The sequence below is a fragment of the Brevundimonas sp. 374 genome, assembly GCF_900102995.1.
Taxonomy (GTDB): domain Bacteria; phylum Pseudomonadota; class Alphaproteobacteria; order Caulobacterales; family Caulobacteraceae; genus Brevundimonas; species Brevundimonas vesicularis_C.
Genome location: NZ_FNKT01000001.1, coordinates 1,116,293 through 1,342,879, shown reverse-complemented (window position 1 = coordinate 1,342,879; position 226,587 = coordinate 1,116,293). Strand labels below are relative to the sequence as shown.

218 protein-coding genes, 1 tRNA gene, 3 pseudogenes and 2 riboswitches (2 of these 224 only partly in view) are annotated in these 226,587 nt (G+C 66.8%); of the genes and pseudogenes, 129 read left to right on the top strand and 93 right to left on the bottom strand.

Features of this window, described 5'->3' with window-relative positions; translation table 11 throughout:
- The 3 genes from nhaA to BLR19_RS06610 all read left to right on the top strand — a co-directional run.
- Positions 1–99: the final stretch of a Na+/H+ antiporter NhaA gene (nhaA, locus tag BLR19_RS06620; RefSeq protein ID WP_091749180.1), read on the top strand. 1,146 nt of this gene lie to the left of the window's left edge; the window shows 99 of its 1,245 coding nt (coding positions 1,147–1,245); its start codon lies beyond the left edge, outside the window; the stop codon is at positions 97–99.
- 203 nt (positions 100–302) lie between these two features.
- Positions 303–2,942: a TonB-dependent receptor gene (locus BLR19_RS06615; RefSeq protein ID WP_091748586.1), complete on the top strand. Its 2,640-nt coding sequence runs from the start codon at positions 303–305 to the stop codon at positions 2,940–2,942.
- 227 nt (positions 2,943–3,169) lie between these two features.
- A complete protein-coding gene (locus BLR19_RS06610; RefSeq protein ID WP_091748583.1) occupies positions 3,170–4,153 on the top strand; it encodes a sensor histidine kinase in 984 nt (327 codons plus the stop codon).
- 233 nt (positions 4,154–4,386) lie between these two features.
- Here BLR19_RS06610 and BLR19_RS06605 read toward each other — a convergent pair whose 3' ends face one another.
- Positions 4,387–7,479, bottom strand: coding sequence for an efflux RND transporter permease subunit (locus BLR19_RS06605; protein WP_091748580.1), 3,093 nt, complete (start codon positions 7,477–7,479; stop codon positions 4,387–4,389).
- A gap of 10 nt (positions 7,480–7,489) precedes the next feature.
- Positions 7,490–8,629 carry an efflux RND transporter periplasmic adaptor subunit gene (locus BLR19_RS06600; RefSeq protein ID WP_091748577.1) on the bottom strand — a complete coding sequence of 380 codons (1,140 nt, stop codon included), beginning with the start codon at positions 8,627–8,629 and terminating at the stop codon, positions 7,490–7,492.
- A 195-nt stretch (positions 8,630–8,824) separates the two neighbouring features.
- Here BLR19_RS06600 and lepA point away from each other — a divergent pair, with 195 nt between their 5' ends.
- Positions 8,825–10,633 (top strand): translation elongation factor 4, encoded by a 1,809-nt coding sequence (lepA, locus tag BLR19_RS06595; protein ID WP_091748574.1) that lies wholly within the window; start codon positions 8,825–8,827, stop codon positions 10,631–10,633.
- A gap of 27 nt (positions 10,634–10,660) precedes the next feature.
- Here lepA and BLR19_RS06590 read toward each other — a convergent pair whose 3' ends face one another.
- On the bottom strand, positions 10,661–11,404 hold the full coding sequence (locus BLR19_RS06590; RefSeq protein WP_091748571.1) for a glutaredoxin family protein: 744 nt from the start codon (positions 11,402–11,404) through the stop codon (positions 10,661–10,663).
- 152 nt (positions 11,405–11,556) lie between these two features.
- Positions 11,557–12,309, bottom strand: a complete 753-nt coding sequence (locus BLR19_RS06585; RefSeq protein ID WP_091749177.1) for an SDR family oxidoreductase — start codon at positions 12,307–12,309, stop codon at positions 11,557–11,559.
- Between the two features lie 109 nt (positions 12,310–12,418).
- On the opposite strand from BLR19_RS06585, the gene BLR19_RS06580 reads away from it, so the two are divergent.
- Positions 12,419–12,823 carry a winged helix-turn-helix transcriptional regulator gene (locus BLR19_RS06580; protein ID WP_255366476.1) on the top strand — a complete coding sequence of 135 codons (405 nt, stop codon included), beginning with the start codon at positions 12,419–12,421 and terminating at the stop codon, positions 12,821–12,823.
- Between the two features lie 26 nt (positions 12,824–12,849).
- Here the strand turns inward: BLR19_RS06580 and BLR19_RS06575 are convergent, their stop codons facing one another.
- Positions 12,850–13,179 (bottom strand): DUF1491 family protein, encoded by a 330-nt coding sequence (locus tag BLR19_RS06575; RefSeq protein WP_091748565.1) that lies wholly within the window; start codon positions 13,177–13,179, stop codon positions 12,850–12,852.
- A 55-nt stretch (positions 13,180–13,234) separates the two neighbouring features.
- On the opposite strand from BLR19_RS06575, the gene BLR19_RS06570 reads away from it, so the two are divergent.
- Positions 13,235–14,095, top strand: a complete 861-nt coding sequence (locus BLR19_RS06570) for a hypothetical protein (protein ID WP_176758281.1) — start codon at positions 13,235–13,237, stop codon at positions 14,093–14,095.
- A 19-nt stretch (positions 14,096–14,114) separates the two neighbouring features.
- Here the strand turns inward: BLR19_RS06570 and BLR19_RS14610 are convergent, their stop codons facing one another.
- Both BLR19_RS14610 and BLR19_RS06565 read right to left on the bottom strand, forming a co-directional pair.
- Positions 14,115–14,801, bottom strand: a complete 687-nt coding sequence (locus BLR19_RS14610) for a hypothetical protein (protein ID WP_143007340.1) — start codon at positions 14,799–14,801, stop codon at positions 14,115–14,117.
- A gap of 116 nt (positions 14,802–14,917) precedes the next feature.
- Complete coding sequence (locus tag BLR19_RS06565; protein WP_091748559.1) at positions 14,918–16,609, bottom strand: sensor histidine kinase; 1,692 nt, start codon at positions 16,607–16,609, stop codon at positions 14,918–14,920.
- Between the two features lie 164 nt (positions 16,610–16,773).
- Here BLR19_RS06565 and BLR19_RS06560 point away from each other — a divergent pair, with 164 nt between their 5' ends.
- The 3 genes from BLR19_RS06560 to BLR19_RS14605 all read left to right on the top strand — a co-directional run bounded on the left by BLR19_RS06560 (position 16,774) and on the right by BLR19_RS14605 (position 18,461).
- Positions 16,774–17,211: a SufE family protein gene (locus BLR19_RS06560; protein WP_091748556.1), complete on the top strand. Its 438-nt coding sequence runs from the start codon at positions 16,774–16,776 to the stop codon at positions 17,209–17,211.
- A gap of 61 nt (positions 17,212–17,272) precedes the next feature.
- Entirely contained in the window at positions 17,273–17,941 is a 669-nt protein-coding gene (locus BLR19_RS06555) for a hypothetical protein (protein ID WP_091748553.1), read from the top strand.
- 142 nt (positions 17,942–18,083) lie between these two features.
- Positions 18,084–18,461: a hypothetical protein gene (locus tag BLR19_RS14605; protein ID WP_143007339.1), complete on the top strand. Its 378-nt coding sequence runs from the start codon at positions 18,084–18,086 to the stop codon at positions 18,459–18,461.
- A gap of 22 nt (positions 18,462–18,483) precedes the next feature.
- Here the strand turns inward: BLR19_RS14605 and BLR19_RS14600 are convergent, their stop codons facing one another.
- The 3 genes from BLR19_RS14600 to BLR19_RS06545 form a co-directional block, all read right to left on the bottom strand.
- The gene (locus BLR19_RS14600) at positions 18,484–18,786 is read right to left on the bottom strand and encodes a hypothetical protein (protein WP_143007338.1); all 303 of its coding nucleotides are present in this window, start codon (positions 18,784–18,786) and stop codon (positions 18,484–18,486) included.
- A gap of 98 nt (positions 18,787–18,884) precedes the next feature.
- Positions 18,885–19,595 carry a DUF6456 domain-containing protein gene (locus BLR19_RS06550; RefSeq protein ID WP_091748551.1) on the bottom strand — a complete coding sequence of 237 codons (711 nt, stop codon included), beginning with the start codon at positions 19,593–19,595 and terminating at the stop codon, positions 18,885–18,887.
- A complete protein-coding gene (locus BLR19_RS06545) occupies positions 19,592–19,966 on the bottom strand; it encodes a chromosomal replication initiator DnaA (RefSeq protein ID WP_255366473.1) in 375 nt (124 codons plus the stop codon). The genes BLR19_RS06550 and BLR19_RS06545 overlap by 4 nt, the downstream gene beginning before the upstream one ends.
- A gap of 361 nt (positions 19,967–20,327) precedes the next feature.
- On the opposite strand from BLR19_RS06545, the gene ctrA reads away from it, so the two are divergent.
- Positions 20,328–21,029: a response regulator transcription factor CtrA gene (gene ctrA / locus BLR19_RS06540; protein ID WP_017505852.1), complete on the top strand. Its 702-nt coding sequence runs from the start codon at positions 20,328–20,330 to the stop codon at positions 21,027–21,029.
- A gap of 63 nt (positions 21,030–21,092) precedes the next feature.
- Here the strand turns inward: ctrA and BLR19_RS06535 are convergent, their stop codons facing one another.
- The 3 genes from BLR19_RS06535 to BLR19_RS06525 all read right to left on the bottom strand — a co-directional run bounded on the left by BLR19_RS06535 (position 21,093) and on the right by BLR19_RS06525 (position 24,576).
- Positions 21,093–22,472 (bottom strand): serine hydrolase, encoded by a 1,380-nt coding sequence (locus tag BLR19_RS06535; protein ID WP_091748545.1) that lies wholly within the window; start codon positions 22,470–22,472, stop codon positions 21,093–21,095.
- Positions 22,473–22,558: 86 nt separating this feature from the next.
- On the bottom strand, positions 22,559–23,872 hold the full coding sequence (locus tag BLR19_RS06530) for a sensor histidine kinase (protein ID WP_091748542.1): 1,314 nt from the start codon (positions 23,870–23,872) through the stop codon (positions 22,559–22,561).
- Positions 23,860–24,576 (bottom strand): response regulator, encoded by a 717-nt coding sequence (locus BLR19_RS06525; RefSeq protein WP_091748539.1) that lies wholly within the window; start codon positions 24,574–24,576, stop codon positions 23,860–23,862. Before BLR19_RS06525 ends, BLR19_RS06530 begins: the two co-directional genes overlap by 13 nt.
- 195 nt (positions 24,577–24,771) lie before the next feature.
- Here BLR19_RS06525 and BLR19_RS06520 point away from each other — a divergent pair, with 195 nt between their 5' ends.
- Complete coding sequence (locus tag BLR19_RS06520; RefSeq protein WP_091748537.1) at positions 24,772–24,966, top strand: hypothetical protein; 195 nt, start codon at positions 24,772–24,774, stop codon at positions 24,964–24,966.
- Between the two features lie 91 nt (positions 24,967–25,057).
- A complete protein-coding gene (locus BLR19_RS06515; RefSeq protein WP_091748534.1) occupies positions 25,058–25,303 on the top strand; it encodes a hypothetical protein in 246 nt (81 codons plus the stop codon).
- A gap of 81 nt (positions 25,304–25,384) precedes the next feature.
- Here the strand turns inward: BLR19_RS06515 and BLR19_RS06510 are convergent, their stop codons facing one another.
- From BLR19_RS06510 to fliI, 3 genes are all read right to left on the bottom strand, one after another.
- A complete protein-coding gene (locus tag BLR19_RS06510; protein ID WP_091748531.1) occupies positions 25,385–26,545 on the bottom strand; it encodes an endo-1,4-beta-xylanase in 1,161 nt (386 codons plus the stop codon).
- A gap of 85 nt (positions 26,546–26,630) precedes the next feature.
- Positions 26,631–27,041, bottom strand: a complete 411-nt coding sequence (locus tag BLR19_RS06505) for a flagellar export protein FliJ (protein ID WP_055803572.1) — start codon at positions 27,039–27,041, stop codon at positions 26,631–26,633.
- A gap of 8 nt (positions 27,042–27,049) precedes the next feature.
- Positions 27,050–28,393, bottom strand: coding sequence for a flagellar protein export ATPase FliI (fliI, locus tag BLR19_RS06500; RefSeq protein ID WP_055753010.1), 1,344 nt, complete (start codon positions 28,391–28,393; stop codon positions 27,050–27,052).
- Between the two features lie 203 nt (positions 28,394–28,596).
- On the opposite strand from fliI, the gene BLR19_RS06495 reads away from it, so the two are divergent.
- The gene (locus tag BLR19_RS06495; protein ID WP_255366471.1) at positions 28,597–30,096 is read left to right on the top strand and encodes a methyl-accepting chemotaxis protein; all 1,500 of its coding nucleotides are present in this window, start codon (positions 28,597–28,599) and stop codon (positions 30,094–30,096) included.
- Here BLR19_RS06495 and BLR19_RS06490 read toward each other — a convergent pair.
- Positions 30,093–31,001: an EamA family transporter gene (locus BLR19_RS06490; RefSeq protein ID WP_091748527.1), complete on the bottom strand. Its 909-nt coding sequence runs from the start codon at positions 30,999–31,001 to the stop codon at positions 30,093–30,095. The two genes, BLR19_RS06495 and BLR19_RS06490, sit on opposite strands and share 4 nt — an antisense overlap.
- 84 nt (positions 31,002–31,085) lie before the next feature.
- On the opposite strand from BLR19_RS06490, the gene BLR19_RS06485 reads away from it, so the two are divergent.
- Positions 31,086–31,568, top strand: coding sequence for an Lrp/AsnC family transcriptional regulator (locus BLR19_RS06485; RefSeq protein WP_066629457.1), 483 nt, complete (start codon positions 31,086–31,088; stop codon positions 31,566–31,568).
- Here BLR19_RS06485 and BLR19_RS06480 read toward each other — a convergent pair.
- Both BLR19_RS06480 and BLR19_RS06475 read right to left on the bottom strand, forming a co-directional pair.
- Positions 31,565–32,854 (bottom strand): sensor histidine kinase, encoded by a 1,290-nt coding sequence (locus BLR19_RS06480; protein ID WP_255366470.1) that lies wholly within the window; start codon positions 32,852–32,854, stop codon positions 31,565–31,567. The two genes, BLR19_RS06485 and BLR19_RS06480, sit on opposite strands and share 4 nt — an antisense overlap.
- Before the next feature lie 153 nt (positions 32,855–33,007).
- On the bottom strand, positions 33,008–33,997 hold the full coding sequence (locus tag BLR19_RS06475) for an alpha/beta hydrolase family protein (protein WP_091748524.1): 990 nt from the start codon (positions 33,995–33,997) through the stop codon (positions 33,008–33,010).
- Between the two features lie 136 nt (positions 33,998–34,133).
- On the opposite strand from BLR19_RS06475, the gene BLR19_RS06470 reads away from it, so the two are divergent.
- From BLR19_RS06470 to BLR19_RS06440, 7 genes are all read left to right on the top strand, one after another.
- Positions 34,134–34,895, top strand: a complete 762-nt coding sequence (locus BLR19_RS06470; RefSeq protein ID WP_176758280.1) for a LytTR family DNA-binding domain-containing protein — start codon at positions 34,134–34,136, stop codon at positions 34,893–34,895.
- Between the two features lie 106 nt (positions 34,896–35,001).
- Positions 35,002–35,982, top strand: a complete 981-nt coding sequence (gene cysK / locus BLR19_RS06465) for a cysteine synthase A (protein WP_091748518.1) — start codon at positions 35,002–35,004, stop codon at positions 35,980–35,982.
- A gap of 170 nt (positions 35,983–36,152) precedes the next feature.
- Complete coding sequence (locus BLR19_RS06460) at positions 36,153–36,731, top strand: hypothetical protein (RefSeq protein ID WP_143007337.1); 579 nt, start codon at positions 36,153–36,155, stop codon at positions 36,729–36,731.
- Positions 36,728–37,375, top strand: coding sequence for an OmpA family protein (locus BLR19_RS06455; protein WP_091748512.1), 648 nt, complete (start codon positions 36,728–36,730; stop codon positions 37,373–37,375). Before BLR19_RS06460 ends, BLR19_RS06455 begins: the two co-directional genes overlap by 4 nt.
- Before the next feature lie 2 nt (positions 37,376–37,377).
- Positions 37,378–37,635 carry a zinc-ribbon domain-containing protein gene (locus BLR19_RS06450; protein WP_091748509.1) on the top strand — a complete coding sequence of 86 codons (258 nt, stop codon included), beginning with the start codon at positions 37,378–37,380 and terminating at the stop codon, positions 37,633–37,635.
- Positions 37,636–37,678: 43 nt separating this feature from the next.
- Entirely contained in the window at positions 37,679–38,896 is a 1,218-nt protein-coding gene (locus tag BLR19_RS06445; RefSeq protein WP_091748506.1) for a DUF2336 domain-containing protein, read from the top strand.
- Positions 38,897–39,046: 150 nt separating this feature from the next.
- Entirely contained in the window at positions 39,047–39,481 is a 435-nt protein-coding gene (locus tag BLR19_RS06440) for a Ros/MucR family transcriptional regulator (RefSeq protein WP_055753018.1), read from the top strand.
- Positions 39,482–39,738: 257 nt separating this feature from the next.
- On the opposite strand, the gene BLR19_RS06435 is transcribed toward BLR19_RS06440, so the two are convergent.
- The 3 genes from BLR19_RS06435 to BLR19_RS06425 all read right to left on the bottom strand — a co-directional run bounded on the left by BLR19_RS06435 (position 39,739) and on the right by BLR19_RS06425 (position 42,886).
- The gene (locus tag BLR19_RS06435) at positions 39,739–40,854 is read right to left on the bottom strand and encodes a DUF2336 domain-containing protein (RefSeq protein ID WP_039244673.1); all 1,116 of its coding nucleotides are present in this window, start codon (positions 40,852–40,854) and stop codon (positions 39,739–39,741) included.
- Complete coding sequence (locus BLR19_RS06430; protein ID WP_091748503.1) at positions 40,851–41,750, bottom strand: hypothetical protein; 900 nt, start codon at positions 41,748–41,750, stop codon at positions 40,851–40,853. The genes BLR19_RS06435 and BLR19_RS06430 overlap by 4 nt, the downstream gene beginning before the upstream one ends.
- A gap of 95 nt (positions 41,751–41,845) precedes the next feature.
- Positions 41,846–42,886: an ABC transporter substrate-binding protein gene (locus BLR19_RS06425; RefSeq protein ID WP_091748500.1), complete on the bottom strand. Its 1,041-nt coding sequence runs from the start codon at positions 42,884–42,886 to the stop codon at positions 41,846–41,848.
- A 728-nt stretch (positions 42,887–43,614) separates the two neighbouring features.
- On the opposite strand from BLR19_RS06425, the gene BLR19_RS06420 reads away from it, so the two are divergent.
- A complete protein-coding gene (locus BLR19_RS06420) occupies positions 43,615–46,485 on the top strand; it encodes a PAS domain S-box protein (RefSeq protein WP_218119328.1) in 2,871 nt (956 codons plus the stop codon).
- Here BLR19_RS06420 and BLR19_RS06415 read toward each other — a convergent pair.
- A complete protein-coding gene (locus tag BLR19_RS06415; RefSeq protein WP_091748497.1) occupies positions 46,482–47,450 on the bottom strand; it encodes an alpha/beta hydrolase in 969 nt (322 codons plus the stop codon). The two genes, BLR19_RS06420 and BLR19_RS06415, sit on opposite strands and share 4 nt — an antisense overlap.
- Positions 47,451–47,542: 92 nt before the next feature.
- Here BLR19_RS06415 and BLR19_RS14800 point away from each other — a divergent pair, with 92 nt between their 5' ends.
- Positions 47,543–47,716: a hypothetical protein gene (locus tag BLR19_RS14800; RefSeq protein ID WP_176758279.1), complete on the top strand. Its 174-nt coding sequence runs from the start codon at positions 47,543–47,545 to the stop codon at positions 47,714–47,716.
- Positions 47,717–47,758: 42 nt separating this feature from the next.
- Here BLR19_RS14800 and BLR19_RS06405 read toward each other — a convergent pair whose 3' ends face one another.
- Entirely contained in the window at positions 47,759–49,576 is a 1,818-nt protein-coding gene (locus BLR19_RS06405) for an ABC-F family ATP-binding cassette domain-containing protein (RefSeq protein ID WP_091748492.1), read from the bottom strand.
- A 175-nt stretch (positions 49,577–49,751) separates the two neighbouring features.
- Here BLR19_RS06405 and BLR19_RS06400 point away from each other — a divergent pair, with 175 nt between their 5' ends.
- The 10 genes from BLR19_RS06400 (at position 49,752) to BLR19_RS06355 (ending at position 56,845) form a co-directional block, all read left to right on the top strand.
- Positions 49,752–50,090, top strand: a complete 339-nt coding sequence (locus BLR19_RS06400; protein ID WP_091748489.1) for a DMT family transporter — start codon at positions 49,752–49,754, stop codon at positions 50,088–50,090.
- 40 nt (positions 50,091–50,130) lie between these two features.
- The gene (locus tag BLR19_RS06395) at positions 50,131–50,592 is read left to right on the top strand and encodes a YcgN family cysteine cluster protein (RefSeq protein WP_091749164.1); all 462 of its coding nucleotides are present in this window, start codon (positions 50,131–50,133) and stop codon (positions 50,590–50,592) included.
- 116 nt (positions 50,593–50,708) lie between these two features.
- Complete coding sequence (locus BLR19_RS06390; protein ID WP_091748486.1) at positions 50,709–51,149, top strand: hypothetical protein; 441 nt, start codon at positions 50,709–50,711, stop codon at positions 51,147–51,149.
- Positions 51,043–52,293: a DNA-packaging protein gene (locus BLR19_RS06385; protein ID WP_255366467.1), complete on the top strand. Its 1,251-nt coding sequence runs from the start codon at positions 51,043–51,045 to the stop codon at positions 52,291–52,293. The genes BLR19_RS06390 and BLR19_RS06385 overlap by 107 nt, the downstream gene beginning before the upstream one ends.
- 32 nt (positions 52,294–52,325) lie before the next feature.
- The gene (locus tag BLR19_RS06380; protein ID WP_091748483.1) at positions 52,326–52,613 is read left to right on the top strand and encodes a spike base protein, RCAP_Rcc01079 family; all 288 of its coding nucleotides are present in this window, start codon (positions 52,326–52,328) and stop codon (positions 52,611–52,613) included.
- On the top strand, positions 52,613–53,740 hold the full coding sequence (locus BLR19_RS06375; RefSeq protein WP_091748481.1) for an SGNH/GDSL hydrolase family protein: 1,128 nt from the start codon (positions 52,613–52,615) through the stop codon (positions 53,738–53,740). Before BLR19_RS06380 ends, BLR19_RS06375 begins: the two co-directional genes overlap by 1 nt.
- Before the next feature lie 38 nt (positions 53,741–53,778).
- A complete protein-coding gene (locus tag BLR19_RS06370; protein WP_091748468.1) occupies positions 53,779–54,855 on the top strand; it encodes an acyltransferase family protein in 1,077 nt (358 codons plus the stop codon).
- 126 nt (positions 54,856–54,981) lie between these two features.
- Positions 54,982–56,154 (top strand): phage portal protein, encoded by a 1,173-nt coding sequence (locus BLR19_RS06365; protein ID WP_091748464.1) that lies wholly within the window; start codon positions 54,982–54,984, stop codon positions 56,152–56,154.
- Positions 56,151–56,384 (top strand): hypothetical protein, encoded by a 234-nt coding sequence (locus BLR19_RS06360; protein WP_091748461.1) that lies wholly within the window; start codon positions 56,151–56,153, stop codon positions 56,382–56,384. The genes BLR19_RS06365 and BLR19_RS06360 overlap by 4 nt, the downstream gene beginning before the upstream one ends.
- A gap of 17 nt (positions 56,385–56,401) precedes the next feature.
- Positions 56,402–56,845 (top strand): HK97 family phage prohead protease, encoded by a 444-nt coding sequence (locus tag BLR19_RS06355; RefSeq protein ID WP_176758278.1) that lies wholly within the window; start codon positions 56,402–56,404, stop codon positions 56,843–56,845.
- Here the strand turns inward: BLR19_RS06355 and BLR19_RS06350 are convergent.
- Genes BLR19_RS06350 through BLR19_RS06340 form a run of 4 tightly spaced genes read right to left on the bottom strand, consistent with a single transcriptional unit; the run spans position 56,832 to position 58,963 of the window.
- Positions 56,832–57,650, bottom strand: coding sequence for a hypothetical protein (locus BLR19_RS06350; RefSeq protein WP_091748458.1), 819 nt, complete (start codon positions 57,648–57,650; stop codon positions 56,832–56,834). The genes BLR19_RS06355 and BLR19_RS06350 overlap by 14 nt on opposite strands.
- 10 nt (positions 57,651–57,660) lie before the next feature.
- Positions 57,661–58,299: a hypothetical protein gene (locus BLR19_RS06345; protein ID WP_091748455.1), complete on the bottom strand. Its 639-nt coding sequence runs from the start codon at positions 58,297–58,299 to the stop codon at positions 57,661–57,663.
- Positions 58,296–58,508, bottom strand: coding sequence for a hypothetical protein (locus BLR19_RS14595; RefSeq protein WP_143007336.1), 213 nt, complete (start codon positions 58,506–58,508; stop codon positions 58,296–58,298). Before BLR19_RS14595 ends, BLR19_RS06345 begins: the two co-directional genes overlap by 4 nt.
- Positions 58,505–58,963 carry a hypothetical protein gene (locus tag BLR19_RS06340; protein ID WP_091748452.1) on the bottom strand — a complete coding sequence of 153 codons (459 nt, stop codon included), beginning with the start codon at positions 58,961–58,963 and terminating at the stop codon, positions 58,505–58,507. Before BLR19_RS06340 ends, BLR19_RS14595 begins: the two co-directional genes overlap by 4 nt.
- A gap of 147 nt (positions 58,964–59,110) precedes the next feature.
- Between BLR19_RS06340 and BLR19_RS06335 the strand changes: the two are divergent.
- Positions 59,111–59,793, top strand: a pseudogene (locus BLR19_RS06335) (phage major capsid protein); the annotation flags it as partial.
- Here BLR19_RS06335 and BLR19_RS06330 read toward each other — a convergent pair.
- Positions 59,787–60,488 carry a DUF805 domain-containing protein gene (locus tag BLR19_RS06330; protein WP_218119326.1) on the bottom strand — a complete coding sequence of 234 codons (702 nt, stop codon included), beginning with the start codon at positions 60,486–60,488 and terminating at the stop codon, positions 59,787–59,789. The pseudogene BLR19_RS06335 and the gene BLR19_RS06330 overlap by 7 nt on opposite strands.
- A 78-nt stretch (positions 60,489–60,566) precedes the next feature.
- Positions 60,567–61,214, bottom strand: a complete 648-nt coding sequence (locus tag BLR19_RS06325; protein ID WP_176758277.1) for a DUF805 domain-containing protein — start codon at positions 61,212–61,214, stop codon at positions 60,567–60,569.
- 84 nt (positions 61,215–61,298) lie between these two features.
- Here BLR19_RS06325 and BLR19_RS14795 point away from each other — a divergent pair.
- The 5 genes and pseudogenes from BLR19_RS14795 to BLR19_RS06300 form a co-directional block, all read left to right on the top strand.
- A pseudogene (locus BLR19_RS14795) lies at positions 61,299–61,736 on the top strand (TIGR02217 family protein); the annotation flags it as partial.
- 699 nt (positions 61,737–62,435) lie between these two features.
- Positions 62,436–63,362 carry a DnaJ C-terminal domain-containing protein gene (locus BLR19_RS06315; RefSeq protein ID WP_091748440.1) on the top strand — a complete coding sequence of 309 codons (927 nt, stop codon included), beginning with the start codon at positions 62,436–62,438 and terminating at the stop codon, positions 63,360–63,362.
- 46 nt (positions 63,363–63,408) lie between these two features.
- Positions 63,409–64,569 (top strand): phosphoserine transaminase, encoded by a 1,161-nt coding sequence (locus BLR19_RS06310; RefSeq protein ID WP_091748437.1) that lies wholly within the window; start codon positions 63,409–63,411, stop codon positions 64,567–64,569.
- A gap of 75 nt (positions 64,570–64,644) precedes the next feature.
- Positions 64,645–65,940, top strand: coding sequence for an adenylosuccinate synthase (locus BLR19_RS06305; RefSeq protein ID WP_091748434.1), 1,296 nt, complete (start codon positions 64,645–64,647; stop codon positions 65,938–65,940).
- Between the two features lie 107 nt (positions 65,941–66,047).
- The gene (locus BLR19_RS06300) at positions 66,048–66,860 is read left to right on the top strand and encodes a response regulator (protein ID WP_091748431.1); all 813 of its coding nucleotides are present in this window, start codon (positions 66,048–66,050) and stop codon (positions 66,858–66,860) included.
- A 47-nt stretch (positions 66,861–66,907) separates the two neighbouring features.
- On the opposite strand, the gene rpoH is transcribed toward BLR19_RS06300, so the two are convergent.
- Positions 66,908–67,795 (bottom strand): RNA polymerase sigma factor RpoH, encoded by an 888-nt coding sequence (rpoH, locus tag BLR19_RS06295; RefSeq protein WP_026108409.1) that lies wholly within the window; start codon positions 67,793–67,795, stop codon positions 66,908–66,910.
- A gap of 230 nt (positions 67,796–68,025) precedes the next feature.
- Positions 68,026–69,045, bottom strand: a complete 1,020-nt coding sequence (locus BLR19_RS06290) for an RluA family pseudouridine synthase (RefSeq protein WP_091748428.1) — start codon at positions 69,043–69,045, stop codon at positions 68,026–68,028.
- 83 nt (positions 69,046–69,128) lie between these two features.
- Here BLR19_RS06290 and BLR19_RS06285 point away from each other — a divergent pair, with 83 nt between their 5' ends.
- Positions 69,129–69,764, top strand: coding sequence for a DUF2799 domain-containing protein (locus BLR19_RS06285; RefSeq protein WP_091748424.1), 636 nt, complete (start codon positions 69,129–69,131; stop codon positions 69,762–69,764).
- Between the two features lie 9 nt (positions 69,765–69,773).
- Here the strand turns inward: BLR19_RS06285 and fba are convergent, their stop codons facing one another.
- The 3 genes from fba to gap form a co-directional block, all read right to left on the bottom strand.
- Positions 69,774–70,859: a class II fructose-bisphosphate aldolase gene (gene fba / locus BLR19_RS06280; RefSeq protein WP_055803694.1), complete on the bottom strand. Its 1,086-nt coding sequence runs from the start codon at positions 70,857–70,859 to the stop codon at positions 69,774–69,776.
- A gap of 144 nt (positions 70,860–71,003) precedes the next feature.
- On the bottom strand, positions 71,004–72,212 hold the full coding sequence (gene pgk, locus BLR19_RS06275) for a phosphoglycerate kinase (RefSeq protein ID WP_091749158.1): 1,209 nt from the start codon (positions 72,210–72,212) through the stop codon (positions 71,004–71,006).
- A gap of 153 nt (positions 72,213–72,365) precedes the next feature.
- On the bottom strand, positions 72,366–73,373 hold the full coding sequence (gene gap, locus BLR19_RS06270) for a type I glyceraldehyde-3-phosphate dehydrogenase (RefSeq protein ID WP_091748421.1): 1,008 nt from the start codon (positions 73,371–73,373) through the stop codon (positions 72,366–72,368).
- Between the two features lie 259 nt (positions 73,374–73,632).
- On the opposite strand from gap, the gene BLR19_RS14785 reads away from it, so the two are divergent.
- The 11 genes from BLR19_RS14785 (at position 73,633) to BLR19_RS06215 (ending at position 85,285) form a co-directional block, all read left to right on the top strand.
- Positions 73,633–73,785 (top strand): hypothetical protein, encoded by a 153-nt coding sequence (locus BLR19_RS14785; protein ID WP_156494693.1) that lies wholly within the window; start codon positions 73,633–73,635, stop codon positions 73,783–73,785.
- A 91-nt stretch (positions 73,786–73,876) separates the two neighbouring features.
- On the top strand, positions 73,877–75,616 hold the full coding sequence (locus BLR19_RS06260; RefSeq protein ID WP_091748418.1) for a dihydroxy-acid dehydratase: 1,740 nt from the start codon (positions 73,877–73,879) through the stop codon (positions 75,614–75,616).
- A 3-nt stretch (positions 75,617–75,619) separates the two neighbouring features.
- Positions 75,620–76,633 carry a ketol-acid reductoisomerase gene (ilvC, locus tag BLR19_RS06255; RefSeq protein WP_091748415.1) on the top strand — a complete coding sequence of 338 codons (1,014 nt, stop codon included), beginning with the start codon at positions 75,620–75,622 and terminating at the stop codon, positions 76,631–76,633.
- 19 nt (positions 76,634–76,652) lie between these two features.
- A complete protein-coding gene (gene ilvG, locus BLR19_RS06250) occupies positions 76,653–78,365 on the top strand; it encodes an acetolactate synthase 2 catalytic subunit (RefSeq protein ID WP_091748412.1) in 1,713 nt (570 codons plus the stop codon).
- A gap of 1 nt (position 78,366) precedes the next feature.
- Positions 78,367–78,618, top strand: a complete 252-nt coding sequence (locus tag BLR19_RS06245) for an ACT domain-containing protein (protein WP_039244600.1) — start codon at positions 78,367–78,369, stop codon at positions 78,616–78,618.
- The gene (locus tag BLR19_RS06240) at positions 78,618–79,868 is read left to right on the top strand and encodes a 2-isopropylmalate synthase (RefSeq protein WP_091748409.1); all 1,251 of its coding nucleotides are present in this window, start codon (positions 78,618–78,620) and stop codon (positions 79,866–79,868) included. The genes BLR19_RS06245 and BLR19_RS06240 overlap by 1 nt, the downstream gene beginning before the upstream one ends.
- Positions 79,861–81,273 (top strand): 3-isopropylmalate dehydratase large subunit, encoded by a 1,413-nt coding sequence (gene leuC / locus BLR19_RS06235; RefSeq protein ID WP_091748406.1) that lies wholly within the window; start codon positions 79,861–79,863, stop codon positions 81,271–81,273. The genes BLR19_RS06240 and leuC overlap by 8 nt, the downstream gene beginning before the upstream one ends.
- Positions 81,266–81,853 carry a 3-isopropylmalate dehydratase small subunit gene (leuD, locus tag BLR19_RS06230; protein WP_017505141.1) on the top strand — a complete coding sequence of 196 codons (588 nt, stop codon included), beginning with the start codon at positions 81,266–81,268 and terminating at the stop codon, positions 81,851–81,853. The genes leuC and leuD overlap by 8 nt, the downstream gene beginning before the upstream one ends.
- A complete protein-coding gene (leuB, locus tag BLR19_RS06225; protein ID WP_091748404.1) occupies positions 81,850–82,956 on the top strand; it encodes a 3-isopropylmalate dehydrogenase in 1,107 nt (368 codons plus the stop codon). The genes leuD and leuB overlap by 4 nt, the downstream gene beginning before the upstream one ends.
- 280 nt (positions 82,957–83,236) lie before the next feature.
- A complete protein-coding gene (locus BLR19_RS06220; RefSeq protein WP_091748401.1) occupies positions 83,237–84,517 on the top strand; it encodes an ammonium transporter in 1,281 nt (426 codons plus the stop codon).
- A gap of 72 nt (positions 84,518–84,589) precedes the next feature.
- On the top strand, positions 84,590–85,285 hold the full coding sequence (locus tag BLR19_RS06215; RefSeq protein ID WP_091748398.1) for a TorF family putative porin: 696 nt from the start codon (positions 84,590–84,592) through the stop codon (positions 85,283–85,285).
- A 58-nt stretch (positions 85,286–85,343) separates the two neighbouring features.
- On the opposite strand, the gene BLR19_RS06210 is transcribed toward BLR19_RS06215, so the two are convergent.
- From BLR19_RS06210 to BLR19_RS06195, 4 genes are read right to left on the bottom strand one after another with little or no spacing between them, the layout of a single operon-like run.
- A complete protein-coding gene (locus BLR19_RS06210) occupies positions 85,344–87,716 on the bottom strand; it encodes a glucan 1,4-alpha-glucosidase (protein WP_091748395.1) in 2,373 nt (790 codons plus the stop codon).
- 8 nt (positions 87,717–87,724) lie between these two features.
- Positions 87,725–88,666 carry an alpha/beta hydrolase gene (locus tag BLR19_RS06205; protein WP_091748392.1) on the bottom strand — a complete coding sequence of 314 codons (942 nt, stop codon included), beginning with the start codon at positions 88,664–88,666 and terminating at the stop codon, positions 87,725–87,727.
- Positions 88,663–90,174 carry an MFS transporter gene (locus BLR19_RS06200; protein ID WP_091748388.1) on the bottom strand — a complete coding sequence of 504 codons (1,512 nt, stop codon included), beginning with the start codon at positions 90,172–90,174 and terminating at the stop codon, positions 88,663–88,665. Before BLR19_RS06200 ends, BLR19_RS06205 begins: the two co-directional genes overlap by 4 nt.
- Entirely contained in the window at positions 90,171–92,234 is a 2,064-nt protein-coding gene (locus tag BLR19_RS06195; RefSeq protein WP_255366463.1) for a glycoside hydrolase family 97 protein, read from the bottom strand. The genes BLR19_RS06200 and BLR19_RS06195 overlap by 4 nt, the downstream gene beginning before the upstream one ends.
- A gap of 106 nt (positions 92,235–92,340) precedes the next feature.
- On the opposite strand from BLR19_RS06195, the gene BLR19_RS06190 reads away from it, so the two are divergent.
- Positions 92,341–93,354 carry a LacI family DNA-binding transcriptional regulator gene (locus tag BLR19_RS06190; protein WP_017505134.1) on the top strand — a complete coding sequence of 338 codons (1,014 nt, stop codon included), beginning with the start codon at positions 92,341–92,343 and terminating at the stop codon, positions 93,352–93,354.
- A 5-nt stretch (positions 93,355–93,359) separates the two neighbouring features.
- Here BLR19_RS06190 and BLR19_RS06185 read toward each other — a convergent pair whose 3' ends face one another.
- A complete protein-coding gene (locus BLR19_RS06185) occupies positions 93,360–95,003 on the bottom strand; it encodes an alpha-glucosidase (protein ID WP_255366462.1) in 1,644 nt (547 codons plus the stop codon).
- Positions 95,000–96,817, bottom strand: coding sequence for an alpha-amylase family glycosyl hydrolase (locus tag BLR19_RS06180; protein WP_218119325.1), 1,818 nt, complete (start codon positions 96,815–96,817; stop codon positions 95,000–95,002). The genes BLR19_RS06185 and BLR19_RS06180 overlap by 4 nt, the downstream gene beginning before the upstream one ends.
- A gap of 289 nt (positions 96,818–97,106) precedes the next feature.
- Between BLR19_RS06180 and BLR19_RS06175 the strand changes: the two genes are divergently transcribed.
- Positions 97,107–99,908: a TonB-dependent receptor gene (locus BLR19_RS06175; protein ID WP_218119324.1), complete on the top strand. Its 2,802-nt coding sequence runs from the start codon at positions 97,107–97,109 to the stop codon at positions 99,906–99,908.
- A 199-nt stretch (positions 99,909–100,107) separates the two neighbouring features.
- Positions 100,108–101,382, top strand: a complete 1,275-nt coding sequence (locus tag BLR19_RS06170; RefSeq protein WP_091748371.1) for a sugar MFS transporter — start codon at positions 100,108–100,110, stop codon at positions 101,380–101,382.
- A gap of 69 nt (positions 101,383–101,451) precedes the next feature.
- Here the strand turns inward: BLR19_RS06170 and BLR19_RS06165 are convergent, their stop codons facing one another.
- Positions 101,452–102,057 (bottom strand): TetR/AcrR family transcriptional regulator, encoded by a 606-nt coding sequence (locus tag BLR19_RS06165; protein ID WP_255366461.1) that lies wholly within the window; start codon positions 102,055–102,057, stop codon positions 101,452–101,454.
- 132 nt (positions 102,058–102,189) lie between these two features.
- On the opposite strand from BLR19_RS06165, the gene BLR19_RS06160 reads away from it, so the two are divergent.
- Genes BLR19_RS06160 through BLR19_RS06150 form a run of 3 tightly spaced genes read left to right on the top strand, consistent with a single transcriptional unit; the run spans position 102,190 to position 108,107 of the window.
- A complete protein-coding gene (locus tag BLR19_RS06160) occupies positions 102,190–103,392 on the top strand; it encodes an efflux RND transporter periplasmic adaptor subunit (RefSeq protein WP_039244573.1) in 1,203 nt (400 codons plus the stop codon).
- Positions 103,393–103,395: 3 nt separating this feature from the next.
- Positions 103,396–106,674 carry an efflux RND transporter permease subunit gene (locus tag BLR19_RS06155; protein ID WP_091748369.1) on the top strand — a complete coding sequence of 1,093 codons (3,279 nt, stop codon included), beginning with the start codon at positions 103,396–103,398 and terminating at the stop codon, positions 106,672–106,674.
- Entirely contained in the window at positions 106,674–108,107 is a 1,434-nt protein-coding gene (locus BLR19_RS06150) for an efflux transporter outer membrane subunit (protein ID WP_091748366.1), read from the top strand. The genes BLR19_RS06155 and BLR19_RS06150 overlap by 1 nt, the downstream gene beginning before the upstream one ends.
- Before the next feature lie 78 nt (positions 108,108–108,185).
- Here the strand turns inward: BLR19_RS06150 and BLR19_RS06145 are convergent, their stop codons facing one another.
- Entirely contained in the window at positions 108,186–110,273 is a 2,088-nt protein-coding gene (locus BLR19_RS06145; RefSeq protein ID WP_091748363.1) for a catalase, read from the bottom strand.
- A gap of 182 nt (positions 110,274–110,455) precedes the next feature.
- Here BLR19_RS06145 and murC point away from each other — a divergent pair, with 182 nt between their 5' ends.
- From murC to lpxC, 8 genes are all read left to right on the top strand, one after another.
- Positions 110,456–111,868, top strand: a complete 1,413-nt coding sequence (gene murC / locus BLR19_RS06140; protein ID WP_091748360.1) for a UDP-N-acetylmuramate--L-alanine ligase — start codon at positions 110,456–110,458, stop codon at positions 111,866–111,868.
- Positions 111,865–112,767, top strand: a complete 903-nt coding sequence (gene murB / locus BLR19_RS06135; RefSeq protein WP_091748358.1) for a UDP-N-acetylmuramate dehydrogenase — start codon at positions 111,865–111,867, stop codon at positions 112,765–112,767. Before murC ends, murB begins: the two co-directional genes overlap by 4 nt.
- 78 nt (positions 112,768–112,845) lie before the next feature.
- Positions 112,846–113,787: a D-alanine--D-alanine ligase gene (locus BLR19_RS06130; protein WP_091748355.1), complete on the top strand. Its 942-nt coding sequence runs from the start codon at positions 112,846–112,848 to the stop codon at positions 113,785–113,787.
- Complete coding sequence (locus BLR19_RS06125; RefSeq protein ID WP_218119323.1) at positions 113,775–114,662, top strand: cell division protein FtsQ/DivIB; 888 nt, start codon at positions 113,775–113,777, stop codon at positions 114,660–114,662. The genes BLR19_RS06130 and BLR19_RS06125 overlap by 13 nt, the downstream gene beginning before the upstream one ends.
- Before the next feature lie 55 nt (positions 114,663–114,717).
- Positions 114,718–116,010, top strand: coding sequence for a cell division protein FtsA (gene ftsA, locus BLR19_RS06120; protein ID WP_039247066.1), 1,293 nt, complete (start codon positions 114,718–114,720; stop codon positions 116,008–116,010).
- Between the two features lie 240 nt (positions 116,011–116,250).
- Complete coding sequence (locus BLR19_RS06115) at positions 116,251–119,553, top strand: TonB-dependent receptor domain-containing protein (RefSeq protein ID WP_091748347.1); 3,303 nt, start codon at positions 116,251–116,253, stop codon at positions 119,551–119,553.
- 235 nt (positions 119,554–119,788) lie between these two features.
- Positions 119,789–121,375: a cell division protein FtsZ gene (ftsZ, locus tag BLR19_RS06110; protein WP_091748344.1), complete on the top strand. Its 1,587-nt coding sequence runs from the start codon at positions 119,789–119,791 to the stop codon at positions 121,373–121,375.
- Between the two features lie 186 nt (positions 121,376–121,561).
- Entirely contained in the window at positions 121,562–122,461 is a 900-nt protein-coding gene (gene lpxC / locus BLR19_RS06105) for a UDP-3-O-acyl-N-acetylglucosamine deacetylase (RefSeq protein WP_091748341.1), read from the top strand.
- Here lpxC and pgeF read toward each other — a convergent pair.
- The 3 genes from pgeF to lgt are packed head-to-tail and all read right to left on the bottom strand — an operon-like array spanning position 122,458 to position 125,199.
- On the bottom strand, positions 122,458–123,228 hold the full coding sequence (pgeF, locus tag BLR19_RS06100; RefSeq protein ID WP_091748339.1) for a peptidoglycan editing factor PgeF: 771 nt from the start codon (positions 123,226–123,228) through the stop codon (positions 122,458–122,460). The genes lpxC and pgeF overlap by 4 nt on opposite strands.
- Before the next feature lie 13 nt (positions 123,229–123,241).
- Positions 123,242–124,327 carry a class I SAM-dependent methyltransferase gene (locus BLR19_RS06095; protein WP_218119322.1) on the bottom strand — a complete coding sequence of 362 codons (1,086 nt, stop codon included), beginning with the start codon at positions 124,325–124,327 and terminating at the stop codon, positions 123,242–123,244.
- Positions 124,324–125,199 (bottom strand): prolipoprotein diacylglyceryl transferase, encoded by an 876-nt coding sequence (lgt, locus tag BLR19_RS06090; protein ID WP_091748333.1) that lies wholly within the window; start codon positions 125,197–125,199, stop codon positions 124,324–124,326. The genes BLR19_RS06095 and lgt overlap by 4 nt, the downstream gene beginning before the upstream one ends.
- A gap of 173 nt (positions 125,200–125,372) precedes the next feature.
- Here lgt and BLR19_RS06085 point away from each other — a divergent pair, with 173 nt between their 5' ends.
- The 3 genes from BLR19_RS06085 to BLR19_RS06075 all read left to right on the top strand — a co-directional run bounded on the left by BLR19_RS06085 (position 125,373) and on the right by BLR19_RS06075 (position 127,046).
- Positions 125,373–125,660 (top strand): accessory factor UbiK family protein, encoded by a 288-nt coding sequence (locus BLR19_RS06085; RefSeq protein WP_091748329.1) that lies wholly within the window; start codon positions 125,373–125,375, stop codon positions 125,658–125,660.
- Positions 125,661–125,736: 76 nt separating this feature from the next.
- Positions 125,737–126,240 carry a type III secretion system chaperone family protein gene (locus tag BLR19_RS06080; RefSeq protein ID WP_017504503.1) on the top strand — a complete coding sequence of 168 codons (504 nt, stop codon included), beginning with the start codon at positions 125,737–125,739 and terminating at the stop codon, positions 126,238–126,240.
- A 17-nt stretch (positions 126,241–126,257) separates the two neighbouring features.
- Positions 126,258–127,046, top strand: a complete 789-nt coding sequence (locus BLR19_RS06075) for a pyrroline-5-carboxylate reductase family protein (protein WP_255366459.1) — start codon at positions 126,258–126,260, stop codon at positions 127,044–127,046.
- Here BLR19_RS06075 and BLR19_RS06070 read toward each other — a convergent pair.
- The 3 genes from BLR19_RS06070 to BLR19_RS06060 all read right to left on the bottom strand — a co-directional run bounded on the left by BLR19_RS06070 (position 127,043) and on the right by BLR19_RS06060 (position 129,708).
- Positions 127,043–127,519, bottom strand: coding sequence for a hypothetical protein (locus BLR19_RS06070; RefSeq protein ID WP_066555023.1), 477 nt, complete (start codon positions 127,517–127,519; stop codon positions 127,043–127,045). The two genes, BLR19_RS06075 and BLR19_RS06070, sit on opposite strands and share 4 nt — an antisense overlap.
- Before the next feature lie 85 nt (positions 127,520–127,604).
- Positions 127,605–128,972 (bottom strand): sensor histidine kinase, encoded by a 1,368-nt coding sequence (locus BLR19_RS06065; RefSeq protein WP_091748323.1) that lies wholly within the window; start codon positions 128,970–128,972, stop codon positions 127,605–127,607.
- Between the two features lie 4 nt (positions 128,973–128,976).
- Positions 128,977–129,708: a response regulator gene (locus tag BLR19_RS06060; RefSeq protein ID WP_369814635.1), complete on the bottom strand. Its 732-nt coding sequence runs from the start codon at positions 129,706–129,708 to the stop codon at positions 128,977–128,979.
- Positions 129,709–129,796: 88 nt separating this feature from the next.
- Here BLR19_RS06060 and BLR19_RS06055 point away from each other — a divergent pair, with 88 nt between their 5' ends.
- Positions 129,797–130,675, top strand: a complete 879-nt coding sequence (locus tag BLR19_RS06055; RefSeq protein ID WP_045810405.1) for a branched-chain amino acid aminotransferase — start codon at positions 129,797–129,799, stop codon at positions 130,673–130,675.
- A 134-nt stretch (positions 130,676–130,809) separates the two neighbouring features.
- Entirely contained in the window at positions 130,810–132,081 is a 1,272-nt protein-coding gene (locus BLR19_RS06050) for a NupC/NupG family nucleoside CNT transporter (protein ID WP_055803812.1), read from the top strand.
- A gap of 7 nt (positions 132,082–132,088) precedes the next feature.
- On the opposite strand, the gene BLR19_RS06045 is transcribed toward BLR19_RS06050, so the two are convergent.
- Positions 132,089–132,520 (bottom strand): PaaI family thioesterase, encoded by a 432-nt coding sequence (locus BLR19_RS06045; RefSeq protein ID WP_039246907.1) that lies wholly within the window; start codon positions 132,518–132,520, stop codon positions 132,089–132,091.
- A 47-nt stretch (positions 132,521–132,567) separates the two neighbouring features.
- Between BLR19_RS06045 and BLR19_RS06040 the strand changes: the two genes are divergently transcribed.
- From BLR19_RS06040 to BLR19_RS05970, 15 genes are all read left to right on the top strand, one after another.
- The gene (locus tag BLR19_RS06040) at positions 132,568–132,870 is read left to right on the top strand and encodes a DUF3253 domain-containing protein (protein WP_017504494.1); all 303 of its coding nucleotides are present in this window, start codon (positions 132,568–132,570) and stop codon (positions 132,868–132,870) included.
- Entirely contained in the window at positions 132,860–133,501 is a 642-nt protein-coding gene (locus BLR19_RS06035; protein ID WP_066552298.1) for a uracil-DNA glycosylase family protein, read from the top strand. Before BLR19_RS06040 ends, BLR19_RS06035 begins: the two co-directional genes overlap by 11 nt.
- 22 nt (positions 133,502–133,523) lie before the next feature.
- Positions 133,524–134,543: an alpha/beta fold hydrolase gene (locus tag BLR19_RS06030; RefSeq protein WP_255366458.1), complete on the top strand. Its 1,020-nt coding sequence runs from the start codon at positions 133,524–133,526 to the stop codon at positions 134,541–134,543.
- 88 nt (positions 134,544–134,631) lie between these two features.
- Positions 134,632–136,272 carry a flagellar basal-body MS-ring/collar protein FliF gene (fliF, locus tag BLR19_RS06025; RefSeq protein ID WP_066552295.1) on the top strand — a complete coding sequence of 547 codons (1,641 nt, stop codon included), beginning with the start codon at positions 134,632–134,634 and terminating at the stop codon, positions 136,270–136,272.
- Positions 136,272–137,306, top strand: coding sequence for a flagellar motor switch protein FliG (gene fliG, locus BLR19_RS06020; protein WP_039246914.1), 1,035 nt, complete (start codon positions 136,272–136,274; stop codon positions 137,304–137,306). The genes fliF and fliG overlap by 1 nt, the downstream gene beginning before the upstream one ends.
- Position 137,307: 1 nt before the next feature.
- Positions 137,308–137,970 carry a FliH/SctL family protein gene (locus BLR19_RS06015; protein WP_091748317.1) on the top strand — a complete coding sequence of 221 codons (663 nt, stop codon included), beginning with the start codon at positions 137,308–137,310 and terminating at the stop codon, positions 137,968–137,970.
- Entirely contained in the window at positions 137,970–138,302 is a 333-nt protein-coding gene (fliN, locus tag BLR19_RS06010) for a flagellar motor switch protein FliN (RefSeq protein WP_039246916.1), read from the top strand. Before BLR19_RS06015 ends, fliN begins: the two co-directional genes overlap by 1 nt.
- A 36-nt stretch (positions 138,303–138,338) precedes the next feature.
- Positions 138,339–139,751 carry a sigma-54-dependent transcriptional regulator FlbD gene (locus BLR19_RS06005; RefSeq protein WP_091748314.1) on the top strand — a complete coding sequence of 471 codons (1,413 nt, stop codon included), beginning with the start codon at positions 138,339–138,341 and terminating at the stop codon, positions 139,749–139,751.
- A 4-nt stretch (positions 139,752–139,755) separates the two neighbouring features.
- Entirely contained in the window at positions 139,756–140,661 is a 906-nt protein-coding gene (gene bla / locus BLR19_RS06000; protein WP_091748311.1) for a class A beta-lactamase, read from the top strand.
- A 10-nt stretch (positions 140,662–140,671) separates the two neighbouring features.
- Entirely contained in the window at positions 140,672–142,771 is a 2,100-nt protein-coding gene (gene flhA / locus BLR19_RS05995; RefSeq protein ID WP_091748308.1) for a flagellar biosynthesis protein FlhA, read from the top strand.
- 134 nt (positions 142,772–142,905) lie between these two features.
- On the top strand, positions 142,906–144,360 hold the full coding sequence (locus tag BLR19_RS05990; RefSeq protein WP_091748305.1) for a sensor histidine kinase: 1,455 nt from the start codon (positions 142,906–142,908) through the stop codon (positions 144,358–144,360).
- Positions 144,357–144,779 (top strand): response regulator, encoded by a 423-nt coding sequence (locus BLR19_RS05985; protein ID WP_231868686.1) that lies wholly within the window; start codon positions 144,357–144,359, stop codon positions 144,777–144,779. Before BLR19_RS05990 ends, BLR19_RS05985 begins: the two co-directional genes overlap by 4 nt.
- On the top strand, positions 144,776–145,819 hold the full coding sequence (locus tag BLR19_RS05980; protein ID WP_369818844.1) for a sensor histidine kinase: 1,044 nt from the start codon (positions 144,776–144,778) through the stop codon (positions 145,817–145,819). The genes BLR19_RS05985 and BLR19_RS05980 overlap by 4 nt, the downstream gene beginning before the upstream one ends.
- 14 nt (positions 145,820–145,833) lie before the next feature.
- Positions 145,834–146,277, top strand: a complete 444-nt coding sequence (locus tag BLR19_RS05975) for an NUDIX domain-containing protein (RefSeq protein WP_091748299.1) — start codon at positions 145,834–145,836, stop codon at positions 146,275–146,277.
- An 84-nt stretch (positions 146,278–146,361) separates the two neighbouring features.
- Positions 146,362–146,541, top strand: a complete 180-nt coding sequence (locus BLR19_RS05970) for a CsbD family protein (protein WP_091748297.1) — start codon at positions 146,362–146,364, stop codon at positions 146,539–146,541.
- A gap of 66 nt (positions 146,542–146,607) precedes the next feature.
- Here BLR19_RS05970 and BLR19_RS05965 read toward each other — a convergent pair whose 3' ends face one another.
- The 3 genes from BLR19_RS05965 to BLR19_RS05955 are packed head-to-tail and all read right to left on the bottom strand — an operon-like array spanning position 146,608 to position 148,876.
- Positions 146,608–147,105, bottom strand: a complete 498-nt coding sequence (locus BLR19_RS05965) for a hypothetical protein (RefSeq protein WP_091748294.1) — start codon at positions 147,103–147,105, stop codon at positions 146,608–146,610.
- A 44-nt stretch (positions 147,106–147,149) separates the two neighbouring features.
- Positions 147,150–148,328: a vWA domain-containing protein gene (locus BLR19_RS05960; RefSeq protein ID WP_091748291.1), complete on the bottom strand. Its 1,179-nt coding sequence runs from the start codon at positions 148,326–148,328 to the stop codon at positions 147,150–147,152.
- Positions 148,329–148,348: 20 nt separating this feature from the next.
- Entirely contained in the window at positions 148,349–148,876 is a 528-nt protein-coding gene (locus tag BLR19_RS05955) for a GNAT family N-acetyltransferase (protein ID WP_091748288.1), read from the bottom strand.
- A gap of 73 nt (positions 148,877–148,949) precedes the next feature.
- Between BLR19_RS05955 and BLR19_RS05950 the strand changes: the two genes are divergently transcribed.
- From BLR19_RS05950 to dxs, 5 genes are all read left to right on the top strand, one after another.
- The gene (locus BLR19_RS05950) at positions 148,950–149,870 is read left to right on the top strand and encodes a histone deacetylase family protein (protein ID WP_091748285.1); all 921 of its coding nucleotides are present in this window, start codon (positions 148,950–148,952) and stop codon (positions 149,868–149,870) included.
- Positions 149,871–149,911: 41 nt separating this feature from the next.
- Positions 149,912–150,574: a histidine phosphatase family protein gene (locus tag BLR19_RS05945; protein ID WP_091748282.1), complete on the top strand. Its 663-nt coding sequence runs from the start codon at positions 149,912–149,914 to the stop codon at positions 150,572–150,574.
- A gap of 48 nt (positions 150,575–150,622) precedes the next feature.
- Entirely contained in the window at positions 150,623–150,874 is a 252-nt protein-coding gene (locus BLR19_RS05940; RefSeq protein ID WP_017504472.1) for an exodeoxyribonuclease VII small subunit, read from the top strand.
- Between the two features lie 79 nt (positions 150,875–150,953).
- Entirely contained in the window at positions 150,954–151,829 is an 876-nt protein-coding gene (locus BLR19_RS05935; RefSeq protein ID WP_038293630.1) for a polyprenyl synthetase family protein, read from the top strand.
- 57 nt (positions 151,830–151,886) lie between these two features.
- Positions 151,887–153,800: a 1-deoxy-D-xylulose-5-phosphate synthase gene (gene dxs / locus BLR19_RS05930; RefSeq protein WP_091748279.1), complete on the top strand. Its 1,914-nt coding sequence runs from the start codon at positions 151,887–151,889 to the stop codon at positions 153,798–153,800.
- Between the two features lies 1 nt (position 153,801).
- Here the strand turns inward: dxs and BLR19_RS05925 are convergent, their stop codons facing one another.
- Positions 153,802–154,533 (bottom strand): NYN domain-containing protein, encoded by a 732-nt coding sequence (locus tag BLR19_RS05925; RefSeq protein ID WP_091748276.1) that lies wholly within the window; start codon positions 154,531–154,533, stop codon positions 153,802–153,804.
- Between the two features lie 45 nt (positions 154,534–154,578).
- Positions 154,579–155,508, bottom strand: a complete 930-nt coding sequence (gene gcvA, locus BLR19_RS05920) for a transcriptional regulator GcvA (RefSeq protein ID WP_091748273.1) — start codon at positions 155,506–155,508, stop codon at positions 154,579–154,581.
- 124 nt (positions 155,509–155,632) lie between these two features.
- Here gcvA and cysG point away from each other — a divergent pair, with 124 nt between their 5' ends.
- The 5 genes from cysG to BLR19_RS05895 are packed head-to-tail and all read left to right on the top strand — an operon-like array spanning position 155,633 to position 161,053.
- Complete coding sequence (gene cysG, locus BLR19_RS05915) at positions 155,633–157,015, top strand: siroheme synthase CysG (RefSeq protein ID WP_091748270.1); 1,383 nt, start codon at positions 155,633–155,635, stop codon at positions 157,013–157,015.
- Positions 157,012–157,287: a DUF2849 domain-containing protein gene (locus BLR19_RS05910; RefSeq protein WP_091748267.1), complete on the top strand. Its 276-nt coding sequence runs from the start codon at positions 157,012–157,014 to the stop codon at positions 157,285–157,287. The genes cysG and BLR19_RS05910 overlap by 4 nt, the downstream gene beginning before the upstream one ends.
- On the top strand, positions 157,287–158,954 hold the full coding sequence (locus tag BLR19_RS05905) for a nitrite/sulfite reductase (RefSeq protein ID WP_091748265.1): 1,668 nt from the start codon (positions 157,287–157,289) through the stop codon (positions 158,952–158,954). The genes BLR19_RS05910 and BLR19_RS05905 overlap by 1 nt, the downstream gene beginning before the upstream one ends.
- Positions 158,941–160,017, top strand: coding sequence for a phosphoadenylyl-sulfate reductase (locus tag BLR19_RS05900; RefSeq protein ID WP_091748262.1), 1,077 nt, complete (start codon positions 158,941–158,943; stop codon positions 160,015–160,017). Before BLR19_RS05905 ends, BLR19_RS05900 begins: the two co-directional genes overlap by 14 nt.
- Before the next feature lie 37 nt (positions 160,018–160,054).
- Complete coding sequence (locus BLR19_RS05895; protein WP_091748259.1) at positions 160,055–161,053, top strand: cysteine synthase A; 999 nt, start codon at positions 160,055–160,057, stop codon at positions 161,051–161,053.
- A gap of 10 nt (positions 161,054–161,063) precedes the next feature.
- On the opposite strand, the gene BLR19_RS05890 is transcribed toward BLR19_RS05895, so the two are convergent.
- The 7 genes from BLR19_RS05890 to flgF form a co-directional block, all read right to left on the bottom strand.
- Complete coding sequence (locus tag BLR19_RS05890; protein WP_176758275.1) at positions 161,064–162,851, bottom strand: DUF885 domain-containing protein; 1,788 nt, start codon at positions 162,849–162,851, stop codon at positions 161,064–161,066.
- Positions 162,852–162,900: 49 nt separating this feature from the next.
- Positions 162,901–163,401, bottom strand: coding sequence for a hypothetical protein (locus BLR19_RS05885; RefSeq protein ID WP_218119320.1), 501 nt, complete (start codon positions 163,399–163,401; stop codon positions 162,901–162,903).
- Positions 163,402–163,412: 11 nt separating this feature from the next.
- Positions 163,413–163,841 carry a hypothetical protein gene (locus tag BLR19_RS05880; protein WP_091748256.1) on the bottom strand — a complete coding sequence of 143 codons (429 nt, stop codon included), beginning with the start codon at positions 163,839–163,841 and terminating at the stop codon, positions 163,413–163,415.
- A 142-nt stretch (positions 163,842–163,983) separates the two neighbouring features.
- A complete protein-coding gene (flgH, locus tag BLR19_RS05875; RefSeq protein ID WP_055803887.1) occupies positions 163,984–164,706 on the bottom strand; it encodes a flagellar basal body L-ring protein FlgH in 723 nt (240 codons plus the stop codon).
- Between the two features lie 12 nt (positions 164,707–164,718).
- Positions 164,719–165,327, bottom strand: a complete 609-nt coding sequence (locus tag BLR19_RS05870) for a flagella basal body P-ring formation protein FlgA (RefSeq protein ID WP_205678522.1) — start codon at positions 165,325–165,327, stop codon at positions 164,719–164,721.
- A 10-nt stretch (positions 165,328–165,337) separates the two neighbouring features.
- Entirely contained in the window at positions 165,338–166,126 is a 789-nt protein-coding gene (flgG, locus tag BLR19_RS05865; RefSeq protein ID WP_055754135.1) for a flagellar basal-body rod protein FlgG, read from the bottom strand.
- Positions 166,127–166,140: 14 nt separating this feature from the next.
- Positions 166,141–166,881: a flagellar basal-body rod protein FlgF gene (gene flgF / locus BLR19_RS05860; RefSeq protein ID WP_055754136.1), complete on the bottom strand. Its 741-nt coding sequence runs from the start codon at positions 166,879–166,881 to the stop codon at positions 166,141–166,143.
- Positions 166,882–167,061: 180 nt separating this feature from the next.
- On the opposite strand from flgF, the gene BLR19_RS05855 reads away from it, so the two are divergent.
- From BLR19_RS05855 to BLR19_RS05825, 7 genes are all read left to right on the top strand, one after another.
- Entirely contained in the window at positions 167,062–167,736 is a 675-nt protein-coding gene (locus tag BLR19_RS05855) for a flagellar basal body-associated FliL family protein (RefSeq protein WP_091748254.1), read from the top strand.
- A gap of 2 nt (positions 167,737–167,738) precedes the next feature.
- Entirely contained in the window at positions 167,739–168,782 is a 1,044-nt protein-coding gene (fliM, locus tag BLR19_RS05850; RefSeq protein ID WP_017504455.1) for a flagellar motor switch protein FliM, read from the top strand.
- Entirely contained in the window at positions 168,782–169,363 is a 582-nt protein-coding gene (locus BLR19_RS05845) for a DUF6468 domain-containing protein (RefSeq protein ID WP_055803905.1), read from the top strand. Before fliM ends, BLR19_RS05845 begins: the two co-directional genes overlap by 1 nt.
- 17 nt (positions 169,364–169,380) lie before the next feature.
- Entirely contained in the window at positions 169,381–170,301 is a 921-nt protein-coding gene (locus BLR19_RS05840) for a MotE family protein (protein ID WP_091748251.1), read from the top strand.
- Between the two features lie 311 nt (positions 170,302–170,612).
- On the top strand, positions 170,613–170,852 hold the full coding sequence (locus tag BLR19_RS05835) for a DUF3297 family protein (protein WP_045810378.1): 240 nt from the start codon (positions 170,613–170,615) through the stop codon (positions 170,850–170,852).
- Between the two features lie 43 nt (positions 170,853–170,895).
- Positions 170,896–172,341 (top strand): M20/M25/M40 family metallo-hydrolase, encoded by a 1,446-nt coding sequence (locus BLR19_RS05830; protein WP_091748248.1) that lies wholly within the window; start codon positions 170,896–170,898, stop codon positions 172,339–172,341.
- Positions 172,342–172,399: 58 nt separating this feature from the next.
- Positions 172,400–172,486: transfer RNA gene (locus BLR19_RS05825), tRNA-Leu, on the top strand.
- Between the two features lie 17 nt (positions 172,487–172,503).
- Here the strand turns inward: BLR19_RS05825 and BLR19_RS05820 are convergent.
- The gene (locus BLR19_RS05820; protein ID WP_091749145.1) at positions 172,504–173,913 is read right to left on the bottom strand and encodes an SLC13 family permease; all 1,410 of its coding nucleotides are present in this window, start codon (positions 173,911–173,913) and stop codon (positions 172,504–172,506) included.
- Between the two features lie 88 nt (positions 173,914–174,001).
- Here BLR19_RS05820 and BLR19_RS05815 point away from each other — a divergent pair, with 88 nt between their 5' ends.
- Entirely contained in the window at positions 174,002–174,820 is an 819-nt protein-coding gene (locus BLR19_RS05815) for a hypothetical protein (RefSeq protein WP_091748245.1), read from the top strand.
- A 2-nt stretch (positions 174,821–174,822) separates the two neighbouring features.
- On the opposite strand, the gene BLR19_RS05810 is transcribed toward BLR19_RS05815, so the two are convergent.
- From BLR19_RS05810 to BLR19_RS05785, 6 genes are read right to left on the bottom strand one after another with little or no spacing between them, the layout of a single operon-like run.
- The gene (locus BLR19_RS05810) at positions 174,823–175,452 is read right to left on the bottom strand and encodes a methyltransferase family protein (RefSeq protein WP_066552241.1); all 630 of its coding nucleotides are present in this window, start codon (positions 175,450–175,452) and stop codon (positions 174,823–174,825) included.
- 11 nt (positions 175,453–175,463) lie between these two features.
- The gene (locus BLR19_RS05805; protein ID WP_091748242.1) at positions 175,464–176,111 is read right to left on the bottom strand and encodes a tetratricopeptide repeat protein; all 648 of its coding nucleotides are present in this window, start codon (positions 176,109–176,111) and stop codon (positions 175,464–175,466) included.
- A 27-nt stretch (positions 176,112–176,138) separates the two neighbouring features.
- Positions 176,139–176,891 carry an SDR family NAD(P)-dependent oxidoreductase gene (locus BLR19_RS05800; RefSeq protein WP_091748239.1) on the bottom strand — a complete coding sequence of 251 codons (753 nt, stop codon included), beginning with the start codon at positions 176,889–176,891 and terminating at the stop codon, positions 176,139–176,141.
- On the bottom strand, positions 176,881–177,558 hold the full coding sequence (locus BLR19_RS05795; RefSeq protein WP_091748235.1) for a TenA family transcriptional regulator: 678 nt from the start codon (positions 177,556–177,558) through the stop codon (positions 176,881–176,883). Before BLR19_RS05795 ends, BLR19_RS05800 begins: the two co-directional genes overlap by 11 nt.
- 8 nt (positions 177,559–177,566) lie before the next feature.
- Positions 177,567–178,991 carry an AMP-binding protein gene (locus BLR19_RS05790; RefSeq protein WP_091748233.1) on the bottom strand — a complete coding sequence of 475 codons (1,425 nt, stop codon included), beginning with the start codon at positions 178,989–178,991 and terminating at the stop codon, positions 177,567–177,569.
- The gene (locus BLR19_RS05785; protein WP_091748230.1) at positions 178,988–179,674 is read right to left on the bottom strand and encodes a thermostable hemolysin; all 687 of its coding nucleotides are present in this window, start codon (positions 179,672–179,674) and stop codon (positions 178,988–178,990) included. Before BLR19_RS05785 ends, BLR19_RS05790 begins: the two co-directional genes overlap by 4 nt.
- Before the next feature lie 122 nt (positions 179,675–179,796).
- Here BLR19_RS05785 and BLR19_RS05780 point away from each other — a divergent pair, with 122 nt between their 5' ends.
- From BLR19_RS05780 to BLR19_RS05770, 3 genes are all read left to right on the top strand, one after another.
- Complete coding sequence (locus BLR19_RS05780; RefSeq protein WP_255366456.1) at positions 179,797–180,360, top strand: RNA polymerase sigma factor; 564 nt, start codon at positions 179,797–179,799, stop codon at positions 180,358–180,360.
- 85 nt (positions 180,361–180,445) lie between these two features.
- Positions 180,446–181,417, top strand: coding sequence for a FecR family protein (locus tag BLR19_RS05775; protein WP_091748222.1), 972 nt, complete (start codon positions 180,446–180,448; stop codon positions 181,415–181,417).
- Between the two features lie 21 nt (positions 181,418–181,438).
- Positions 181,439–183,814, top strand: a complete 2,376-nt coding sequence (locus tag BLR19_RS05770) for a TonB-dependent receptor (RefSeq protein ID WP_143007335.1) — start codon at positions 181,439–181,441, stop codon at positions 183,812–183,814.
- Here BLR19_RS05770 and BLR19_RS05765 read toward each other — a convergent pair whose 3' ends face one another.
- Positions 183,815–184,504, bottom strand: coding sequence for a VIT1/CCC1 transporter family protein (locus tag BLR19_RS05765; protein WP_091748216.1), 690 nt, complete (start codon positions 184,502–184,504; stop codon positions 183,815–183,817).
- A 141-nt stretch (positions 184,505–184,645) separates the two neighbouring features.
- Between BLR19_RS05765 and BLR19_RS05760 the strand changes: the two genes are divergently transcribed.
- Positions 184,646–185,683, top strand: a complete 1,038-nt coding sequence (locus BLR19_RS05760; protein ID WP_091748212.1) for a DNA adenine methylase — start codon at positions 184,646–184,648, stop codon at positions 185,681–185,683.
- Positions 185,684–185,745: 62 nt separating this feature from the next.
- Positions 185,746–186,024, top strand: a complete 279-nt coding sequence (locus BLR19_RS05755; protein ID WP_091748209.1) for a hypothetical protein — start codon at positions 185,746–185,748, stop codon at positions 186,022–186,024.
- 7 nt (positions 186,025–186,031) lie between these two features.
- Here BLR19_RS05755 and BLR19_RS05750 read toward each other — a convergent pair whose 3' ends face one another.
- From BLR19_RS05750 to BLR19_RS05720, 7 genes are all read right to left on the bottom strand, one after another.
- Positions 186,032–186,673, bottom strand: coding sequence for a ribonuclease HII (locus BLR19_RS05750; protein ID WP_091748207.1), 642 nt, complete (start codon positions 186,671–186,673; stop codon positions 186,032–186,034).
- A complete protein-coding gene (locus tag BLR19_RS05745) occupies positions 186,666–187,274 on the bottom strand; it encodes a DNA-3-methyladenine glycosylase I (protein ID WP_091748204.1) in 609 nt (202 codons plus the stop codon). The genes BLR19_RS05750 and BLR19_RS05745 overlap by 8 nt, the downstream gene beginning before the upstream one ends.
- Before the next feature lie 494 nt (positions 187,275–187,768).
- Positions 187,769–188,527 carry a 3-oxoacyl-ACP reductase gene (locus BLR19_RS05740; RefSeq protein ID WP_091748201.1) on the bottom strand — a complete coding sequence of 253 codons (759 nt, stop codon included), beginning with the start codon at positions 188,525–188,527 and terminating at the stop codon, positions 187,769–187,771.
- An 8-nt stretch (positions 188,528–188,535) separates the two neighbouring features.
- On the bottom strand, positions 188,536–189,339 hold the full coding sequence (locus BLR19_RS05735; RefSeq protein ID WP_091748198.1) for a CAF17-like 4Fe-4S cluster assembly/insertion protein YgfZ: 804 nt from the start codon (positions 189,337–189,339) through the stop codon (positions 188,536–188,538).
- A gap of 51 nt (positions 189,340–189,390) precedes the next feature.
- The gene (locus tag BLR19_RS15050) at positions 189,391–190,779 is read right to left on the bottom strand and encodes a response regulator (RefSeq protein WP_091748195.1); all 1,389 of its coding nucleotides are present in this window, start codon (positions 190,777–190,779) and stop codon (positions 189,391–189,393) included.
- Between the two features lie 68 nt (positions 190,780–190,847).
- Positions 190,848–191,414 carry a hypothetical protein gene (locus BLR19_RS05725; protein WP_091748190.1) on the bottom strand — a complete coding sequence of 189 codons (567 nt, stop codon included), beginning with the start codon at positions 191,412–191,414 and terminating at the stop codon, positions 190,848–190,850.
- Entirely contained in the window at positions 191,411–191,629 is a 219-nt protein-coding gene (locus BLR19_RS05720) for a hypothetical protein (protein ID WP_039245466.1), read from the bottom strand. The genes BLR19_RS05725 and BLR19_RS05720 overlap by 4 nt, the downstream gene beginning before the upstream one ends.
- An 86-nt stretch (positions 191,630–191,715) precedes the next feature.
- Between BLR19_RS05720 and BLR19_RS05715 the strand changes: the two genes are divergently transcribed.
- From BLR19_RS05715 to BLR19_RS05700, 4 genes are all read left to right on the top strand, one after another.
- On the top strand, positions 191,716–192,681 hold the full coding sequence (locus BLR19_RS05715) for a glycosyltransferase family 9 protein (RefSeq protein WP_091748187.1): 966 nt from the start codon (positions 191,716–191,718) through the stop codon (positions 192,679–192,681).
- Positions 192,682–192,767: 86 nt separating this feature from the next.
- Entirely contained in the window at positions 192,768–194,099 is a 1,332-nt protein-coding gene (locus tag BLR19_RS05710; protein ID WP_091748184.1) for a dihydroorotase, read from the top strand.
- The gene (locus BLR19_RS05705) at positions 194,096–194,824 is read left to right on the top strand and encodes a prephenate dehydrogenase/arogenate dehydrogenase family protein (RefSeq protein ID WP_091748181.1); all 729 of its coding nucleotides are present in this window, start codon (positions 194,096–194,098) and stop codon (positions 194,822–194,824) included. The genes BLR19_RS05710 and BLR19_RS05705 overlap by 4 nt, the downstream gene beginning before the upstream one ends.
- Positions 194,825–194,865: 41 nt before the next feature.
- On the top strand, positions 194,866–195,423 hold the full coding sequence (locus BLR19_RS05700) for a dihydrofolate reductase family protein (RefSeq protein ID WP_091748179.1): 558 nt from the start codon (positions 194,866–194,868) through the stop codon (positions 195,421–195,423).
- A gap of 77 nt (positions 195,424–195,500) precedes the next feature.
- Here BLR19_RS05700 and BLR19_RS05695 read toward each other — a convergent pair whose 3' ends face one another.
- Entirely contained in the window at positions 195,501–196,442 is a 942-nt protein-coding gene (locus tag BLR19_RS05695; RefSeq protein ID WP_091748176.1) for an alpha/beta hydrolase, read from the bottom strand.
- Positions 196,443–196,623: 181 nt separating this feature from the next.
- Between BLR19_RS05695 and BLR19_RS05690 the strand changes: the two genes are divergently transcribed.
- The 3 genes and pseudogenes from BLR19_RS05690 to BLR19_RS05680 all read left to right on the top strand — a co-directional run bounded on the left by BLR19_RS05690 (position 196,624) and on the right by BLR19_RS05680 (position 200,109).
- Positions 196,624–198,813, top strand: coding sequence for a TonB-dependent receptor (locus BLR19_RS05690; protein WP_369818837.1), 2,190 nt, complete (start codon positions 196,624–196,626; stop codon positions 198,811–198,813).
- Positions 198,723–199,915 (top strand): annotated as a pseudogene (locus BLR19_RS05685) (PepSY-associated TM helix domain-containing protein). Before BLR19_RS05690 ends, BLR19_RS05685 begins: the two are co-directional and overlap by 91 nt.
- Positions 199,912–200,109, top strand: a complete 198-nt coding sequence (locus BLR19_RS05680; RefSeq protein WP_218119319.1) for a hypothetical protein — start codon at positions 199,912–199,914, stop codon at positions 200,107–200,109. Before BLR19_RS05685 ends, BLR19_RS05680 begins: the two are co-directional and overlap by 4 nt.
- Here BLR19_RS05680 and erpA read toward each other — a convergent pair.
- Entirely contained in the window at positions 200,093–200,410 is a 318-nt protein-coding gene (gene erpA / locus BLR19_RS05675) for an iron-sulfur cluster insertion protein ErpA (RefSeq protein WP_255366504.1), read from the bottom strand. The two genes, BLR19_RS05680 and erpA, sit on opposite strands and share 17 nt — an antisense overlap.
- Positions 200,411–200,550: 140 nt before the next feature.
- Here erpA and BLR19_RS05670 point away from each other — a divergent pair, with 140 nt between their 5' ends.
- The 6 genes from BLR19_RS05670 to BLR19_RS05645 all read left to right on the top strand — a co-directional run bounded on the left by BLR19_RS05670 (position 200,551) and on the right by BLR19_RS05645 (position 206,801).
- Positions 200,551–201,741, top strand: coding sequence for a deoxyguanosinetriphosphate triphosphohydrolase (locus tag BLR19_RS05670; RefSeq protein WP_091748164.1), 1,191 nt, complete (start codon positions 200,551–200,553; stop codon positions 201,739–201,741).
- Positions 201,742–201,817: 76 nt separating this feature from the next.
- Entirely contained in the window at positions 201,818–202,594 is a 777-nt protein-coding gene (locus BLR19_RS05665; RefSeq protein ID WP_066552184.1) for an SPOR domain-containing protein, read from the top strand.
- Complete coding sequence (gene nagZ, locus BLR19_RS05660) at positions 202,591–203,640, top strand: beta-N-acetylhexosaminidase (RefSeq protein ID WP_091748161.1); 1,050 nt, start codon at positions 202,591–202,593, stop codon at positions 203,638–203,640. Before BLR19_RS05665 ends, nagZ begins: the two co-directional genes overlap by 4 nt.
- Positions 203,641–203,646: 6 nt before the next feature.
- Entirely contained in the window at positions 203,647–204,465 is an 819-nt protein-coding gene (locus BLR19_RS05655; protein ID WP_091748159.1) for a segregation and condensation protein A, read from the top strand.
- Positions 204,462–205,133: an SMC-Scp complex subunit ScpB gene (gene scpB, locus BLR19_RS05650; RefSeq protein WP_091748156.1), complete on the top strand. Its 672-nt coding sequence runs from the start codon at positions 204,462–204,464 to the stop codon at positions 205,131–205,133. The genes BLR19_RS05655 and scpB overlap by 4 nt, the downstream gene beginning before the upstream one ends.
- Before the next feature lie 108 nt (positions 205,134–205,241).
- Positions 205,242–206,801: a sensor histidine kinase gene (locus tag BLR19_RS05645; RefSeq protein WP_176758274.1), complete on the top strand. Its 1,560-nt coding sequence runs from the start codon at positions 205,242–205,244 to the stop codon at positions 206,799–206,801.
- Here BLR19_RS05645 and ispH read toward each other — a convergent pair.
- A complete protein-coding gene (gene ispH, locus BLR19_RS05640) occupies positions 206,798–207,769 on the bottom strand; it encodes a 4-hydroxy-3-methylbut-2-enyl diphosphate reductase (protein ID WP_091748150.1) in 972 nt (323 codons plus the stop codon). The genes BLR19_RS05645 and ispH overlap by 4 nt on opposite strands.
- A gap of 251 nt (positions 207,770–208,020) precedes the next feature.
- Here ispH and BLR19_RS05635 point away from each other — a divergent pair, with 251 nt between their 5' ends.
- The 5 genes from BLR19_RS05635 to BLR19_RS05615 all read left to right on the top strand — a co-directional run bounded on the left by BLR19_RS05635 (position 208,021) and on the right by BLR19_RS05615 (position 210,611).
- Positions 208,021–208,380, top strand: coding sequence for an AtpZ/AtpI family protein (locus tag BLR19_RS05635; protein WP_017505296.1), 360 nt, complete (start codon positions 208,021–208,023; stop codon positions 208,378–208,380).
- Between the two features lie 6 nt (positions 208,381–208,386).
- Entirely contained in the window at positions 208,387–209,172 is a 786-nt protein-coding gene (locus BLR19_RS05630; RefSeq protein WP_017505297.1) for a F0F1 ATP synthase subunit A, read from the top strand.
- Positions 209,173–209,230: 58 nt separating this feature from the next.
- A complete protein-coding gene (locus BLR19_RS05625) occupies positions 209,231–209,455 on the top strand; it encodes a F0F1 ATP synthase subunit C (RefSeq protein ID WP_017505298.1) in 225 nt (74 codons plus the stop codon).
- 68 nt (positions 209,456–209,523) lie between these two features.
- Positions 209,524–210,096, top strand: a complete 573-nt coding sequence (locus BLR19_RS05620) for a F0F1 ATP synthase subunit B family protein (protein WP_084140311.1) — start codon at positions 209,524–209,526, stop codon at positions 210,094–210,096.
- Positions 210,096–210,611 (top strand): F0F1 ATP synthase subunit B, encoded by a 516-nt coding sequence (locus BLR19_RS05615; protein WP_091748147.1) that lies wholly within the window; start codon positions 210,096–210,098, stop codon positions 210,609–210,611. Before BLR19_RS05620 ends, BLR19_RS05615 begins: the two co-directional genes overlap by 1 nt.
- 76 nt (positions 210,612–210,687) lie before the next feature.
- On the opposite strand, the gene BLR19_RS05610 is transcribed toward BLR19_RS05615, so the two are convergent.
- From BLR19_RS05610 to gcvT, 7 genes are all read right to left on the bottom strand, one after another.
- Positions 210,688–211,158, bottom strand: coding sequence for a DUF6789 family protein (locus BLR19_RS05610; protein ID WP_091748144.1), 471 nt, complete (start codon positions 211,156–211,158; stop codon positions 210,688–210,690).
- Positions 211,159–211,290: 132 nt separating this feature from the next.
- Positions 211,291–211,725, bottom strand: a complete 435-nt coding sequence (locus tag BLR19_RS05605; RefSeq protein WP_255366453.1) for a hypothetical protein — start codon at positions 211,723–211,725, stop codon at positions 211,291–211,293.
- A 180-nt stretch (positions 211,726–211,905) separates the two neighbouring features.
- A complete protein-coding gene (locus BLR19_RS05600; RefSeq protein ID WP_176758273.1) occupies positions 211,906–212,823 on the bottom strand; it encodes an SDR family oxidoreductase in 918 nt (305 codons plus the stop codon).
- Between the two features lie 66 nt (positions 212,824–212,889).
- Positions 212,890–214,458, bottom strand: coding sequence for an aminomethyl-transferring glycine dehydrogenase subunit GcvPB (gcvPB, locus tag BLR19_RS05595; RefSeq protein WP_176758272.1), 1,569 nt, complete (start codon positions 214,456–214,458; stop codon positions 212,890–212,892).
- A gap of 12 nt (positions 214,459–214,470) precedes the next feature.
- On the bottom strand, positions 214,471–215,817 hold the full coding sequence (gene gcvPA / locus BLR19_RS05590; RefSeq protein ID WP_091748133.1) for an aminomethyl-transferring glycine dehydrogenase subunit GcvPA: 1,347 nt from the start codon (positions 215,815–215,817) through the stop codon (positions 214,471–214,473).
- Between the two features lie 135 nt (positions 215,818–215,952).
- Entirely contained in the window at positions 215,953–216,318 is a 366-nt protein-coding gene (gcvH, locus tag BLR19_RS05585) for a glycine cleavage system protein GcvH (protein WP_017505306.1), read from the bottom strand.
- Between the two features lie 11 nt (positions 216,319–216,329).
- Positions 216,330–217,442, bottom strand: a complete 1,113-nt coding sequence (gcvT, locus tag BLR19_RS05580; protein ID WP_091748130.1) for a glycine cleavage system aminomethyltransferase GcvT — start codon at positions 217,440–217,442, stop codon at positions 216,330–216,332.
- A 55-nt stretch (positions 217,443–217,497) separates the two neighbouring features.
- A riboswitch (glycine riboswitch) is annotated at positions 217,498–217,582 on the bottom strand.
- Between the two features lie 3 nt (positions 217,583–217,585).
- Positions 217,586–217,683: riboswitch (glycine riboswitch) on the bottom strand.
- 105 nt (positions 217,684–217,788) lie between these two features.
- Here gcvT and BLR19_RS05575 point away from each other — a divergent pair.
- The 3 genes from BLR19_RS05575 (at position 217,789) to pncA (ending at position 220,543) form a co-directional block, all read left to right on the top strand.
- Entirely contained in the window at positions 217,789–218,826 is a 1,038-nt protein-coding gene (locus BLR19_RS05575; RefSeq protein ID WP_091748126.1) for an alpha/beta hydrolase, read from the top strand.
- A gap of 131 nt (positions 218,827–218,957) precedes the next feature.
- Positions 218,958–219,923: a class 1 fructose-bisphosphatase gene (locus BLR19_RS05570; RefSeq protein ID WP_091748123.1), complete on the top strand. Its 966-nt coding sequence runs from the start codon at positions 218,958–218,960 to the stop codon at positions 219,921–219,923.
- Complete coding sequence (pncA, locus tag BLR19_RS05565) at positions 219,923–220,543, top strand: bifunctional nicotinamidase/pyrazinamidase (RefSeq protein ID WP_091748120.1); 621 nt, start codon at positions 219,923–219,925, stop codon at positions 220,541–220,543. The genes BLR19_RS05570 and pncA overlap by 1 nt, the downstream gene beginning before the upstream one ends.
- Before the next feature lie 7 nt (positions 220,544–220,550).
- Here the strand turns inward: pncA and BLR19_RS05560 are convergent, their stop codons facing one another.
- The 6 genes from BLR19_RS05560 to BLR19_RS05535 all read right to left on the bottom strand — a co-directional run.
- Positions 220,551–221,861, bottom strand: a complete 1,311-nt coding sequence (locus BLR19_RS05560) for a Y-family DNA polymerase (protein ID WP_091748117.1) — start codon at positions 221,859–221,861, stop codon at positions 220,551–220,553.
- Between the two features lie 193 nt (positions 221,862–222,054).
- Positions 222,055–223,065, bottom strand: coding sequence for an adenosine deaminase (locus BLR19_RS05555; protein ID WP_091748114.1), 1,011 nt, complete (start codon positions 223,063–223,065; stop codon positions 222,055–222,057).
- Between the two features lie 36 nt (positions 223,066–223,101).
- Positions 223,102–224,904, bottom strand: a complete 1,803-nt coding sequence (gene argS / locus BLR19_RS05550) for an arginine--tRNA ligase (RefSeq protein WP_091748110.1) — start codon at positions 224,902–224,904, stop codon at positions 223,102–223,104.
- The gene (locus tag BLR19_RS05545; protein WP_091748107.1) at positions 224,904–225,590 is read right to left on the bottom strand and encodes a Tat pathway signal sequence domain protein; all 687 of its coding nucleotides are present in this window, start codon (positions 225,588–225,590) and stop codon (positions 224,904–224,906) included. The genes argS and BLR19_RS05545 overlap by 1 nt, the downstream gene beginning before the upstream one ends.
- Positions 225,591–225,698: 108 nt before the next feature.
- Entirely contained in the window at positions 225,699–226,142 is a 444-nt protein-coding gene (locus tag BLR19_RS05540) for a PaaI family thioesterase (RefSeq protein WP_091748104.1), read from the bottom strand.
- 74 nt (positions 226,143–226,216) lie between these two features.
- Positions 226,217–226,587: the 3' portion of a DUF3035 domain-containing protein gene (locus BLR19_RS05535; protein WP_091748101.1), read on the bottom strand. Its footprint extends 196 nt past the window's final position; only the last 371 of its 567 coding nucleotides appear in the window; its start codon lies off the right edge, out of view; the stop codon is at positions 226,217–226,219.

Sequence of the window (226,587 nt, the reverse complement as noted above, 5' to 3'; positions counted from 1 at the left end):
GTGCTGGGGTTCGCCGGTCGGAGCCGCCAGGTGGATCCTGCCGCCCTGCACCCTGAGGTGGAGCCTCTGGGGCCGAAAGACGAGCAAAAACTGACCTAGCGTCAGCGTTTTCTGTCGCTTCCCTGACACACAAAGGCGAATCCGCGGCGAAAAATCGTCGCGGCGAACAACGCTCGCTTGTCGGTCGGCCCGAACCGCGCTTAGCCTGTCCCTAACGAATGATCCCCCACGTAGGGGACGTCGAGGGAACAGGAAACGCTGCGATCGCCACTGGCGTCGCGGCTTCAGCCGGGAGGACGCCTATGCGCCGCAATCTTCAACTCAGGACCACTGTGTCCGCCGCCGTCATGGGCGCCGCTGTCATGGGATTCGCCGGCGTCGCCGCCGCGCAGGAAGCCCCGGCGACCGTCGACGACATCATCGTCACTGCCCAGAAGCGTGAGCAGAGCCTGCAGGACGTGCCGATCGTGGTCACGACCCTGTCGCAGGAACTGCTGGACGGCGCGGGCGTGCAGGACATCAAGGATCTGCAGATCCTGACGCCCGGCATGACCGTCACTTCGACCCAGTCGGAAGCCTCCACCACCGTGCGCATCCGCGGCGCCGGCACCGTCGGCGACAACCCCGGCCTGGAAAGCTCGGTCGGCGTCGTGATCGACGGCGTCTATCGCTCGCGCAACTCGGTCGGCTTCGGCGATCTGGGCGAACTGAGCCGCATCGAGGTCCTGAAGGGCCCGCAGGGCACCCTGTTCGGCAAGAACACCTCGGCCGGCGTCATCAACATCATCACCGAGCGCCCCTCGTTCGATCCCTCGATCGCGGGCGAACTGACCGGCGGCAACTTCGGCGCCATCGGCGGTTCGGTCTCCGTCACTGGCGGCCTGACCGACCAGATCGCCGGCCGCCTGTTCGTCGCGCACCGCGAGCGTGATGGCTTCTACGACGTCAACAACGGCGACGGCCCCAACACCCGCAAGGATGACCAGACCCAGGACTACTGGACCACGCGCGGCCAGCTGCTGATCCTGCCCAGCGACGACGTCTCGGTGCGCCTGATCGCCGACTACACCAAGCGCGAGGAATACTGCTGCGTCGCCGTGCAGACGCGCGTCGGCCCGACCCAGGCCTTCATCGCCGCCCTGACCGCGCCGAATGGCCCGGGCCAGCGTCCGCCGGTCGCCGGCTTCGGCACGGTGCCCTTCTCGCGTCTGGCCTATTCCAACCGCGAGACGCCGCAAGAGATCGAGGACATGGGTCTGTCGGCGGAAGCGACCATCGACTTCCCCAGCATCAACGCCACCCTGACGTCGCAGACCTCGTGGCGCGACTGGTCGTTCCAGCAAGGGATGGACCTGGACTACACCGGCGCCGACATCCTGTACCGCGCCAACGACGGCTCGAACGGCTACGGCGTCGACAACCTGACGCAAGAGTTCCGCCTGGCCGGCACCTCGGACAAGCTGGACTGGCTGGTCGGTCTGTTCGCCACCAAGGAAGGCGTCTATCGCGACGACAGCTATGTCTATGGCTCGGACTACAACGCCTTCGCCTCCCTACTGCTGACGGCCTCGCTACCGGCGGCCGTGGGCGGCCCCAGCCCCTCGCGCCTGGGCTGCTTCACCAATCCGAACGGCTTCCTGGTCGGCACCGCCGGCGCGGCCGCCGGTCAGCCGCTGTGCGTCATCGGCGCGGTGCCGCCCAGCGCCGCCGCCCCGACCTTCGCGGCCGGCAAGGCCTATGAGGACCATTATTCGCAGCGTTCGGAATCGGTCGCCGTCTTCACCAACAACACCTATCGGGTGACCGAGGCCTTCGATATCAACCTGGGTCTGCGCTACACCTACGACAGCAAGCGTCTGTTCGGGATTCAGGACAACCTGGGCACCAACGGCGCGGCCTGCGGCGGCGCCCTGGCCAATCAGAACCCGGCCAACCGCACCGTGTCGCCGATCCCCGGCACGGCCAATATCGCCACCCCGGCCGCCGCGCTCGGTCTGCTGTGCCTGCCCTGGTCCAACCCGCTGTATGACGGTCGCCGGATTCAGGAGAAGTTCAGCGACACCGACCTGTCGGGCACGATCAAGGCGTCCTACCGCTTTAACCCGTCCATCATGGTCTATGGCTCGTATGCGCGCGGCTACAAGGGCGCGGGCTACAATATGGACCGGGTGCAGACGGGCGTGACGCCGGACGCCTCGCTGTTCTTCAAGGCCGAGACGGTCGACAGCTATGAAGCGGGCGTCAAGACGACTCTGTTCGACCGCACCATGCTGCTGAACGTCACCTACTTCGACCAGAAGTTCGAGAACTTCCAGCTGAACACCTTCCTGGGCACCGCCTTCGTGGTGGAATCGATCCCGGAACTGACCTCGCGCGGCGTCGACGCCGACATGGTCTGGTTCACCCCGGTCGAGGGCCTGAGCTTCCAGGGCGGCGTAACCTACACCGACGCCAAATACGGCCAGTTCGGCGCCGGCGACCTGTCCAGCCCCGGCCGCTTCCCGCAGTTGTCGCTGCTGCCGGGCGCGCGGGCTTCGTTCGCTCCGGAATGGTCGCTGACCGGCGCCCTGGCGTTCGATCGCGAACTGGGCGGCGGCCTGCGCGGCGGCTTCAACCTGTCGGCCAAGTATTCGACCGAATACAACACCGGCTCGGATTTGCTGCCCTACAAGAACCAGGACGCCTTCACCGTCGTCAACGGCCGGGTCTCGATCGGTTCGGCCGACGAGCGCTGGACGCTGGAGGTCTGGGGCCAGAACCTGCTGGAAGAAGAATACACCCAGGTCGGCTTCGCCGCGCCGCTGCAAGGCACGGCCTTCACCAACACCACGACGCCGCAAGCGAACGGCACCTTCTACAACCAGGCCACCGACACGGCGACCTACAACGCCTATCTCGGCGCCCCGCGCACCTACGGCGTGACGCTGAAGGTCAAATACTGATCGCCAGCCCTCAAGGCTGACCGACCAAGGGCCGACCGGGAAACCGGCCGGCCCTTTTTCTGTACAATCAAGCCCGTGGGCGGGTGCGACCTGGCGTTGTCACAGCAGGCTCTCGTTATCGACTTTTCGCCGATCGACCGGTTTCCCTCGTCAAGCCATGCTGGACGCGGACGTTCCACTGCCCGATACAAGGCTTTGTCGACGCATTGCGTCCATTGAGGAAGCGAATGCGTCATCAGAAGTTTCGAACGCCCGTCTGGCGCGGTTATGCCTTCGCCATAGCCGCCTGGCTGGTCGCCTTCGCCATTCGCTACGGCCTGGCGCACTGGTTTCCGCCGGGCTTTCCCTATCTGACCTTTTTTCCGGCTGTCGTGCTGGTCGCCTTCTATGCGGGCCTGCGCCCGGCGGTCCTGACAGCGACCCTGTCGGGGTTGTCGGCCTGGTGGTTCTGGATCGGCCCGGCTGGGTTCGACCTCAGCGTCGCGACCTTCGTCGCCATCGGCTTCTATGCCTTCGTCGTCGCCGTCGACATCTTCTTCATCGTCGGCATGGACAAGGCGTCAGGAAAGTTGGCGCGCGAAGTCGAGCGCAACGCTGCGCTCGCGGAAAGCCGCGACATTCTGCTCAGAGAAGTGCAGCACCGGGTGTCGAACAATATTCAGGTGGTCAGCGCCTTGTTGAGCCTGGAGGCGCGCGCCGCCGCCGACCCAGGCGCCAGAAAGGCTTTGGCCGACGCCTCGTCCCGCACGGGTCTGGTGGCCCGCATCCAGCGCAGTCTGGCCGACGCAGACCAGAAGAACACCGCTTTTCAGGATTTGGCGCGATCGATCGTCGACGATGCGCTGACGGCGGCCGCGCGTGACGACGTGATTGTCTCCATCTCCAGCGGCGACGTGGTTCTGTCGGCCGAAGAGGCCACGCCCGTGGTGCTGATCATGCTGGAATGCGTCAACAACGCGCTGGAGCACGGCTTTCCCGATCGGCCCGGCCGGATCACGATTGATCTGTGCGACGACGGCGCGGTGCGCACCCTGACCGTCGCCGACGACGGCGTGGGCGTCGCCGAGGATACGGCCGCCGAACCGATCAGCCTGGGCCTGCGGATCATCACGGCCCTGGCTCGCCAGCTCGGCGGAGACTGGTCGCTGCGACCGTCCTCGCCCGGCGCAATGGCTCGGCTGTCCTGGCCCAGCGCGCCCGTCGCGCACTAGAGCGGCAGATACCGCCCCGCGAAAAAGGTCTCGGTCGAGAAGGCTCCGCAAAGGCATAGGCGCTCCGCGCCATCATTTTCCAGGAATTGGCAGATCGGCTGCGCGTTGCGCTTAGTCTGTTCCGGTCCGGATCGACGCGGGAAACCTGCCTTTTTTTAGAACCTTCACCCTCGGGTTCTGTGCCGAGGGTGACGGAGACGGTGACGAAGGTGCGGTGTGAAAGGCGCCGCGCGCTACTCCACCAACGGCCCCTGTCTCGGTTTCGCCAGCTCCCGCTGCCCGGCCGTCTTTCGGCTCAGGATGCGGCGGCCCCAGCCGGCGATGTCGTCGACGATGGTGAAGATGGCGGGGATGTAGAGCAGGGACAGGAAGGTCGACGAGATCAGTCCACCCAGCACGGCGATGGCCATGGGCGAGCGGAACTGGACGTCGGCGCCGACCCCAAGGGCGATGGGCACCATGCCGGCGCCCATGGCGAAGGTGGTCATCAGGATCGGCCGAGCGCGCTTGTGCGCCGCGTCCATGATGGCCTCGTGGCGGGGCATGCCCTCTCGCTCGGCCATGATGACATAATCCACCAGCAGGATGGAATTCTTGGCCGCGATCCCCATCAGCATCAGCACCCCGATCAGGGCCGACATGGAGAAGTTGGCGCCGCCGATAGCCAGGGCGATGAAGGCGCCGCCGATGGCCAGCGGCAGGGCCGCCATGATGGTGATCGGATAGGCGAAGCTTTTGAACAGCAGCGTCAGAACCGCATACATCAGCAGAATGCCCGACGCGAAGGCGATGGCGAAGCCGGTCAGCATCTCCTGAATGAACTCGGCGTCGCCGGCCGGCACCTGACGCACGCCGGCGGGCAGGTTCTTGACCGAGGGCAGGCGGTTGACCGCCGCGCCCGCCGCACCGGTGGTGATGCCGTCCAACTCGGCGCTGATCGAGGCGATACGCGACCGATCCTGGCGGGTGACGGTGGCGGGACCGGCGCCGAACTGGATATCGGCGACGGCGCTGAGCGGAACAGAGGTTCCGCCCGTCGCCGGCACGCGCAGGTTCTCCAGCACGGTCAGATCCTCGCGCGCATCTGCGGTCAGTTGCAGGCGGATCGGGATCTGGCGGTCGCCGAGATTGTACTTGGGCAGGTTCTGATCCACGTCGCCGATGGTGGCGACCCGCACGGCCTGGGAGATGGCGCCCGCCGAAACGCCGGCCAGGGCCGCCTCGTCGGGACGTGGCGTGACCAGAATTTCGGGTCGGGCGATGGCGGCCGAGTTGACGACGTTGGCCAGGCCGGGGACGCCGCGCATCTCTTCCTCGACCTTTCTCGCCGCTGCGTTCAGGGCGTCGGGATTATCGCTGAGGATCGAGAAGGTGTAGCTGGTGCCATCGCCGGGACCGCCGCCCTGCTGGGCGATGCCCGCACGGATGCGGGCGCCGGGGATCTGTTTCAGCTCGTCCACCATGGCGCGGGCGAAGGCCTGCTGGCTCAGTTCGCGGTCGCCCTTGGGGACCATGTCGGCATAGACATTGGCCTGGGTCACGTCCTGACCGCCGATGGCGGCATAGACCGAGATCACCTCGGGGCGGGCCTCCAACCGCTTTGTGACCTGCCGAACCACGGCGTCGGTCTGGGCCAGCGTCGCGCCAGGCGGCAGTTCGACCTGGAAGGCGGCGCGGGCGGTATCGCCGGGCGACATGAATTCGAACGACATCTTGGCGATGACGGCCGTGGCGATGGAGCCAAACAGAAACAGCACGCCGAGGATCAAGACTTTCCACCGGTTGCCCAGCGACCAGCGTAGCGCCTTCAGATAGCCGCCCATCCAGAACGGATCGCGATCCTCATGGTTGGCGTGCTTGAGGATGTAGGCCGCCATCAGCGGCGTCAGGGTGCGCGCCACCAGAAGCGAGAAGGCGACGGAGACGCAGGCGGCCAGCGCGAAGGCCTTGAAGAACTGCCCGATGATGCCGGGCATGAAGCCGACGGGCGCGAAGACGGCGATGATGGTGGCGGTGGTGGCCACGACCGCCAGACCGATCTCGTCGGCCGCCTCCAGCGAGGCGTTGTAGGGCGGTTTTCCGTCGCGCATGTGGCGCACGATATTCTCGATCTCCACGATCGCATCGTCGACCAGGATGCCGATCGTCAGCGACAGGGCCAGAAGGGTCACCACGTTCAGCGACTGGTCCAGCGGGCCCAGGATGGCGAAGGTCGGGATCAGCGACATCGGCATGGCAATGGCCGCGATGAAGGTCGCCCGCCAGTCGCGCAGGAAGATGAAGACGATGATGACCGCCAGCACGGCGCCCAGCAGCAGGGCCTCCAGCGAGGCCAGATAGGATTCCTCGATCTGTTCGACGCTGGCGGTGACCTGCTGGATCGTCAGTTCGGGGTGGGCGTCGTCAAGCTTCTTGACCTCCTCGCGGACCTTTTCGGCGACCTTGACCTCGGACGCGGTGCGCGACCGCAGGAAGTTGAAGGTCACAGCCTCCTGGCCGTTGTAGCGGGCCAGGCGGCGCGGCTCGCTCCACTTGTCCTCGACCGTGCCCAGGTTATCGAGGCGGATGGTCTTGCCGTCGCCCAAGGGGACCAGGGTCTCGCGAAGCTGCGCCACCGAGGTCGCGGCTCCGAGGGTGCGCACGGCCCTCTCGGAGCCTGCGATGGTGACCCGGCCGCCCGGCAGATTGTTGTTGACGTTGTTCAGCGCCTGGCTGACCTCGGCGGCGGTGACGCCGTATGCGGCCAGGCGTTGCGGATCCAGCTCGACGCGGATCTCGCGGTCCACCCCGCCCGAGCGGTTGACTTCTCCCACGCCGCCCAGAGCCAGCAAGCTGCGGCTGACCTCGTTGTCGATGAACCAGCTGATCTCTTCCGGCGTCATGGTGGGCGAGCGGACCACATAGGTGATCAGGGCGTCGCCGGTGATGTCGATACGCTGGACCGCCGGCTCCTGCATGTCCTGGGGCAGGGACGCGCGCAGGCCGGTCATGGCGTTGCGCACGTCGTTGGTGGCGCGGTCGGTGTCGGTGCCCAGCTCGAACTCGATCGTCGTGGTCGAGACGCCGTCGGTGATGTTGGAGGTGATGTGGCGCACGCCCGACAGGCCGGCCAGCGAATCCTCGATCAGGCGTGTGACCTGGACCTCCATCTCCGCCGGGGCCGAGCCGGGGCGGGCGGCCGTGACGGCGACCAGTGGAAAGTCGATGTCGGGGTTCTGATTGATCCGCATGCCCATGAAGCCGACCACGCCGCCGAGCGTCAGCAGCAGGAACAGCAGGATGATCGGGATCGGGTTCTTGATCGCCCAGGACGACATCTGATTCATGGCGTCGGTCCTACTTCTTGGCCGTCGGGGCAGCAGGCTGGGCGGCGGGAGCCGCGCCGACCGCCTGGCCGACGTTGACGCGGTCGCCCTCGTTCAGGAAACCGGCCCCGTCGACCGCCACGCGGACTCCGGTGTTCACGCCGCTGACCGCCGTCTGCGCCTCAGTGCGCGACAGGATGGTCACGGGCTGGAAGTGGACGGTGTTGTCGGCCCTGATCACGAAGACGCCGGGCTTGTTGTCGCGGTACAGGACCGCCCCGGTCGGCACGGTGGTCGCCGGTTGATCGCCGACGGCGATGTCGGCGCGGGCGAACATGCCGGGACGAAGCTGAGCGCCGGGCGCCAGCGAGATGCGCGCCAGGCCCAGACGGGTGGTGGCGTTGACCTCGGGCGTGACGATGCGGACCGAGCCGGTAGTCTGACCCGCCTCGCTGGAGGTCACGGTCGCCGACTGACCGGCGCGGACCAGGGACAGTTCGGTCTCGGGCACCTGGGCGTCCAGTTCCAGCCGGCCGTCGCGCACCATGCGGAACAGCTCGGTCCCGGCGGCGATGATCTGGCCCTTGGTGACGCTACGGCTGATGATCAGGCCGCCGACGGGCGCGCGGATGGTCGCCTGCGACAGCTGGGTCTGGGTCTGGCTGAGGGCCGCGCGGGCTGCGGCCAGATTGGCGTTCGAGCTGCGTTGATTGGCCAGGGCCGTGTCCAGCGACGCCTGGCTGAGGAAGCCGCGTTCCTTCAGCTGCTGCGCGCGATCGAGCGCGGCGTTGTCGCGCGCCACATTGGCCTCGGCCAGCTGCACCTGGGCCTGCTGCTGGCGCAACTGGGCGCGCAGCAGGACGTCGTTCATCTGCACCAGCGGCTGGCCCTGACGGACGTAGGAGCCTTCGTCCACATAGACGGCGACAGCGGTCAGGCCCCCGGTTTCCGCCGCCACCGGCACCTCTTCCCAGGCGGAGACGGTGCCCGATGCGGTCACGGTGCGGTCCAGGCTGGTCTGGGTCACGGTCGCGGCGCTGATGGTCTGGCGCGAGCCGCCTGCGGCCTTCTCGTCCTTCTTTTCCTCGCCATGTCCGCCGCAGCTGGCCAACAGGAGGGCCGACAGGGCGACGGCGCCGAAGTTGAAAACGGTGCGGGTCGTCTTGGACACGGGGGAGTTCCTCGGTTGCAGGCGAAGCGGATCGCCGGCTCACGCCGGTTGGGAAGAAGGCCTGTTGCATACCCTGTCAGCGAGACCTTCTCAAACGCCGAAGGGGTTTATTGCCAAGGCTTAATGTGACGCAGTTCAGGACCAGTTCGGCCGTGCGTCTGGTCCCGAACCCTTACGCGTGATAGGGGCGCGCGGATGACGACTCCCCCGATCTCGAACATTCGCAACTTCAGCGTGGTCGCGCACATCGACCATGGCAAGTCGACCCTGTCCGACCGCCTGATCCAGCACACCGGCGGCCTGACCGCGCGCGAGATGTCCGAGCAGGTGCTCGACAATATGGAGATCGAGAAGGAACGGGGCATCACCATCAAGGCCCAGACCGTGCGCCTGACCTATCGGGCCAAGGACGGGCAGGACTATATACTGAACCTGATGGACACGCCGGGCCACGTGGACTTCGCCTATGAGGTCAGCCGGTCCCTGGCCGCCTGCGAAGGCTCGCTGCTGGTCGTGGACGCCTCGCAAGGGGTCGAGGCCCAGACCCTGGCCAATGTCTATCAGGCCATCGACAACAACCACGAGATCGTCCCGGTCCTGAACAAGGTCGATCTGCCGGCGGCCGAGCCGGACCGTGTCCGCGCCCAGATCGAGGACGTGATCGGCATCGACGCCTCCGAAGCCGTCCTTGCCAGCGCCAAGTCCGGCATCGGCATCGAGGAGGTGCTGGAGGCCATCGTCACCAAGCTGCCCGCGCCCAAGGGGGATGTGAACGCCCCGCTGAAGGCCATGCTGGTCGACGCCTGGTACGATCCTTACCTCGGCGTCGTCGTGCTGGTGCGCGTCTTCGACGGCGTGCTGAAGACCGGCATGCGGGTCAAGATGATGCGCAACGGCTCGACCCACCTGATCGATCGCGTCGGCGTCTTCCTGCCCAAGAACACGCCGGTCGACCAGCTGGGCCCCGGCGAGGTCGGCTTCATCACCGCCCAGATCAAGGAAGTCGCCCACGCCGCCGTCGGCGACACCATCACCGACGAGAAGAAGCCGACCGCCGAACCGCTGAAGGGGTTCAAGGAAGTCCAGTCGGTCGTCTTCTGCGGTCTGTTCCCGGTGGACGCCGCCGACTTCGAGGACCTGCGCGCCGCGATCGGCAAGCTGCGCCTCAACGACGCCTCCTTCACCTATGAGATGGAAAGCTCGGCGGCGCTGGGCTTTGGCTTCCGCTGCGGCTTTTTGGGTCTGCTGCACCTGGAGATCATCCAGGAGCGCCTGAGCCGCGAGTTCAACCTCGACCTGATCGCCACGGCGCCGTCCGTCGTCTACAAGATCGGCCTGCGCGACGGCTCCGAAATCGACCTGCACAACCCGGCCGACCTGCCCGACGTGATGCAGATCGAGACGATCGCCGAACCCTGGATCAAGGCCACCATCCTGACGCCGGACGAATACCTCGGCGGCGTCATCAAGCTGTGCCAGGACCGACGCGGCCAGCAGATCGAACTGTCCTACGTCGGCAACCGCGCCATGGTGGTCTATGAGCTGCCGCTGAACGAGGTGGTGTTCGACTTCTACGACCGGTTGAAGTCGATCTCGAAGGGCTATGCCTCGTTCGACTACGAGATCACCGAATACAAGGTCGGCGACCTGGTGAAGATGTCCATCCTGGTCAACGCCGAGCCGGTCGACGCCCTGTCCATGCTGGTCCACCGCGCCCGCGCCGAGACGCGCGGCCGGGGCATGGTCGAGAAGATGAAGGAACTGATCCCGCCCCATCTGTTCCAGATCCCGATCCAGGCGGCCATCGGCGGCAAGATCATCGCCCGCGAGACCGTCCGCGCCCTGCGCAAGGACGTGACCTCGAAATGCTACGGCGGCGACGCCACCCGCAAGAAGAAGCTGCTGGAAAAGCAGAAGGCCGGCAAGAAGCGCATGCGCCAGTTCGGCAAGGTCGAAATCCCGCAGGAAGCGTTTATCGCCGCGCTGAAGATGGACGAAGATTGATCGGCGCTGCTGGTCTGAGGTGAGGCCTCAGGCCCAGGCCATCCAGCCCATCCACGCCGCCATCACGACCATCATCACGTTCTCGGTCAGGGACAGGAAACCGAGCGGCACATTGCTGTCGCCGCCGACGCAGGCGCATTTGAGTTCGCGTTTCTGGATGTAGACGGCCTTGAACACCGACCAGCCGCCGATCAGACCCACGAAGGCGGCCGCCGGCGCCGACAGCCACGTCAGCACGTTCGCGATCATCAGGACGCCGGCCCCAAGCTCGACGAACGGATAGATGTAGGCGTACGGCACCCAGCGTCGCGCCAGCAAGTCATATCCCAGGAACATGGTGGCGAATCCGTCCAGATCCCGCAGCTTCAGCATCGCCAGGGCGCACATGGAAAAGGCGATGAACCACTCGGGCGTCCGCATCGTCAGCAACGTCCCGGCGGCGTAACTGGCGGCGATCGCCATCAGGGCCGTGACGGCAAAGACGACAAGCACCGGGGTATAGGTCTTGCGGTTCGGATCCTTGACCGGCTTGCCCAGGAAACGCCTGAGATCGTCGTAGCCGCCGATCCTTTGTCCGTTGATAAAGGTCTGCGGCGTCGTCTTGACGCCATGCTCGGCCTTGAAGGCGTCGGTCTGTTCGCGCGTGGTCAGCCAGCGGTCGTCGACGACGAAGCCCTGGCTCTTCAGCAGATGTCTGGCGCGCAGACCCCAGGGGCAAACGTGCTTTTCCATCACCATTCGGTAGAGGACAGCGGTCTTTTCGGCGGCCATCGAACGCGCTCCTTCAGCTTTGCATATAACGCATAAAGGGCCATCGGGGTGCGCTGCTTGATGGCATCGCCGGGTCGCAAAGCCGCCTTCGGTCGCTGGATCGGCGGCTTGTCCCGCCGACCCTGACCGCTTTTGACCGGGAATGATCCGGTCTAGTGCGCGCCGTTCAACTGCTCGAACACCGCCTCATAGCCGTTTGACTCAGCGAACCGCAGCGGCTTGACCCGTTCGACCAGGATTTCGCCGCGCGGGGTCTCGCCGCGTTCGATCAGGCCGATCACCTCGGCCGTATAGTCGGCCAGCGGCATGGAGGCAGGGTTTTCCGCATGGCCCGGCATCAGGTCGGTGGCCACGCCGGGCGGGGCCAATTCCAGCACCTCGACCCCGGTGTCCGCCAGTTGATGCCGCAGAGACTGGCTCCACGAGTGCATCGCCGCCTTGGTCGCATTGTAGGTCGGCGTCGCCGTCAGCGGAACGAAGGCCAGGCCCGAGGTCACCGTCATCACCGTCGCCTTCGGCTGGGCCGTCAGATGCGGCAGCAGGGCGGCTGTCAGGCGGATCGGCCCCAACAGATTGGTGGCGATGATCGCCTCCACGACGGCCAGGTCGAACGGCTGGGCCTTCAGGTCCTCCGTCTTCATGATGCCGGCGTTCAGGATGACGGCGTTCAGGGCGGGGTGGTCCTTGACGACCTGGGCGCCGAAGGCGGCGACGGCCGCAGCGTCCTCCATGTCCAGCGTCGCCCAGGCCATGCCGGGATTGGCGTCCGCCGTCTCTCTCAGCACGCCTTCGCGACGGCCGGTGATGATGATCTGATTTCCGCGCGCGTGCAGCGCCTCGGCGAGGGCGCGGCCGATGCCCGTGCCGCCGCCGGTGATCAGTATGGTGTTGCCGGTGATGTTCATGATCGTCTCCTCGGGATGCGTCAGCGATGAAAGCGAGGTATGACGTTCACTCTCCAACCGAAAGTAGGCACTTGAAACCGCCCTACTTACCGTCCGGAAAGAAATGGCTATGACGGCGCTTCCACCTGCAAGAATTGCTCACCCCGAGACCGGAGAGGTCGCCGATCCGCGCGTGGAGGCCTTGGTCAATGACGTGATCGGCCGCGTTGCCGACAAATGGACCATGCTGATCCTGGAGGTTTTGGCCGAACACGGCGAGACCCGTTTCACCCGCGTAGGCGAACTGGTCGGGGGCATCAGCCAGAAGATGCTGACCCAGACCCTGCGCCAGATGGAACGCGACGGCCTGGTGATCCGCACCGTCCACCCCGTCATCCCGCCCAAGGTCGAATACCGCCTGACCGACCTGGGCTTCACCCTGGCCGAAGCCTTCTGCGGCGTCTGGACCTGGGCCGAGAAGAACATCGACCGCATCGAGGCGGCGCGCGCGGACTTCGATGGGCGAGATAAATAATCCCGCGCAAATCAGAGCGCAGGGAATCAAGCCTGCACCGTCTCCGTGATGAAGTGCCGGCCTTGGCGGTCCTCGATCTCGACGACCCACAGATCCGGGTCATACCCGCGCTGGCGGGCGATATAGGCGTCCAGTTCGCTTTCGCTGTCGGAGGTGACGGGCTGGATCCACAGGCGGTCTCCGTCGGTTCCGAAGGCTTCGGTGAACAGGCGGGCGGTGCGGGTGGAGGTGTCGTAGGCCTTGACGATGACCGAGCCGGCGCGGGCGTCGCCGGTCTTGACCACGGTCGCATAGGCGCCCTCGATCTGGGCGCGGCGGATCAGGGCGCTGACCCACAGGTCGCTGGAAAGAAGCAATTCGCTAACCCTGCTCGAACACGGAACCCCAACCCTGGCGCGCTAGGGTCGGGGCATGAAGATAGGCCTTTCCCCCCGGCAAGCCAGAGGTTTCCTGTCGGCCGTGCTGATCGCCGCGACGCCCGTCGCCGCCTTCGCCGCGCCGCAGGACCGGTTCTATGAGCGCAGCTTCGTGCTGGCCGCCAACGACCGCTGCGGCCTGTTCGAGCCGCAACTGACCGCCGCCCTGACGGCTGCCGCGTATCAGGCGCGGGGCGCGGCCCTGCGCGCGGGATCCAGCGACCGGCAGCTGGCCGAGACGGCCCAGCGCGCGCGGGCGCGGGCGAACACGACGCCGTGCGGCTCCACCGATCTGAAGACGGTTCAGGGCCGGGTCCAGACCGCCTTTTCCGGCTGGTCGCGCACGACGCGGATGGAGTTTCCGGGCGATCGGCGGAAGTGGAGCGCGGACCGCGCCGCCTATGCGCGCCCGACCTGGCGGCTGATGCAGGCGACCGTGACCGGCGCCTCGCCCGTCCGGTTCGGCGTGGTGGGCGGCATAGACCGGCCGGATCAACTGGCCGCCGTCGTGTCCTGGCAGGGGCGCTCGCGGCCGACCGGCGTGCGGGTGGTGATGCGCGACCACACGGTGGCGCCGCGTCCGTGGCTGTCGCACGACCTGCCGCCCGCCGCGCAACGCCGCGCCTTCTGGGCCGCCGGCGTGACCAACGCCGACGCGATGCTGCTGCCCGAAGGCCGCCCGGCCGGTCAGGCCTGGCTGTTCCCCGCCGCCGCCGCCGACGCTCTGTCGGCGCTGGACCCGCGCGAGGTCTTCACCGTCGAGTTCCTGTTCCGCGACGGCAGCATCGCCCGCTCCACCTTCGAAGCCGGCGACTTCGCGGCGGGCCGGGCCTTCCTGGCGATGGGGCAGGTTTAGGTTCGGCAGGCGTTCGCCCTTAGCGATCTTTGGGTCTGCTTGCTTCCGGATTCAGCGCTCGCGCATCCTCTCGGACGGCGGGCTTTTCTGCGATCTGAGGCACCGATACCGTCTCCATCGGAGACGTATGTGCGACCCGCTCCGGGGCAGTCAGCGCCTTAACCGTGAAAAGGCCAAATGCTGCAATACCGATAACTGCTGAAACCAAGCTCGCGACTGCGAACCCAATGCCCCACAATCGAAAAGTTTCGCCAATTCTATCGTATGCTTCGCCTTCTGGGGTCGTTTGAACAAACGGGTAGGAAAAGGACGTTTCCCGACGGTCGTGTCCGGCTGCGTAATACACTGCAACGAAATAAGCGCAGAATGCTGCGGCTATTGCGAACAGCAGGCCCAGTCCTAGACCGCCAAGTGAGGCGAGGAGGGGAGCAACATCCAACTGTGATCGGCGCTGAGTGAGCGAGCCCAGAAACGCTAAGATTGCGACCAGCGAACCGCCTTGGACAGTCACCAATGTCTTCAAGACAAAGTCGCTGGCTTTCCATGCTTGATCTTGAAGCGTCTGCGATGCGTGACGATGGGCGCTATGGTGCGCATGCGCATTGCGCTCATTGGACTCCGTGACGAAGGTCTGGAGCCATTCTGGCAAGCGCTCCCAGGCGTCAGGTTTGAAGCCATAAACGAGCGCGTCGTTCTTTTCAGACATCAGGTGCCCCCTCGACGTCAGACTGACGCTTTCGAGTCCTGATACCAAGTGGCACTAACTAGGCTCGTCAAGGGCGTATCTAAGCCAATACCCCGCAGATTAATTTCTACCAAGTATCAAGCCTCGACGGTGACCGGCGTCGCCTCGGTGGCCGTCTCGCTCGCCGCCACCACCATCACCGGCAACCGGATCATCACCGCCGCGCCTTCGCCCAGGGTGCTGTCGATGGTCATGCGGCCGCCGTGCAGTTCGGTCAGGCTGCGGACCAGGGACAGGCCCAGGCCGGTCCCTTGCGCCTTCTGATCGGCGCCGCCGGCCTGTTCGAAGGGGCGGCCCAGGCGTTGCAGGTCCTGCGGCGCGATGCCGACGCCGGTGTCGGAGACGGCCAGATCCAGGTCCGGCCCGTCGGCGTCCAAAGTGATGGTGACCGAGCCGCCGGCGGGGGTGAACTTGACCGCATTGGACAGCAGATTCAGCGCCATCTGCTTCAGGGCGCGGGCGTCGGCGCGGACCTTGATCGGCTCGGACGGCAGGACGGCGGCCAGCTCGACCCCCTTGTCGTCGGCCTGGAGCCGGACCAGGGCGACGGCGGCGGACACGGCGTCGCGGGCGTCGAACGTCTCCATCGCCAACTGGTAGCGCTCGGCCTCGATCTTGGACAGGTCCAGGACGTCGTTGATCAGGTCCAGCAGGTGGCCGCCCGCCTGGTGGATGGCGTCGGCGTAGCCGGCGTAGCGCTCGGGCAGGGGGCCGAACAGCTTCTGACGCATGATGTCGGCGAAACCCAGCACGGCGTTCAGGGGGGTGCGCAGCTCGTGGCTCATATTGGCCAGGAAGCGGGTCTTGCCGGCCGACTGGGCCTCGGCCTCGACGCGGGCGGTTTCCAGTCCCAGCTCGCGGGCGAACTGGGCCGTGCCGTCGAACGCCTGGGCGATCAGGCGCGGGCGGTCCGTCTCGTGCTGGAATGGGCCCAGGATCATGACGACCCGGCGGTCCAGGGCGATGCGCGGCGTGAATTGGACCTCGACCGACTGGCCCGACAGGGCGCGAGCCAGGGCCGCGGACACGGCCGGGCGGTCCGGCGCATGCACGGCCGAGATCAGGCCCTGTTCGGTCAGGGACAGCACCGACAGGGCGGGCGGCGGCGTGCCCCAGGTCGCGACGGCGCGGCCGGACGGATCGAGCAGCAGCGTCAGGGCCGGCTGGTCCTCCAGCAGGGCGGCGATCCGGGCGGCCTCGTCCTCGGCTTCGGCCAGACGACGCTGGCGCGCGCTCCAGGTCAGGCGCATGGCGGCGATGATCGCGCCCATGGCCAGCAGGCCCGAGACGGCGGCCAGCAGGGGGCCTTGCGCCTCCGCCCCGTTCAGCCAGGTCGAGATCAGCCCCGCCAGCAGCGGCAGGGCCACCGCAAAGGCGCCCATCCGGGTCAGGCGGTCGGCGCCGACGCGGGCATGATCCAGAGCAATCCCCGCCGCCAGCGGCGTCAGGATCAGGCCAGGCAGGGCGCCGGTCACGCCGCCGGTCAGGCCGGCCGAAGCGGTGGCGGCCAAAATCCACCCGCCCATGACGGCCAGCCTCAACCCCACGCTGTCGCGCACCATCAGCACGACGCCGAACACGCCGGGGAAAGCCATCAGCAGCAGGGCGGCCAGCGGCGCGTCCTTCAGCCCGTCCATCATCTGGGCCGCCAGCGCCGTCAGGGCCACCGCCACCGCCCAGATGGCATGCCATAAGGCGACCAGCGGGGCGCCCAGCGCCGCGTCGTGCGTCGGGTCGTCCTCGAATCTGGCGTGGGCGTCGGGTTTCAAGAAGGGCGGGCCATGGTTTTCGTCTGCGCCCAGACTAGGGCTGCGGCTGAGTCGGTGCGAGACCGCTCCCCCCTGAGGCGAACCCCATTGCGGCGTTCACCATGAATATCGGGGGACAAAACGGCCGGTTGTCGTTAACGGCCGCGCGGCCTATCTGGCGGCGCATGACCGACCGCACGCCGCCGACCGACACCCTGGACCAGACCCTGGCCGAACTGGCCGAGGATTTCGACCTGCTGGGCGATTGGGAGCAGCGGATCGAATACGTCATTGAACTGGGCAAGGGGCTGGCCCCGCTGGACGAGGCCGACCGCATCGAGGCCAACAAGGTGCCGGGCTGTGCGGCCCAGGTCTGGCTGGCGACGACTCAGGACGACGGGCGGCTGTGGTTCGCCGCCGACAGCGACAGCGCCCTGTCCAAGGGCAATATCGCTCTGCTGCTGAAACTCTATTCCGGCCGCACGCCGCAGGAGATCAGCGCCTTCGACGCCCGCGCGGCGCTGGATCGGCTGGGCCTGCCCTCGGCCCTGACGCGCCAGCGCGCCAACGGCCTGAACAGCATGGTCGGCCGCATCCGCGAGGCGGCGCTGGCGGTTCAGTAGTCGGGGGTTGCAACCGCCGGCCCGGCGACCCACGATCGCGGGGTCGTAACCGGGGGCGCGAATGGACCTGCTGAAGATCCTGCGCAGTTTCGAGGAGTTTCTCTTCGAGGCGGTCAGCTGGCTGGTCTTCTATCCCCTGACCCTGTGGCGCATCCTGCGCGGGCCGCTGGCGGCGATGGACTATTCGGACCGCGAGCAAAGCGACAGCGAGGAGCGTCGCTACGACGATGCGCTCAGCCCGCCGCTGTTCCTGTTGGCCACCATCGTCCTGACCAATCTGCTGTCGATGGCGCTGCATGTGCCGCCGCCGGCCGAGGCGACCGACCTCAGCCGCATGGTCTATGCGTCCCAGCAGAACCTGGTCCTGTTCCGCTCGCTGGCCTTCAGCCTGATCCCGCTGGTCGCCGCCGTCACCCTGCTGCGCCATGAGAAGAAGCGCATCGCCCGCGAGACCCTGCGCGCGCCCTTCTATGCGCAATGCTATCTCGCCGCCGTCTGCGCCGCCTTCGTCTCGGCGGGCGGGACTATCTTCCAGCGGCCCGAACTGCCCAATGCGATCGGCGCGGCGATCATGATCGTCGGCGCGGCCTGGTTCGTCGTCGTGCAGTCCCGCTGGTTCGCCCGGCGGCTGAACGTGTCAAAGGGGCGCGGCGCCGTCATCGCGGTGCTGGCCCTGATCCGGGCGCTGATCTACCTCGTGGCCATCCTGATCCCCGTCGCCCTGATCTGAGCGGGCATGACAGGGTGGAATGAGGGTGCTCGTGTCAGCAAGTCGCATAACCTAGGTGGAGGTCTGCTGTCCGGCGTTGTGGCCACTTTGGATTTCGACCCATAGCGGACGTTGGCGTCTGGTTGCCTAACGGGGGCACAAGGTGCAGTTTTCACAGATGGATGAAAAGCGACCCAGAAGCCCGCAGGAAAAAAAGTCGCTCAGCTATGCGAACGACCGCCGCAATACCTATGGCGAAAACGACAAGGCATCACGGAAGGCCATTCCGGCAAGGAAGGCCGGTGAGAACCGCAAAGTCAGGCGTAAGGCAAATCAGGCCCTCAACGTGATCGACCGGCTTGACGATGAAAATGCGGCAGTGATCGAGAGCTCTCTGAAACAGGACCTCGAACGCGTTGGTGGCTGGACGAAGTCTCCTGACGTTTCACTGGCTGAGTATATGGAGGTTCAGGCGCGCCTCAGATCATGGCGAAACCTCTCTCCCAATCGACAGCCTGACTGCGAACCGAAGGTCTCCTAACCACCCATTTCTGACATCGTTATCAGTCGTCTTTGCCAACATCCTCGAAGAGCGGAGATCGAGATAGGGCATTGAAGATGGCTGCGAGGTGAGTTGGATCGGCAGTCCGCAGGGCGGACGTGTAACCATCCCAATCCAAAATCACTTCGCTGCTGCCTAGGCTGTAGCACCGCGTTTCCTCTACGGGATTTCCAACAGACGATATTCTCTCGGCCCCAAGTCCAAGCAGGGCTTTGTCGATAGGCTCTAAATCGCCAGCGTCGCATTCGATGAGATCAATTGCGGCAGCGCGATTGTTCAGCCGCATGCGGATGGGTTTCGTCATGTGGCGGAAGCTGACCTATGCGTTATCCACTTTCCACCCATAGCCGACATTCTCCCCTTCCGGATCGCGTATTAGACGTTGAGTGCAATCTGTGCAGTTCACCCGATCCCATAGTGATCCGCCAGGGCCTGCAGCGCCTGTTTCAGGACGGTCTTGCTTTGGCGGCGGCGCAGGCCGAGGCACGTTTCGGCCAATTGCAGGCTGTCGCCGTGGATGCAGATGCGGGTCAGGATGGGGCGAAGGCGCGGGCCGACGGCGGTCAGCGCCTGTTCGACGCGACGGGCGGCGGACAGGGCGCGGTCGGTCGGCTCCATCCGCGCGGCGGTTCCCGAGCCGGAGGTCGGCAGGGCGTCCCAGCGCATGGTGAGCGACGCGCCCTTCGTCGCCTGTTCCGCCTCGCGCCGCAGCCGTTCGCCGGCGGCGGCCTCGGCCGGGGTCAACCAGGGGCGGCCGGACGCATCCTTGCGCCGCGCCAGCCAGGCGATGGGGCTTTCGCCCAGATTGGCCCGCGCGCGGACCATGCGGCCGTCCGGCTGCATCAGGTCGCGCTCGCCCGCCACGAAGCCGGGACGGCCGGGGGCGGGGGACGGCGTCGGGTCCAGCTGGGCGCGTCCCGACCAGCCGCCGCCTGGCCGCACGCGCAGGCCGGGCTGGTCGATCAGGGCGCGAAACTCGGTCTCGGTCAGGGTCAGGCTGATGCGGCTGCGGCGATCCGGCGACAGGCGCAGGGCATAGGCGCCGCCCTCGGCCGACAGCCACGCGCCGGGCTTGGCCATCAGATCGCGCGCGCGTTCCAGAAGCCGGCTCATTGCGGCAGCTCCAGGCGGGGCGACTGATACAGACCCTGAATGCAGCCTTCGAGGTCGTTCATTAGATCGTCGATGCTGCGCTGTTCGCGCTCGTCCTCGACCCAGCGGCAGGCGGCGCCGACGCTGGCGCGATTGACGCCGAAGACGTGGCCGACCCGCTCCATCGTCCAGCCATAGGCGACGTGCGACAGGTACATGGCCAGCCAGCGCGGGCGGGCCGCGCGCGGGTTCATCCGGCCACGACCGGTCATCTGCGACGGATGGGCGCCGGTGCGCGCCGCGATCAGATGAATGGCCAGCCCGGCCTTGACCTGATCCTCCTCGCTGACCGGCACCCTGTATTCCTCCAGCACGAAACGTCTCCCTCTCACGAACTCTCGACGCCGGCATCATAGGTGGCCGTGACGTCGCGATAGGAATATCATCCTACTGTGCGCCAAAATCGGTCGTGGCGGCTTAACCGCCTTGCGGTTGCGGGCAGCACGTCGTGCGTGAGGAAGGTGAGGGAACGGGCCGTATGTCGGCCGAAACACGGGGCGCGCGTCCAACATGGTTAATAAATTTCGAATCGTTGACTCCAGCCCCTCGACGCCGATTCGCAAATCAGCCTAGATTCGCCTCAATTGGATGGCGTTAACCCTTCTTAAGGTTTTCACGTCTTAACTTGCGAACAAGGTTACCCGGCCGTGTGTCAGGGTGGTTACCGCAAAGCTTTTGCCTGGAGGGGCACGTATGCGCGTCCTGTTGATTGAAGACGATCACGCAACCGCCCAAAGCATCGAACTGATGCTGAAGTCGGAAGGCTTCAACGTCTATACGACGGACCTGGGCGAGGAAGGCATCGATCTGGGCAAGATCTATGACTACGACCTCATTCTTCTTGACCTGAACCTGCCGGACATGAGCGGCCTGGAAGTGCTGCGCCAGCTGCGCGTCGGCAAGGTCAACACCCCGGTCATGATCCTGTCGGGCAGCCACGAGATCGAAACCAAGGTCAAGACCTTCGGCGGCGGCGCCGACGACTATATGACCAAGCCCTTCCACAAGGACGAACTGATCGCGCGCACCCACGCCGTGGTCCGCCGCTCCAAGGGTCATGCCCAGGCGATCATCCACACCGGCGAGATCGCCGTGAACCTGGATGCCAAGACGGTCGAGGTGAACGGTCACCGCGTCCACCTGACGGGCAAGGAATACCAGATGCTGGAGCTGCTCTCGCTCCGCAAGGGCACGACCCTGACCAAGGAAATGTTCCTGAACCATCTGTACGGCGGCATGGACGAGCCCGAGCTGAAGATCATCGACGTCTTCATCTGCAAGCTGCGCAAGAAGCTGGCCACCGCCGCCGACGGCAAACACTATATCGAAACCGTCTGGGGCCGCGGCTATGTCCTGCGCGACCCGGCCGAGGGCGTCGTCACCGTCGCCGCCTGATCGACCTTCGATCCGCGATTTTGAAACGCCCGCCGGTGACGGCGGGCGTTTTGCGTTGAGAGCTTACTGACGCTTCGCCGGCATGTCGCGGCCGCCCTGGTGCAGGACCAGGCCCTCGACGGCGCCGGCGGCGTTGCGGGTGAAGGTGATCTGGGCGTCAACGGCGGTGAGGTAGAAGGCGTCCTCAGCTTCCGCCGTCAGTGCGAAGGCGGGCTGGCCGGTGGCCTGGGCCATCAGCTTTCCGTCCACGACGGAGATCGTCAGGGCGAAGGTCGGGGCCAGATTATAGACGCCCTCATAAGCTTTCAGCACGTCGGGCGAGAGGGCGACGGCGCGGCGTTCGCTGGGCAGGGTGACGGCGCCGCCGCGCGCCAGGGTGACCAAGGTCGCGCCCAGCTTGTCGGGCGCCTCGCCGTTCAGATTGCCCAAAACGATGACGGCGGTCCGATCGCCCGGATCATAGGCCATATAGGTGTTGAAGCCCTCGATGGCGCCGTTGTGCCAGACCAGACGCTTGCCGTCGGCCTCGGACACCATCAGCCCCATGGCGTAGCCGTTGCGGACCGGCGTGGTCAGGGCGGTCATGGATTGGGCGTTCAGCAGCCGGCCGCCGAACAGGCCCTGTTCCCACTTCAGCAGGTCGTGGGTGGTCGAATACAGGGCGCCGGCCCCGGTCGGGATGGTCATGTCCACATAGTCGGCGTTGACGATGCCGTCGGCGCCCGGCGCATAGCCCGAGGCCCGGCGGGGCAGGATCACGTCGTGGCGGTCGTAGCCGCTATCGCTCATGCCCAGCGGCTGGAACAGATTGGCGGTGACGAAGTCGGCGTAGGTCTGGCCGCTGGCCGCCTCGATGATGGCGCTGAGCAGCACATAGCCCGAGTTGGAATAGGCGAACCGGGAGTCGGGCGCGAAATCCAGCGGCCGGTCGCGAAACCGGGCGATCAGCTGCGGCAGCGTCGCGGGCCGGGTCTTCTGAGCCTCGAAATCGGAAAAGGCGGTGAAGTTGGGCACGCCCGCCGTGTGGCTGAGCAGATGGCGCGGGGTGATCGTGTCCCAGGCGGCCGGGGCGTCGGGCAGCCAGGTCTTGATCGGCGCATCCAGATCCAGCTTGCCCTGCTGGTTCAGCAGCATGACCGCGACGGCGGTGAACTGTTTCGACAGCGAGCCGAGGCGGAACTTCACATCACCGTCGTTGGGGATGTTCCACTCGCGGTTGGCCAGGCCGTAGCCCTGATCCAGAAGAATGCGCCCGTCGCGCGCGACCAGGACGGCGCCGGAGAAGGTGTCGGCGTCGCTGGAGGCGCGGATCACCTGGTCCATGCGCGCCGCGTCCTGCGCGGCGGCCGGGCGGCTGGCCAGCGGGCTGAGCGTGAGGGCCAGGGCGCTGGCGGCCAGCAGCAGGATGGCCGGACGCCGGCGGGCGAGGAACGAATGAGGCAAGGGGCGGTCTCCTGAACGCGTCACGCTAACGCTTTCAGAGAGAGGCGGCGAGAGCGGCGTTCGGATGCAGGCGCTGCGTCTTTTCGTCAGGGCTGCGGGAAGGTCAGCGTCGCCTCCAGCCCGCCGCCGTCGGCGTTGGCGAGCGTCAAATGGGCGCCGGCGCGTTCGGCCATGCGGCGCGCGATGGTCAGGCCCAGGCCGGAGCCGCCGCTGTCGCGCGAGCGGGACGGGTCGAGGCGGTAGAAGGGCTCGAACAGTCTCTCCAACTGATTCTGCGCCACGCCTAGCCCGTGATCGCGCACGATCAGGCGCACGGCATGGTCGTCGCGCACGGCGCTGACGGCCGCGTCGCCCCCATGCCGGACGGCATTGTCGATCAAGTTGGTCAGGCATCGACGCAGCGCCTGAGGCCGGGTCGGCACGACGGCGTTGCAGCCCTGGATAAAGACGACCGGCTGGCCCGCCTCGGCCGCGTCCTCGCAGATGGCGGATAGAAGCGCGTCCAGATCGACGGGGGTCACGGCCTCGACCGTGGTTTCGATCCGGGCCAGGTCCAGGCCTTCGCGGACCAGATGCTGCATGCCGGCCAAGTCGCTGATGAACTGGGCGCGCAGGGTCTCGTCCTCGATCTTTTCGACACGCAACCGCATCCGAGTCAGGGGCGTCTGCAGGTCGTGGGCGACGGCGGCCAGCACGCGCGTGCGATCCTCGATCAGGGCCTTCAGCCGGGTCTGCATGGCGTTCAGGGCGGCGGCGGCTTCGCGGACCTCGCGCGCGCCCTCCTCGACCAGGGGCGGGCGGTCCAGATCGTGGCTGAGGGCGACGGCGCCCTGGGACAGACGGTTCAGCGGACCGGCCGCCAGACGCGACGCCATCCAGCCGGTCAGAAGGACGGCGGCCAGACCCGCAAACAGCAGGGCGGCGGCCTCGCGGCTGAGCGTCCAGGGGCGCGGGGCGGGCGGCAGGCTGATCGCCACCGGGACAGGCGCGCCATTGACCGGCCGCAGGACCAGGATGCGGCATCTCAGACGATCGGTCGCCGCGCCGCACGCCCCGGCCGAGGCCTCGAACGCCTTGACCGAGACGCCGTCCACGCCGCGCCGCTTCAGCGCCTCGGCGACCGCATGGGTCAGCGACGGATCGGGCGCGCCCAGCCTCTGGCCCGCAGCGTCCGGCAGGCCGTCGGTCAGGCCAGCGGCGGGATCGTCGCTGGAGCCGGCCAGGTCCACGATCCGTTCGGCGGTGGTGAAGTCATGGGCCTGCGACAGGCGGTGACGATGATTGAGGCCCAGGGCGGCGAAGGTCACGCCCGCCGCCAGCAGGGCGCCGACCAGCAGCAGCAGGAACAGCCGCGTGGTCTCGGCCTCGGCCCGGCCGTGGCGGGTTCTCACGCTCGCCATGTCACAGGCCCCGCCAGCATATAGCCCAGGCTGCGCACCGTGCGGATCAGGGCCGGAGCCTTGGCGTCGTCGCCCAGCTTCTGGCGCAGGCGGCTGACCCTCAGGTCGATTGCGCGGTCGTCGGCGTCGGCGACGGTGGACAGGGCGCGGATCCGCTCGCGCGACAGGGGCTTGCCGCCGTTCCTGACCAAGGCGTGCAGCAGGTCGAAATCGGCGCCCGACAGCGGGGCCAGCCGCCCGTCCGGCGCGGTCAGGGCGCGCGCGGCGATGTCCAGCGACCAGCCGGAGAAGTCGGCGTGTCGACCCTCGTTCGTCGTCGCATCGCCGCCGGTGCGCCGCAGGACGGTGCGGATGCGGGCCACCAGTTCGCGGGGCTCGAACGGCTTGGCCATATAGTCGTCCGCGCCCATCTCCAGCCCGACGATCCGGTCGATGGGATCGCCCCGCGCCGTCAGGATGATGACGGGAATCTTGGACGCCGCCCGAATGCCGCGACACAGCGACAGGCCGTCCTCGTCCGGCAGGTTCAGGTCCAGCACCACCAGATCGACCGGCCCGGCCTCCAGCGCCGCCTTCATGGCCCGGCCGTCGGCGGCCTTCACCGTGCGAAACCCGTGCTGCTCCAGATGGTCGGACAACAGGTTTCGGATCTCGCGGTCGTCGTCGACGACCAGAAGGACGGGGGCGGCGGAGGTCTGGGACATTGGCGTTCGGCGAGCGGGAAGAAGCGCGATCTGTCGTCCTGTCTGATGGCCAAAGCGCGGCGGATACAGTCGGACACAATTCTCTTCGCCGACGATACGCGGCGACACCGACCGGCCCCGAACCGGCCGGACGCGGGTCCGAAACAGTGACTGTCCGACACGAGGCCGGACGCCAAACACACAGAAAGACCCGCCATGAAGTCCTTCCGTTCCACCGCCGCTTTCGGCGCCGCCGCACTGGTGATCCTGACCAGCGGCGCAGCCTTCGCCGGCACCCCTTCGGCCCCGTCGTCGGGCGCTCACGCCCGCCCCGCCGCCTCCGCCCGTGCGCATCATCGGGTCAGCCACGCCCGCACCCACCGCGCCGTGACGCCCGCCAAGAAGAGGTAAGGCCCGACGCCTTGCTGGTCCTGCCGGCGTCCCCGGCCGGCAGGACCCCCGACACTCCTGAGACTTCGACCTTCAAACGAAAGACATCGACATGAAATCCTTCCGCACCGCCGCCGCCGTTTCCGCCGTCGCCTTCGTCGCCCTGACCAGCGGCGCCGCCTTCGCCGGCACGACCCCGGCGCCCTCGACCGCCATGACCGCCCGTCCGGCCGCGACCGCTTCCGCGACGACCCCTGCGCCGTCGGCCCGCGCCCCGCGTGCGCACCGTCGTGGTCATCAAGCCCAAGCCCAGACCTCGGTCCAGGCGCCGGCCGCCGCGACCGCCAAGAAGAAGTAAACCGGCCGCCCTCTCCGGTTCGCACAGGAACGCCCGGCTGTCGCAAGACGGCCGGGCGTTTCCGTATTCAGAGGCCTGTCGTCAGGCGGCGGTCTTGAAGCCTGCCGCGATGGCGGCCGCGATAGGATTGGGACGGCCGAAGCTGTCGAAGGGCAGGGGCTTGTCCCGGCCGTCGTCCTTATCGCCCTGGCGATACCAGCTGTCGGTGTCGCGCAGGCCCCAGACGGTGAAGGCGAACTGCTGGGCCTTGGGCAGGGCCGCAAAGGCAGAGGCCAGTTCGGTGACGCGCGCGCCTTGCGCCGCGATCCGGTCGGCCTGGCTGCGGAGGTCCAGCCGGTTTTCGGTGCGCAGGGTGCAGTCCAGCTCGGACACATGGATCGGCAGGCCGAACTGGCTGATTTCGCGCATATAGGCGGCGATGACGCCTTCGGGGATGTCGATCCACAGATGGGATTGCAGGCCCAGGCCCTGCAGCGGACAGCCGGCCTTCAGCAGCCGCTCGACCAGTTTCAGGAACTGCGCGCCCTTGGCCGGCACGCTTTCCTGATTGTATTCGTTGAGAAACAGGACGGCGTCAGGATCCGAGATCCGGGCCTTTTCGAAGGCGCGCAGGATGTAGCCGTCCTGGCCGTATCGCGCCGACCAGTGGCAGTCGCGCATCCCCGACCCGTCGTCCAGGATCGGCTCATTGACCACGTCCCAGCTGCGGACCTTGCCGCGATAGCGGCCGGCGACGGCGGCGATATAGCCGTCAAAGGCGCGGTCGAAGGCGGTGCCCGACAGGCCGGCGAAGGCCTCCTTGCCCTGCGCATACCAGATCAGGGTGTGGCCATGCATCGCCATGCCCTCTGCCTGTGCGAAGGCGGCGATGCGGTCCGAGCGGTCGAAGTTGGGCCGGTCCAGGCCGTTCGCCAGGATGTATTCCATCTTCATCTCCCACTCGGGCGTGAGTTGGGAGACGTTGGCGCGGGCCAGCGCGACCCAGTCAGGGTCGTCGATCTGGCTGGCCTTGATCGCCGTGCCGAAGGGCGCCGGGGCGATGGACTTCAGCGGAGGAACGTTGGGCGGCGACGGCTCCGCCGAGGCGAAGCGGTCGCAGGCGGCGAGCGCAAGAGGGGCGGCGAGGATAGCGCGGCGGGTGAAATCCTCCCCCGAGGAGCGCAGCGGAACGGGGGAGGGGGACCGCGAAGCGGTGGAGGGGGCGACCTCAGACGGGGTGTCAGCCTGTTGCGCAAGATCCAAATTCGAGGGTTCGTGCGACGTCCGCCCCCTCCACCACGCTACGCGCGGTCCCCCTCCCCCGCGATGCGAGGGAGGATTTTCAAAGTCAGACCGCACGCTTCCGCAGGCCCAGCTCGTCGAAGGCGGCGGTTTCGCGCTTGGCGAGGGCGATCAGCTGGTTCAGGCGGGTGGTCTCGGCGACGTGTTCGAACTTCTTCAGCTCTTCGAAGGCGCCCGTCAGGGCGTCGCGGGCGCCGGCTTCCTCGGCGTCCAGCACCGACAGGTCGCCTTCGGCGGCGGCCTTCCTTGATTTCCAGCCGTTGAGATAGGCGCCCAGCATCATGCCAGCCTCAGCATCCATGCGGGCGCGGTTGCGTTCGCCCTCGGCCTCGGCGTCCAGCACGGCGATGCGGAGTTCGGCGCCGGCGCGGCGTTCGGCGATCTCGGCCAGGCGCTTCTGTAGCGTCTCGACCTCATAGTTGGAGATGCGGATCAGGGATTGGGCCCAAGCGGTCATCTAAATCATCACTCCCTGATCATGCCTTGGTTCAGGATTGCTTCCAGCCGGGTAAAGGAATCGGAAAGACGCGTCGCATCGTCCTTGTCCTGTCCCAGAAAATCTTCGAGCGCCGGATTCAGGGCGATGGCCCGGTCCACGATGGGGTCGGCGCCGGTGCGGTAGGCGCCAATCTTGATCAGCTCTTCCATGTTGGCATAGGCGCTCAGGCACTGACGGGCGCGCTTGTTCAGTTCGCGCTCGGGCGGGGTCTGGCAGGCGGGCATGGTGCGGCTGACGGATTTCAGCACGTCGATGGCGGGGAAGCGCCCACGTTCGGCGATCTTGCGATCCATGACGATGTGCCCGTCCAGAATACCGCGCACGGCGTCGGCGATCGGCTCGTCATGATCGCCGCCGTCCACCAGGACGGTGAACAGGGCGGTGATCGGCGCCGCCGTCGTGCCGTCGGGCCGGATCGGGCCTGGACCGGCGCGCTCCAAAAGCTTGGGCAGTTCGGTGAAGACGGTGGGGGTGTAGCCCTTGGTGGTCGGGGGCTCGCCGGCCGCCAGCCCGATCTCGCGCTGGGCCATCGCAAAGCGCGTGACGCTGTCCATCAGGCACAGAACTTCGAGATCCTGGTCGCGCAGATATTCGGCGATGGCCATGGTCATATAGGCCGACTGACGGCGTTTCAGGGCCGGTTCGTCCGAGGTGGCGACCACGACGACGGCGCGTTTCAGCCCCTCTTCGCCCAGGGTCTCTTCCACGAACTCGCGCACCTCGCGGCCCCGTTCGCCGATCAGGCCGACGACGACGGCGTCGCAGGTCGCTTCCTTGGCCAGCATGGACAGCAGCACCGACTTGCCCACGCCCGAACCGGCGAAGATGCCCAGGCGCTGGCCCCGGCAGGTGGTGGTGAAGACGTCCATGGCCCGCACGCCCAGGTCCAGCCGCTCGCCGACCCGGCCGCGCGAATGGGCGGGCGGGGGCGGGGCGCGCAAGGGATAGGGGGCGGGGCCTTGCGGCAGCGGTCCCTTGCCGTCGATCGGCTGGCCGAAGGCGTCGATGATGCGGCCCAGCCAGGCGGTCGTCGGGCGCACGCTGGCGGCCTGGTCGATGATGCGGATGTCGGCGCCTGGGGCCACGCCCTCCACCGGACCGAAGGGCATCAGCAGGGCCTTGGAATCGCGAAAACCGACCACCTCTGCGGGCAGGGGATCGTGGCCGCGCCGTCCGATCTCGGCCCGGGCGCCGACGGCGAGACGCGACAGGCCGCCGCGCGACTCGATCAGCAGGCCCGACACGCCCGCGACCTTGCCGGTCACGACCAGCGGATCGATCGCTTCGACGGCGGCGACGAGATTGCGCAAAAATCAGACCCCAGGAACAGGCCTCAACAGATGCGGCAACGTGGTTAACGACCGATGAAGCGCTGCTGGAAGGCGGGGGATAAGACAGCGATTATTGCGTCTCGATTGCAACTAAAGCGGGCAACGATTTTTCAACTAATTAGAGGGCTAATCTTACAACCGAGGCGGGCGGGGGCCGGCCGATAGCGAAGAGGTTGCAACCTATGTTCGCGCGTAAACCGAAGTCGTCGGACATGCAGGATCGGCTGATCGATCTGGACGGCAAGATGGCCGCCATCGGCCGGTCGCAGGCGGTGATCGAGTTCAAGCTGGACGGCACCATTATCGACGCCAACCAGAACCTTCTGACCACGATGGGATATAGTCTGGACGAGATCCGGGGCGCCCACCACAGAACCTTCATGGACCCGGCCGAGGCGGCTTCGCCCGACTACGCCGCCTTCTGGCGCGAGCTGAACGCCGGTCAGTTCCTGGCGCGCAAGTTCCGCCGCCTGGCCAAAGGCGGCCGCGAGGTCTGGCTGCAGGCCTCCTACAATCCGGTGTTCGGCCCCGACGGGCGGCCGACCAAGGTCATCAAGCTGGCCATCGACATCACCGCCGACGAACAGGAGGCCGGGCGCCGCGAGGCCGAACGGGTCGAGGCGGAAAGCGCCCAGACCCTGCTGGTCGACGCTCTGGCTGGGGTGCTGAACAAGCTGTCGGCTGGCGACCTGACTGCGCGCATCGATGCGCCGGTGAAAGGCGACCATGTGCGGGTGCGCGACGATTATAATGCTGCGGTCGAAAGCCTGCGCCAGACGATGGGCCAGGCGCTGCGGGCCGTGTCGGGTCTGAGGGGCGGGGTGGGCGAGATCTCCAGCGCGTCCGACGACCTGTCGCGCCGCACCGAACAGCAGGCCGCCAGTCTGGAAGAAACGGCCGCGGCGCTGGACCAGATCACCGCCACGGTGAAGCGCAGCGCGGACGGCGCCAAACAGGCCTCGGCTGCGGCCCTGGGCGCGCGCGCCGAGGCGGACCGGTCGGGCGAGGTGGTGCGCCAGGCGATCGCGGCGATGGACGGCATCAAGCGCAGCTCGACCCAGATCAGCGACATCATCGGCGTAATCGATGAGATCGCGTTCCAGACCAATCTCTTGGCCCTGAACGCCGGGGTCGAGGCGGCGCGGGCGGGAGAGGCGGGACGCGGCTTCGCCGTCGTCGCCTCCGAAGTGCGGGCCCTGGCGCAGCGTTCGGCGGAAGCCGCGAAGGAGATCAAGACCCTGATCACCACCTCGGGCCAGGAGGTGGCGCAAGGGGTCAAACTGGTCGACGAGACCGGCGCCGCCCTGTCGGCCATTGCAGTCAAGGTGGCGGAGATGGACGCCCTGGTCAGCGAGATCGCCGCCTCGGCTCAGGAACAGGCGACGGGGCTGAGCCAGGTCAATACGGCCGTCAACCAGATGGACCAGGTGACCCAGCAGAATGCGGCCATGGTCGAACAGACGACCGCCGCCGCCATGAGCCTGAAGTCCGAAACCGAACAACTGGCCCTGCTGGTCGAACGCTTCGAGACGGGCGAAGCGCCGGCTCAGGCCCGCATCCATGACCTGTCGCAGGCCGCCGCCCCCGTCCCCCTGGCCCGCGAACGCGCCCGCATCCGGGCCTTCGCCAGCGGCGGCGCGGCTGCGGCGGCGGCATCGAACGCGGGCTGGGAAGAGTTCTAGGGCGCGCTCGGCTCCAGCTCGATTTTCGCCTCCCGCGTCGTCGCAATGGCGCCGACCGAGGCGGCGACGATGGCGGCGATGGCGAGCCACTGCTGGCCGCTCAGATGCTCGTGCAGGATCACAAGCCCGGCCAGGGCGCCGACCGCCGGCTCGGCGCTGAGCACCACGCCGAAGGTGCGTTTGGGGATGCTGCGCAAGGCGACCATTTCCAGCGAATACGGCAGGGCGCTGGAGAAGATCGCCACCGCCACGCCGGCTAGGATGATGGCGGGGTTCAGCAAGGCGGCGCCCGCATGGGCCACGCCGAACGGCACGACGACCATGGCCGCCACGCTTATGCCCAGCGCCACCGACTGACCTGCGTGCAGGTGCGACAGCCGCTTGCCGAAGACGATGTACAGCGCCCAGCACAGGCCGGCGAAGGCGGCCAGCGCCATGCCGACGGGGTCCAGCGCGCCGGCCCCCGCCTTGATCGGCAGCAGCAGGCCCAGCCCCACGACCGCCAGACCGATGCAGGCGAAATGGATGGGCTTGCGCGAATGGATCAGGGCCAGGGTCAGGGGCCCCATGAACTCGATGGCGATGGCCAGACCCAGCGGAATGGTGCGCAGGGCCATGTAGAAGCTGAGGTTCATCGCCCCCAGCACGACGCCATACAGGGCGATGGCGGCCAGGTCCGAGCGGGTCAGGCGGAACCGCCAGGGCCGGAACACGGCGACCAGCAGAACGGCCGAGATCCCGACGCGATAGGCCGAGGTCCCCTCCGCCCCGATCACCGGAAACAGAGTCTTGGCGAAGGAGGTGCCGCACGCCAGCGTCACCATGCCCGCAAACAGCGCCAGATAGGGGATCAGCCGCGCCGCCAGCGGCGAGTTCAGATGGGTTTTCAGGGCCAGCGACGTCATGGCGTAAAGCTAGCGTAACGCCGCTTGCGCTTCCCGGCGAATTTCCGCTTGAATGCGACGGAAATCGTCAATGGAGACCCTGTAATGACGAATTTCGTCACGCTCGACGATTTCGACCATAAGCTGTTGATGCGGGTCCGGCGCAACAATCTGGAGCCGGCGCGGGTGACGGCCGAGGCGGTGGGCCTATCGGAATCCGCCGTCCTGCGCCGCCTGCGTCGTCTGCGTGCCGAGGGTGTCATCGCCGCTGACGTCGCCGTGATCGATCCCGCGCGGGTCGAACCGCGCATCGTCCTGCATGTCCAGGTCGAGATGAACACCCAGGATCGTAAAGTCATGGACGCCTTCCAGCGCGCCATGAAGGCCAGCCCGGAGGTTCAGGGCTGCTGGGACGTGACGGGTGAAACCGACTATCTGCTGACCGTCGCCGTGCGGTCCATGCAGGACTACGAGGCCTTCGGCATCCGCGAACTGGTCCCCGAAAAGGGCGTGCGCGGCTTCAAGAGCATGATCGTCATCCGCGAGGTCGTCGGCTTCGACCCGGGGCGCGCGGTGCTGGAGCGTTAGGTCGCCGGGGCCTCGACCACCAGGATCGCGCCGACGCCCTGAGTTTGGTTCTCGATCGTGCCGCCGATCTGGCGGACCAGGCTGTCGATGACGCGCATGCCCAGGCTGCGATCGCTGCGGGCGGCGATCAGGTCGAAGCCCTTGCCCTGGTCCGCCACGGTGACGGTCAGGCGTCCGTCGGCGATGCGGCCTGTGACCGAGACGCCCCCGCCCTCGGGGCCATAGGCGTATTTGATGGCGTTGGTGACCAGCTCGTTCACGATCAGACCGAGCGGGATGGCGATGTCGGCGCCCAGCGGCGCATCGGACGCCTCGCAGGTGACGACATGGCGGTCGCTGCCGGCGTCTATGGCCTCGCACAGCTGGCACAGGAAGTCGGACAGGATCACGGTCTGGACGTCGGCGCCGCGCCACAGCTGGTCGTGGACTTCGCTGATGGCCTGGATGCGCGACCCAGCCGTGGCCAGGGCGGCGCGCACCTCGTCGGAGGCCGCGCCGCGCGCCTGCATCGACAGCAGGCTGGAGACCAGCGACAGGCTGTTCTTGACGCGGTGGCTGACCTCTCGCGTCAATAGGGCCTGATGCTCGATGGCGGCCAGAAGCCGCTGCTCGGTCTGCTGGCGGGCGATGGCGGCGCCGACGACGGCGGCGAAGGCGTCCAGGAACAGGGCGTCGCGGGCGTCGAACTGACCCTCGTCGGGGCTGTCGACCTCCAGCACGCCCCAAGGTTCGCCGTCCAGCTCGGGCCGGATCAGGACGTTGATGGCGCGCCGCACGCCGTGGTCGGCCAGAAGTTTGGGCGTATGGAAGCGCTGTTCGTTCTCCAGATGGTTGGAGATCAGCGGCTTGCCGGTCTGGAAGGCGTAGCCGGCCGGCGAATCCAGCTCGACGCCCAGCGAGGCGTGACCCTCGACCTCGCCGCTCCAGCCCACGCCAGCGACCAAGACCAGCCGGTCACGGCTTTCATTGTGGATCAGCACCTTGGACAGGGGCGTCTCCAGGCCGTCGGCGCAGACCACGCAGGCGGCGTCGAGCAGGGCCTGACGATCGCGTTCGCGCAGGGCCACCTCGCCGAAACGCGCCAGCAGCGACTGCTGCTTCAGGCGATAGCGCAACTCGTCGGCGATGGAACGGGTCTCGGGCGTCGGCGCATCCTCGACCTTGGGCGCGACCGGATCGTCCATCTGGATCTGGGTCTTTGCCGCCGCGTCGGCCCACACCTCGGCGACCAGTTCGGCGATCTCCGGGGTCAGGCCGGGGTCGGAGGGCGGGCGGGTATGGGGCAAGGACGGAAATCTCGGTTCGCGCGACGGCGACATATAGGCTGACATAGCCGCTCTGAAAGGTTTGCGCAGAAATCATCGCGCGTCACCCCTTGCGTGGGGGCGCAAGAGCCATGGTCATCCGTATCGGTTTCGCCCGGACCGGTCCCCGCGGCGCTACAGCGTTCGCTGGAAGAAGCGGACGATCTCGCGATTGAGATCCTTGTGAAAAACAGCGCGGTCGAAGTGTGGCGTCGGCGTGCAGATCTGCGGCGCCTCGGCCGCCAGGGCCGGCGAGCAGGGCGGCAGGAAGTCGTAATGACCTGCGCCTTCGACGCGGTGGTACTCGGGCGCGGCGCCCAGCCGATCGCGGATTGGCTCTACATTATAGGGCGCGGGCAGAATGTCGTCGGCGCCCGCCTGCCACAGCTGAACCGAAATGCGCACGGCGGCGAGGCTGTCGGACGTGAAGGAGAAACCCAGGGCCGGGGCGGCGATGACGGCGGCCTTGATCCGGTCGTCCTTCGCACGCGGACGCCAGGTCGACAGGTCGATCCCCATCGCGTCCAGCAGGCGGCAGGCGAAGAAACCGGGATGGGCCTGGCAATGGTCGCCGATGGCCGCCGCGTCCGAGACCCCGCCAATGGCCGAGGTGACCGTGAAGCCGCCCGCCGAGAAGCCAAAGGCGCCGATGCGGTTCGGATCGACGGCGACGCCGCCCGGCTGCAAGCGCCAGTCGCCGGTCATGTAGTCGATCAGGCGGCTGAGCTGGGGCGCGCGATTGGTCAGTTGGGTGGAGCGGCTCATGTCGCGGTAGTTGTCGCCGGGATGGGTCAGGGCAGCGACCACGAAGCCGGCGTCGGCCAGGGCTCTGGCGGTGTCGGCATGGCTGCGCAAGCCGCCGCCGTTGCCGTGCGAGATTACGATCAGGGGCGCGGGCAGGCCACCGGCGGGACGCGCCGGCAGCCAGACCCCGGCCTCCACCGCGCCGTCCGGGCCGCCGGGAAAGGTGAGGACCTGATCGGGCGCCTGCGGATCGATCTGGGCGCGCGCCGGGCCTTCGGCTTGTGGCGCGGTCGCCTGCACGGGCGAGGCGGCGCCGGCTAGAAGCATCAGGGCCAGGCCGAAGCCGGCGATCAGGTTTTGCGGCGGCGAGCGATGGGGCATGTCGGTTTCCGTTGGTCGAGACGACCCGCTGTTCGGGGCAAGACGGAGAGAGCGCCAGCCGCATTTCGCCAATGGGCGAACGGGTGCGTGGACGGGCGAAGGGTTCGACGATAGTGGGCTGACGAGGGAAGGGACGATGACGCAGAACGCCGCTGACAGACTGAATACGCCGCGCGCCTGGGCCGTCGATCTGGCGGCCTGCGCGCTGACGGGGGCGGTGTTGGGCGCGGTCGGTCCCTTCGGCAGCTTCTTCAACGATGGGCTGGCGGTGCGGATCGGCTATTGGACGGCGGTTCTGTTGATCAGCGGCGCGGTGTTCGGCGCTGCGATCCGCTTGGCCTGGCCCAGGATGCGCCGCAGACGCGTGTCCATGCGGTTCTGGCTGCCCATGCTGATCGTCGTCGCCAGCGGGCCTACCGCCGTGATCAGCCGGATCATCGCCGTGGTCCTGTGGCCCGGCATTCGCCAGCGTGTCGGCTGGGTCGAATGGTATGGGCAGGCACTGCTGATCGGGGCCGTCTATGTCGCGCTCTACGCCCTGTTGCGGATGCGGACGTCCGCTACGGCGACGCGAGCGGATCAAGGCGATCCGGGCTTCGCGCGCACCCTGCCCGCCGGGTTGGGGCGCGACCTGATCTGCCTGCAAATGGAGGACCATTATGTGCGCGTGCACACGACGCGGGGGTCGCAGCTTGTTCTGATGTCGCTGTCGCAGGCCGTCTCGGCGTTGAAGGGCGTCGAGGGGCTTCAGACTCATCGCTCGTGGTGGGTGGCGCGCGCGGCCATCGTCGGGGTCGTCGAGGACGGCCGTAACCTGCGCCTGGCCCTGACCGGCGGCCTGACGGCGCCGGTGTCGCGCGCGCGGGTGGCCAACCTGCGGGCCGCCGGCTGGCTTTAGCTCAAGGGTTCTGACGGTCGTTCGCAGAAATCATCGCGCGTCACCCCTTGCGTGGGGCGGCAAGGCCTTATCTGTTGTGCGCCAGCATTCGAGGAGACCTTTTCCAATGACCGACTTCAGCTATGACGCGTCCCGCCACCTGAAGAAGGGCCGGGGCAAGGTCTATGACTCGATCGTCGACACTATCGGCGACACCCCCATCGTGCGTCTGCCGCGTCTGTCGGCGGAATACGATACCAAGGCGACGGTTCTGGCCAAGCTGGAGTTCTTCAACCCGATCGCCTCGGTCAAGGACCGGATCGGCGTGGCCATGGTCGAGGCGCTGCAGGAGGCGGGCAAGATCGATCAGGACACGGTGCTGATCGAGCCGACCAGCGGCAACACCGGCATCGCCCTGGCCTTCGTGGCGGCGGCCAAGGGGCTGAAGCTGACGCTTTGCATGCCCGAAAGCATGTCGATCGAGCGGCGCAAGATGCTGGCGCTGCTGGGCGCGCGGCTTGAGCTGACGCCGGCCGAAAAGGGGATGAAGGGCGCGATCGCGCGGGCGCAGGAGCTGTTGGAGACCACGCCGAACTCCATCAGCCCATCGCAATTCGAGAACTTGGCCAACCCCGCCATTCACCGCGTCACGACGGCCGAGGAAATCTGGAACGACACGGCCGGGGTGGTGGATATCGTGGTCGCCGGCGTCGGCACCGGCGGCACCATTTCGGGCGTCGGCCAGGCGCTGAAGGCCAAGAAGCCGTCGGTGCAGTTCATCGCCGTCGAGCCCGAGGCCTCTCCGGTGCTGTCGGGCGGCGCGCCCGGCCCGCACAAGATTCAAGGCATCGGCGCCGGCTTCGTGCCCGCCATCTATGATCCGTCGGTGGTCGATGGGGTCGAGCAGGTCTCCAACGACGACAGTTTCGACATGGCCAGAAAGGCCGCGCGGGTCGAGGGCATTCCCGTCGGCATCAGCTCGGGCGCGGCCCTGACCGCCGCCTTCCGCATCGCCGCGCGCGAGGAGAATGCGGGCAAGACGATCGTGGTGATCATCCCGTCCTTCGCAGAACGCTATCTTTCGACCGCGCTTTTCGAAGGGCTTTGAAGCGAGCGTGATTCACGCTTTCTGACGCCGCCGCCACGCGGCTTCGTCAAAAAACGACCACGCTCCAAGCGGAGCCTTTAGGCCGTTCGCGTGTTCGATATCGGACGCGCGTGCGGCTCCGCTTGGGATGAGGGACGACGCGCGGCGGATCAACAATGCCGGAGCGTTTCATGCCTGTCGCCGCCCTTCGCCTGATCGCCGTCGCCGGGGTCTCGGCCATGGCGCTCGCCGCCTGTTCCAACAATGACGACAAGGCGGCGGTCGATCCGTCGATGTCGCCCGAGCAACAGGCCGCCGCCGCCGCCAACACCCCCGTCACCGCCCAGCCGCGCCAGATCCGCAATGTGCCGGTGGATGTGCAGGGCGTGACCGATGTGGGCGCCACGGTGCGGGTCAAGAACGTCGATCTGGCCGAAGACGCGACCATCCTGGACGTCAGCATCTCGTTCGCCAGCGACATGACCAACAGCGTCCAGATGGCCTCCGAAGCCACCTATATCGAACTGCCCAATGGCCAGAAGCTGCGTCTGAAGCCGCCCGAGGGGAATCCGTACATGACCATCGCCAAGGGCGACACCATGAACGGCCGGCTGGTCTTCATGGGGGCGGTGCCGGCCGGCGTGAACCAGATTTCGTTGGTGTTCAACGAAGGCTCGACGTCGGACAGCATCATCGGTCCGTTCCTGCGCATGACCATTCCGCTGACCGCCCAGGCCGCCCAGAACCCGACGAGCGGAGCGGCCGGATGACGGGACGACACGCGCCCGCCATGGCGGCGGCGCTGTTGGCCGCGGGACTGACGCCCTGCGTTGCTTCGGCCCTGACGGTGCGGCTGATGAGTGGCAGCGCCATCGGCCTGCGCTCAACCTTCGAGAAGGACATGGCCGCGCCCCGGTCCACCTTCGCCAAGTCGGGGCCGGACAGCGCGCTGGAAAGCGTGTTCGTCTCGTCCGAGGTCGCGCCCGAACGGGTCGAGACCACCCGCAGCCTGCTGAGCGAGCTGAATGCGCGGCGCACCGACGGGGTGATCGTGATCGACCTGCCGGCCGATGTTCTGTTCGACTTCGACAAGGCGACAATCCGGGCGGACGCCGAGCCGGCCCTGACGCGGGCGGCGGAACTGCTGAAAAGCTATCCGCAGGCCCAGGTCAGTATCGGCGGCCACACCGACGCCAAGGGCGACGACGCCTATAACGAGGGCCTGTCGCTGCGCCGCGCGCGGGCGGTGGCGGCGCGGCTACAACGCGAGGCCGGGCGCACCCTGGGCGCCGAAGGCTTTGGCGAGCGGAGACCCGTGGCTCCCAACGTCAAGCCGGACGGCTCGGACGATCCCGACGGGCGTCAGAAGAACCGCCGCGTCGAGATCCGCATCACGCCACGCGTGGGAGGCTGAGCATGGGCTTGATCCCTTGCCCCGCCTGCGGGCGTCAGGTGTCTGAGGCGGCGGTCGCCTGTCCCAACTGCGGCCATCCGATCGCGGGCGACGCGGCGCGGCCGTCGGACACGTTCAAGGAGGCCTTGACGCGGCCCGAGGCGGTCAAGAGCGGGATCACCGTTCTGGGCGTCTTCGTCGCCGCGCCGTGGATCGCGCGGGTTCTGGCGGTCATCGCCTTTATGATCTTGGCCATCGTGGTGGTGGTCAACAAGAGCTGATCCGGCTCACGCCCGGTTAACCGCTCGCTTCTAAGGTGGGGGGATGGGCGATCTGGCAGCCATGATCGGGGAAGAGGCGACGCCGCCGCCGCTGCGTGCGCGCCGGGCGCTGCTGAAGCGTCTGGCCGACGTCGTGTCGCTGCCCGCCAGCCGCATCAACGCCTTCGAGCGGGCGGTGACGGGCGACCTGCTGGTCGAGATGCTGCGCCTCGCGTCACATGACGAGCGAAAGCGGGTGGCCGCGCGTCTGGCGCCGCTGGCCGAACTGCCCAACAGCGTGGCGCGCATCCTGTTGCGCGACGACCCGGATATCGCCGGCCTGCTGATCGAACAATGCGCCTCGCTGAGCGATGCGGACATCGTCGGCTGCGCGCGCGACGCCAGTTTCGAACACCGGATGCTGCTGGCGGTGCGCCGGGGTCTGTCGGAGATCGTGACCGAGACCCTGTTCTCCTTCGGCGAGATGGAGGTGATCGAGGCGGTGCTGCGCAATACGACCGCGCGCCTGTCGCAGCTGGGCATCGAGACGGTGGTGGGCCTGAGCCGCCAGTCGCCGAGCCTGTGCAGCCCCCTGCTGAAACGGCCCGAGCTGAGACCCTCGGGCGCCTATGTCATGTTCTGGTGGTGCGCGCCCGAGGATCGCCGCACCATCCTGCAACGGTTCGCCGTATCGCGCGAAGTCATGCAGGAGGCGTCGGAAGACGTCTTCGCCATCGCCAATGACGAAAGCTGGTCCGATCCTGTCGCGCGCAAGGCGCTTCAGTTCATCGAGCGCCGCCAGCGCAATCGCGCCGCCATTCAAAAGAGCCCGTTCGACAATCTGGAACACGCCGTCATGGTCGCCGCCAGCGACGGCCTGACGCGCGAGACGGCGTCCGAGATCGCCTTCCTGGCCGGGATCAAGCCGCTGACGGGGGCCAAGCTTCTGGGCGATCCGGGCGGCGAGCCGCTGGCGATCCTGTGCAAGGCGACGGGGATGTCGCGCGTCGATCTGACCCATCTGTGGCGCTCGATGCGGCGGCCCGAGACGACGGCGGACGGCAAGATCCATCCCGACTGGGAGCGGGTGCAGATCACCTATGAAATGCTGGCGGTTGATCGCGCCCAGACGGTGCTGCGTTACTGGAACTGGTCTTTGTCCTCGGCCCTGACCCCCACGCTGTTGCGCGCCATTCGCGACGGCGAGGATGACGCCGTCGATGAATATTCGGCGCCGGAGCGGGCGGCGATGATGGTGTTGGCCGAAGACTTCGGTCGATAGGTCTGATCACTAAAGTCGAATGCATAGACGTGCATATCGCACCGCTTATACGCGTGTTTGCTTTCACGGCGAAACAACCCTATGACGCTATTGGGGTCGTTCGGTTGGAGAATCAGCCGAACTCAATAAATCAGGAAAGCGAAGCCGATAATGGAAGATAAGCCCGAACTGCTTGAGATGACCGCAGACATCGTGTCGGCCTATGTCGGCAATAACTCGGTCTCGGCAGAGGCCCTGCCTGCGCTTATCGCCAATATTCACGCCGCCCTGTCGGGTGTGTCGAACGGTCCGGTCGAGGCCGAACCTGAACCCAAGGAACCGGCGGTGCCGATCCGCAAGTCGATCGCGCCCGATTTCCTGATCTGCCTGGAAGACGGTCGCAAGTTCAAGTCGTTGAAGCGTCACCTGCGCACCAAATACGACATGAGCCCCGAAGAATACCGCGCCAAATGGGGTCTGCCGAAAGACTATCCGATGGTCGCCCCGAACTACGCCAAGGCGCGTTCGGAACTGGCCAAGTCGATGGGCCTGGGCCAGGGCGGCCGCAAGCCCGCCCGCGCCGCCGGAACCCGCGCGAAGAAATAAGCCGAACCCGTTTTCGGTCTGGAGACGCCCGCTTCCATCAGGAGGCGGGCGTTTTTCTTTTGGGGCGCACAAGCATTCTCCCTCCCCGTATCGGGGAGGGTTGGCTGAGGCGCAGCCGAAGCCGGGTGGGGACGGCAGGGCGACGTCCCACGGATTTGTCTTTGATTTGATGAGCGCGCCCGTGCCGGGCCGCCCCCACCCGGTCGCTGCGCGACCACCCTCCCCCGCAGGGGGAGGGAGACGTTGGCGTGTCTGGCTTACGCTGCCTGGGCGGTGCGGCGCATGCGCCAGAAGCGCAGGGTGCGCAGCGCCGCGTCGCGGGTCAGTTCGCCGTACATGCGGCCGTAGGCGGCGGCCTTGCCCATCGGATTGTCCTCGGCGCCCAGGACGGCGACGGCGTAGGTCAGATAGACGGCGCGGTCCATGTCGGCCGCCTTGCAGACCACCGACAGGGCGTCCAGGTCCTTGCGCTCGACGATGCCGCGCGCGGTGTGGAAGTCGATGTCGGCCAACTTGGACAGGGCGATCAGGAAAGGCGTGCGGCCGTTGGAGCGCAGGAAGCGGATCAGGGTCTGCGGCGTCAACTGGCCGGCGGCCTGAAGCTCGTCGATATAGGCCAGGTTCTCGGCATAGTCGGCCGGCAGGGCGCCGTCGTCGGTGGCGACGCGGGTGCGGCCGGCGGCGAGCGCCGCCTCCAGCAGGGCCGGATCCATGCGCGCGTTCTGTTCCAGGATCTGGTGACGCAGCCGGGCCTCGACGACGAAATACATCTCGTTCAGCAGGTCGGCGGGCAGGCTCTGGCGCTCGACGGTGGCGGCATGCAGGGCCGGGTTGGCCTTGGCGCGCTCGATGGCGGTTTCGGAGGCGGCGCGCGACAACTGGGCGCCGTCGTTGCGCAGCAGGGTGTTCAAGGTGTCGTCGTCGCCGTGTTCGACGATGACGTCGGAAACCGCCTCGGACACCGTCGCGCGGCCCGAGACGGCGCGCAGATGGCCCTGGCTGCGCTTGCGCACGACCTGAATCAGATCTTCATCGGTCAGGACGGTGGAGGCGCGCAGAACCTGTTCGGCGACCTCGATCTCGTCGTCGGCGAAACGGCGGATCAGGCTGTGGGGGGCGTTGGGAGCCTGGGCGAAACGGGCGGCCAGCTCGGCACGGACCGCGACCTCCATCTCGGCCGACAGCTTGGCCAGGACCGTGCCGTAGAGCGCGGTTTCATTGGCGTTGGGCGCCGGCGCGCCGAAGAAGTGGGCCGTCAGTTCGCGCAGCAGCAGACGACGCTTTTCGCTGGACTCCTCGCTGGCCAGGGCGATGAGTTCGGGCAGGCGCGAGCCCTTGATCTCGGCAGGTTCGATCACGGCGCGATCGTTCATGGCAGGGTGTCGGCTTCAGTCTGAGGCACGGCGCGTAAGCTGCCGTTAGCGTTGCGGATCAGGGCAGGCGGACCGTCCGGCTGGGCCAGGTCGCTGGACTGGGGTGTCTGGGCCATCTGGACCGGCATGGCGTCGAGGTAGGTCTGCTGCGGCGCAGGGATGGCGTCGGGGTGACGGCCGGCCTGGCGGTGGACCGAATAGTAGCGGGCGCTGTTGTCGCCGGCTGTGGGCATCGGGGCGGCCTGACCGCTGGCGGCGACGGCGGCGGCGTCCAGCGGCGCGCCGGCCTGGGGCCGTTGCAGGCGATAGATGGGGGCGTCGCGGCGCGGGGCCATCGGATCGGCGACGGCCGCCTGAGCCTGCTGGGGCGCGGGCTCCTGCGCGGCCTGTTGCGGAGCGGGCTGAGGCTCGGCCTGCATCTGAGGTTCAGGCTGAGGCTGAGGCGCGGAAGGCTGCGGCTCCGGAACATAGGGCGAGGGCGCGACGCGCGTCGCCGTCGTCTGCGCCGGGGTGGCTTCTACGGGGGCGGCCTCTACGGGCGGGGTCTGCGCGGGCTGGGCCTGCATCGGCGCGCGCTGGGGCATCCAGGCGCTGGCGGGCGTCAGGCCGTTGCTGCGCGGAGTCGTGACCGAGGGGGCGACCGAAGGCGCAGGCGACAGGCGGGCCAGCGGGATGGCGCCGGGCAGGGTGCGGTTGGCGGCGGTCACGGTCGGGGCGGGCGCCTCGGCCTGGATGACGGCGGGCGTCGGCGTCGCACGGGCGGCGACTGTCGGCTTGCCGGGCCAGGACAGGTAGCGCAGGCCCGACGCGTTGGTCGGCGCCTGTTGCGCCACGGCGGCGCCGGCCGCCAGATTGACGGCGGTCAGGACGATCGAAACTGCGAGGGCGCGGCGCACGGCGGCTCTCCGGAGAGGAATTCCAGCGCACACACTAGGGCTCGGACCCTTAATCCCGCGCTAATGTGAAGCCAGGATTCGACAACGACCGCGTGTCAGCCGCGACCGGGCAGATAGTTGTCGGTGAAGGCGTCGCGCCAGTTCAGACCGGCCTCGTAAACCCCGGCTTTCGAGGTCACGTCGAAGAAGGCTTGCCAGCGTTCCTCGGTCAGGGCGCCCAGGCCGTAAAGCGCCGCGTCGCCGCCATCGACGATGGCGTAGTCGCGCAGGCGCTCGCGGGCCTGATCCAGCACAGCCTGGGTCATGTCTGGGTTGTCCTTGCGGATCAGAGCGTCGGCGGCCGAGGCGTCGCCCCGGATATAGTCGCGCCACCCTTCCGCCGAGGCGGCGATGAAGCTGCGCAGCGCCGCCGCATTGTCCCGAGCGAAGGCGTTGGGCGCCAGGACCATGGCGGCGTAGGAGGGATAGCCCTCGTCGGCCAGCAGAAAGACGCGCGGGTCGAAATCGGCCGACTGTTCGATGGCGTAGGGATCGCTGGTCAGATAGCCCTGCTGCACCGCCCGCGCATTGGCGATGAAGGCGGCGGGGTCGTAGGCGAAGGGGCGCAGCTGCTCGTCGGTAAAGCCGTATTTGGCCTTCAGCCAGACCCAGAAGGTGCTGATCCCGGCCTCGGACAGCAGGAAGGGTCGTCCGGCCAGATCGGCGATGGTCTCCAGCGCCTCGTCGGGATGGGCCATCAGGACCTGCGGATCCTTCTGGAAGAAGGCGGCGACCGCCTTCACCGGCGCGCCGGACGCGACCAAGTTCAAGGGGATGAAGCTGTTGGAGCCCATGCCCAGTTCGACCGCGCCCGAGGCCAGCAGTTGCGGCACGTTCACGCCCGGCCCGCCCTGGACGATCTGGACGTTCAGCCCGCGCTTCTCATAGGCCCCGCTGGCGAGCGCCTGATAGAAGCCGCCCTGTTCGGCCTGGGCGCGCCAGTCGGTGGCGAAACGCAAACGCACCCGGCCCTGTTCGTCGACCGGCGCCTCGGCCCGCCCGCAGGCCCGAAGCCCGATCGTCCCCGCCGCCACAGCCGCCCCGCCCGCGATCAGCGCACGGCGACGGGTCAGCAGGCGATTCCCCAACAAGCTCATGCCCCTGACTTACGGGGCGATAGGGGCCTTGGGAAGGCGGGGCGTCAGTCGGCCGCGTTGTCGGCGCCCCAATTGAGCGAGGGGACGAAGCGTTCGGGCGGACCCGTCAGCTTCGTCCCCTCGCCAAGTCCGGGTTGGACTTGGCCGTTTGGGTCTGGACCTTGGCGTCAGCGCCGTTTCGAGCGAACCCGAAAGGGCGGTCGGCTGTATCCTGTCGCGCTCCTGGTCTTCGGCGTCCCACGGCATTTTAGTCCGCGTCGTCCGTCGATCCCGATCCGGTTCTCCCGTCTGCCGTCGATCCGAAGACCGTCGAAGACTGGAGCCTGGATCCCGCCTGTCGCACGTTACGATCCGAAGATCGCCCGAAGCGCCGGGTCGGAGAGCCGGGCCGGTTCGCTGGAGGTCCAGGTCTCCCTGGATTTCCGCTGCCCCGTGTCCCTTGGCCTGTTGACGTTCGGACGAAACCGGCTATGAGGCAAGCGCCCGAACTCGCCCCAGTGTGCACGATTGGCCCGGCGGCGGTGGACAAGTCTGTGAACATCGGTGGACGGATCAAATTCGCGATTGCGGATCAGCATCTTGTCTTGTCCACAGAAACGCGGCGATAGAGCCCTATGTCCGGCGTCGGACACATTGCGCTGCAACCGTGCGGCGCGCTTTGGGTTCTGTGATCAACGGACAAAAGTCCTTGGGGGAATTCGTTGTCCAACACCGGCTCTGACCACGCCTTGTCTATCGGCATCAATCGCAGCCAGCTGGCCCAGATGTTCGCCCATGCGCCGGGGTTCATGGCGCTGGTCACGGGGCCGGACCATCGGTTCGAGCTGACCAATCCCAACTATCAGAAGGTGATCGGCCACCGCGAGGTTATCGGGCGCACGGTGGGCGAGGTGCTGACCGATGCGGTGGCGCAAGGCTATCTGGATCTGCTGGACCAGGTTTATAGCAGCGGCGAGGCGCACCGGGCCGACAGCGCCCTGTATGCCGTTCAGGCTGAGCCGGGCGGCGAGGTCGTGGACCGCTACGTCGATTTCGTCTTCCAGCCGCTGAAGGAGGACGGTCGGGTTTGGGGCGTATTCATCCAGGGGATGGATGTGTCGGATCGCCACAGGGCGGACCAGGCGCTGGCGCTGAGCGAAGCGCGATACGGCGCCCTGTTCGGGGCGATGGCGACAGGCTTCTGCGTCATCGAGATGAAGTTCGACGCGGCCGACCGGCCCGTCGATTACAGGATCGTCGAGGGCAACAAGGCCTTCGAGGAGATGACCGGCCTGGTCGACCCTTACGGCAAATGGGTCAGCGAGATCGCGCCGGGGCTGGAGCAGCACTGGTTCGATCTCTACGGCGGGGTGGCGCGCACAGGCGAGCCGGTGCGGTTCGAAAACCCGGCCGACATCTTTGGTCGCTGGTATGACGTTCAGGCGCTGCGGATCGGCCAGCCGGGTGCCTGGCAGGTCGCCATCCTGTTCAACAACATCACCGAGCGAAAGCAGAGCGAGACGCGCCAGAATGCGCTGCTGGAGTTGAACGACGCGATTCGCGACCTGACCGACGCCGGCGACATCGCCCAGGCCTCCGCCCAGGTTCTGGCCCGCACCATGGGCGTGAGCCGGGCCGGATACGGCACGGTGGACACGGCCGCCGAGACCATCACCATCGCGCGCGACTTCAACCAGCCGGGGGTGAGCAGCATCGCCGGCGTCCTGTCGTTCCGCGACTACGGGTCCTATATCGAGGACATCAAGCGCGGCGAGACGGTGGCGATCGACGACGTCGCCCGCGATCCCCGCACGGCTGATACGGCCGAGGCGCTGAGGGCCATCAGCGCCGGGTCGTTCGTCAACATGCCGCTGATGGAACAGGGGCGGGTCGTGGCGATGGTGTTCGTCAACCATGCGACGCCGCGACATTACACCGACAGCGATCTGCGGCTGATGCGGGAGGTGGCGGAGCGGGTGCGCTCGGCGACCGAACGTGCGCGCAGCGAGGCGGCCCTGCGCGACAGTGAGGCCCAGTTCCGGGTCTTCGCCCAGGCCACGCCGATCCAGATATGGGCCAGTTGGGCGGACGGGTCGCTGTATTGGTTCAACCCCCAGGTCTATGCCTACTCCGGCCTTGCAGAAGGCGCGTTGGACGGCACGACCGGGTGGGGCAAGATCGTTCATCCGGACGACCTGGACTGGGCGTCCGAGCGCTGGGTCCAGGCCCTGGCCAGCGGCCAGGTCTATGAGAACGAGTTCCGCATCCGCCGCCACGACGGCGTCTATCGCACCTTCATGGTTCGGGCCGAGCCTGTGTACGACGAAGAGGGGCGGATCCTGCGCTGGGTCGGGTCCAACACCGACATCGAGGACCTGCGCCGCCAGTCGGCCGAACTGGCGCGGTTCAACGAGACCCTGGAAGAACAGGTCGCCGAGCGCACCAGCGCCCTGATGCAGGCCGAGGAGGCGTTGCGCCAGAGCCAGAAGATGGAGGCGGTCGGACAGCTGACCGGCGGCATCGCCCACGACTTCAACAACCTGCTGGCCGGCATCAGCGGCAGCCTGGAACTGATCACCAACCGGATCGCGCAGGGGCGTCATGCCGAGGTGGAGCGGTTCACGGTGGCGGCGCAGGGGGCGGCGAAACGGGCGGCGGCCCTGACGCACCGGCTGCTGGCCTTCTCGCGGCGTCAGACCCTGGATCCCAAGCCGACCGATCCCAACCGCCTGATCCGCGGGATGGAGGATCTGGTGCGGCGCACGACAGGGCCGGGCATTGAGGTGGAGGTGGTCGCCGGCGCCGGCCTGTGGCCCGTGCTGATCGACGCGCACCAGCTGGAAAACGCGGTGCTGAACCTGTGCATCAATGCACGCGACGCCATGCCGAGCGGCGGTCGTCTGACCATCGAGACCGGCAATCGCTGGATCGACGCGCGCACGGCCAAGGCCCAGGATCTGGAGCCGGGCCAATATGTCTCCATCTGCGTCAGCGACACCGGCACGGGTATGGCGCCCGAGGTGGCGGCGCGCGCGTTCGAACCTTTCTTCACCACCAAGCCGCTGGGCGAGGGGACGGGCCTGGGCCTGTCGATGATCTATGGCTTCGTGCGCCAGTCGGGCGGGCAGGTGCGGATCTATTCCGAGGCGGGCGAGGGGACGATGGTGTGCCTGTATCTGCCGCGCCACTTCGGCGAGGTGGACGACGCCGATCTGATCCCCGAGGTCGAACAGGCCCCGCGCGCCCAGGCCGGCGAGACGGTCATGGTCGTGGACGACGAGCCGACGGTGCGGATGCTGGTCGCCGAAATTCTGCATGAGTTGGGCTATCAGTGCATCGAGGCGTCCGACGGCGTGGCGGGGCTGAAGCTGCTGCAATCGGGCGCGCGGATTGACTTGTTGGTCACCGACGTGGGTCTGCCGGGCGGGATGAACGGGCGTCAGATGGCGGATGCGGCGCGGATTGATCGGCCGGACCTGAAGGTGCTGTTCATCACCGGCTATGCCGAGAATGCGGTGGTCGGCAACGGGCACCTGGATCCCGGCATGCACGTCATGACCAAGCCCTTCGCCATGGAGGCGCTGGGCAGTCGGATCCGCGAACTGATCGAGGCGAGCTAAAGCCGGGCGTTCAGCCAAGTGCGGATCGCCTTGCGCGCGCCGCGCGCGGCCGGGCCGCCGAAATGCAGGAAGCCGTGCGGGGTCTCGGGCACGCGGATCAGGTCCGCGTCCGACGCCTCACCCCAGCGCGTGGCCATCAACAGACTGTCTTCGAACAGAGGGTCCTGCTCGCCGGCGAGGAACAGGGCGGGCGGCAGGCCGGTCAAGTCGGCATACAGGGGCGAGACGTCGGGCTGGCGCAAGGCCGCCTCGTCGCGATCCGGCGCCAGGCGCGCCAGATCGGCCTGCATCGTCGGGCCGTTGAACAGCAGGGTCTCTGGCCCGGCCGAGCGCACGCTTTCGGTGCCCGACAGGTCGAAGACGCCGTAGGTGAAGACGCAGCCCTTCACCAAATCAATCAGCCCCTGGTCGCGCAGGGCGACGGCGGTCAGGGCGGCCAAATGCCCGCCGGCGGATTCGCCCGCCAGAAACAGGGTCGAGGCGCCCAGTCGATCGACATTCGTCACCGTCCAATAGGCGGCGGACAGACAGTCGGCGATGGCGGCGTCGATATAGATCTGACGCCGCTCGGACAGCAGGCGATAATCCACGGAGACGACGCAGAAGCCGTGGTGGGCCAGATGGGCGTTCAGCCGGTCGTTCAGCCCGGCGCTGCCCAGCACCCAGCCGCCGCCGTGGATGTCCAGAATGACGGCGCGGGGCGTGCCCGTCGGATGCAGGATGCGCAAGGGGACAGGGTGGTCGCCGTCCGTCTGGACGATCTCGACCGTCACGCCGCGCTTCCTGAGACGCGGCGTGGTGACCCGCCCGGCGGCCGCGTCCAGCCACAGCGACAGCCGCTGGCCTGCATCGATCCGCCAGCCGTCGGTGCGCAGACGCGGCGCGCGGGAGAGGACGGCGTTAATCCGCCGCACCGCCGCCTGCTGGGGCGGGGCGAACTCGACGAGGTGGCTGCGCAGGGTCATGAAGCTTGAGTGTGCGGCGGCGGGTTTGGTTTCAAGTCGGGGCCTTTGGCCTAGCCTCGTCAGCCATGACAAAGCCGGTTATCGTCCGCCCCATGAAACGGCTCACCCCCTTCGGCGTCCTGTTGATCTTTGGCTTGGTCGGGCTTTTGACGGGCAAGTTCGGCCTGTGGTTCGCGTTCGGCCTGGTCGCCTGCATCGCCGTCAGCGTGATGCAGAACCGGGGTGCAGCGAAGACGCCGCCCGGGGATCCGGACAGTCAGGGTTAGGACCTGAAGCCGTCCTCGCCAAAGTGACGAGCCGTTCGGTATTTATCCCGCCAGGGCCGCCTTCTTCTCTTCCAGCTCCAGCCATTCCAGTTCGGCGGATTCCAGCTCGGCGCGGGCCTTTTCGGCAGCCTTCATGGCGGCGTCGAATGCCTTGGGGTCGCGAGTGTAGAGGCCAGGGTCGGCCAGGGTCGCGTCGTGTCTGGCGATGGTCGCGGGCAGGGTGTCGATGAGCGTTTCGAGCTCCTTCAGGCGGTGGGCGTCCTTGAAGGAGAGTTTGGCGGTCTTTTTTGGGGCGACGGCGGGCAGGGGCGCCGCGGCGGCGCGCTGGGCGGCGGCCTTGTCCTGGGGGCGGGGGTTCGAACCGGGCTGAAGGAAGCCGGGGTTTTGGCGGATGAAGTCGGTCCAGCCGCCGGGGGTCTCGACGATGTCGCCGCGTCCGTTCAGGGCCAGGGTCGAGGTGGACAGCCGGTCGATGAAATCGCGGTCGTGGCTGACCAGAATCAGGGTGCCATCATAGCCCTCCAGCAGCTCTTCCAGCTTGTCCAACGTGTCCATGTCCAGGTCGTTGGTCGGTTCGTCGAGGATCAGCATATTGGCCGGCTTGGCCAACGCCCTGGCCAGCAGCAGGCGGTTGCGCTCGCCGCCCGACAGGGTCGAGATCGGCTGGCGCAACTGGGCCTCGGAGAACAGGAAGTCCTTGGCGTAGGCGGCGACGTGTTTGGACACGCCGCGCACCAGAATGCTGTCGCCGCCGCCCGGCGTCAGGGCGTCCCACAGGGTCATGTCCGACTTCAGCCCCTCGCGCGATTGATCCAGATAGACCGGCTCGAGGTTCGCGCCCATGCGCACCGTGCCCTCGTCGGGCGCCAGTTCGCCCAGCAGGGTCTTGACCAGGGTGGTCTTGCCCGCGCCGTTTGGACCGACGATGCCCAGACGGTCGCCGCGGATGATGCGGGTGGTCAGGTCCTTGAACAGGGTGCGGCCGTTGAAGCCCTTTGAGACATGCTTGATCTCGGCGACCAGCTTGCCCGAGGTCGAACCGGAATCGACGCCGAGATACAGTTCGCGCGGCACGTCCTTCATCTTCTCGGCGCGTTCGGCGCGCAGCGCCTGAAGCGAGCGGGCGCGGCCTTCATTGCGGCTGCGGCGAGCGGTGATGGACGAATAGAAGGTGGCGGTCTCGCGCTCGATGGTCTTGGTCAGGCGGCGCAGGGATTCCGCCTCTTCCTCCAGCACCTTGGAGGACCATTCGTCGAACTCGACGAAGCCCTTGTTCAGGGTGCGGACCCGACGGCCTTCCAGCCAGTGGACGGTGTTGGTGACGCGGTTCAGGAAGGCGCGGTCGTGGCTGACGACCAGCAGGGCGAACCGGGCCTGGATCAGCTCGTTCTCCAGCAGTTCGATCGCCAGGATGTCGAGGTGGTTGGTCGGCTCGTCCAGCAGCAGCAGGTCGGGTTCTTCGGCGAAGGCCTTGGCCAGGGCGGCGCGGCGGGTTTCGCCGCCAGACAGGCCCTGGGTCGACTTCGCCGGGTTCAGGCCGAAGGTCTCCAGCCAGCTTTCGGCCGTCCAGGTCTCGGCCTCGCCCGACGACGCATAGTCCAGCAGGGTCTCGCCGGTGATCACGGGCTCTTGCGGCACATAGGCGAAGCGGACGGCGGACTGGATGGAGCGGTCGCCACTGTCGGGCTCGATCAGGCCCATGACGACCTTCATCAGGGTGGACTTGCCCGCGCCGTTGCGCCCCACCAGGGCGGCGCGGCTGCGCGGTTCGACCGCGAGGTCGACGCCGTCGAAGAGGGGGCGCTGGCCGTCCTGAAGACGGACGTCCTTGAGTGCGACGAGAGGGGGTCTGGCTGCCATGTGACTTTCGATCCTCTCGGGCGACGCCGGAGAGGGAAACCGCGCACAGCGCGGCGGAGGGGGGCGGAAACGGGTGTGATCTAAGGGGTCCAGGCCCATTTCGCCACTGGAAAGGCGATACGAGCCGCAGGCTGTGGATTTGCGGCCGGGCGTCGGGCCGGGTTATGGGCCTGTCATGAACATGATCACCTGGGCCGCGCTGCTGGGCGCCATCGCGCTGGAGGTGGCGGGCACGACGATGCTGCAGGCCTCGCAGCAGTTCACGCGGGCCTGGCCGACGGCGGGGATGGCGGTCTGCTACGGCCTGGCGTTCTACCTTCTGTCGATCGCCTTGCGGCAGATGCCGGTGGGGATCGCCTATGCGATCTGGAGCGGGCTGGGGGTGGTGCTGATCTCGGTGATCGGGACGGTGGTGTTCAGCCAGCGGCTGGACCTGCCGGCGATGGTCGGGCTGGCGATGATCGTCGGCGGAGTGGTGGTGATAAGCCTGTTCTCCAAGACGGTCGGGCATTGAGGCTGTGACAAGCGGCGGCGCGGCGCGTATGAGGCGCGCCATGCAGCCCTACTGGGAAACCAAGACCCTGGCCGAGATGTCGCCTTCCGAGTGGGAGGGGCTGTGCGACGGGTGCGGGCTGTGCTGCGTGATCCGGTTCGAGGACGAGGATACGGGCGAGGTCATTCCGACGCGGGTGCATTGCAAGCTGTTCGATCCGAACGCCTGCGCCTGTTCGGACTATGCGAACCGCAAGGCCCAGGTGCCGGACTGCATCAAGCTGACGCCCGGAAACATCGAGGCGTTGGAGTGGATGCCCAAGTCGTGCGCCTATCGCCGGCTGCACGAGGGGCGGCCGCTGGCGAAATGGCATCATCTGATCTCGGGCAGTCGCGAGACGGTCCATACGGCGGGCGTGTCGGTGCGGGGCCAGACGATTTCGGAACTGGCGCTGGCCGAGCCGGAAGATGCGCTGGACTTCGAGGCGCCGGAATGGACGGTCGAACGGGGCCGGGAGCGATAGGGTAGCACCTCTTAGCCAGCGCAATGACGCTGGTTGAAAGGCTGCGAAAACAAGCCATTGGCGAATTATGTGGGCGTTCTTCCGGCCTGAGGACGCTGGTCCGCTATGGTTTGGGCATGACGGGAAATCGGGATGACGAAGAGGGCGGCTGCGGCGGCGCGCGCGAGACGGCTGCGTCCTGCGCCGGGTGGATGGAGCCCCTGTTCCTGATGATGAAGGCCAAGATCGAGGAGACGGCGAAGAGCGTCTGCGAGACGGACGTCAAGGACCCCGCCGTCGCCGAGAAGGTCGCGCGCCAGATCGGGGTGATCGCGCGCTCGGCCAAGGCGGTCGAGGCGATGCGACTGCTGTGCCTGAGCGACAACGAAGAGGACGAGATGGGTGGACGAACCTACGACCCCGCCGAGGACGAGCGAATCCGACAGGAACTGGTCGTCGAACACGCGCGGCTTGATCGAATTCTGGAAGAGAAGAACGCCGAAGCTGCTGAAAGAGCGCGGGCTAAGGCTGCATCGCAATCACTGTCGGCTGGCGAAGCATCAGTTTCCGCCGACTGACGACGACCTGAAGACCTGGCTGCTGCTGGGCGGCCGGGGATCGGGCAAGACCTTCGCCGGGTCGGTCTGGATCGACATCATGGCGCGAGAGCTGCCCGGCATCACCCTGGCCCTGGTCGGCCCCGCCCTGCACGATGTGCGCGAGGTGATGGTGGAGGGGGCGTCGGGTATCAAGGCGCTGGCGGAGCCGGGCGACCGGCCGCGCTGGGAGGCGGGGCGGCGTCGGCTGGTGTGGGGTAATCAGTCGGCGGCCTATGCGTTTTCGGCCGAGGATCCCGACAGTCTGAGGGGGCCGCAGTTTCACGCCGCTTGGGCGGACGAATTCTGCGCCTGGCGGCGGCCGGAGATGGTGCTGTCGAACCTGAGGTTCGGACTGCGGCTGGGGGCCTCGCCGCTGCTGGCGGTGACGACGACGCCCCGGCCGATCCCGGCGCTGAGGCGGTTGATGGCCGAGGCGGGGACGGTGACGGAACGGGCGGCGACGGCGCTGAACGCGCAGAATCTGTCGCCCGGCTTTCTGGCGCATCTGAACGACGTCTATGGCGGGACGCGGCTGGCGGCCCAGGAGCTGGAAGGCGTGGTGGTCGAGGGCGAGGGCGCCCTGTTCCGCATCGCGGACCTGAAACGGGCCAGGGGCGCACGGCCGGCCGAACTGGACCGGATCGTCGTGGCGGTCGATCCGCCGGCGACCGCGACCGGAGACGCCTGCGGCATCGTGGTGGTGGGGCGAAAAGGTCGCCACGCCTTCGTGCTGGCCGACCGGACGGTGCAGGGGCGCTCGCCCCAGAGCTGGGGCGGGGCGGTCAGCGCGGCGGCGCACGAGTTCGGCGCGCAGGAGGTGGTCGCCGAGAGCAACCAGGGCGGCGACATGGTGCGCTCGGTCCTGGCCATCAGCGCGTGTCCCTGTCGGATCGAGATGGTCCACGCCTCGCGGTCCAAGGCGGCGCGGGCCGAGCCGGTGGCCCTGCTCTATGAACAGGGGCGGGTGGTCCACTGCGACGCCTTCCCGGCGCTGGAGGAAGAGATGCTGGCGCTGGGCAGCGAGGGCGGACCCAGCCCGGATCGGGCCGACGCCCTGGTGTGGGCGATCACGCGGCTGATGCTGGGGCCGCAGTCGGCGGGACCGCGATTGCGGGGGCTTTAGAGCCTCAAGATTTCAACGACAGGAGAGACGATATGCCGGCCATTCCCGAGCGGGACGGATTGCTGAACCATGGGCGCGACGCGGGCGGGCCGGCGAGGCGCGCGGCGGCGGTCACGCCCAGCGATACGGCCGATCTGACGACCTACGCCAAGGCGCTGTATGTCGGTGGGGCGGGCAATGTCCGTGTGCTGACGGTCGGGGGCGAGGATGGGGACGCCGTGACCTTCGCCAACCATCCGGTGGGGTGGTTGCCGGTGCAGGTGCGCCGGGTGATGGCGACCGGGACGACGGCGACGCAGATCGTGGCGGCCTTCGACTGATGTCGGGTGTCGAGATCGGAGCGGCGACGGCGGCGCCGGGCGGGGTTCTGGGGAGGGCGCGGTTCGCCGTGCCCGACCTGCCCGTCTGGTCGGCGGCGGTCAGGACCATGCAGGCGGGCGGGCGCGAGGCGCGGCTGCTGTGCATCGGCGACAGCGTGACCCAAGGCTATGGCGCAGTCTCCGGCGGTTGGACGCCGAACGGTCGGGCGAGCGCCTGGCCCGAGCGGCTGGCGGCGATGATGAGCGGGCGGGGCCTGCCGGCGTCGGCGGCGTCGGTCGCGGGCGCCGGGGCGGCGGATGGGGCCGGCGGGAGCTATTCTGCCTATGATCCGCGGGTGACGATGGGCGCCGGGTGGGGCGTCAACGCCCTGACCGGGATGGGCGGCAAGCTGTTCTCGGGCGCGGCGTCGTCGACGGGCGTGTGGAGCTTTCAGCCGGACCGGCCGGTGGATCGGTTCGATCTGTGGGCCGTGACCAATACGGCGCTGGGGGTGCTGACGGTCGAGACGGACGGCGCAGTGCGGGCGACGGTGAACACCACCAAGGCGGCGTCGATGGACGTCACGACCGTGGCCTTTCCCGAGGCGGCAGGACCGGTGAGCGTGCGCTGGGCCTCGGGCGGGGCGGTGTTCATCGCGGGCGGGGTCGCGTGGCGGTCGGACGTGAAGCGGGCGCGGGTGATCAATGCGGGATGGGGCGGGGCCCGGATCGCGGACTGGATCACGACGGATCAGCCGTACCGGGCCTATGGGGCGATCCCGTCGGCGGCGCCCGATCTGTCGGTCGTGTGCCTGACCATCAACGACTGGAATGCGGGGACGGCGGTCGCGACCTACAAGGCCGGGCTGGGGACGCTGGTGGATCGGTGCCTGACGACGGGGGATGTGCTGCTGATGACCGGATGTCCGTCGGACCCGGCCCAGGGCAAGGCGAGCTATGCCGCGCAAGCCGCGTTGCGGGACGCGGTGTTCGAGGTGGCGGCGACGCGAGGGCTGGCGGCGCCCATCGACGGGACGGCCCTGTTCGGCGGCAGTTTCGGCGGCGGGCTGATGTTCGATTCCGTCCATCCCAATGCGGCGCGCCAGGCGAGGATCGCCGAGGCAGTGCGAGCGCGCGTGATGATCTGAGGTTGTCTCGCGCTCTCGCGCAGTGGTAACCGTGGCGGATGGGGGAGCGGTTCTACGGGGTGCAGGCGCTGCGGTTCGCGGCGGCGACGGCGGTGGTCGTCACGCACGCCGTGGATCTGGCCGGGACGCGGCTGGGGCTGGAGACGGCGCTGGCCGGCGGGACTCTGGAGAACTTCGGCGCCGTGGGCGTGGACGTGTTCTTCGTCATCAGCGGCTTCATCATCGCCACTACGACGCGGGGGCAGGCGGGCGTCGAGGCGGCCGGCGCGTTTTTGTGGCGGCGGTTTCGGCGGGTGGCGCCGATCTATTGGCTGCTGTCGCTGCCGATCCTGATCGGAATGGCGCGGGGCGGGACGCTGAGCCCGGAGGTGGCGGCGGCGACGTTTCTGTTCTGGCCGTTCAGCGGACTGGAGATGACGTTTCCGGCGCTGGGGCCGGGATGGACCCTGTGTTTCGAGATGCTGTTCTACGCCGGGTTCGGCCTGGCGGTGGCGGTGGCGGGCGGCAGGCGGGTCGGCTGGCTGCTGATCGGGGCCTATGCGGCGATGCTGGCGGCCGGATTGGTCGTGGCGGCGCCGGTGCTGAGGTTCTGGGGCGCGCCGATCATTCTGGAGTTTCTGCTGGGCGTCGGGATCGCCTGGGTGTGGCGGTCGGCGCCGCGTCGGCTTGGGGTGTGGGCGGTCGGGCTGGCGCTGGTCGGGTTCGGGCTGGGCTTGGTCTTTGGCTATGGCGGCATCGACGATGTGGGGGCGCTGAACGATCCGTGGAACGGGTTGAGGCGGGCAGCGGTCTGGGGTCTGCCCAGCGCCCTGCTGGTGTTCGGCGTGGTGCGGATGGAGCGGACGGACCGGGCGCCGGGGCGGCTGTCGCGGGCGGCGGCCTTCATGGGGGATGCGTCTTACTCGATCTATCTGGTCCATGTGCTGGTCATCCGGACCCTGGGGCGGATATTCGAGAGCGGGATGGTCGCCCTGCCGGGGGATGCGGTGGTGGGGCTGACGGTGGTCGGCAGTCTGGCGGCGGGGGCTGTCGTCCACGTCTGGGTCGAGCGGCCGTTGCTGAAGGTGATGACACCCTCTCCCGCTGGGAGAGGGCTTGAGCGTCCGAGAGCGTAGCGATCGGTCAACGCGAAAGGGTGGGGGTCGCGCTCGTGCGGACTGGCACGCCGGCCGACCCTCATCCGGCTCTTCGAGCCACCTTCTCCCACTGGGAGAAGGGACAAGAAATCTGAGGAGATTGCGATGGTTTCGATCCGGTGGCCGTTCGGCCAGGCGGGGCGCGTGGGCGCGCCTGAGGCGAAGGAAAGCCGGGCGGGCGGGCTGATCGCCTTGTCGGGGGTGGGGCGGCCGCGATGGACGCCCAACGACTACGCCAGCCTGGCGCGCGAGGGGTATCAGAGGAATGCCGTGGCCTATCGCTGCATCCGCATGATCGCCGAGGCGGCGGCGGCTGCGCCGTTCGCGGTGTTCGTGGACGGGGCGCGCGACGAGGCGCATCCGCTGGCGAAACTGATGCGTCGGCCCAATCCCGAGCAGTCGGGGGCGGAGCTGATGGAGGCGGTCTATGGCGCGCTGCAGGTGTCGGGCAACGCCTATGTCGAGGCGACCGGTGATGCGGATGGAGACGGGGCGCCGGACGAGCTGTGGGCGCTGCGGTCGGATCGGGTGAAGGTGGTTCCGGGCCGGTCAGGCTGGCCCGAGGCGTGGGATTATTCCGTGGACGGACGGTCGGTGCGGATCGGGCGGGCGGCGGACGGCTGGGCGCCGGTGATGCACCTGAAGCTGTGGCACCCGCTGGACGACTGGTACGGGTTGTCGCCGCTGGAGGCGGCGGCGCAAGGGGTGGATGCGTACAATGCGGCGGGCGCCTGGAACAAGGCCCTGCTGGACAATGCGGCGCGGCCGTCGGGGGCGCTGGTCTATGGGGCGAGGAACGGCGAGCGGTTGACGGACGGGCAGTTCGAGGCGCTGAAGGATCAGTTGTCGAACGTCTATGCCGGGGCGACCAACGCTGGGCGGCCGATCCTGCTGGAGGGCGGGATGGACTGGAAACCGCTGAGCCTGACGCCGGCGGAAATGGATTTCACGGCCGGCAAACATGCGGCGGCGCGCGAGATCGCCCTGGCCTTCGGGGTTCCGCCGCAGCTGCTGGGGATTCCGGGCGATGCGACCTACGCCAACTATCGCGAGGCCAATGCGGCCTTCTGGCGTCAGACGGTGATCCCGCTGGTGCGGAAGGCGGCGGGGGCGATGACGGGCTGGCTGGGCGAGCGGTTCGCGGGGTGCGAAATCCGGGCGGACCTGGATGCGGTCTCGGCGCTGCAGCCCGAGCGGGACGCCCTGTGGGCGCGGCTGGAGGCGGCGAGCTTCCTGACCGACGAAGAGCGTCGGCGGATGGCGGGGTTGGGGGCATGACCGAACATCATATCCGGCGCGTGCCGACGGCGCTGCTGATCGCCGTCGTTGTGCAGACGGTGGGCGGCCTGGTCTGGGCCGGGGGCGCCGCGGCGCGGATCGCGACGCTGGAACAGCGGGTCGGGGAGCAGAGGCTGGTCGCCGAACGGTTGGCGCGGCTGGAGGTTCAGGGCGAGGCGACGGCGGCGGCCGTGGAGCGGATCGAGCGTAGGTTGGAGGGCGGGTCGTGAGTGGTGAATCGGGATTGGTGGCTCGACAGAAGCATTCACGAGTCACGACTCACCACTCACCCCTTCAAATCGAAGGCTACGCCTCGCTGTGGGGCGTGGCGGATCTGAACGGGGACGTGGTGCAGGCGGGGGCGTTTGCGGACAGTCTGGCCAAGACGGGGGCTGAGGGGGTGCGAATGCTGAACCAGCACGATGCGCGCGCGCCGGTCGGGGTCTGGGAGCAGATCGTCGAGGATGCGCGCGGCCTGTTCGTGCGCGGCCGGATCGAGGACTGGTCGGCCGAGGCGCGGTTCGCCGGGGCGCTGAGCCGGGCCGGGGCGCTGGACGGGCTGTCGATCGGCTACCGCACGGCGCGGGCGCGGCGTCAGGGACGGCTGCGCGTGCTGAGCGGGGTCGAGCTGTGGGAGGTGTCGCTGGTGACGTTTCCGATGCTGCCGGGCGCGCGGTTCAGTTCGGCTTGAGGGCCTGGAAAGCGCCGTTGCGGTCGAGGGTTTCGGCGAGGGCGGCCATCTGGGCGCGGCCCTTCTTGCCGTGGAGATAGCGCAAAGCCCAGCCGGCGAGCACCAGGCCGAAGATCCAGCCGACGTGCAGCACCAGGTTGGCGAACAGGATGAAGACGGCCGCCAGCGCATAGGCGCCGAGATAGACCAGGGCCAGCTGGCCGCCGCGCGAGACCGTGGGGTTCGACAGGCCGGCGATGATCTCCGCTACGCCCGGTGCTGCAGCGGCGAACGGCAGGGCGTGATCGGAGGGCTTTGACGCCGGTTGGGGCGCGGGTCTGGATTGCGCTTTCGGCGCGGCCTGGGCGGCGGGTGCAGCGGACAGTCGGGCGGCGGGTTTGGGTCTCGGCGGGATCGGATCTGGCGCGCGCCGGGCGGGACGGAACAGGATCGAGCGGCCGGCTTCGTCGACGGTGAAGACCTCTTCGAAGGCGGTGGTCGAGAAGTCGATGGCGCGGGTGTCCTGGCCGTAGCTCTGGCCATGCAAGGCCGTCAGCCGGCCTTGGCGCAGCTCGATCTGGAAGCCGACGGGGTCGGGCAGGCCGGCGACCATGGCATGGACCGTGCCGAACAGGCCGGTGGCGTCCGGGTTGGCGGTCGCGCGGTCCGCGTCGACGACGACCTGGGAATAGAGGCCGGCGCCAGTGTTGCGACGCAGGCCCGGCGAACTGGCGGCGACCTGTGCGCGCAGGTCCGGGACGCTGTCGCCCATCTGCCAGATCATGGCGTCCATGACGGCGCTTTCCAGGGGCGTCAGGTGGGACATGGGGCGGGCGTCACAGAGCAGGGAAGGGGCGACGACCGGAAGCTTTCGCCTCAGCGACGTAGTGATCGTTCATCTTGCGCAGCTGTGCTCGAGGAAGAAGCAGCAAGGCCAGCACAAACAAGGTCGTGAAGACAGGCCAATACGGGATAGTCGGTATCCCCAAGTGGCGGTTTAGGAAACCCAGCGGGTCGCGCAAGCCCGCCACCGCGCAGAACATGATCCACACGGAAATGGACACTACGTCGATGACGTTGTCGGTACTTTTGGAAGGCGGAGCACCCCATCGCGCGATCAGCGCCTGGATGGGGCGAGGCACGGTTTCGACAGGCGGTTTCTTGGTGACCAGCAGGAATTCGCCGAGAGGAACAGGATCGAGTTCTTGCGATGTCTGAAGACGCTGTAATGGAGACAGGCGACGCGCAAGCACGCGCCGTTTGCGACGTGCGACGAAGGCGAGGCCATATTGAAGGCCCAAGGCGCCGAAGATCGCCAGCACAGGCAATGCATAGACGATTTCGGGAACTGACCCGTCGTAGTGGTTCAAGATGGCGACCGCCGTTAGGGGCACGAACGGCGCCCATATCCAGACGAGCTTGAGCAGCCAAGAGCGCTGCAGGCCTTCCACCAATTTGGAGGTCGTGTCGGTCACTCTTCGACCCTAACCGCATCACGCGGTTCTTCAACCGGGAGATCTGTGAACAGAACCTTATTGTACGATGGATGTATGGTGGTGGAAATCGGTCTGATTGTGGGCGGTCTGAGATGTGCTGGTGGGTCGATGAGTTCAAAATCGACCGTTGCCCAGTCGAAACTTCTTGTATCGACGGCTCCTGTGAAGAACTCGACGATGTCGATCACGTCAGCATCATCAGTCCAAACACGACACCCCGCCGGCCCAGCAGGGTCCCTAGCCGAAAGAAAAGAATGATTTCCGACGCCTTTCGGACGGGTTGCGTAAGGTTAGACTGGATACGGGTTATGCACCCGTTTCCGCTGTTGAACCGCGAAATCACTTCAGCCTGAGAGAGGAAACGCCGGATCGCAGTCGTCTCCTCAGTGAGGGCTTTTTCTAGTTCGCCGAAGACTGCCAGCTCCAGTGTGGTGAAGCCTGGCCCCTGAATGGGTTGTAAACCAAGCTTCTCAATCCATTGCCGGTAAACCCGAAATCCTTGCCGAAGCCCGAAGATCAGGCTGAGCGCAATGATCACCAAGTAGACGAGCCCCAGGCCTTTAAGACCCGCCATGAAATCTAACCTGCTTCCGAAAAGGAAAAGCAGAGCAAAAGCAGCAGTCGGAATTGCGAAGGCGACCATCGCCCAAACCATTCGCTTACGGCGGGTTGCTCGGCTTGGGCGGGGATTGAATTTGTCCATAAGTCCCGCGGTCATTGAGCGCCGCTGAAAGAATTCGGGCGTCGCCCGACCCTAACCGCAACAGGCGGTTCTTCAACCGGAGATATCATGAAAGAGACCAAACAGGCTTCGGGCCAGCCCGAGGCGCGCGATGTCGTGCGCGAGATGATGGCGGCGTTCGAGGCGTTCAAAGGGGCGAACGACGCCCGGTTGGGCGAGGTCGAGAAGAAGGCGGCGGCCGATGTGCTGCTGGAGGAGAAGGTGGCGCGCATCGACCAGGCGGTCGCCTCGGCCCAGGCGCGGCTGGATCGGGTGATGAGCCAGAGCCGTCGTCCGGTGATTGGAGGCGAGCCGGTGGAGTCCGCATCTGCGCCCGAGGCGAAAGCGGCGTGGGACGGCTATCTGAAGACGGGCCAGTCCGGCGCGCTGGAGGTCAAGGCGGGCCTGTCGGGCGGCGCGACCTCGGGCGGCTATGTCGTGCCGTATTAGACCGAGCGGGCCATCGAGCGGCGTCTGATGGCGGCCAGTCCGATGCGCGAGATCGCGACGGTCAGGGCCGTGGCGAGCGGCGTGTTCAGAAAGCCGGTGTCGACGGCGGGCGTGGCCTGCGGCTGGGTGGCGGAGACGGCCGCGCGGCCCGAGACGGACCCGGCGACCCTGGCCCTGCTGGACGACGCCATGGTCGATCTGGACGAATTGCTGGAAGCCGAGGTCGCCTTCGCGGCGCAGGAGATTTAGCCTTCGTCAACGTCGACGGGTTGAACAACCCCAAGGGTCTGCTCTCCTATTCGCCCTTCGGGTTCGGGCCGAAGCGGTTTTCGCCCTTCTGGCTGTCGGCGATGCCGATCCACAGCAGGAAGGCCAGGCCCAAAAGGCCAGCGATCGCGAACAGGCCGAAGGCGGGTCCCATCAGGGCGAAGACGGCGGCCGGGTTGCCCTCGTAGTAGTCCTCCGAATAGCCGTTGGCGACGTGGGCGGCGATGATCATGGCGAAGCCGGCGAAGAAGGCCACGACCGAGCCGACCCAGGGAATGGCGATCAGCCAGCCGGTCTTGCCCATGTCGTGCAGGCGCTTCACCGAAATGGCCAGGTTGGGCCAGATCAGCACGATGCCGAGCAGATTGATGATCGGGATCCAACTGATGACGACGTTGACGCCTAGGAGGATCAGCCAGCCGATCCAGAAATGGCTGCGGCGGATGCGGCCCTCGAAGGACAGGAACAGCTTCTGCCAATCAAAGCCGGCGACGGCGGTCGAGGTCGAGCTGGCGTAGCCGCCGGCGACGCCGGTGGTGGTCGCGGCACCGGCCAGGATCAGGATCTGGGTGGCGGCGGCGCCTTCGGGCACGAAGTCGACGCGGACGCCGGCGGCGGGCACGGCCGGCGATTGCAGCGCGGCCGAGGTGAAGTCGTAACAGGCGCCGTCGTCGCCGCTGATCAGACCGACGCCGGTCGTGGCGTCGTAGCTGAGAATTTCACCGCGCACTGAGGTCTCCATGACTGGCGCCACGTCCGGCGCGGCGGCAACATCGCCGACCCGTGCAATCCCAGCAACCCGAAAAGGTCAAGCTGGCCGATCCTGACGCGTTTGTAATGCGGGCAACCCCTTGGGCGGCGCGCCGTGGACGTTCGCGTCGGGTTGCGAGGGCAGGAGGCTGACGATGAAGGTGAACAGGCCGCCGACATAGGGGACGAGGCTGATCAGGATCAGCCAGCCGCTGAGCCCGACATCGTGGAAGCGGCGGATGGTGACGCAGACGTAGGGAACAATCAGCGCGAAATAGACCAGGGCGACGATGCAGATCCAGGCGATGCCCCACCTCTCCATATCGTAGCCGGCCTCGGCATCGAGGACGGCAAGGCCGATGATCGGCATGAAGGCGAGCATCAGGATCAGGAAGTGGAACAGGGCGAAGGACCAGTATTCCTTTCGCCGCGCCCGGCCGTGGCCCTCGATATAGAGGTCGGTGATGCAGCGGACGAAATAGCCCCACAGGCCCAAGTCCGGTTCGGGAGCGTATATGGCCGGCCCCAGAGGGCCGTCGCGCAGGACTATCAGGCTGAGCGCCTGGTCGTCCTGAACCACGAAATCGACGCGGCGGCCGGGTTCGAGACCGGCGGCGGCCGAGGAGAACGCGTAGCGCTGCAGGTCGTCGCCGCTGATCAACCCCTCGCCGGTCGTCGGATCGTAGCTGAGAATTTCGCCGCGCAAGGCCGTGTCCCGCAAAGACGCGGCGTCGGCGCCGCCGCCAAGGTGTGGACCGGGCGGGCGGCATTGCACAACAGGAGAGTGTTCATGGACGCCTTTCACGAGGTGCGCCTGCCCGCGCGGCTGGCGTTCGGTTCGACCGGCGGGGTGGAGCGTCGGACGGAGATCACGACGCTGGCGTCAGGGTTCGAGCGGCGCTGCACGCCCTGGGCGCTGGGGCGCAGGCGGTATCTGATCGGGGCGAATCTGAGGTCGCTGGACGACATGGCCGAGCTTGTCGCCTTCTTCGAGGCGCGGCGGGGGCGGCTGTACGGATTCCGGTTCAAGGACTTCGGCGATTTCAAATCGTGCGCGCCGGGCGGGGTGGTCTCGGCCGAGGATCAGCGGCTGGGCGTGGGCGACGGGGTTCGGACCGCGTTCGATCTGGTGAAGCGCTACGGCGATGTGGAGCGGTCGATCGTCAAGCCGGTCGAGGCGGCGGTGCTGGGCGGCGGCAATGCGCTGGCGGTCGAGACGGCCGTGGGGTGGGAGATCGTGCAGTATCGGTCGGCGGAGTTGGTCGGGCCGGGGACGTGGCGGCTGGCGGGTCTGTTGCGCGGGCAGCAGGGGACCGAGGTCGATATGCGGGCGGGCGCGGTGGCGGGGTCCGTCGTGGTGTTTCTGGACGACCGGCTGGCGCGCACGGAGATGGGGCGGGGCGAGCGAGGACTGCCGCTGGTCTGTCGCGCGGGACCGGCTGGCGCGGCGCCGGGCGGCGCGGGGTTCAGCGAAGCTCTGTTCGTGGCGAGGGGCGTGCATGATCGGCCGTGGTCGCCGTCTGGTCTGACGGTCGAGACGTCGGCCGAGGGTCTGACGATCCGATGGACACCGCGTGTGCGGCTGTTCGGCGACAGCTGGGACGGGGAAGCGACAGCGGTTGATCCGATGCGGTTCCGGCTGCGCGTCTTTGATCATGACGTCGTGGTTCGGACGATGGCGGTGGAGGGGCTGTCGGCGTTCTATTCTGCGGCCGACTTGGCGACGGACTACCCAGAAGGCGCGACATCGACGGCGCGGATCGCCGTCGCGCAGTGGGGCGAATGGTTCGGGTGGGGCCCAGAAGCGGAGCTGGAGGCGGAAATCGGGCGGCTCTGACGAAATAGGGCGGGTCCAGCCCTTTGCGCGGGGCGGGGCATGGCTTAACTGACGGCCTCTCGACCTTTTTCAGCTGGAGCGACAACGGACGTGGCAGGCGACCCCTACAAGGAACTGGGCGTTTCGAAGGGCGCGAGCGCGGACGAGGTCAAGAAGGCGTATCGCAAGCTCGCCAAGGAACTGCATCCCGACAAGAACCCCGGCGACAAGATCACCGAGGATAAGTTCAAGCGGGTGACGGCAGCCTTCGACATCCTGGGCGATAAGGAAAAGCGCGCCAAATACGACGCGGGCCAGATCGACGGCGACGGCAACGAACAGTATCGCGGCTTCGGCGGGGGCGGTCGCGCCGGCGGCAGCCCGTTCGGCCAGGGCGGCAATCCGTTCGGACAAGGCGGCGGGCCGGGCGGCCGCGCCAACTTCGAAGGCGTTGATCTGGACGACCTGTTCGGCATGTTCGGCGGGGCCGGGCGTCAGCGCGGCGCGCGGGACTTCACCTCGCGCGGCCAGGACGTGAAGGCGACGCTGGACATAAGTCTGGAAGACGCCATCGCCGGGGCGACGCGGCGGATACAGTTTTCGGATGGACGCACCCTGGACGTGACCATTCCCAAGGGCGCGTCGGAAGGCCAGACGATCCGTCTGCGCGGCCAAGGATCGCCGGGGCGCGGGGCCGAGAACGGCGACGCCCTGATCGAACTGAGGATCGAACCGCACCCCATCTACAAGCGCGACGGGGCGGACCTGACCATGGATCTGCCGGTGTCGGTCCCCGATGCGGTGCTGGGCGCAAAGGTGCGGGTGCCGACGCCCGAGGGCGTGGTGCAGATGACGCTGCCGGCCGGATCGAACTCGGGCAAGGTTTTGAGACTGAAGGGGCGCGGCGCGTTTGCGCAAGGCAGGCGGGGCGATTTGCTGGCGCGGGTCATGGTGACGCTGCCCGATGCGCCGGACGCCGAATTGACCGCCTTCGCCGAGGATTGGCGGGCCAAGCGGCCCTATACGCCGGGGCGGTGAGCGCGCTCAGGCCGCGCTAAGCGCGGTAGCGCCAAAGGAAAAGAGCATGAGCACCAAGCCTGATGTGAAGCCGGCGCGGCCGTGGTTTTCGGCGGGGCCGACGGCGAAGCGGCTGGGCTATGCGCTGGGCGGATTGCCGTCCGATCTGCTGGGACGCGGTATTCGCGCGCCAGAGGTGGTCGAGCGGTTCGCGCATGGCCTGCGGCTGACGCGCGAAGTGCTGGAAGTGCCCGACAGCCATGTGATGCTCTATACGCCGGGGTCTGACACAGGTGCGGTCGAGGCGGCGCTGTGGGGCATGCTGGGCGCGCGGCCGGTGCAGGTCGTGGCGTTTGAGAACTTCGGCCTGACCTGGCTGGCGGACGTGAAGGATCATCTGGGGCTGGAGCCCGAGGCCCTGACGGCGCCGTGGGGCGAACTGCCGGATCTGAGCCAGGCGGACTGGTCCAGGGACGTGGTGTTCCCGTGGAACGGCACGACCTCGGGCGTGCGGGTGCCGGACGCCGACTGGATCGCCGACGATCGCGAGGGGCTGGCGATCTGCGACGCAACCTCCGCCGCCTTCGCCATGCCGCTGCCGTGGGCCAAGCTGGATGTCGTGACCTTCAGCTTCCAGAAGGCGCTGGGCGGCGAGGCGGGCATCGGGGTGATGGTGCTGTCGCCGCGCGCGGTCGAGCGGCTGGATATGTACCGACCGGATCGGGCGATTCCCAAGCTGTTGCGGCTGATCGACGGCAAGGGACGGTTCGATCGGGCGCTGGCGGACGGGGTGGCGATCAACACCTTCTCGATCCTGACAATCGAAGACTGGATCGACGCCCTGGGCTGGGCGAAGGACATCGGCGGATTGAGCGAACTGATCCGGCGGACCGACGCCAACTACGCCGCGTTGGCGCAATGGGTGGAACGGACCGACTGGATCGCCTTCCTGCCGGATCGGCCGGAAATCCGGTCGACGACCTCGGTCTGCCTGAAGTTCACCGATGCGCGGATCGCCGCGCTGGACGACAAGGCGCAGAAGGCCTTCGTCATGCGGTTCAAGGCCCTGCTGGAAGGCGAGGCGGCCGTGTTCGATATGGAGCCGCACCGCAACGCGCCGCCTGGCCTGAGGCTATGGTGCGGCTGCACAGTCGAGACGGCCGATGTGGTTGCAGCGACGCCGTGGCTGGAATGGGCGTTCGAGACAGCGGTCAGCGAAGTCGGATAAATCCGCCTGACGGGACGACATAATACGATTCCCTCGCTATAGGCTGCGCCCGCATTCCAGTGCGGAGAGACGGTTTTGGCGAACGTAGCGGTGGTCGGCGCCCAGTGGGGCGACGAGGGCAAGGGCAAGATCGTGGACTGGCTGTCCAACCGCGCCGACATGGTCGTGCGGTTCCAGGGCGGTCACAACGCCGGCCATACGCTGGTCGTGGACGGCAAGGTCTATAAGCTGGCGTTGCTGCCTTCGGGCGTCGTGCAGGGCAAGCCGTCGATCATCGGCAACGGCGTGGTCGTCGATCCCTGGCATCTGGTCGGCGAGATCGAGAAGATCGCCGCCCAAGGCGTGGCGATCAGTCCTGAAATCCTGACCATTGCGGACAACGCCTGTCTGATCTTGCCCATCCACCCGGCGCTGGACGTCGCGCGCGAGGCGGCGGCGAGCGCGCCGGGCGCCAAGATCGGCACGACCGGCCGCGGCATCGGCCCGGCCTATGAAGACAAGGTGGGGCGTCGCGCCATTCGGGTCTGCGATCTGGCCAATGAAGACGATCTGAAGGTCAAGATCGATCGGCTGCGCTCGCACCACGATCCGCTTCGCGCCGGTCTGGGGCTGGAGCCGATCGATCCCGATGCGCTGCTGGCGTCTCTGTTGGAGATCGCGCCGAAGATCCTGCCCTATGTGAAACCGGCCTGGCGCGTACTGGATCAGGCGCAGAAGGACGGCAAGCGCGTCCTGTTCGAAGGGGCGCAGGGCGCCTTCCTGGACGTGGATCACGGCACCTATCCCTATGTCACCAGCTCCAACACCGTCGCCGGTCAAGCGGCGGCGGGGTCGGGCATCGGACCGCGCGGCGTCGGTTATGTCTTGGGGATTGTGAAGGCCTATACGACGCGTGTCGGAGAAGGCCCCTTCGCCTGCGAACTGGATGATGAGGTCGGCGCGCATCTGGCGACCGTGGGGCGTGAGGTGGGCGTGAACACCGGCCGCGCGCGCCGCTGCGGCTGGTTCGACGCCGTGTTGGTGCGCCAGTCCGTTGCGATCAACGGCATCGACGGGATCGCGCTGACCAAGCTGGACGTGCTGGACGGGTTGAAGACGCTGAAGATCTGCGTCGGCTACAAGGTCGATGGCGAGGTGCTGGACTATCTGCCCTCAAGCCTGAAGGCCCAGGGCGCGGCCGAGCCGGTGTTCGAAGAGCTCGAGGGCTGGAGCGAAAGCACCGCTGGGGTCCGCAGCTTCAAGGACATCAACGCCAACGCCATCAAATATGTGCGTCGGATCGAGGAGTTGATCGGCGCCCCAGTGGCCCTGTTGTCGACCAGCCCAGAGCGCGACGACACCATTCTGATGCGCGATCCGTTCCAGGGCTGAGGTCTTGGAAGGGGGCGGCGTGAGGCGGCGGACTACGCAGAAAGACCTATTCAACAGGTCTTAACCCGTGGTCGGTAAGGATAACGGCTCCAACTTCGGAGTCTGATGTGTTCGCCGCAAACGCCAGAACCATAAGCCGCATGGAGCCTGCGCTTCGTCGGGTGGTCATCGTGGACGCCAATCTGTCGTCAGCGCGACTGCTGACGGACATCGTGAAGGGCATGGGTGCGCGCGAGGTCTATTCCGAGGGCGACGAGGAGCGGGCGCTAGAGTTGCTGCGCGACGTCGAGCCGGGCGTGATCTTCACAGAACGGTCCGGCGACAGGCTGAACGGCGAGACTCTGGCGCGGCGCATCCGACGCTCCAGCATGTCGTGCCGCATGTCGCCGATCATCATGGTGACGGGCGAGGCGACCGCCGCGGCGATCAAGGGCGCGCGCGACGCCGGCATCCACGAGTTCCTGAGAAAGCCGTTCACGACGGGTGACCTGTTCAAGCGGGTCGAGAATGTGACGTTGAAGCCGCGACCCTGGATCGAGGCCGTCGGCTACGTCGGGCCGGATCGTCGCCGGTTCAACTCGGGCGAATATTCGGGCGCGCGCAAGCGCCGCAGCGATGGTGCGGCTGGAGGCGGCCCTGCCGAAATCCGCGATCAGGCGTCGCGAATCCTGGTTTCGGCCATGTCGCAGTTCGAGCAGGATCCGTCGCAGGCGACGCGCGCCATTCGCCAACAGGCCGAGACGCTGAACGGTCTGGCCATCAAGACGGCGGACGCCCGACTGGCGATGGCTGTGGCGACTCTGCAGGCCTATGTGGCCAGCGGTCAGGTGACGAAGGCGGGACTGGCCCAGCCCGTCGGAACGGTGGTGGCGGCTGCGAGAGCGGCCGACGATACGGCCCCAGTGGCGCGCGCGTCGTGACCATCGACGGTTCGCCGCGCCGTTGAGGGCGCAGCGAACCGAGTTGCTCAGGCGTCGACCAAGTTCCGCTCTTCGGCGGCGGCGCGCATGGCCTTTTGCAGCTTCTCGAAGGCGCGGACCTCGATCTGACGCACGCGCTCGCGCGAGACGCCATACTGGCCGGCGAGTTCTTCCAGCGTGACCGGATCGTCCTTGAGGCGACGTTCCGTGAGGATGTGCTTCTCACGGTCGGTCAGCTCTTCCATGGCCTCTTGCAGGAGGCTCATGCGGATGCCCTTTTCCTCGTCGTCGGCGAGTTGGGTTTCCTGAGACACGGCCGTGTCGTCGGCCAGCCAGTCCTGCCACTCGCTTTCGCCGTCGGCGCGCAAAGGGGCGTTAAGCGAGGCGTCGCCGCCGAGACGGCGGTTCATGTTGGTGACCTCTTCCTCCGTCACGCCCAGTTTGGTGGCGATGGCGGCGAGGTGTTCAGGATGCAGATCGCCTTCCTCGAATGCCGAGATCTGGCTCTTGGCCTTGCGCAGGTTGAAGAACAACTTCTTCTGCGCCGCGGTGGTGCCCATCTTCACGAGCGACCAGCTGCGCAGGATGTATTCCTGGATCGAAGCGCGAATCCACCACATGGCGTAGGTCGCCAGGCGGAAGCCCTTATCGGCGTCGAATTTCTTGACGGCCTGCATCAGGCCGACGTTGCCCTCGGAAATGACTTCGCCGATCGGCAGGCCGTAGCCGCGATACCCCATGGCGATCTTGGCCACGAGACGAAGGTGCGAGGTGACGAGACGGTGGGCGGCTTCGGGGTCCTGGTGCTCAGACCAACGCTTGGCGAGCATGAACTCCTCATCCTTGGTCAGCATCGGAAATTTGCGGATTTCCGTCAGATAGCGCGACAGGCCTTGTTCAGGCGACATCACCGCGAGCGTACTATTGGCAGCCATATACAGGTCCCTCCGACCGTCTTGAACGAGCGGGCTCTTCGTCATCGGCCACGGTGTGTGCGCCGACGTCTCACCCCTCAACCGGTGAAGTAGCGATGGGTTGCCGCCATTTTTAGAGGCGGATCGTCACACGAAAGCGTGACCGTGGCCCTGGCGCCACTCGCGCCGATCGACGTCCTATATAGAACTTTGTCAGTTGCTATTCAAGACCTGCCTACACGGACGGCTGTTCAGAGTTCGGCGAGCCGTGTTTCGAGACGCTGCATGTCGTACGGCGGCGCGGTCTCGAAGCGAAGCGCCTCGCCCGTGACAGGGTGGACAAAGCCCAGGACGGCGGCGTGGAGGGCCTGACGCTCGAGGGCCGCTTCTGCGATGGCGGTGCGAACGGGAATGGCTGGACTGCCTGAGCCATAGGTCGCGTCGCCAAGGATGGGCGCGCCTTTGGACGACAGGTGGACGCGGATCTGATGGGTGCGGCCGGTGTGCAGGGTGCAGGCGACACGCGCAGCCATGGGTGCGCCGCCAGCTTTCGCGGGCTGCCTGAAGGTCGCTTGGACGACATAGTCGGTGATGGCCTCGCGGCCGCCGGCCTTGAGGACCGCCATTTTCTTGCGGTCGCTGGTGGAGCGGCCGATGCGGGTGTGGATGCGGCCGGTCGCGGGCGACGGCGCGCCGCGTGTCAGGGCGATATAGGTGCGCTCGATATCGTGCGCAGCGAACAGGGCGGACAGGCCGGCGTGGGCGCGGTCGGTCTTGGCGGCGACCATGACGCCCGAGGTGTCCTTGTCCAGCCGGTGAACGATTCCGGGGCGGGCGACGCCGCCGATGCCCGACAGGCTGTCGCCGCAATGGGCCAGCAGCGCATTGACCAGGGTGCCGTTTGGTGTGCCGGGCGCAGGATGGGCGGCCATGCCCGCAGGCTTGTCGATGACGATAAGGTCGGCGTCCTCGTAGAGAACGATCAGGGGAATGGCCTGGGGCTGGGGCGTGGCCGGCGCGACGGGCGGCAGGGCGACGGCATAGAGGCCGGGCTGGGCCTTGGCGGAACCGCCGGTCAGGACCGCGCCATCGCGGCTGACGGCGCCCTCGGCCAGCAGGGCCTGGAGCCGGGCGCGCGACAGGGTAGGGAAGGCGCCGGCCAGGGCCTTGTCCAGGCGAACGCCGGCCGCGTCGATGCGGGCCTCCAGCACCTCGGCGGGGGCGCCGGTCGCGGGGTCTTCGTCTTCGTCGATCAGATCATGGGCGGACACGTCGTCTCCCTAGCACGACCGGCCGCTTGCGCGAGGGGCGCGGGTGAGGTGATAGTCAAGCTTGGGGGCGTAGGGGACATCCGATGAAGCGGTTGATGATCGCCGGGGGCGCGTTCGCCGCGGCGGCGCTGCTGAGCAGCTGCACGACCATGAGCAAGGACGAATGCCTCGCCGGCGCCTGGGGCGAGAAGGGCTATGCCGACGGGGCGTCGGGCTATCCGATGACGCGACTGGACGACCACGCCAAGGCCTGCGCCAAGTTTCAGATCGCACCCAACTCGGCCGCCTACGGCTCGGCGCGTGAGGATGGCTTGCGGACCTACTGCACCTTCCAGCGCGGCTGGGAGGAGGGGCGGGCGGGCAATGCCTATTATGGCGTTTGTCGGCCGGAGGAGGAGCAGGCGTTTCTGCCGGCCTATCGCGACGGCCGAATGCTGCATGAGGTCGAGGACGCCTACGAGACGGCGGAAAGCGCGCTGAACAGCGCCGAGGCCTGGATCGAGAACCGCGAAGACAAGCTGGAGGCCAAGGAGCGCGAACTGCGCGGCGACGGCCTGACGGACGAAGAGCGGGAGCGTATCCGTGACCGCATCCAAGAGGTCAGAGGCGAGATCCGCGATGCGCGTCGCAATGCCCGGGAGGCCCGCGACGCGCTGGATCAGGCGGAATGGGACGTTCGCCGGGTTCGGCGCGAACTGAGCGGCCGCTACCCGGTCTAGACGACGGTCCTAGGCGGCCTTGACGGACGCGCCGCGGAAGGACGGATCCAGGTCGCCCGAGGCGTAGCGCTTCGCCATCTGGGCGGTGGAAAGCGGGCGGATCTTGGAGGCCTGGCCCTCGCAGCCGAACTGCTGGTAGCGCTCCATGCAGAGCTTCTTCATCGCTTCCTTGGCCGGCTTCAGATAGTAGCGCGGGTCGAACTCGCCCGGCTTCTCCATCAGGGCCTTACGGATGGCGCCGGTGATGGCCATGCGGTTGTCGGTGTCGATGTTGACCTTGCGCACGCCGTGCTTGATGCCGCGCTGGATTTCCTCGACCGGAACGCCCCAGGTCTGTGGCATTTCGCCGCCGTACTGGTTGATGATGTCCTGCAGATCCTGCGGCACCGACGACGAGCCGTGCATCACCAAGTGGGTGTTGGGCAGGCGGCGGTGGATTTCCTCGATCACATTCATGGCCAGAACCTCGCCGTCCGGCTGACGCGTGAACTTGTAGGCGCCGTGGCTGGTGCCCATGGCGATGGCGAGGGCGTCGACCTTCGTGGCGGCGACGAAATCGACGGCCTGATCCGGGTCGGTCAGCAGTTGCGAGTGGTCCAGCTTGCCTTCGAAGCCGTGGCCGTCCTCGGCCTCGCCCATGCCGGTTTCCAGCGAGCCCAGCACGCCCAGTTCGCCCTCGACCGAAACTCCGCAGGCGTGGGCCATTTCGGTGACGCGACGGGTGACGTCGACGTTGTATTCATAGCTGGCGGGGGTCTTGGCGTCCTCTTCCAGCGAGCCGTCCATCATCACGCTGGTGAAACCGTACTGGATGGCGGTGGCGCAGGTCGCCGGGCCGTTGCCGTGGTCCTGGTGCATACAGACCGGAATGTGCGGATAGAGCTCGGCCAGGGCGTCGATCAGCTTGGCCAGAACGATGTCGTTGGCGTAGTTCCGGGCGCCCCGGCTCGCTTGAATGATCACGGGAGCATTGACCTCATGGGCCGCCTCCATGATCGCCAGACCCTGTTCCATATTGTTGATGTTGTAGGCGGGCAGGCCGTAATCGTTCTCTGCCGCGTGGTCGAGCAGCTGTCGCAGCGTGATGCGCGCCATGGGGTAGTCTCCTGAGCCGAAAAGTCTTTTTGGTTGGGCGAGAGATTAGACGCCGGACAGCGTGAAGTCACGCCGTGTTACAGCCGTTTCAACGCCGATTTCAAAGACAGGATGCCGGCGTGATCCGCCTGCATCGCTGAGCCTTCAGGCGCGCAGGGCCTCGACGCCGGGCAGGGGCTTGCCCTCCATCCATTCCAGGAAGGCGCCGCCGGCAGTGGACACGAAGGTCAGGTCCGCCGCGACGCCGGCATGACCGACGGCCGCGACCGTGTCGCCGCCGCCCGCCACCGCGATCAGGGCGCCGGCCTTGGTGCGCTCGGCGACGTGCTTGGCGGCCGCGACTGTGGCGGCGTCGAAGGGCGGCACCTCGAACACGCCCAACGGGCCGTTCCAGATCAGGGTCTTGGAGCCGTCGATCGCGGCGTTCAGGCGGGCGACGGTGTCGGGGCCGGCGTCCAGGATCTTGTCTTCAGTCGCGAGGGCTTCGCCTGTCTTGACGGTGCGGGCGTCGGCGCCGGGCTTGACCTCGGTCGCCACCACGACATCGACGGGCAGCAGGATGTCGCAGCCCTTGGCTTCGGCTTCCGCCAGGATTTCGCGCGCCGTGTCCGCCATATCCTTTTCGGCCAGCGAGCCGCCGATATCGACGCCTTGGGCATAAAGGAAGGTGTTGGCCATGCCGCCGCCGATGGCCAAGGTGTCCAGCTTTCCGACCAGGTTCTTCAGCAGGTCGAGCTTGGTCGAGACCTTGGAGCCGCCGACGATGCCGACGACCGGCTTCTGCGGATTGCCCAAGGCGGCGTCGAGCGCGTCTAGTTCGCGGCGCATGGATTCGCCGGCATAGGCCGGGATGTGGTGGGCGACGCCTTCGGTCGAGGCGTGGGCGCGGTGCGCGGCCGAGAAGGCGTCGTTGACGTAAAGATCGCCGAGATCCGCCAGCTTTTGGGCGAAGACCGGATCATTGGCCTCTTCCGCCGCATGGAAGCGCACGTTTTCCAGCAGGACCACGCCGCCGGCGTCCAGATCGCGAATCGCCTCGACGGCGTCGGGACCGATGCAGTCGTCGGCGAAGCGGACGGGGGCGCCGAGCAGTTCTTCCAACGGCTGGACGACCGGCCTCAGGCTCATCGACGGAACGCGCTGGCCCTTGGGGCGGTCGAAGTGGGCCAGCAGGGCGACCTTGCCGCCGGCATCGCGCAGGCGCTGGATCGTCGGAAGGGCGACCCGGAGCCGGGTGTCGTCGGTGACCTTGCCGCCCTCCATCGGGACGTTGAAGTCCACGCGGACCAGGGCCGTCTTTCCGGCGAGATCCCCGTAAACTTTTTGGGCGTCGTCGAGGGTGCGGAAGGTCATGACATTCTCCATCCGCTCATCCCCGCGAAAGCGGGGGCCCAGTCCTTTTGCGTGGCGCGAGGGCTGGGATCATGAGCGGCGCAAGTGGGTTGGGCCGGATCGCCCAAAGAACTGGGTCCCCGCTTTCGCGGGGATGAGCGGAATGAAGAAAGCTTACAGGAACTTCGCCATCTGCAGCGCGGTGTCGCTCATGCGCGTCGCGAAGCCCCATTCGTTGTCGTACCAGCTCAGAACCCGAGCCAGTTTGCCATCGACGACCTGGGTCTGGGGCAGGGCGGCGGTCGAGGAGGCGGCGATGTGGTTCAGGTCGTGCGAGACCAGCGGGTCGGTCGTGGTGAACAGGACGCCCTTCATCGGGCCGTCGGCGGCGGCCTGAAGCGCCGCATTGATCTCTTCCACCGTGACTTCGCGACCGGCGACGACCTTCAGATCCACAACCGAAACGTTCGGGGTCGGGACGCGGATCGACGAGCCGTCCAGCTTGCCCTTCAGCTCCGGCAGGACCAGACCCAGGGCCTTGGCGGCGCCGGTCGAGGTCGGGATCATGGACAGGGCCGCGGCGCGGGCGCGGTACAGGTCCTTGTGCATCGTATCCAGCGTCGGCTGGTCGCCGGTGTAGGAGTGGATGGTGGTCATATAGCCGCGCTCGATGCCGAACAGGTCGTTCAGCACCTTGGCGACGGGGGCCAGGGCGTTGGTGGTGCACGAGCCGTTGGACACGACGATGTCGTCGGCGGTCAGGGTCTCGTGGTTGACCTTGTAGACGATGGTCTTGTCGGCGTTGTCGGCGGGCGCCGAGACCAGGACGCGCTTGGCGCCGGCCCTCAGGTGGGCGCTGGCCTTGTCCTTGGAGGTGAAAATGCCGGTGCATTCGAAGGCGATGTCCACCTTCAGCTCGGCGTGGGGCAGATTGGCGGGGTCACGCTCGGCCGTAACCTTGATCTTGCCCGTGCCGACGTCAATCCAATCCTCGCCCGAGGTCACCGTGCCGGGGAAGCGGCCGTGGACCGAATCGTAGCGGAACAGGTGGGCGTTGGTCTCGACAGGACCCAGATCGTTGATCGCCACCACCTCGATGTCCGTGCGGCCATGCTCGATGATCGAGCGAAGGACGAGACGGCCAATGCGGCCGAAACCATTGATGGCGACGCGAACGGTCATGGGAAGCTCCTCTGAACGGTAGGGTGTTGTGCGCTACATATAGGTTGGCGTCTCAATGGAGCGGTCGCGGGCGGGTTTCAACCCCGCGCACGTAACATGATGTGATGGACGGTTACGCTTCGGAAAGCGCCTGTGTCGGCTTGAGGTAGGAAACACCCCTAGGCGAGGTTCTTTTCCGGCCGTTGCGCAAAATTATTGCGACAGGGGTTGTGCGACTCCAGCGGCTATGGTTTCTTGGCGTCAGAACAGGGAGCCACCCGTGGCCACGATGACGCGCGACATGACGAAGGGACGCACCGCCAAGGCGGTCGCCGCCGTTCGCGCGCCTGTCGGCCTGGAAAGCCCCGTATTCCTCATTACCCTCGTACTTCTCGGCCTGCTTACGCAAGCGGCGTGGATGCACGCGACCTGACCTTAGACACCATCAGGATCGCCTCGCACCACCCCGCCTCCGAAAGGAAGCGGGGTTTTTAGTGCGCGGCGGTTCGAAACGAACCGGACCAATGACGCAAAATTCTACCTCCCAGCCCAGAAAGCCCAACGCGCGCAGCGCGGCGGTGACGGCTGGTCCGAACCGGGCGGCCGCTCGCTCATACCTGCGCGCTGCCGGCATGCAGGACGCCGACTTCGACAAGCCGATGATCGGCATCGTCAACACCTGGTCGACGGTCACGCCGTGCAACATGCACCTGGACCGCCTGGCCAAGGACGTGCGCGCCGGCATCATCGCGGCGGGCGGCTATCCGGTCGATTTCAACACCATCGTCGTCACCGACGGCATTTCGATGGGCACGGCGGGCATGAAGGCCTCGCTGATCAGCCGCGAGGTCGTCGCCGACTCCATCGAACTGGCCATCGAAGGCCATCAGCTGGACGGCGTGGTCTGCATCGTCGGTTGCGATAAGACGATCCCGGCGGCGGCCATGGCCCTGGCCCGGATGGATATCCCCGGCCTGGTCTATTACGGCGGCACCATCATGCCGGGCGTGATCGGGACCAAGGAGGTCTCGGTCCAGGAGGTGTTCGAGGCGATCGGCGCCCATTCGGCCGGCGCCCTGGACGATGCGGGCCTGAAGGCGGTCGAACAGGCCGTCTGCCCCGGCGCCGGGGCCTGCGGCGGTCAGTTCACGGCCAACACCATGGCGATGGCCCTGTCGGTCATGGGCATCTCGCCCATGGGCGCCAACGACGTTCCCGCCGTCGATCCGAACAAGGCCGCCGAGGGCGAACGCTGCGGCCGCCTGATCGTCGAGCGCGTCTTCTCCGGCGACACTGCCCACAAATACATCACCCGCGCCAGCCTGAAGAACGCTGCCGTCGCGGTCTCGGCCTCGGGCGGGTCGACCAATGCGGTCATGCACCTGACGGCCATCGCGGCGGAAGCCGGCGTCGAGTTCGGCGTCGAGGACTGCCATCAGGCCTGCGTCGAGGCGCCGGTCATCTGCGATCTGAAGCCGGGCGGCCGCTTCCTGGCCTCGCACCTGTTCGCGGCCGGCGGCACGCGTCTGGTCACCCAGCGGATGGCCGAGGCGGGCAAGATCGTGAACACCCCCACCGTCACCGGCCGCAGCCTGTTCGCCGAGGCGGCCGAGGCCGAGGAGACGCCGGGTCAGGTGGTCGTAACCACCTTCGACGCCCCTGTGATGGATCGCGGCAGCTTCGCCGTCATCTATGGCGACGTCGCCCCCGAAGGCGCGGTCATCAAGCTGACGGGTCACAAGGTCGATACGTTCGAAGGTCCGGCCTGCGTCTTCGACTCAGAGGAAGACGCCTTCCACGCCGTTCAGGACGGATCGGTCGGCGAGGGCGACGTGATCATCATCCGCTACGAAGGGCCCAAGGGCGGTCCGGGCATGCGCGAAATGCTGCAGGTCACCGCCGCTCTGAAGGGGCGCAAGATCGACAACGTCGCCCTGCTGACCGACGGCCGTTTCTCGGGCGCCAGCTACGGCTTCGTCGCCGGGCACGTCTCGCCGGAAGCCGCCGTGGGCGGCCCGATCGCCCTCATTCGCGATGGTGATCGCATCAACATCGACGTCACCAACCGCCGCATCGACGTCAATGTCGATCTGGCGACGCGCCGGGCGGGCTTTACGCCCCACGTAGTCCGCCCGGCGCGAGGTGTCTTCGCCAAATACCGCGCCTCGGTCGCCTCGGCCGCCCAGGGCGCCGTCACCATTCCCAATCCGCCGCCGGCCCAAATCCCGGCAAGCCACAAAACCAACGCTGCTCAGGACGCCTGACCCATGGCTATCACCATCTACACCAACGAAGACATCAAGCCGGGCGCCATCGCCGGCCAGCGCATCGCCATCATCGGCTACGGCTCGCAGGGTCGCGCCCATGCACAGAACCTGAAGGACAGCGGCCATGACGTGGTCGCCGGCGTCCGTCACGGCGGCACGGGCTGGAAACACGCCACCGCCGACGGCGTGCCGACCGCCGAGCCGGCCGAGGCCGTCAAGGGCGCCGACATCATCGCCATCCTGACCCCCGACATGGTTCAGGGCGACGTCTATCGCGACATCATTGAGCCGAACGCCAAGGAGGGCTCGGCCCTGCTGTTCGCCCACGGCTTTTCGATCATCTACGAGCGCATCACGCCGCGCGAGGATATGGACGTGATCCTGGTCGCGCCGAAGGGACCGGGCGATCTGGTCCGTCGCGAGTTTCAGCGCGGTCGCGGCGTGCCTAGCCTGTTCGCCATCGAGAAGGACGTGACCGGCAAGGCGCGCGATCGGGCCATGGGCTACGCCAAGGGCAATGGCGGCGCGACCGGCGGCCTGCTGGAAACCACCTTCCGCGAAGAGACCGAGACCGATCTGTTCGGCGAACAGGCCGTCCTGTGCGGCGGCGCCAAGGAGCTGGTCATCCAGGGCTTCAACACTCTGGTCGAGGCCGGCTACCAGCCCGAGATCGCCTATTTCGAATGCCTGCACGAGCTGAAGCTGATCGTGGACCTGTTCTACGAAGGCGGCATCTCCAAGATGCACCACTTCATCTCGGAAACCGCCAAGTACGGCGCGGTCGCCAGCGGCCCGCGCGTCGTGACCGAAGAGACCAAGGCCCGCATGAAGACCATTCTGGACGAGATCCAGGACGGCACCTTCGCGCGCAACTGGATCGCCGAGAACGAGGCCGGCAAGCCGCAATACGAGGCTTGGCTGCAGGCGGACCGCGAGAGCCAGATCGAACAGGTCGGCGCTCGTCTGCGCGAACGCATGGCCTGGCTGAACACGCCCAAGGCTGAAGCGGCCTGATCGCCGCCTGAACGACCGGATGACCCTGATGACCGCCGCCGCTTTCAAACCCTCAGCCGAGACCGCTCCCCAGTCGGGTGCGCGTCTGCTGGTCTCCACCCTGGAGCGGCTGGGGGTGGAGGTGGTGTTCGGCTATCCGGGCGGCGCCATCATGCCGGTCTATGACGCCCTGGCCGGCTCCAAGCTAAAACACATCCTGGTCCGCCATGAGCAGGGCGCGGCCTTCTCGGCCGACGCCTATGCCAGGAAGAGCGGCAAGGTCGGCGTCTGCATGGCGACGTCAGGCCCCGGCGCCACCAATCTGGTCACCGGCATCGCCAATGCGATGATGGACTCGGTGCCGATCGTCTGCATCACCGGCAACGTCGCCCAGGGTCTGATGGGCACCGACGCCTTCCAGGAGATCGACATCCTGGGCGTCACCCTGCCGATCGTGAAACATTCGATCCTGGTCCGCTCGGCCGCCGAGGTTCCCGCAGCGATCGAGGAAGCCTTCCATATCGCTCGCTCGGGCCGCCCCGGTCCGGTTCTGGTCGATCTGCCCAAGGATGTGCAGTTCGAGACGACCGGCGACGACTACGGTTTCTCGATTCCCAACGAGACGCCGCGCGTCGATCACGACGCCATCGCCGCCGCCGAGGCCGCGATCCGGGCGGCCAAGAAGCCGCTGGTCTATATCGGCGGCGGGGTGAAGATCGGCGGCGCGACAAAAGCCCTGCGCGCATTCGTCGCCGCGACCGGCATCCCCCAGGTCTCGACCCTGAACGCCCTGGGCACCATCCCGACCGATGCGCCGGGCATGCTGGGCATGCTGGGCATGCACGGCACGCGCGCCGCCAACCACGCGGTGCAGGACAGCGATCTGCTGATCGTCGTCGGCGCCCGGTTCGACGACCGCGCGACGGGCAAGCTGGCTGAATTCGCGCCCAATGCCCGCATCGTTCATTTCGACATCGACGCCTCGGAAGTCGGCAAACTGCGCAGCGCCAATGTCGCCGTCGTCGGCGAGCTGCGCGAAGGCGTTGAGGCGCTGACGGCGCGCATGCGGTCGGGCGCGGCGCTGGACATCCAGGCCTGGGCCGACGACTGCGCTGGCGCGGCCAAAGCTGGCGCTCACCGCTATGACGCACCGGGCGAGGGGGTCTATGCGCCCGCCCTGCTGAAGGAAATCTCGGAAGCGGCGGGCGATGACTTCGTCGCCGCCTGCGACGTGGGCCAGCATCAGATGTGGGCGGCCATGCACTGCCGCTTCGCCAAGCCGGAAGCTCACATCACCTCGGGCGGTCTGGGCGCGATGGGCTTTGGTTTGCCCGCCGGCATCGGGGCCAAGCTGGCCGATCCGTCCGCGACGGTCGTCACAATCGCCGGCGATGGCGGCTTCATGATGAACATCCAAGAGCTGGCGACGCTGAAGCGTTACGGCATCCCGCTGAAGATCGTGCTGATCGACAATTCCTCGCTGGGCCTGGTGCGCCAGTGGCAGGAGCTGTTCTTCGCCGAGAACTATTCCGAGATCGATCTGTCCGACAACCCGGACTTCGTGAAGGTCGCCGAAGCCTTCTGCATCGAGGCCTTCCGCATCGATCGCCGTGATCAGGTGTCCGACGGCATCCAGCGCCTGCTGGCCGCCGACGGTCCCTGCCTGGCCCATGTGGTCATCGACCCCCGAGACAACGTCTGGCCGCTGGTTCCGCCGGGCAAAAGCAATGCTGAAATGATGGAGGGCTCCTGAGATGAGCAACACGATCCACATCCAGATCGACCGCGCGGACGGTTCGCTTCAGCGTCTCATCGGCCTGGTGGAGCGCCGAGGCTTCCACATTGACGGCATGGCCCTGGCTGACGAGGGCGCCTTCCGCCGCATCGCCCTGACCGTGCGCGGCCGCGACGCCGGCCGCTGCATGGACAACCTGGGTCGCCAGATCGACCGGCTGTTCGGCGTGCGCCGCATCAGCAACGACATTATTCAATCCGAGGCCGCGTAATGATTACCCCCGAAAGCGTACGAGTATCGGGCGTATCCCGCACAGAGGAGATCGCCGCCGATCCCAACCGCGTCATCGTCTTCGACACGACGATGCGGGACGGGGAACAGGCTCCGGGCTTCTCGATGAGCGCCCAGGCCAAGGTGAAGATGGCCCAGGTTCTGCGGGACCTGGGCGTCGACGTTATCGAGGCCGGCTTCGCCGCCGCCTCGCCCGGCGACGAGGACTGCATCCGTCGCGTGGCGGGCGAGGTCGAGGGACCGATCTTCTGCTCTCTGTCGCGCGCCAACGAGAAGGACATCGACGCCACCTTCCGCGCTCTGGCGCCGGCGCCGAAGTCGCACCGTCGGTGCCACACCTTCATCGGCACCAGCCCGATCCACCGTTCCGCCAAGCTGAAGATGTCCACCAATGAGGTGCTGTCGACGGCCGTGCGGTCGGTGGAATACGCCCGCAGCCTGTTCGACGACGTGGAGTTCTCGGCCGAGGACGCCTTCCGCACCGAGCCGGAGTTTCTGGCCGATGTGCTGGAAGCCGCCGCCGACGCCGGCGCCCGAACGCTGAACGTGCCCGACACCGTCGGCTATGCCACACCGCAGGAGGTTCGCGAGCGCTTCGCCGCCTTGGCCGCACGGATCAAGAAGCGCCATCCGCACGTGATCTTCTCGGCCCACTGCCACGACGACCTGGGCATGGCGGTCGCAAACTCCCTGGCCGCCGTCGAGGGCGGCGCGCGTCAGATCGAGGGCGCGATAAACGGCATCGGCGAGCGGGCCGGCAACTGCTCGATCGAAGAAGTCATCATGGCGCTGAAGGTCCGCGAGGACCGCTATGGCGTCACGACCGGCGCCGACAGCCGTCATCTGGTGCGCGCCTCCAAGATCCTGTGCGAGATCACCGAGACAGTCATCGCCCGCAACAAGTCGGTGGTGGGCATCAACGCCTTCGCCCACGAGGCGGGAATCCACCAGCACGGCATGCTGGCCGACAGCCGCACCTATGAGATCATGCGGCCCCAGGATGTGGGCTTCGAGGGCAGCTGGTTCGTGCTGGGCAAGCATTCGGGCCGTCACGCCATCGCCAAGCGCGCCGAGACCATCGGCCGTCCCATCGAGGGCGAGCGTCTGGCGGCGGTGGTCGCCGGCTTCAAGTCGCGCGCGGATCAGATCGGCGAGATCAATGACGCCGAACTGATCGCCATCATCGACCGGGTCGATGGCGTGTCCGAGGTCGTGGCCCAATATGCCTGATCCCAAGACCCTGTTCGACAAGGTGTGGGACGCCCACGTTGTGCGGCCGGAAACGGCCGACACGGCGGGCGTGCTGTATATCGACCTGCATCTGGTCCACGAAGTCACCAGCCCCCAGGCCTTCAGCGAGATCGAGGCGCGCGGTCTGAAGGTCCGTCGCCCCGACCGGACCTATGCGACGCTGGATCATTCGACGCCGACCCTGCCGGCGGGGCTGAATGGTCTGAAACCCTATGTCACCGCCCAGGCCGAGGCTCAGGTTCATGCGCTGGAGCGCAACTGCGCCGCCCATGGCGTGCCGCTGGCCGGATGGGGATCGGAAGATCGCGGCGTAGTCCATGTCATGGGGCCGGAACTCGGTCTGACCCAGCCGGGCATGACGGTGGTCTGCGGCGACAGTCATACCGCCACTCATGGCGCCTTCGGCGCCCTGGCCTTCGGGATCGGCACTTCGGAAGTCGGTCACGTGCTGGCGACCCAATGCCTGTTGCAGCGCAAGGCCAAGGCCATGCGGATGACGGTGGACGGAAAGTTGCAGCCCGGCGTTTCGGGCAAGGATGTCGCCCTGGCGGTCATCGCCGCCATCGGTTTCGGCGGCGGCACCGGCTATGTCATCGAATACGCGGGCGAGGCGGTGCGGTCGCTGGACATGGAAGGGCGCATGACCCTGTGCAACATGTCCATCGAGGCCGGCGCCCGCGCGGGCATGATCGCCCCGGACCAGACTACCATCGACTGGCTGCGCGGTCGCAAGCACGTCCCCGCCGACTATGAGGCCGCAACAGCCGAATGGCTGAAACTGGCAACGGATGCAGGCGCGGTCTTCGACAAGGAAGTGATCATCGACGGCGCCGCCATCCGACCCATGGCGACCTGGGGCACGACGCCGGATGCGGGCGCGCCCATCGGCTCGCCCGTGCCGCAACCGCAGTCGGACTCAGACCGCAAGGCCATCGCCTATATGGGCTTCACGGCCGGGGAGGCGACGACGAGCCAGCCGGTGGATGTGGTCTTCATCGGATCCTGCACCAACGGACGTCTGCCCGATCTGCGCGCCGCCGCCGAGGTGCTGCGCGGCAGGAAGGTCAAGCCGGGCCTGCGCATGCTGGTGGTGCCGGGGTCCGAGGCCGTGCGTCGCGACGCAGAGGCTGAAGGCCTGGATCAAGTCTTCATCGCCGCCGGGGCCGAATGGCGCATTCCCGGCTGTTCGATGTGCATCGCCATGAACGGCGATTTCGTCGCGCCGGGCCAACTGGCCGTATCCACATCGAACCGCAATTTCGAAGGGCGTCAGGGCAAGGACGCCCGCACCATCTTGGCCAGCCCGGCGACGGCGGCGGCGACGGCGGTCGCCGGTGTGCTGACCGATCCGCGCGTCTATCTGAAGGAGGTCGAGCATGTCTGAACCCTTCCAGGTGCTGACCTCCAAGACCGTGACCCTGAGCCAGGCCAATATCGACACCGACCAGATCATTCCGGCGCGGTTCCTGACCACAACCACGCGCGAAGGGCTGGGCAAGGCCGCCTTCTATGACTGGCGTTACGAGGACGACGGCTCGGAAAAACCCGAGGCCATCTTGAACCGGATCGATCCGGCCGAGCATCGCATCCTGCTGGCGGGCCGGAACTTCGCCTGCGGTTCGTCGCGCGAACATGCGCCCTGGGCCCTGCTGGACTATGGGTTCCGGGCGGTGATCTCGACCGAGATCGCTGACATTTTTACATCGAATGCGCTGAAAAACGGCCTGCTGCCCATCGTCGTCAGCCAGGCGGTTTGGGACGATCTGGCGTCGCAGCCGGACCAGCCGGTCACGATCGACCTCCAGGCCAATCAGATCCAGCGCGGCAATGCCGAACCCGTGCCGTTCGGGGTCGAATCCTTCGCCCGTCAATGCCTGCTGGACGGGGTGGACACCCTGGGCTGGCTGCAATCAAACATGCCTGAAATCGAAGCCTACGAGCGATCGAAAGAGACCGTAAGATGAGCACCGCCGCCACCAAGACCTACAACATCGTCCTGCTGCCCGGCGACGGCGTCGGACCGGAGGTCACGCGGGCCGCGCGTGATGTCTTGCGGGTCATCGGCGATTTCTATGGTCACCATTTCGAGTTCGCCGAGCATCTGATCGGCGGCGCGGCCATCGACGAGACGGGCGAGCCTTTGCCAGAGGCCACGCGCGCCGCCTGCGTCGCGTCCGACGCTGTGCTGCTGGGCGCGGTCGGCGGGCCGAAATGGGATGGCGGCAAGGCGCGTCCGGAACAGGGACTGTTGGCGATCCGCAAGGCGATGGGCCTGTTCGCCAATCTGCGGCCGTTGCAGGTGTCGCCGGTGCTGGCGCACCGCTCGCCGCTGAAGAAGGAGATCGTCGAGGGCGTCGATCTGATCGTCTTCCGCGAACTGACCGGCGGCGTCTATTTCGGCGAGAAGACCCGCACCGCCGATCGCGCCACCGACCTGTGCGAATACACCGTGCCGGAGATCGAGCGGGTGACCCGCGCCGCCTTCCAGACCGCCCAACAGCGTCGCGGCAAGGTGACCTCGGTCGACAAGGCCAATGTCATGGAGACCAGCCGGCTGTGGCGCGAGGTCGTGACCCGCATCCATGCCGAGGAGTTCCCAGACATCACCCTGGAGCACGCCCTGGTGGACTCCATGGCCATGCATCTGATCCGCAAGCCGCGCGAATACGACGTCATCCTGACCGAAAACATGTTCGGCGACATCCTATCGGACGAGATCTCTGTGCTGGGCGGCTCCATCGGCCTGTTGCCGTCGGCGTCGCTGGGCGCGGGCGGGCCGGGTCTGTTCGAGCCGATCCACGGCTCGGCGCCGGACATCGCCGGTCAGGATCTGGCCAATCCGGTCGGGACCATCCTGTCGGCAGCCCTGCTGCTGCGTCACAGCCTGAAGCTGGAGGACGAGGCCGATTCCATCGAGGCCGCCGTCGCCGCCGTCCTGGCGGCCGGCGCCGTGACGGCTGACCTGGGCGGCGCGCTGGGCACGCGTGCGGCGACCGAAGCCGTCATCGACGCCATCCGCGCCATCCATTGGGCGGCGGCGCACCGGGTGCAAATGCACTGGGCCTGACGGCTTAAACTGAAGCTGAAAATCCTGCCGCTCAGCTTGGTTTTTTCGGCATAAAGAATCTGGTATCGGGCCGCAGGATCGCAAGATCGTGCGGCCCCGTTCTTTTTCTCCATGACCGTTGCAAGAAAGTTGCGCCGTTCACGGTCTAGCCCCTTGCGCCTATCGCAAATGCGGTAAAATCTTCGCAACTGCGAGATTGCATAGGGGGTACTAGCTCATGTCGCAGACCACGAAACGACTTACGGGAGCGGCTGCGCTCCTGCTTCCCACACTCTGTCTGATGGCTGCCGGCGCGGCGAATGCGCAGGACGCCGCGCCCGCCTTGCTCGGCCACCAAGCCGCGCTTGAGCTGGACAGCGCTGGCGCCTCATGGCTCGGCACCTCGACCGCCCTGGTTCTGCTGATGACCCTCCCCGGTCTGGCGCTGTTCTATGGCGGCATGGTGCGCAAGAAGAACGTCATCGCCACCATCACCCAGTCCGTCGGCGTCTTCGCCGTGGTGTCCCTGGTATGGTTCATCGCCGGCTACAGCCTGGCCTTCGGCAAGAACGAGAGCGCCGGCCTTCAGCCCTTCATCGGCAGCCTGGACATGCTGTTCCTGAACGGCGTGTCGCTGAAGACAGCCAACGCCCTGCTGCCGGGCATTCCCGAATTCCTGTTCATCTCCTTCCAGATGACCTTCGCCATCATCACACCGGCGCTGATCACCGGCGCCTTCGCCGAGCGGTTCAAATATTCGGCGCTGTTGCTGTTCACCGCCTTATGGTCGCTGCTGGTCTATGCGCCGATCTGCCACTGGGTCTGGGGCGGCGGTTTCCTCGGTTCGGCGGGCGTGCTGGACTTCGCGGGCGGCGCCGTCGTTCACGTCAACTCGGGCGTCGCAGGCCTGGTCTGCGCCATCTTCCTGGGTCGCCGTAAGGGTTATGGCACAGAGGTCATTACCGCCCACAACCCTGTCCTGACCATGATCGGCGCCTCGCTACTGCTGGTCGGCTGGATCGGCTTCAACGCCGGTTCGGCGGGCGCCGCCAACGATCTGATGGGCGTGGCGCTGCTGAACACCATCCTTGCCGCCTCCGCCGCCGCCCTGACCTGGAAGGTCGTCGAATATATCGAGAAGAAGAAGGTTTCGCTGATCGGCATGCTGTCGGGCGTCGTCGCCGGTCTGGTCGCCATCACTCCGGCGGCCGGCTTCGTCGATCCCAAGGGCGCGGTCATCATCGGCCTGATCGCCGGTCCGGCCTGCTACGCCTCGTCGGTGTGGATCAAGAAGCTGCTGCGCTACGACGACAGCCTGGACGCCTTCGGCATCCACGGCGCGGGCGGCCTGATCGGCGCCCTGCTGACCGGCGTGTTCGCCACCACCGCGATCAACAGCCTGTCGGAAGGTGCCAACGTCGGCGCCCAGGCCCTGGGCCTGCTGTGGACCATCGTCTACAGCGCCGTCGGCACCCTGATCATCCTGTTCATCTGCAAGTTCACCACGGGCCTGCGCGTGAGCGAAGCGGAAGAAGCCGCCGGTCTGGACACATCGCTGCATGGCGAGGCGCTGGAACACTGAGCTGAGGCCGGGCGCGGCTCCCAAACCCGCGCCCGGCCTCGACCTCGAATAACGACAACAAGGGGATAGACTATGAAAAAGACCATCATCCGCGCGGCCGCCGCCGCGACCCTCGCCGCAGGACTTATCGGCCTCGCCGCGCCAGCCTCGGCCCAGAGCACCGTCGATGTCGCCTGGAACGTGGGCGCTGTCAGCGACTATGTCTTCCGCGGCTTCAGCCAGACCAGCGAAGATCCCGCCATTCAGGGCGGCGTCGACCTGACCTCGGGCAGCTTCTATGCGGGCGCCTGGGCCTCCAACGTCGATTTCGGCGACGACACCGATGCGGAGGTCGATCTCTACGGCGGCTATCGCACCGAGGCGGGGGGCTTCGCGCTCGACTTCGGCGTGATCGGCTATCTGTATGTCGGGGAGCCGGACGGCGCGGACTACAACTACGCCGAGTTCAAGGCTGCGGCCTCGCGTGCGGTCGGTCCCGCCACCTTTGGCGCGGCCATCTATTACTCGCCCGACTTCTTCGGCATCGACGATGAAGCGACCTATGCCGAGGTCAACGCCGCCTTCTCGCCGGCGCCGAAGTGGACGGTGTCGGGCGCGCTCGGCAAGCAATGGCTAGACGTCAGCGACGACTACACCACCTGGAACGTCGGCGTCGGCTATGCCCTGACTGACAAGGTGGGCCTCGATGTCCGCTATCATGACACCGACGTGGACGGCGTGCCCGGCGCCGAAGACCGCATCGTCGGCGCGGTGAAGCTCACCTTCTGAGCCTCGTCAGCCGAAATGAGTACGGCCCCGGAGAGCGATCTCCGGGGCCGTTTTCGTATCAGCGGACGTAGCGGTCGTGGACGGGGTCGTAGCTGTCCCAGACCTTGCCGTCGGCCAGCGACCGTAGCAGCTTCAGATATTCCGCGTGGGTCCAGGCCAGAGGCGTCGCCGAGTCCGTATTCTGACCCACAGCGTAGTCCTTGGCCGTCGGGTTTCCGACGCCGTCCCACACCTGTTCGGCCAGCATCAGCCCGCCGTTGGCGAACCGCTCCATGCCGCGCACATAGGTCTGGCGGATGGCGGCGATGTCGGCGGCCGAGGGGGCGCCGTTCACGCTGACGCGGGCCAGCTCATAGTGACCGCGCTCGCCCGTGAAGAAAGGCCAGACCCGGCCGCGCTGACCGGGGCTCATCTCCCCGCCGACGCCATAGTTGGCGCCCGTCAGATGGTCCTCGCCATAGCCATCGACGCCATAGCGGCGCCAGCCCGGCGTCTTGTCGCCCTCGGGACCGAAGTCGTAGCGGACGCGATAGAGCGGCTCCAGCGACTGATCGTCGTAGACGGGCAGGGTGGACAGGATGTGCGGATCGTCGGCCTTGCGCACGCCATAGCGCACCAGTTCCAGGAAGCCGCCGTCCACGACCCGGTCTTCGGCCGGCGCGATCTGGCCATTGGCGGCGCCGATCGGGGCCTTGTCGTTCGGGTTCTCGTTCTGTGTGATGCGGATGAAGTAGCGACCGTCGCCGAAGTCGCCGTTGGTGGTGAACATCCGCTCTTCGATCTTGGACGCATAGCCGTCGGCCGCGATCTGGTAGCGCGTCGCGCCGGCGGCGTCGCCTGAGGCGCGCGCCATTTCGGCCGCCACAGTCAGGCCCGCGACCACGGCGGCGGTTGAGGACGGCGAATAACCCTGCTGCTCTTCCCAGCGTTCCTGCTGGGTGAAGGGCGGCTTGATCTCTGCGTCGTTCCACATCAGCCCGATCTTGCCGCCATCGACCAGGAAGTCGGCCGCCGGCTTCAACATGGACCGATAGTGTTCAGTCATCTGCCCGTCCGACAGCCAACCCATTTTCCACAGACGATAGCCCAGCATGATCGGCATGGCGGTCTGGTCCAACTGGACCGCGACCCACTCCAGTTCGCCATCGACGTGCGTCTTCTGCAGGAACCAGCCGCCGACGCCGGTGTTGCCGGGCGTGTTCGGGCCGACCTGAACCTGGGGCAGATAGTTGAAGGCCGCCAGCGGCGTCTCCTTGTCGCCCAGCGCCGCCAGAGCCATCGCCACCTGATAGAAGTCACGCGGCCAGACGGCCTTGTAGCCGGTCGAGGATTTCGACGCGTCCACCGTATCGCCCCACGGGTTCGACAGTGACGCGATCAGGGCGCCGGCGTGAGTGCGATCCTCCTGCACCTTCAGCATCAGAGCCGAGGCGTAGGCCAGCTTACCCCCGTCGGTCGCCTGTTCGGCGATGCGCGGCAGTTCGGTCAGGGAGCCGACATAATCCTCCCAGCCGACGCGCTCGCCCTCGCCGTTGAAGCGGGCCAGCACCTCGTCCAGGCCAGTCGCGAACGATCCGTCCGCGGCGGCGCGCGCCTCGGCCTCGCTGTGGCCGAAGCCGATGACGAAGTCGCGCGTGATCCGGCGGCTTTGGCGCAGGCGCGGCAGGGCGCCTGTCATCATGGTGTTGCCGGCCTGGTCGCCGGTCGAGGCGTAGGTCCAGTCCAGCTTGCCGTCCTTCAGATCGGTCAGACCGTCGGACGTCCCCACGAAACCGACGCTGGCCTTTTCGAAGGCCTCGCTAGGTTTCAGGAACAGGTGGGTGTCGCCCTCCCAGGCGTGGAAGCCGTCGCGCGTGACCTGACCGCGATCCTTGACGCCGGTATTCGCGATGTGCGGCTCCAGCATCAGATAGGGCGTCACATCGCCCTTCAGCGCGGTGATGGTGACGCGCAACACCAGAGCGTTGCGGTCGGGATCGCTGAAGATCTGCTTTTCGATCTCGAAGCGGCCGTTCTTGTCCTGGGTCGTGACGCGATAGGCCGGCGACAGCGGACGCCCCTGGGCGTCGACGTGCAGATACTCGGTGCGGCTGGTGGTGTCGTCGCCTTCGACGACCAGGCCGTCCTGGGTCACGCCGGCGAAGCGCAGCGCCTTGATCTGAGCCTCATGGATTAGGCCGTACATGGTCTCGGTCAGGACGCCGTCGGCGATGGAATACCAGACCTTGGACACCGCGCCGGTCGGGCCGCCGTCGCGATACTGGCCATCAACATAGGCCTCGTAGGATGCGCCGGCGCCGGTTTTGGCCGCGCTGGACCAGACGGGCGGGGCGCCAGGCGCGCCGGGGGCGACGCCCGATTGAGCGCTTGCGACGGAAGCGAGGGCCAGGCCGGCGGCGCCGGCGAGGCAGAAGGTACGGAAGTGACGCATTGTGGTCCTCACGGGTTGCGCGTGGGGGCGGGGAAAAGAAGGAAGGTCAGAGGCACGTCCAGGCGCTGGTTCCAGGACGCTTCATTGTGCTGGGCGCCGGGGAAAACCAGGCTGCGGAAGTCACCGGGGCCATAGCCTCGACGGCGGAAGCTCTGATCTACCTGGGTCTGGAAGACGGCGTAGAACTGATCCAGCGTCTCGTCGCCCCGGTCGAAATAGAAGCGGTGGTCGCCCGGCGCGGGCAGGCCGCGTTCGATCACGCCGGTCCAGGCGGCGACTAGCCGCGTGCGCCAGGCGTCCAGCGCCGCGCCGGGCTCAAGCCCTTCGACCTTCAGCGGCCAATGGGTGGACAGACAGGCGGCGGCCGAAAAGACCTGCGGCCGTTTCATCACTGCATACATCGAAATCAGGCCGCCCATGCTGGAGCCGGCGATCATCGTGTCCTGCGGTCCGCTCAGGGTGCGGTAGGCGCCGTCGATGAAGGGCTTCAACTCCTCGACCAGGAACCGCAGATACGCGTCGGACAAGGACGGGCCGCCGTAGATGGCCTGGACCTCGTCGCGCATGTCGGCGGGCAGGGCGGCGATCAGGTCGGCGGGGACATATTCCCTCAGCCGCAGGTCCGTGTTCCAGACCCCCACCACGATCGGAGCCCGCACCTGGCCGCTCGCGATCAGCCGCGTCAGGTGCTCGTCCACGCCCCATTCGCCGAAGTTGGCCGTGGCCGGATCGAACAGGTTCTGGCCGTCGTGCATATAGAGGACAGGCCAGGCGGCGTCGGTCGCCTCATATCCGGGCGGCAGCCAGACCGAGACGTTGCGCGCCTTCACATGGGCCGACGCGACCGCTTCATGCAGCACCAACCGCCCGCCCGCGAGGGCGCCCTCGGCGCGCGCCGCGCAGGCGAAGGGCAGGGCGGCCATGAGGGCCAGAAGACCTCGACGGTTCATCCGCGATGCTCCTTGACCATCAGCGCGCTGGCGGCGGCCAGAACGAAGGAGATGGCGCCCAGCACCAGGGCCCAGATCGCCTGACCATCGAACAGGCTCTTCAGGATCAGGCCCAGAACTGTGGCGGCCAGCAACTGGGGCACGACGATGAAGATGTTGAAGACGCCCATATAGACGCCCATTTTTCGGTCCGGCACCGCCGCCGACAGGATGGCGTAGGGCATGGAGACGATCGACGCCCAGGCGAAGCCGACGCCGACCATCGGCAGCCACAAGAGGCCCGGCTCGCGGATGGCGAAGATGCCGAACAGGCCGGCGGCGCCAAGCATCAGCATCAGCGCATGGGTCGCCTTGCGTCCGATCCGCTTGGCGATGACCGGCAGGGTGAAGGCCGCCAGGGCCGCCACGCCGTTGTAGACCCCGAACAGAACCCCCACCCAGTCGGCGCCCGTGGCGTAGGCGGCCGAGGTGGTGTCGGTGGCGCCGTAATGGACGCGGGTCACGGCCGCGGTGGTGTAGATCCACATGGCGAACAGGGCGAACCAGCTGAAGAACTGAACCACAGCCAGGCCGCGCATCGTCTCGGGCATGCGGAAGATGTCGTTCAGGATTTCGGTCGCGGCGTTGGTGATGCGGCGACGTTGCATCATGCCGACGGCGATCTGGAGCAGGCCGAACCCGGCGAAGAAGCCCGCCAGAACCAGTAGCTCCTTTTCCAGGTTCAGCGCGCCGATGAGCACGAAACCCAGCCCGCCGAGGACGGCGCACACCAGGCCCGAAGTCATCCAGCCCTGGACGCTGCGAGCCGGCGCTTCGGCCTCGACGGGCGCGGTCGGCGCATCGTCTCGGGCGCGTTCGAAGGCCGCGATCTGTTCGGGGCTGTATTCCTTGGTCGACAGCACCGTCCACAGCACGGCCGAGAACAGGCCGGCGGCGCCGACGTAGAAGGCGATCTTGACCGACAGGGGCACGACGCCCGCCTCGGCGGTCGAGGCGATATCGAAGACGTTGGACAACAGCCACGGCAGGACCGAGGCGAAAACCGCGCCGGCGCCAATGAAGAAGCTCTGCATCGCATAGCCGGCGGTGCGCTGCTCCTCCGGCAGGTTGTCGCCGACGAAGGCGCGGAACGGCTCCATGGTGATGTTGATCGAGGCGTCCATGATCCACAGCATGGCCGCGGCGAACCACAGGCTGGGGCTATTGGGCATGGCGATCAGAGCCAGGGTGGTGGCGATGGCACCGATCAGGAAATAGGGCCGCCGCCGGCCGAAGCGGGTCCAGGTCTTGTCGCTGAAATGGCCGATGATCGGCTGGACCAGCAGACCCGTCAGCGGTGCGGCGATCCACAGAATCGCCAAGCTGTCTACCTCGGCCCCTAGAGTCTGGAAGATCCGGCTGGTGTTTGCGTTCTGCAGGCCGAAGCCGATCTGGATGCCGAAGAAGCCGACGCACATGTTCCAGATCGCCAGGCCGGACAGGCGCGGGCGGTGCGAGAGCAGGGTCATCCGCGTCGCGCCCGACCGACCGGCACGAACCGGATCGCCTGACCGCCGCCGGGGGCCAACGCCAGGGTCAGGGTGTCAGACGACGTCACCTCGCGCTGCTCGATGACGATGTCCTCGCGCTTGCCGCGATAGTCGGCGTTGGGCCCGTCGCGATAGATTTCGGCCCGATATCGACGGCCGGCGTCCAGGAAGTCGAGGGGAGCCTTCAGCACGCGCGGATGCTCGTCGGTGACGGCACCCAGGGCCCAGACATCCGTGCCGCGCTGCTTGCGAACCGTGACGACATAGTCGCCCATCGCGGCGTCCAGCGTGCGGCTCTCGCTCCAGTCGACCGGCACATCCTTGATGAACTGGAACGGGCCGGGGTTGGCCTCATAGTTGACCAGCAGGTCCGCCGCCATCTGGATCGGGCTGTAGATCACGACATAGAGCGCCAGCTGCTTGGCCCAGGTCGTCTGCACGCCGCCGGGGCTGCGCGTCTCCATGCCGAAGATGCCGGGCGTATAGTCCATCGGCCCGGCCAGCAGGCGGGTGAACACCAGGTTCGGCTCATGCTCGGGCGGATTCCCGGGATTGCCCCAGGCCGAATATTCCATCCCGCGCTGGCCCTCGCGACTGATGATGTTTGGATAGGTGCGGCGAAGGCCGGTGTCCTTGAACGGCTCGTGAGCGTTGACGGCGACCTTGTGGCGATAGCCGGCCTCAACCACGCGCATGTGGTGCTGGGCCATGGCCTGGCTCTCGTGCCAGGCCATGACCATCTGTCCGTCCGGCCCGGCGACGCGGGCGCCTTGCGCGTCGGCGACATAGCCCGTCTTCACCGAATGGACGCCGAGGCGTTCATACAGGGCCATGGCCGGTTCGAGCTGCTGCTCATAGTGGAAGGCGTTGCCGCCGGTTTCGTGGTGGCCGATCAGTTGCACGCCCTTGGACCGCGCGTGGGCGCAGACCGCTTCGATGTCAAAATCGGGATAGGCCTCGGTGAAGCTGAAGTCCGCGCCGTTGGCGAACCACTGGCCGTCCCAGCCCTTGTTCCAGCCTTCGACCAGTACCCCGCCCAGCCCGTGCTTGGCGGCGAAGTCGATGTGTTTGATCGCATTCTCGGTGGTCGCGCCGTGCTTGGGCCCGGAGTTCCAGGTCTTCAGGTCCAGGTGCATTTCCCACCAAACGCCGACGTATTTCATCGGCTTGAACCAGCTGACGTCGCCCAGCGTGTTGGGCTCGTTCAGGTTCAGGATCAGGCTGGAATCCAGCAGGCCAGCGGCGCTGTCGGAGATTTGCAGGGTTCGCCAGGGCGTGTTGAACGGCGCCTCGCGCACTACCGCCGCATTGGTCAGGCCCGGCGTCAACTGAGCGCGGAACTTCGTTTCCTCCGACCGGCGCAGGTTCATCCCTGCGTAGTCGATGCAGGCGGCCTCGTGGATGGAGACGTGCAGGCCCGACTGGCCCCGAACCGTCATCGGCGTCTGGGCGCTGCCGACCGCATCGATGGGCGTGCGGCTGTAGAGATATTCCTCGCGGTTCCATTCCCAGGCCGGGCACCACAGGGCCTCGCCGTTTTCGGCCAGGTTGAACTCGGTGATTTCCGAACCGATGCGGACGGTGGTCAGGCCGGCCTGCTGCGGGAACTCATAGCGGAAGCCCAGACCGTCGTCGTACAGGCGGAAGACCACATCCACGCGGCGTCGCAGGCCGCCGGTCTCGGCATAGGCGACACGCCATTCGTTGTAGTGGTTGCGGATGAACTGGCGCTCGCCCCACGGCTGCTCCCAGGTGTCGTCGACCGTGACCGGCTGGCCTGCCGTCAGGGCCAGGCCGCGCTCGATGGCCGGCGCGTCGGTCAGCAGGAAACCCAACTTGGACGGGGCCACCACGACACGGCCCTGACGCAGCACCGAATACATCGGCCGCCCGTCGTTGTCGGTGAAGGCCTCGACCGTCAGCACGCCGCCGGGCGACGACGCGCGGGCATGGTTCGGCGCGGTCTGGGCGCGCGCGCCCGTCGCCCCCAGAGCCAGGATCGACACGCCGCCAAGGGCCAGGAAGGATCTGCGCTGCATCATGGGAACTCCGTTACGCCGCCTCTTGCCAACCGCCGCGAACGGTGGCTGAAATATTTGCAGAAAATTTTGCAGCTTCACCATGCTGCTGTGAGGACCCGCGACCTTGAGCCGCAAGACCACCCGTCTGGAAGACATCGCCCGCCTGGCCGGCGTGTCCATCGCCACCGCCTCGCGCGCCCTGAACGACAGCCCCGCGGTCAACGATCGCACCAAACAGACGATCTGGAAGCTGGCCAAGGAACACGACTATCCGTTCCGCCGCCACATGCCGGCCGGTCCGATCGGCGCCCAGGGCACGATCGCCTTGGTCGTGCCGCGTCCGCAGGGGCGCGAAGGGCGCCTCAGCGACCCCTTCTTCCTGGAGCTTCTGGCCGGGGTGGGCGAGGCGGCGCGCGAACGCGGCTGCGACCTGCTGATGAGCCACATCTCGCCCGCCAACTATGACGAGCTGTCGGCCGCGCTGAACACCAGCCGGGCGGACGGCGTGATCTTCCTGGGCCAATCCAGCCTGCATTCGGCCTTCAACCGTCTGGTCGACGCCGACCATCGTTTCGTCGTCTGGGGCGCCGAACTGCCCGACCAGGACTATTGCTCCATCGGCTCGGACAACATCTCCGGCGGGCGCCGCGCGACGCTGCATCTGGCGCGGCTGGGGCGAAAGCGCATCGTCTTCTTGGGCGACCTGGATCCGCCCGAGGCCATGCAGCGGCATCGCGGCTATCTGGACGCCTTGAGTCAGAGCGGGCTGGACGTGGACGCCGACCTGATCGTGCCTGCGCATTTCGAGGTCGAATCCGCAGAGGCCGCCGTGGACGCCCTGATCCGACGTGGGCTGGATTTCGATGGCGTCGTGGCTGCGTCTGACCAGATCGCCCTGGGCGCCGTGCGTGCCCTGTTGCACGCCGGCGTCGAGGTGCCGGGCCAGGTCTCGGTCATCGGTTTCGACAATGTGCCGTTCAGCCGCTACTCGCGCCCGGCGCTCAGCACCATCGCCCAGGACACAATGAAGGCCGGCCGGTTGATGGTGTCCAAACTGCTGGATCACGGCGGCGCCGCAGCAGGCCGTTCCGAGCGCGTTCCGACCGAGTTGATCGTTCGCGAGACCTGCGGCGGCTGAACCCGTCATCCGGCGTCGGCGAAGATCAGGCCGGCCAGCGGCCTCAGCGTCGACCCGTCCGTCTTGGTCCAGTTGACCGCCGCGATCCGGCGCGCGCCGGCAGGCGCAAGCCAGTCCACGGCTTCGAAGCCTAGGTTGAACACGCACAGCAGACGCTCGCCGCCCTCGGCCCGTTCGAACCGGCGGAAGACCACGAGGTCGCCCGCGCTCTCGATCTCCAGCCCTCCAGTCCGCAGCGCCGGATGGGCCTGACGCAGGGCGATGATGCGGCGCGCGGCGTGCAGGATCGAGGTCGGGTCCGCCTCCTGCGCATCCACGGCCAGCGACAGATGGCGCGGATCGACCGGCAGCCAGGGCTCGACCGTCGAGAAGCCGGCGTTGGGCGCCGAGGCCACCCAGGGGATTGGCGTGCGGGCGCCGTCGCGGCCCAGTGTCTCGGGCCAGTTGGCGATGGCCTCGGGATCGACCAGCCGCTCGAACGGCACCTCGGCCTGAGGCAGGCCCAACTCTTCGCCCTGATAGACGAAGACATTGCCACGCAGGCACATCAGCAACAGCAGGGCCATTTCCGAGAAGGCCTTCTCGTCCCGGCCCTGGGCCCAACGCGACACCGCGCGCGGCGCATCGTGGTTGGAGAAGGTCCAGGACGGCCAGCCCTCGCCCTGCTGATCCGGCCACATTCCATCGCCCACGCCGATCAGTTCGCTCTTCAGGGTATCGGCGTAGAGGTAGAGGAAGCCGTAGGCCGAGTGCAGACGGTCGTTGCCGGCGGTGAATTCCTTCATCTCGCGATCGGCGTGATCGCCGCCGACCTCCGCCACCGTGAACCGGCCTTCATAGCTATCGGTCAGGGCGCGGATGCGGTTCAGGAAGCCGATGATGTCCGGGTGGGACTGGTTATAGATCTTGTCCTGGAAGTCGAACGGCCGCGTACGCTTCTTGCCGTCCTGGATCGGCGGATTGTCGCGCAGGGACGGATCGTGGATGGCGAAGTTGATCGCATCCAGACGGAAGCCGTCCACTCCCCGATCCAGCCAGAACCGCGCCGCCGCGATCAGGGCGTCCTGAACCGCCGGATTCCTGACGTTCAGCTGAGGCTGGGAGGCCAGGAAGTTGTGCATGTAATACTGGCCGCGCCGCGCGTCCCAAGTCCAGGCCGGGCCGCCGAATACCGACTGCCAGTTCGACGGCGGCGAGCCGTCCGGCTTGGCGTCGGCCCAGACGTACCAGTCGGCGTGTTCGCCGTTGCGGCTGGCGCGGCTGTCGGTGAACCAGGGATGTTCGTCCGAGGTGTGGGAGAAGACCTGATCGATGACAACCTTCAGCCCCAGGGCATGGGCGCGCGCGATCAGGGCGTCGAAGTCGGCCAATGTGCCGAAGATCGGATCGACGCCGCAATAGTCCGACACGTCGTAGCCGAAGTCCTTCATCGGCGACGTGAAGAAGGGCGAAAGCCAGATGCCATCCACGCCTAGAGAGGCGACGTGGTCGAGGTGCTGGGTAATCCCCTTCAGATCGCCGACGCCGTCGTCGTTGGAGTCGGCGAAGCTGCGCGGATAGATCTGATACAGCACCGCGCCGCGCCACCAGTCGTGCGCCAATGCGGGGGCGGCGTCAGCCGTGGAAAGATCGAGGGGCAGGGCAGTCACGGCACGCTCTTGCAGACGAGGTAATCGAGGGGAGGCACGCGAACGGCGACGCTGGCGGGCGCGGAGGATTCGGGTGTGCAATCGCCGCGCAGAGCTTGCCACCGCAGCGAGCCGGGCTCCACCTCGACTTGAGCGGCGACGGGCGCGGTCGAGGTGTTGAACAGGGCCAAGACCTCCGATCTGTCCTCGCCGATGCGCGACAGGGCGAACAGACCGGGCTTGTCGCCATAGGCGCGTACGGCCTGACGGCCGCGTCGCAGGGCCGGCTCTTCGGCGCGGATGCGGGTCATCTCTGCGATCGCCTGATACAGCGGGGCGTCCGTCGAATAGGCCGGCTGGCGACCGCCGACGGGCGTTTCGTCCGCATAGACCGGCGTGCGGCTGGGCCACATGTCCTGGCGCGAGTTTCCGTATCCGCCCGCCCCGGCGAAACCCTGCTCGTCGCCGTAGTACAGTGTCGGCACGCCCCGGCTGAACATCATCAGGGCATGGGCCAGTTTGATGCGCGCCAGCACCTCGGCGTCGTTGGCGTTCGGATTGGCCTGTTTCACGAAGAAGCCGACCCGGCCCATGTCATGGTTGCCGAGGAAGGTCGGCAGGATGGCGGCGGTTTCCGCGCCCTTGTCATAGATCGTGTCGGCGTCGAACAGCTTGGCCAGGGCGTCGGTCCCGACCTTGCCGGCCGCCACATCGGTCGCCTGTTTCTGGAACGGGAAGTCCAGCACCGCCGGATAGCCGTCGACCCGCGTGAACCGCGCCGTCACCGCCGGATCGGGATCATAGACCTCGCCGAAGATGTGGAAGTTTGGGATGCCCTTGGCCTCGGCACGGGCGATCATGGCGGGGATGAAGGCCTGCCAGAAGCCCGGGTTCACATGACGGGCGGTGTCGATGCGGAAGCCGTCGATCCCGTATTTGTCGATCCAGCCGCCGAAGATGTCGATCATGCCTTGGATGACGACCGGGTCCTCGGTCAGCAGGTCGTCCAGCCCGGCGAAGTCGCCGTCCAGGCTGCTTTCGCCGGTGAAGGTGCTCTCGCCCCGGTTATGATAGTGGATCGGGTCATTCAGCCAGGCCGGAACCTTGGCGTTCTCCTCGCCCGCCGGGACATAGGGCGTGTAGGCGTAGTCGGGCCGGGTCAGGCGCGAAAAGTCTCGACCGTCGAAGCCCTCATTGATCGGCGCACCGTCGACGCCGCCGCGACGGGTGTAGGGATAGTCGGCGCGGCTGCGATAGGCGCAGCGACCCTCCGGGCATTCGCGATACTGGATGACGTCGGCGGTGTGATTAGCGACGATGTCCAGATACACCTTCATGCCGCGCGTGTGGGCCGCCTCGACCAGGGCGCGCATCGCAGCCTCGTCGCCGAAGTGCGGATCCACGGCGGTGAAGTCGGTGATCCAGTAGCCGTGGTGCGCCGCGCCGGTATAGCCGCCATGGCTCTGCACGGGCTTGTTCTTGAACACCGGCGCCAACCAGACCGCCGTCGCACCGAGGCCCTGGATATAGTCCAGCTGTTGGGTCACGCCGGCCAAGTCGCCGCCGTGATAGAAATCGGTATCGGCCGGATCAAACCCGCTTTTCAGCCGGTCGGCGGCGTAACCGCCGTGGTCGTTCGATGCATCGCCATTGGCGAAGCGATCCGGCAGAAGGAAGTAGATCACCTCGTCCTGTGGCAGGCGTTGCCGCAGGGCCGAAAGGGCGTCTTCGGCCTGGCGCGTTTGCGCCGTCGCTGGCGTTGCAAAGCCGCTCAGCACAGCCGCCGCCGCCATCACGGCGTGCAGTCCGGCCCTTCTGGGGGTTCCCCTTGCCATGACGCTCACTCCCTTGCGTCTGGAAAGTGCAAAGCCTTCCAGATCGATTTGCAAGATTTTGCAGCAATGGGCGGAGCTGTCAACGCGTCGCTGAAATGCTGCGATGCGCCATGGAAATAGCGCGAAACCGCACATTCCCGCGGCTTTGCGGGCTATCAACGGGCGCCAAGTGCGACGGAAATCAGACGCCCGCATTAACTGCTTGCAACATTCCCGAAGATTTGCATATTTTTGCGACGGCTTCAGATCGCGACGTTCAGAATCGCGGTCAGCCCCAGGGAGGATGACCATGTTCCAACGTCTCAACCGGCGCGCGCGCCTGCTATCCGGCGTCGCCTTCGGCGCAGCCGCCCTGATGGCGGTCGGCTCGGCCCACGCACAAACCGCCGCCGCGACAACGCAGGCCGACGATCAGGCGACGCAGGTCGATGAGATTGTCGTCACCGGCATTCGTCGTTCGATCGAAGCCGCGATCTCAGCCAAGGCCAACAACACCTCGATTGTCGAAGTCATCTCGGCCGAAGACATCGGCAAGCTGCCGGACGTCTCGATCGCCGAATCCCTGGCGCGCCTGCCGGGCGTGACCATGCAGCGCCTCGACGGCCGCAGCCAAGCGATCTCCATCCGGGGCCTGGGCCCTGACTTCACCACCGCCCTGCTGAACGGGCGCGAACTGGTCACCACCGGCGACAACCGCGGCGTCGAGTTCGACCAGTTCCCCGCCGAACTGCTGAACAGCGTCGTCGTTTACAAGACCCCGGACGCGGCTCTGATCGGTCAAGGTCTAGGCGGCACCGTCGACCTGCGCACCGTTCGCCCGCTGGCCTACGGCCGTCAGGCCATCGCCATGAATTATCGCCACGAGTGGAATGAGCTGGGCGCCCTGAACTCGGGCACGACCGACAACGGCGACCGTTATACCATCTCCTACATCGACCAGTTCTTGGACGGCACGCTGGGCGTGGCCCTGGGCTACGCCCACATGAGCTCGCCCTATCAGTCCGAGCGTTTCAACGCCTGGGGCTATCCCAACTACACGGACGGCAATCTGCTGACCGGCGGCGTGAAGCCCTATGTGATGTCGTCTGAGCTGGAGCGCGACGGCTATATGGGCGTGCTGGAATGGCGCCCGAACGATCGCATCCACTCCACGATCGACGCCTTCTATTCCGAGTTCAAGAACACCCAGGTTCTGCGCGGCATCGAGTTCCCGCTGGCTTGGGGTGGTTCCTCTGGTGATTGCACCGTGAACGTCCCGTCGGCGGTCTGCCGTCCGGCGCCGTCGCTGCGTCCCGGCTACACTGTCGAAGACGGCCTCATCGTCGCTGGCACCTGGGACAACATCAAGGGCGTGGTTCGCAACGATCTGAACAAGCGCGACAGCAACATCACCGCCTTGGGCTGGAACACCGAGTTCACGCTCAGCGACGACTGGTCGGCGAACATGGACCTCAGCTATTCGAAGGTCGAGCGTAACGACATCATCCTGGAAACCAACGCCGGCACCGGCCGCAACGTTAACGGCGCGTTGGACACTCTGGGCTTTGAACTGACCGACGATGGCGTGACCCGCTTCACCAGCCGTCTGAACTACGCCGATCCGAACCTGATCCGTATCACCAGCCCGCAGGGCTGGGGCGGCGACGTCATTCCTGGCGGTCAGGCCGGTTATATGAACACGCCGTCCATCGAGGACGAGATCAAGGCCGCTCGCTTCTCTGTGACGCGTGAACTGCACCAGAGCCCGTTTAAGTCGATCGACTTCGGCGCCAACTACACCGAGCGTCAAAAGAGCTTCGTCAACGACCAGTTCTATCTCGGCGTCCCCGGCGGCGGCGATCTGACCGTGCCTTCAGCCTTCCTGCTGGACCCGACCGACCTTGGCTATCTCGGCATCAGCGCCGTGCTGAGCTACGACGCTCTCGGCCTGGTCAATAGCGGCGCATTGAACCGCGTCCGCAACCCGAACGCCGACGTCACGGCCGGCAACTGGGAAGTGACGGAAAAGGTCTCGACCGCCTACGTCCGCGCCAACATCGATCACAACCTGTTCGGCCGGGCCCTGACCGGCAACGTCGGCATGCAGTTCGTCTATACCGACCAAAGCTCCAGCGGCTTCTCGGCGCGGCAGGTCGGACCGGGCGTCTCCGAGACCATCGCGGTGACGGGCGGCGACGAATATCTGGAGATTTTGCCTAGCGCGAACTTCATCCTGGAAACCGGCGAGGACATGTTCGCGCGTCTGGCAGTTTCGCGCACCTTGGCCCGTCCGCGCATGGACGATATGCGCGCCTCGCGAAACTACAGCTATAACCCCAGCTTGGCCCAATCGACCGACATCAACCGTTCCCCCTGGGGCGGCGGCGGCGGCAACCCGGAACTGCGGCCGTACATCGCGGACGTGATCGACGTGTCGTTCGAGAAGTATTTCGCCAACCGCAAGGGCTACATCTCGCTGGCGGCTTTCTACAAGAACCTGGAAAGCTACGTCTTTAATCGCAATCAGATCTTCGACTTCACCGGCTATCCGATCGGCGTGATTTCGCCAACGAACCCCGAGCCAGCCTTGCGCCAAGGCCTGGTCGGCGCGCCTGACAATGGCGAAGGCGGCTGGATCAAGGGCCTTGAGCTTTCAATCTCGGCGCCGTTCGACATCTTCCATCCGGCCCTGGAAGGTTTCGGCGCCCAGTTCAGCGCCTCGACCACGGACAGCGAAGTCCAGCCGGATCCGACCCAGGCCCCGACCGCCCTGCCGGGTCTGTCGGAGAACGTGATCAACGGCTCTCTCTACTATGAGCGCTACGGCTTCCAGTCGCGGATTTCGGCCCGCTATCGCTCGGATTACCTGGGCGAAGTCGCCGGCTTCGGCAACGGCCGCACCCTGCGTTCGGTCGCGGCGGAAACCGTGGTCGACGCCCAGGTCGGCTATGAGTTCCAGTCCGGTCCGCTGGAAGGCCTGTCGGTTCTGGCTCAGGTCAACAACCTGACCGACGAGCCGTTCAAGACCTTCGAGAACGGCGATGAGCGCCGGACCATCGACTATCAGCACTACGGCCGCACCTTCGCCGTCGGGCTGAACTACAAGTTCTGATTTCCCCTCTCTTCTGAGCAAACTTGGGCCGCCGCGTTCGCGAGGCGGCCCTTTTCTTTGCCTGCGCCACGGCCCGGCGGGAAAGTTTCGTTACAGAGCGCGCTTTTCGGCTGGACGCGCCTTTCGCGATGTCCGAACCAAGCAGGATGAGAACCGCGCGATCACAGCGCGGCCGTTCGATTTCACTGGGGGATCATTCATGACCGTTCCGGACGCCGGAAAACGCCAGGGCGCAGGCCTGGCCTTCGCCTATGTCACCACGCTGTTCTTCGCCTGGGGCTTTGCGACCTCGCTGATCGACCCGTTGATCGCGGCGGTTAAGCGGGTGTTCGACCTGAACAACGCCGAGGCCTTCCTGACCACCTTCGCCTGGTTCATCGCCTACGGGCTGATGTCCCTGCCGGCGGCCTCCGTCCTCAGCAAGCTGGGCTACAGCCGCTCGATCATCGGCGCCCTCATCGTCATGGTCGCGGGCTGCTTGATCGTGCCGGCCGCCACCGCCGCCGACTGGTATCCCGGCGTCTTGATCGCCCTGTTCGTCATCGCCTCGGGCGTCACCCTGCTGCAGGTCGCGGCCAACCCGCTGGTCGCCGAGCTGGGCAGCCCCAAGGGCGCCTCCAGCCGTCTGAACCTGTCGCAGGCCTTCAACTCGCTGGGCACGACCGTGGGGCCATGGCTGGGCTCGCACGTTCTGCTGACGGGCGGCGTCTTCGCCGCTGGCGCTGTGGTCACCGCCGCGACCCGCACCCAGTCGCTGCGCAGCATCGACATGGCCTTCCTGGGCATGGGCGCCTTCTTCGCCTTGATCGCCGTCTTCATCTTCACGGCGCGCAAGAAGATCAATGCGGCGGCGCCTGAATCGCACAATGCGGTTTCGCCGTTGAAGGCCCTGTCGTCGCCCTGGGCTGTATTCGGCGCCCTGGCCATCTTCCTCTACGTCGGTTCCGAAGTCGCCATCGGCGGCATGCTGACCAACTTCCTCGAAAGCCCCGACATCCTGAACGCCCCGATCGAGACGGCGGGCAAGATGGTCGCCCTGTACTGGGGCGGCGCCATGGTCGGCCGCTTCATCGGTTCGCTCGTGCTGACCAAGGTGCGCCCCGGCATCGTCCTGGCCTGCTGCACCGTCGCGGCGGCGGTGCTGTGCCTGACAGTCAGCCAGATCGGCGGGCCGACGGCGGCTTATGCCGTTCTGTCGATCGGCCTGTTCAACTCGATCATGTTCCCGACTATCTTCACCCTGACGCTGGAGCGCTCGACCGCTCCGACTTCGGCGACGTCGGGCCTGCTGGTGTTCGGCATCATCGGCGGCGCCCTGCTGCCCCAAGTCGCGGCGCATATCGCCGATGCGGCCGGCAAGCTGCAGCCCGCCTTCATCGTGCCGATGCTGGGCTACATCGGCCTGACGATCTTCGCCATCGGCTGCATCCGCACCAAGGCGCGGACCGAAGTGACCTCGACCGCCTCGCACTGAGCCGGTCGCCGGACAAGACGAAGGGCGCGGAGGCCAACCTCCGCGCCCTTTTTCGTTTCCGCGATGGGATCAGCCGTCGATCAGGGACTGAAGAATCGGCGCCAGGCGGTCGCGCATTCTTTCGCACTGGGCGGGTTCGATGTTGAAACTGCCGCCGCCCAGTTCGCGACTGACCGACATGCCCATGATGAAGCCGGCCAGCAGCCGCGCGCGCACGGTGGCGTCCGGCCCGCTCAGCCACTCCTCCAGCGGGCCGAAGAACCGCTGGGTGCAGGTGGTCTGAACCATCTCCGACGCCTTGGCCGAGCCGATGGAGCGCAACATGATCGACATGCCCTTCAGCTTTTCGGCCTTCTTGGGTTCGAAGACGATCTCGTGGGCGACGCGCCGGCCGAAGTCGGATTTCTCACCCTGCATCAGGGCGCTGCCGTCGCCGCAGCTGTCCAGGGCGGCCAGGAAAAGGTCGTCCTTGGAGCCGAAGTAGCGGCTGATCAGGGCCGCATCGACGCCGACATCGCGGGCGATGTCGCGCATGCCCACGTCGTCATAGCTCTCGGCCGCGAATCTCTCGCGCGCAGCATCGAGAATGGCCGTGCGCGTGGCGGCGGCGTTTCTCGGGCGTGGGCCGGGACATAACAAGGTGATGACACTCCACAGACAATAACCGTAGATCACATATGGCTTTGTCAACGCCTGTTGACAAGCGCCACGGCTCCGACCATTAAGTCACCACGCGTTGACAAGACCGACTCCCCATCGGCCTCTGTCCGCACGACAGGGATTTACCTCCGACAGGGAGATGCGCAGATGCGCGGGCTGAAGATTGCGGCGGTATCCGTCATGGTGACGGGTGCGCTTTATGGTTGTTCCCCAAAGGCAGAGGCGCCGGCGCAAGGCGCGCCGCCCGTGACCGTGGCTGTGCCGCTGAAGCAGCAGGTGCGGGACTGGGACGAGTTCACCGGTCGCTTCGAAGCGGTCGAGAGCGTGGACGTGCGCGCCCGCGTCGGCGGCTATATTCAGGCGGTTCACTTCCGCGACGGTCAGATGGTTCAGAAAGGCCAGCTGCTGTTCACCCTGGATCCGCGCCCGGCGCAGGCCGCCCTGGCCCAGGCTCAGGCCCAGGTGGCCCAGGCCCAGTCCCAGCTGTCGCTGGCCCGCGCCAACCTGGCCCGCAGCGAAGCCCTGCTGGCCTCGCAGGCGGTGTCCAAGGCCGAGTATGATTCCAACAAGGCGGCCGTCGATGCGGCCCAGGCCAATCTGGCGGCTGGCAACGCCGCTGTTCGCAATGCGCGTCTGAACCTGGAATACACCCGCGTCACCGCGCCGACCTCGGGTCGCGTGTCCGACCGCCGCGTCGATCCGGGCAATGTCATCGCCGGCGGTTCGTCGGCCGGCGACATTTTGACCACCATCATCTCGGGCGGCCCGATTCACTTCGTCTTCGACGGCTCTGAAGCGGTCCTGCTGAAATACCTGCGTCAGGGCGGCGCCAATCAGGGTGCGGTCGTCAATGTGCGCCTGCAGGACGAGAGCACCTACAAGCACACCGGGCGCCTCGACTTCTCGGACAACGCCGTGGACACCGCCTCGGGCGTGATCCGTCTGCGCGCCATCCTGCCTAACGCAGACGGCTTCCTGCGCCCCGGCATGTTCGGCAGCGCCCAGGTCGCGGGCGCCGGCGCCTATGACGCCCTGCTGGTGCCGGATTCGGCCATCGGCACGGATCAGGCCCGCCGCACCGTCGCCGTGGTCAACGCCGACGGCACCGTGACAAACAAGGCCGTCCAGCTCGGCCCGATCGTGCAGGGCTTGCGCGTCGTCCGTTCGGGCCTGGCTCCGACCGACCGCGTCATCATCGCGGGTCTGCAACGCGCCGCCCAACCGGGCTCAAAGGTCACGCCGAAGAACGGCAAGATCGAACCCGTCGCCGGCGATGCGTCCCAGGCGCCCGTCACCCAGGCGGCGCCCGCGTCCAGCGCCTCGTTCGCCAACAGCCTGCCGGCCGGCTAAGCCATGAACATCTCCCGCTTCTTCATCGATCGGCCGATTTTCGCGGCCGTGATCGCGGTGGTGATCTCCATCATCGGCATCGCCGCCTATCCGCTGCTGCCGCTGTCGCAGTATCCGGAGATCGCGCCGCCGACGATCACCATCAACGCCGCCTATCCCGGCGCCTCGGCCGAGACCCTGGCCGAAACCGTCGCCGCTCCCATCGAGCAGGAGGTGAACGGCGTCGAGAACATGCTCTACATCTCCTCCTCGTCCACAGCGGACGGGGCGGTGGCCATCACCGTGACCTTCCAGCCCGGCACGGACCTGGATTCCGCTCAGGTGCTGGTCCAGAACCGGGTGGCCTTGGCCGAACCCCGCCTTCCCGAGGCGGTTCGCCAGACGGGCGTCGTGGTCAACAAGGCCGAGAGCGGCTTCCTGATGATCCTTGGCCTGACCTCGCCCGATGGGACCCTGGATAACGACTATGTCGGCAACTACGCCAACTCCACGCTGAGGGACCGTCTGCTGCGGATCGAGGGCGTGGGCGCGGTTCAGGTGTTCGGCGGCGGAAACTATTCGATGCGCGTCTGGATTGACCCGGCCAAGGCGGCCGAGCGCGGTCTGACGGGCCCCGAGATCGTTTCCGCCCTGCGCGCCCAGAACGTCCAGGCCGCCGCCGGCTCCATCGGCCAGCCGCCGTTCCCCAACAGCGCGGCCGCCTTCCAGCTGCCGGTCCAGGTCCAGGGCCGTCTCAGCGATCCCAATGAGTTCGCCAACGTCGTTCTGAAGACGGACGCCCAAGGCCGTGTCACCTATCTGCGCGACGTGGCGCGGATCGAACTGGGCGCCCAGGATTACGGCATCCGCGGCTTCTTCGACGGCCAGCGCGGCGTCGGCATCGCCATTGTTCAACAGCCGGGCGCCAACGCCCTGGGCACCGCCGACCGCGTATTGAAAGAGGTCGAGGCCCTGAAGTCCGAAGTGCCCGCCGGCATGAAGGTGGACGTGCCCTACAACCCGACTGAATTCGTCGCCGCTTCGGTGGAGTCGGTTCAGCACACCCTGGTCGAAGCCGTCATCCTGGTCATCATCGTGGTCATGGTCTTCCTGCAGACCTGGCGCGCGGCCATCATCCCCATCGTCGCCATTCCCGTCGCCCTGGTCGGCACCTTCGCGGTGCAGCTGGCGCTGGGCTATTCGATCAACTCCCTGTCCCTGTTCGCCCTGGTCCTGGCGGTCGGCATCGTCGTCGATGACGCCATCGTCGTGGTCGAGAACGTGGAGCGGGCGATCAGCGAGGGCCTCAGTCCCAAGGAGGCCGCCTATCGATCGATGCAGGAGGTGTCCGGCGCCCTGATCGCCATCGGCCTGGTGCTGGTGTCGGTGTTCGTGCCGACGATGTTCGTGCCCGGCATCCCCGGCATCTTCTATCGCCAGTTCGCGGTCGTCATCGCCTCGGCCTCGGTCATCTCGCTGTTCGTGTCCCTGACCCTGTCGCCGGCCATGGCCGCCTTGCTGCTGAAGCCGCACAAGAAGGATCACGAGCACGCTCGCAAGCCGGGCGTCCTGGGAACGGTCGTCTATTACGGCGGCTGGGCCGGGCGGAAGTTCAACGAGGGCTTCGACTGGCTGTCGGATCGCTACGGGCGCCTGACCGCGCGTCTGGTGCGCACGGTCGGTCTGGTGCTGATCATCTATGCCGGTCTTCTGGGCCTGACCGCCTGGCGTCTGGTGGATACCCCCTCGGGCTTTATCCCTGAACAGGATCAGGGCTTCCTGATCGGCGTCATCCAACTGCCGGCCGGTGCATCTCTGGACCGCACCCAGGCGGTGATGGAACGCGCCACCAAGATCATCCAGGGCACTTCCGGGGTGAACGGCACCGTGGCCTTCGCGGGTCTCGATGGTTCCAGCTTCTCGTTCGGCTCGAACGCCGCCACCATCTTCGTGCGCCTGAACGGCTTCGAGGAACGCTCCAAGGAACAGGCCGCCACGGCCCTGGCCGGCGCCATCACCCAGGCCACCGGACAGATAGAGGACGCGCAGATCTTCGTCATCGCCCCGCCGGCGGTCCAGGGTCTGGGCACCGGCAACGGTTTCTCGATGATGATCCAGGACCGCGAAGGCGCCGGTTATCGTCCGCTGGAAGGCGCGACCTTCGCCATGATGGGCGCCGCCGCCCAGAAGCCGACCGAGGTCAGCCAGGTCTTTTCGACCTACAACACGGCCTCGCCGCGCATCACCGCCGACGTCGACCGCGACAAGGCGCTCATGCTGGGTGTCCAACCCAGCTCTGTGTTCGACACCCTGGGCGTCTATCTGGGCTCGTCCTACGTCAACGACTTCAACATGTTGGGCCGCACCTTCCGGGTGACGGCGCAGGCGGAGCCGACGGCGCGCGACGACATCGCCGACATCGCCAATCTGAAGACCAAGTCGTCCACCGGCGCCATGGTGCCGATCGGATCGGTGGCCAATCTGGTCAACGATTCTGGTCCGGCGCGGATCGTACGCTACAACCTGTTCCCCGCGGCCGAGCTTCAGGGCAACGCCGCGGCAGGGGTCTCCTCCGGAGAGGCGCTGCAGGTCATGGAAACCATGGCCGCCCAGACCCTGCCGCAGGGCTTCTCCTACGAGTGGACGGGTCTGGCCTACCAGCAGAAGGCGGCGGGTTCCGGCGCGACGGTCATTTTCCTGATGGCGGTGGTGTTCGTCTTCCTGGTGTTGGCGGCTCAGTATGAAGCGTTCACGCTTCCGCTGGCGGTCATTCTGATCGTGCCGATGTGTCTGCTGGCGGCCATCATCGGGGTCAACCTGCGCGGCCTGGACAACAACATCCTGGTCCAGATCGGGCTGGTCGTTCTGATCGCCTTGGCGGCCAAGAACGCCATCCTGATCGTCGAGTTCGCCAAACAGGCCGAAGAAGAGCAAGGCATGAACCGGTTCGAGGCTGCGGTCGCCGCCGCCAAGACCCGTCTGCGTCCGATCCTGATGACCTCCTTCGCCTTCATCCTCGGCGTCGTGCCGCTGATGCTGGCCTCGGGGCCGGGCGCGGAGATGCGTCAGTCGCTGGGCACGTCCGTCTTCTCGGGCATGCTGGGCGTGACCTTCTTCGGCCTGATCTTCACCCCGGTCTTCTATGTGGTCAGCCGCTGGCTGTCCTCGAAACTGCCGCAAGGCAAGAAACCGACCCCGACGCCTGACCGTCCTTCGGACCGGCCCGTGCGTTATGACGAAACCAGCGACCGGACCGATCCGAACGCGCCTGCGCCCGCGACCGGCCGGGGAGGGGACATCTGATGACCCGCAACAAGACCCTCAGCTTCCTGACCGCCGCAGCCTCCAGCGCCCTGCTGGCCGCCTGCGCGGTCGGACCCAAGGCGCCGGTCGCCGACCTGCCCGTCGCCGGTACGGGCGCCTTTGTCGGCTCGGCCAGCCCCACCGTCTCGACCGCTGCGGCGCGCGACGACTGGTGGCGGCTGTACGAGGACCCCACGCTGGACGCCCTGATCCAGCAGGCCTTCGCCGAGAACAACCAGCTCGAGGCCGCCTTCGCCAATCTGCGCGCAGTCCGAGCGTCGCTGTCGGAGGCCCGCGTCGGGCGTTTCCCGACCACGACGACCAGCGCCCAGGCCCAGCGCAGCCGCGCCTCGGCCGCCACGGTCCAGGGCCTGCCCGCCGGGCAGGATGCGCCCGAGATCGACACCTATGATGTCGGCATACAGGCGGCCTATGAGGTCGACCTGTTCGGACGGGTGGAATCCACCATCCGCGCCGCCCGCGCCGACGCCCGCGCCGCCGAGGCCGCCCTGGCCACGGTCCAGGTGACGGTCGCGGCCGAGACGACCCGCGCCTACGCCGACACCTGTTCGGCCAATGCGCAGATCGCGGTGGCCGAACGGACGCTGGAGCTGCAACGCAACACCGCCAACCTGACCCAGACGCTGCTCGACGGCGGGGCGGGCACAGGGCTGGACGTGGCCAGCGCCCGCGCGGCCCTGGCCCAGACGGCGGCGACCCTGCCGACCCTGCGCGCGGCCCGTAACGAGGCTCTATTCCGCCTGGCTACCCTGACCGGCCGTACCCCGGCCGAGGCCAGCCAGGCCGCCGCCGCCTGCGTGCGTCCGCCCCAGCTCAGCCAGCCCATCCCGGTCGGCGATGGTGCGGCGCTTCTGGCCCGCCGTCCCGATGTGCGCCAGGCCGAGGCCGAACTGGCCGCCGCCGCCGCGCGCGTGAACGTGGCGACCGCAAACCTGTTTCCGCAGATCAGCCTGGGCGGATCGTTCGGCTCCACCGCGCTGGACTCGGGTGAACTGGGCAACGACCAGAACTTCCGCTTCAGCTTTGGTCCGCTGATCAGCTGGTCCTTCCCCAACGTCTTCGCCGCCCGCGCCCAGATCAAGGCCGCCGGCGCCCGTTCGGATGCGGCGCTCGCGACCTTCGACCAGACCGTGCTGACGGCGCTTCAGGAAGCCGAGACGGCGCTCAGCAACTACGCCAACGAACTGGACCGCCGTGCGGCCCTGACCGAAGCCAGGGACCAGGCGGCCCGCGCCGCCGACCTGTCGCGCCTGCGCTTCAACGCCGGCGCCGACAGCTTCCTGCTGGTGCTGGACGCCGAACGCACCCAAGCTGCAGCCGACGCGGCCCTGGCCCAGTCCGACGCCTTGGTCACGACCTATCAGATCGCCCTGTTCCGCGCCCTGGCCGGGGGCTGGCAGGCCGACAGTTGATCGCGTCGCGATGCTGAAAGAAGAGGGCCGGGCGACGCATCGCCCGGCCTTTTTTCATTCTGATCAAGTTTACCGCGGTCAGGCCAAAATCCGCACCTTGGGTTCGCGATCCCATTGGCGGGTGCGGGCGGGGGCGAGAAAGTTTTCGGCGTTCTTGGACAGGTCGATCACGCCAGCGTCCGGCTCGACGCCTGCCTTGTCGAGCAGGGGCTGGGCCTCAGGCGTGTGGCCTATGGCCTTGAGGTGGCCGAAGGCGTCCTTGGCGAAATCGACCGCGGCGCCTTCTTTCAGCATTTGGGCGCAGCCGTCCTCGGACAGAACGATCGCCACGGCATCGAACAGGACCGACGGGCTGCCGGCCAGTTGACCGTCGGCCGCGAGCGTCTTGCCGTCCTTCAGCTTGGCGCCGCCGATCTTGGGCGCAACGATGAAGACCGAGCCGCCGTCGCCTTCAACCGCCGCCTTGACCGCATCGACGACAGCGCCATCCGAACCGTCGGCGACCAGGATGGCGACCTTCCGGCCCTTCAGGGTGTCGGGATATTTGCCGACGATGCGTAAGGCGGGCGAGGCGTCCAGATCGATGGGCGCCACACCGGGGGCCGACGCCTTGGGCAGGGGCAGGTTCAGGCCGTCGGCGACCCGCTGGGCCAAGGTCTCATCGACGTTCTGCAGATTGGCCAGAACGCGCTCGCGAACGTGAGCGAGCGACACCTTGGACAGTTCGAATACGATGGCGCTGGCCAAATGGGCCTGTTCGATCTCGGTCTGGGAGCGGAAGAACAGCCGTGCCTGGCTGTAGTGATCGGCGAAACTTTCGGCGCGCAGCCGGACCTTTTCGCCCTCGACCGGGATCGGCGCGGTGCGGAAGCCGCCCTTGGGATCTTCACGCGGGCCGCCGTCTTCGCCAGCCTCGGACAGGCTGTTGGGTTCGTAGTTGGCGCGGCCCTTGGGCACAGCCATCTGCATATGACCGTCGCGCTGGAAGTTCTGGAAGGGGCAGCCCTTGGCCTGGTTGATCGGGATCTGGTGGAAGTTGACCGTGCCCAGGCGCGACAGCTGGGTATCCTGATAGGAGAACAAGCGGCCCTGCAGCAGCGGATCCTCCGAGAAGTCGATGCCCGGCACGATGTTGGTCGGCAGGAAGGCGACCTGTTCGGTCTCGGCGAAGAAGTTGTGGGGATTGCGGTCCAGGACCATGCGGCCGATCACGCGGATCGGATAGTCTTCCTCCGGCACCAGCTTGGTGGCGTCCAGAATGTCGAAGGGCAGGGCGTCGGCCTGTTCCTGAGTGAAAAGTTGCACGCCGAACTCCCATTCGGGGAAGTCGCCCTGATCGATGGCCTCATACAGGTCGCGACGGTGATAGTCCGGGTCGGCGCCGGCTATCTTGACCGCCTCGTCCCAGCAGGTGGATTGCGTGCCTAGCTTGGGCCGCCAGTGGAACTTGACCAGGGTCGCCTCGCCTTCGGCGTTGATCAGCCGGAAGGTGTTGACGCCGAAGCCTTCCATCATGCGCAGGCTGCGCGGAATGCCGCGATCCGACATGGCCCACATGACCATATGCATACTCTCAGGCATCAGGCCGATGAAGTCCCAGAAGGTGTCGTGGGCGCTGGCCGCCTGGGGATAGCCCTTGTCGGCCTCCATCTTCACCGAATGGATCAGGTCCGGGAACTTGATCGCGTCCTGGATGAAGAAGACGGGGATGTTGTTGCCTACCAGATCCCAGTTGCCTTCGGTCGTGTAGAATTTGACCGCAAAGCCGCGGACGTCGCGCGGCGTATCGACCGAGCCCGCGCCGCCGGCGACGGTCGAGAAGCGGGTGAACAGCTCGGTCTTCTTGCCGACCTCGGTCAGGATCTTGGCCGTGGTGAAGTCCGACAGACTGTCGGTCAGTTCGAAGAAGCCGTGGGCGGCCGAGCCGCGGGCATGGACGATCCGCTCAGGGATACGCTCGTGGTCAAAATGCTGGATCTTCTCGCGAAGGATGAAGTCTTCCAGCAGGGTCGAGCCGCGCGAGCCGGCCTTGAGCGAGTTCTGATTGTCGCTGATCGGCGTGCCGTGATTGGTGGTCAGGCGGGTCTCAGGCGTCGAGGCGGTCTGGTGCACCTCTCCGGCGTTGCCGATTGTTGGCGCGCCGGCCGGCTTTGCGTTCTTGGCCATCTTGGGAGTCCTTTAGAGCAGCGGCGCAAGCGGGAGCCGCGCGCGTTCCCGAAGACAACTCGATGGAGGCGCAATAGTTCTGTGCGAGTTCGCGCACAGGCATGCCCGATCGTCCCTAGAAAAGTTCGCTCCGTATGCGGCGCGCCCTTCGCAGGAGGCGAGGCGGCGTTTATGAGGCGAAAATGATCGCACGCCTTCGCCCCGTTCCGTTCGACCTCGGTCCCGTTCATTTCGTCGGTATCGGCGGCATCGGCATGAGCGGCATCGCCGAGATCATGCTGAAGATCGGCTATTCGGTGCAGGGCTCTGACGCCAAGGCCAGCGCCAATACCGAGCGGCTGGAACAGCTCGGCGCCAAGATCTTCATCGGCCACGACGCCGCTCATGTGGGCGAGGGCGTCTCGGCCGTGGTCTATTCGACGGCGGTCAAGGCCGACAATCCCGAGATGAAGGCCGCCCGCGAGCGCCGCATCCCGCTGGTGCGCCGAGCCGAAATGCTGGCCGAGCTGATGCGGCTGCAGTTCTCGATCGCTGTGGGCGGCACGCACGGCAAGACGACCACGACCTCGATGGTGGCGGCCCTTCTTGATGCGGCGGGCCTAGATCCGACGGTGGTCAACGGCGGCATCATCAACGCCTATGGCACCAACGCCAAGGTCGGCGACGGTGACTGGATCGTGGTGGAGGCGGACGAGTCGGACGGCAGCTTCCTGCGCCTGAAGTCGACGGTGGCCATCGTCACCAATATCGATCCCGAACATCTAGACCACTACGGCGACTTCGACGGGGTGCGGAAAGCGTTCGTCGATTTCGTCGAGAACATCCCCTTCTACGGCTTCGCCGCTGTCTGCCTGGACCATCCGGAGGTGCAGAAGCTGGTCGCGGCCATCGATAACCGGCGTCTGGTGACCTACGGCGTCAATCCGCAGGCCATGGTGCGGGCCGACAATGTCGAGATGGGGCCGGACGGCTGCCGCTTCGACGTGGTCATCCAGAATGGCGAAACCCATTTGATCTCGGGCGTCCATCTGCCGATGGCTGGCTGGCACAATGTGTCGAACGCCTTGGCCGCCATCGCTGTGGCGCGCGAGCTGGATGTGTCGGACGACGCGATCCGCTCCGGCCTGGCCGGCTTCGGCGGAGTCAAGCGCCGCTTCACCACGACGGGCGTCGTGGGCGGCGTCCGCATCGTCGACGACTACGGCCACCACCCGGTCGAGATCGCCGCCGTGCTGAAGGCCGCGCGTCAGGTGACGGAGGGTCGGGTCATCGCCGTGGTCCAGCCGCACCGCTACACGCGCCTGCGCGACCTGATGGACGAGTTCTCGACCTGCTTCTCGGACGCCGACAGCGTGATCGTCGCCGATGTCTATCCCGCCGGGGAACAGCCGATCGAGGGGGTGGACAAGCACGCCCTGGCCAACGGGGTGCGCCGCTACGGCCACCGTCACGTCCAGGCCTTGGAGAACGCCGCGGTCCTGCCGCGCCTGATCAAGGATGAGGCTAAATCCGGCGACGTCGTCGTGCTGCTGGGCGCCGGCGACATCACCAGCTGGGCCTATGGCCTGCCGGCGCAACTGGAGGCTCTGGCGTGATCGTTTTGCCCGACGTGCGCGGCAAGCTGCTGCGGAACGAGCCGCTGGCGCCCTATACCTGGTTCCGGGTCGGTGGGGCGGCCGAGGCCCTATTCATTCCGGCGGACGCCGAGGATCTCGCGGAATTCCTGAAGGCCTTGGACCTGGCCGTGCCGGTGACGGTCCTGGGCGTCGGATCGAACGTCATCGTCCGTGACGGCGGGGTCGAGGGGGTGGTGATCCGCCTGGCGGGACGCCCGTGGGCGCAGATCACGACGGACGGCGACACGGTCACGGCCGGCGCGGGCGCGCTGGACTCGATGGTCGCCAAGGCCAGCGCCAAGGCGGGAATCGCCGGGCTGGAATTCTACGCCGGCATTCCGGGCACGATCGGCGGCGCCCTGACCATGAACGCCGGTTGCTACGGCTCCGAGACCAAGGACATGCTGGTGTCGGCCTGGGGCCTGACGCGGGCGGGCGAGCGTGTCGATTACGCTCTGGCCGATTTCGGTTACACCTATCGCCATTCCCGGGCGCCGGCCGACATCATCTGGATCGAGGCGACCTATCGCGGCACTGTCGACGAACCCGAGGCGGTGGCGGCCCGGATCTCCGAGATCACCAGTCGTCGCGAGACGACCCAGCCGATCCGCGAGAAGACGGGCGGTTCGACGTTCAAGAACCCCGAGGGCCATTCGTCGTGGAAGCTGGTGGATGAGGCCGGCTGGCGCGGCAAGCTGCACGCCGAAAATGGGGGAGGGGCTAAGTTCAGCGAACTGCACTCCAACTTCATGATCAATCCCGGGGAAGCGACTGCGGCCGATATTGAAGGCCTGGGCGAGGCGGTTCGCGCTGATGTGCTGGCCAAGACCGGCGTTCAGCTGGAGTGGGAAATCAAGCGGATCGGCCGAGCGGGATGAAAAATCCCGCGCAAAAATAGCCGCCGGACGCGAATGGTTGACGGCCTGTTAAACATGTAGGCCCCAATCCAAGGCGTCATGGCCCGCGCTTTCAAAGATCTTCATGTCGCCGTCCTGATGGGCGGCCTTTCCGCAGAGCGGGAGGTGTCCCTCTCGTCAGGCGAGCAGTGCGCGCGCGCGCTGGAGCGGCAGGGCGTGCGCGTCAGTCGCGTGGACGCCGGGCGGGATCTGGCCAATGTGCTTTCGGGTCTGATCAAGCCGGACGTGGTCCTGAACTGTCTGCACGGCGCCTGGGGCGAGGACGGCTGCGTCCAGGGCGTGCTGGAGACCTTGCGGATTCCCTACACTCATTCCGGCGTGCTGGCCTCGGCCCTGGCGATGGACAAGGACAAGTCCAAGGCCGTGCTGCGGGCGGCCGGCATCAAGGTGCCGGGCGGCGGTCTTTACGATCGTCACGAGGTCGCCAGCCGCCACGTCATCGACCCGCCCTATGTGGTCAAGCCCAATGCCGAGGGCTCGTCCGTTGGCGTCTTCCTGGTGCGCGAGGGCGCCAACCGTCCGGTTTCCGAAGTGGGCGAGCCGGGGTGGGCTTACGGTGAGCAGGTCGTCGTCGAGCCCTATATCGCCGGCAAGGAACTGTGCGTCACCGTGCTGGGCGAGGCGACGGGGCCGCGCGCCCTGACCGTCACGGACATCACTCCGACCAAGGGCTTCTATGACTACGAGGCCAAATATGCGCCGGGCGGATCGGTGCACGTCCTGCCGGCCGTCCTGCCGCCGCATGTGTTCGAAAAGGCGCTGCGTCAGGCCGAGGCGGCGCACGTCGCCATGGGCTGCCGCGGCGTGTCGCGATCCGACTTCCGTTATGATGATGTTAAGGACGATCTGGTCCTGTTGGAGGTCAATACTCAGCCCGGCATGACCCCGACTTCGCTCGCGCCCGAGCAGGCCGCCCATACCGGGATGAGCTATGACGATCTGGTTCGGTGGATGGTGGAGGACGCCTCATGCCCGCGGTAGTTCGCGGCGGCCGGCGACAGGGTTCTAATCAGGCTCCACAACGCGGTGCGGCTTCCAAGGGCGGAGGACGGTCGCGCGGCGGGGCCCAGAACGCGTCCGCCGTTCCCGGCAAGATGGCCGCCATCGGCCGTGTCGATATTTCGCCCCGCACCGCCGTGATCGCCTTGGGCGCCGGCGCGCTGCTGCTGGTCGGGGTTCTGGCCACGGGCGCTCGCGCCGAGCGGATCGGCGCCTCGGTTTCTCATGGCCTGGACAGTGTGACGGCCGGCATGGGCCTGACGCTGAAGCGGGTGCACATCACCGGCGCCTCGCCGGAGGCCGAGCCGGCGATCCAGCGCGCGCTGGGCCTGTATTCCGGTCAGCCGATCACCAGCCTGGATCTGGACGCCATCCGCACGCGGGTTCAGGGCGTGGGGTGGGTCAAGGAGGCGCGCGTGGTGCGCCTGTTGCCCGACACCCTGATCGTCGAGGTCAAGGAACACGACCGCCTCGCCGTCTGGCAGGAAGCCGGTCAGATCAAGGTGATCGACAACCGGGGCCAGGTCATCGACGGCGCCGACGCGCGTCGCTATCCGACGCTGCCGCTGGTTGTGGGCAAGGGCGCCGACGTGGCGGCGGGCGAAATCCTGCCTCTGCTGGCCCAGCGCCCGCGACTGATGGGGATGGTGGACGCCTTGGTGCGCGTGGATGAGCGCCGCTGGGACCTGCGTCTCAAAGACGGCAGCCTGATCCAGCTTCCCGCCACCGAACAGGAGGCGGCTTTGATCCGCCTCGATGCGCTGGACCAGCGCGAACGCCTGCTCGACCTGGGCTTCGCCCGCGTCGATCTCAGAACCCCCGACGAGGTCGCCGTGCGACCCGCCGGCGACGCCTAAGGACCGTAGAGACATGACCAAGCAACGCGGCGCGGCGAATGATCACGGTCGGGGCATGGATCCTCGCGCCGGACGTGCGCCCGTGGTCGCTGCGTTGGACATCGGGCAATCCAAGGTCTCGTGCTTCATCATGAAGCCGGACGGCGTCCGTCACGCCGACCGCACCATCCGCGTCGCAGGCGCCAGCCACGTCCAGTCCAAGGGCGTCAGGGGCGGGGCCATCATCAATATGGATGAGGCGGCCCAGGCCATCGGCCACGCCGTCGAACGCGCCGAGCGCGCCGCCCAGAGCCCGGTGTCCGGCGTCGTCGTCACGACCGCCATCGGCCAGATGGCCAGCCACCGGGTTCAGGCCCGGGTCTCGCTAGGCGCCAATCCGGTCGGCGATGCCGATCTGGCGCGCGCCATCGGCATGGCCCTGGCCCAGATTCGCCTGCCCAACCGTCGCCCGATCCACGTCCTGCCCATTGCCTGGTCGGTCGACGGCGCGCGTGGCGTGCATGATCCGCGCTCGATGCGGGGCGGCTCGCTGGGGCTGGATCTGTTGGTCGTCTCGATGGCCGAGAACGTCTTCACGACCCTCAGCCACTGCTTGGAGCTGGCGCACTTGGATCTGCAAGGCGTCGCCGCCGCACCGGTCGTCTCGTCTCTGGCCGCGCTGGAAGAAGACGAGATGGATCTGGGCGCCGTCTGCATCGACATGGGCGGCGGCTCGACCAGCGCCGCCGTGTGGGGCGGCCGGTCCCTGCTGCATATCGAAAGCCTGAACGTCGGCGGCGACCATGTCACCTCCGATATCGCCCGCGGCCTGTCGACGTCTAAGGCCGGCGCCGAACGGCTCAAGACCTTGCACGGCTCGGCCATGGCCAGCGCCAACGAAGACCGCGAAATGCTGGAGGCCCCGCCGCGCGGCGAGGACGCCTCGGCCGGCCCCGTCATCGTCCCGCGCGCCATGCTGAAGACCGTCATCGCGCCTCGCGTCGAGGAAACCCTCGAACTGCTCCGTGATCGGCTGAAAAATGCCGGCGTCGGCCTGGAGCCCGGCGCGGGACTCGTTCTGACCGGCGGGGCCAGTCAGCTAAACGGCGTGCGCGAACTGGCGGTGCGCGTCTTCGACCGTCCTGTCCGCCTCGGAAAACCCCAACGGGCGCCACATTTGGCCGACGCCGCCTCCGGCCCCGCTTTCTGCGCCACGGCCGGCGTCCTCCTCCGCGCCGCCTACGGCCCGCGTGAAGCGGTCTCGGCGCGGAAGCTGATGGCGCGGCAAATCACGGCTGCGGATGCGCCGCGCATTCACCGCGGGAATGTGGTGGGGCGCGTGGCGGGATGGCTCCGCGACAATCTCTGACATCGTTTAGTCGCAGTCAAAGGGGCCGAGCGCCATCCACTCAGGCGTCATTACAGCGGCAGCAACTAACCAATCCCTGATAGCTGAACTGTGTCATGATTGTAACATTATCGACGCGTGCTGGCCCGATTTGGGTCACATTGGTTGCCTGTCAGCCATATTTCGCTAGACGGTTTACGAGAAGCCATGGGCTTTTGCGGCTCGGCTGTTCGCAAATCGATTCTAGTGGGGTGACTGATTATGAAACTGAAGCGTAATTATTTGTTCGGGACGACGGTTCTGGCGGGCATCCTCGCCGTGTCGGCCCCCGCTTGGGCCCAGGCGCAGCAAACCGCTGCTGAAGCCGCAGACGCTACTCAGGTTGACGAAATCGTCGTCACCGGTTCGCGTATCCGTCGCGATCCCACGACTGCTCCGACGCCGCTGATCCAAGTCACTCGCGAGACTCTGCTGACCTCTGGTCAGAACACGATGATCGACTATCTGGCGACGATTCCTGCACTTTCGAACTCGGTTGTACCTTCCGATACGACCGGAAGCGGTCTGGGAGACGGCGGGCTTTCGTTCGCCAACCTCCGCTCGCTAGGATCCGGTCGAACACTGACGCTGGTTGACGGTCGTCGTCACGTCGGCTCAGACGGTGGCAATTTGGCAGTGGATGTTGATACAATTCCGCGCCTGCTTATCCAGAACATCGAAATCGTCACTGGGGGCGCCTCGTCAGTCTACGGTGCTGACGCTGTTTCCGGCGTGCTCAACTTCGTTATGCGTACAGATTTTGAGGGTCTCGAAGTCGACGCGAACTATGGCCAGAAGAATCAAGATGGTCAGGCGAACCAGCGGGTCTCCGCGCTGATCGGTAAGAATTTCTTTGACGATCGGCTGAATGTCTATGCGTTCGGTGAGTACGAGAAGCTAGACGAAGTCCGCACCAACCAAATCGACTGGCTGGCGCGCTCGACAACCTTAGTGTCGACAGACGCCGATCCGGTTGCTGCACCTTATGATGGTATCACCGATACGACGCTGTTCAGCAATTTGAAGACGATGCAACGTCTTCGGTGGGGTATTGTGAACCTCGCCAACAACCAGCCGGCGTCGGCGCTGAACAACCCTAATATCCCGTTCAACTCCTGCGGAACCGTTGGCGGGAACCCCGCAACTGCAAACTATACGAACACGAACTGTACCGCTCTGAATCCTGGCTACTCGTACGTGTTTGATGGCGGTACTGCCCGCTTGGCAAACTTTGGTACAAGGGTTGGCACCGGTCTGCAGCGCGTTCTGAACATCGGTGGTGATGGCGAGCTGGCGTCAGAGTACGGTCAGTATTCGCAGGTCCCGCAATCGGAAGCGCAACGTTATCAAATCGGCGGCAATTTCAAAGTTACCTCTAATATTAACGCGCACGCCGAAGTCAAATACGTGACCGAAGAGACATACGATGAAGGTCAGCCGACCTTCTTCGATATATTTATTTCTGATCGTAACGGTGCCGGCAGCGTTTCTACGATCAGAAGCGGCAGCGCCTACGATATTCGTTTGAGCGATAACGCGTATATTCCGGACAACTTGAAGGCGGCGATCCTCGCAAACCGCATCAACATTTATAGCCAGCCGACCGCGACCCAAGACGGGCAACTGATCGGTACTGCGGCAGCGCCTTATGCGCGATCGGCGCTGCGCGGGCCTGATCGAGACCAAACAAACACCCGTGACTTGTGGCGCGGTGTTATCTCGTTCGACGGCAATCATGACCAGATTGGTTTCGTCAAAAATGTGGCGTGGGACATCGGCTACACTTACGGACAGGTCGAAGTCGTAAACCGTGAAACCGGGGTTGATGTTGAACGGATGGCGTTCGCCTCCGATGCCATCCGAAATGCGGCGGGCCAGATCGTCTGCCGGGTTCAGAATCTTCAAGCCACGAACGCCGCCGTGATCAACGATGCTGTTCGCGGTGGAGATTTGCGCAACAGTGCGGCGGGCAAAGCCGCCATTGACCAGTGCAAGCCGCTGAATATCTTTGGCGCAGGCAACCAAAGCGCCGAAGCGCTTGACTATGTGTACGCCCAGGTCGGTGTGACTGAGCGTAACGAACAGGAGCAGGCGCTTGCCACGGTGTCCGGCCAACTCTGGGATTTCTGGGGTGCAGGTCCGCTAGGCCTTGCATTGGGCTATGAACATCGCCGCGAACTGTACGAAGCGACGGGCCGCGATCGTGAAGTTGGTGATCGCCTTCTGTTCTTGAATTCTGGGGCTGACCGCTCGCCTGTTGAATACAAGAGCGACGAAGTGTTTACCGAGCTTTCTGTTCCCCTGTTCCGGGACTCGTTCCTGGGCGAGTATGCCGAGCTGAGCGGCTCGTACCGCTACTTTGACTACACAACGACCGGCACTGGTGACGTGTATGGTGTCAACTTCGTCTACCGTCCCATTCGGGATATTGCCTTCAAGACGTCGTACAACACCTCGTTGCGCGTTCCTAACCTGAAGGAAAACTTTGGCGCCAATAGTGCGACCTTCTCTTTCTTCGGCTCTGATGATCCCTGCACGACTGCGAGCATCAACGCGGCGGCTAACGTCCAGTATCGAGATAACCGGATCAAAAACTGCTCGGCACTAGCGGCTCTTCAAGGTCTGACCTTCGACTTCGCCGGTGCGACCCCGATCACGACTGACGATTTTGGCCCGGCTTACGGAACGGGATCGATCGAAGGTGTTCAGGGTGGAAACCCGAACCTGAAACCGGAAGAATCGACTAGCTTCACGTTCTCCACGGTGTTGAAGCCGCGCTTCGTACCGAACTTTAGCTTGGTCCTTGATTATTATGAAATCGAGATCAAGGACGTGATTGCTACAGTTACGCCACAAGTCGCTGCGCAGAATTGCGTTAACGGTCCGACGCTAAACGAAGCTGCGTGCGCCACGATCTTCCGCAATAATCCGAACGTACCATTTGGTGTCGGCGGTGCCGCTGGGTCGGAACTCGGCGGGTACATTTCCAGCTCGTTAAACTATGCGAAGCGCACCACTCGTGGTCTGGACTTCGATGCGCGTTATCGACTGGACATGGACGAGATGTTTGGTCGGAACTGGGGTCGGTTGGATTACAGCATTGGCGGCACTTGGTTGATCGAGCAGAAGAACTTCAACAACGCTCAGAACCCGAACGACTATACGGGCCTTGACTCGACGCTATATTATCCACGCGTGCGTTACACCTCGTCTTTGACCTACTCGCCAAATGATCGCCTGAGCGTAAATTGGTCAGTTGATTGGCAGACAGCCCAAGACATTTCGCAGCTGCGAACGTTTGTCGCTAATGCGGACAGCCGCCTTTACCAATATACAAATACGGACAACTTTGCGCGTCATGACTTCACTGTCCGCTATAAGGTCCGCGACGACCTGACACTTCGTGCAGGCGTCGTGAACGCTTTCGATGCGGAGCAGGCACCGTGGCTTGGTTACACCCTGTATTCCAACTTCGACCCCTATGGTACGCGCTATTTTGTCGGTCTTAACTTCCGTCCCTGGTAAGTTCCGACTCAATCAGACGGAGAAGGGCGGCTCGAAAGAGCCGCCCTTTTCTGTTGTCGACAGGAAAACTCCAGCAACGCTTTCGGTTTGGGGTGTTCTTCGGTCCGACTCACATTATCGCCGTAACCTTCTCTTAACCTTCATGGGCGCAATCCTTAACGCGCTCATAACCAAAGCGATTCGGCGGGGCGGTCGGTTGGTTTGAAGGGGCGGGTCAGCAGGTCGGAAACAGAAAATGTCGCTCTCATTGGTCAAGCCGCAACACACTGAACTGAAGCCCCGCATCGTCGTGTTCGGCGTCGGCGGCGCTGGCGGCAACGCCGTGAACAACATGATCGACGCCGGCCTTGAAGGGGTCGAGTTCGTCGTGGCCAACACCGACGCGCAGCACCTCAGCTTCGCCAAGACCGATCGCCGCATCCAGCTGGGCGAGACCATCACTCAAGGGTTGGGCGCCGGCGCCCACCCCGAAGTCGGCATGAACGCCGCCGAGGAGTCCGCCGACGAGATCCATCAGCACCTCGAAGGTGCGCACATGGTCTTCATCACCTGCGGCATGGGCGGCGGCACCGGCACCGGCGCGGCCCCCGTCATCGCCAAATGCGCGCGTGATCGCGGCATCCTGACCGTCGGCGTGGTGACCAAGCCCTTCACCTTCGAAGGGCGTCACCGCATGCGTCTGGCCGACGCGGGCGTCGCCGAGCTGCAACGCTATGTCGACACCCTGATCGTCATTCCGAACCAGAACCTGTTCCGCGTCGCCAATGAGCGCACGACCTTCGCCGACGCCTTCGGCATGGCCGATCAGGTCCTGCACTCGGGCGTGCGTTCGATCACCGACCTGATGATCCTGCCCGGCCTGATCAACCTGGACTTCGCCGACGTGCGTGCCGTCATGTCCGAGATGGGCAAGGCGATGATGGGCACGGGCGAGGCCACGGGCGACGACCGCGCCCTGCTGGCGGCCCAGAACGCCATCGCCAACCCGCTGCTGGACGAGACCAGTCTGAAGGGCGCCAAGGCCGTGCTGGTGAACATCACCGGCGGTCTGGACATGACGCTGCTGGAAGTCGACGAAGCCGCCAACGCCATCAGCGCGGAAGTGGACGGCGACGCCAACATCATCTTCGGCGCGGCCTTCGACCCGGCCCTGGATGGCAAGATTCGCGTCTCGGTCGTGGCGACCGGAATGGACGAGGGCGAGGTGCGTCGCATCGAACCCATCGCCCCGCCGGCCGCCAGCGCGCCGCTGGCCAGCCATGATGCGCGCCGCTCGGCCGGCGGCCTGTACGGCACGCAAGCCTCGCGCGCCCCGGAACCGACCCGCGACGCCTACCGCGAGCCGGTCCGCGCAGAAGCCACGCGCGCGCCTGAGCCCCGCATCGAGGCGGCGCCGGTTGTGCCGACCTTTCAGGCCCCTGCCGCTCGCGAACCGGAACCGCGCCCCGAGCCGGTGATCCGCGTCGCCGAGCCGCAGCCGCGCGCTCTGGACCCCATCGTTGATCCTTGGGTCGAGGAATATGAAACCCGCGCGCCGGCACCGCGCGTCGCGCCGCAAGGCGATCTCTATGAGCGCGCCGCGCCTGCGGCCCAGCAGCCCCAAACCGACGACGGTTACGACGACCGTGACCACCGCCGCAGCGGCTGGAGCCTGTTTGGTCGCGGCAAGCGCACCCAGCCTCAGCACGATATGTCCTATGCGCCGCAATCGTCGCATCAGGCGCGCTCTTCGGCTCAGCCGGTCCAACATCCAGAACCGGAGGCGGGACAGGCCGATGACGACCTGGAAATCCCATCCTTTCTCCGCCGTCTGGCCAACTAAACGTCCCAAATGACGATGAAACGCCCCGGAGCCCGCCTCCGGGGCGTTTCTCGTTCTCGGATGTGTCTCAGACCGAAACAATCCGAAACCGGACTTTGATTTCGCGCTTGCGGCATGACCGCTAGATGAAACGCAGGGCGCAATCCGCACGGCGTGCGGCGCGCAACGGAAAGAGCGAGTTCAGGTTTGTCGGTCAGAAGCGACCATCACGAACGCACCATCGTCGCCCCGGCCATCATCGCCGGGGTCGGGGTGCACACCGGCCGCCGGGTGCGGCTGGCGGTTCGGCCTGCGCCATCTGGCACGGGCATCGTCTTCGTGCGCACCGACATCACCGACCGCGACAACCGCATTCCGGTGTCGGGCGAGGCCGTCGTTGACGCCCGCCTGAACACCATGATCGAGAACGGCGCGGGCGTTCGCCTTTCGACGATCGAGCATCTGATGGCCGCTTTCGCCGCACTGGGCGTGTCGAACGCCGTGATCGAGGTCGACGGACCGGAGCTGCCGATCCTGGACGGTTCGGCGCTGGAGTTCGTGAAGCTGCTGGACCGGGCCGGTTTCCGACCGCAGCCGACGCCGCAGCGCTACATCGAGATCCTGGAAACGGTCCATATCGTCGAGGGCGACAAGCATGCGGCCCTGATGCCGTGCGACCGCTACGAGATGCGGTTCGAGATCGACTTCCCGTCGGCCGTGATCGGCAATCAAGTGATCGACTTCGTCGTGGACGAACCGACCTTCCGCAAGGAGATCATGGCCTGCCGCACCTTCGGTTTCGCCCATGAGGTCGAGGCGTTGCGCAAGGCGGGTCTGGCGCGGGGCGGCTCGCTGGAGAACGCCGTAGTCATCGACGGCGACGAGATTTTGAATCCCGGCGGCCTGCGCATGGAACGCGAGTTCGTCCGTCACAAGGCGCTGGACGCCATCGGCGACCTGTATGTGCTGGGCGCGCCGCTGCTGGGTCGCTACGAAGGCTACAAGGCCGGTCACGCCCTGAACAACAAGCTGGTCCGCGCCCTGTTGGCCGCCCCGCACGCCTGGCGTGAAGTGACCCGCGTGCCGGAGCTGGCGCGCGCGGGCTAAGCCCCGATCACCGCAATCAATCGACCGAAGTCCGGCTCGCCGTGCTGGAAGGCGCGGCGGTTCGAATAGAACCGCTCTGTGTCCGCGCAGGTGTCGTGGCCGGTCCAGACGGCCTGGCCGACCCCCGCCTGCTGCAACCGCCACAGGACGAAGCCGGGCAGGTCGAACTGGCGTTTATCGTCGGTCTCTCCGGGGTGGAAGAAGCGGTCGCTGCCAGGATCGTGGTGGGTGAAGCGATCTTCGAAATCGACGCCGACCTCATAGCTGGCGGGCGCGATGCAGGGGCCGACGACGGCGACCACCCGCCGAGGCTCTGCGCCCAGGGCCTGCATGGCTGAAACGGCGGAGTGGATGACCCCGCCCAGCGCGCCCTTCCAGCCGGCGTGGACGGCGGCGACGATGCGGGTCTCGGGATCGGCCAACAGCACCGGCGCGCAGTCGGCGGTCAGGACTGAACACAACAGGCCCGGCTCGGCCGAGACGACGGCGTCGCCCTCTGGCCTGTCGCCATGCCAGGGACCTTCGGCCACGCGCGCCACGGCGGAATGGATCTGGTAGCAGCCGTTCAGGTGATTGGCGTCGGCATTGAAATGGGCCGCGACGCGCCGGCGGTTTTCGCCGACGGCGGCCGGTTCGTCCTTGGAGCCGACACCAGCGTTCAACCCTTCATAGATGCCGGTTGAGACGCCGCCCGCGCGGGTGAAAAAGCCGTGGGCGATGCCGGCGGCGGTCAGAAGCGGGTGGGTGATGGGGGCCAGGTCGCTCATGCCCCCACCTATATCAGGCGTCCCAACCGGGCACGACCAGGGATCGGGGGGCGAAGATGGCGGCAGCCTTGAACAGGGTTCCCATCTGGTCGTCGCCGGTCAGCCGATCCAGCTGGCGCGCAATGACGCCGGACGCGGCGGGACGGCCGGCTTTCAGCGCCTCGGCGCGGGCCTCAATGCCCAGCCGGCGCAGGAACTCGCCCTGGGGCAGGCTGCCGGTGACGTCGGCGCCGGTTCGCACTGCGGCTTCCAGCACCAGTGGGAAATCGGCCCATTGGGTCAGGTCGGCTTCGCCGGGCGTGGCGAGGGGATTGACCTTCTGGTGACGACGCAGGGCCTGGAGCGTGTCGCCGGCTTCGGGGCGGGCGCGGCCATAGTCGATCAGCAGAGCGGCGCCCGAGGCGGCCTTCATCAACAGGCCGAGGTCGCGGCCGAAGACCGCCTGCTGATCCGAAATTTCCAGAATGCCGTCTGGCGCGATCTCGAAGTCCGGCTTCTGAAAACCGCCGGAAATGGCGGTCAGGCCGAAGATCAGATCGCCGTCGTCTGTGACGCCGATGCGGCGCTCGGCCCAGCCGCCGTCCGTGCGGACGAACTGACGGGCGGGCATGCAGTCCAGCACTTCGTTGGCGATCAGGATGACCGGGGCGTCGGTCTCGATCGCCGTCAGGCTGCGGACCCACCGCAGCGAAAGGTCGGCGCCGGCCAAGGCCTTGGCCTGGAGATCGCGCAACGGGGCGCTGGGTTCGATCAGGATCAGGTCGCAGGCTTCAAGAAAGCCCGGGACCAGGCGGGCGGCGCGCAAGGCGTCGCTCATCAATGTGCCGTCGCCGGGGCCGACCTCGACCAGGCGGAACCGCTCGGGCGCGCCCAGCCGGTTCCAGGTTTCGACCGCCCACAGGCCGATCAGTTCGCCGAACATCTGGGTGACCAGAGGGGCGGTGATGAAGTCGCCACGTGCACCCAAATCCGGACGCGACGCATAGTAGCCGCCCTTGGGGTCGTGCAGGCAGCGGGTGACGTAGTCGGCGACCGTCATTGGGCCCGTCAGGGCGATTTCCCGCGCCAGGCGGGCCTTGAGGGTTTCGGCGTCGGTCATGCCTCGGCGGCAGCCGGCGGACGCTTCCATGCGCGCCAGATCAGCCAGGCGCCGACCAGGATCATCGGGATCGACAGCATCATTCCCATGGTCAGGCCGAACGGGAAATCTGGCATGCCGATATCCGGCTCGCGCACATTCTCCAGCGCCGCGCGGCAGACGCCATAGCCGACCAGGAACAGGCCGGTGATATAGCCGGGCTTCTTCAGCAGGCCGAACTTCCAGATGGCAATGGAAAGGACGGAGATGAGGACGATCCCCTCAAGACCTGCCTCATAGAGTTGGCTAGGGTGGCGGGGCGCATCGCCTGCGGGGCAGAAGCCGTACATCTGTTCGATGCGGGCGTTGCAGAAGCGCACGGCCCAGGGAACGGTCGTCTCGCGGCCCCACAGCTCGCCGTTGATGAAGTTGGCCAGGCGACCGAACATCAGGCCGATCGGCACGACAGGTGCGACCAGATCGCCGAGGCGCAGCATGTCGATCTTCTGCGACCGGGCATAGAGGACGATAGCCAGGCAGACGCCCAGGAAGCCGCCATGGAAGCTCATGCCGCCGGTCCATAGCTGGAACAGTTCGAACCGCTCGCCCAGCGTCTGGCCGGTGACCAGCTGGCCGTACATGGCCGGCTTGTAGAAGAGGGCGTAGCCGAGGCGGCCGCCCAGGATGATGCCCAGCACGATCCACAGAACCAGGTCGTCCAGTTGCGTCGTGGTGACGGGCGGCTTGCCGGGCGCCCACAGCCGCTGGGTCTTGGCCAGGCGCGCGGCGTACCACCAGCCCAGCACGATGCCGGCGACATAGGCCAGCGCGTACCAGCGGATCGGAAGAGGTCCGAGGTGGATCAGGACCGGATCGAATTCGGGAAAGGGCAAGGGGCGTTCCTGTGCGGGACTGTCTTTGACAGCGGTTTAGCAAGCGTCGCCGCCGTCGTCGCCTGTGAAGACGCATCACGACGCCTTGATGGCGCCCGCGAAGCAGCAGAAAGAAAGGTTTCGTTCACCATAGTCGGTGAACCTTCGTTAACGACGTTGAGGTCGGAGCCGCCATGCAGACCCGCAATCCCATTCTGGACGAGTTCGCCAAGCTGACGACTGGCGCCATGGGCCTGGCCCAGGCCGCAGGCGAAGAGGCCAAGACCGCCTGGCGCGCCCAGGCCGACCGGATCGCCGCCGAAATGGACCTGGTCCGTCGCGACGAGTTCGATGTTCTGAAGGACGAGATCGCCGCTTTGCGTGCCGAGATCGCAGAGCTGAAGGCCGCCCAAAGGCCGGCTGCAAAGCCCGTGAAGGGAACGTCCACAGATGGAACTCAACCCGGGGACGCAGCCGGTTGAGCCGAATCTGCGAACAGGCTTACCGTTCTGTTAACGCCCGCGATTCTCGCGGACGCAGCTCGAATCGAGACAATTGATGGATATCGCCCGGCCAGAGGAAGTGGACGTGCCCTTCGACCCGCTTGAGGTCGTCGAGCATGTGCTCACGGCCGAGAACCTTCCGTTCGACCGGACCGACGACGGCGATCTGGCCTTTGCGTTGGCGGGGGACTGGAAGGATTACGAGCTGTGGTTCGCCTGGCGTCCCGAGGGCGACTGTCTGCAGCTGTGCTGTGCGCTGGACCTGAAGGTGGCCAAAAGCCGCAAGACGGCGGCCTATGAACTGGTCGGCCTGATCAACCAGCGCACCTGGATGGGTCATTTCGAAGTCTGGGCCGAGGACGGCGAGATCGTCTTCCGCCATTCGCTGGCCCTGCCGATGGGCGAGCGCCCGACCCTGGCCCAGGCAGCCTCGATGATCGACGCGGCCATCGAGGCTTCGGATCGCTACTACCCCGCCTTCGACTTCATGGTGCGCGGGAACAAGAAGCCGCAGGAGGCGATCGACGCCTGCCTGTTCGAGACCGTCGGCACCGCCTGATGCCAAGCGCGGCATCTGTGCCGGGTCCCGTTGTTCTGGTCGGCTGCGGCCGGCTGGGCTCCGCCATTCTGGAAGGCTGGCTGCTGACCGAGACGGTGGCGGCGTCCGACCTGATCATTCTCACCCCCTCGGAAAAGCCGGCGGCCGAGACGGCGCGGGTCAAGGGCGCGCGGACCAATCCGCCGCTAGAGGTCTTGACCGAGGCGGCGGTAATCGTTTTGGCGGTCAAACCGGCGCTGTGGCGCGAGGTCATGGCTCCGCTGGCACCGTTCCTGAATGACCGAGCCGTCATTCTGTCGGTAATGGCGGGCGTGACGGCGCCGACCTTGGCCGAAGGTCTAGGAGGCTGGCCCATCGTACGGGTGATGCCGACGACCGGCGTGTCGCGCGGGCGCGGCGTAGCCTCTGTCTGGTCGGCGGACCGGCGCGCTGAGGGCATCGGGCGGGCGTTGTTTGAGCCGATGGCCGAGACCGTGATGCTGGCGGACGAGGCGCTGATGGATGCGGCGACAGCGGTGGCCGGGTCAGGCGCAGCCTATTTCTACGCCTTCACCGAAGCGCTGGCGCGGGCTGGGGAGGCGGCGGGCCTGGATGCGGCGACAGCGGATGTGCTGGCGCGCGCGACCCTGAGGTCCGCAGCCGACTCCATGGGCGACGATGCGCTGGAGGCCCTGATCGGGCGCATCGCCTCGCCTGGCGGCTCGACCCGCGCCGGGCTTGACGCCATGGCGAAGGACGGCCGCCTCACGGCGATGCTGGACGAGACGGTCGCGGCAGCGGTCAGACGCAACCGCGAGATGGGCTAGAAGCGTCCGCGCTCGATCTGATCGCCGAAGCGCTCGAACGCGCGGTCAGCGTCGCGCCAGACGCTGTAGCCCCAGACGTCGTTGATGCTGGGCGTGAAATAGGAATAGTCCACGGGCCGCGTCACCCCGTCCGCCATCACGATCTCACCCTTGATGGCCGCGCCGCCGATCGACACGCTGCGGATCGGGTCGAGGCCGGGCGTCTGACGGACCTGTTCGAAAGTCGGCCGGTTCGGCTTCAGATCGACCAGGACCAGATTGGCGGTCGCGCCCGGATAACGCTGGGCCAAGGCCTTTCCGACCTCGGCCTGAAGGCCGGCGATCTGTTCGTTGACCTCGCGGTCGCCAAGCTTTTCGACCTCGCGCTGAAGCTGCGGCCCGACCGTGACGTTCACCGTTGGCGCTTGAGCCTGAGCCATGGCGGCGACGGCGAGTGTCGCGGCCAGGGGTGCAAAGAAGGCGAGTTTACGCATCGAAATCATCTCCAATCCCTGTCGCCCTCAAGATGACCCTTGCAGCGCCGTTCCGCCAGACCCTGCCGACGAAAGCTTTGAAGCCTTAAGCGGACTCGGCGACGGTGACCGCGCCGGGGATGCGGATCGTCGCTTTCAACCCGCCCAGTTCGCTGCGATCCAGGGTGACGTCGCCGCCGTGGCCGCGCGCCACATCGCGCGCGATGGCGAGGCCCAGACCGACGCCCTTGCGGTTCTGGTTGCGAGAGTCGTCCAGGCGCGAGAAGGGCCGGAAAGCTTCGTCATACATGGCCTCTGGGATGCCGGGTCCGTCGTCCTCGACGATGATCTCCAGCCCGCCTGACGCCAGGGCGCGGGCCGACAGGCGCACATTCTCGCCGTGCGAGGCGGCGTTGCCGGCCAAGTTTACCAGGGCGCGCTTGAAGGCGAGGGGGCGAACGGAGGCTGTCAGGCCCTCGGCGACCACCACCTCGACCTCGGCGCCGGCGCGTTTCGCATCCTCGGCGGCCGCCTTCAACAGGTCGGAAATCGACACCGGCTTGGGCGGTTCGCCCGCTTCGCCACGGGCGAAGTCGAGGTATTCGTCGATCATATGCTCCATCTCGTCCAGGTCGCCGCGCATGGCGGACTGGCGCTTGAAGGGTGGAGCCAGAGCCAGTTCGAGACGCAGACGGGTCAGGGGCGTGCGCAGGTCGTGGCTGACCGAGGCGAGCAGGGCGGTGCGCTGATCGATGTGGCGCTGAATCCGATCTCGCATGGCCATGAAGGCGACGGCGGCGGCGCGAACCTCGCGCGCGCCGTGCGGCTTGAACCGGGGCACGGTCTCGCCACGTCCGAAGGCTTCGGCCGCGTCGGCCAGACGCTCGATGGCGCGGACCTGATTACGAATGAACAGGATGGCGACGCCCATCAACAGAACGGTCGCCACCGCCAACCACAGGACGAAGATATGGGCCTGCGTCGCCACCGCGCGCTCACGTGGGGCGATGATGCGCAGCACCCCTTGCGGCTCCTGCACCTGAATGTCGACATAGGCGGGGTAACGGGTGGTGTCGAACCAGTAGGGGCGGTCCAGACGCGCATCCAAGGCCTTGTCCAGCACACGGTCCACCACGCCGATGGCGCCGCGGCGCTCTTCCGTCGGAAGGGTGCGCCCGTCCTGAAGCACGATGGACAGGGACATGGATCGCTCGGCGCGATTGGCCAGCTTGTCCAGGTTCGCCGGGCTGGGGTCGTCCTCATAGCTCTCGACGGCCCAGGCGATGTCGCCGGCCAGCCCTTCGGACAGACGCGCGGTCACCGTCTGCCAGTGGGCGTCGAAGAAGACCCAGGTCACCGCCATCTGCATCACCAGCACCGGCAGGACGATGATCAGCAGCGACCGGCCCCAGAGCGAGGTCGGCAGGCGCCGCTTCAGAAAGCGCGGCCACAGATAGGCGGGCAGAAGCCGCATCGGCTCAGTCGGGAGCCAGCATATAGCCGACGCCGCGCACCGTCTGGAGATAGCGCGGGTTCTTGGGATCAACTTCCAGCTTGCGGCGCAGACGCGTCACCTGGACGTCCACGGCGCGGCCGGTGATGTCGGCGGTGTCCGGCGACAGGCTCATCCGCTCGACCGGGGCATGGGCATGAAGCGCCAGGGTCTTGAGCAACTGGGCCTCGGCTTCGGTCAGGCGCTGGGGCGCGCCGTCACGGCTCAGCTCCAGCCGTTCCATGTCGAATACGGCGGTGCCCAGCTTGATCTCCTTGGGACCGATGGGCTTGCCGCCGGTGCGACGCAGGATGGCGTCGATGCGGAGCACCAGTTCGCGCGGTTCGAAGGGCTTGGACATGTAGTCGTCGGCGCCGCGCGACAGGCCCTCGATGCGGTCCTCGGGATCGCCGCGCGCGGTCAGCAGCAGGACCGGCGTCTTGGACAGCTCGGCCTTGTTGCGGACCCAGCTGGTCAGGTCCAGGCCGCTTTCGCCCGGCATCATGACGTCCAGCACGACCAGATCGAACTCGATCAGCTCCATCATCCGCTTGGCGGCGGCCGCGTGCGCGGCGCCCGTCACGCGATAGCCTTCGCGCGCCAGGAATTCCTTCAGCAGTTCGCGAATGCGATCGTCGTCGTCGACAATCAGCAGATGGCGGCCGACGCCGGGGCCGGCGATGGGGCCTGAGCGGCCATGCGAACGCGATTCCGTCATGCTCATGCGACGTTTCCCCCGCTTGCGGCGTTGACCTGAGCGATTCGTGCGGCTCTAAGACCGTCAGTTTCGCGGGAGACGTATTTCAATGGCCTTCGTTCCTTTCGACGATCGTGACGGCTTCATCTGGGTGAATGGCGATTTCGTCCCCTGGAGGGAAGCGAAAACGCACGTTCTGACCCATGCCCTTCACTATGGCTCGTCGGTCTTTGAGGGTGAGCGTATGTACGGCGGCGAAATCTTCAAGCTGACGCAACATTCCGAGCGCCTGAAGCGGTCCGCCAACCTGCTCGATTTCGAGATACCCTACAGCGTCGCTGAAATCGACGCCTTCTGTAAGGAAACCTGCGCTAAGAACGGTCTGACGGACTGCTATGTGCGTCCCGTCGCCTACCTCGGCCCGGAACAGACCAGCGTTTCGGCCCTCAACAACAAGGTCCACCTGGCCATCGCCGTGTGGGACTGGCCCAGCTATTTCGACCCCGAAGTCAAGGCGCGCGGCCTGCGTCTGGAATGGTCCAAGTGGCGTCGTCCTGATCCGGCGACGGCCCCGACGACGGCCAAGGCGGCGGGTCTGTACATGATCTGCACCATGTCCAAGAACGCCGCCGAGCGGCGTGGTTTCGCTGACGCCTTGATGCTGGACTGGCGCGGCTATGTCGCCGAGGCGACCGGCGCCAACGTCTTCTTCGTCAAGGACGGCGTCATCCACACGCCGAACGTCGAGCACATTCTGGACGGCATCACCCGCCAGACCGTGATCGAGATCGCTCGTGAGAAGGGCATCGAGGTCGTGGTGCGCGAGATCAAGCCGGAAGAGCTGTCGGACTTCACCGAATGCTTCCTGACCGGCACGGCCGTCGAGGTGACCCCGGTCGCCGAGGTGGGCGAATATCGCTTCACCCCCGGCGCGCTGTCGCTGGATCTGATGGATCACTACGGCAAGCTGGTGCGCGGCCAACTGTAAGCCGAGGCGCGACGACAGGATGAGGGCGGTCCCTTAAGGGGCCGCCCTTTTTTCGTTTCGCTTGCCAGCCGCGTCACTTTGTCCTTGAAGCGAATACAGACCGGCAGGCGCGCCGGGTGCGGGGATCGTTTTTCATGTTCAGCCTCCTGAACCTCCAGAGCCTTCTGGGTCTGGTCGTCATCGTCGCGGTTTGCTGGGCGATCTCGGAAAACCGCAAGGCCTTCCCCTGGCGGCTGACGATCGGCGCGATCCTGGTGCAGGCGGGGCTGGTGCTCGCCCTGTTCGCCATTCCGGGTTCGCAGGCGGTGCTGGCGGCGGTGACGGGCGCAGTGGACGGTCTGGCGGTCGCCACGACCGAGGGGACCAAGTTCGTCTTCGGCTATCTGGCCGGCGGGGACCAGCCCTATACGGTCTCGAACCAGGGCGCGCTTTTCACCTTCGCCTTCCAGGTTCTGCCGCTGATCCTGGTGATTTCCGCCCTGTCGGCCCTGCTTTGGCATTGGAAGATCCTGAAGTGGATCACGCTGGGCTTCGGCTTCCTGTTCCAGAAGACGATGGGTCTGGGCGGCGCCTCGGCCCTGGCGGTCGCGGCCAACATCTTCCTGGGCATGATCGAGAGCCCGATCGTGATCCGCGCCTATCTGGACAAGCTGACGCGGTCCGAGATCTTCCTGATGATGGTTGTGGGCCTGGCGACGGTCGCCGGTTCGACCATGGTGGCCTATGCGACGATCCTGTCGCCGGTGCTGCCGAATGCGGCGGGGCACGTGCTGGTGGCGTCGATCGTGTCGGCGCCGGCTGGCGTGCTGCTCGCGCGGATCATCATCCCTGAGAAAGAGGGTATGGGCGGCGCGGTCGCCGACTATGACTCGGCCCTGAAATACGACAGCGCCATCGACGCCATCGTCAAAGGCACGTCCGACGGCCTGATGGTCGTGCTGAACATCTCGGCCGTGCTGATCGTGTTCGTGGCCTTGGTCGCCCTGGTCAACGTCATGCTGGGCGGGTTCGTCGTGTTCGATGCGCCCCTGACCGTCGAGCGGATGCTGGGCTGGATCTTCGCGCCGGTCGCCTGGCTGATCGGGGTCGAGTGGAAGGACGCCGACGTCGCCGGCTGGCTGCTGGGCGTCAAACTGACCCTGACCGAGTTCGTCGCCTTCATCGACCTGGGCAAGGTGCCGGCCGCAGACATGACCGAGCGCACGCGCATGCTGATGACCTACGCCCTGTGCGGCTTCGCCAATATCGGCTCGGTCGGCATCACCGTCACCGGCCTGTCGGTCCTGATGCCCGAACGCCGCGAAGAGGTGCTGGGCATGGTCTGGAAGGGTCTGTTCGCCGGTTTCCTGGCCACCTTGATGACCGCGGCCATCGTCGGCGCGATGCCCAGCGTCGTCTTCGGCTAGAACGCGCTCAGCGCGGCGTGAATTTGCGGATGACGCCGGAGAAGGTCATCAGCAGACGCTCGCCGGTATTGATCTGACCTCGCACGAAGATCAGGCTCTTGCCCGCCTTGGTCACCTGGCCTGTGGCCTCGATCAGTTCGCCGACATAGCCCCCGTCGATGAAGGTGGAGTCCAGTTGGACCGTGACGCCCGAGGCGCCCTCCATCTCCTGATAGGCGATCTGGAACATGGCGATGTCGGCGAAGGTCATCAGGCAGCCGCCGTGCATCCGCCCGCCTGCGTTCATATGCTTCTGCTCGGCGCGGAAGGCGCAGCGCATGTGCCCGTCGGGATCCGGCTTGCCGTAGAAGGGGCCGACCACCGTGTCGAAGGTGTCGTGCAGATCGTAGGTCTGCCAGCCGGCGAACTCGCCCTCGGTGATGGTGATTTTCTTGGGCATGCAGACTCGGCCTTACTTATGGGCGTGCGTTGCAGCATATAGGCGCAATGAGCGACCCGATCGAAACCGCAATCCTGAACAAAATCGCCGCGCTTGAGCCCGGCAAGAGCATTGAGCCCGCGGAAGTGGCCAAAGAGCTACAGCCCGAGCAGTGGCAGCGCATGCTGCCCAAGGTCCGCGCGACCGCTTTGGGTCTGATGCGCCAGGGCAAGCTGACCATCACCAAGAAGGGCAAGGCGGTCGATCCGGACAATTTCCGCGGCGTCACGCGCCTGCGCCAGGCGACCGAGGAAGAAACGGCCCTGGCGCTGAGCCGCCGTCCGCCGGTCGTCGAGGGCGATGACGACTGATCTCCAGGATATCCTGAGCGACATCCGCGCCTGCCGCGCCTGCGCGGGCGTCCTGCCGCACACGCCGCGCCCGGTAGTGCGGGTCTTTCCCGAGACGCGGCTGCTTATCTGCGGCCAGGCGCCGGGACGACGCGTCCACGAGAGCGGCCTCCCGTTCACGGATCCCTCAGGCGATCGTCTTCGTGACTGGATGGGCGTGGACTATGAGACCTTCTACGCCGACCCGCGCATCGGGGTGGCGGCCCAGGCCTTCTGCTATCCGGGCACCGCGCCGAAAGGCGGCGACTATCCGCCGCCGACACGCTGTGCGGAACTGTGGCGACCGCAGTTGCTGGACGCCCTGCCGCAGATGGAACTGACCCTGCTGGTCGGCGGCTATGCCCAGGCGTGGGCGCTGGGCGATAAGGCCAAGCGGACCATGACCGAAACGGTCCGAGCGTGGCGGGAGTATGCGCCGGATCTGCTGGTGTTGCCGCATCCGTCTTGGCGCAATACGGCCTGGCTGAAGAAGAATCCGTGGTTTGAGGCGGAGGTGCTTCCCTATCTGCGGGAACGCGTTCGGCGCATTCTGACTTCTGCAAATCCGGCGGCCGTTCGCTCCAGCGAGAAGGACGTGCCGGTGGTATCGTGAGCGCTGCTTGGGACACATGGCCTTGATCGCCTCCAGACTTATGCCGCTGACCGCCGCGCTCATTCTGTCGGCCTGCGCCGCACCCCACATTCAGCCGCCGTTGACGCCGCCGCCGGGCTTTGTCGGCGCCCATGTCGAGGATCGGGCGCTGGTCATGTCGGACGGCGCGCGCCTGCCGTATCTGCACTGGGGGCCAAAGGATGGGGCGCCTTGGGCGGTGATCGTGGCCTTGCATGGGATGAACGATCACGACGCCAGCTTCCGTCTGGCCGGCCCCTGGTGGGCCGAGCAGGGGATCGAGACCTGGTCCTACGACCAGCGTGGCTTCGGCGGGGCGCCGGGGCGGGGCGAATGGGCAGGGCAGCAGCGGATGACGGATGATCTGCGCGAGATCACCGCGATGGCGCGGGCCCGCTATCCCAATGCCGTCATCGCTGTGGTGGGCGAGAGTATGGGAGGGTCGGTGACGGCGGCGGCGTTCGGCTCCGACAATCCGCCGGATGCGGACCGGATCGTGCTGCTGGCGCCCGGCGTCTGGGGCTGGTCGACGCAAGGACCATTGAACAGCACGGCGCTGAACATCGCAGCGCGGGCGTTGGGCGACGTGGCGCTGGAACCGCCAGAGTTCATCACCCGCGACATCCACGCCTCGTCGAATACGCTGGAGTTGATCCGCAACGGGCGCGATCCGATGAGCATCCTCGCGACCCGGTTCGACACGGTCTATGGGCTGGTCGATCTGATGGAGGCCTCGTCGCGCAGCCTGGGCCGCATCCGGGGCGACGCCATCCTGATGTACGGCGCCCACGACGAGGTGGTGAAGAAGGGGCCGATGAAGTTGGCGCTGGAGCGGGCCGAGCGGGAGGGCGGGACGCTGCGGACCGCATGGTATCCGAACGGCTGGCATCTGCTGAACCGCGATCTGGACGCCGAGATCGTCTATCGCGATGTGGTCTCGTGGCTGAGAGATCCGACAGCCCCCCTGCCGTCCGGTGCGCCGGCGGTTTTGCCGCAGCTTCAGGCGGGCGGGGCGCGCCCTTAAGCGGGTCTTAACGCGACGTTTACCATCCAGGCGGCATTTTCTGCCTAGCGGGGCGTTCGTGTCTCCCGCGAGTAGGGGGCGGGGACGCGTGGGCGGCTTCACAGCGGCGTTGCAGAAGTTCGGGATCGGCCGTCTGGCTGCGGTCCTCGGCGTCGCCGCAGGCGTGGCCGCCGTGCTGGTCGCCGTCATGCTGCGCATGGGCCAGGCGCCGGACGCGCTTCTCTATTCCAACCTGGATCTGCGCGAGGCCAGCGAGATCAGCGCCGCCCTGGATCAGGCCGGCATCAAATATTCGTCCAAGGGCGACGGCTCGACCATCATGGTCAACCGCGACGAGGTCGGCACCGCCCGTATGCTGGTCGCGGGTAAGGGCTTGGTCACGTCCGGATCGGTCGGCTACGAGCTGTTCGACACCCAGTCGGTGCTGGGCCAGACCGAGTTCCAGCAACAGTTGAACGAGCAGCGCGCCCTGCAGGGCGAACTGTCGCGCACCATCATGTCCATGCGCGGCATCACCGCCGCCCGCGTTCACATCACCATGCCGCGCCGCGAGATGTTCACCTCGGCCGCCGGCGAACCGACCGCCGCCGTGCTGGTGGGCCTGGGAGGGCGTGACCTGACCAGCGATCAGGTGCGGGCGATCCGCAATCTGGTGGCCTCATCCGTGCCGAACCTGAAGCCCGACCGCGTCACAGTGGCGGACCAGACCAACCGCACCCTGGCGGCCGGCAGCGACGACGGAACCTTCACCTCAGCCTCTGCCGCCGAGGCCAAGGGCAATACCGAGAGCCAGCTTCAAGCGCGCATCAAGGATATCGTCGAAGGCGTCGTCGGCGCGGGCGCTGCTCGCGTTCAGGTCACGGCCGACATCGACCAGAGCCGCGCCACGACACAGGAAGAAAAGTTCGATCCCGATGGTCAGGTCGTCCGCTCGACCACGACCAACGGCTCGCAATCCGCAGACAACAGCGCCCAGCCCGACGGCGGCGTGACTGCGACGAACAACATCCCTGGCGGGGCGGCGCCCGGTGCCACGCCGGCCGGTTCGACCAACTCGGAAAACGCCGAGACGACCAACTACGAAATCTCCAAGACCACCACGACCACGACCAAGGAGCCGGGCGAGGTCAAGAAGCTGGCCGTCGCCGTCGCGGTCGACGGCAAGTGGACGCCGGCCAAGGACGGCAAGGGCGAGCCGACCTATGCGCCGCGCACGGCCGAGGAGATCGCCCAGATCAAGTCGCTGGTCGCCGCCGCCGCCGGCATCGACGAGACGCGCGGCGATAAGATCGAGGTCATCAACGTCCGCTTTAACCACGACACTGGCATCGAGGGCGGTCTGGACGGCAAGTCGTCGCTGCTGGACTTCTCCAAGAACGACATCATGCGTTTCGTCGAGCTGGGCATTCTGACGGTCGTCGCCTTGCTGCTGATCTTCTTCGTGCTGCGTCCTCTGCTGAAGACGGCGGCGGGCGGCGGGGCCAATCTGCCGGCGCTGGCGGGCGCCAACGGCGTGCCGGTCACCACCGTGGCGACTACGGTGATCGGCCCGGACGGCCAGCCTCAGCTGGTTCAGCTGCCGGCGCCCAGCGAGATGGAACAGAAGATCGACATCGCCCGCATCGAGGGTCAGGTGAAGGCGTCGTCGGTCAAGAAGGTCGCCGACTTCGTTCAATCGCATCCCGATGATGCGGCCGGCATCCTGCGGACCTGGGTGGCCGAAGGCTGATGGCGAAGCTGGTCAACAAGAAGGCTTCGATCGACGATCCCAACAAGCTGTCGGGACCGGAGAAGGCCGCCGTCATCCTGCTGGCGTTGGGCGAAGAGCACACCGCCCTGTGGGAGCGGCTGGACGACGACGAGGTCAAGGAAATCTCCCAAGCCATGGCGACGCTCGGCAACGTCAGCGCCGAGGCCGTCGAGGCCCTGATGATCGAGTTCGTGTCGGGCCTGTCGGGCTCCGGCTCGGTCATGGGCAGCTACGAGCAGACGCAGAAGCTGCTGGCCGCCTTCCTGCCCAAGGATCGCGTCGACGGCCTGATGGAGGAGATCCGGGGGCCGGCCGGTCGCACCATGTGGGACAAGCTGGGCAATGTGAACGAGGCCGTTCTCGCCAACTATCTGAAGAACGAATACCCCCAGACCGTCGCCGTCATCCTGTCCAAGGTGCGCTCGGACCACGCCGCGCGCGTCCTGACCAGCCTGCCGGAAGACTTCGCCCTGGAATGCGTCCAGCGGATGCTGCGCATGGAGCCGGTGCAGCGCGAGATCCTGGACAAGATTGAGGCCACGCTGCGCACCGAGTTCATGTCGAACCTGGCGCGCACCTCCAAGCGCGACAGCCACGAAATGATGGCCGACATCTTCAACAGTTTCGATCGCCAGACCGAGGCCCGCTTCATCGGGGCTCTGGAAGAGCGCAATCGTGAATCGGCCGAACGCATCCGCGCCCTGATGTTCGTCTTCGAGGATCTGTCTAAGCTGGACCCGGGCGGGGTGCAGACCCTGCTGCGCGCCGTGGACAAGGATTCACTGGGTCTTGCGATGAAGGGCGCGTCCGAAGGTCTGCGCGAGATGTTCTTCTCCAACATGTCCGAACGCGCGTCCAAGATCATGCGCGAAGACATGGAGTCGATGGGGCCGGTGCGTCTGAAGGACGTGGACGCCGCTCAGATGGCCATGGTCCAGGTCGCCAAGGATCTGGCCGCCAAGGGCGACATCATGCTGGCCGGTCAGGGCGCCGACGACGAGTTGATCTACTGACATGACCCAGTCCCCTGAAATCCGGCGCCTCTTCGCCTTCGACACTGAGTTTGACGCGGACGGCACGGTCGTGCGCCCCGGCGCTTGGACGCCGGCCAAACGCTCCTATCTGCCGGCCGAGGTCGAGGCCCTGGTCGCCCAGGGGCGTCTGGAAGCGCGCGAACAGGCCCTCGCCGAGGTCGAGAATATCCGCGCGATGGCCCTGAGCAATATCGCTCAGGCCGTCGCATCGGCCATGCCGACCCTGAAGGCTGTGGCGCAGGCGCACCGGGAACAGGCCGCGGACCTGGCCCTGGCTGCGGCGCGCACCATCGCCGGGGCCGCTCTGGACCGGTTCCCGCATGCGCCGCTGAAAGCCGCTTTGGAACTGTTGGCGCAGGAAATCGACGCCTCGCCACGTCTGGTCGTTCGCGCCTCGGGCCTGGATGACGAGGCGCGCGGCCTGATTGAGCGGGCGTGCGCCGACAGCGGCTTCACCGGTACGGTCGCCTTCCGTGATGAACCGGGCATGGCCCAGGCCGCCTTCCAGCTGAAATGGGCCGACGGGCGCGCTGATCACGACCCGCAGGGTTCGGCCGATCGCGTCGCCGAAGCCCTGACCGCCGCCCTGGCCGCCGAGGCCGGACACGCCGAAACCCTTCCCGTCGACAGGAGCATGTTCTGATGGCATCCGACGACCTGGCGCTGGAGGAATTCTCCGGCCTTTCGGGCCTGCCGCCCCTGGACGACAGCGGCGAAAAGAGCGCCGCCGACCTGGCGACCGTCTTCGACGTGCCGGTCAATATCTCGGCCGTTCTGGGCAAGTCGCACATGTCGGTGGCCCAGCTGCTGAAACTGAACAAGGGCTCGGTGCTGGAGCTGGACCGCAAGGTCGGCGAGGCGATCGACATCTTCGTCAACAACCGCCTGATCGCGCGCGGCGAGGTCGTCGTCGTCGACGACCGGCTGGGCGTGACCATGACGGAAATCATCAAGACCGAGGATTCGGGCGCCTGATTGGCGACCGGCTTTAGACATTAGAGGAGAAGAACGATGCGTCTTCTGGTGGTAGGCAGACTGAGCGGCCAGCTCGCTTCGGCGGTGAAGATGGCCATGGCGCACGGCGCCAAGGTCAATCACGTTGAGCGCGCCGACCAGGCGACCGAACAACTGCGCCGGGGGCAGGGCGCGGACCTGCTGATGGTCGACTATCAGCTGGACATCGCCGCCCTGATCGCCGCCAACGAAGCCGAGCGGATTACCATTCCGGTCGTGGCCTTCGGCGTCGACGCCGATGCGCGAGAGGCGGCCGCCGCCATCAAGGCCGGCGCCAAGGAATTCATTCCGCTTCCGCCCGACGCCGAACTGATCGCCGCTGTCCTGTCGGCCGTCGCCGACGACGAAAAGCCGATGATCTCGGCCGACCCCTCGATGAAGGCTGTGCTGCAACTGGCCGACCAGGTCGCGCGCTCGGAAGCCTCGATCCTGATCACCGGCGAAAGCGGCGTCGGCAAGGAGGTGATGGCGCGGTATCTGCACGAGCATTCGCGTCGGTCCGAGCGCCCGTTCATCAGCGTCAACTGCGCCGCTATTCCCGACAATCTGCTGGAATCCGAACTGTTCGGTCACGAGAAGGGCGCTTTCACCGGCGCCGTCGCGCGCCGCATCGGCAAGTTCGAAGAGGCCGACGGCGGCACGCTTCTGCTGGACGAAATCTCCGAGATGGACGCTCGGCTTCAGGCCAAGCTGCTGCGCGCCATCCAGGAGCGCGTCATCGATCGCGTCGGCGGCTCCAAGCCGGTTTCGGTCAACATCCGCATCATCGCCACCTCGAACCGCGATCTGGCCAAGGCCGTGGCGGAAGGCACCTTCCGTGAGGACCTGCTGTATCGCCTGAACGTGGTGAACCTGCGCCTGCCGTCCTTGCGCGAGCGGCCCGGCGACATCGTGGTTCTGGCCGACCACTTCATCAAGAAATACGCCGCCGCCAACGGCGTGCCGGCGCGTCCGATCTCGGCCGCCGCGCGTCAGGCCATTTCGGCCCATCGCTGGCCGGGCAACGTCCGCGAGCTGGAAAACGCCATGCACCGCGCGGTGCTGCTAGCGACAGGCCCCGAGATCGACGTCGACGCCATCCGCCTGCCGGACGGTCAGCCGCTGGGCGGCATGGGCGCAGGCATGATGGCGGGACAGGCCTATGAGGCGCCGCAAGCCGGAGTGGCTGCGCGTGCCGCCCAGGCAGCCGACGCCGTGACCCGCAGCTTCGTGGGTCAGACCGTGGCGGCGATGGAAAAGACGCTGATCCTGGACACCCTGACGCACTGCCTCGGCAATCGCACCCATGCGGCCAACATCCTGGGCATCTCGATCCGCACTCTGCGCAACAAGTTGAACGAATACGCCGATGAGGGCACGGCCATTCCGGCGCCGATGAGCGGCGTCTCCGCCTCGGGCTACGCGGCCTGAACCCATGCGCGCACCCGTGGAGCGCCGATGCGTCCTGACGGGGCTGGCCGCCTTGAGCGCGGTCGGCTGTTCGCCGCGCGCGGAATCACGCCCTGCCGCGCCCGCCCCTCTGTCAGACGAGGTTATTGACCTGTCCGACCTGGAAGCGCGCAATGGCGGCCGTCTCGGCTTCGTCGTTCAGGACGCGGCGACAGGGCGTAAGCTGGTTTGGCGCGGCGACGAACGCTTCGTCTATTGCTCGACCTTCAAGATGTATCTGGCCGCCGCGACCCTGTTGCGGGTGCAGGCCGGGCAGGAGCGACTTGATCGCCGCATCCCCATCACTGCGGCGGACATGATCAACCACGCTCCGGTGACGGAGCCCGCCGTTGGCGTCAGCCTGACGGTCGAGCAGTTGATGAAGGGCGCGGTTGAGGTCAGCGACAACCCCGCCGCCAATCTGCTGCTGAAGGCCATGGGCGGCCCGTCGGCGATGCAGACCTTCTATCGCGGCATCGGCGACGACAGCACCCGCTCAGATCGGTTCGAGCCGGAGATGAATCGTCTGGACGGCGACAAGGATACGATCCTTCCCAACCAGTCGGTCGCCAATCTCCAACATCTTTTTCTCGCTTCGGCCTCGCCCCTGACCGCAGCGTCGCGCGCCCTGTTGCTGCAGTGGATGACCGATACGCCCACGGGTCAGAATCGTCTTAGGGCTGGGACGCCTGCGAATTGGCGGGTGGCGCACAAGACGGGGACGGGGGGCTATGGGCCGACCAATGACATCGGCCTGTTGTATCCGCCGAACGGCCAACCCGTGATCGTCGCCGCCTATTACCACGCTGCCCGGGCGACATCGGACGACGCCAATGCGGTCGTGATCGCCGAGGCGACGCGTCGCGCGCTGAAGGCGTTGGGCCGTGACTGATACGCCGGTGATGATGAAGGACGGCATGGCGCGCCCGACGGGCCGCGACGTCCTGGGCTGGGTCAACCGCGGCGAAGTGCTGATGGCGGTCGGCGTGATCGGCGTGATCATGCTGCTGATCCTGCCGGTGCCCAAGTTCCTGCTGGATCTGCTGCTGGCCTTCTCGCTGGTGTCCAGCGTGCTGATCCTGATGACCGCTGTGATGATGAAGCGGCCGCTGGATTTCGCCATCTTCCCGACCGTGCTGCTGGTCTCGACCCTGTTCCGTCTCGGCCTGAACCTTGCGTCCACGCGTCTGATCCTGACCCACGGCCAGGAAGGTCACGATGCGGCGGGTCAGGTTATCAACGCCTTCGGGCAACTGATGATGGGCGGCAACTTCATCATCGGGGTGATCATCTTTGCGATCATTCTGGTGGTGAACTTCGTCGTCATCACCAAGGGCTCGACCCGGATCGCCGAAGTGTCCGCCCGCTTCACCCTGGACTCCATGCCGGGCAAGCAGATGGCCATCGACGCCGATCTGTCCTCGGGCCTGATCACCGAGGACCAGGCCAAGCTGCGCCGCAAGGAGCTGGAGCAGGAATCGACCTTCTTCGGCGCCATGGACGGCGCCTCCAAGTTCGTGCGCGGCGACGCCGTCGCCGGGCTGATCATCACCTTCATCAACGCCATCGGCGGCATACTGATCGGCACGCTGCAACACGGCATGCCGGCGATGGAGGCGGCCAACACCTATGTCCAGTTGACCATCGGCGATGGTCTGGTGACGCAGGTGCCGGCCATCATCATCTCGATCGCCGCCGGCTTCCTGGTGTCCAAGGCGGGCGTCGAAGGCACGGCGGACAAGGCCATGGTCACCCAGCTGGCGACCAACCCCGTGTCGCTGGGCGTGGTGTCGGGCGCGGCCGGCCTGATCGGTCTGATCCCCGGGATGCCGCTGATCCCGTTCGCGGCCCTGGCCATCGGCTCGGGCTTCATGGCCTGGCGGCTGGGCCGCAATCGCTTGAAGCCTCAGCCGACGGAGGCGGAGATCGCCGCGGCGGCAGCGGCCGCAAAACCCAAGGAAGACGTCGAAGAGCCGATCGCTAACGTCCTCACCATCGACGAGGTGAAGATCGAACTCGGCTACTCGCTTCTCAGCCTAATCAACGATCTTGAAGGGCGGCGTCTGACCGATCAAATCCGCGCGTTGCGGCGGTCGCTGGCCCAGGAATACGGTTTCGTCATTCCCCAGGTGCGCATCCTCGACAACATGCGCCTGCCGACCCAGGGTTACGCGATCCGCATCAAGGAGATGGAGACGGGCGCGGGCGAAGTGCGGCTGGGTCACCTGATGGCGATGGATCCGGCAGGTCGCCAGGTCGAGCTTCCGGGCGAGCATATGCGCGAACCCGCTTTTGGCCTGCCAGCGACCTGGATCGAGGAAGGTCTGCGCGAGGAGGCGACGTTCCGCGGCTATACGCTTGTCGATCCATCGACGGTCCTGACGACCCATCTGACCGAGATCCTGAAAGACAACATGGCCGATCTGCTGTCCTACGCCGAGGTGCAGAAGCTGCTGAAGGAACTGGGCGCCGAAGAGAAGAAGCTGGTCGAGGAACTGGTGCCCAGCGTGGTCACCGTCACGACGCTGCAGCGGGTGTTGCAATCGCTGCTGCGCGAGAAGGTGTCGATCCGCGATTTGCCCGCCATTCTGGAAGGTCTGGCCGAAGCCGCGCCGCACAGCTCGTCCGTCACCACCCTGGTCGAACACGTCCGCGCGCGCCTGGGCCGCCAGCTGTGCTGGCAGAATAAGGACGGCGAGGGCGCCCTGCCCATCGTCACCCTGTCGCCGGAATGGGAAAACGCCTTCGCCGAAAGCCTGATCGGCAATGGCGAGGACAAGCAGCTGGCGATGGCGCCGTCGCGCCTTCAGGACTTCATCCGCGCCGTTCGCGACACCTTCGAGCGGATCGCCATGACGGGCGAGAACCCCGTCCTGCTGACCGGCCCGATGACGCGGCCCTATGTGCGATCGATCATCGAACGCTTCCGCGGCCAGACCGTCGTGATGAGCCAGAACGAGATCCATCCAAAGGCCCGGCTGCGGACCCTGGGCCAGGTTTGATCCCGCCGACTTGGCAGTTTGACGTTTGACGCGGCGACGCACCCCGCTAAAGCTCCGCCGTCATGAGTCCGAACCCCCGATCCCAATGGTCGCGTCTGCGCGACTTCACGCGTACGCCGTCGTTGGCCCGGTCCATGTCGGCTATGCTTGTCTTGGTGTTCGGGCTGCTGATCCTGGTCAATGCGACGACGTTCGTGATGATCCAGCGCACTGTCGCGTTGAACAAGACCATTGAGCATGCCCAGCAGATGCGGCGCGCCGCGCGTACAGTTCTCATTGCGAGCCTGAACGCCGAAACGTCGCAACGCGGTTTTCTGCTGACGGGACGAAGCGATTTTCTACAGCCCTATCGTGACTCCAGGGCCGACATGGAGCCCGCTTTGGCGTTTCTGGATGAGGGCGCAGCCCTCGATCCGACGCTGAAAGACACCGTCGAACCCATTCACCGTCTGGGTGACAAGAAATGGGACGAGATGGAGCGCACCGTCGCTTTGGCGCGGCAGGGTCGGATCGGGCAGTCGATCCAGGCCGTGCGGTCTGGCGAAGGCAAGCAGTATATGGACGAGCTCCGAGCCGCCATCGAGAAGTTTGACAAGCTGAAGTCCGACAGAATCGACAGCCGACGCCGGGCCTCGGAGCGTTTTGGCTTCCTGACCGTCACGATGAACGCCATCGCGGGGCTTCTGGTCCTCGTTCTGGCTCTGCTGTCGGCCTGGCTGGTGCGGCGTTACGTGGCCGAGATCCAGTCCGCCCGCGCGACCCTGGACGCCGCCAACGCCAGCCTGGAAGACAAGGTCCGCGAGCGCACCGGCGACCTGATGCGCGCGAACGAGGAAATCCAGCGCTTCGCCTATATCGTCAGCCACGACCTGCGCGCGCCGCTGGTCAACGTGATGGGCTACACCTCCGAACTGGAGCAGGCGGGCAAGATCGTCGACAAGGCGATCCACGAGGCGGAAAAGACGCGCGTGGTCGATCCCGAGATCGTCACAGCCGTCCGCGAGGAAATGCCTGAGGCGATCGGCTTTATCCGCGCCTCGACCGAGAAGATGGACCGGCTGATCAACGCCATCCTGAAGCTGTCGCGCGAAGGTCGCCGCAACCTGCTTCCAGAACCGCTGGACATGACGACGATGGCCCAGAATATCGCTAACAGCGTCCATCACCAGACCGAAGCCTCGGGCGCACGCATCGATGTGCAGTCGCTGCCCGAAATCGAAAGCGACCGTATTTCGATGGAGCAGATCGTCGGCAATCTGATCGACAACGCCGTCAAATATCTGGATCACGACCGGCCGGGCGAAATCGTCGTGTCGGGCGAAGACGTGCCGGGCGGCTGGGTCGTCTTCCGGGTCGCCGACAACGGCCGGGGCATCGCCCCGCGCGACCATGAGCGAATCTTCGAACTCTTCCGCCGCTCCGGAAAACAGGACCGTTCCGGCGAAGGTTTGGGGCTGGCGTTCGTCAGAAACAGCGTGCGCCGCTTGGGCGGGACCATCGACGTCGAGTCCGAACTGGGCAAAGGCTCGACTTTCCTGCTGAAATTCCCCAAACGACTGATCCTGTCTGAACCCGGAGGCGCGCTGTGACGCAACCCGTCAAAATCATCATGGTCGAAGACGACCACGGCCACGCCAAGCTGATCGAAAAGAACATCCGCCGGGCCAACATCAACAACGAGATCAAGCATTTCGATGAGGGCGGTGCGGCGCTCGACTATCTGTTCAGCGACGAAATCCTCGCCAATGGCCCGCTCCTGATCCTGCTCGACCTCAACCTGCCCGATATGTCGGGTACGGACATTCTGGAAAAGGTGAAGGCCAACGACCGTCTGAAGCGGGCTCCGGTCGTGGTGCTGACGACCACGGACGACAAGGTCGAAATCCAGCGTTGCTACGACCTGGGCTGCAACGTCTACATCACTAAGCCGGTGGATTATGAATCCTTCGCCGGCGCCATCCGTCAGTTGGGTCTGTTCCTGTCGGTGATTCAGGCGCCGGAGATCTGACGATCGACGCGTCCCAGCCCATCCGCCTGCTCTACATCGACGATGATCGGGGTCTTTCCCGACTGGTCGAGAAGGAACTGGGGCGTCACGGCTACGCCGTCACCTGCGCGCCCGACGGCGATGCGGGGCTGGAGCTGTTGCAGCAGGACGAGTTCGACGTCTGCGCGCTCGACCATTATATGCCGACGCGAGACGGGCTGGACGTCCTACCGGACATTCTGGCCCTGACGGCGCCGCCGCCCGTCGTCTATGTGACGGGTGCGCAGGATGGGCGGATCGCCGTCGCGGCCCTTCGAGCGGGCGCGGCGGACTACGTAATCAAGGATGTCTCGGAGGACTTCACCTCCCTGTTGCGCTCGGCGCTCGAGGACGCCCTGTCGCGCCGTCGGCTGGAGCGCGAGAACGAACTGGCGCAGGAAGAAATCCGCCGAGCGCGCGATCGGGCCGAGGCGATGCTGCGTGAGGTGAACCACCGCGTCGGCAACTCGCTGCAGCTGGTGTCCAGCTTCATGTCGTTGCAGATGCGCCACGTCACTGATCAGGGCGCCAAGGACGCGCTGCGCGAATCGCAGGCGCGCATCGAGGCCGTCGCCCATGTTCACCGCCGCCTCTACACGTCCGGCGACATGAGCCACGTGGCGATGGACGAATATCTGGTCGGGCTGATGGACGAACTGTCCAAGTCCATCGGGCCAGACGAAGGATCGCCCAGGCTGACGCTGGACGCTGAGCCGTTGTCGGTCACGACCGATCAAGCCGTCTCCATCGGCGTCATCGTCACCGAACTGGTCACCAACGCGGTCAAATACGCCTATGCGCCGGGGCAGGGGGGCGAGATTCGCATCCATCTGCGCCGCGAGACGGACCATCGCGTGATGCTGACGGTCGAGGACGACGGCCCCGGCCTGGGCGACGGAACACCCAAGGGCACGGGTCTGGGCGGCAAGATCATTTCCGCCATGGCGTCTGGCCTGCGGTCGGCGGTCGAGTTCGACGGCGCCCACAAGGGCGTGCGCGCCAGGTTGTCGTTCGACCTCTAGGGTCGGTTTTCATCATGTTGCAGTTCGGCGTTCGCAAACCCGCTTCGGATTATCGTCACCGCGCCACCGCGTTCGGCATCGTCGAGCGTGACGGCCTAATCGCCTGCGTGCGCGTCGAGCGCGAGACCGGTCCCTATTTCGACCTGCCCGGCGGCGGCATAGATTTGGAAGAAACCGAGGTCCAGGCCCTGATCCGCGAATTCGTCGAGGAAACCGGCTTGACGGTCGCGCCGCTGAACCGCATCGCCGAGGCCAGCCAGTATTTCGTGCGTTCGACGCGCGAGCCGGTGAACAATGTCGGCGGCTTCTGGACGGCGACTGTGGCGGCCGAAAATCCCGATGCAAAATGTGAGGACGATCACACGCTGGTGTGGCTGGATCCGACCTTCGCCATCTCGCGCTTGCGTCACGATTCTCACGCCTGGGCTGTCGCCGTCTGGCTACGTCGTCCAAGCTGAGCCTTACGGAACAGGCCATTAGCGAAGTCGTTTATTTTTCGAACCGCAACGTTACGTCGCGGCGATGAAAATTAGGAGATTTCCATGGCTGACCATGACCGTATCGAAGGTGCCGCCAAGAACATCGGTGGCAAGATTAAAGAAGGCGTCGGCAAGGTGACCGGCGACACCAAGTTGCAGGCTGAAGGCAAGGCCGATCAGGTCGAAGGCAAGGTCCAAAATACTGTCGGCGGCGTCAAGGACAGCCTGCGCGACAAGGCCTAAGCTTTCCTCGAATGCGCGAAGATGCGAGGTGCCGTCCGCGGAAGCGGGCGGCGCTTTTCTGTCCGATCAGTCCTTGTCGCCCCACAGGGTCAGCGATAGCCCCTTCTTGTCGGCTCCATCGACTGGGCGGCATTCAGAGCTGAACCCGCCCTCGACCGGACGCGGACGACAATCCATTTCTCGCAGGCTCGAGGGCGCGGCCGCCGTGCGAGACTGCGCGCCGCACTGGACCGCATAGTCCGAGCCTGCGGCGCTGGCCCGGATCATCTGACAGTCACCGGCCATGCCGCTCGGGCGCAGAGCTTCGGGCAGGTCGGACCCCATGGCGATGGCCAGCTGTTCGCGCACCTCGGTCTGACATTCGGCCATGGACTGCTGGCCGCGCACTAGTGGACTGCACCGTGCGCGCTCGAAGCCAAAGGGATCAGCCAGGCCCCAGGCAGGCACATTGTGCTCGAACGGCGGCGTCGGCGTTTCAACCACCGCCTCGGGCGCGGGCGCATCCCACACGACGGTCGGCGCAGCTTGTTGGAGGATCAGCAAGGCGAAGGCGGCGGCGATCATGGTCGGACCCTTCGTGAAGTTGCAGGCGGTCGCCCGAACGTCTCCTACCTTGTCAGGGCCCGCATTGCCTTGTCGAGGCCTTCGAGCGTCAGCGGGAACATCCGCTGCTCCATTACCTCACGCAACAGGCCGACGGATGCGGTATAGTCCCAGTACCGCTCCTGAACGGGATTGAGCCAGACCGACTTCTCCCACTGCTGGCGCGCCCGCTTCATCCATACGGCGCCGGCCTCCTCGTTCCAGTGCTCGACGGAGCCGCCGGGCATGGTGATCTCATAGGGGCTCATCGTTGCATCGCCGACGAAGATGGCGCGCCAGTCGCCAGGGTATTTGTGCAGCAGATCCCACGTCGGGATCCGCTCGGTGTGCCGCCGGCGATTGTCCTTCCAGACGCCTTCATAGAGGCAGTTGTGGAAGTAGAAGAACTCCAGGTTCTTGAACTCAGTCTTGGCCGCCGAGAACAACTCCTCAACCAGCTTAATGTGACCGTCCATCGAACCGCCGATGTCGAGGAACAGCAGCACCTTGATCGTATTGCGTCGCTCGGGCCGCATCTGGATGTCCAGCCAGCCCTGACGCGCCGTGCCGTCGATGGTGCCGTCGATATCCAGTTCGTCGGGCGCCCCCTGTCGGGCGAAACGGCGCAGACGACGCAGCGCCACCTTGATATTGCGGGTGCCCAGTTCGACCGTGTCGTCCAGATTCCTGAACTCGCGCTTCTCCCACACCTTGACCGCCCGGCCATGCTTGCTCGGACCGCCGATTCTCACGCCTTCGGGGTTGTAGCCGCCGTGTCCGAAGGGGCTGGTTCCGCCGGTGCCGATCCATTTGGAGCCGCCGGAGTGCCGCTCCTTCTGCTCCTCCAGACGCTGCTTCAGCGTTTCCATCAGCTTGTCGAATCCGCCCAGCGCCTCGATCTGGGCCTTCTCCTCGTCGGTCAGGTATTTTTCGTTCAGCAGCCGCAGCCAGTCCTCGGGAATGTCGGTTGTCAGGTCTTCACCCGTTCCAACCGACTCGACGCCCTTGAACACCGTCCCGAACACCTGATCGAACCGGTCATAGTGTTTCTCGTCCTTGACCAGGACCGCACGCGACAGGTGATAAAAGGCCTCGACCTCGCGCCCCGCCACGTCGCGATCCATGGCCTCCATCAGATGGAGCCATTCCTTCATCGACACCGGAACCTTGGCGTCGCGCAGCGCGGTGAAGAAGTTCAGGAGCATGAGAGGGATGTGAACCCGGATCAGCCGCGTCGCAAGATGAACTCGTGGTCGCGCCAGGCGCCGACGGGATAGTCGTATTCGCCCGCCTTCTCGAAGCCGTAGGCGGCATAGAGGCGCTGGGCCTTGTCGTTGCCGCTCCAGACGCCGATCCACAGCGGTCCGTCCGTGTGGGTTTCCATCCAGTCCAGAGACAGCTTCAGCAGTCGGGTTCCCAGCCCCAGACCTTGTGCCGCCTTCGACACATAGAGCCGGCGCAGCTCCATGTGCGACGGTCTGGCTTCGGGGTGGGGCAGGCCATTAGGGCCGGCGTTGGCGAAGGCCAGCAGCTCGCCGTCGCGGTCGGCCACCCACCAGGCGCAGTCGGGCTCCGCCAACTTCTTCAGCGTCGGCTCCAGATCGAAACTGGCGTCCAGAAACGCATTCAGGTCGGCTTGCGGGTAGGGGATGCCGAATCCCTCGACGAAGGTGTCGATGAAGGTCTGGCGCCCCAGCGCGCCCAAGGCGGCGGCGTCTTCGGGGCGGGCAGGGCGGATCGCGATCTCAGTCATGCGTCGGCTCTAGCGCGCGCCTTGGTGCGCGTCACGGGCGACAAGTCCAAAAGCCCGGCGTATCGTCGCTTCAATGTCCCTGCCGATCTTCACTCATCCGTCCATGCTGTCCCACGCGCCGGGCGCGGGCCATCCCGAAAGTCCCGAGCGGCTGAAGGCGGTGCTGGATGCTCTGGAGGATGCAGGCCTAGCCCGCGACCGCCGCGCCGCGACCCAGGCCGAGGTTGCGGATCTGGAGCGGGTGCATCCCGCCGCCTATGTCGCACGCCTGCTGGACGCCTCGCCGGTCGCAGGCATGATCCAGCTGGATGCCGACACCGTCCTTTCACCCGGCAGCGTGCCGGCGGCGCGGCTGGCCGCGGGGGCGGCGATCGATGCGGTGCGAGCCGTGGCGCGGGGCGAGATGGATCGCGCCTTTGCCGCCGTGCGCCCGCCGGGCCACCACGCCGAGCCGGACCGCGCGATGGGGTTCTGTCTGTTCTCCTCCGTCGCCATCGCAGCGCGTGCGGCTCAGGCCGAAGGGATGGCGCGGGTGGCGGTGGTCGATTTCGACGTTCACCACGGCAATGGCACCCAGGCGGCGTTCGAAGGCGACGACAGCCTGTTCCTGGCCTCCATCCACCAGATGCCGCTGTATCCCGGCACCGGCGCGGCGTCTGAGACGGGCGTCGGCAATATCGTCAACGCCCCCGTCGCGCCCCATGCGGCGCGCGAGAACTGGCGTGCGACCTTCGCCGGCGGATTGATGCCGGCGCTGGAATCGTTCCGGCCGGACCTGATCCTGATCTCGGCCGGTTTCGACGCCCACCGGCGCGATCCCTTGGCGCATCAGTCGCTGGAGGCCGAGGATTTCGCTTGGGCGACGCGCGCGATTCTGGAAGTCGCGCGTCGGACCTGTTCGGGCAAGGTTGTGTCGGCGCTTGAGGGCGGTTACGACCTTGAAGGACTAGGCCGCTCTGCGGTCGCCCACGTCGCTGCGCTCGGGGAGGACTGAGGACGCCTAACGCCTTGAAACCAAAGGCCCGTCCGTTTGTCATGTCAGCCCCCGCCCTGTCCCTCGATTCGACCGAACCGTCCGTGTCCCCGTCTGACGCCGCGCCATCCGTCGGCGCGCTTGTCGCTGTCCGTCCCGGCGCCATCATCCTGACGCGTCACGGCGAGCCGGCCCTGTCGCGCAAATGCCTGATCTCTGCCCGCCAGTACGGCGACTGGTGGGCGAAATATGAGATCGGCGGCCTGCTGGCCGGTCAGACGCCGCCGCCCGAACTGGTCGCGGCCGCCCAGGGTGCTGGGGCCATCTACGCCTCGACCCGTCAGCGCGCCCAGGAAACCGCCGCTGCGGTCGCCGCGGGACGCGAGGTCATGGCCGACGTCATGTTCATCGAGGCGCCTCTGCCGCCGCCGCCGATTCCCGAATGGATCAAGCTGTCGCCCAAATGGTGGGGCGTGGTGTCGCGCTTCTGGTGGCACGCTTTCGATCATCACGGCGGCCAGGAAACCCGCGCCCAGGCCGAGGCGCGCGCCGATCAAGCGGCGCAGAAGCTGATTGCGCGTGCCGAAGGCGGGCAGGACGTGCTGGTCTTCGCCCATGGCTATTTCAACCATATGGTCGGGCGCGCGCTGAAGGCCGACGGTTGGAAACTGGTTCAGAACCAGGGCTTCAAATATTGGTCGCAGCGTCGCTACGAGAAGCGATAGCCGCTTCTGACGTTGATGCGCTCCGCGCGCGCCTCTAGGGTCCGCGCCATGACCGACACCGCCGCCGCCATCCCCGCCGATCTCAGCTTCGAAGACGCCCTGAAGCGCCTGGAGACCATCGTGTCTCGCCTGGAATCCGGCCAGGCGCCGCTGGAGGAATCGATCGCCCTCTATGAAGAGGGCGCCAAGCTGAAGGCGCATTGCGAGGCGCGGCTGAAGGCGGCGCAGCTGCGTGTGGAGAAGATCGTGGTCGGCCCCGACGGCCAGGCCAAGGGCGTCGAGGCGGCGTCGTTCGAATGATCCTGGCATCGTCTCCGAGCCTGGTCTGGAGCCGGTTCTCGTGAACCGCGTCATCGCCGCGAATTCGCCGGAACAGGCGGTGATCGATCGCGTGGCTGAGGTCGCCGATCTGGTCACGGTCGCGCTGGATGAACTGCTGCCGCGCGCCGAGGGCCCGGAATCCCGCCTGACCGAGGCGATGCGCTATGCGGCGCTGGGCCCCGGCAAACGCTTGCGGCCGTTCTTCGCGCTGGAGGCCGCACGCCTGTTCGACATCGATGAGCGATCTGTATTGCGCGCCGCCTGCGCGCTGGAATGCGTGCACGCCTACAGCCTGGTTCACGACGACCTGCCCTGCATGGACGACGACGACGTGCGCCGGGGGCGGCCGACCGTACACCGGGCCTATGACGAGGCGACGGCGGTGTTGGCCGGCGATGCGCTGCAGACGGCCGCCTTCGACATCATCCTGCATGAAGACACCCATGAGGATGCGGCCGTGCGTTGCGAACTGGCGGCGCGGCTGTCGCTGGCGTCGGGTGCGCGGGGCATGGCGGGTGGTCAGATGATCGATCTGCTGGGCGTGCGCGACGACTTGGGCGGCGTGGCGCGAATGCAGCGACTGAAAACCGGCGCCTTGTTCGCCTACGCCTTCGAAATCCCGCTGATCATTGCCGACGCCTCGGCCCAACATCGCCACGCTCTGATTAGCTTCGCCCACGATGTCGGCCTGGCCTATCAGATCGTCGACGACCTGCTGGATGCCGAAGGCTCGGCCGAGGAAATGGGCAAGGCGGCCGGGGGCAAGGACGCAGCGCTGGGCAAGACCAACTTCGTCACCCTGTTGGGTCTGGAGGCGGCGCGGCAAAGGGTCGCGCACCTCGCAAATCAGGCCCGGTCGCATCTGGAGCCGTTCGGCGACGAGGCCGAAATCCTCAGGGCCAGCGTGGACTTTGTGCTAAAGCGCCGGTCCTGATACGAAACGTTGAAACGACCTGCGGGTTGATCGACAAGACTTTCCAAGGTTTTACGGCTGATGCCCGACACCCCGCTACTCGACACCGTTAAGACGCCCGCCGACACGCGGGACTTCGATATCGCCCAGTTGAAACAGCTGGCGCAGGAGGTGCGGGCCGAAACGATCGACGCCGTGTCCGTCACCGGCGGCCATCTGGGCGCGGGGCTGGGTGTGGTCGAACTGACCACGGCGCTGCACCATGTGTTCGAGACGCCCAAGGACATCCTGATCTGGGACGTCGGGCATCAGTGCTATCCGCACAAAATCCTGACCGGGCGACGCGACCGCATCCGCACTCTGCGCCAAGGCGGCGGCCTGTCGGGCTTCACCAAGCGCAGCGAGAGCGAATACGATCCGTTCGGCGCGGCCCACGCCTCGACCTCCATCAGCGCCGCCCTGGGCTTCGCGGCCGCGCGCGATCAGAAGGGCGAGAAGAACCGCGTCGTGGCCGTCATCGGCGACGGCTCCATGTCGGCCGGCATGGCCTATGAGGCGATGAACAACGCCGCCGAGGCGACCAGCGGCCAGCTGATGGTGATTTTGAACGACAACGACATGTCGATCGCGCCGCCGGTTGGCGGGATGAGCGCCTATTTGGCCGGCCTGGTGTCGGGCGGCGCCTATCAGAACGTCCGCCGCCTGGGCAAGACGGTGGCCCAGCACCTGCCGCGCCCCTTCCGCAAGGCGGCCAAGAAGGCCGAGGAATACGCCCGCGGCATGGTCACCGGTGGCACCTTCTTCGAGGAGTTGGGCTTCTATTATGTCGGCCCGATCGACGGCCACGACATGGACAATCTGGTGCCGATCTTGAAGAAGGCGGCCGCCATCGAGGACCGTCCGGTGCTGGTCCACGTCGTGACGCAGAAGGGCAAGGGCTACGCCCCCGCCGAAAGCAGCGCCGACAAACTGCATGCAGTCGTCAAGTTCGACGTGGTCTCAGGCAAGCAGGCCAAGGCCATCTCCAACGCCCCCAGTTACACCAAGGTGTTCGGAACCGAGCTGATCAAACACGCAAAGGTCGATCCGTCGATCGTGGCGATCACGGCGGCCATGCCGTCGGGAACGGGTCTGGACCTGTTCGGCCAGGCGTTTCCTGAGCGGACCTATGACGTCGGCATCGCCGAACAGCACGCGGTGACCTTCGCGGCCGGTTTGGCGGCGGACGGAATGAAACCGGTCTGCGCGATCTATTCGACCTTCCTTCAGCGCGGCTACGACCAGGTGGTCCACGACGTGGCGATCCAGTCGCTGCCGGTGCGCTTCGCCATGGACCGGGCGGGCCTGGTTGGATCGGACGGCGCCACGCACGCCGGATCCTTCGACATCGGCTTCATGGGCGCGCTGCCTGGCATGGTGCTGATGGCGGCGGCGGATGAGGCCGAACTGGCGGCGATGATTTCGACCTCGCTGGCCATCGACGACCGGCCCAGCGCCTTCCGATATCCGCGCGGCGACGGCGTGGGCGTGGAGATCCCCGAACTCGCTGCGCCGCTTGAGATCGGCAAGGGCCGGATCGTGCGAGAGGGGACTTCGGTCGCCATCCTTAGCCTGGGCACCCGTCTGCAGGAATCGCTGAAGGCGGCGGACATGCTGGCCGCCAAGGGCGTGTCGGCCACCGTCGCCGACGCCCGCTTCGCCAAGCCGCTGGACGCCGATCTGATCCTGCGTCTGGCGCGCGAGCACGAGGCCCTGATCACGGTCGAAGAAGGCGCCATGGGCGGCTTCGGCGCCTTCGTGCTGCAACTGCTGGCCGAGAAAGGCGCGCTGGACGGCGGGCTCAAGATCCGCACCCTGAACCTGCCCGACGTCTTCCAGGACCAGGATGCGCCCATGGCCATGTACGCCCAGGCCGGCCTGAATGCCGAACACATCACAGCCGCCGCGCTTCAGGCCTTGGGCGTGTCGGTGAGCCAGGCGGCTAGAGCGTAGATCAGGCGCGGTCGCGAATCCGCATCGCGCCGCGTTCGCCGGTCTCGACCTCGAACCGGCCGGTCGCGCGGATCAGGTCTGACAGCTTGGCGTAGCCATAGGTGCGCTGATCGAAGTCGGGATGGGCGTTGCGCAGCCGATTGCCGATGCCGCCCACCGCCACCCAGCCGTCGCCGTCCTCGTCCATGTCGGCGATGATGGCCGCGATCAGGCGCGCGGCCTCGGACGGCTTGCGCTTGGTCGCCGGCGTCTCGGCCACGGGCGACTTAGCTCCGGCGTCGACCGGAACCGGCGCGATCAGGTTCTCGGTATAGATGAAGCGGGTGCAGGCCTGACGGAAGCTTTCGGGCGTCTTCTGCTCGCCGAACCCATAGACGTCGACGCCTTCCTCGCGGATGCGGGCGGCCAGTCGGGTGAAATCGGCGTCGGAAGACACCAGGCAGAAGCCGTCGAACCTCCCGGAATGCAGCAGGTCCATCGCATCGATGACCAAGGCGATGTCGCCCGAGTTCTTGCCCTTGGTGTTGGCGAAATTCTGCTGGGGCTGGATGGCGAAACGAGCCAGGACCCGCGTCCAGCCGGCGATCTGAGGGCTGGCGAAGTCGCCGTAGATCCGTCGTGCCGAGGCCTCGCCCAAGGTGGCGATTTCGCTGAACAGCGCCTCTGCGATGCGAGCGGAAGCATTCTCCGCATCGATCAGGACCGCGAGGCGAGGGGCCTTGTCGTCAGCCATGGCGGATGTCCTTTTCCTGCGCCGCCAATCTGCGGTAAAAGAACCCTACAACTGACCCATCGTATTGTCGTGATCCACGGCCTGTTTCTTCAGCCAGCCGACAAAAGCGGTCGCGCTGGGCGAGGGCGGCCGGTCGCGGGGCTGGACAACGTAGTAGGCGAAGCCGACCGCCTCGGACCCGTCAGGGAAGGGCGCGACCAGTCGCCCTGACGCCAGGTCCGCCTGTGCCAGGGTGCGTTTGGCCAGCGCTACGCCGCGCGCCGATATGGCGGCCTCGATCAACAGACCCGACTGGTTGAAACGCGAGCCGCGTCGCGGGTCGGGGTGACGGATACCCCGCGCCTTCAACCACATCGCCCAGTCCGGACGGCTGGGGTCGCCATCGTTGGACATGTCATGCAGCAGAGTGTGTCCGATCAGGTCGGCCGGTTTGCGGATCGGCTTGTCGCCATCCATTAGCGATGGGGCGCAGACGGGCAGCACCGTCTCGGTCATCAGCCGATCAACCGTAAGGCCGGGATAGTCGCCGGGACCGTAGCGCACCGCCAGATCGACCTTGCCCTCGCTCAGGTCCGCCGGCTCCATGTCGGCCGAGATCCACAGTTCGATCTCGGGATGGGCGGTGTGGAAGTCGTCCATGCGCGGCATCAGCCATTTGGAGGCGAAGCCGGGCGCCACGCTGATCGACACCTGTTTGCGACGCGGGGGTTCGCGCAGCAGGGCCGAGGCGTCCATCAGCCGCTCGAACCCCTCGCGCAGCAGCGGCACGGAGGAACGGCCCAGATCGGTCAGTTGCAGGCCCCGCGCCTCGCGCACGAACAGCGGCCCGCCGACGATGTCTTCCAAGAGGCGGATCTGCTGGCTGACGGCGCCCGGCGTCACTGACAGTTCGTCGGCGGCGCGCGAGAAGTTCAGATGCCGCGCGGCGGCCTCGAAGGCGCGCAGGGCGTTGAGCGGGAGCAGGGGACGGGCCATCGCGGATAGAAATCCTATCAGCGAGACAAAGGCAATCTGGTTTGCGGCTCTGGACGGGGAAGACGAAGGTTCGCGCCCTGCCGTCGTCCCTGTTTCCTCTCCCGACGGCCCAGAAAGCAAGACGATGCGTGTATTTCTCGCCTCCATTCCGCTGGAGGCCGCAAAGATCGTGATCATCGGCGGCGGCGAGCCGGCGTTGGCCAAGCTGCGACTGTTCCTGAACACGCCCGCCGAGGTGATGTGGTTCGCGCCCGACGGCGCGCCGCCCAAGATCGAGACGCCATTGACGGCGGCGGAACCGGTGCTGCGTGCGCCAGAGACTGACGAACTGGCCGGCGCACGGCTGGTCTTCATGGCGCTGGACGATGCGGACGAACTGGCGCGGCTGGGCGCCCTGGCACGGGCGGCGGGGGCTCAGGTCAATGTGGTGGACAAGCCCCATCTGAGCGATTTCCAGACCCCGGCCCTGATCGACCGCGACGAGGTGGTGATCGGCGTGGCGACCGGTGGATCGGCGCCCATTCTGGCGCGGGATATCCGCACGGCCATCGAGGGCGTGCTGCCCGCCGGACTGGCGAATGTGGCGCGGCTGGCGCGCGAGTTGCGCGATACGGTCAAGGCCAGTGTGCCGGACTTCATGGCGCGACGTCGCTTCTGGGAGAAGGCCTTCCGGGGTCCGGCCGCGACGCTGGCGGCGGAAGGTCGGACGGCCGAGGCGCGGCGCGAGATGCTGCGCCTGCTGAACGTCGCCGCGCCGGAGACGGGCGTGGTCCATATCGTCGGCGCAGGGCCGGGCGACCCGGAACTGCTGACCCTGAAGGCGCTGCGGGTCTTGCAGGACGCCGACGTCATCATCCACGACCGTCTTGTGCCCGAGGCGGTGCTGGAGCGGGCGCGGCGCGACGCCAAGCGTCTGTATGTGGGCAAGGCACGCGGCGAGCACTCGGTGCCGCAGGATCAGATCGAGGCCCTGATGATCGAGGAGGCCCGCGCCGGTCATCGGGTCGTGCGACTGAAGGGCGGCGATCCCTTCGTCTTCGGTCGCGGCGGCGAGGAGCTGGAGGCCATGCGGGCGGCCGGCGTGCCGGTCTTCGTGGTGCCCGGTGTGACGGCGGCCCTGGCCTGCGCGGCCTCGGCGGGCATCCCCCTGACCCACCGCGACCACGCCCAGGCGGTGACCTTCGTGACGGCCCAGGCCAAGCCGGGCGGCGTCGAGGCCGACTGGACGCGGTTGGCGGGCCCCAACCACACCCTGGCCATCTATATGGGCACGGACCGAGCCGAGGAGACGGCTGCGCGCCTGATTGCGGCGGGTCGCTCACCCTCGACCCCCGTCGCCATTGTCGAGAACGGCAGCCGCCCGGACGAGCGGGTTCTGAGCGGGCGACTGGACGGGCTGGGCGCCTTGGTGCGCGGCGCGAACCTCGCCGGCCCGGCTCTGTTGTTCGTCGGCGAGACGGCGGCCTTCTCGGCGTCGGTCGAGACGCGGACGGGGGCGGCGGCGTGAAGATCGTGACCGCAAACCGCCTGTCGGACGGTCGCGTCATATATGCAGGCGTCGACAACCAGCCGGTCGAGCACATCGACCAGGCTTCGATGCTGGACGAGACGGCGGCCCAGGTCGTGCTGGCTGATGTCGCCGGGCGGCCGGACGTCTTCGTGAACCCCTATCTGTTCGAGGTTCAGGACCGCACGCCTTCGGGCCGCGACCGGCTGAAGGAGCGCATCCGCTCGGCCGGGCCGACCGTCGGTCACAGCGTCGTCGGAGGCGTGGGCTGATGTATCGCTATGACGAGTTCGACCACGCCTTGGTGCGTGAGCGAGTTGAGGAATTCTCAGACCAGGTGGCGCGGCGCGCATCCGGCGCCCTGACCGAAGACGAGTTCAAGCCGCTGCGGCTGATGAACGGCGTCTATCTGCAACTGCACGCCTATATGCTGCGCGTCGCCATTCCCTATGGCGTGATGAGCAGTCGTCAGATGCGCCGGCTGGGCCATATCGCGCGGACCTACGACAAGGGCTACGGTCACTTCACCACCCGCTGCAACATCCAGTACAACTGGCCGGCCCTGACCGACCTGCCGGCGATCCTGAGCGATCTGGCCGATGTCGAGATGCACGCCATCCAGACCTCGGGCAACTGCATCCGCAACACCACCACCGACGTCTTCGCCGGGGCCGCCGACGACGAGATCGAGGATCCGCGTCCCTGGTGCGAGATCATCCGCCAGTGGTCCACCATCCACCCCGAATTCTCCTTCCTGCCGCGCAAGTTCAAGATCGCGGTGATCGGCGCGGAAAAGGACCGGGCGGCGATCCGCACCCACGATGTCGGCCTTCAGGTCGTGGAGGGCGAGGACGGCGAAACGGCCTTCCGCGTCTTCGTCGGCGGTGGGCAGGGGCGTCTGCCGCATATCGGTCAGGAGATCGCGGCGGCGGTGCCGGCGGCGGACCTGCTGGCCTATCTGACCGCCATCCTGCGCGCGTGGAACCTGCTGGGGCGGCGCGACAACATCCACAAGGCGCGGATCAAGATCCTGGTCGCCTCGCTAGGGATCGAGGCCTTCCGCGAGGAGGTGGACAAACACTACGCCACCCTGCGCCACGAGGATCTGCGCATCCCCGAGGACGAGGCCGAGCGGATCAAGGCCTATTTCGCCCCGCCGCCGTTCGAGGATCTGCCCAAGGTCAGCGGCCCGTTCGACCGCGCCCTGCTGGCCGATCCGGACTTCGCTCGGTTCGCGAGGAACAACGTCCGTCGTCATCGCCAGCCGGGCTACGCCTCGGTGGTGGTGTCGCTGAAGCCGGTCGGGGGCGTGCCCGGCGACATCACGGCTGACCAGATGGACGCGGTGGCGGATTTGGCCGAGCGCTATTCGTTCGACGAACTGCGCGCCGCCTATGAGCAGAACCTGGTCCTGCCCCATGTGAAGCTGGACGATGTGCCGACTCTGTGGCGAGCGCTGCGAGAGGCGGGGCTGGCGACGGCCAACGCCGATCTGGCGACCGATGTGATCGCCTGCCCGGGCCTGGACTATTGCAGCCTCGCCAACGCCCGCTCGATCCCGGTGGCCCAGGCCCTGTCCAAGCGTTTGGCGGACATGGACTATCAGGAGAAGTTGGGGCCGGTCAGGATCAATATGAGCGGATGCATCAACGCCTGCGGTCACCACCACGTCGGCCACATCGGCGTGCTGGGCGTCGATCGCAAGGGCGAGGAATACTACCAGATCACCGTGGGCGGTTCGCCGGATGAGCAGGCGGCGCTGGGCGACATCGTCGGCAAGAGCCTGCCGGCAGACGAGGTTGCGCCCGCCATCCAGCGGACCTTAGACCGCTATCTGCAAATCCGCACGGACGGTGAGCGGTTCATCGACACGGTGCGCCGCGTCGGTCCCGATCCCTTCCGCGACGCCATCTATGAGACGCTCGATGCAACGGCTTGAGGGCATACAGAACGGGCTGCGCCTGTCGGTGACGACCCCGCTGGAGGAGGTTGAGACGGCCGCCGCAAGCGAAGACACGCTGGTGCTGGAGTTCGACGCCTTCCGCGACGGACGCGGCTTCTCGCTGGCGGCGGTGCTGCGAGAGCGCGGTTACGCCGGGCGGCTGATCGCGGCGGGCAAGGTCCTGCCGGATCAGGCGCGACACCTTCGGCGTTCGGGCTTCGACGCGGTGGAACTGACCGAGGGCGCGGACAAGGCGGCCTGGGACCGGATGGACCGGGCGTTCAGCGGCGCCTATCAGCCGGCGGTCGATCCGGCGCCGACAATCTGGCAGCGGCGGCGTGCGGCGTCCAACGACCGCGATCTGGACGCCCTGGCCGAACAGCTGAACCGCGAGACGGCGGGCAAGGACGCATCCGAGATCGTGAAGGCGGCGTTGGACCCGGCGCTGGGTCTGCGGGTCGGCGCCATCTCGTCCTTCGGCGCCGAGTCCGCCGCCTTGCTGGACATCATCGCCAGCGAGGACAAGACCGTGCCGGTGGTGTTTTTGGAGACGGGCCAGCATTTCCTCCAGACCCTGTCCTATCGCACCCAACTGACCAAGGCGCTGGGCCTGACCGACGTGCGGCTGGTCACGCCGGATGCGGGCGAGAAGGCGACGCTGGATGCGCGCGACGACCTGTGGAAGATCGACGCCGACGCCTGCTGCGATCTGCGGAAGGTGCGGCCGCTGGCGCGGGCGACCGCCGGGTTCAATGCGCTCATCACCGGACGTAAACGCTACCAATCCGCCACGCGGGCAAAGCTGAAGCCGTTCGAGGTGTTGGACGGAGTGCTGCGGATCAATCCCCTGGCCAACTGGGACGCCGACGACGTGGAGGCCTGGCTGGAGGAGAACGACCTGCCGCGCCACCCGCTGGTCGAACAGGGCTATCGATCGATCGGCTGCTGGCCCTGCACCCGCGCCGTCCATGACGGCGAAGACGCCCGCGCCGGACGTTGGTCGGGCATGGACAAGGTCGAGTGCGGCATCCACTTAGGGCAACGCCAGGCCGCCGCCTGATCCGCTCTGTTCTCGATCTTCGCCTGAAAGCCTGACCTTGTCCGCTACGTCATCCGTCATCGACCTGATCGGCAATACGCCGCTGGTGCGCCTGAACCGCCTGTCCGACGCGACGGGCTGCGAAATCCTGGGCAAGGCCGAGTTTCTAAATCCCGGCGGCTCGATCAAGGATCGCGCGGCCCTGTCGATCGTGCAGGGGGCGCGGGCGTCGGGCGCGTTGAAACCCGGCGGGACGATCGTCGAGGGCACGGCCGGCAACACTGGCATCGGCCTGGCCCTGGTCGGCGCCGCGTTAGGGCATCCGGTCGTCATCGTCATTCCGCGCACCCAGTCGGAAGAGAAGAAATCCGCCATCCGTTCGCTGGGCGCCCGCTTGGTCGAGGTGGACGCCGCACCCTTTTCCAGCCCGAACCACTTCGTCCACTATTCCGGGCGCCTGGCCGCCGAGCTGAACGACAGCGAAGAGGCCGGCGCCGTCTGGGCCAATCAGTTCGACAACACCGCCAATCGCGAGGCCCACTACAAAACGACCGGCCCCGAAATCTGGGCGCAGACAAACGGTCAGGTCGACGCCTTCGTCTCGGCCGTCGGCTCGGGCGGGACGATCGCCGGCGTCGGCGCCTATCTGCGCGAGCAGAAGCCGGATGTGACCATCGCCCTGGCCGATCCAGCGGGCGCGGCCATGTTCAACTGGTTCACCAAGGGCGAGATGACGGGCGAGGGATCGTCGATCACCGAGGGGATCGGCGTGGCCCGCATCACCGGCAATCTGGAAGGCTTCAAACCCGACTACGCCTATCGGATCGAAGACGCGGAGTTCTTGCCGATCCTGTTCGACCTCGTGAAGCACGAAGGCTTATCGCTGGGCGGATCGGCGGGGGTGAACATCGCCGGCGCTGTACGGCTGGCGCGCGAGCTTGGCCCCGGCAAGACCATCGTGACCTGCCTGTGCGATCCCGGCTCGCGCTATGCGTCCAAGCTGTTCAACCCGGAATTCCTGCGGTCGAAGGGTTTGCCGGAGCCGGACTGGGCGTAAGCCGCACAGTCTATTTCGCCTTCTGCTCCGCGATCCAGGCGTCCATCCGCTGGTCCAACAGCGCCAGCGGCAGCGGCCCCTCCACCAGCAAGGCGTCGTGGAAGGTGCGGATGTTGAACTTCGACCCCAGCTCCAGTTCGGCCCGCGCGCGGATTTCGCGCAGGCGGATCTCGCCGATCTTGTAGGCCGTGGCCTGACCGGGCCAGCCGATGTAGCGTTGAAGTTCGGTCTCGATATTGTGCGTCGCGAGCGCCGAGTTGTCGCGGAAACAGGCGCGGGCCTGTTCTTCGGTCCAGCCCATCCAGTGCAGGCCGGTGTCCGCGACCAGTCGGCAGGCGCGCCACATCTCATAGGACAGGCGGCCGAACCGTTCGTAAGGCGTGCGGTAGAAGCCCATCTCCTCGCCCAGATATTCGGCATACAGGCCCCAGCCCTCGGTATAGGCGCTGACATTGGCCTGACGGCGGAAATAGGGTTGGCCGGGCGCCTCCTGCTGCAAGGCGATCTGGAGGTGGTGGCCCGGAACGGCCTCATGCAGGGTCAGGGCGGGCAGTTCGTACAGCGGGCGCTGATCCAGCTTAGACGTGTTGACGATGTAATGGGCGGCGACGCCGTTCTGCATCGACCCGCCGTTGTAGCGGCCGGTGGTGTAGTTTTCCTCGATCTGCGGCGGCACGGGCTGCACGTCGTAGGTCAGGCGGGGCAGGGTGGCGAACAGGGGCGGTAGGCCGCCATCCGCGCGCTTGGCCATCTCCGACGCCTGCTGCAACAGGGCCTCACGGCTGGTCGCATAGAACTGAGGATCGGTGCGCAGGAAGTTCAGGAAGCCGGCGAAGTCGCCGGTCCAGCCCGACGCCGTCATTTCCACATCCATACGGGCGCGGATGCGCGCGACCTCGTCCAGACCGATCTGGTGGATCTGGTCCGGCGTCAGGTCGGTCGTGGTGTGGCCGCGCACCAGATAGGCGTAAAGGTCCTTGCCGCCGGGCCGATTGCCGATGCCTGGCTGGATCGGCGCCTTGGGCAGATAGTCGCTCTCGAGGAAGGCCAGCCAGGCCCGGCGTGCGGGAAGGATCGTTTCTGAAACCACTGCCGTCGCCGCTGCGGTCAGGCGATCTTTATCAGCCTGAGACACGGTGGATGGCAGGGTGGCCAACGGCTTCAGCAGCGGCTCGGCGTCCGGCTTGATCGCCACATCGTTTCGCGCCAGCGTCAGGGCGCTTTCTGTCACGGACCGGGCCTGGACCAAGCCGGTGTCCAGGCCGCGTCGGGCGTTGGCGGTCGTCTGGGCGTAGATTTGGCCGAAGCCCCGGATACGCTTTATGTAGGCCTCGGCCTCCGCGACCGAGTTCAGGCGCGTGCTGCCGCCGACGTAGAGCGCCCAGGTTCCGGGGCCGCCTTCGGAGTCGAACGCCAGACGGCTGGTGTCGTAGTCCAACCCTTCCAGGCTGCGGTTAAGCGTATAGAGCAGGAAGGCGTGGTTGATGCCGCCGGCGTGGGAAAGACTTGCCGGGTTGATGGCCGTCAGCCGCCGCACGAACCCTTCCAGCGGTGCGCGCTGGGCCAGTTCAAACTCACGCGACAGATCAGGCACGCGGCCCATCGCCTCGACATCGCCCTCTCCGCCGGCCGAGATCGGATCGACCGACTTCAGATAGGTCTCGTAGTCGGCGATGACGGCGTTCACCGCGGCGTCTGCCGGCGCGGTTGCGACGGCGGCGGGCGGCGTTTGCGCGACGGCCATGATCGGCGACCCGGCCGCAAGCATGGCCGCAATAGCCAGATAAGAAATCTTCATGACGCCCCTCCTGTCAGTAGGGGCACGCAAGCCGAGCGGAGCCGATGCGTCAACCGCAGACGGTGAAGAACCGCTCGATTTGCACCTTTGCGGCGGGATGGGCGGCGTAGACGTGACGTTCGTCGTCAGCCCAGGCGGCGATCCAGCCCAGACTTCGGAAGCGCTGGAAGACCGGATCCTTGGTCTTGGCCTGAGCCGTCAGCAGTTCGCCGTCATGCACGACGGCCGGCTCAGATGCGGCGCGATAGCGCTCGGTGTCGCCGCCGGATTCCAAATAGATTTCGCGGCCCGGCCTGTCGCTCGAGGCCGTCAGTTCCAGTGCGCTTGATCCGGCCTGACAGGCCAGTTTCAGCTTGATCTCGTCGCTGTTGGCGACGCCGTAGGCCAGCATAGCCTCCTGACCATCGGTGTTCAGAAACCAGTCGTAACCGGGTGTGGGCGTGGGCGCTGATGCGGTCGCTGCCGAGCCGGCTGCGGGCATCGGGGCCTGGGTCGCGCAAGCGGCGAGCGCCGACACGGCGATCAAGGCTGATATCAAGCGAAGACGCATGCGTGAGTTCCTCAGCCGGCGCAGCGATCGGCGAAGCGACGCAGCTTGGCCATGTGCGGACGTTCGACGGTGATCGTGTTGGCGTCGTCGCCGACGGCGATTGTCATCCGGCCGTTCGCGACGAAGGCGGAAAAGGCGGGGTGGTCGACGGGGATCGCCGTCTCCAGCTTGCCGCCACGCCCGATGCGCGCCTCGCTGGTCGCCGTCGACCCGCCTGAGGTGATACGCGCAAATCCGGCGGACGCATCCTCGCCATAGACCGCGACCGAGACCGCGCCCGAACCCGGCAGGCATTGCAGCGTGGCGCGCAGGCTGGCGGTGTCGGGGATGTCGTTGGCCAGCACCATCGGTCCCTCGCCCTCGTACAGGCTCCAGGTCCAGCCTGCGGCGGGCGCAGTCTGTATCGCGGCCGCCATCAGGGCGGAGAGTATCAGCATCATGTGTCAGCCCCCGCCGACGACGCGCAGCGTCGCGTCGCCTTCAATGTCGTCAGACGCGGCTGTGACCGCAAGAGATCGGACGACCGCATTTCCCTTGAACGCGGTTATCCGTCAGCAGTTCAACCCGCAGGGTCAGCGCGCGTCAGAACGGGCTGAAGCGTTCCGCCAGCGCCTGACCCACGGGCGGGGCCTGGACGCGGCTGACGTCGCCACGACCGCCGTAGGAGATGCGCGCCTCGGCGATCTGGGTGTGGTTGATGGCGTTGGCCGATGAGATGTCCTCTGGGCGGACGATTCCGGCGACGGTCAATTCGCGGACCTCGCGGTTGGTGCGCACTTCCTGCCGACCCTGGATCACCAGATTGCCGTTGGCCAGGACGTCGGTGACGACGGCGGCGATGGTCAGCGACACCTTCTCGGCTCGGGTGACCGAACCATTGCCCGACGACTTCAGATCGCCTTCCATGCCGACCATCTTCGACGGATCGAAGCCGCCGGGGAAGGCGCGACCCAGGCTGCTTTCCAGGCCGAACAGGTTGCTGACGCCGGCATTGATCTCGTTGGAGCGCGAGCGCTGGGTCGAGTTCTGGGTCTGGGCGCGATCGTCGATGTCGATCTTGACCGTCAGGATGTCGCCAATATGGCGCGCGCGCTGGTCGCCGAAGAAGGTGCGGGCGCCCGTGCGCCACAGGCTGTTGGCGCTGGCCGGCGCAGTCTCGCGCGCGGGCAGATAGGCCTGCTGCGCCGGGATCAGGGCGGCGGGGTAGCCGATGGGGGCCAGTTCCGGACCGCGCACCGTTTCGGCGACGGTCGAGCAGGCGGCGAGCGGGGCGAGGGCGGCGAGGATCAGGACGGCTTTACGCATGACTTGGATTCCCTAGCGGGCGGCGAACTGTTGGGGATTGGCGCGGGCCATGTCGGCGCCGGGGCCGGCGATGGCTTGGCCGGGGCCGGAGGCGACCGCATCGATGACGCGGTTGGAGGTGGTGTTCATTATGGCGACCGGCTCGCCCAGACCGGCGCTGCGCATGGCCTTGCCCATGACGGCCAGGTTCACGCCGCCGACCTGATAGGTAACGCGCACCATATCGTTGCGGGCGATGACCTGCGGCGCGGCGCCGGGACGATAGGCGGCGCGGGCGATAGGTTGGGCGGCCTGGACGGCGTCCGTCGGCGCGGCCTCGGCCACGGTCTGAACGGGTCCGGCCGAACGGCGCACGGCGACGCGGCGCAGGCCGTTGGGATTGCTCCAGTCAAGGCCCGCCTGACGCGCCTGGGCCTGAAGCTGACCGGCGTCCAGCACGACCGAGGGACCGACGCGTTCGGCGACGGCGACATTGGCTGCGGCGCCCGCGCCCTCGAAGATATCGCCCAGGGTGACGCGACCGTCGTCATCCACGGGGTTTGCGCGCAGCACGACCGGATTTGCGAGGGCGGCGCCGGCGAAGGCGCTGACGGCGGCGGCGAGCAGCAGGGAACGGATCATGGTCACGGCCCTAGCCCTTCACTTGCGAGGCGACGGACAGCATCTGGTCAGCGGTGCTGATGACCTTGGAGTTCATTTCATAGGCGCGCTGCGCCACGATCAGGGCGCTGATTTCAGCGACCGCATCGACGTTCGACGCCTCGGTGTAGGACTGCATGATCTGGCCATAGCCCGCGTCGCCGGGCGTCCCGACGATCGCCGGCCCGGACGCGGCGGTTTCCAGTAGCAGGTTGTCGCCGATAGCTTCCAGACCCGCCTCGTTGAAGAAGCTGGCCAGTTCGATCTGACCGACCGTGGTCGGGGCGGGCTGTCCGGCCTGGGTCACCTGAACGAGACCGGTCTTGGAGATCGATACCTTGGTCGCGTCCTGCGGGATGGTGATCGCCGGTTCCAGCAGATAGCCGTCGTCCGTCACCATCTGGCCTTCAGGATTGACCTGCAGATTGCCAGCGCGGGTGTAGGCCTTTTCGCCAGAAGGCAGGCTGATCTGAAAATAGCCCTTGCCGTCGATGGCCATGTCGTACGGGTTGCCCGTCGCCTGGGGCGTGCCCTGTTCGGTAATCCGATAGACGGCCCCCGCCTTGACGCCTGCGCCGATCTGGATGCCGGTTGGAACCACGGTGCCGGAGGCCGAGGATTGGGCCCCCATGCGTTCGACGTTCTGGTACAGCAGGTCCTGAAACTCGGCGCGCTGCTTCTTGAAGCCCACCGTGTTCATGTTGGCGATGTTGTTGGAGATGACCTCCACGTTCAGCTGCTGGGCGGCCATGCCCGAGGCTGCGGTTCTCAGAGCGCGCATGTTCCGGCTCTCCCTTAAGCGGCCTTGCCGAGGCGCTCGACGGCGCGACGGCTCAGGTCTGTGGTGTTTTCGATCAGCTTGGAAATGCTCTCGTAGGCGCGGCTGATCTCGACGAGATTGGTGATTTCGATCAATGGATTGACGTTGGAAGACTCCAGCGAGCCCTGATGAACCTGGGCGTCGGCGGCCTCGATCGGCTGGGCGTTGGACTTATTGCGGTAGAGGCTGTCGCCGCCCTTTTCGAGCACGCCCAGCGTATCGAAACGCACGACCGACAGCCGGCCAGTGACCTGTCCGTTCTGGGTGATGGTGCCGTCAGCGCCGACGCTGGGCGCGCCAAGCGCGGGGTCCAGCACGATCTCCGCGCCGCCGCCAAGGACGGCCTGACCCTGTTTGGTGGTCAGACGCCCTTCCGGGTCCAGGGTGAAGGCGCCGTCGCGGGTGTAGGCTTCGCCGTTGGCGCCATCACGCACGGTGAAGAAGGCGCCCTCGCCGGAAATGGCGAAGTCCAGCGAGCGGCCCGTCTGCTGCATCGAACCCTGGCCGAAGTCGCGACCGACGCCATTGTCCAGCACGAAGCTGGCCGACGGGCGGATCGAGTCGTTGCGCGCCCGCTGCCCGATCTCGGTTCCGAGCATCAGTTGCTCGACCTTGAAGCCGGTGGTGTTGGCGTTGGCGACGTTGTTGGCCACGATGTCCAGTTCGCGACGCAGCGTCATCTGGCGTGACAGTCCGATATAGGCGGCGTTTTCCACGAGAGGCGTGCTCCTTCGCCTCAGCCTCTCGCAACGGCCGTGCCAACAGGGTTAATTCAGGCGGAATGCGGGTTTGAGCGGGATCGCGTCGCTTCCAACCCGGCAAATCCTGCCCATTGTAAACGTCGCGTTAACCAAACCGGACGATCCTCGTCATGAGAAAGTCTCCGGGGCGCGCGCATGTTCAAGTTCGGCAAGAAGAAGGGTGCGCCTGCGGCCGACGCCGACGCCAACCTGCCGGCCGTGACCGAAGGCGAGGCCCCCGAGGGTGACGCCGCCGCGCCCAAGAAAAAGAAAATCCCGTTGCTGTTCATCATCGCGCCGGTCGCCTTGCTGGTGTTGGGCGGCGGGGGCGCGGCGGCCTTCTTCATGCTGAAGCCCAAGCCTGCCGAAGCGCACGGCGCCGAAGCCGAAGCCGGCCACGGAGAAGAGAAGGCCGACAAGAAGGCCGAGGGCAAGGAAGAGAAGAAGGAAGGCGGCGGTCACGGCGGAGGCGGCAAGGAAGGCGAGGCCGATCCTGCGCTGGGCGTCATCGCCGCGGGGCCGGATGGCGTCACCTTCTACACCCTGCCCGACATGGTCATGAACATTCAGTCGCCCGACGGCCGTCCGACTTTTCTGAAACTGAAGCTGACGCTGGAGATGCAGGACGCCGAGGTGGCGACCCATCTGCAGGAAGAGATGCCGCGTCTGCAGGATATGTTCACCGGCTTCGTGCGCGAACTGCGCCCCGAGGACCTCAGCGGCTCGGCCGGCACCTATCAGCTGCGCGCCGAGATTTTGCGCCGCGTCAATCTAATCGCCGCTCCGGGCAAGATCGACGCCGTGCTGATCGAAGAAATGCTGGTGCAATAGGCATGACGGACGCGGCGCAACTCGATCCGTTCGGCGGTCTGGGCGATCCCGGCGACGCCCTGTCCGAACGCGTCCTGAACCAGGATGAGATCGACAGCCTGCTGGGTTTCGACCTGGGCGACGACGACGGCTCTGAACGCTCGGGCATCCGGGCCATCATCAACTCCGCGCTCGTCAGCTACGAGCGTCTGCCGATGCTGGAGATCGTGTTCGATCGCTTGGTGCGGTTGATGACGACCAGCCTTCGCAACTTCACCTCGGACAACGTCGAAGTCAGCCTGGACAATATTTCGTCGATCCGGTTCGGCGACTATCTGAACTCGATCCCGCTGCCGGCCATCCTGGCGGTGTTTCGCGCCGAGGAGCTGGACAACTACGGTCTGCTGACGGTCGACTCCAACCTCATCTATTCTATCGTCGACGTGCTGTTGGGCGGTCGTCGCGGCACGGCGGCGCTGCGCATCGAAGGCCGGCCCTACACCACGATCGAGCGGGTGCTAGTGCAGCGGATGGTCGAGGTTGTGCTGAACGACGCCCGCCAGGCGTTCGAGCCGCTGACCCCGGTCCACTTCAACCTGGACCGGCTGGAGACCAACCCGCGCTTCGCCGCCATCGCGCGTCCCGCCAACGCCGCCATCCTGATCAAGCTGCGGATCGACATGGAGGATCGCGGCGGCCGTATCGAGCTGCTGCTGCCCTATGCGACGCTGGAGCCGATCCGCAAGATGCTGCTGCAGCAGTTCATGGGCGAGAAGTTCGGCCGCGACAACATCTGGGAAGGCCACTTGGCCACCGAGATCTGGACGACCGAAACCGAAGTCCGCGCGGTCCTGGACGAACAGCAGATGCCTCTTTCCAGCGTGCTGAACCTCAAAGTCGGCGACACGATGATGCTGAACGCCACGCCGGATTCCGAGGTTTCGATCCGCGCCGGCTCCATTCCGCTGACCACCGGCCGCATGGGTCGCAAGGGCCAGCACATCGCCATACGCGTCGAAGGACCGGTCAATCCGGAAGTCGCCGCCCGCCTGGGAGTGAACGTCTGATGGCCGGAATGATCATGGACGGCGTGCTGATGGTGCTGCTGATCGCGGCGGTCGGCTACGGCATCAAGCTGGAACGCAAGCTGGCCGCCCTGCGCGCCGGGCAGCTGGCCTTCGCCCAGGCCGTCACCGAACTGAACGCCGCCGCAGGCCGCGCCGAAAACGCGCTGGCCACCCTTCGGGCCTCTGGTCAGGAAACGGATCTGCTGCACGACCGGATCATCAAGGCGCGTGAGGTCAAGGCGCAGCTGGAAACCCTGATCGCCCGCGCGCCGGCCATGGCGCCGGTGCGGATCGTCGAGGAAGAACTCGCCCGTCGCGCACCCCCGGCCGCCCTGGCTCCGGCGCCGGCCGCAACCGAAGACGAGGAGCGGGCTGAGCGCATGGCCGCTCTGGCGCAACGCATCCAGGGACTGGCCAGTCCCTCTTCGAACCGTCGCAATGAAGCGGCTGCGCCCGCCGGGCGCGACAATGTCGCCGCCATCGTTCAGGCCCTGACGGCCGGACGCTCCGCTAACCATTCCGCCAAACAAAGCCTCAACGCCGCGCGTCGTAATCTCGACGACGACCTGTTCGCCGCCTGAGTTCGGAACCCCATTTCATGGCCCGCCTTCCCCGCATCCTGCCCCTGATCGCCATCGCCATCGGCGGGGTCGTCGCCGTGCGCGCCGTCGGCGTCGCGCCGGGCCTGTTCGACGGGGCCAAGGCCTGGGCCGAGGAGGCGGTTCCCGCTGCGGCCGGCGCGCCGCCCAAGCCGGCTCTGCCCGGAACCTGTTCCGCCTTGTCTCCCGAACAGCTGGCCCAGCAGGCGGGGATTTCGCCGGCCGAGCTGAAGATCATCCAGTCGTTGTCGCAGCGCCGCGCGGCGCTGGACGCGCGTGATCAGGACTTCGCCACCACCCTGCCGCTGATGGTCGCCGCCGAGCAGAAGCTGGACGCCAAGGTCAAGGCGCTGGAAGCCTTGAAGGCCGAGATGAAACAGATGCTCGGCCAGGTCGACGAGCGCGAGAAGGCCGAGATCGATCGTCTGGTTCAGGTCTATTCCGCCATGCGTCCCAAGGAGGCCGCCCCGGTCATGGCCGCGCTGGAGGACCGGGTGCGCCTGCCGGTCGCCGCCGCCATGCGTCCGCGCACCCTGGCCGCCATCATGGCCCAGATGAGCGCGCCGCAAGCCAAGGAACTGACCGAAAAGCTCGCCGCCCGGTTCCAGGCCCAGCAGATGGCCGCTCGCGCCGCCGCCGCCGAAGCCACGCCCCCTCCGGCTGCTACGCCTGCCGCTGCTGCGCCAGCCGCGACGACCCCGCCTGCGACGCCGACGGCTCAGCCCGCGGCCGCCCCAACGACCCGTACGACGCCGCGCCCGGCCGCCAACCGTCCCGCTGCGCGACCGGCGGCTCGCCCGGCCGCGACCCCGGCGCGTCGTCCCGCCGCCACGCCTGCGGCGGCTCCCGCTGCGACCGGCCCGCAGGCCTATCAGCCGTCAGCAGCGCCCAACGCTCAGCCGCGTCAAACTGTGCAGTAACCTTAAGTGTGATCTAAACGCTGACGTTTCGTCTCGACAGCGGGCTCTGTCCGACCAATGATCTTCGAACGCTCCGTCAGAGAGCGATGACATCGAGGATCCGCGCCATGATCGGCGAACTGCTTTACGTGGCGCACCGCATGCGCAGGGCCATCATACTCGCCGTTCCGGCGGGCGGAACCGTGATGATGGCCGCCGTCGCCCAGCACTATCACCTGCTGCCTTAAGTCTTCGAACCCGGTTTCGGATTGGCAGGGCGCGCCAGCGCGTCTATCACCGCGCCTTCCCGAGATCTGAGCCCGACCAACGCCATGTCCGACACGCCTCCCGATCGCCTTTCGGTCGACCCGTCCAGCCCGCATCACGACGCCGAAGTCCTGCAACGCGGCGTCGGTATTCGCTTCAAGGGCGAAGAAAAGACCAATGTCGAGGAATATTGCGTGTCCGAAGGCTGGGTGCGTCTGGCGCTCGGCAACCGCGTGGATCGCAAGGGCAAGGCCCTGACCGTGAAACTGCAGGGTCCGGTCGAACCCTATTTCCAGAACGACTGAACCTACCTAGGGTCCGGCTCTCATCTGAGTCCGGAGCCTGCTTATGTCCATCCGTCTGCTGACCGCCAGCGCCGTCGCCTTGGGTCTTGTCGCGTTTACCCCCGCGGCCCATGCTCAGGATGCGGCGACGGTGCAGCAGGCGATCGTGGTGCGCGACGCCGCGATGCGCTCGAACATCGCCATGGACTATGTCACCCAACTGACGACGCGGTTCGGCGCGCGCCCGGCGGGTTCGCGCTCCGAGCAGCAGGCCGCCGCCTGGGCCGCCGACTATCTGCGCGCCAACGGCTTCCAGAACGTCCGCATCGAAGAGTTCCCGCTGGTTGGCTGGGAGCGGGGCGAAAGCTCGGCCGCCATCGTCGGCGACAACGCCCAGGCCCTGGTCGCTGCGGCACTTGGCCACTCGCCGGCCACGCCGAGGGGCGGTGTCGAGGCGGAGGTCGTGCGCTTCTCGACCTTCGAAGACCTGCAGGCCGCGCCCGAGGCCGCCGTCCGCGGCAAGATCGTCTATGTCGATCTGGGCCAGATGCACCCGATGCAGGACGGTTCCGGCTATGGTCCTCAGACCCGCGTGCGCGGCGCCGGCCCCGGCGTGGCGGCGGCCAAGGGCGCGGCGGCCTTCGTCATGCGTTCGGTGGGCTCTGACGAGGACCGGATGCCGCACACCGGCACCACCCGCTATGTCGACGGCAAGCCGACCATTCCCGCCTTCGCCCTGGCCGCGCCCGACGCCGATCAGGTCAGCCGCCTGGTTGCCCTGGGCCAGCCGGTGCGCATGCGCCTGACCTCGACCGCCCGCACCTATCGCACCACCAGTCAGAATGTGATCGGCGATCTGCCGGGCGCCACGCGCCCCGACGAGATCATCGTGCTGGGCTCCCACATGGATAGCTGGGACTTGGGCACAGGCGCCATCGACGACGGAGCAGGGGGCGCCATCACCATCGCCGCCGCCAAGGCCATCGCCGACAGCGGCCGCCGTCCGGCCCGCACTCTGCGCGTCATCTTCTACGGTTCGGAAGAAGTGGCTCAGCCGACCGCCCAGACCGGCAATGGCGGCGGCGTCTATGCGCGCGGCCAGGGCGCAGCGTTGGACAAGCATATCATCGCCGGCGAGAGCGATTTCGGCGCCGACCGCGTCTATGCCCTGCGCCTGCCCGCCGGCGCGCAAGGGTCCGACTTCCAGAAGGCCGCGAACCGCGTCCTCTATCCGATCGGCGTCCTGGCCTCCGATCGCGTGGAGACCGAAGGCGGCGTCGATGTCGGGCCGATGGGCCCGCTGGGGGTGCCCTTCTTCGGACTGGCTCAGGACGGAACGCGCTATTTCGACCTGCACCACACCGCCAACGACACCCTCGACAAGATCGACCCGGCGCAACTGAACCAGAACGTCGCCGCCTGGGCGGGCTTGCTGTGGCTGATCGCTGATTCCGACGTGGACTTCCGGGCGATGAGGCCCGCGACCACATCGGCGAGCCCGACACGCTGACGACTTGGAGACCTAGCCCGGTTCCGTCTATAGGAGCCGAACCGGGCCAGACCGGGCTGCGGGCGTGGCGAAACTGGTAGACGCAGCAGACTTAAAATCTGCCGGACGAAAGTCCTTGCCGGTTCAAGCCCGGCCGCCCGCACCACTACGACTGCCACTCGATCAGAACGGGAAGAAGATCGGGATGGCGACCATGGCGGCGATCCAGGTGATCAGGTTCAAAGGCAGGCCGACGCGGACGAAGTCCATGTAGCTATAGCCGCCCATGTTGAAGACCAGCACATTGGTCTGATAGCCAAATGGGGTGGCGAAGGCGGCCGAGGCCGCCATCATGACGCACACCAAAAAGGGGCGGGGATCCACGCCCAGGCTTTCGGCCAAGGCTACGGCGATGGGGGTGATTAAGACCGCGACCGTGGCGTTGGACAGCAGTTCGGTGGCGAACAGCGTCACGCCGTAAAGCACGATCAAGGCGCCCAGCGGCCCCAGGGGCCGGATCACACCGATCAGACGATCTGCGCCGGCGGACGCCAGCCCCGTGACCTCAATGGCCGTGCCGACCACGACCATCCCGGCGATCAGCAACAGGATTTCGGGGCGCAGTCCGGCATAGGCCTCCTCAGGTGTGATGACGCGCAGCAGGATCAGTCCGACGGCGCCGGCGAAGGCCGAGGCGGCGATCGGCGCCCACCCCAGCGCCGCGGACAAGATCACCAGGACGAATACGCCCAGCGAGATCGCAGCCGGCCTCAGCCGCAGCGGACGATCGGCGGCCCCATACAGTTCGACGTCGCCGAGATGCGCATCGCCCGAACCATCCACCTGGTTTCGTGATCCGCCCAGGCGCGGCAGGCCGAACGGCAGCAGGCGCTTGCGGCGATTGATGGCCTCGGCCTCTGCGCGGCGACGCGCCTCTTCCATTTCCGCCAGACGCGCGGCTTCCGCCTCGTCCATCGCGACCGATCGGCCGAGTTGGCGCGCACCCACGAAATAGAGCCACAGGCCGCCGACGACCGCGATGGCCAGACCCACGGGCGTGATCTCGAACAGGCCGAACACCGGCTGGCCGGCGTTGCGGGCCATGTCGTTGACCAGCAGATTGGTCGAGGTCCCGATCAGCGTCAGCAGACCGCCCATGACCGTGACGTGGCTGAGCGGCATCAGAAAGCGTTTGGGCGACAGGCGCAGCGACTGGGCCACGTCGCGGATCACCGGCGCGGCCAAGACCACCACAGGGGTGTTGTTCAAAAAGCCGCCGACCGAACCGCACAGGCCGATGACGATCCAGATGCCGCGGGCGCCGATCCGGGCGGAAAGCTGCGTCGCCTGTCGGATCAGCCAGCCCAAAAGGCCGGACAGTTCAATGGCGTAGGCGATGACAAAAAGGCCGGCCAGCGCGATCACCGCGGGACTGGCGAAGGCGCCCTGCACCTCGACCGGCCGCACGACGCCCAGCAGCAGGAGCACGGCGGCCCCCGTCAGGGCGACGACATCAGCCCGCATCTTGCCATGGATCAGGACGCCCACGACGGCGACGAGCACGGCGAGGGCGGCGATCTGGTCGAAAGTCATGATGCTGTGCAGACCGTCCCCCATCGCTCGCGTCAACCTTTTCGGGTGAGCGCATCCCCCTCAGCGGTTCGCGTGTTAGGGTGGTTCCATGCTCGAAACGATTGCGTCGCCTCGGTCTCCGATAGTCGCGCTTGCGGCGTCCCTGCTGGCGCTCGCCGCCTGCCAGCGTGAGCCGCAGCCTGCGCCTGCTCCGGCCCAAAAATCCGAAACGCCGCCGGTGGTGACCGTTGCGCCTGCGCCGATGCTGGATCGCGCCGGCCTGCTTGAGGCCATGGACATCGCCGCCTCGGCCTTCGCCGCAGGGCGAGAGGTCGGGGGCGCGTCTCTGGCCGGGCGACGCTTCGTCGTCCGCCAGGCCTTTGGCTGCGGGGCGCCCAACGACGCCGCCGAAGCTGCGGCCGATGGGCAGGCGACAGTCTACTGGGCGAAGGATGGTCAGAGCCTGAAGTTCAGCCTGGCGCCGGCGGATTGGCTGCGGTCCGGCCTGATCGGAAACGACGACAGCAGCTTGGAGGCGGCCGAAGGCTTCTGGTTGGCCCGGCCGTGGCTGCGCACCGAGGCCTGCCCGGCGATTGCGCCCGGCGCCTCGCCTTCAAGCCAGGCCTCGCCTCAAACTTCGGGGCTGGCCGCCGTATTCAAGCCCAACGGCGCGCGGACCGGCCGTCGAAACGGCCGCGCCTATGAGTTCACCCTGCGCGGCGAGGATGGCCAGCCGCCTGCGCCATCAGCACAGGGCTATCGTCTCGTGCTGGAAGGCCGGATGACCACCTTCGCCGACGGCCGCGCCATCCACTGTCGTACGGCAGCCCCTGATCAACGGCCGGTCTGCATCGGCGCGGCGCAATTCGATCGCGTCGCCTTCGAAGACGCCGACGGCCAGACGCTCAGCGAATGGCGCGATGGTTAGGGCTAGAACAGGCTGATCGGAAAGCCGATCAACCCCGACGATTGCAAGTGCTCGATGCCCTCCATGACGGGGATGGCGGCGAGGAAAACCAGGCCGTCGCGCAGGGTGCGGACGAAGAAGGCGGGACGGATGGTCAGTTCGTCAGCGTCGCGCCAGCGAGCGGGATTGGGCAGGAAGCGCGGCGTGCGGGCGCAGTAGGCGGCATAGGGCGCGCCGAAATGTTCGGCCAGCCAGGCCTCTTCGCGACCGACCGTGCGCAGAAAGACCAGGAAGGTCGCCACGGCGAAGATGGCGCCGATCGTCACGCTGCCGGTCTGGGCGCCGACGCCGAAGGCGCCGATGAAGCTGAAGACATAGAGCGGGTTGCGCGTGATGGAATAGGGGCCACGATCGACGATCTCGGCCTTCTTGCGTCCGCCGATATAGAGCGAGCACCAGGCGCGGCCGACGATGGCGACGATGATGGCGGCCAGGCCCAGGCCTTCGACGCCTTCATGCCATTCGCCGTCGAGGGCGGCGACCGAGCGGACGCTGGCGGTCAGGACGATGAGGGCCAGCAGAACCAGACCGGCGAACCATTTGCGACGGCGCTGAACGACGTCGAGAGACAGGGCGGGGGGAACAGGGCTCATGGCGGGTCTGTTCAGTGATGCTGCTGAGCGCGGACGAGCAGGGCGCGGGCCTCGGCCTTGCGACCGCGATCAGCGACGGCGCGACCGGGACGGGCAGGAGCGTCGATGGCCTTTTGCAGATAGCGGGCGGCGCCGTTCCAGTCGTGTTCACGCACCAGCAGATCGCCCATGAAGAAGTTGGCGTCGACGTCGTTGGGTGCCATGGCCAGACCGCGCTGGAGGTAGTCGCGGGCGCGCTGACGGTTGCCGAAACCGATCGGGGCGCCCGGCACCTGGGCGTAGAGCGAACCGAGGCTGACATAGACCGAGCCGTTCAGCGCGCGCGGGTTGATCCGCTCGGCCTGTTCCAGTTCGGTGCGCGCCTCACGCACGAGGCCCAGCGCGCCGATGCCGCCCTTCAATCCCGCTTCCGATGCGGTGATGATGGCGTCCCAGACCAGAGGTTCGGCGCGGTTGGGGCATTGAGCCACGACGGCGTCGGCCTGGGTGTTCAGGCGCGCCATTTCCGCCATTCGAATGCCTTGCGGGACCTCGAAATTCACATGGTCCCACGACTGCTGGAGACCGCGCGCGCGGTCGTCGCAGGCATCGGCATGGGCGACGGAGGCGACCGTCAGGGGGGCGGCCATCAGGGCCAGGGCGAACAGGGCGGTCTTCATGGCGTGTCTCTCCTTTTGTTCTGTGGTTCAGCCGGCGAACAGGGCGCGGGCCTTCAGGTCGTTGGATTTCAGGGCGCCGTCGATCAGGCCGGGCGCCAGGGCGTTGAGGCGGACGAACAGGCTTTCGGGAAAGCCGAGATAGACGTCGCGGCGATCGTTGCGGATGGCGGCGACAATGCGGTCGGCGATCGGGTCGGGATCGTCGACAGCCATGCCGGTCAGGCGCGCATATTCGTCGACCTTGGCGGAGTTGAACGGCGTAGCCACTGCGCGGGGCGCGACATAGGTGATGCCGACGCCCGTGCCGGCCAGCTCGCGACGCAACGATTGGCTGAGCGCCCGCATCCCGGCCTTGGCGCTGGAATAGCTGGCGAAGTGGGCGAAGTTGATCGAGCCGAAAATGGAGCCGACATTGGCGATCTGGCCATGCTTACGCGCCTTCATGCCGGGCAGGACGGCTTGGGCCAGACGGGCTGGCGCAACCAGATTGACCATATAGGTGGCCAGCAGATGCTCGGGCGTCTGCTGCTCCAGCGGGCCGAAATGCTGGATGCCGGCGATATTGATCAGAATGTCCCAGGCGCGGGCGCCGGCCAGTTCGGCGACGCTGTCGAGGCCCTGCGGGGTCGATAGATCGCCCACCACGGTGTGATGGCCTGTCACCGGCGCGCGGGCGACGATCGTGACCCGACCGCCCTCGCGCTCGATCCGCTCGACCACACGACGCCCCAAGGCGCCGGAGCCGCCGGTAATCAGGATGTTGCGATCTTCAAACTGCATCGACCGTCTCCCGCGCTGCGATGTGGGGGATGGAGGCGAAGACCCCGCCGAACAGGCCGAACATCACCTTGGCCATGTGGACGATGGCGGCGCGGTCGTTGGCGTCCGACACCCCGTCCAGCAGTTGCTTTAGGAACAGGATGTGATCCTGATCCAGAGCCCCATGAGAGATCAGATAGGTGAAGGCGGCGGGCGGCAGGCCAAGGCTTTGCTGCACGGCCTCGGCGCCGACGCTGGCCAGCTGGATGCTGGTGCCTTCCAGCACATAGACCATGCCGAAGAAGGCCATCGGATTGATGCGCTGGATGGTGTCATAGGCATAGGCCACCATCAGTTCGGTCGCGACGTTGGGGCCGTCCCGCACGGTCTGATCGGGGTCGCCGCCGGCGGCGCGGATGTCGTTCAGGATCCACTGCTCGTGGCCGGTTTCCTCGGCGATATAGTCGTCGAGCGCGGCCTTGAAGACGGCGTGGTCATCGTCCAGCCGCGCCCGGGCGGCCTGCATCAGCGGCACGGTGTGGCGGACGTGGTGATAGGCCTGAGCCAGATAGGCGACATAGGTGTCGCGGCTGATGCGGCCGGCCAGACCGTCCCTGATTTGCGGGATAGCGGCGAAGGCGGCCCGCTCGGTTGCGGTCGCGGCGACCAGGGTTTCAAAAAACGACATGCGAACTCTCAGGCGGCTTGCGAGGGGGAGGGGGCGTAGGTGCGCAGCAGGGTCTCTCGACGCGGACGACCGTTGGCGGTGACCTGACCAGCGGCGGGATCGAAGGGCGGCACCAGACGCCAGTCGCCGATGCGGGCGTAGTCGGGCAGGCGGGCGTTGGCGCGCGCGACGGCCGTTTCGACCTGGGCCAGTTCGGCGCCGGGCGTCGCCACGATCAGGGCCGACAACGACGCCTGCGCCTCGCCCATCGCCATGGCCTGAAGGATGTGGGGCTCGGCCAGAAGCTCGCTCTCGACCCATTCAGGCGCGACGTTGCGGCCGAAGGCTGTGATCAGTGTGTTGGCCTTGCGGCCTTCGATGCTGAGCCGTCCATCGGCGTCGAAGCGGCCGATGTCGCCTGTGTGCAGACGCTCCGGCGCGGGCGCCTGGCCGACGTAGCCAAGGAAGGGATGGGGCGAAACCAGGATTTCGCCGTCGTCGGCCAGATGGACTTCAAGGTGAGGCAGGGGTCGGCCGACCGTGCCGGGGCGGGCGTCGTCCGGACTGTTGAGCGCCACGACCGAGGCGCATTCGCTGAGTCCATAGCCCTCGACCACGGGGAGGCCGGCCTTGGCGGCGGCCTCCAGCAGGGCCGGGGACACCCGGGCGCCGCCGACCGCGATCATCTCCAGCCGATGATCCAGCCGCATCGCGCCTTGGGCGGCGATCAGGCCGCGCAGCAGTTCGGGAACCAGGATCAGGGTCGTGGCGCCGGTCTGGACAATGGTGGTCAGCAGGCGCGCAAAGTCGGGGCGGAAGGCATCGCCCATCCCGGCCTCGGCCAGGCTGGCGGCGTGATAGCGGCCGCCGGCCAGAAGCGTCGCATAGAGGCCGGCGACATTCTCCAGCAGCACCGCCAGCGGCAACACCGGCAGATGCAGCCCGGCGCGATCGCGGCCCAGGACCTGAACCAGAGAGGCGGCGACCGCCTCCATCTGATCCTGAGACAGGCAGACGCCCTTGGGCGCGCCGGTCGAGCCGGAGGTGTAGGTGATCTTGGCCGTGCCGGGATGCAGATCGCGCACCGGCAACCCTGTCGGCGTCAACCGGATCGGCGCGCCGCCCGCCGTCAGTTCGCCCGGAGCGCCCGGCGTGATCAGCAGCCCCGCGCCGGCGTCGGCCAGGGCGTGATCGCGTTGAGAAACCGTGAAGAAGGGCGGGATCGGCACGCTCGGCCGCTGGGCGAGGATCAACGCCAGGTCCACGACGACCCAGGCCGGCCCGTTGTCGAGCAGGACGCCGACCGGAGATCGATCATCGGCCAGGGCGGTCGCCAGCTGCCCGACCTGCGCCAGCAGTTCGGCCGTGGTCAGCGAACCCTCGGCCCACTGGATCACCACATCATCAGGCGTGGAGCTGGCGCGACGCGACAGGGCGTCCAGAACGGCGCTCATGAGCGATCCTCATAGTGCAGGCGGGTGCGGACGGCCCGTCCGACCGGCGCCGTTTCGGAGAAGTGATCCAGCGGCGCGGTCGCCGCGTCGATCGAGCCGGCCAGCACCACCGGATCGGTCTGATAGTAGGCGCCCCAGCTGCCGCCGCCGTCGTCGAGGCGGCGCGGATCGGCGCGCGCAAGTTGAAGCGCGCCCAGACCGGCCTTGTGGAAGATGCGGCGCAGTTCGTCGGTCGCTGTGGCGACGGCGAACCTCAGACCTTCGGACTGCAGATGATGGGCCATGGCGGCGAACAGGAAGACGGTCGCGCCCTGTCCACTGGAGGCCAGGCTGCCGATCTCGACCACCTGCGCGCGGTCGATGACGGCGCCGATGGCCTGGCTCAGCACGGTCTCGACGGCCCCGTCAAGATATTGTTCCAAGTACAGGGGCGCTTCGGCGGCGTGCCGGAAGCCGACGGCGGCGTAGATGACGCCCGCCTCGTCCTGAACGCTCATCAGGGTCGGGAAATGGGCCTGGATCTGGCCGCCATAGGCCTCGGCATAGGCCGCCTCGATGAACTGCTCCACGCGGCGACGTTCGCCTCGGCACGGATCGTCGAACCGGATGATGCGCGACGACAGCGTGCGGCGCGCGCGCGGGCGAACCGGATCGGCGTCTTCGGGCAGGCGGAGTGGAAACATGCGGGCCTCGGGCCAGGGGGACTTCGGGCCAGAGACGACGCGGTGCGGCGACCCCCGCAAAAAAATCTTTCGCCGTCGCAATCGCGGTTGCCGCAGAGGGCGCAGCAACCCACGATGGGGTGGTGAACGCCTCTTCCGGTCCCCCTCAGCACGACCCGAGCCGACCGGCGCGGCAAGCCCTGGCGGATGCGTGGCTGGACAGCCGCTCGGCCCTGGTGCGCTTTCTGACGGCGCGCACGGGATCGTCGGCTGCGGCCGAAGATCTGGCGCAGGATGTCTGGGTGCGGCTGCAATCCATGACCGATGAGGCCGCCGCCGAGGTTCGCCATCCGCAGGCCTTCCTCTATCGCATCGCCGCCAATCTGGCCCTGGATGCGTCCAAGGCGCAGCGTCGTGCAGGCGCGCGCGATCTGGAATGGCGGCGCGCTTCCGCTATCGATGACGCGGCCGAAGCTCAGGATGCGCCGTCGGCCGAGGACGCTGTCTGGGCCCGCTTGAAGCTGGAAAAGGTGGTCGCCGCGATCGACCGGATGCCGCCCAAGGCCGCCGAGGCCTTCCGTCTGCACAAGATGGCCGGGCTCAGCCAGGCCGAGGTCGCCGAACGGATGGGCGTCTCGCGCAGCGCGGTCGAAAAATATGTTTCCGCCTCGCTGAAGGAACTGCTGCTGCGGGTCGGTTGGCCATGACGACCGGATTTAGCCATTTTTCATTGAGGATGCGGCGCGACCGCGTCGTCTCTCCCCCAAAGCCCGCTCGGGCCCGGACCGGATCATGACCCAGGACGACGTCATCAAGGACGAGGAGATCGCCGCCCAGGCCGCCGCCTGGGTCGTGCGTCTGCGCGCCGATGACGTGACGATTGCGGACATCGACGCGGCGACGGCCTGGCTCGATCAAGACCCGGCCCATCGGCGCGCCTTCGACGAGGCCGAGGGGCTGTGGAGCGCTTCGGACGACCTGTCCGACGTTCAGCCGGCGTCGGTCATCGATCTGTCGGCGCACCGCGAGCGGCGCAAGGGACTGGGGCGGCGATGGATGGTGGCGGTCCCGGCGATGGCTGCGGTTCTCGCCGCAGCGATCTTCCTGGGTCCGATGCTGCAAACCGCGCCGACCGTGGTGTACAGCACCGCGCCCGGCGAAACGCGGACGGTGACCCTGGACGACGGATCGCGGCTTCAGATCAACGGCGGCTCGACCCTGTCGGTGAAGATGGAGCGAGGACGGCGTCTGGTGCACATGGATCAGGCCGAGGCCACCTTCGATGTCGCGCATGACGCCGGCCGACCCTTCCTGATCGATGTCGGCGAAAGCCAGGTGCGCGTGGTCGGCACGGCGTTCAACATCCGCAGATCCGCCGATGACACCCAGGTGGCGGTGCTGCGGGGCGTCGTCGAGGTCAGCGACCTGAAACAGCCCGCGCGGCGGGTGCGTCTGACGGTCGGTCAGTCGGTCCAGCGCGACGACGCGGACGACCGCATGACCGTGGTCCCCGTCGATGTCCGCACCGCCGCCGCCTGGACCCAAGGGCGACGGGCCTATGACGATCGGCCGCTGCGCGAGATCGCCGTTGACCTCAGCCGCGCCTTCGCTACGCCGGTGACCGTGGCGCCGAACGCGGCGAACCTGCGCTTCTCCGGCACGCTGGTGCTTGATGACGAAGCGGCGGTGATCGGCCGGCTGGAACGGTTCCTGCCGATCAAGGCCACTCGCGGGCCGCAAGGGGTTCGTCTAGAACGGCGCTGAACCTGCTTCGGACGTCGCCTTTTGGTACGAGCCTTCCTCTGCGCCCTGGTCGTCGTTTGCGGTGTGACCACGCCGTCGATCGGCATGGCCCAAGGGCGATCCTCGCTTCAGGTGTCGGTTTCGCCTCAGCCGTTGCGGACCGCCGTCCTCGACTTCGGTCTGCAGGCGGGCGTCAGCATCGACGCCGCCGGAGCCGAGCGATGCGGCCCAACGCGCGGGGTGAGAGGCCGACTTTCCGTCGACGCCGCCTTGTCCAGATTGATGCTGGGCACGCACTGCGTCGCGACCCGCGTCGGCGACGGCGCCTACAGGATCGTGCGGGTCGCCGCCGCGCCGCCTGCCGCCATGCGGGCGATCTCGGCGCCGCCCCCGCCCGTGGCCCCGACAACGCTGGATGAAGTCGTGGTGACGGCGTCACGCACGGACAATCTGCTGCTGTCGCGCGCCCCCTATGGCCTGTCGTCGCTGGACGGGGTAACGCTGGAACGAGCCGGGGTCAGCGACCTTGACGGCGTCGCCGCGCGCGTCTCCGGCCTGACGGTCACCAATCTGGGGCCGGGGCGCGACAAGCTCTTCATTCGCGGCCTGGCGGACGGACCCGTTGCGGGACAGGCGCAAAGCCTGATCGGGCTCTATCTCGACGATGTGCGCCTGACCTACGACGCGCCTGACCCGGCGTTGCGTCTGGCCGACATCGAACGGGTCGAGGTTCTGCGCGGGCCGCAGGGGGCGCTGTACGGCGCCGGTTCGATGGGCGGCGTCGTCCAGATGGTCAGCCGCGCGCCGGACTTGGAAGGCCTATATGGGCGCGTGACGGCGGAGGGGGCGGTGACGGCCGGCGGCGCGCCGGGCGACGCCGTCGAGCTGATGATCAACGCCCCGATCCTGCGTGATCGCCTGGCGGTCCGGGTCGTCGGCTATGACGAGACGGTCGGGGGCTACGTCGATGATCAGGCCCTTGGCCTTAGCAATACCGGCGGCATGCATCGGCAGGGGTTGAGGGCGGCGGCGCTGCTGCGTCTGACCCCCGGCTGGACCTTGAAGGCGGGCTTCCTGGCCCAGACCATCGACGTCGATGACAGCCAGTACGCCAACCTGGGCGCCGACCAACCCTATGCGCGTCGTCGCAGCCTGACGGAGCCCAGCCGAAACGATTTCGACGGCGTCTGGGCCTCGGTGGACGGGGATCTGGGCTGGGCGTGGCTGCGGGCCTCGTCCAGCGTTCAGTCGCACGGCCTCGATGCGCGCTACGATGCGACCCCTGCGGCCGGATTGTTCGGGCTTACGGGAACAGCGGCGCTGGACCAGGCCGACGACCTGTCGGCTGCGGTGCATGAGGTGCGGTTGAACGGCGACTTCGGCGCGCGACTGAAGTGGAGCGCCGGGCTGTTCTTCTCGGAATACACCCACACCCGCACCGTCGCGATCTCGGAGGGGCAGGGCGTGCCGGAGGTCTATCGACAGCACAGGCGCGACCATGTGGATGAGGCGGCTCTGTTCGGCGACGCCGCCTATGCGCTGACCGACCATCTGAAGATCACCGCCGGCGCGCGCCTGTTCCGCATCGGGGTCGAACATCGCAGCGAAACCGACGGCGATCCGACGGTGGTGTCTGGAGAAGACGCGCTGGTTGATATCACCCCGCGTCTGGTGATCGAATACGATCGCGGTCCTTTCGTCTTCTACGCCCTGGCGACCGAGGGTTATCGCGGGCCGGGCTTCAACGCGGGCGCCGTGCCGGGCGGCGATCAGCAGCCCGCGCGACGGGTGAAGCCGGACGAGATCGTCGCCGGCGAGGCGGGCGCGCGCTTCAAACTGTTCGAAGGGCGACTGCGCGGGCGAAGCGCGGTCTTCGTCGCCGATTGGCGCAACATCCAGTCGGACCGGTTCGACGCCCGGGGCCTGCCCTTCACCGCCAATCTGGGCGATGGCCGCAATCGCGGGATCGAGGGCGAGGTCGAATGGCGCGACGGCCCGTGGACGCTGGATGCGCACGCCGTCGTCAATGATCCCGAGTTGACCCGACCGGACCCCGGTTTCGCGCTGGGGACCGATACGCGCTTGCCAGCGGTCGCCGATTTCAGCGTCCAGGCCGGCGTCGTGCATGAGGCGCATCTGGCGCATGCGACGGTGCGTTCCGAGCTTCGCCTGGGCTATGTCGGCCCGACCGATATCGCCCTGTCGCCGACCTCCACCGGCGCCTCGGCCGGCTATTTGACCAGTTCGCTGGGCGTCGGCGTCGAGATCGATCGCTGGGCGATCAGGGCGTCGGTGGACAATCTGTTCAACCGCAGCGACGACACCTTCACCTTCGGCAACTCCTTCTACGCCTCAGGCGACATCAGCACGCCGCAACGACCGCTCACCGCCCGCCTGGCCCTGACGGCGCGGTTCTGATCAGGCGGCGATGTGGAACAGGCGGCCCACGCCTGCGGTGATGGCCATGGCGAGCGCGCCCCAGAAAACCACGCGAAGAACCGATCGCCCGATAGGCGCGCCGCCTGCGCGGGCGCCCAGGGCGCCCAGCACGGCCAGACCCGCCAGGGCGGAAGCCGCGACCCAGATCGCCAGCGTGTCCAACGGCGCAACGGCGGCGACGACCAGAGGCAGGGCGGCTCCGGCCGAGAAGGTGATCGCCGAGGTCAGCGCCGCCTGGATAGGCCGCGCGGTGGTGATCTCCGAAATACCCAGCTCGTCGCGCGCATGGGCGCCCAGCGCGTCATGCGCCATCATCTGACGCGCCACCTCGGCCGCCAGATCCGGCGCGACGCCTCGCCCGACATAGATGCCGGCCAGTTCGCGCGTCTCCGCCTCATGATCGCCGGCCAGTTCGACCGCCTCGCGCGCCAGATCGGCCTTTTCGGTGTCGGACTGCGAACTGACCGAGACATATTCGCCCGCCGCCATCGACATGGCGCCCGCCGCCAGTCCGGCGACGCCCGCGATCAGTATGCCGCCATGACTGGTCGCCGCCGCCGCGACGCCCACAACCAGACTGGCCGTCGACACCAGCCCGTCATTTGCTCCCAACACCGCCGCCCTAAGCCAGCCGATCCGATCGACCCGATGGGTTTCACTGTGGGGCATGCGTCTTCTCCCTAATCGCCGCACCGAGCATGGACCGCGCGTTGGCTTGAAGCTAGGCGAGGCCGTTGAATTCCGACGATCCGGGCAACTTCGCGCGCCTTGCGACAACCGCTATGCTGCCGTGATGAGTCGGGCCGCGTCATGATCAAATATATCGGCTCCAAGCGCGCCCTGCTGGGGCATGTGACGGGTGCGGTGGCGGGGGTGCTGCCGCAGGGCGGGCGGGTGTGCGATCTGTTTTCGGGCACGGCGCGGGTGGGGCACGCCCTGAAGAAGCAGGGGTTTCAGGTCTGGTCGAATGACCTGAACGCCTATGCCCACGCCCTGGCGACGACCTATGTCCAGGCGGATCGGGAGCAGTGGGTCGAGCGGGCCGAGGGCGTGCTGGCCGAGCTGCGGACGATCAAGCCCGAGGCGGGCTGGTTCACCCAGACCTTTTGTCAGGATGCGCGGTATTTCCACCCGGACAACGGTGCTCGCATCGACGCCACGCGCGACCGGATTGAGGCGATGGGGTTGGAGCCCGAGTTGAAGGCCATCGCTCTGGTCAGCCTGATGGAGGCGGCGGATCGGGTGGATTCCACCGCCGGGGTTCAGATGGCCTATATGAAGCAGTGGGCGCCGAGGGCGTTGAAGACGCTGGAGCTGCGCACGCCGGACCTGGTTCCGGCGGTGGACGGGCCGTGCCGCGCGACCCAGGGCGATGCGGTCGAGATCGCCGAACAGGTCGAGGCGGACCTGGTTTATCTGGATCCGCCCTATAACCAGCATTCCTATCTGGGCAACTACCATTGCTGGGAGAGCCTGGTGCTGTGGGACCGGCCCGAGACCTATGGGGTGGCCAACAAGCGGGTGGACGTGAGGACGCGCAAGAGCGCCTTCAACAGCCGGCCCGGCATCGGCCCAGCGCTGCGGACGGTGATCGAGCGGGTCAAGGCGCCGAACCTGATCGTCAGCTTCAACGACGAGGGGTATCTGAGCCGCGCCGACCTGGTCGAGATGCTGTCGGCGCGGGGTCATGTGCAGGTCCTGGAGATGGCGCATCCCCGCTATGTCGGGGCCCGGATCGGGATCCATAATCCCAAGGGCGAGAAGGTCGGGCAGGTGGGGCGGCTCAAGAATGTTGAGCACCTGTTCGTGGTGACCGAGCGCCCGGTCTCCCTGCCCGTTGCTGCATAGACACCGACGAAAACAACGGAGGGTAGGGCGGAACGCGAATCGCTGCGTGCCGTTGTGGGACTATGCAACCGCACCCGTACACCGCCCCCAAGACCGATCGCCCCGACGACTACCGTGTGCGTCCGGCGGCCGAGCCGCGCTCGTGGGCGCCGCGGACGGCGGATGCGACCTTCACCCACAACGCCGCGCGTTACACGCGGCCGGTCGAAGCTGCTCAACCCATCGAACAGATCGACGTCGAGCCCGAGGTGGCGCCGCCGCCACGCTGGATGATGGCGATCGCCGGGGCGGCTGTTGCGGCCCTGATGGGCGCGCTGCTGGGCGGCTTCCTGCACATCTGAGACGGCGTCAGGCCTCCTGCAACAGCGCCTTGATCGGCGACCAGCTGCGCCGATGGGCGGGGCAAGGTCCTAAGGTCTTCAAGGCGTCCTGATGGATGGGGGCGTTGTAGCCCTTGTGACTGGCGAAACCGTAGCCGGGGTATTGGGCATCCAGATCGATCATCAACCGGTCCCGCGCCGTCTTGGCCAGGATTGAGGCCGCCGCGATGGATAGAGACAACCCATCACCGCCGACGACCGTCTGGATTTCGCAGGGGAGCTTGAAGCGATAGTTGCCGTCGACCAGGGCGGCGACCGGCTGGACCTGCAAGGCCTCGATGGCGCGGCACATGGCCAGACCCGTGGCGTGCAGGATGTTCAGCTCCTCGATCTCGTCCACCGAGGCGAAGCCGACGCCCCAGGCGACGGCGCGGGCCTTGATCTCGGGCTCCAGGGCGGCGCGACGTTTTTCCGTCAGGGCCTTGGAATCGTCGATGCCGGGCGGCAGGTCGTCAGGGTTCAGTATCACGGCCGCCGCCGAAACCGGCCCGGCCCAGGGACCACGCCCGGCCTCATCCACGCCGCAGACGTGACCGTTGACGCGCTGCATCAGCACCGTTTCCAGCGCGAGGGTCGGGAAGGCTTTCGGATTTGCGGGGGCTTTAGCCATGGCTCGCCATCGCACGAACCTGGGCGTGACGGAAGCAGGTCGTCTGGTGATCGTTGACCATGCCGACGGCCTGCATGAAGGCGTAGACAATGACCGGGCCGCAGAAGTTGAAGCCGCGCTTCTTCAGCGCCTTGGCCATGGCGACGGACTGTTCAGTCTGGGTCGGGGCCTGGCGATAGTCGGCGTGTGGGGTCTGGATCGGCTCGCCGCCGACGAACGACCAAAGCCAGGCGGAGAAGTCCTCGCCATCGTCGCGCATCTGAAGCCAGATCTGGGCGCCCCGGATGGCGGCGTTGATCTTGGCGCGCGAGCGGATGATGCGCGGATCGTTCAGCAGGCGCTGGATGTCGTCCTCGTCGTAGCGGGCGACGATCTTGGGATCGAAACCGTCGAAGGCGTCGCGGATGCCGTCGCGTTTTCTGAGGATGGTGATCCAAGCGAGACCGGCCTGAAAGCCGTCGAGGACCAGCTTTTCCCACAGGGCACGGGGATCGCGCTCGGGCACGCCCCATTCGGTGTCGTGATAGGCGACATAGAGGGGGTCGGTCCCGCACCAGCCGCAGCGGCCGCCGAGACCCTCTGGGGCGTGTGAGTCGATCATGGCCTGAAGTTGCCAGTCTGTTCCTGTCGAGGGAAGGGCGGTTGGCGTCGGGCGACGGAGGAAAAACACCGTCTAAAGTGTCTAATTCGTATAATCTCGGGGCGCAGGCGCAATTGCACTGCACCTCAAAAACGCGTGCAAAGTGCAATTTCGCGGTCGAAGTTGGACGGTGGAAAAAACAGTCCAACGAGTCCAAGTCTTCGTCTCCCCCGGTCTTAAACCTGCGCATCGTAAGGGCGCTTGGATGAGGGATGGTCGATTGACGCTGGTGGATTTTAGATCGCTGAAATGTAGCTGGAAGTTTCGCCAGGATAGGATGGCGGGCGTCCGTTTCAGCCCTCTCCCATTGGGAGAGGGCTTGAGCGCACGGCGGCGATAGCCGTCGTTCTGGCGCGAAAGGGTGAGGGTCGGATCGTGCGAACTGGTCCACCGCCCGACCCTCATCCGGCCCTGCGGGCCACCTTCTCCCAACGGGAGAAGGAATATCGCGGGCTTCAGTCCCTGACCAATCCCCCGTCCACGACCAGGTTCTGGCCGGTGACCGCGCGGCCCCAGGGGGAGGCGAAGAAGAGGACGGCGTCGGCGAGCTCTTGCGGGGTCGTGACGCTGCGCAGCGGGGTCATGCCGGCGATCAGGTCGAAGACGGCCTCGGGCGTGGCGGCGCTGGCGTCGGTGGTGCGCAGGAGACCGCCCGAGACCATGTTGACGGTGATGCCGTCAGGGCCGAGGTCGCCGGCGGCGGTGCGGGTCAGGCTGAGCAGGGCGGCCTTTGCGGCGGTGTAGTCGTGGTAGGGCACGACCGGATTCTGGAACAGGTTGGTGCCGATGTTGACGATGCGGCCGAACCGGGCGGAGGCCATGCCGGGCGCGGTCGCCTGGATCAGGTTCAGGGCGCCGCGTACGACGGTCGAGAACTGGCGATCCATCTCGTCCCAGCCGATAGCGGTCATCTGGGAGCGGGCGTCGCCGTTGAAACTGTAGTCCAGGGCGTTGTTGACGACGGTGGTGACGGGGGCGCCGAAACGGCCTTGCGCGGCCGCGACCATGGCGTCCACGGCTGCGCGGTCGGTCACGTCGGCCTGGAGAGCGAGGGCGCGCTCGCCGATCTCGGCGGCCAGGGCGTTCGCGGCCTCGCCGCTGTTCCTCCAATTGATGACGACGCGAGCGCCTTCATCGGCGAAGGCGCGGACGCAGGCGGCGCCGACGCCGCGCGCCCCGCCGGTGACGAGGACGATCTGATCGGCGATCTTCATGGGGGGACTCACGCGTTGGAGGAGGGAAGGACGTCCTCGCCCATCCAGGCGGGTTTGCGCAAGCGCACCGGGCGGCCGTCCACGGTCAGGTCGCCGTCGAGCCGATCGATGCGCAGCAGGGCCATGGCCGAACCGTCCTGACCCGAGAGGACTTCGCCCGCGCGCAGTTCGCCCTTCAGCACCTCGGCGCCGAAGGCGGGGGGCGGGCCGTCGAAGTCCAGCGGCAGCATCCGGTTCTTGATCGTGCCCCGGCGCTTCATGCGCGAGGTCGTTTCCTGGCCGACGAAACAGCCCTTCTGGAAGTCGATGCCGTTCAGCAGGTCGAAGTCGGCCTCGATCGGATAGGTCTTGTCCTGGGGCGCGTCGGCGGTCGGATCGGGCAGGCCGATCGACAGGCGGAAGGTGTCGTAGTCGGCCTCGGCGGCATCCGCAGTCGCCTCGCCATAGAGACGGCCGCCCATCAGGGGCGTGCGGGGGTCGGGGATGAAGCCGGCGGCGGCCTCGGGCCAGGCGGCGAAGACCGGGCGGTCGTCGGCGGCGACTTCGACCTTGGCGCGCAGCCTGTACATCGACAGGCGCTGGATCAGGGCGTCGCGACGCTCAGTCGCCACATCCAGCAGAACGCCGTCAGTCTGTCCCAGAAGGAACAGGTCGAACAGCAGGCGGCCGGGCGGCGACAACAATGCGCCGAAGCGCAGCTCGCTTTCGGCCAGCGTCTCCACATCCTGGGTCAACAGATTGTGCAGAAAGGGTTTCGCCTCCTCGCCCATGACGGAGATCAGGGCGCGACTGTCGAGACGGGCGATGGTCATGGGGCGAAGATAGGGCCGACGCCGTGCCTTCAGAAGACGCCGCGCCGAATTTTAGGCGACATCGACCGCCGCATCCTCGAGGCGAGGATCGAAGGTGCGCCAGTCGCTGGCGCCCCAGGCGGTGACGCGCATGACCAGGTCGACGATGTTCATCGGCTTGGCGATGCAGTCGTCCATGCCGGCCTGTTCGTACTGGGTCAGCTGTTCCGGCAGGGTGTTGGCGGTCAGGGCCAGGATCGGCGTGCGGCCCACGACGCCGGGCAGGGCGCGGATGGCGCGAGTCGCCTCGACGCCGTCCATGACGGGCATCTGGATATCCATCAGGATCACGTCCCAGTCGCCGGTGCGGGCGGCCTCGACGCCCTGTTCGCCGTCGTTGGCGGTGGCGCAGGCGATGCCCTGGGCCGTCAACACCGCCATGACCAGGGCGCGGTTGCTGTCGTGATCGTCGACATAGAGGACGCGCAGGGCAGGGACGTCCTCATTGGCCGGCGGGGCAGGCTCGGCCGGGGTGTCTGAGGGCGCCAGGGGAACGACGTTGTCGGCCGACAGGTCGATCATGTCGTTGACGACGGACAACAGGCGCTGGCCCGCGCCGTTGATGCGGGCGGCCTGATCGGCCTGTTCGTCGGGCAGGCCGGCCTTGGACAACAGGTCGGAAAAGCCGATGACCGCATTCAGGGGCGTGCGTAGTTCGTGCGACATATCCGTCAGGAACTTCTGCCGGGCCTCGGCCATCGATGTCTTCTGCTCGGCGGCGACGCGGGCCTGTTCGGCCTCGACGCGGTCGGTCACGTCGATCTCGTTCAGCATGACGCCGAGATGGCCCGTGACGGGGTCGGTCACGGGACGAATGTCCAGATGGTGCCAGCGCACGCCCTCTCGCGTGATGATCTCGCAGACGTCAGAAATCGCTGACCCCGACAGGGCGGCCGCCAGCATGGGCTGGGCGCGCTCGGGTTCGGCGAACCGGGCCTCGAAGGGGTGCGCGGTCGATCCGTAGGCGGCGAAGGCCGAAGGATTGGAGAAGATCGGGCGGGCTTCGCTGTCGAACAGGGTGATCAGGGTCGAGGTGTGACGCAGGGCCTCGACCGCGCGACGCTCCTCGTTTTCCACCGTGATGGGCGCGGCCTCAAACAGCAGGACCGGCGTGCCGTCCGTCAGGCGATAGGTCGAGATCACCGCCGACACCGTCAGCGGCCGCCCGTGCGGGTAGAAGGTCCAGTCTTCCGTCAGGGTCTCGCCATTGGCCGTCTCGCGCGCCAGACGCTCGGTGCGGGCCAAAACAGCAGGGGAGACATTGCTGAAATCGCGCGCCAGAAGGGCGTCGAGGTTGTCGGAGCCCCAGAGGTCAAGCGCGGCCGCATTGGCGTAGACGCCGCGCAAGGCGACCGGATCGAACATCCAGATCGGTCGTTTCAGCGCGTCCCAGGCCTGCATCGACGGCGTGCCCTTTCCAGCGACGGCGTTACGGATTTTTATCGTAGCGCCAAGGGCTTAAGCTTCGGCTAAGCTTTCGGCCGATCCTGGGTTGTCACCGCATATCGCGCGACGACGCCGTCCGGCTGGAAATCATGTTCGGCCAGCCGGTCGAGGGACATCAGGACGCGGGTCGCGAAGGCGTCGATGTCGCCATCCTCGATGGCCGGACGCAGCCAGTCGGTGACGACGGCGCGGGCGGGATAGGTTCCGACGGGGCCGGGAATGCTGAGCGCCACCTCAATGCCTTCCGCGATCCAGCCGGCGACGGTCACGAAGAAGTCGGGCGAGGCCAGGAAGTCCGAGCGGCGCAGGACATACAGGGTGATGACCCCGTCCTCGACGCCGTCGGGACGGACGATAACGCCGCTGCGATCGGGCCGCCAATCGTCGGAAAGCTCGACCACACGCCACAGGCAGAACCAGATGCGGCAGGTGTTCGGCCGGATCGCGTGAACCGAACAGCCCGCGCCGTCGACGCAATAGGCGCACAGTTCGCCCGTCGGCTTGGCCAGTTCCGGCAGGTTCAGCGGAATGACCCGGCAGCATTCGACGCAACCGCCGCAGGTCCGGCCGGGGAGGAGGGGCAGGCTCACCCGGCCGAACGCTCCAGCCGGGCGATGCGGCGGTCCATGTCGGCGACGACCGCTTCCAGCCGGGCCTTTTCAGAGGCCATGTCGATCGGCGTGCCATCCTCGTAGGAAATCGTCGCGCCCTTGGCGATCAGATCCAGCCGGTAGATGGCCGTCACGCGCTGGGCCTTGAAGCGTTCGAGGGCGGCTGCTGCGGCTGGGTCAGGCGTCTGGCTCATGCGCGTCGCTGTAGCGCATGGGGGCTTCCTGTGGAAACACGCGTTTGGCGCTGAACCGCAGATAGAATCCCTGTATCCGTCGACGGATGATCGGGCGGTTTCCCATCCTGTACATCGCCGAGGCGGACGCCGAGGACGCCGTGCTGTCCTCAGGCGTGCTGGCGCATCTGGTCGAGAGCCTGCCGCACGCGACCTTCACCATCGTCGGATCGGCCGCCAGCGCGCCGCTGTTCGCCGATACGCCGCGCCTGACGAAGTTGATCGTTCTAGAACGCGAGGGCCATTTCGAATGGATCGCCCTGTGGAACCAGGTGCGGGCGACCAAATGGGGGCTGGTCGTGGACATGCGCGGCTCGGACCTGTCGGGCAAGCTGAGGCGGCACAAACGCGCGGTGCGGGGCAAGGATCAGCCGGGCCTGCATGCGGTCGAGGCGGCGGCGGCGGTGCTGAAGCTGGAGCCGGACGAGATCCCGGCGCCGAAACTCTATGTCTCGGGCGAGACGCAGGCCCAGGTCGAGGCGCTGATTCCGGCGACGGGCGGTGACGGGCCGATCCTGGCGGTCGGGCCGGGCGTGGAATGGATGGGCAAGCGCTGGCCCGCCGAACGCTACGCCAAGGTCGCGACCAAGCTGCTGGCCGACGACGGGCCTCTGGCGGGCGGGCGGCTGATGATCGTGGGCGAGGAGATCGACCGCGAGGCGGCGCACACGATCCGCTACGCCGTGCCGCGCGCGCGGGTGATCGAGCTTCAAGGCAAGCTGACGCGGCTGCAGACGGTGGCGGCCTTGTCGAAGTCGGTGCTGTACATCGGGGCGGACTCGATCTGGACCCAGCTGGCCGTAGCCTCGGGCGCGCCGGTCGTCGCCGCGTTCGGGCCGTCGGACGAGACCGTGCGCGGGCCCTGGAAGGGCGAGGCCGTACGCGGGCCGCGCACCTACGAAGAGTTCAAGACGCTGGATCCGCGCCTGAACCAGGCGATCCAGCATATGATGGATCTTCCGTGGGAGCGGGTGCTGAAGGCGGCGCAGCGGATGTTGAAGGTGCGGGGTTAGCGCGCCCAAAGCGCTGGGTCCCCGCTTTCGCGGGGATGAGCGGAGATATAGTAAGAGCGCATCGCTCATCCCCCAGGAACCGCCCCATGACCCAGACCTATGACCTGATCGTCCGTGGCGGCGAGGTGGCGAACCATGCGGGGCGAGGCATGGCGGATGTCGGCGTGATCGACGACAAGATCGCCTTCATCGGCGACCTGAGCCAGGCCTCGGCGGGCGAGGTCTTCGACGCGACGGGACTGACGGTCCTGCCCGGCGTGATCGACACCCAGGTCCATTTCCGCGAGCCGGGGCTGGAGTGGAAGGAAGACCTGGAGACGGGCAGCCGCGCGGCGGCCCTGGGCGGCGTCGTCGCCGTGTTCGAGATGCCGAACACCAATCCCAACACCACCGACCCCGACACCATGGCCGACAAGCTGGCGCGGGCGAAGGACCGCATGTGGACCGACCATGCCTTCTACGTCGGCGGCACGCATGAGAACGCCGACTATCTGGGCGAGTTGGAGCGGCTGCCCGGCTGCTGCGGGGTCAAGGTCTTCATGGGCGCCTCGACCGGTGACCTGCTGATCGCCGACGACGAGGGGGTGAGGAAGGTCCTGTCCAATGTGCGCCGCCGCGCCACCTTCCACTCCGAGGACGAATACCGCCTGGTCGAGCGGCGCGGTCTGGCCCGCACCGGCGACTGGACCAGCCACCCCGAGGTGCGCGACGCCGAGAGCGCCATCCGCTCGACCCGACGCCTGGTCGGCCTGGCAAAGGAGACAGGCGCGCGCATCCATGTGCTGCACGTCACGACCCGGGAAGAGATGGAATATCTGCGCTTCCACAAGGATGTCGCCACCGTCGAGATCACGCCCCAGCACCTGACCCTGGTCGGACCGGAAGCCTATGAGCGGCTGGGCTCCTACGCCCAGATGAACCCGCCGATCCGGTCGCAGGAGCATGTCGATGCGCTGTGGCTGTGGGGGATGCAGCAGGGCGTCGCCGACGTGTTGGGCTCCGACCATGCGCCGCACACCAAGGAAGAAAAGGCCAAACCCTATCCGGCCTCGCCGTCGGGGATGCCGGGGGTGCAGACGCTGGTGCCGCTGATGCTGACCCATGTCGCCAATGGGCGGCTGTCGCTGGAGCGCTTCATCGACCTGACCTCGGCAGGGGCGCAACGGGTGTTCGGCACGGCGAACAAGGGACGGATGGCCGTCAGCTATGACGCCGACCTGACCATCGTGGATCTGAAGGCCAAGCGCATGATCACGCACGACCAACAGGCGACGCGCTGCGGCTGGACCCCGTTCGACGGCGTCGAGGCGACCGGCTGGCCGATGGCGACCATCGTGCGTGGCCGGGTGGTGATGCAGGACGGCGAACTGATCGGATCGGCGCACGGGCGGCCGGTGCGGTTCATGGAGACGCTGTGAGGGAAAGGCTCGGCCTGATCGGTTTCGGCGCCTTTGGGCGGCTGACGGCGCGGCATCTGTCGGCCGGGTTCGATATCCTGGCGCATGACCCGGCGGCGAGCGATGGCGAAGGCCTCGCGACCCTGACCGATCTGGCGACCGCCGCCGCCTGCCCCACGGTGGTGCTGGCCGTGCCGGTCGAGGCGTTGGAGGCGACGCTGGTCGCCATCGGCCCGCACCTGAGGCCCGAGGCCCTGGTCATCGACGTGGGCTCGGTGAAGGTGAAGCCGGCGCAGGCGATGGACGCCCTGCTGCCGCCCGGCGTGCGGATCGTCGGCACCCATCCCCTGTTCGGCCCGCAGAGCGGCAAGGACGGCATCGCAGGCCTGCGGATCGCCGTGTGCGAGGTGAGGGGGGCGAAAGACGCCCGCCGCGTCGCCGCCTTCTGCTGCCGGGCGCTGGGGCTGAAGGTGTTTCAGGTCAGCCCCGAGGACCATGACCGCGAGGCCGCCACGGTGCAGGGCCTGACCCATCTGATCGCCCGCGTCCTGATGGCCATGGAGCCCCTGCCGACGCGCATGACCACCGCCAGCTTCGACCGCTTGATGCAGGCCATCGACATGGTCCGCCACGACAGCCCCGCCGTCTTCCGCGCCATCGAACGCGACAACCCCTTCGCGGCCGAGGTGCGGGCGCGGTTCTTCGCTTTGGCGGATGAAGCATGGGGTGGCTTAGCGTCGAACTGAGGCGCAGAGTGACAATGGGTACTCTAGGGGAGGCTTGGCGCATGGGACTTCTGACCTTCTGTCTGAATGTCACCCTGGATGGTTGCGTCGATCATGAGGCGGGCATCGCCGATGATGAAACACATGCCTTCTTCACCCGCCTGATGGACGAACACGGGGCGATGTTGTGGGGCCGCGTGACCTACGAAATGATGGAAAGCTACTGGCCCGCTGTCGCCCGGGGCGAGGCGGACGCGCCGCCGATGATCCGCCAGTGGGCGCTCAAACTGGAGGTCAAGCCAAAGTATGTGGCGTCATCGACGCGAGCGGACTTTCCATGGACCAACAGCCGCCATATTGGCCGCGACCTTCGGACAGGCGTCCAGGCGCTCAAGGACGCAACGCCTGAAGGCGTCTTGCTCGGGAGCAGCGAACTGGCGGCCGAACTGGATCGGATGGACCTGATCGACGAGTATCAGTTTCTCGTCCACCCCCGCATCGCCGGGCGCGGCCCGACCCTGCATCAGAGTAGCTTGCCCAGCGCGCGACGGCTGAAACTGGTGTCCGCGACGCCGCTGACTAACGGGGTGATCGCCACGCATTACAGGCGTGACGGCTGACGTCGAACTGCGGCTAAAGGCCTCGGCGTCGCATCTGTTCGCCCGGTGACGCAAGCGCAGACCGAACTCGTTGACGCTCAGCGCTTCCCATTCGCCCGAATGAACGCCGCCACATCCTGCGCCACGCCCGGCGCGAGCGGCAGCGCCGGGTCGGCGTAGGTGGCCATATTGGCGGCGCGGTCGGCGGGGGCGGTCTTGAGGAGGTGGTTGACGCCGTCCCAGAGTTTCAGCGTGGCCTTGGGGTCGGCGGCGGCCAGGGCTTGTGCGTCCGTGACGCCGATCTGGAGGTCGGTGGTCCCCTGGCCGATGAAGACCGGGCCCTCGTAAGCGGCGAGCAGGGCGGCGGGGTCCAGCGGCAGCCACGAGATCAGATAGGGCTGGACCGACGGGCGGAACAGGGCGGCCAGCGCGGGCGGCGTGTCGGCGACGGTGCGGCCGGCTTCGAGTTCGGTCAGTACGGCGAAGGCCTGGGTCTTCAGGGGGTCGGGCAGCCCGGCTTGAAGCTGTTCGCGGATCACCACGCCGGCCGGGCGACCGGCGCCGGACAACAGGATCAGGCCGCAGACCTTGTCGTCTCCGCCCTCGGCCGCCTTCAGCGCGACCAAGGCGCCTTCGCTGTGACCGATCAGCCAGGCGCAGGGCTGGCCCGTGCGCGCGGCGGCCTCGGTCGCCCAGGCGCGGGCGTCGGCGGCGTAGGCGTCAAACCGCAGATCGGCCTCGGCGGGACCGGCGGCAGCGCTGGTGGCGATGCCGCGTTTGTCGATGCGCACGGTGGCGACGCCCTGTTCCGCCAGGCCCTCGGCCAGCAGGCGATAGGTGGAGGCGGCGACGCCCATCGGGCTGTTCCCATCCCGATCGGTCGGGCCGGAGCCGGGCAGGATGACGGCGACGGCTGTGGGCGCCTCCGGCGTCAGCAGCGTGCCATGCAGGGGCGCGGGCTGGGCGGGCAGGGCGATGTCGGTCGAGACCGGGCCGGCGAGCAGGCTGGCGGCCAGAAGGGCGTGGGTCAGCGTCAGCATGATAATCTCCTTGGCGGCGAGGTCAGACGAGAAACTGCTCGAATGCAATATGTCGCGGGCGCGGCGGATTGCATTGCGCCCACCGATCGGGCTAGGGACGCGCAACTTGATTTTGAGAATGCGTATCAAAATGCCCTGCCTTCGCCGTGCCTCCGTTCTTTTGACCGCTAGCGCCCTTGCAATGACGCTCGCCTCGCCGGCCCTGGCGCAGCAGGCGACGGCCCCGGCGGAGTTGGGCGAGATCGTGGTGACGGGGTCGCAGGTTCGGCTGACGGCGCCGGCGGCGGGCGGTCAGGTGGCGCGCGGGGGACGCATCGGTCTGCTGGGCAATCTGGGCGTGATGGACACGCCGTTCTCGACCGCCAACTACACCGAAAAACTGGTGCGTGATCAGCAGGCGCGCGGCATCGGCGACGTGCTGCAGAACGACCCGACGGTGCGTGTGTCCAAGGGCTTCGGCAACTTCCAGGAGCTGTATGTCGTTCGCGGCTTTCCAGTCTATTCGGACGACATGAGCTACAACGGCCTCTATGGTGTCTTGCCGCGCCAGTTCGTGGCGGCCGAACTGGTCGAGCGGGTCGAGGTGTTTCGCGGCGCCTCCACCTTCCTGAACGGCGCTGCGCCGGGCGGAACGGGGGTCGGCGGCGCCTTCAACCTGACGCCGAAGCGGGCGGGCGACGCCCCCCTGACGCGCCTGACCGGGGGCGTGTCGGGCCGTGACGAAATCTACGCCGCCGCCGACCTGGCCCGCCGTTTCGGCGACGAAGGCGAATGGGGCGCGCGCCTGAATATCGCCAGCCGTGCGGGCGAGAGCGCCGTCGAGGACGAGACCGGCCAACTGCGGGTCGTCGGCCTTGGACTGGACCGCCGAGGCGATCGCGCCCGGTTTTCGGCCGATCTGGGCTGGCAGGATCACCGGATCGATGCGCCCCGTCCCAGCGTGACGCCGGGAACCGCCATCCCTGAGGCGCCCTCGGCCGACAAGAACTTCGCCCAGCGCTGGTCCTACACCGACGAGGAGCAGGTGTTCGGCGCCGTGCGTGGCGAGCTCGACCTGACCGACAGCATCAGCGCCTGGGCCGCCTTCGGCGGGCGTCAGGGCGAGGAAGACAACAGCCTGGCCAATCCGCGCGCCGATGCGGCGGGCGCGATCCGCGGCTATCGCTTCGACAATATCCGCGAGGACACGGTCTGGTCGGGCGACATCGGCGTGCGCGCCGACCTGACGACCGGCCCGATCAACCATCGTCTGGTCGCCTCGGCCTCGCAGATCCAGTCCAAGTCCAAGAACGCCTGGGCGGCGTCGAGCTTCGCCGGCTATGCGATGGGGACGCTGACCAATCCGCTGCTGTCGCCGGCGCCGGCCATCGCGAGCGTCTCGGGCGATCTGGATGACCCCAACGTCACCGAGCGGGTCAAGAACACCAGTTTCGCCGTCGCCGATGTGCTGTCCTTCCTGGATGGACGGCTGCTGGCGACCGTCGGCGTCCGCTATCAGGAGATCGAGACCCGATCCTATGCCTATGCCGACGGCGCATTCACGTCGGGCTATTCCAGCGACGCGACGACGCCGGCCTTCGCCGTGGTCTACAAGCCCAACGACGCGATCTCGCTGTACGCCAACTATGCCGAAGCCCTGGTTCCGGGCACGACCGCGCCCGTCTTGGCCAATGCTGTGGTGGAGGGCTGGGGGAACGCCGCAGTGCCGGTCAACGTCACCAATGGTGGCGATGTGCTCGAGCCCTTCCGCGCTAAGCAGGCCGAGATAGGGGCGAAGTATGACGCAGGATCGTTCGGCGGAACGCTCAGCGTCTTTCGCACAACCCTGCCCAGCGCGCTCGTTTCCATCACGTCCAACGGAAACCCTGCGTCGAATGTTCTGCCGGAAGGCGTCTACACCGACGGCGGCGAGCAGGAGAACAAGGGCGTCGAGCTGACGGTCTATGGCGAACCGGTCGCAGGCTTGCGTCTGATCGGCGGCGCGACATGGCTGGACGCCGAGATCAATCGGTCGCTGACCGCCGCCAATGCGGGCAAGTCCGCCATCGGTGTGCCGGACTTTCAGGCCAATCTGAACGTCGAATGGGACGTGCCGATGGTCAGCGGCCTGACGGTCGAGGGCCGGGCGATCCATACCGGCGCCCAGCCGGCCAGTGCGACGAATACGCTGGAGCTGGAAAGCTGGACCCGGTTCGACGCCGGGGTCCGCTACGCCTTCGTGGCGGGCGACAAGCCCGTGACGCTGCGGGCGCGGGTGGAGAATGTCGCGGACGAGGATCAGTGGGTCGCGGTCGGCGGCTATCCGGGATCGAACTATCTGACGCTGGGCGCGCCGCGGACCTTGCGTCTGTCGGTCTCCACCGAGTTCTGATCGGCGCCGGCCGATGCACGCCCGGACGATCCGCGCCTGGACCTGGACGCACAAGTGGTCGAGCCTGATCTCGACCCTGTTCCTGCTGATGCTGTGCGTCACTGGACTGCCGCTGGTGTTCAGCCACGAGCTGAACGCGGCGCTGCTGCATGAGCCGTGGGCGCCGAAGAACCCGGGCGGCCGACTGCTGACGCTGGACGAGGTGCTGGCCGCCGGTCTGGCCAAACATCCGGGCGAGGTTCCGGCCTTCATGAGCTTCGACGAAGACCGGCCGGTGGTGAACGTCACCAGCCGCGCCCCGGACGCCCCGACCGGCAAATACAGTTTCGAGCCCATCGACCAGACCAGCGGCGAGGGCGCGCCGCTGGTCGCCGGTCATCCGGTGATGGAGTTCCTGCTTCAGCTTCATACCGATATGTTCTTGGGTCTGCCGGGAATGCTGTTTCTGGGCGCGATGGGGCTGTTGCTGGTCGTGGCCGTGGTGTCGGGCGTGGTGCTGTATGCGCCCTTCATGCGTCGGCTGCCGTTCGGCACGGTGCGGGTCAAGAAGGCGGCGCGGACGCGGTGGCTGGACTATCACAATCTGCTGGGCGTTGTGACGGCGGCCTGGGTGCTGGTGGTGGGGCTGACGGGGGTGGTCAACACCCTGGCCACGCCCATCCTGGCCTATTGGAAAGTGACGGCGCTGAAGGAGTTGACGGTCGCCTACGATGCGCCCGCCCCCGCGCAGGGCCGGGCCTCGCTGGACGCGGCGGTGGAGCGGGCCAAGGCGGCGCTGCCGGGTATGAAGTTGCAGTTCGTGGCGTTTCCGGGGACCGACTATTCGACCGACCACCACTATGCCGTCTTCTTCCACGGCGACACGCCGCTGACGACGCATATGACGACGCCGGCCCTGATCGACGCGCGGACAGGCGAATTGGCGGCGGTGGCGCCGATGCCCTGGTATGTGAAAACCCTGTCGCTGTCGCAGCCGCTGCATTTCGGCGACTATGGCGGGCTGGCGCTGAAGATCCTGTGGGCGCTGCTGGACATCGCCACCATCGTGATTTTGGGGTCCGGTCTTTATCTGTGGCTGGGCAAGGGGAGACGGAAGGCGTGAGCCGTCGCCGTCATAACCCGAGGGATCTGACCCTATGGGCCATCTTCCGCGCGCCCATCGTCCTGTTCGCGCTCAGTCTGATCGGGCTGATGGGCGCGCTGTTGCAGGATGGGGTTTGGGACTGGGTGTTTGCGGCCTTGCTGGCCACGCCGATCCTGGCGACCGGATGGGCCGTCGTCAGATCGAGAAGCTGACGCCGCAGCCGCAGCTGGAGGCCGCGTTCGGGTTCCTGACCACGAACTGGGCGCCGGCCAGTTCATCGACGTAGGCGATCTCGGAATTCTTAAGGAAGGGAACCGAGACGGGGTCGATCAGGGCGGTCTGGCCGTCGGCCTGGATGCGCAGATCGTCGTCCTCGGCCGCCTCGACCAGTTCGAACCGATATTGAAAGCCCGAACAGCCGCCGCCGTCCACCGCGACCCGCAGCATCAGGGTCTTGCTCTCGGCCGCGCCCAGCTTGGCCAGCCGCTTGGCGGCGCTGGCGGCTAGGACGATGCCTTCCGGCGCGCGCGTGGCGACGGTGAAGGCGGGTGTGGATGGTTCTGTGGATTGGACGGTGCTCACGGCTGTCTATATGAGGCGGGCAGGGCCGTTCGCAAAGGCCCCCGCATCAAAGCAGCCTCAAAGTTGATGACTTGAGCCACACAGACCTCGCTTCCTACGCCGAACGCGCCGACCTGACGCAGGGCCGCCGCGTTTTCGAGCCCGCCAGCCGCACGCGCACCGCCTTCGCTCGCGACCGTGACCGCATCATCCATGCGACGGCGTTCCGGCGGCTGAAGGAGAAGACCCAGGTCTTCGTGGCGCACGAGGGCGATCACTACCGCACCCGCCTGACCCATTCGCTGGAGGTAGCGCAGATCGCGCGGTCGCTGGCCCATGCGCTGAGGCTGGACGACGACCTAGCCGAAACTATCGCCCTGGCCCACGACCTGGGCCATCCGCCCTTCGCACACGCAGGCGAGGACGAGCTGGTGGTGCAGATGCGCGATCACGGCGGGTTCGATCACAACGTCCAGAGCTTCCGCGTCGTGACCGAGCTGGAGAACCGCTATCCGCAGTTCGACGGGCTGAACCTGAGCTGGGAGACGGTCGAGGGCGTCATCAAGCACAACGGCCCGGTATCGCACCGGTTGGACGAGCCGGCCTGGTCGGTCGTGCGCCCCTATGCGGCGGGCGGCGAGGCGGGGTGGGACCTGCGGCTGGGGACGTTCGCCTCGCTGGAGGCCCAGTGCGCAGCCATCGCCGACGACATCGCCTACAACAACCATGACGTGGATGACGGGGTGCAGGCGGGTCTGATCACCCTGCGCGATCTGGATCAGGTGCCGCTGATCGGGCCGATGCTGGCCGAGGTGCGCCGCGACTGGCCCACGATCGACGATCGGATGCTGCGGATCGAGGCGGTGCGGCGGATGATCGGCGTCATGGTCGAGGACGTGCTGGCCGAGACGGCGCGGCGGCTTGAGGAAGACCGGATCGTAACGACCGAGGACGTGCGGATGGCCAGGCGCACGATGGTGGATTTCTCGCACACCATGCACGTCGATCTGGCGGTGCTGAGGAAGTTCCTGTTCGAGCGGATGTATCGCCACTACCGGGTCAACCGCACGCGCAGCCAGGCGCGGCGCGTGCTGTCGCAGCTGTTCGAACTGTTCATGGCCGAGCCCGAGGTGATGCCGCCGGAATGGGGAGAGCCGGCGATGACCCCGGACAAGACGCAGCGGGCGCGCGCCGTGTGCGACTACATCGCCGGCATGACCGACCGTTACGCCATAGAAGTGCACCAGAAGCTGTTCAGCCTCGACCTCGCCCTCGATCTGTGATTCGAAAGATGCACGCGGGGGCGTAGAGTGATCGTTCGGCGCGCCGATTCGCGCCGACAGACGGCGGAGCGCGACCATGTCCTTTGACGACGACAACAAACCCGGCCGGGGCGCCTATACGCCGCCGACCGACGACGACCTGCCGTTCCGCCGCAACAGCTACGATCCGCGCAGCGGCCGCAATGTCGGCTCGGGCGGGGGCAAGGCGCCGCCAGTGACGCTGATCATCAGCGCGGTGGTCCTGCTGCTGCTGATCGTGGCGGTGATCTTCTTCTATCGCTCGGGCATGCGCGCCTCGACCGACGCGCCGCCGGCCGTGGGTCAGCCCGTCGGCGAGATGAAGACCGCCGCGCCCATCGACGCCCAGCCGATTGATCCGGCCGAGGGCGTGCGCGTCTATCGCGACGAGACCGAGACGACCGATGCGCCCGTGACCTTCACCCCGCCGCCCGAGGCGCCCCAGCCGCGTCCGGCCGCGCCCCCGACCGCCGCACCGACCGGACAGGGTCTGCCGCCCGCCAATACGGCCACGCCGGCCGCGCCTGCGCCGCGTCCGACGACTCCGACTGCGCCCGTCGCTGCGCCGACGACCAAGGCTCCGGCCGCGACCGGCGGGTCGGCCTCAGTCCAGATCGGCGCCTTCTCCTCGACCGAGATCGCGGACCGTGAGTACGCCGCCGTCGCCGGCCGTTTCGGCTCGTTCGCCTCGGGCGCTGAAAAGCGGGTGACCGAAGTGACCTCGTCCAGCGGATCGACCCTGTACCGCACGGCCTTCTCGGGCCTGTCGCGCGAACGGGCGGTGGCCTTCTGCAATGCGCTGAAGGCGGCGGGCCGGGACTGCATCGTCCGGTGACGTCCGCCGCCATCTATGGCTGCCTGGGACATCGGCTGACGGAGGCCGAAAAGGCCTTCTTCGCCGAGGTCCGACCCTGGGGCTTCATCCTTTTCCGGCGCAATATCGACACGCCGGAACAGGTGCGGGCCCTGACCGACGAACTGCGGGCGTCCATCGGCGATCCCGAGGCGCCGATCCTGATCGACCAGGAAGGCGGTCGCGTCCAGCGGATGGGGCCGCCCCACTGGCCCAAATATCCGCCGGGTAACGCCTATCTGAAGGCGACGAACGAGCTGGCTCAGGCGCGTGAGCTGACGCGCCTGGGCGCACGTCTGATGGCGCACGATCTGCGCGAGGTCGGGGTGACCGTCGATCTGCTGCCGGTGCTGGACGTGCCGGCGCCCGGCGCCCACGACATCATCGGCGACCGGGCCTATGGCGTCGATCCCCAGACCGTCGCCGTGCTGGGCCGGGCGGCAGCCGAGGGGCTGCTGGCGGGCGGGGTTCTGCCCTGCATCAAACATATGCCGGGCCATGGCCGGGCCTTCGCCGATAGCCACAAAGACCTGCCGACGGTCCATGCCGATTTCGAGACCCTGGACAGCTGGGACTTCGCGCCGTTCAAGGCGATTTCGGATATGCCATTGGCGATGACGGCGCACATCGTCTTCACTGCCTTGGACAAGAAGCGGCCGGCGACCCAGTCGAAGAAGGCCGTAAAAACGATGCGTGAACATCTGGGCTTCTCCGGCCTGATCATGACCGACGACCTGTCGATGCAGGCGCTGAGCGGATCTCTGAGCGAGCGGGCGCATCAGTCGCTGAAGGCCGGGTGCGACGTGGTCCTCCACTGCAATGGCGACATGGCCGAAATGAAAGACGTGGCCGAGGCGACCGGCAAGCTGAAGGGCGGGGCGCGCCGCCGGGCGGAAGCCGCTCTGGCCCGGATCGTGCGGACGCCCGAGCCGCTCGATCCCGTCGCGGGGCACGATCGTTTCTTCAAGGCCATGGGCGGTCGGATGGACACCGCCAAGGGGCCGGATGTGGGTGAGGCGCAGGCCTAAAGACCTATGACGGAGTCTTTCCAGCCGAATCTGGATTTCAACGCCGAGGAGGTCGAGGAGCGCGAGGCCTTCGTCGTCGATCTGGAGGGCTATGAGGGACCGCTGCACGTCCTGCTGGCCCTGGCGCGAAACCAGAAGGTCGACCTGCTGAAGCTGTCGATCACCCAGCTGGCGGAGCAGTATCTGGCCTTCGTGCACGAGGCGCGGCGGCGCAACTTCGCCCTGGCGGCGGACTATCTGGTGATGGCGTCGTGGCTGGCTTATCTGAAGTCGCGCCTTCTGCTGCCGCGCACCGATAAGGGCAAGGCCGAAGAGCCGCCGGCTGAGGAAATGGCCGCCGCGCTGGCGTTCCGGCTGCAGAAGCTGGAAGCGATGCGAAAGGCCGTCGAACAACTGATGGCTCGGCCCCAGCTGAAGCGCGACGTCTTCGCGCGGGGCGACCCTGAGGCGACGGTGATCACGCCGTCGGATCGCATCGACGCCAGCCTGTACGAATTGATGAGCGCCTATGTGGTCCAGCGTCGGCGCGAAGAGGCCCGGCGCTACGCCCCCGGCCAGCGTGTCGAGGCCTTTCCATTGGAAGCCGCACGCGACTGGCTGCGCGAGATCATGCCGAAGCTGGCGGACTGGACGCCGCTGGAACAGGTGGCGCCCCACCGTGAGGACGAGGAGGGGCCCAGCCAGGCCAGCTTTACGGCCTCGACCCTGTCGGCCAGTCTGGAGCTGGTGAAGGAGGGGGCGATGGACATCCGGCAGAGCGAGGCGTTCGCGGACCTGTATCTGAAGCGGCGCGGACCGGGCCAGCCGCTGGAGCTGACGCCGTGAGCGACCTGTCGTTCCAGCCCGACGAGGCCGAGATCGAACGGCGGGTCGAGGCCCTGCTGTTCGCCGCCGCCGGGCCGCTGACGGCGGCCGAGATCGCCGCGCGCCTGCCCGAGAACTGCAACGTCGCCCGCGCCATATCGGGTCTGCGCGCCCGCTATGAGGGGCGAGGGGTCGAGCTGGAGTGCGTCGCCGACCGCTGGCGGTTCCGCACCGCGCCGGACCTGGCCTTCATGATGACGCAGGAGCGCGAAGAGCCGCGCCGCCTGTCCAAGGCCGCGCTGGAGACCTTGGCCATCATCGCCTACCACCAGCCCGTCACCCGCGCCGAGATCGAGAGCGTGCGCGGCGTGACCATCTCCAAGGGCACGTTGGACCTGCTGCTGGAGATGGGGTTCGTGCGGTTGCGCGGACGCAGGCGCACGCCGGGACGGCCCGTCACCTATGCGACCACCGACCGTTTCCTGGAGCATTTCGGCCTGGCGACCCTGTACGATCTGCCGGGCGTGCAGGAGATGAAGGCGGCGGGCCTGTTGGATCTGTCGCTGCCGGTCGGATTCGAGGTGCCGGATCCCAGCCGCGCGTCCGAGGCGGATGACGAGGACGGCACATTGCCGCTGGACGACGAGGCGCCCGAGTTCGCCCGAGATTTCGTCGGCGAACGAAGCTGACCCAGCGTGACGTTCACGCCGTCTTAGTCTGCGCACCCTAAGCCAGACCGTATGAGTGGCGTGACATCGAAGACGGGTTGGCGGGCGTGGAGCACGTTCAGGATCACGATGATCCTGATGCTATCGTCCATCGTCGGTATGGCCGGGGTTCTGGCCATCGTCAGTCGCGGCATCGACGCCCACCAGGCCAGCAAGGAAGAAGGTCTGGTGCAGTTGCGTCTGACGCGCGCGCTGGAAACCATTGGCGAGAACCTGACCACCGCCTCCGTCTGGGACGAGGCTGTCGATCGGATGACGGCGGGCGATGTGGCCTGGTACGACCGCAACTTCGGCGCCTTCTACGCCGCGCAGCACAAACATCAGTTCACTCTGGGCTATGATGGGACCGGGCGGCTGTTTCGCATCAGCACGCTGGGCCGACCGGCCGAGACGCAGGTCGGCGAGCCATTCGGCCAGGCGGCCCGGCCGCTGGTCGACGCGCTCCGGGCCCAGGCCGCCGGCCGCGACCGATCGGTCACGGCGGATGCCGGGGTGCGTCTGAAGGCGGCGTTCGTTCGCGTCGGCGACGATGTCTATGTGCTGGGGGCCTCGACCGTGGTGCGGCATACGGCGGGGGGATCGACGCCGGCGTCCGATCCGGTGGTCGCGTCGTTCAAGCCCTTCGCCGGCGAGCTGGAGCCGTTGAAAACGAGGTTGGCGCTGGACCGGATTCACTTTCAGCCCGGCGGTGCTGAGCCGCCCAAGGGCATGATCAGCGTCGATGTTCGCGACGTCGGCGGCGCCCTGTTGGGGCGTGTCGTCTGGGCGCCGGAGCAGCCCGGCTATCAGATCCTGACCAAGGCCGGACCGTTGCTGCTGCTGCTCTTCATCGTGCTGCTGATCGGCACGGGGTCGCTGCTGTGGAACACGACGGCCGACGTTCGGCGCCTCAAAGCCTCGGAGGTCGCCCTGTCCGCGGCGCTGGAGCGGGCCGAGGCGGCGAACCGGGCCAAGACGCGGTTCCTGTCCAACGTCAGTCACGAACTGCGCACGCCCCTGAACGGGGTTCTGGGCATGGCCGAGATCATCGGGGCCGATCTGGTGACGCCGCAGCAGCGCGAGCGGCTGGAAATCCTGAAGGCGTCGGGGCGTCAGCAACTGAGGTTGGTCGAGGAGCTGCTAGACGTGGTGCGGCTGCGCGACGGGGCCGTGGCGCTGGAAACCCGGCCGTTCCGGCCCGACAATCTGCTGCGGCGGGTCGCCAACGACTTCCGGGCCGCGGCCGAGGCCAAGGGGCTGAAGATCTCGGTCGAGGCGGCCGAAGGCGAGTGGCTGGGCGACCCGGTCCATGTCGAAAAGCTGATGGCGGCGCTGACGGACAATGCGGTGCGGTTCACGCGCATCGGCGGCGTGATGCTGCGCGCTGTCGCGCGCCCGGGCGTGGGCGCGGGCCTGGCCTTGGAAGTCGAGGATACGGGGCCGGGCATGGAGCCGGCGGAGGCGGCGCGCCTGTTCGAGGCCTTCACACAGGGCGATGAAAGCGCGACGCGCACCGCTGAAGGGCTGGGACTGGGATTGACGGCGGCGCACGGTCTGGCGGCCCTGATGGGCGGCAAGATCGAGATCGTCACCGCGCCTGGCGCCGGCAGCACCTTCCGCGTCGTCTTGCCTTTGGAGGCTGTCGCCTAGGCCGTCAGCAGGCGCGGCAGTTTGAAGGTGACCGTTTCGCGCGCGCCGTCGTCTTCGGTCACCGTGGCGTCGAAGCGCGCACGGATGGCGTCGACCAAGGCCTCGATCAACGGTTCGGGCGCGGAGGCGCCGGCGGTGACGCCGACGGTGTTCACGCCGTCGAACCAGGACCAGTCCACCTGGGACGCATCGTCCACCAGATAGGCGGCCGGGGCCCCGGCGCGCATCGCGACCTCGACCAGGCGCACGGAATTGGACGAGTTCTTGGATCCGACGACCAGCACGAGGTCGCAGCCCTCGCCCAACGCCTTGACGGCGTCCTGGCGATTGGTCGTAGCGTAGCAGATGTCTTCCTTGTGCGGATCGGGCAGTTCGGGGAAGCGGCGCTTCAGCACCTTCAGGATGCCCGCCGTGTCGTCTACCGACAGGGTTGTCTGGGTGGCATAGGCCAGGGGCGCGTCGCCGGGGCGTTCGAACGATTCGGCGTCGGCTTCGGTCTCGACCAGGGTGATGGCGCCGGGCGGCAGCTGGCCTAGGGTGCCGACGACCTCGGGATGGCCTGCGTGGCCGATCAGGATGATGTGGCGGCCGGCCGCATGATGACGCTCGGCCTCGACGTGGACCTTGGACACCAGGGGGCAGGTTGCGTCCAGGAAGACCAGTTCGCGCGCCCGCGCCGTCGCCGGCACGGACTTGGGCACCCCGTGGGCCGAGAAGACGACCGGCCGGTCGTCAGGGCATTCGTCCAGTTCCTTGACGAAGACGGCGCCCATGGCCTTCAGCCGCTCGACCACATGTTTGTTGTGGACGATCTCGTGGCGCACATAGACGGGGGCGCCGAACTTTTCGATCGCGCGCTCGACGATCTGGATCGCCCGGTCGACCCCGGCGCAAAAGCCCCGCGGGGTGGCCAACCGCACCGAAAGCGGGCGAAGCGGAGCATTGGGGACGGGAACATGCGCATTCATGGCGGCGAACCTAGTCGTTTGCCGCGCTGACCGCCATCGGAGCCGAAGGGCGGATGCGACGGATTCTGTCGCCCGCAGCAGCGGCGCATCGTCACGGCGGGCGGGCGCGAATGGAAAGCCGATATTCTACAATGCTTTAGCGCATGATCACGACGCCTTGACCTGTAGGCCGCTCACGATTAGTTTCCGCGCCGAATTCAGACCCGTCCGGACGCACTGTCTGGACGCCGAACGCACAGGTCCTATCCCCCATGTCGGAATCGCGCGAAGAGGCGATCAAACGCCTCCAAGACAGCGCATCCGCATTGGAGGCGCGGACCACGGCGGAGAAATCCGCCGAACTGACCGGCCATCAGGTGTCGGGTCAGGCCTACAAGATCATCGCCGAGCTTCTCGGCGGCGTCTTCGTGGGGCTGGCGTTCGGAGCGATCGCAGACTGGGCCCTCGGGACCCGTCCGTGGGGTTTGATCGGCGGGGTCCTTCTGGGCTTCGCCTTGTCGATTTACATGGCGCGTCGCACAGCCAACCGGCTGATGGCGCAGGCCAAGGCGCAAGGGACGACGGCTCCGGCCGAGCCCTACGTCGAGGCCGACGAAGACGGGGAACGATAGGGCTTCATGGCCGATCCGATTCATCAGTTTGCGATTCAGAAGGTCGTCGACCTTGGCGACGTCACCCTGCCTGTGCTGGGGACGGTCGATCTGGCGATTACCAACTCGCACATCGCCATGACGGTCGCCTTCGTGCTGATCGTCGGCTTCCTGGCCGCCGTAACCGCGAACGCCCAGGTCGTGCCCGGCCGGCTGCAAGCCGCCGGCGAGGGCCTGTTCGGCCTGATCGACAATCTGGCCGATTCCATCATCGGTCACGAAGGCCGCAAGTATTTCCCGTTCATCTTCACCCTGTTCATCCTGATCCTGGGCATGAACATCCTGGGTCTGTTCCTGACCTTCACGGCGACCTCGCAGCTGGCCATCACCGCCACCTTCGCCCTGATCACCTTCGGTCTGGTGCTGGTCGTCGGCTTCGCCAAGAACGGTCTGGGCTTCTTCAAGCTGTTCTGGCCGATGGGCGCGCCGCTGGCGCTGCGCCCGGTGGTCGGCCTGATCGAGTTCGTGTCCTTCCTGCTTCGCCCGGTCACCCTGGCGCTGCGTCTGTTCGGCAACATGCTGGGCGGTCACGTCGCGCTGAAGATCTTCGCCGGCTTCGTCGTGTCGCTGGGCCTGCTGGGCCTGGGCGGCGGCATCGGTCTGCTGGCCTTCCCGGTCGCGGCCCTGTCGCTGGGCATGGTCGTCGCCCTGACCGCTCTGGAGTTCCTGGTGGCCTTCCTCCAGGCCTTCGTCTTCGCCGTTCTGGCCTGCATCTATCTGAACGATGTGGTCAACCTGGACCACGCCCACTAAAGGGCCGGACCAGTCTCTTCACCCCAACCACCAACGACTTTAATCTAGGAATACAATCATGGACGCTGAAGCCGCGAAGTACATCGGCGCTGGTCTCGCCACCCTGGGCATGATCGGTTCGGCCCTGGGCGTGGGCAACATCTTCGGCAACTTCCTTGCCGGCGCCCTGCGCAACCCGTCGGCCGCCGCCGGCCAAGTCGGCAACCTGTTCGTCGGCGCCGCTCTGGCCGAAGCCCTGGGCATCCTGGCCTTCGTGCTCGGCATCCTGATGATCTTCGGCTGATATCAGTCGATCACGGCGCGCGGGGTTCGCCCGCGCGCCGCTTCATCTGATCCTGCAGTAGACGGTTCATGGCCAGCACCCACACCATCGACGCGGTCCCGCCTTCGGTCGAAGCGGACCTGCACGCCGAGACGGCGACCCCCGCCGAGCACGGCTCGGGCGGCCTGCCGCAATTCCAGTTCGAACACTGGGCGGGCCAGATCGGCTATCTGCTGATCCTGTTCGTCATCCTGTACGTTCTGGTCTCCAAGGTCTTCGCGCCACGCCTTCGCAAGGTGATGGACGAACGGGCCGACACCATTTCCACCGCCGTCGCGACCGCGCGTCAGGTCCAAGCCGAAGCCGCCGAACAGGCCGCCCAGGCTCAGGCCGAAGTCGCCAAGGCGCGCGCTGACGCCCGCGCTACGGCCGAGGCCGCCAAGGCCCGCGTGACCGAAGAAGCGAACGCCCGTCAGGCCGCCGAAGAAGCCGTGGTCAACGCCCGCATCGCCGAGGCGGAAGCCTCGATCGGCAAGACCCGCGACGCCGCCATGGCCAATGTCTCCACCATCGCCTCCGACACGACCGCCGCCATGGTCGAACGTCTGACCGGCAAGGCCGCGACCGCCGCCGAGCTGGCCGCCGTCAAGGGAGCCGCCTGATGAACCTGATCTTCGAACACGGCATCTGGAGCTTCGCCAATGCGGAGATCTGGGTCGGCATCGGCCTGATCATCTTCTTCGGCATCCTGATCGCCGCCGGCGTGCCCAAGATGGCGGGCAAGGCGCTGGACGCCAAGGCCGTCAAGATCCAGGCCGACCTGGACGAGGCTGCGCGCCTGCGCGCAGAGGCCGAAGCCCTGCTGGCCCAGATCCGCAAGGAGAAGGCCGAGGCTGAAGCCCAAGCCGCCGAGATGATGGCTCAGGCCGAAGCCGACGCCCGTCGCTTGGAAGTCGAGACCAAGGCCAAGCTGGAAGAGACCCTGGCCCGTCGTCAGAAGATGGCCGAAACCCGCATCGCCCAAGCCGAAGCCCAGGCCTCGGCCGAGGTGAAGGCCGCCGCCGCCGATCTGGCCGCCAAGTCGGCGGAACAGGTTCTGGCCGCGCGCCTCGCCAGCGGCGCCAAGGATCCGCTGCTCGAAAGCGCCATCGCCCAGATCGGAGATCGCCTGAACTGATCAGGGCTGATCCTGAATGAAACGAGGCCCCCGACGTCGCCGTCGGGGGCCTTTTTCTTTGGACATCAAGCCGTGATCAATGGGCGTGGGCGCCGCCGATGATGGTCGCGCCCATCCGCTTGTCGCGCGCCACCAGACGGGCGTAGACGTTGCCTAGCACGATACCGAAGACTGCGTGGGTGATCAGCAGCCAGGCGAAGGTGCCGAAGCCTGCGCCGGCCGTGAAGGTCCGATAGTTCCCGAACATCACGATGGCGGCCATCATCAGGATCCAGGCGCCGACGGCGAAGACGATGCCCTTGGTCTCGGGCGTGTCCGTCGGCAGGCGGGGACAAAGGATGGCGAACAGCGGCCCCAGGATGAAGACGCCGCTGATTACATGGACGACCCAGCCGACGGCCAGATTACCGGGCATGCCGATCATGCTGGCGATGACCCCCTGAAAGGGATCGAACCAGTTCAGGAACATATTGGGTATTTCAAGCAGTGAGACGGCCACGGTCGCCGCAACGCCGGCGATCAGACCTTTTTGTACGCGTGACATCATGACCTTAGCGCCTCCCAACGCATTAGTGGTTCTCTGATAACGCAAAGTCAGAATACGCCTGACTTGGGAGAGCGGTGTTCACGATCCTGTGGTTAGCGGTTGCAGCAACGCAACCGCGAAATCAGGCGGCGACTAGCGGAACAGTTTGCGGAAATAGCGCCGAACGCTCTTGCGGCCGCGCGAGAGGCGACGGCTCGAGCGTTTGGTCACGATCTTTTCCGCCCGCAGCGCCTGCTGCCAGAAGACGGGCGCGAACTCGGGCTTCTTTCGCATCAGGCGACGGAAGGGATAGACCCATTTCGGCCGCGCATACTGGGCGCGAATGAACTGGCGCTTGGCCCAGAACGAGCTTTTCAGGATGAGCATCAGGCCGACGGCGATGACAGGAATGCCGCCCGGGCCGGGCAGGGGGGCGATCAGAAGGCCAAGCAGCACGACGAACAGACCGCCGATCATCAGCGCCCAGCGTTTGACGACCCGCAGCGTCGAGGCGCGCGGCTTGTCTGAACGGACGAAGGGAACGGGGAGTGAGGTCACGAATACGCCGGATGGGAGGAGGAGCGTCATGACAACGATCGCCACGGGCGCGCGATCCCTCGTCGGGAAAGGAAAAGGCGACCGTGACGACCTTGCCACAAGACCCCTTAACGCCCTGCGTCCATGGCGGATGGATGTCCGGCGGGTGAAGCTTTGGTCATGAAGAGACGATCGCTCCGCACCGTGGCGCGACGGACACGTCTCGCGACATCAGCCGTAGGCGACCCCCGTAAGACGCTCCGATTCCGACCACAGACGCCTGGCGACATCGGCGTCCCTGGCCTGGCGCTTGATCACCGCAACGCCAGGCGGGCCCTTCATCTCCTGAAAGCCGGTGGGGCCGTAATAGCCGCCGGGCGTCGGGTCCGGCAGGGTCGCGGCCATCAGGATCGGCAGGGCGCCGTCGGCGGCCGAGTGGCTGAGCACGGCCTCCAGCAACCGGGCGCCGCGCGCGAACAGGCCGGGCTTGCCGGCATGGCCGTTGGCGATCAGGTCGGTGCGGGCGAAGCCGGGATGGGCCGCCACGCTGGTCAGGCCCCAGCCGTTGGCGTCGCTGCGGCGCTGAAGCTCCAAGGCGAACATCAGCATGGCCAGTTTGGACTGCTGATAGACAGGCCACGGGCTGTAGTGGGTCTGATAGTTCAGGTCGTCCAGGCGGATATGGCCGCTGCGGTGGGCGACGCTGGACAGCTGCACCACGCGGGCCTTTGCCGCAATCAGCAAAGGCAGCAGGCGGCCGACCAGGGCGAAGTGGGACAGGTAGTTGGTCCCGAACTGCATCTCGAAGCCATCGACGGTCGTCTGGCGTGTCGGCAGGGCCATGACGCCCGCGTTGTCGATCAGGATGTCGATGGGGCGTCCCGTCGCCAGATGGCGCTCGGCGAAGGCTTGGACTGAGGCCAGGCTGGCGAGGTCCAGCAGATCGAACCGCACGGCCGCGTTCGGATGACGAGACCGGATCAGCCGTTCGGCCTCGGCCCCCTTGTCGGAATTGCGGGCCGCCAGCACGACCTCGGCGCCTTTGCCGGCCAGCACGATGCCGGTTTCCAGCCCCAGTCCGCCGGTCGCGCCGGTGATGATGGCCAGTCGGCCGGATAGGTCGGGGATGTCGTTCGTCGTCCAGGTCATGGCCATGACCTAGCGATGGATCAGCCCCGCGTCAGCCCCTTCCCGCAGGATGGGGCGACTTCAGGGTCAGGCCGCCTTGTTGGAGCCTTCCGGCGCGGTCCAGCGCAGAACCGGCGAACGGGCGGCGCGGGTTTCGTCCAGACGTTTCAGCGGCGCGTGGAAGGGCGCGCCTTTGAAGCGATCGACGTCGCCGGCCTTGGCGGCCCCGGCCAGGGCGCGCATCGCTTCAATGAAGCGATCCAGCTCGGCCTTGGACTCGGTTTCCGTCGGCTCGATCAGCATGGCGCCGTGGACGACCAGCGGGAAGTACATGGTCATCGGGTGGAAGCCCTCGTCGATCATCGCCTTGGCGAAGTCGAGCGTGGTGATGTCCGTGCCCTTCAGCCATTCGTCGTCGAACAAGGCCTCGTGCATGCAGGGACCGTCGGGGAAGGCGGCCGACATCAGGTCCGACAGGCGGGCCTTGATGTAGTTGGCGTTCAGGACGGCGTCCTCGGCGACCTGACGCAGGCCGTCGGCGCCGTGCGACATCATGTAGGACAGGGCGCGGGTGTACATGCCCATCTGGCCTTGGAAGGCGCACAGACGGCCGAAGGCTTGCTCGGCCTCGTCCTCCTCGCGCTCGATCAGGCGATAGCCGCCGTCGTCATGCACGACCCAGGGGGCGGGCGCAAAGGGGGCCAAGGCTTCGGAGAGGACCACCGGACCCGCGCCCGGACCGCCGCCGCCGTGGGGCGTCGAGAAGGTCTTGTGCAGGTTGATGTGCATCGCATCGACGCCGAGGTCGCCGGGACGAACCCGGCCGACGATGGCGTTGAAGTTGGCGCCGTCGCAGTAGAAATAGGCGCCGGCCTCATGCGTCAGGCGGCTGATCTCTAGGATGTCGCGCTCGAACAGGCCGCAGGTGTTGGGGTTGGTCACCATGATGGCGGCGACGTCGTCACCCAGCTTCAACGCCAAGTCGGCGACGTCCACGCGGCCGTCTTCGGTCTGGGCCACTTCGACCACCGAATAGCCGACGAAGGCGGCAGTGGCGGGGTTGGTGCCGTGGGCGCTGGTGGGAACCAGAACCTTGCGGCGCTTCTCATGCTGGCCCGACGCCTCGTGGGCGGCGCGGATCGCCATCAGACCGCACAGTTCGCCGTGGGCGCCGGCCTTGGGCGACAGGGCGACAGCGGGCATGCCGGTCAGGGTCTTCAGCCAGTGGGCCAGGGTGTCCATCAGCTCGAGCGCGCCCTGAACGGTCGAGATCGGCTGCAGCGGGTGGATGTCGGAGAAGCCGGGCAGGCGGGCCATCTTCTCGTTCAGGCGCGGGTTGTGCTTCATCGTGCACGATCCCAGCGGATAGATGGCCAGGTCGATGGCGTGGTTCTTTTGGCTCAGGCGCACATAGTGGCGCATGGTTTCCGGCTCGGACAGGCCGGGCAGGCCGATCGAATCCTTGCGGACCAGGTCGCCCAGGTCGGAGCCGTCCGTCTTGGGTTCCGGCAGATCGACGCCGGTCTTGCCCCAGCCGTCGCCCTCGAAGATCAGGGCTTCGTTCTGCAACAGGCCGCGGCCGCCGGTCAGGGTGGCGGGCTTGGTCTGGACCTGGTTCGGGGCGGTCGGGCGGCCGACGGTGTTCATGGTGCTCATGGTCAGTATCCCTTACGCGCCGAGGACTTTGGAGAGCGACTTGGCGAGGATCTGGATGTCGGCATCCAGGGTCGTCTCGGTCGCGGCGACCAGCAGGACGTCGTCCATGCCGGCGTCGGGGGCCAGGCGGCTGTAGGGCACGCCGGCCAGGACGTGATGGGCGGCCAACTGATCCACGACCTCGGCCGCGTTCTTGGGCAGGCGCACCGCGAACTCGTTGAAGAAGCGGTCGGTCAGGATTTCGACGCCCGGAATGGCGGCCAGGGCGTCGCGCGTGGCGACGGCCTTTTCGTGGTTCAGCAGGGCCAGCTTGCGCAGGCCCGTCTCGCCCAGCAGGCTCATGTGGATGGTGAAGGCCAGGGTGCACAGGCCCGAGTTGGTGCAGATGTTCGACGTGGCCTTGTCGCGGCGGATGTGCTGCTCGCGGGTCGACAGGGTTAGGACGAAGCCGCGTTCGCCGTCGGCGTCCACCGTTTCGCCGGTCAGGCGGCCGGGCATCTGGCGGATCAGCTTCTCGCGCGTGGCGAACAGGCCGACGTAGGGGCCGCCGAAGTTCAGGGCGTTGCCGATCGACTGGCCTTCGGCCGCGACGATGTCGGCGCCCATCTCGCCAGGCGACTTCAACAGGCCCATCGACACGGCCTCGGTGATCACCACGATCAGCAGGGCGCCGGCGGCGTGGGCGGCCTCGGCGATCTTGGTCACGTCGGTGGCCGTGCCGAAGACGTTGGGGGTCTGGACGACGACGCAGGCGGTGTCGGGACCGATCTGGTCGATCACGGCGGCCTCGGCGTCCACGGCGGCGGGCAGGGCCAGGGTCTCGACGCCGACGGCATGAACCACCGTCTCGGTCGCCTTGATGTAGTGCGGGTGCACGCCGCCTGAGATCACCGCCTTGTTGCGGCGGGTCACGCGGGTAGCCATCAGCACGCCCTCGGCCATGGCGGTCGAACCGTCGTACAGGCTGGCGTTGGCGACCGGCATCCCGGTCAGGTTCGCGACCTGGGTCTGAAACTCGTAGAGGTACTGCAGCGTGCCTTGGGCGATTTCCGGCTGGTAGGGGGTGTAGCTGGTCAGGAACTCCGAGCGCTGGATCACGTGATCCACCGTCGCCGGGACGTGGTGCTTGTAGGCCCCTGCGCCGCAGAAGAAGGGCACGGCGCCGGCCGTGGCGTTCTTGGCCGCCATGGCGGACAGGGCGCGCTCGACCTCCAGTTCGCCTGCGACGCGCGGCAGATCGACGGGGCCGTCCAGCCGGGCGGCCTGGGGCACGTCCACGAACAGATCATCGATGGATTTCGCGCCGATGGCGGCGAGCATCGCCGTGCGGTCGTCGGGCGTCAGGGGGAGGTAACGCATATCCGGTTCCTTGCATCCGTCATCCTCGGGCTTGACCCGAGGACCGGATGTTGTGCGGCTCGTGCGCCAAAGGCTTCGCACGAGTGGTTGATCGTCCGGCCCTCGGGTCGAGCCCGAGGGTGACGGAGTTTAAAACTAGAGGGTCTTCAGGAAATCGTCGTAGGCGGCCTGGTCCATCAGGGCGTCCAGTTGCGAGGCGTCCGAAACCTTGATCTTGGCGAACCAGCCGTCGGCCTCGGCTCCCGAGTTGACGGTTTCCGGGGCGGTCGACAGGGCGTCGTTCGCCTCGACCACTTCGCCCGAGACGGGGGCGTAGACGTCCGACGCCGCCTTGACGCTTTCGACCACGGCGAAGCTGTCGCCCTTGGAGACGGTCTTGCCGACTTCAGGCACTTCGACGAACACCACGTCGCCCAGGGCGTCGGCGGCGTGTTTGGAGATGCCGACGGTGGCGATGTCGCCGTCCAGGCTGACCCACTCGTGATCCTTGGTGAACTTCATGGTCTGATCTCTCAGGCTTTGGGTTTGCGGTAATAGCGTTGGGCCACGAAGGGCATGGCGACGACTTCGGCGGCGGCGGTCTTGCCGCGCACGATGACCTTCAGCTCCGTGCCCAGGGCGGCATGGGCCGGCGGGACGTAGCCCATGGCGATGTTCTTGCCCAAGGTGGGGGAGGGGCCGCCCGAGGTGACCTTGCCGATCACGGCGCCGTCGGCGTCGGCGATCTCGGCGCCCTCACGGGCCGGGGCGCCTTCCTTGACGATCAGACCGACGCGAACGCGGGCGGGGCCGTCGGACAGTTCCTTGAGGATACGGTCGGCGCCGGCGAAGTCCCCGCGTTCCTTGCGCGACTTGGACAGGGCGAAGGTCAGGGCGCCTTCGACCGGCGAGGTGGACGGGTCGATGTCATGGCCGTGCAGCGGCAGGCCGGCTTCCAGACGCAAGCTGTCGCGGGCGCCCAGGCCGATCGGCTTGACGCGAGTGTCTTCCAGAATGGTGTTCCAGATGCGCTCGGCCTGGTCCGCCGGGACCGAAATCTCATAGCCGTCTTCGCCGGTGTAGCCCGAGCGCGAGACGTAGCAGTCGGCGCCGAACAGCATAAGACGGGCGCATTCCATGAAGCCCATTTCGGCCAGGATCGGCTCGTGCGCGGCCATGACCTCGGCGGTTTCCGGCCCCTGGATGGCGATCAGCGCGCGGTCCAGCACCGTCAGCTTGGCGTCGCCTTCAAGGTTCGCCTCCCAGAAGGCGAAGTCCTCGTCCTTGTTGCCGGCGTTGACGACGACGAACAGGCCGTCGTGATCCGGCCGTCCGGCCATCAGGTCGTCGATGACGCCGCCGTCCTTGTTCAGCAGCAGCGAATACTTCTGCTTGCCGGCCTTCAGGATCGCGTAGTCGCCGGGCACGAACCGCTCGAACTGGGCGGTCGCATCCTCGCCGGTGATCTTGCACTGGCCCATATGGGAGACGTCGAAGAGACCCGCGTGTTCCCGCGTCCAGCGGTGCTCAGCCAGAACGCCTTCGTACTGGACCGGCATGTCATAGCCGCCGAAGCCCACCATGCGGGCGCCCAGCGCGCGGTGCGCGGCGTTCAAAGGCGTGGTCTTCAGGGTCTGGTCGGTCATGGTTCAGGCTTTCACGGTCGCGTGTTGTGGCGGAGCTCCGCCGTCCTCGCGCCCCCGCTGTCCTGAAGCCTGAGAGATTCCGGCGACCAAATCATGTCGCCTTGCTCCGTCGGCGCGCCCGAATGGGCGACTTTCCAGCGTCCGTGTGCTTCGCGGTCCGTTTGCCTGAGCGTTTCCGGGGCGGTTGCGCCTTCGGCGTCGAACCCTGTTTCCAGCGCCCGATCTCTCCCGCGAGAGCATGCGACGTAAGGCATCGACTCAAGCGCCAAGTCAAGCGGTCCGGGAACAAGGATGCGTGCTGCGGGTTGTCGTTCCGAACCCCGAAACCAAACCCAGGAATGCGAAAATGTCCATTATAGACAAGCTGTTCGGCGACGGCGACAAACCGCGCGATACGCCCGCCAAGGCCGATGGCCCGATGCAGAAGGTGCTGGACGAACTCGCGTCCCTCGGCGGCAAGCCCATCGAGACCCTGTCGCCCGAGGAGGCTCGCCAGCAACCGACCCCGACCGATGCGGTGAAATCGCTGTTGCGCAAGGACGGCAAGGACCCCAGCGACGACATGGGCGTCAAGACCAGCGACATCACTATTCCCGGCGCGGCCGGCCCGATCCAGGCGCGCATCTACAAGCCGCACGACCATTCCGAAGACAAGCTGCATCCGGTCGTCGTCTATTTCCACGGCGGCGGCTTCGTGATCGCGGATCTGGACGTCTATGACGGCGGCCCGCGCGGCGTGTCCAAAATGGCCGATGTGATCGTGGTCTCGGTCCATTATCGCCAGGCCCCGGAACATCATTTCCCCGCCGCGCACGACGACGCCCTGGCCGCTTATCGCTGGGTGCTGGAGAATGCGCAGACCTTCCGCGGCGACCCGCAGAAGGTGGCCGTCATGGGCGAAAGCGCAGGCGGCAACCTGGCCATCGGCGTGTCGATGATGGCGCGCGACGCCGGCCTGGCCACGCCCAAACATCAGGTGCTGGTCTATCCGGTCGCCGGTGTGGACATGGACAATGAGTCCTACGTCGAGAACGCCGACGCCAAGCCGCTGAACAAGCCGATGATGAAGTGGTTCGTGAAGCACATCTTCGCCAACGAGGCCGATGCTCAGGATCCGCGCATCAATATCGTCGAGAAGGCGAACCTGTCGGGCCTGCCCTCGACGACGGTGATCTGCGCCGAGATCGATCCGTTGCGCACCGAGGGCGAACTGCTGGCCGAGAAGCTGGAGCAGGCGGGCGTCGACGTGCGTCACAAGACCTTCCACGGCTCGACGCACGAGTTCTTCGGCATGGCGGCGGTCGTGCCGGATGCGGCGGCGGCCCAAACCTTCGCCGCCCACGAACTGAAACGGGCGTTCGGTACGGCGATCCTGCCGATCTGAGGGACAACGCCGAAGGATAAGGAAACGCCCCGGTTTCGCCGGGGCGTTTTCGTTGTCGCCTCGCCCTGCCGCCTTGCTCTGGGGCCTGTCCCCGGCCAAAACGGCGCAACGCCCAGAACCGGACCGACCGCATGACCCGCACACGCCTTGACGCCCATATCGCCGCCCTAGATGCGCCCAAAGGACTGAAGACGGTTCTGACCGTGGTCGCCGCCACCTGCGCGGACATCAGCAAGGTCGTTGCGGGCGGGGCCCTGGCCGGGGCGCTGGGCGCATCGGGTCAGATCAACGTGCAGGACGAGGAGCAGAAGAAGCTCGACGTCATGACCAACGACATTCTGACCGAGGCCCTGCTGGCCAGCCCGGCCGTCGCCGGCGTCGCGTCGGAAGAGATGGACGAGGTCCAGCCGGCCTCCAATCCGGCCGGCGACTATCTGGTGCTGTTCGACCCGCTGGACGGCTCGTCCAACATTGACATCAACGCGCCCGTCGGCACCATCGTCTCGGTGCTGAAGTCCACGACCGCGACGCCGACCGAGGCCGATTTCATGCAGCCCGGCCGCCATCAGGTCGCCGCCCTCTACGCCGTCTATGGACCGCAAACCATGCTGGTGCTGACGACCGGCGCGGGCGTGAAGGGGTTCACCCTGTCGAACGACGGCGACTGGATCCTGACCCACGACGACATCGCCATTTCGCCGGACACCAAGGAGTTCGCCATCAACATGTCGAACCTGCGCCACTGGGCCGAGCCGGTGCAGACCTATGTCGGCGATCTGCTGAAGGGCGATGAGGGGCCGCGGGCCAAGAACTTCAACATGCGCTGGGTCGCGGCCATGGTGGCGGATGTTCACCGCATCCTGATGCGCGGCGGGGTCTTCCTCTATCCCTGGGATCGGCGCGAGCCGAACAAGCCGGGCAAGCTGCGGCTGATGTACGAAGGCAATCCGATGGCCTTCCTGGTCGAGCAAGCGGGTGGCAAGGCGACGACGGATGGTCGTCAGGCCATTCTGGACGTGCAGCCCGAGCATCTGCACCAGCGCATCCCCGTCGCGCTCGGTTCGGCCAACGAGATCGACGCCTACGCAGGCGTCTGATGAGCGCCGCCCTTCTGGTCATCGATCCGCAGAACGACTTCTGCGAAGGCGGCCGTCTGGCGGTGGCGGGCGGCGCGGGGATCATGCCGCTGATCAACCGGCTGGCGGCTCGGTTCGACCGGGTGATCGTGACCCAGGACTGGCATACGCCGGACCAGATCTCTTTCGCCTCCAACCACCCCGGCGCGGCGCCCTTCACCGAGATCGAGGTGGCCTACGGTCGCCAGATGCTGTGGCCGGATCATTGTCTTCAGGGCACGCCCGGTGCCGACTTTCATCCCGACGTGTCACCGACGGTCGAGAAGGCCATGGCCGTGATCCGCAAGGGCTATAATCCGGCGGTCGACAGCTATTCCGGGTTTTTCGAGAACGATCACCGCACCTCGACGGGGCTGGCCGGCCTGTTGCGTGAACTGGGCGTGACGCGCGTTTTTCTGTGCGGTCTGGCCTTCGACTACTGCGTCCGTTTCACGGCCCAGGACGCGGTTCGCGAGGGGTTCGAAGCAATGGTGATCGCCGACGCCAGCCGGGCCATCGCGCCGCAAACCGAGGCGGCGGCCCAAGACAGTTTCCGGGCCTTGGGCGTGGCTGAGATCGCGGCCGCGTCCCTGCTGAGCTAGGTGTGCCTCACTCCCAGAAATCCTCGGCCTCGGGGATGCGGGTGAAGGCGATCTTGGCGCCGATATAGTCGGGCAGGCCGGCCTTGGGGCCGATGCTGACGGTGTCCTTGCCGTAGCGGCGGTTCAGCGCATCCAGCGCCTGGGACAGGCGAAGAGACGGGGCGTCGCCGTCCTGATCCGGACCGGCGGCGAACAGGTCCGTCTCGAAATCGTCGCGGGATTTCAGGCCGTGCACCCCGACCCCGACATAGCTCAGGCGTCCCGCCTCCAACTCCGGCTCGACCTTGCGCCACAGACTGTCGAGCGCCGCCAGCAGGGCGAAGGTGTCCTGCGTCGGCGCGATGGGGCAACTCATCGCCGCCGTTTCCCAGCCGCGACGACCGCTTCGGGGCGTCGCCTTCGGCCCCATGTCCAAATGCAGGGTCAGGCTGGCGCCGGTCAGGCCCATGCGCCGCAGACGCGCCCCGCACTTGACCACCAGCCGCCGCGCCACGGCCCGCGCCTTGTCCGGGGTCCGCATGGCCTGGGCCAGAACGTGGCTGTGGCTGATCGAGGCGGGCGGTTTTTCCGGGGTCGGCTCGCTGTCCAGACCGTGCAGTCCGCGCCAGATGCGTTCGCCCTCGATGCTGTTCCAGACCGCCCGGGCCTGTTTCGCGCTCATGTTCCAAAGGCCGGCCGTGTCGGTGACGCCCGCCGCTTGCAACCGGATCTGCATGCGCGAGCCGATGCCCGGATATTTCGACAGCGGCAGGTCCAGCAAGAGGCCGGGCAGTTCGTTGGCGCGCAGCACCGTCAACCCGGCGGGCTTCTGCATGCCGCAGGCGGTCTTGGCCAGGAACCGCGACGGCGCCAGCCCGACGGACGACCGCAGACAATCGCCGACGTTTTGCAGGATGCCCGCCTGAATGCGTCGGGCCAGGGCGACGGCGTTCGCCTCTAGCCGTTCTGGACCGAGCAGTTCGCATGAACACTCGTCGATCGAACCGACCTTCCACACCGGAACATGGCGATCGATCTCTGCCATGATCTGCTGATGGATTTTAACGTAGAGGTCGGGGCGCGCCTCGGCGACGATCAGGTCAGGGCACAGTTTGCGCGCCTCGGACACCCGCATCCCGGTGTGAACGCCCCAGGCCTTGCTCTCATAGCTGGCGGCGATGGCGCCGGTGTATTCGCTCATCGCCGGCCGCACGATGACCGGCTTGCCCCGCCAGGCCGGGTTCATCTGCTGTTCGACGCTGGCGAAGAAGGCGTTCAGATCGACGAACAGCCAGCGGAGGTTCGCGCTGTCTTCAGCCTTGGTGCCAGATTGGTCCATAATCGGAACATAACAGGAACGTATGGCGGCCGGAAGCGATGACCGCTTCATTTCGTCATTCCGGGCGAAGCGTAGCGAAGACCCGGAACCCAGGGCCGCATTCCCTCTGCACGATACAGCCTAGGCCGGATGCGCGCCTCTTGGGTTCCGGGTTCGTCCTTCGGACGCCCCGGAATGACGAAAGGAGAGGGCGTCAGTGCCCCGCCGCGTAGGCCTCCACCTCATCCAGGTAGGCCGCCTTCTCCGCCTGGCCCAGGAACGACCCTTCGAAGCTGTTCTTCGCCAGCTGCGTCACCTGATCGCGTGTCAGGCCGACGGCCTCGGCCAACCGGCTGTAGTTGTCGTTCACATATCCCCCAAAATAGGACGGGTCGTCCGAGTTCAGGGTGACGTGCAGGCCCCGGCGCAGCATCTCTGGGACGGGATGGGCCTTCAGGTCATCGACCACGCACAGCTTCAGGTTCGACAGGGGGCAGACGGTCAGGGTCATCTGCTCGGCGGCCAGCCGCTGCACCAGCGCCTCGTCCTCCATGGAGCGATTGCCGTGGTCCATCCGGTCGATGTTCAGCAGGTCCAGCGCCTCATGGACATAGGCGGGCGGACCTTCCTCGCCGGCGTGGGCGCACAGTTTCAGTCCCAGGTCGCGGGCGGCGGCGAAAACGCGCTGGAACTTGGACGGTGGGTGGCCGACCTCGGACGAATCCAGCCCCACGCCGATGAAATGATGCAGATAGGGCTTGGCCGCCTCAAGCGTCGCAAAGGCTTCGTCCTCGGTCAGGTGGCGTAGGAAGCTGAGGATCAGGCCGCTGGACACGCCCAGCTCCGCCTTGGCCCGGTCCATGCCTGCGATCAGCCCCTCGACCACCACGCCGAAGGGCACGCCTCGGTCGGTATGGGTCTGGGGATCGAAGAAGATTTCGGCATGGCGCACATTATCGGCCGCCGCGCGCTGGAAATAGGCGAAGGCCAGATCCTCGAAATCCCGCCGAGTCAGCAGGACGGCGGCCCCCGCATAGTAGATGTCCAGAAAGTCCTGCAGGTTCGAGAAATCATAGGCCGCCCGCACCGCCTCGACGCTGTCATAGGGAATGGACACGCCGTTGCGCTGCGCCAGTTCGAACATCAGTTCGGGCTCCAGCGAGCCCTCGATGTGCAGGTGCAGTTCGGCCTTGGGCAGGCCGGCGATGTAGGCGTTGAGCGACATGGGCGATCTCCGGGAGGATGTCGCCCCGTCTATACCCTACATCCGCTCCGGCGTGTCGATGCCCAGCAGGTTCAGCGCGATTTCCAGCTGGCGCAGAGCCGCAGCGGACAGGGCCAGACGCGAGCGTTTGGTCGCTTCGTCCGGCGCGATCAGCACGGGGCAGGCGGCGTAGAATTTCGAGAAGGACTGGGCCACGCGATAGGCGTGTTCGGCGACCAGATGCGGCATCCGCTTGTCGTAGGCGTCCGACACGGCGGTCGAGAAGGCGTCCAGCGTCAGGGCCAGATCGCGCTCCGCCGGTTCGGCGATGACGATGGCGCCGGGCGTCAGTCCCTGTTCGGCGCCCTTGCGCAGCAGGGATTTGATGCGGACCGACTGATACAGAAGATACGGCCCGGTCTTGCCTTCGAAGCTCATGAAGCGGTCGAGATCGAAGACGTAGCTGGTCGTGCGCGCGTTCGACAGGTCGGCGAACTTCAGGGCCGCAATGGCGACGTTGTGCGCGATGGCCTCGAACTCTTCCGGCGACAGGTCGTCGCCCAGCTTGGCCTCGTGCAGGCGCTCGCGCGCCTTTTCGGTCGCCTGATCGATCAGGTCGCGCAGCTTCAGCACCCCGCCCGCGCGGGTCTTGAAGGGCTTGCCGTCCTGTCCGTTCATCGTGCCGAAGCCGAGATGCTCCAGCGCGCCCTCTTCGGCGTAACCGGCCAGATAGGCGGCGCGGAAGACCTGTTCGAAATGCTCGGCCTGGCGTTCATCGACGACGTAGAGGGCCAGGTCGGGCGAAAGAGCCTTTTTGCGGTCCAGGATCGTGGCCAGGTCGGTCGTGCCGTACATGGCCGAACCTTCCGAGCTGATGACCAGCAGGGGCGGGGGGGAGGGAGCCTCGATCACGGAGCCGTCGGCCAGCTTTTTCTTGCGCGTTACGCCGGGCTTGGCGACGTGAACCACCTGGGCGCCGTCGTCCTCGACCAGCAGGCCGGTCTCTTTCAGGTGCGCGAGCATTTCCGGCATCTGCGGATCGGCGTCGCTTTCGCCGTTCCACAGGTCGAAATCGACTGACAGATCGCCGTATTCGCGCTTCAGCGCCTCGCGGCTGACCGCCACAAAATGCCGCCACAGCGCGCGGTAGCCGGGACGGCCGTTCTGAAGTTCCGCCGTCGCCTTGCGGGCGCGATCGCGGAAGGCCGGATCCTCCTTGGCCTTGCCGGCGGCCTGCGGATAGAGGCGGTCCAGATCGGCGAGCGTGACCGGGCTTTCGGCCGGGAAGGGGCCGTCGCCTTCGGCCATGAAGGCCTCGGCCAGGCCCTCGTCGCCGCAGGCGACGATCAGCAGGCCCATCTGGAAGCCCCAGTCGCCGAAGTGGGCGTCGCCGGTGACGTGGTCGCCGCGGAAGCGGAACAACCGCTTCAGGCTCTCGCCGATGATGGCGCTGCGCAAATGGCCGACGTGCATCGGCTTGGCGACGTTGGGACCGCCGTAGTCGATGACCACCTGGCGGCGTGCGGCCACGGTCGCGGCGCCCGCGTGGGCAGCGTCTTGCGCCACCTCGGTCGCCCGTTCTGCCAGCAGCGCGTCGGAGAGCTTCAGATTGATGAAGCCCGGTCCCGCGACCTCCACCGAGGCGAAGCGGGCATCCGCGCTCAGGCGCTCGGCGAGCTTGCCGGCCAGACCGCGTGGATTGGCCTTCAGCGCCTTGGCGGCGGCGAGCGCGCCATTGGATTGGAAATCGGCCAGATCGGGGCGGTCCGACGGGGTGACGCGGGCCAGGGCCGGGTCCACGCCTTCGGCGGCGAAGGCGGCGGCGACCGCTTCGCTGAGGACGGTCTTCAGATCAGACATTATTGGCTCGGTGCGGAGGCAGGCGAGGGCGTGGCCGGCGTGGTGCCGGCGTTAACGCGGAAGCGGCTGCCCGAGCGGTTGAACTCGGCCATTTCCGGCGTCACGTCGAAACCGACCAGGATTTCGAAGTTGCTGCCGCTGGTCTCGATGCCGGCGCGCGGAATGACGATGGTGCGCTTTTCGGTGACTGAGGCGGTGCGCTGGCCCTCGAAGTTCACCGGCAGGTCGAAATATTCCTTGGACAGGATGGCGTTGTTCCGCTCGGTCACCGCGATCCAGTAGCGGTAGGTGCGCTGCTCGCCCGTCGCCTGCGGGCCCCGGCCCAGGTTGAACAGCACGTCCATATCGACGCGAATCGGATCGGCCTCGCGATATTCGCAGTCCGAAGAGATGCCTTCGATCTCGCCGGTATAGCCGACGTTGGCCACGGCGGCGCGGCCGCCTTCCAGCTCGACGTAGCGGGCGGCGTCGTAGAGAATCTTCACATAAGGGCAAGGGCCGGCGTTGGCGCGGCGACGCAGGGGCGCGATGCGCGGCGCGCGCGACGGCGCGGCGTCTTCACCCGAGGCCTGCTGCTGTTGCCCGCCGCGCTCGCGTTGACGCTGGGAGGTCTGGGCCTCGGCGGCGACGGGCAGGACGGAGGCCGCGATGGAGAGGGCGGCCAGGGCGGTGAACACGCGACGCATCAGCTTATTTTTCCGACAGCGAGAGAGGGCGCACGACGATCGGCGGCCGATCATCAACGCTCGCCGCTGATAGCGGCTAAAGCGAGGCGCGGCAAACGCTTGCTGCCCTCAGCGCTCCATCACCAGGCAGGTCGACGTCGCGGTCGCATAGAGCTTGCCGTCCAGGCCGCGCAGATCGGCCTCCGAGAAGGCTGCGCGGCGACCGGCCTGAACGATCCGGCCCTCGGCACGAACCGGCGTGCCGGCCGTCAGCGCCTTGTGAAAAACCGTCTTCAGTTCCAGCGTCGTATAGGTCTGGCCCGGCCGAAGCGTGGAATGGACGACGCAGCCGCAGGCCGAGTCGAGCACCGTCGCGATCCAGCCGCCATGGACCGTGCCCAGCGGATTATAGACGGCGGTGGTGGGGATGGCCTCGAACACTACCCGGCCTTCTTCAACTTCGGTCAGTTCGAAGCCGACGGTGCGGGCGATGGGCGCGATGAAGCCGCCCGTCATGCCCAGACGCAGTTGGTCGATCCCGGACAGGACGGCGATATCGACGGTTTCGGTCATGCAAACGGCTCCTGATCAGGTCCGTTTACAATAAGGACGGACGCCGCCGTGGCAAGCGCCCGTCTTGGCGGTCCTTACAGGCCCGGCAGTTTGAAGCCGTTGCTGCGACGCGGCTGGATCGTGATGGCCTGCTGGCCGCCGGTCAGAGCCTGAAGACGGGCGGCCTCGGTCGAGGCGTCGATGGTCTTCTGGCCTTCGGCGGTCTGGCGAACCGTCGGGGCCTGGGTCGAGGCGTCGTCCTTGCGCCAGAACATCAGGCGGTTGGCGAAGCTTTCGTCCTTGTGCGCCAGATCGCCGAACTCGTCATCGACGACATAGCGGGCCAGCGGGTCGGCCTGTTCGCCGCCGGCCTGGGCCACCAGAACCTGTTCGCCCGGCGTGCGGGTGACGGCCTGACGCTGACCCAGAAGGATCTGACGCGCGGCGCTTTCGGGGGCGAGTTCCT

Coding starts and splice junctions, on each gene's coding strand:
- BLR19_RS06615 (WP_091748586.1), top strand. CDS start 303: ATGCGCCGCAATCTTCAACTCAGGACCACTGTGTCCGCCGCCGTCATG.
- BLR19_RS06610 (WP_091748583.1), top strand. CDS start 3,170: ATGCGTCATCAGAAGTTTCGAACGCCCGTCTGGCGCGGTTATGCCTTC.
- BLR19_RS06605 (WP_091748580.1), bottom strand. CDS start 7,479: ATGAATCAGATGTCGTCCTGGGCGATCAAGAACCCGATCCCGATCATC.
- lepA (WP_091748574.1), top strand. CDS start 8,825: ATGACGACTCCCCCGATCTCGAACATTCGCAACTTCAGCGTGGTCGCG.
- BLR19_RS06590 (WP_091748571.1), bottom strand. CDS start 11,404: ATGGCCGCCGAAAAGACCGCTGTCCTCTACCGAATGGTGATGGAAAAG.
- BLR19_RS06585 (WP_091749177.1), bottom strand. CDS start 12,309: ATGAACATCACCGGCAACACCATACTGATCACCGGCGGCGGCACGGGC.
- BLR19_RS06580 (WP_255366476.1), top strand. CDS start 12,419: ATGACGGCGCTTCCACCTGCAAGAATTGCTCACCCCGAGACCGGAGAG.
- BLR19_RS06570 (WP_176758281.1), top strand. CDS start 13,235: ATGAAGATAGGCCTTTCCCCCCGGCAAGCCAGAGGTTTCCTGTCGGCC.
- BLR19_RS14610 (WP_143007340.1), bottom strand. CDS start 14,801: ATGTCTGAAAAGAACGACGCGCTCGTTTATGGCTTCAAACCTGACGCC.
- BLR19_RS06560 (WP_091748556.1), top strand. CDS start 16,774: ATGACCGACCGCACGCCGCCGACCGACACCCTGGACCAGACCCTGGCC.
- BLR19_RS06555 (WP_091748553.1), top strand. CDS start 17,273: ATGGACCTGCTGAAGATCCTGCGCAGTTTCGAGGAGTTTCTCTTCGAG.
- BLR19_RS14600 (WP_143007338.1), bottom strand. CDS start 18,786: ATGACGAAACCCATCCGCATGCGGCTGAACAATCGCGCTGCCGCAATT.
- BLR19_RS06550 (WP_091748551.1), bottom strand. CDS start 19,595: ATGAGCCGGCTTCTGGAACGCGCGCGCGATCTGATGGCCAAGCCCGGC.
- ctrA (WP_017505852.1), top strand. CDS start 20,328: ATGCGCGTCCTGTTGATTGAAGACGATCACGCAACCGCCCAAAGCATC.
- BLR19_RS06530 (WP_091748542.1), bottom strand. CDS start 23,872: ATGGCGAGCGTGAGAACCCGCCACGGCCGGGCCGAGGCCGAGACCACG.
- BLR19_RS06525 (WP_091748539.1), bottom strand. CDS start 24,576: ATGTCCCAGACCTCCGCCGCCCCCGTCCTTCTGGTCGTCGACGACGAC.
- BLR19_RS06520 (WP_091748537.1), top strand. CDS start 24,772: ATGAAGTCCTTCCGTTCCACCGCCGCTTTCGGCGCCGCCGCACTGGTG.
- BLR19_RS06515 (WP_091748534.1), top strand. CDS start 25,058: ATGAAATCCTTCCGCACCGCCGCCGCCGTTTCCGCCGTCGCCTTCGTC.
- BLR19_RS06505 (WP_055803572.1), bottom strand. CDS start 27,041: ATGACCGCTTGGGCCCAATCCCTGATCCGCATCTCCAACTATGAGGTC.
- BLR19_RS06495 (WP_255366471.1), top strand. CDS start 28,597: ATGTTCGCGCGTAAACCGAAGTCGTCGGACATGCAGGATCGGCTGATC.
- BLR19_RS06490 (WP_091748527.1), bottom strand. CDS start 31,001: ATGACGTCGCTGGCCCTGAAAACCCATCTGAACTCGCCGCTGGCGGCG.
- BLR19_RS06485 (WP_066629457.1), top strand. CDS start 31,086: ATGACGAATTTCGTCACGCTCGACGATTTCGACCATAAGCTGTTGATG.
- BLR19_RS06475 (WP_091748524.1), bottom strand. CDS start 33,997: ATGCCCCATCGCTCGCCGCCGCAAAACCTGATCGCCGGCTTCGGCCTG.
- BLR19_RS06470 (WP_176758280.1), top strand. CDS start 34,134: ATGACGCAGAACGCCGCTGACAGACTGAATACGCCGCGCGCCTGGGCC.
- cysK (WP_091748518.1), top strand. CDS start 35,002: ATGACCGACTTCAGCTATGACGCGTCCCGCCACCTGAAGAAGGGCCGG.
- BLR19_RS06460 (WP_143007337.1), top strand. CDS start 36,153: ATGCCTGTCGCCGCCCTTCGCCTGATCGCCGTCGCCGGGGTCTCGGCC.
- BLR19_RS06455 (WP_091748512.1), top strand. CDS start 36,728: ATGACGGGACGACACGCGCCCGCCATGGCGGCGGCGCTGTTGGCCGCG.
- BLR19_RS06450 (WP_091748509.1), top strand. CDS start 37,378: ATGGGCTTGATCCCTTGCCCCGCCTGCGGGCGTCAGGTGTCTGAGGCG.
- BLR19_RS06445 (WP_091748506.1), top strand. CDS start 37,679: ATGGGCGATCTGGCAGCCATGATCGGGGAAGAGGCGACGCCGCCGCCG.
- BLR19_RS06440 (WP_055753018.1), top strand. CDS start 39,047: ATGGAAGATAAGCCCGAACTGCTTGAGATGACCGCAGACATCGTGTCG.
- BLR19_RS06435 (WP_039244673.1), bottom strand. CDS start 40,854: ATGAACGATCGCGCCGTGATCGAACCTGCCGAGATCAAGGGCTCGCGC.
- BLR19_RS06425 (WP_091748500.1), bottom strand. CDS start 42,886: ATGAGCTTGTTGGGGAATCGCCTGCTGACCCGTCGCCGTGCGCTGATC.
- BLR19_RS06415 (WP_091748497.1), bottom strand. CDS start 47,450: ATGACCCTGCGCAGCCACCTCGTCGAGTTCGCCCCGCCCCAGCAGGCG.
- BLR19_RS14800 (WP_176758279.1), top strand. CDS start 47,543: ATGAAACGGCTCACCCCCTTCGGCGTCCTGTTGATCTTTGGCTTGGTC.
- BLR19_RS06405 (WP_091748492.1), bottom strand. CDS start 49,576: ATGGCAGCCAGACCCCCTCTCGTCGCACTCAAGGACGTCCGTCTTCAG.
- BLR19_RS06400 (WP_091748489.1), top strand. CDS start 49,752: ATGAACATGATCACCTGGGCCGCGCTGCTGGGCGCCATCGCGCTGGAG.
- BLR19_RS06395 (WP_091749164.1), top strand. CDS start 50,131: ATGCAGCCCTACTGGGAAACCAAGACCCTGGCCGAGATGTCGCCTTCC.
- BLR19_RS06390 (WP_091748486.1), top strand. CDS start 50,709: ATGACGGGAAATCGGGATGACGAAGAGGGCGGCTGCGGCGGCGCGCGC.
- BLR19_RS06380 (WP_091748483.1), top strand. CDS start 52,326: ATGCCGGCCATTCCCGAGCGGGACGGATTGCTGAACCATGGGCGCGAC.
- BLR19_RS06375 (WP_091748481.1), top strand. CDS start 52,613: ATGTCGGGTGTCGAGATCGGAGCGGCGACGGCGGCGCCGGGCGGGGTT.
- BLR19_RS06370 (WP_091748468.1), top strand. CDS start 53,779: ATGGGGGAGCGGTTCTACGGGGTGCAGGCGCTGCGGTTCGCGGCGGCG.
- BLR19_RS06365 (WP_091748464.1), top strand. CDS start 54,982: ATGGTTTCGATCCGGTGGCCGTTCGGCCAGGCGGGGCGCGTGGGCGCG.
- BLR19_RS06360 (WP_091748461.1), top strand. CDS start 56,151: ATGACCGAACATCATATCCGGCGCGTGCCGACGGCGCTGCTGATCGCC.
- BLR19_RS06350 (WP_091748458.1), bottom strand. CDS start 57,650: ATGTCCCACCTGACGCCCCTGGAAAGCGCCGTCATGGACGCCATGATC.
- BLR19_RS06340 (WP_091748452.1), bottom strand. CDS start 58,963: ATGGTCGCCTTCGCAATTCCGACTGCTGCTTTTGCTCTGCTTTTCCTT.
- BLR19_RS06310 (WP_091748437.1), top strand. CDS start 63,409: ATGAGCACCAAGCCTGATGTGAAGCCGGCGCGGCCGTGGTTTTCGGCG.
- rpoH (WP_026108409.1), bottom strand. CDS start 67,795: ATGGCTGCCAATAGTACGCTCGCGGTGATGTCGCCTGAACAAGGCCTG.
- BLR19_RS06285 (WP_091748424.1), top strand. CDS start 69,129: ATGAAGCGGTTGATGATCGCCGGGGGCGCGTTCGCCGCGGCGGCGCTG.
- fba (WP_055803694.1), bottom strand. CDS start 70,859: ATGGCGCGCATCACGCTGCGACAGCTGCTCGACCACGCGGCAGAGAAC.
- pgk (WP_091749158.1), bottom strand. CDS start 72,212: ATGACCTTCCGCACCCTCGACGACGCCCAAAAAGTTTACGGGGATCTC.
- gap (WP_091748421.1), bottom strand. CDS start 73,373: ATGACCGTTCGCGTCGCCATCAATGGTTTCGGCCGCATTGGCCGTCTC.
- BLR19_RS06260 (WP_091748418.1), top strand. CDS start 73,877: ATGACGCAAAATTCTACCTCCCAGCCCAGAAAGCCCAACGCGCGCAGC.
- ilvC (WP_091748415.1), top strand. CDS start 75,620: ATGGCTATCACCATCTACACCAACGAAGACATCAAGCCGGGCGCCATC.
- ilvG (WP_091748412.1), top strand. CDS start 76,653: ATGACCCTGATGACCGCCGCCGCTTTCAAACCCTCAGCCGAGACCGCT.
- BLR19_RS06245 (WP_039244600.1), top strand. CDS start 78,367: ATGAGCAACACGATCCACATCCAGATCGACCGCGCGGACGGTTCGCTT.
- BLR19_RS06240 (WP_091748409.1), top strand. CDS start 78,618: ATGATTACCCCCGAAAGCGTACGAGTATCGGGCGTATCCCGCACAGAG.
- leuC (WP_091748406.1), top strand. CDS start 79,861: ATGCCTGATCCCAAGACCCTGTTCGACAAGGTGTGGGACGCCCACGTT.
- leuD (WP_017505141.1), top strand. CDS start 81,266: ATGTCTGAACCCTTCCAGGTGCTGACCTCCAAGACCGTGACCCTGAGC.
- leuB (WP_091748404.1), top strand. CDS start 81,850: ATGAGCACCGCCGCCACCAAGACCTACAACATCGTCCTGCTGCCCGGC.
- BLR19_RS06220 (WP_091748401.1), top strand. CDS start 83,237: ATGGCTGCCGGCGCGGCGAATGCGCAGGACGCCGCGCCCGCCTTGCTC.
- BLR19_RS06215 (WP_091748398.1), top strand. CDS start 84,590: ATGAAAAAGACCATCATCCGCGCGGCCGCCGCCGCGACCCTCGCCGCA.
- BLR19_RS06210 (WP_091748395.1), bottom strand. CDS start 87,716: ATGCGTCACTTCCGTACCTTCTGCCTCGCCGGCGCCGCCGGCCTGGCC.
- BLR19_RS06205 (WP_091748392.1), bottom strand. CDS start 88,666: ATGAACCGTCGAGGTCTTCTGGCCCTCATGGCCGCCCTGCCCTTCGCC.
- BLR19_RS06200 (WP_091748388.1), bottom strand. CDS start 90,174: ATGACCCTGCTCTCGCACCGCCCGCGCCTGTCCGGCCTGGCGATCTGG.
- BLR19_RS06195 (WP_255366463.1), bottom strand. CDS start 92,234: ATGCAGCGCAGATCCTTCCTGGCCCTTGGCGGCGTGTCGATCCTGGCT.
- BLR19_RS06180 (WP_218119325.1), bottom strand. CDS start 96,817: ATGGCAAGGGGAACCCCCAGAAGGGCCGGACTGCACGCCGTGATGGCG.
- BLR19_RS06175 (WP_218119324.1), top strand. CDS start 97,107: ATGTTCCAACGTCTCAACCGGCGCGCGCGCCTGCTATCCGGCGTCGCC.
- BLR19_RS06170 (WP_091748371.1), top strand. CDS start 100,108: ATGACCGTTCCGGACGCCGGAAAACGCCAGGGCGCAGGCCTGGCCTTC.
- BLR19_RS06160 (WP_039244573.1), top strand. CDS start 102,190: ATGCGCGGGCTGAAGATTGCGGCGGTATCCGTCATGGTGACGGGTGCG.
- BLR19_RS06155 (WP_091748369.1), top strand. CDS start 103,396: ATGAACATCTCCCGCTTCTTCATCGATCGGCCGATTTTCGCGGCCGTG.
- BLR19_RS06150 (WP_091748366.1), top strand. CDS start 106,674: ATGACCCGCAACAAGACCCTCAGCTTCCTGACCGCCGCAGCCTCCAGC.
- BLR19_RS06145 (WP_091748363.1), bottom strand. CDS start 110,273: ATGGCCAAGAACGCAAAGCCGGCCGGCGCGCCAACAATCGGCAACGCC.
- murC (WP_091748360.1), top strand. CDS start 110,456: ATGATCGCACGCCTTCGCCCCGTTCCGTTCGACCTCGGTCCCGTTCAT.
- BLR19_RS06130 (WP_091748355.1), top strand. CDS start 112,846: ATGGCCCGCGCTTTCAAAGATCTTCATGTCGCCGTCCTGATGGGCGGC.
- BLR19_RS06125 (WP_218119323.1), top strand. CDS start 113,775: ATGCCCGCGGTAGTTCGCGGCGGCCGGCGACAGGGTTCTAATCAGGCT.
- ftsA (WP_039247066.1), top strand. CDS start 114,718: ATGGATCCTCGCGCCGGACGTGCGCCCGTGGTCGCTGCGTTGGACATC.
- BLR19_RS06115 (WP_091748347.1), top strand. CDS start 116,251: ATGAAACTGAAGCGTAATTATTTGTTCGGGACGACGGTTCTGGCGGGC.
- ftsZ (WP_091748344.1), top strand. CDS start 119,789: ATGTCGCTCTCATTGGTCAAGCCGCAACACACTGAACTGAAGCCCCGC.
- pgeF (WP_091748339.1), bottom strand. CDS start 123,228: ATGAGCGACCTGGCCCCCATCACCCACCCGCTTCTGACCGCCGCCGGC.
- BLR19_RS06095 (WP_218119322.1), bottom strand. CDS start 124,327: ATGACCGACGCCGAAACCCTCAAGGCCCGCCTGGCGCGGGAAATCGCC.
- BLR19_RS06085 (WP_091748329.1), top strand. CDS start 125,373: ATGCAGACCCGCAATCCCATTCTGGACGAGTTCGCCAAGCTGACGACT.
- BLR19_RS06080 (WP_017504503.1), top strand. CDS start 125,737: ATGGATATCGCCCGGCCAGAGGAAGTGGACGTGCCCTTCGACCCGCTT.
- BLR19_RS06070 (WP_066555023.1), bottom strand. CDS start 127,519: ATGCGTAAACTCGCCTTCTTTGCACCCCTGGCCGCGACACTCGCCGTC.
- BLR19_RS06065 (WP_091748323.1), bottom strand. CDS start 128,972: ATGCGGCTTCTGCCCGCCTATCTGTGGCCGCGCTTTCTGAAGCGGCGC.
- BLR19_RS06060 (WP_369814635.1), bottom strand. CDS start 129,708: ATGACGGAATCGCGTTCGCATGGCCGCTCAGGCCCCATCGCCGGCCCC.
- BLR19_RS06055 (WP_045810405.1), top strand. CDS start 129,797: ATGGCCTTCGTTCCTTTCGACGATCGTGACGGCTTCATCTGGGTGAAT.
- BLR19_RS06050 (WP_055803812.1), top strand. CDS start 130,810: ATGTTCAGCCTCCTGAACCTCCAGAGCCTTCTGGGTCTGGTCGTCATC.
- BLR19_RS06045 (WP_039246907.1), bottom strand. CDS start 132,520: ATGCCCAAGAAAATCACCATCACCGAGGGCGAGTTCGCCGGCTGGCAG.
- BLR19_RS06040 (WP_017504494.1), top strand. CDS start 132,568: ATGAGCGACCCGATCGAAACCGCAATCCTGAACAAAATCGCCGCGCTT.
- BLR19_RS06035 (WP_066552298.1), top strand. CDS start 132,860: ATGACGACTGATCTCCAGGATATCCTGAGCGACATCCGCGCCTGCCGC.
- fliG (WP_039246914.1), top strand. CDS start 136,272: ATGGCGAAGCTGGTCAACAAGAAGGCTTCGATCGACGATCCCAACAAG.
- BLR19_RS06015 (WP_091748317.1), top strand. CDS start 137,308: ATGACCCAGTCCCCTGAAATCCGGCGCCTCTTCGCCTTCGACACTGAG.
- fliN (WP_039246916.1), top strand. CDS start 137,970: ATGGCATCCGACGACCTGGCGCTGGAGGAATTCTCCGGCCTTTCGGGC.
- BLR19_RS06005 (WP_091748314.1), top strand. CDS start 138,339: ATGCGTCTTCTGGTGGTAGGCAGACTGAGCGGCCAGCTCGCTTCGGCG.
- bla (WP_091748311.1), top strand. CDS start 139,756: ATGCGCGCACCCGTGGAGCGCCGATGCGTCCTGACGGGGCTGGCCGCC.
- flhA (WP_091748308.1), top strand. CDS start 140,672: ATGATGAAGGACGGCATGGCGCGCCCGACGGGCCGCGACGTCCTGGGC.
- BLR19_RS05990 (WP_091748305.1), top strand. CDS start 142,906: ATGTCGGCTATGCTTGTCTTGGTGTTCGGGCTGCTGATCCTGGTCAAT.
- BLR19_RS05975 (WP_091748299.1), top strand. CDS start 145,834: ATGTTGCAGTTCGGCGTTCGCAAACCCGCTTCGGATTATCGTCACCGC.
- BLR19_RS05970 (WP_091748297.1), top strand. CDS start 146,362: ATGGCTGACCATGACCGTATCGAAGGTGCCGCCAAGAACATCGGTGGC.
- BLR19_RS05965 (WP_091748294.1), bottom strand. CDS start 147,105: ATGATCGCCGCCGCCTTCGCCTTGCTGATCCTCCAACAAGCTGCGCCG.
- BLR19_RS05960 (WP_091748291.1), bottom strand. CDS start 148,328: ATGCTCCTGAACTTCTTCACCGCGCTGCGCGACGCCAAGGTTCCGGTG.
- BLR19_RS05955 (WP_091748288.1), bottom strand. CDS start 148,876: ATGACTGAGATCGCGATCCGCCCTGCCCGCCCCGAAGACGCCGCCGCC.
- BLR19_RS05950 (WP_091748285.1), top strand. CDS start 148,950: ATGTCCCTGCCGATCTTCACTCATCCGTCCATGCTGTCCCACGCGCCG.
- BLR19_RS05945 (WP_091748282.1), top strand. CDS start 149,912: ATGTCAGCCCCCGCCCTGTCCCTCGATTCGACCGAACCGTCCGTGTCC.
- BLR19_RS05940 (WP_017504472.1), top strand. CDS start 150,623: ATGACCGACACCGCCGCCGCCATCCCCGCCGATCTCAGCTTCGAAGAC.
- BLR19_RS05925 (WP_091748276.1), bottom strand. CDS start 154,533: ATGGCTGACGACAAGGCCCCTCGCCTCGCGGTCCTGATCGATGCGGAG.
- gcvA (WP_091748273.1), bottom strand. CDS start 155,508: ATGGCCCGTCCCCTGCTCCCGCTCAACGCCCTGCGCGCCTTCGAGGCC.
- cysG (WP_091748270.1), top strand. CDS start 155,633: ATGCGTGTATTTCTCGCCTCCATTCCGCTGGAGGCCGCAAAGATCGTG.
- BLR19_RS05905 (WP_091748265.1), top strand. CDS start 157,287: ATGTATCGCTATGACGAGTTCGACCACGCCTTGGTGCGTGAGCGAGTT.
- BLR19_RS05900 (WP_091748262.1), top strand. CDS start 158,941: ATGCAACGGCTTGAGGGCATACAGAACGGGCTGCGCCTGTCGGTGACG.
- BLR19_RS05890 (WP_176758275.1), bottom strand. CDS start 162,851: ATGAAGATTTCTTATCTGGCTATTGCGGCCATGCTTGCGGCCGGGTCG.
- BLR19_RS05885 (WP_218119320.1), bottom strand. CDS start 163,401: ATGCGTCTTCGCTTGATATCAGCCTTGATCGCCGTGTCGGCGCTCGCC.
- BLR19_RS05880 (WP_091748256.1), bottom strand. CDS start 163,841: ATGATGCTGATACTCTCCGCCCTGATGGCGGCCGCGATACAGACTGCG.
- flgH (WP_055803887.1), bottom strand. CDS start 164,706: ATGCGTAAAGCCGTCCTGATCCTCGCCGCCCTCGCCCCGCTCGCCGCC.
- BLR19_RS05870 (WP_205678522.1), bottom strand. CDS start 165,327: ATGATCCGTTCCCTGCTGCTCGCCGCCGCCGTCAGCGCCTTCGCCGGC.
- flgG (WP_055754135.1), bottom strand. CDS start 166,126: ATGCGCGCTCTGAGAACCGCAGCCTCGGGCATGGCCGCCCAGCAGCTG.
- BLR19_RS05855 (WP_091748254.1), top strand. CDS start 167,062: ATGTTCAAGTTCGGCAAGAAGAAGGGTGCGCCTGCGGCCGACGCCGAC.
- fliM (WP_017504455.1), top strand. CDS start 167,739: ATGACGGACGCGGCGCAACTCGATCCGTTCGGCGGTCTGGGCGATCCC.
- BLR19_RS05845 (WP_055803905.1), top strand. CDS start 168,782: ATGGCCGGAATGATCATGGACGGCGTGCTGATGGTGCTGCTGATCGCG.
- BLR19_RS05840 (WP_091748251.1), top strand. CDS start 169,381: ATGGCCCGCCTTCCCCGCATCCTGCCCCTGATCGCCATCGCCATCGGC.
- BLR19_RS05835 (WP_045810378.1), top strand. CDS start 170,613: ATGTCCGACACGCCTCCCGATCGCCTTTCGGTCGACCCGTCCAGCCCG.
- BLR19_RS05830 (WP_091748248.1), top strand. CDS start 170,896: ATGTCCATCCGTCTGCTGACCGCCAGCGCCGTCGCCTTGGGTCTTGTC.
- BLR19_RS05820 (WP_091749145.1), bottom strand. CDS start 173,913: ATGACTTTCGACCAGATCGCCGCCCTCGCCGTGCTCGTCGCCGTCGTG.
- BLR19_RS05815 (WP_091748245.1), top strand. CDS start 174,002: ATGCTCGAAACGATTGCGTCGCCTCGGTCTCCGATAGTCGCGCTTGCG.
- BLR19_RS05810 (WP_066552241.1), bottom strand. CDS start 175,452: ATGAGCCCTGTTCCCCCCGCCCTGTCTCTCGACGTCGTTCAGCGCCGT.
- BLR19_RS05805 (WP_091748242.1), bottom strand. CDS start 176,111: ATGAAGACCGCCCTGTTCGCCCTGGCCCTGATGGCCGCCCCCCTGACG.
- BLR19_RS05800 (WP_091748239.1), bottom strand. CDS start 176,891: ATGCAGTTTGAAGATCGCAACATCCTGATTACCGGCGGCTCCGGCGCC.
- BLR19_RS05795 (WP_091748235.1), bottom strand. CDS start 177,558: ATGTCGTTTTTTGAAACCCTGGTCGCCGCGACCGCAACCGAGCGGGCC.
- BLR19_RS05790 (WP_091748233.1), bottom strand. CDS start 178,991: ATGAGCGCCGTTCTGGACGCCCTGTCGCGTCGCGCCAGCTCCACGCCT.
- BLR19_RS05785 (WP_091748230.1), bottom strand. CDS start 179,674: ATGTTTCCACTCCGCCTGCCCGAAGACGCCGATCCGGTTCGCCCGCGC.
- BLR19_RS05775 (WP_091748222.1), top strand. CDS start 180,446: ATGACCCAGGACGACGTCATCAAGGACGAGGAGATCGCCGCCCAGGCC.
- BLR19_RS05765 (WP_091748216.1), bottom strand. CDS start 184,504: ATGCCCCACAGTGAAACCCATCGGGTCGATCGGATCGGCTGGCTTAGG.
- BLR19_RS05760 (WP_091748212.1), top strand. CDS start 184,646: ATGATCAAATATATCGGCTCCAAGCGCGCCCTGCTGGGGCATGTGACG.
- BLR19_RS05755 (WP_091748209.1), top strand. CDS start 185,746: ATGCAACCGCACCCGTACACCGCCCCCAAGACCGATCGCCCCGACGAC.
- BLR19_RS05750 (WP_091748207.1), bottom strand. CDS start 186,673: ATGGCTAAAGCCCCCGCAAATCCGAAAGCCTTCCCGACCCTCGCGCTG.
- BLR19_RS05745 (WP_091748204.1), bottom strand. CDS start 187,274: ATGATCGACTCACACGCCCCAGAGGGTCTCGGCGGCCGCTGCGGCTGG.
- BLR19_RS05740 (WP_091748201.1), bottom strand. CDS start 188,527: ATGAAGATCGCCGATCAGATCGTCCTCGTCACCGGCGGGGCGCGCGGC.
- BLR19_RS05735 (WP_091748198.1), bottom strand. CDS start 189,339: ATGACCATCGCCCGTCTCGACAGTCGCGCCCTGATCTCCGTCATGGGC.
- BLR19_RS15050 (WP_091748195.1), bottom strand. CDS start 190,779: ATGCAGGCCTGGGACGCGCTGAAACGACCGATCTGGATGTTCGATCCG.
- BLR19_RS05720 (WP_039245466.1), bottom strand. CDS start 191,629: ATGAGCCAGACGCCTGACCCAGCCGCAGCAGCCGCCCTCGAACGCTTC.
- BLR19_RS05715 (WP_091748187.1), top strand. CDS start 191,716: ATGATCGGGCGGTTTCCCATCCTGTACATCGCCGAGGCGGACGCCGAG.
- BLR19_RS05710 (WP_091748184.1), top strand. CDS start 192,768: ATGACCCAGACCTATGACCTGATCGTCCGTGGCGGCGAGGTGGCGAAC.
- BLR19_RS05700 (WP_091748179.1), top strand. CDS start 194,866: ATGGGACTTCTGACCTTCTGTCTGAATGTCACCCTGGATGGTTGCGTC.
- BLR19_RS05695 (WP_091748176.1), bottom strand. CDS start 196,442: ATGCTGACGCTGACCCACGCCCTTCTGGCCGCCAGCCTGCTCGCCGGC.
- BLR19_RS05690 (WP_369818837.1), top strand. CDS start 196,624: ATGACGCTCGCCTCGCCGGCCCTGGCGCAGCAGGCGACGGCCCCGGCG.
- BLR19_RS05665 (WP_066552184.1), top strand. CDS start 201,818: ATGTCCTTTGACGACGACAACAAACCCGGCCGGGGCGCCTATACGCCG.
- BLR19_RS05655 (WP_091748159.1), top strand. CDS start 203,647: ATGACGGAGTCTTTCCAGCCGAATCTGGATTTCAACGCCGAGGAGGTC.
- BLR19_RS05645 (WP_176758274.1), top strand. CDS start 205,242: ATGATCCTGATGCTATCGTCCATCGTCGGTATGGCCGGGGTTCTGGCC.
- ispH (WP_091748150.1), bottom strand. CDS start 207,769: ATGAATGCGCATGTTCCCGTCCCCAATGCTCCGCTTCGCCCGCTTTCG.
- BLR19_RS05635 (WP_017505296.1), top strand. CDS start 208,021: ATGTCGGAATCGCGCGAAGAGGCGATCAAACGCCTCCAAGACAGCGCA.
- BLR19_RS05630 (WP_017505297.1), top strand. CDS start 208,387: ATGGCCGATCCGATTCATCAGTTTGCGATTCAGAAGGTCGTCGACCTT.
- BLR19_RS05625 (WP_017505298.1), top strand. CDS start 209,231: ATGGACGCTGAAGCCGCGAAGTACATCGGCGCTGGTCTCGCCACCCTG.
- BLR19_RS05620 (WP_084140311.1), top strand. CDS start 209,524: ATGGCCAGCACCCACACCATCGACGCGGTCCCGCCTTCGGTCGAAGCG.
- BLR19_RS05615 (WP_091748147.1), top strand. CDS start 210,096: ATGAACCTGATCTTCGAACACGGCATCTGGAGCTTCGCCAATGCGGAG.
- BLR19_RS05610 (WP_091748144.1), bottom strand. CDS start 211,158: ATGATGTCACGCGTACAAAAAGGTCTGATCGCCGGCGTTGCGGCGACC.
- BLR19_RS05605 (WP_255366453.1), bottom strand. CDS start 211,725: ATGACGCTCCTCCTCCCATCCGGCGTATTCGTGACCTCACTCCCCGTT.
- BLR19_RS05600 (WP_176758273.1), bottom strand. CDS start 212,823: ATGACCTGGACGACGAACGACATCCCCGACCTATCCGGCCGACTGGCC.
- gcvPB (WP_176758272.1), bottom strand. CDS start 214,458: ATGAGCACCATGAACACCGTCGGCCGCCCGACCGCCCCGAACCAGGTC.
- gcvPA (WP_091748133.1), bottom strand. CDS start 215,817: ATGCGTTACCTCCCCCTGACGCCCGACGACCGCACGGCGATGCTCGCC.
- gcvH (WP_017505306.1), bottom strand. CDS start 216,318: ATGAAGTTCACCAAGGATCACGAGTGGGTCAGCCTGGACGGCGACATC.
- gcvT (WP_091748130.1), bottom strand. CDS start 217,442: ATGACCGACCAGACCCTGAAGACCACGCCTTTGAACGCCGCGCACCGC.
- BLR19_RS05575 (WP_091748126.1), top strand. CDS start 217,789: ATGTCCATTATAGACAAGCTGTTCGGCGACGGCGACAAACCGCGCGAT.
- BLR19_RS05570 (WP_091748123.1), top strand. CDS start 218,958: ATGACCCGCACACGCCTTGACGCCCATATCGCCGCCCTAGATGCGCCC.
- pncA (WP_091748120.1), top strand. CDS start 219,923: ATGAGCGCCGCCCTTCTGGTCATCGATCCGCAGAACGACTTCTGCGAA.
- BLR19_RS05560 (WP_091748117.1), bottom strand. CDS start 221,861: ATGGACCAATCTGGCACCAAGGCTGAAGACAGCGCGAACCTCCGCTGG.
- BLR19_RS05555 (WP_091748114.1), bottom strand. CDS start 223,065: ATGTCGCTCAACGCCTACATCGCCGGCCTGCCCAAGGCCGAACTGCAC.
- argS (WP_091748110.1), bottom strand. CDS start 224,904: ATGTCTGATCTGAAGACCGTCCTCAGCGAAGCGGTCGCCGCCGCCTTC.
- BLR19_RS05545 (WP_091748107.1), bottom strand. CDS start 225,590: ATGCGTCGCGTGTTCACCGCCCTGGCCGCCCTCTCCATCGCGGCCTCC.
- BLR19_RS05540 (WP_091748104.1), bottom strand. CDS start 226,142: ATGACCGAAACCGTCGATATCGCCGTCCTGTCCGGGATCGACCAACTG.